The organism is Variovorax sp. GW822-FHT04A09, from assembly GCF_058801005.1.
This window is the reverse complement of sequence record NZ_JBXAMV010000001.1, coordinates 1,463,299-1,688,513: the sequence shown is the minus strand read 5'-3', so window position 1 is coordinate 1,688,513 and position 225,215 is coordinate 1,463,299. Positions and strand designations below refer to the sequence as shown.

Here is a 225,215-nt window from a genome sequence, read left to right as displayed (position 1 = left end):
TGTCGGCGCCAAATTCCTTGGCGTAGCCCACGTAGGCCGGCTTCAGGGCTTCGCGGAAGGCCGCGCCGTCGACGGTGCGCGTGACCTTCATGCCGTCTTTCTCAAGCTGGGCGATGCCGTTGTTCTCGTCGTCGTTGACCTTCTTGCGCTGTGCGATCGAGGCCTTCTTCGCCGCTTCGGTGAACACCTTCTTGTCGGCGTCCGAGAGCTTGTTCCACACCTTGGGCGACAGCAGCAGCAGCGCCGGCGAGTAGACGTGGCCCGTGAGCGACAGGTGCTTTTGCACCTGCGAGAACTTCGAGGACAGGATCACGGGAATCGGGTTTTCCTGGCCGTCGACCGTGCCTTGCTGCAGCGCGCCGAACAGTTCCGGGAAGGCCATCGGCGTGGGCAGGATGCCGAAGGTGCGGTAGCCGTCCATGTGCACCTTGTTTTCCATGGTGCGCATCTTCAGGCCGGCCGCGTCGGTGGGCTTGACGATGTCGCGCTTGCTGTTCGTCATGTGGCGAAAGCCGTTTTCCGTCCAGGCCAGCGCGATGATGCCCTTGCTCGGGAACTTGGTCAGGATGTCCTGGCCGATGGGGCCGTCCATGACCTTGCGGGCATGGTCGTAGTCGCGGAACAGGAAGGGGATGTCGACGATCTTGACCTCGGGCACGAAGTTGCCCACGGGGCCGGTCGAGGTGTTCAGCAGGTCTTGCGTGCCGAGCTGGATCGCTTCGATCTGCTCGCGCTCGCCGCCCAGCGCCGAGTTGGCGAAGTGCTGGCACTTGAAGCGGTTCTGGGTGTTCTTCTCGACCTCTTCGCAGAACACGGTGGAGCCCACGCCGTAATGCGATTCCTTGGACGTCGCATAGCCGATCTTGAGAACGGTGGGTTGCTGCGCGAAGGCGGCGGTGCCCAGGGCGAGCGAAAGGCAGGCGGCGGCGATGTGGCCGAATTTCATGGTGTCTCCGGGGAGTTGGGGGTCGAAAGCGCGTCAGGCGCAGGTCAGGAAATGACTATGCACCAATAACCAGTTTGACCGCGTCGGGACTTTCACGGACGTAGGCGCGGATCACCGCGTCGAAGCTCTCGTCGGCCGTGAGCCCGAGGGCCCGCGCGCGCGGCGTGTCGAAGCGCCCGGGCCAGGTTTTCACGATGCGGCGGATGGCGGCGTCGGGTGTGCGGTCGAGCAGGTCGGTGGCGGCGCGGCCGGCCACGCGTTCGAGCGCGGCGGCCATTTCGCCCACGGTGGTGGCCAGCGAGGGCAGGTTGAGCGCGGTGCGCGGGCCCCAGTCGGCGTCGCTGGCTTCGGCGGCGCGCACGATGCCTTCGATGGTCCGGGCCGGCGAGGCGATGGCCACGGGCGTCTCGTCGGGCACCGGGCAGGCTGCGCGCAGGCCGGCGAGCGGCTCGCGGATCATGCCGCTGAAGAAGCCCGAGGCCGCGCCGTTGGGCAGGCCGGGGCGCACGCTCACCGTCATGAGGCGCACGCTGCGCCCCTGCACGAAGCCCTTGCGCGTGTAGTCGGCCACCAGCTGCTCGCCGATGAATTTCTGGATGCCGTAGCTGGTCTGCGGCGTGGGCAGCGTGTGGTCGTCGATGAGCGCGGGCAACGGCTGTTCGGGCGAATCGCCGAACACGGCGAGCGAGCTGGAGAACACCAGCACCGGGCGCGTGCCGAGCGCGCGCAGCTTCTCGAGCAGGCCGTGCGTGGCGGCGAAGTTGCTGCGCATGCCCAGGTCGAAGTCGGCCTCGCATTCGCCGCTGACGGCGGCCGCCAGGTGGAACACCGCGTCGGCCTCGCGCCAGAAGGTGGCGCCGTCGTCGGCCAGCTGGGCGTTGAGGTCGCCGGTGGCGGCCGCGATGCGCGGGTTGGCCGCGAGGTCGGGCGGCGGCGGGGCGCGGTCGACCAGCGTGATGCGTGCGATGTCGCGGGCGGGCGCGCCGGCGAGCGAGAGCTGGCCCAGGGCCAGGAGGGTGCGCGCCAGGCGCGCGCCGAGAAAGCCGGCGCCGCCGGTGATGACGATGTGCATGGGGTCCTGTCTCCTTGTGTCCTTGTGTCGCGAGGATAGCGTCGGTGGTATCGCACAATTTGCGCATGCCCATGCTGCCTCCCGATCTCCTCGCCACCCTGCGTTTGCCTGTGCTGCAGGACGCCGACCTCGACACCCAGGCTTCCTTCTTCAAGCGGCCGGAGGTCCGTGGGCTCTACTTCGAGGTGGTGGAGGGCTCGGCGAAGGACGAGGTGCTGCGGGCCGCCGTCGCGCAGATCGGCGACCTGCATCCGCACCGGGCCGCGTTGCTGGCGGTGTTCGGCGGCGCGCTGGTCGAGAACGGTGCCGATCCGCAGCTCATGTTCGACGCCGTGCGGCAGCTGGCGGGGCGCCTGCTGGCGTCGCTGGCGCCTTACTGCGCGGCGCAGCCGTACGAACCCGATGAGGACGACGAAGAACCGCAGGACGAGGCAGAACTCGCCGCCTGGCAGGCCGCCGAAGCGGCGCTCGCGGCACTGTCGCCGCAGGCGCGTTTCGAGGTCGATGCGCTGCAGCGCGCGGTCGACCTGCTGGTGCTGCCGCTCATGACCATGGTGGTGCGCGATGTGCGCAACCACCAGTCGCTGGTGGCGGACGCAGGCCTGCTCGCGCACGTCGAGGCGATGTACGCCAACGACTCGCTGCCCTTCGAGGCTTTGCACTTCCTGCGCGCCGCGGCCCAGCTGTCGTACGAGGACGAGCTGGTGGTCCTGCTGCCGGCGTCGCGCGCGGGCATGGTCGTTCGCGCACAGGGCATCAACAACAACTTCCACGCCTTCTCGCTGCTGCAGGACCTGATGGAAACGCGCGCCCAGACGCTGGGCATCCGGCAGCCGCCGCGCACGCGTCGCGACGCGGACAGCGATGCCGCCGCCTTCCTCTGGCTGCAGGCGACGGCCTTCGCCCAGGGCGAGCTGGTGGACCGCATGGCGTGGTCCTGGGGCGAAGGCACGCTGCGCGAGAACGCGCGCCGGCAGGGGCGGCTGGTGCTCGTCGCGCTGGAGACGGACGACAAGCCCGCGCGCGGCTGGACCGGGTTCACCCACGTGCTGCACGCCGAGCAGAACCCGCAGGTGTCGCTGGTGCACTTCCTCACGCCCGACGAGGTCGCCGCGTACCTCGCCTGAAGCGCCATGAAAAAAGCCCTCCGAAGAGGGCTTTCTGATGTGTCTTGAGGGGCGCCTTACATGCCCACGTAGTTCGGACCGCCGCCGCCTTCGGGCGTGACCCAGACGATGTTCTGCGTCGGGTCCTTGATGTCGCAGGTCTTGCAGTGCACGCAGTTCTGCGCGTTGATCTGCAGGCGCTCCTTGCCGGCGCTGGCTTCGTCGGGCACGAACTCGTACACGCCGGCCGGGCAGTAGCGGCTTTCGGGGCCGGCGAACTTGGCGAGGTTGACGTTGACCGGCACCGACGCATCCTTCAGCGTCAGGTGGGCGGGTTGCTGCTCTTCATGGTTCGTGTTGCTGATGAACACGCTGGAGAGGCGGTCGAAGGTGAGCTTGCCGTCCGGCTTCGGATAGACGATGGGCTTGCACTCGGCGGCCGGCTTCAGGTACTGGTGGTCGGGCTTGTTGCGGCGCAGGGTCCATGGGATGTGGCCCTTGAGCAGCCACTGCTCGACGCCGTTCATGACCGTCGCGATGCCCAGGCCCTTCTTGAACCAGGCCTTGAAGTTGCGCGCCTTGTTCAGCTCGGTGTAGAGCCAGCTCTTCTCGAACGCGGCCGGGTAGGCCGTGAGCTCGTCGTGCTGGCGGCCGGCCATGACGGCGTCGAAGGCGGCTTCGGCGCACAGCATGCCGGTCTTGATGGCGGCGTGGCTGCCCTTGATGCGGCTCACGTTCAGGTAGCCGGCCTCGCAGCCGACCAGCGCGCCGCCCGGGAACACCGTCTTGGGCAGCGACATCAGGCCGCCGGCCGTGATGGCGCGCGCGCCGTAGCCGATGCGCTTGGCGGGCTTGATGCCCTTGGCTTCGTCGCCCTCGAGGTACCAGCGGATGTTGGGGTGCAGCTTCCAGCGCTGCATTTCCTCGAACGGGCTCAGGTACGGGTTGCTGTAGTCCAGGCCCGTGATGAAGCCCATCGTGACCTTGTTGTCCTCCATGTGATAGAGGAACGCGCCGCCGTAGGTGTTGTTGTCCATCGGCCAGCCGGCCGTGTGCAGCACGAAGCCGGGCTGGTGGCGCTTGGGATCGATTTCCCAGACTTCCTTGACGCCCAGGCCGTAGGTCTGCGGGTCGCGGCCTTCGTCGAGCTTGAATTTGGCGATGAGCTGGCGGCCCAGGTGGCCGCGCGCGCCTTCGGCGAACACCGTGTACTTGCCCAGCAGCTCCATGCCGAGCTGGAAGTTCTCGGTGGGCTCGCCGTCCTTGCCGACGCCCATGTTGCCGGTGGCGACGCCGCGCACCGAGCCGTTCTCGTTGTAGAGCACTTCGGCGGCCGGGAAGCCGGGGAAGATTTCCACGCCCAGGTTCTCGGCCTGCTGCGCCAGCCATTTGGTGAAGGCACCCAGGCTGATGATGTAGTTGCCGTGGTTCTGGAAGCAGGCCGGCAGGAAGGCGTTGGGCGTGCGCAGGCCCGACTTTTCGCTCAGGAACACCATGGCGTCGTCGGTCACGGGCTGGTTCAGCGGGGCGCCGAGTTCCTCCCAGTCGGGCAGCAATTCGTTGAGCGCGCGCGGGTCCATGATGGCGCCCGACAGGATGTGCGCGCCGGGCTCGGAACCCTTCTCGAGCACCACGACGGAGATTTCCTTCTCCTGCTGGGCGGCGAGCTGCTTGAGGCGGATCGCGGTCGAGAGGCCGGCGGGGCCGCCGCCGACCACGACCACGTCGTATTCCATGGCTTCGCGAGGGCCGAACTGGGCGAGGATTTCGTCGTGCGTCATGTGGGTTGGGTCGATAATGATTTTTAGAGGCGCGGGGGCGTCCCGGTTCGCCGGGCATTTTATGCGGCGTCCGGCGGTGGCCTTGTCGCCCGCAGGCGAGGCGCCTTGCGTCACCTGCGCGACTCCACAGGATTCAGCTCATGGCTTACAGCATCGATCTCTCCGGCCGCGTGGCTTTCGTCACCGGCGCCTCCAGCGGACTGGGCGCCCAGTTCGCGAAAACACTGGCCCGTGCCGGCGCCGCCGTGGTGCTGGCCAGCCGCCGCGTCGAGAAGCTCAAGGAGCTGCGCGCGCGCATCGAAGGCGAGGGCCACGACGCCCACGTGGTTGAGCTCGACGTGACCGACATCGGCAGCATCAAGGCCGCCGTGGCGCGCGCCGAGACCGGGGTGGGGCCCATCGACATCCTGGTCAACAACTCGGGCGTGAGCGCCACGCAGCGCCTGCAGGACGTCACGCCCGAGGACTACGACTATATCTTCGACACCAACGTGAAGGGCTCCTTCTTCGTCGCGCAGGAGGTCGGCAAGCGCATGCTGGCGCGCGCCCAGGGCAAGGCGCCGGGCACCTACATCGGCGGACGCATCATCAACATCGCGTCGTCAGCGGCGCTGAAGGTCATGCCGCAGATCGGCACCTACTGCATGAGCAAGGCCACCGTGGTGCAGATGACCAAGGCCATGGCGCTCGAATGGGGCCGCTTCGGCATCAACGTGAACGCGCTGTGCCCGGGCTACATCACGACCGAGCTCAACGAAGAACACTGGAGCACCGAAGGCGGCGCCAAGCTGGTCAGCATGCTGCCGCGCAAGCGCGTGGGCAAGCCCGAAGACCTCGACGGCCTGATCGTGCTGCTGGCCAGCGGCGAGAGCCATTTCGTGAACGGCGCGGTCATCGCGGCCGACGACGGGTTCGCCCTCTGAGTCCGCGGGCCTGGATCGGCATTGCCGCCGGCCTGGGCGCAGGCGCGCTCTGGGGCCTGGTGTTCGTGGCGCCGCGCATGGTCGGCCACTTCGGCATGGTCGACATCACGGCGGCGCGCTTCGCGGTGTTCGGCGCGGTGTCGGCGCTGGCGGTGTTCGCACGGCCCGCGGCCGTGCGCTGGCCCACGGGCCGGCAGGCGCTGGCGGCGCTCGGCCTCAGCGTGCTGGGCTTCAGCGGCTACTACCTGCTGCTGGCCTTCGGCATCGCGGCGGCGGGCACCGAGGTGCCCAGCCTCATCATCGGCACCATTCCCGTCTGGATGATGCTGCTGGGCCGGCCCGCGGGCCTGCACATGCGGGCCTTGCTGCCCGGCCTGCTGCTCACGGGCGCGGGCATCGCACTGATGATCTGGGGCGCGTGGTCGGCGCAGCACGGCGCGGGCGGTGGTGGCGGCGGCGCGCGCTTCGGCTGGGGCATTGCGCTGGCGCTGTGCTCGATGGTGAGCTGGACGGTCTACGGCCTGCTCAACGCCGCCTGGCTGCAACGGCACCGCGAGGTGCATGCGGCCGACTGGGCCAACTGGCTGGGCATCGCCACCGGCCTCGGGGCCTTGCTGCTGTGGGCGGTGGCGGGCAGCGATGTCGCCACGCTGCAGTCGCAGCCCGACGGCATGCTGTTCATCTGGATCGCGCTGGCGAGCGGTTTCGGCTCGTCGTGGCTCGCGACCATTCTCTGGAACGTCGCGAGCCAGCGCCTCTCGGCCAGCCTGTGCGGCCAGCTCATCGTGAGCGAGACGCTGTTCGCCTTGCTCTATTCCTTCCTCTGGGACGGCCGCTGGCCGCAGGCCACCGAATGGGTGGCGGCGGCGCTGTTCGTCCTGGGCATCCTCGCATCCATCAAGGCCCACCGATGAGAATCGAAATCCCCGAAAAGAAGAAGCTCGTGTACGAGATGTCGATCCCCATCCGCTGGGGCGACATGGACGCCATGGGCCACCTGAACAACGGCACCTACTTCCGCTACCTCGAGACGGCGCGCATCGACTGGATCCGCTCGCTCGGCGTGGAGCCCACGCCGGGCGGCGAGGGCATGGTGATCGTCAACGCCTTCTGCAACTTCTACCGGCAGATCGAGTACCCGGGCAACGTGCGGATCAAGATGTACGTGAGCGACCCGGGGCGCACCACCTTCGAGAGCTGGGCCACGATGGTCCGCGAAGACGCACCCGACGTGCTCTGCGCGGCCGGCGGCGCCACCACCATCTGGGTCGATTTTCCGAAGCAGAAGGCGCTGGCGCTGCCCGACTGGCTGCGCGAGATCGTCAGCGACTGAGGACGCGCTGACGCGTCTGCGAAAAAAAGCTCAGGCCGGCCGCAGCACGATGCGCGCCTCGAAGCCGCGTGCCATGCCGGGCGGTGGCGAGGCCAGTTCCAGCGTCGCGTTGTGCTTCTCGACGATGGTGCCCACGATCGACATGCCCAGGCCGTAGCCGGCGCGGTCCGAGCCGTGGCGCACATGGCGCTGGTGCAGCGACTGCAGCTGTTCGGGGCTGACACCCGGGCCGGCATCGCGCACCACCAGCACGCAGGGTGCCGCCACTTCGATCGTCACGCGGCCGTCGCCGCTGTAGCGCAGGGCGTTCTCCACGAGGTTGCGCAACGCGATCGCCAGCGCGTCGACGTCGCCGAAGGCCACCGGTGCGGCGCTGTCGGGCACCTTGAGCTTCAGACGTTCGTTGATCTGCGGGTCTTGCCAGAACTCCTGCGCCACCGTGCCCGCCAGCTGCACCAGATCGACCCGCGCCCGCGCGAGCGAGGCGCCCGATTCGGCGCGCGACAGCTGCAGCAGCTTTTCAGCACGGTGGCTCAGCATCTGCAGCGCCTGCAGCGCGCCTTCGACGTCGGTGCGCTTCAGGTCGTGGTCGAGCGCGGTCTGCAACCGCAGGCGCGCGGCGGCCAGGGGCGTGCGCAGTTCGTGCGCGGCATTGGCGGCCAGCGCGCGCTCCACATCGAGCGACTGCGACAGCCGCTGCAGCAGCCGGTTGACATGGTCGCCCACCGCGCGCAGCTCCTGCGGCAGGCCGGGCAGGGTGATCGGACGCAGGTCCGCGCCGTTGCGCTTCTCGATCTCGGCGGCCAGCTGCTGCAGCACGCGCAGCTCGGTGCGCGCCACGCGGCGCAGCACCAGCGCCAGCAGCGGCAGCACCGCGCCGAGCGGGATGATGAGGCCGAACAGCGTGCGGTTCAGCGCGCGGCGGCGCTCGTCGAGCGGGTCGGCCACCTGGAAGTACAGGCCCAGCGTGGGGTGGCGCACGGTGTAGATGCGCCAGGTCTGGTTGTTGGCGAAGCCGGCGGCCAGCGGCACGTCGAAGGCGTCGTCGGGGGCTTCGGCCGAGCGCAGCAGCACGTGCTCGTGTACGTCGACCACCTGGTACATCACGGCGTCTTCGGAGAAAAGCTGCTTGGGTGCGATCAGCGGCGTGTCCTGCTTGCCGCTTTCATGGCGCAGGCGCAGCTTCTCGAGCTCCTGCACCGCCATGTCGAACATGCGGTGCGACACCTCCACCAGCTCGTTGTCGAAGTTGTGGTTGATCTCGCGGTCCACGTACCAGACCACGGCGAGCACGCACAGCAGCCACACGCCGCCGACCCACAGGATCAGCGTGCGCGTGAGGCGTCCGGCCAGCGAATCGCGGCGGTCGCGCAGCAGGGCGCTGGTCATTCCTCGTCGTCCGCCGAGAACGACAGCCGGTAGCCCAGGCCGCGCAGCGTCTGGATGTGGCTGCGCCCGAGCTTGCGCCGCAGCCGGCTGATGAACACCTCGAGCGTGTTGCTGTCGGCCTCGTCGCCGAAGCCGTAGAGCGCGTCGGCCAGGTTGTCGCGCGTGTGGATGCGCTCGGGCCGCGTGGCCATCACGCGCAGCAGGGCCCATTCCTTCTGCGTGAGCACGACGGGCACGCCGTCCTTGCGCACGCGGTCGTGGGCCAGGTCGATCTCCAGCGTGCCCAGCTGCAGCACCGGCGAGGTGTTGGCGCTGCGCCGGCGCTCCACGGCGCGCAGCCGCGCCAGCAGCTCGGCCGGGTCGTAGGGCTTGATGAGGTAGTCGTCGGCGCCGGCGTCGAGGCCGCGGATGCGGTCGGTGACCTGGTCGCGCGCCGTGAGCACGATGACGATGGGCGGCTCGCGCAGCGCACGCACCTGCGGCAGTAGAGAAAGGCCGTCGCCGTCGCCCAGGTGCAGGTCGAGCAGCACCGCCGCGTACTGCACCGAGAGCAGGGCGCCGCGCGCCTCGGCCAGGCTGGGGGCCACGTCGACGACGAACGCCTTGGCGACGAGGTAGCTGCAGACCGCGTCTGCCAACGAACTGTCATCTTCGACCAGCAAGATTCGCACGCGGTGGCCCTTACAAAAACTCGAAGTCTAGCGCCGCCCCTCTGGCGATCGCGTCAGGAATCGTTCAGGTCGCTTCAGACTGGGTTCATCCCGCGTGCGTAGGCTCGCGCCAGTCTGTTCCGAGGCCTGTTTTTCTTCATGACCCGTCGTACCCCGCATCTCCGTCTCGGAGCCCTGACCTTGCTTGCCCTGGCCCTGCTGATGATCTGGGACGCCCTTGGCGGCGACCTGCCGCTGGCTCGCCTGGCCGGCACGCCGATGGGCTTTCCCTGGCGCGAGAACCCCTTTCTGGTCCACGTGATGCACGAGGGCGCGAGAAACCTCAGCTGGCTGCTGGTGTTCGGCCTGTTCGCCGCCATCCGCTGGCCCGTGGGCGTGCTGCGGCGCCTGGGCACGGGCGCCCGCGTGCAGCTGGCGCTGACGGTGCTGGCTTCGGTGCTGGCCGTGAGCCTGATCAAGCATGCGAGCGACACCAGCTGCCCCTGGGACCTGAAGGAGTTCGGCGGCGTGGCGCGCTATGTGTCGCACTGGGCCTGGGGCCGGGACGACGGCGGGCCGGGCGGCTGCTTTCCGGCCGGCCATGCCTCGGCCGCCTTCGCCTACCTTGGCGGGTATTTCGTGCTGCGGCATGTGGCACCGCGCGGGGCCGTCGTTTGGCTGTGCGTGGCGCTGGTCGCCGGGCTCGTGCTGGGCGTGGCGCAGCAGATGCGCGGCGCGCACTACATGAGCCACACGCTGTGGACCGCCTGGGTCTGCTGGACGGTCGGCTTCCTCATCGAACTGGTGGCGACGCGCCGCCGCACGTCCCCTCCCATCGAGCGCACCGCGCCCCTGCATGCAAGCCCTTGATTTCGCCCTGTTCAGCTGGCTCAACGCCTCGGCCTCCGCGCCGGCGTGGAGCCTGCGCTTCGCGATGTTCGCGTCCGACGTGCTGCCGACCCTGCTGGCGCTGTCCATCGCGGCCGCCGCGGCCTTCGATCGCCGCTGGCGCCACGCCTTCTTCACCGCGCTGGTCAGCGTGCTCGTCGTGTGGCTGGTGGTGAACGTGTTCCGCTCGGTGCTGCCGTTCCCGCGGCCCGCGTTCTACGGCCTGGGCATCCAGTGGGTGCCGCAGGGCGCGCGGCCGGGCTTCCCCAGCCTGCATGCGGCCGGCACCTTTGCCGCCGCCTTCTCGCTGTGGTGCCTGCCGTGGCGCACGCCCATGCGGCTGGCGCTGGTGGCGGCGGTGGTGGTGGCCTGGAGCCGGCTGTACCTGGGCCTGCATTTTCCGACCGACGTGACGGCCGCCGCGATCCTGGCGGCGCTGGTCTCGATCGTGGTGGAGCGCGGCATCAGCCGCCCCGCCGGCCGCGCGGTGTCGCGCAGCCCGCGCCTGCGTCTGCTGCGTCGCGCGCGCATCGGCCGAGCCTGAATGCGCTCTGAATGAACTGTTCAGGCTCTCTTCAGGCACGCTGCCTACATTGGCGGCATGTCTGTTTCGCGTCTCGACTCCGCGCTGCTGGCGCGTGCTCCCAGCCGATCTGAATCCCGCCCCGCGCCGCTGTCGGATGCGGGCGCCGCCGGTACTTTCTGGCAACGCATCGACCGCTGGATCTCGCAGCCCCGCTCGACGCGGCAGGTGATCCTCTGGCTCAGCCTGTACCTCGGCCTCACCGCCAACTGGCCGCTGCTGAACGACCTGGCCCGCCTGGGCGGCGCGCCCAGCACCTACATGCCGACCATCGCCGCGCTGGGGATGCTCACCTTCTGCGGCACCGTCGCGATGCTGTCGCTCACGGCCTGGTCGCGCTGGATGAAGCCGTTGTGGCTGCTCGTGGTCGTGATCGCCGCGGTGGCGCAGCACTACATGCTCCAGTACCGCGTGGTGATGGACCCGAGCATGATCGCGAACGCGTTCCAGACCGACCCCAACGAAGCGCGCGACCTGCTGAGCGGGCGCATGGCCTTCAACGTGCTCGTGGTCGTGCTGCCCGCGGCCTGGGCGATCTGGCGCGTGCGCATCGTGCCGATGGGGCTGCTGTCGCACGTCTGGCGCAACGCGCTGCTGCTGGTGCTGGCCGCCGTCGTGGCGGTGGTCACGGCCGTGGCCATGAACCGGCAGCTCGCGCCGCTGATGCGCAACAACGTGCACCTGCGCTACATGATGAACCCGATCGCCAGCCTGTACTCGGCCGGCGCCGTGGTGCTCAAGCCGATGTTCAAGCGCAGCAGCAAGCTGATCCCGATCACCGCAGGCACGGCGCTGGGCGCGAGCTACGCAGCGCAGAAGCGCCCGCCGCTGTTCGTGGTGGTGGTGGGCGAGACCGCGCGGTCCGATCACTTCGGCCTGAACGGCTACGCCCGCGACACCACGCCCGAGCTGGCGAAGCGCAACGTGCTGAGCTACCGCGAGGTGCGCTCGTGCGGCACCAACACACTGGCCTCGGTGCCCTGCATGTTCTCGCCCCTGGGCAAGAGCGGCTACGAGTCGCGCAAGGACGAGTACGAGAACCTCATGGACGTGCTGCAGGCCTCGGGCCTGGCCGTGTTCTGGCTCGACAACCAGGCCGGCTGCAAGGGCGTGTGCGCGCGCATCCCGAACGCCTCTGCCTTCGACGGGCTCGACGCGGCCACCAAGAAGGCCCTGTGCGACGGCGAGGAGTGCCTCGACAACGTGATGCTCAAGGGGCTGGACGAACGCATCGCCGCGCTGCCCGCCGAGCGCCGCGCCAAGGGCGTCGTGCTCGTGATGCACCAGATGGGCAGCCACGGCCCGGCCTACTACAAGCGTTCGGCGCCCGAGCTGAAGCGCTTCACGCCCGAGTGCAAGACCAACGCGCTGGCCGAGTGCGCGCATGCCGAGCTGATGAACGTCTACGACAACTCGATCGCGCAGACCGACCATTTCCTCGGCCAGACCATCGACTGGCTCCAGACCCAATCGAAGCAGTACGACACGGCGCTGCTGTACATGAGCGACCACGGCGAGTCGCTGGGCGAGTACGGCCTGTTCCTGCACGGCGTGCCCTACAGCTTCGCGCCCGATGCGCAAAAGCACGTGCCCATGGTCACGTGGTTCGGCGACGGCATGAGCGAGCGCCGCAAGCTCTCGCGCTCGTGCATGGAGGCGGGCCTGGATGCGCCGCTCACGCACGACAACCTCTATCACACGGTGCTGGGCCTCATGGACGTGACCACGCCCACCTACAAGCCCGCGCTCGATGCGCTGGCCTCGTGCCGCGGCAAGGCCTGAGCGCGCTCGCAGCTTCGGCTTCTTACTTCTTTTCGCGCGGCAGCCGGCCCATCAGGAAGAACTCCGGGTTCGGCTGCATGCCGCTGAAGCTGGCCAGGCGGTTGCTCAGGCCGAAGAAGGCGGTGATGGCCGCGATGTCCCAGATGTCCTCGTCGTCGAAGCCGTGCGCGTGCAGCGGCCCGAAGTCGCGGTCGTCGATCTCGTGCGAGCGTTCGCAGACCTTCATCGCAAAGTCGAGCATCGCGCGCTGGCGCTGCGTGATGTCGGCCTTGCGGTAGTTCACCGCCACCTGATCGGCCACCAGCGGTTTCTTCTCGTAGATGCGCAGCAACGCGCCGTGCGCCACCACGCAGTACAGGCATTGGTTCACCGCGCTGGTGGCGGTGACGATCATCTCGCGGTCGCCCTTGGTGAGCGAGCCTTCTTCCTTGAGCATCAGCGCGTCGTGGTACGCGAAGAAGGCCCGCCACTCGGCGGGGCGGTGCGCAAGGCCGAGGAACACGTTGGGCACGAAGCCGGCCTTTTCCTGCACGGCAAGGATCGCGGTGCGGATGTCGTCGGGCAGGTCTTTCAGTTCGGCGAGGGGGTAGCGAGGGGCGTTCATCTGCTTGTCTCCTGGGGATCGGTCCCGGGATCATAGGCAACGGCGTCCGGGCTTGCAGCCAGCACCGCCAGGTCGCTCTCGTCCTTGAGCCCCACCCCGCTCAACCCCCGGCGCAGCGACTCGCGCACCAGCCACGCAAGCTTGAAGGCGGCCTGCGCGTACGACAGCCCCTCGGGTCGCACGTTCGAGATGCAGTTGCGTTCGGCGTCGTGCCGGCCACGGCGCGGCGAATGGGTCAGGTAGATGCCGAGGCTGTCGGGCGAACTCAGGCCCGGGCGTTCGCCGATCAGCATGACCGACAGCGCCGCGCCGACCGCTTCGCCCAGTTCATCGGCCAGCGCCACGCGTGCCTGGGTGGCGATGAAGACGGGCGACAGGCGCGTGCCGGGCGGCAGCTGCGGGCGCAGCGCCGCGAGCAGCGGCACGGCGTGGCGGGCGACGGCGAGCGAGGAGAGGCCGTCACCGATCACGAAGCAGACGTCGCAGCCGCCCGCAGGTCGGCCGTCGCGCAGGCGCGCGGCGTCTTCGGCATCGAGCTGGCGGCCCAGGTCGGGGCGGCGCAGGTAGGTGGTGCGGTCGGGCGCGCGGCTGCGCACGCGATTCACGTCCCACTGGTCCGCGCGCAGTGCGGCATCGAGCGCGTCGACATCCAGTGCCGCATGGATCGCGTCGCGCGCCATCGCGTGGGCCCAGCCGAAGCGCAGCGTCTCGTCGGTGGGCATGCCGGCACCGGCGCGGCCCAGCGCGAGCCGCGCGGGCGTGGCGGCGCGCCATTGCGCCCAGGGGTTGGGGGTGACCGGCGAATCGCTCATGGCGCCAGCGCGGACAGTCCGCCCATGTCGCTCAACAGCCGGTTGGCCGTGGGCGGTGCGAGCCGCCCGGCGGTGTCGGTGATCTGCATGCGCTGCAGCCAGGCCTCGAACTCGGGCGCGCGCTTCAGGCCCAGCGTTTCGCGCAGGAAGAGGGCGTCGTGGAACGAGGTGCTCTGGTAGTTGAGCATCACGTCGTCCGCGCCCGGGATGCCCATGATGAAGTTGATGCCCGCCGTGCCCAGCAGCACGAGCAGCGTGTCCATGTCGTCCTGGTCGGCTTCGGCGTGGTTGGTGTAGCAGATGTCGCAGCCGATCGGCAGGCCCATCAGCTTGCCGCTGAAGTGGTCTTCGAGCCCGGCGCGGATGATCTGCTTGCCGTCGTACAGGTACTCGGGGCCGATGAAGCCGACCACGGTGTTGATGAGCAGCGGCTGGTAGCGCCGTGCGAGTGCATAGGCGCGCACCTCGCAGGTCTGCTGGTCGACGCCGAAATGGGCGTTGGCCGAGAGCGCGCTGCCCTGGCCGGTCTCGAAGTACATGAGGTTGTTGCCGACGGTGCCGCGCGAAAGCGACTGCGCCGCGGCATGGGCCTCGTCGAGCAAAGCGGGCGTCACGCCGAACGAGAGGTTCGCTTTCTCGGTGCCCGCGATCGACTGGAACACGAGGTCCACCGGCGCGCCGGCCTCGGCGAGCTTCAGCGTGTTGGTCACGTGCGTGAGCACGCAGCTTTGCGTGGGGATCTCGAAACGCTGGATCACCTCGTCGAGCATGTGCAGCAGGCGCCCGAGCACCGGCAGGCTGTCGGACACGGGGTTGATGCCGATCACCGCGTCGCCCGCGCCGTAGAGCAGGCCGTCGAGCGTGGAGGCGGCCACGCCGCGCAGGTCGTCGGTGGGGTGGTTGGGTTGCAGGCGAACGGCCAGGTGGCCGGGCAGGCCGATGGTGTCGCGAAAGCGCGTGACCACGTGGCACTTCTTCGCGACCGCGACCAGGTCCTGGTTGCGCATGAGCTTGGACACGGCCGCCACCATCTCGGGCGTGAGGCCTGGTGCGAGCGCGGCGAGTGCCTCTGTGGTGGCTTGCTCCGACAGCAGCCAGTTGCGGAAGTCGCCGACCGTGAGATGCGCGACCGGCGCGAAGGCCTGCGCATCGTGCGTGTCGATGATGAGCCGCGTGATGTTGTCCTGCTCGTAGGGAATCAGCGCCTCGGTGAGGAACTGCTTCAGCGGCGTGTCGGCCAGCACGTGGCGTGCGGCCATGCGCTGCTGCGCGGTCGCCGCGCCGAGGCCGGCGAGGTAGTCGCCCGAGCGCGCGGGGCTGGCGCAGGCGAGCACCTGTCGCAGATCGTCGAAGGCGAAGCCCTGGCCGGCAATGGTGGTGCGGTAGCGCATCTTTGTTTGTCAGGGCGTGGAAGACAACATCGCGTCCGGCGCGGCGGCGTCGCGCTGCGCCGAGGTGAGCAGGAAGTAGCCGTACGCGGCCGCCATCAGCACGAGGAACAGCACCGTGAGCATCGGGTTGAACCAGACCATCGCGCCCAGGCACACCAGGCCGAGCCCGAGCGCGACGGCCGGGAACACGGGGTAGAAGGGCGCGCGGTAGGTGCGCAGCAGGTCGGGCTCGGTGCGCCGCAGCTTGAACAGCGCGGCCATCGAGATCAGGTACATCACGATCGCACCGAGCACGGCCATGGTGACGATGTTGGCCGTGAGCGTCTGGCCGCCGAACTGCATCCATTCGTCGCTGAAGATGGCGGCGATGCCGACCACGCCGCCGGCCAGCAGCGCGCGGTGCGGCGTGTCGAAGCGCGGGCTCAGGCCGGCGAAGTAGGCGGGCAGGTAGCCGGCGCGCGCGAGCGCGAAGATCTGGCGCGAGTAGCCCATGAGGATGCCGTGGAACGAGGCGACCAGGCCGAACAGGCCGATCCACACCAGCATGTGCAGCCAGCCGCTGTTGGCGCCCACCACCGCTTTCATGGCCTGCGGCAGCGGGTCGTTGATGTTCGCGAGCTGGCGCCAGTCGCCCACGCCGCCCGCGAAGATCATCACGCCGAAGGCCAGCAGCACCAGCGTGACGATGCCGGTGGTGTAGGCCAGCGGAATCGTGCGGTGCGGATCGCGCGCCTCTTCGGCCGCCATGGCTGCGCCCTCGATGGCCAGGAAGAACCAGATCGCGAACGGGATCGACGCGAAGATGCCCGACACCGCCGCGCCGTTCAGCACGTTGCCGCCGGCCCATCCGTGGGCCACGAAGTTCGCCATCGACCAGCCCGGCGCGACCACGCCCATGAACACCAGCAGCTCGAAGATCGCGAGCACCGTGACGAACAACTCGAACGCCGCCGCGATGCCGATGCCGATCCAGTTCAGCCCGATGAAGACCACGTAGGCCCCGACCGCGAACCACTTCGGATTGATGCCAGGGAACTGCACGTTGAGGTAGGCGCCGATGGCCAGCGCGATGGCTGGCGGCGCGAAGACGAATTCGATCAGCGTCGCAAAACCCGCCACGAAACCGCCGCGCGGCCCGAAGGCGCGCCGCGCATAGGCGAAGGGGCCGCCCGCGTGCGGGATGGCGGTCGAGAGCTCGGTGAAACTGAAGATGAAGGTCGTGTACATCGTCGCCACCAGCACCGTGGCGACCAGGAAGCCGAGCGTGCCGGCCGTGTTCCAGCCGTAGCTCCAACCAAAGTACTCACCCGAGATGACGAGGCCGACCGCGATGCCCCACAACTGGACGGGACCGAGGACTTTCTTGAGATGACCGGTGCCGGCGACGGGGGCCGGCGGAGCGTCGTTGGAGCGCATGGGGGCTTCCTCTCTGGGCGGATGGTGACAGTGCACCCCTCCCAAAGCAAGGGCCGTTCCATCGGATACATCGGCGTACAGGGAGCTTCACGGGGGCTGTCCATAATCGGCAGCTTTTCAACCACCGAGGTGTTTCGTGAAGTCATTTTTCTGTGCCGCGCTCGTGTCCGTCCTTGCCATTCCCGCCGCCTTTGCGCAGTCCGCGGCGGTCACCACGCCCAGCGGCCTGATCTACCAGTCGCTCAAGGAAGGCACCGGCGCATCGCCCGCCGCCACCGACGTGGTCAAGGTCCACTACCGCGGCACCTTCCCCGACAGCGGCAAGGAGTTCGACAGCTCGTACAAGCGCGGCGAACCCACCGAGTTCCCGCTCAACGGCGTGATCCCGTGCTGGACCGAAGGCGTGCAGAAGATGAAGCCGGGCGGCAAGGCCAAGCTGACCTGCCCGGCGTCGATTGCTTATGGTGCGCGCGGTGCGGGCAACGGTTTGATTCCGCCGAATGCGACGCTGAATTTCGAAGTCGAGCTGGTGTCGGTCACAAAGCGATAACGGCCGAGGCCGGTCAGGACCGGCCTGGGCAATGAGCGGTGCGTGCAGTCCGTCACGCTGCTCGCTTCGCAATAGTTGCCCGATTCTTTCCTCCCGTTTTTGCGCGCATGGGCCTCCCACAATCCGCGGCCTGACTCCTGATCCACAGGAGCGGCTTCAGGGAGGAACACATGTCCGCATTCCGTGCTGCGCCAACGCGCACGCTCGACGTCAACAGCACCGCCATTCCGGTGTTTCTGGGGCGTCCGGCGCTCGAGCCGGTTCGTTTGTATGGGCGCGAAGCCGTCAACAGTCTGTTCGAGTACGAGCTGCTGCTCAAGACGTCCGACGCTCTCAACCTTGGCGCGAGCGAGGCGACGGATCTCGGCCGCGATGCGCAGGGAGTTGTCCAACATGGCTAAGCAGGAAAAGAAAAAGCCAGGATCGGTGGCTGGAACCATCCTGTGGGTGGTTCTTGCGCTCCTCGTCGTGCTTTGCGGGCTCTATTGGGCGTTCGTGTGTTTCGTCATGTGCGGTCGGATAGGTTGAGGGCACCATGAGCGCCAAACAAATCATCGAGGACCACGACAAGTGGCGAAAAGGCGCAGGCGGTGCGCCAGCGGGTCTGTCTGGCCAGAGCGACGGCAATGCCTACGCTGGCTTGGACCTGAACTTGATCACCTTCTCGTCCAGCGCCTTCAGTGGCAGCAGCTTCACATCGATCACTTTTCAAGATGCCGTCTGGACCGCATGCCAGTTCAGCGGTTGCTCCTTCAGCCAATGCGACATGCAGCGCATCGCGATCAACGGATGCACCTTTGTGGACTGCACTTTCAGTGCATCGCAGCTCAAGGCCAGCACGCTCAGTGATTGCGCCTTCACTCGATGCAACTGGACCGAACTGAACTTCGATGCGAGCCATTGGTCGGGTCTGAAGTTGCTTGAGTGCAGAGGCACGCAAGTGAGTGCGACCAACCTGCAGGGCGAGCAGGTCGACTTCACAGGAAGTCAGTTCGAAGACATGCAACTGACCAACGCACGAATCAACTGAGGCCGCAAGATGCAGCCGTTCCCACTCACCCCGGCTGATACTGATACAGCCAGGTCTCCGTCAACGTCTGATCCCCGTTCTTCAGATACAGCCGCATGTCGACCGGCTCCGTGCCCTCGGGCGTGAAGTCGAACTGTGCGCGCCAGTGGCCAGGCACGCCGTTAGGCACGGCTTCGGCGAATACGTAGGAGAACTTGCCGCGCGGCGCGGTGAGCACCAGTTCGGGCTTGACGCCGAAGGGCACCGTGGTGAGTGGCTGCCCGATGAACTCCACCATGAACTTGCGCACGCCCTGCGGCCGTGGCTGGCCGGGCTGGCCGCCGCGGCCGATGCGGGTGGCGACGCAGCGTGCGAGCGGTGACGGAAAAGGTTCCTGGTCCGTCCAGTGCAGCCGGTATTGCAGGCTGTAGCTCGCACCCGCTTTTGCATCGGCCTTGGGCACCCAGAAGGCGACGGTGTTGTCGTGGATCTCGTCGTCGGTCGGGATCTCGATGAGCTGCACCGAGCCTTCGCCCCAGTCGCCCAGCGGTTCGATCCACAGGCTCGGGCGCTTTTCGTAGTTGACGCCGTCCTGGTAGTGGTCGAAGTTGCGGTCGCGCTGCAGCAGGCCGAAGCCGCGCGGCCGGGTGTCGGCGAAAGCGGAGGCGCGGGTCTGCGTGGGGTTGTTGAGCGGTCGCCAGATGCGCTCGCCCGCGCCGTTCCAGATCGCGAGGCCGTCGGAGTCGTGCACCTCGGGGCGCCAGTCGATGGCGGTGGGCTTGATGGTCTCCGAGTACCAGTACATCGATGTGAGCGGCACCAGGCCCAGGCGCGACACGTCGCGGCGCAGGAACACGCGCGCGTCGATGTCCATGATCACGGCCTTGCCGCGCTGCATGACGAACTTGAACACGCCGGTGACGCTCGGCCCCTCGAGCAGCGCGTAGACGGTCATCGAGGTGGTGTTGCCCGCGGCGGGCGTCTCGAAATAGAAGCGCGTGAAGTTCGGGAACTCCTCGGGCTTGTCGGGCACCGCGACGTCGAGCGCGATGCCGCGCGCCGACAGGCCGTATTGGTAGAGCTCGCCGATGGCGCGGAAGTACGAGGCGCCGAGAAAGGCGACCCAGTCGTTCTTCTGCCAGTCGAGCTTGCTTTGATCGCCCAAGCGGCTTTCCTGCAGGCGGAAGCCTGCGAACCCGGCGCCTTCGGGCAGCGCGCGTGCGGGGCTGTCGGGGGGCATCGAGAAGTACGTCGGGCTGTAGAGCACCTCGCGCGCAAAGCTGTCGCCGCCGGCGGTCTCCAGCACGTGCATGCGCACCGGTGTCTGGAAGAAGCGGCCGAGGTGAAAGAACGTGACGGGAAACGCGCCGGGTCCGTCGCGGAAGAGGGCGTTGGCAGGGTCGAAGCGGATCTTGCCGTGCGCGTCGTAGTCGATGCGCTCCAGCACCTGCGGCGCCAGCGGCGCGGCGGCGGTGTAGGGGCGGGCTGCGAGGCGCTTGGCCTGCGCGACGAGCGCATCGAAGGAGAAGGGCGCCGGCTGGCTCAGTTGCAGGCCGTTGGCGGCCAGCGCCTCTTCGGGCAGTCCCAGGGCGGCGAGTGCGGCGGCGGCACTGCCGGCGGCGAGGAAGGATCGGCGATCAAGCATGGGTTCTTGAGGGGCGGCGAAAGCCTTTGGAGGAGAAGGGAAAAGAGAAGCGTCGGGGAGACGGGGAAAAACAACGCCAAGCATGCCCCGGACCACAGGGTACGGCGCGTCAGCCATTCCGCGCAAACGGGGCCGGACAAGGCCCCGCGCTGTCTTGCGGCAGCGGGTGCCGATCGGGCCCTTTCCGGTGCGTCGCCGGGTATTCTCGCGCCATCGAAAGTGCCAGGAGACAAAGGACATGTACACGGAACAAGGCGGCGAAGGCCCGGACCTGCTGGTGCTGCTGCACGGCATGGGCGCGACAGGCGCGGTGTGGTCGCCGCTGTGCGCGCAGGCGGATGCGCGATGGCGCGGCCGTTGGCTTGCGCTCGACCTGCCCGGGCACGGCGCATCGGACCGGCAGGCCTCCTACGCCATCGGCCAGCACGCCGCCGCCGTGGCGCGTGCGGTGCTGCCGCATCTGCAGCCCGAAGGCCGGCTCGTGGTGCTCGGCCATTCGCTGGGCGGCGTGATCGGCCTGGCTCTCGCGACGGGATGGTTCGGTGTCGTGCCGCACGCGGTGTTCGCGGCGGGCATCAAGGTCGCATGGAGCGATGAAGAGGTCCGCCGCATGGAGATGCTGGCGACGCAGCCCGCCAAGCGTTTCGCGACGGAAGAAGAGGCGTGGGACCGCTACCTGAAGGTCTCCGGCCTGGCCGCGATCGCCGACGCGGCGGCGCCTGTCGTGGCGCGCGGCGTGACGCAAGAGGACGAGGGTTGGCGCCTCGCGACGGACCCGCGCGCCAATGCCGTGGGCAAGCCGCCGCTGTCCGAACTGGTCGGCTTGGCGCGCTGCCCCGTCCACCTCGGCCAGGGGCGCCACGACGCACTGGTGACGATGGAACAGACCCGCTCCCTCGACCCCGACGCTCGCGACCTCGGCCCGCATGGCCACAACGTGATGGTCGAGGCGCCCGGCGCGGTGTGGGACTGGATGGCTTCGCTCAGCTGAGCCGGTCGTCGGCGCGGTGGATCGGCACCGTCACCCGCACCTCGGCCGCGCGTGCCCGCAGCTGGCCGCAGCCGCCGTCGACGTCCTGGCCGGCCGAGTAGCGCAGCTTCGTGAGGATGCCGCGTTCGTGCAGCGCGCGGGCCATCTGCTCGCAGCGCTCGCGCGACGGGCGGCCGAAGTCCACGCCCTCCACCGTGTTGAACGGGATCATGTTCAGCACGCCGTACTTGCCCGACAGCAGCCGCACGATGCCTTCGACTTCCTCGGGGCCGTCGTTCACGCCTTCGAGCAGCGTCCACTGGTACTGGATCGGGTAGCCGGTGGCGCGGGCGTAGTGCTCGCCTGCATCGATGAGGGCTTCGGGTGTCAGGTTCGGCGCGCGCGGCAGGAGCTTCTTGCGCAGCTCGGCATTGGTCGTGTGCAGCGAGAGCGCCAGCGCGGGCCGCACGCGCGCCTGCAGCAGCCGCTCGAACACGCGCGGGTCGCCCACGGTGGAGAACACCAGGTTCTTGTGGCCGATGTTGCCCACGGTGCCGAGCAGCTCGATGGCCTCGATCACGTTGTCCAGGTTGTGCGCCGGTTCGCCCATGCCCATGAACACCACCTTGCGCACCGGCCGGCGCAGGCGCGCGAGCGCGACCTGCGCAATGATCTCGGCGCTTTCGACCTGGCGCAGCAAGCCGTCGCGCCCCGTCATGCAGAACTGGCACCCGACGGCGCAGCCGACCTGCGACGAGACGCACAGGCCATCGCGCGGCAGCAGCACGCTTTCCACCGTCTGGCCGTCGGCCAGCGCAACGAGCAGCCGCTCGGAGCCGTCCGCGCCGGGATGAACCGCGTGGATGCGCGCCAGGCCCGCAAGTTCGGCCTCGATGGCCGGCAGGGCTTCCATCAGCGACGACGGGAAGAAGGTGGCCGGCAGGCGCCTGCCGCTGTTGCGCGGCAGCGCATGCGACCACAGCCGCAGGATGCGCTGCTCGTGGCTGGGACCGGCCCCGGCCTCGCGGAGTCGTCGTTTCAGTTCGTGGATTCGCATGCGCGGCGTGGGGCAAAGGGGCTCTGGTCTCGGGAGCGCCGATTGTGCACGGCAGGCGTGCGAAGGCGCAGCGCGCCGGAAGCGGTGCGCTGCGCCTTCGTGTGCGCGAATTGGAACAAAGGGGAGGGCCGTTGCCGGCCTCTCCCGCCTTCGGTCAGCCCAGCAGGCCGTGCAGGATGTTCGTCACAGGCGCCAGCGCAGAGCCCGTGCCGCTGTGGTCGAGCAGGCTGGTGATCGGGGCCACGACCTCGCAGACCAGCGGCGTGACCGCGTGCTCGACGGTGTTCACCACTTCCGCGACCACTGGGGCGACCGCCGAGCTGGCGCCGGCCAGGATGTCGGCTGCGGGCACCGCGGCGCCGGATGCGGCTTGCGTGGCCTCGGCCACGACCGGTGCCACGGCATCGCTTGCATGGCAGAGCACCGACGACACCGGCTCCAGGATGTCCGCGACGGGGCTCTTGCCTCCGAGCAAGCCGCCGAGCAGGCTGCCCACGAGGCCGTCTTCGCCGACGATGCCGCCGAGCAAGCCGCCTTCGCCGCCACCGAGGGCGCCGCCCAGCAGGCCGTCGTCACCCAGCACGCCACCGAGCAGACCGCCGTCGCCGCCGAGGACGCCGCCCAGGAGACCGTCGTCACCCAGCACGCCGCCGAGCAAGCCGCCGTCACCGCCGAGGACGCCGCCCAGCAAGCCGTCATCACCCAGCACGCCGCCGAGCAGACCACCGTCGCCGCCGAGAACGCCACCCAGGAGGCCGTCGTCACCGAGCACGCCGCCGAGCAAACCGCCGTCCCCGCCAAGGACGCCGCCCAGCAGGCCGTCGTCACCCAGCACGCCGCCAAGCAGACCACCGTCGCCGCCGAGGACGCCGCCCAGGAGACCATCGTCACCCAGTACGCCGCCGAGCAAGCCGCCGTCACCGCCGAGGACGCCGCCCAGCAGGCCGTCGTCACCGAGCACGCCGCCGAGCAGACCGCCGTCACCGCCGAGGACGCCACCCAGCAAGCCGTCATCACCCAGCACGCCGCCAAGCAATCCGCCGTCGCCGCCGCTGAGCAGGCTGCCCAGCAGGCCTTCGTCACCCAGCAAGCCGCCGAGCAGGCCTCCCTCACCACCGAGGACGCCACCCAGCAGACCGTCGTCGCCGAGCACGCCGCCGAGCAGGCCACCGTCGCCACCGAGGACGCCGCCCAGAAGGCCGTCGTCGCCGAGCAAGCCACCCAGCAAGCCGCCGTCACCGCCGAGCAGCCCGCCCAACAAACCATCGTCACCCAGCACACCGCCGAGCAAGCCGCCGCCGTCGCCGCCAAGGACGCCATTCAACAGGCCGCCGACCGGGCCTTCGGCACCGAGGATGCCGTCGTCGCCCAGCACACCGCCCAGCAGGCCGTCGTCACCGAGGACGCCACCCAGGAGCCCGTCATCGCCCACCAGGCCGCCGAGCAAGCCGTCTTCGCCGCCGAGCAGGCCGGCCAGCGGGGTCGCGTTCAGCAGGGAGCCGACCGCGCCATCGGGGCCGAGCAGGCTGTCCACGAGCCCGTCGCCACCGAGCAGTCCGCCGGTGAGGCCTTCGCTGCCGAGCAGGCCGGACAGGGCGCCGTCGCCGCCGAGCACGCCGCCCAGGATGCCTTCGTCACCGAGGAGGCCGCTGACCAGGCCGTCGTCGCCCAGCACGCCGCCAAGCAGGCCGCCCTCGCCACCGAGGAGGCCACCCAGCAGGCCGTCGTCACCCAGCACGCCCCCGAGCAAGCCACCTTCGCCACCGAGGACGCCGCCCAGCAATCCGTCGTCGCCGAGCACACCGCCGAGCAGACCGCCATCGCCACCGAGCAAGCCGCCCAACAGGCCGTCACCCAGCACACCGCCAAGCAAGCCACCTTCGCCACCGAGAACACCGCCCAGCAATCCGTCGTCGCCGAGCACACCGCCGAGCAGACCGCCATCGCCACCGAGCAAGCCGCCCAGCAGGCCATCGTCACCCAGCACACCGCCCAGCAAGCCGCCATCGCCGCCGAGCACGCCGCCCAGCAAACCGCCATCGCCCAGCACGCCGCCGAGCAGCCCGTCATCGCCCAGCAACTGCCCGATCAATCCGTCTTCGCCGAGCACGCTGCCCAGCAGGCTGCCGTCACCCAGCAGCCCCTCGAGCACCTGGCCGACGACACCGTCGGTGCCGAGCAGGTCGTCCACGAGGCCGTCCAGGCCCAGCGGGGTGGTGATGCCGCCGAGCAGGCCTTCGCTGCCCAGCACGTTCTCCAGCGCATTGCCCAGCGCATCGGTCAGGTAGTCGACCTGGCCGATCAGCGAGCCGACGAGGGCGTCGGTCAGGCCTTCGCCGAGCAGGCCGTCGACCACGGGGGTCAGCACGCCGCCCACGTGAACGGCAATGTTTTCGACCGCGTTGTCCACCGGTTCGAACTCGTTGGGATCGTTGGGCTTGAACTCCTCGCCGGTGACCGGCGAGAGCAGGTCGTCGACGAGGTCGGTGAGGCCGTCGGCCACGGGCATCAGCGAGGCCAGCGTGCCCGACGAGCCGGAGGCGCTGCGCACGTTGGTCGCACCGCCGCCCAGGCCGAGCGCGTTGTCGAGGGCGCCCAGCAGGTGCCCGGCGAGGCCGTCGCCCGGATCGAGCAGGTGGTCTGCGTCGGCATCGGCATCCGCGTCCGAATCGGCGTCTGCATCAGCGTCGGCGTCTGCATCCGAATCCGCGTCGGCGTCCGAATCGGCATCGGCATCGGCATCGGCGTCTGCATCCGAGTCGGCGTCGGCGTCTGCATCGGCATCCGAATCGGCATCCGCGTCGCTGTCGCCGATGCCCGAGACGAACAGCGGGAACCCGCCGCCGTCGCCGCCGCCACCGCCGCTCAGCGCGGCGCCCAGGCCGATGGCGCCCAGTGCGCCGAGTGCGAATTCACCCAGGCCGATGCCGCTGCCGGCTGCGGTCTTCTTGCTCACGGCGAGTGCCGCGGCTTCCGCGTCGCTGTCGGGCGAGGTGACATCGAGGTTGCCCGCGGCCACGTCGACGTTCACCTGCTCCAGGCCACTGGACAGCTTGGTCGAGGTGATGGTGGCGTCGGTGCCGCCTGCGAACACACCGGCCAGCGGCGCCTTGTTGGTGGCCGAGCCGGGGAAGAGCACGTTGGCCTGCCCACCGTCGGGCACGATCACGCGGTCGCCGGCGATGAGGGTCTGGTTGCCGTCCACCGGCATGCGAAATCCGTCGCGCATGACGACCGTGCCGGGCGTGGCGTTGGACAGGGTGCCCAGGCTGGTCGGCCCGGCGGGCGCGGCCATGGGAGTGCTCGACCCGACAGGGCCCAGGGGGGTGACGCTGGCCTGTGCAAGCACCACGGGGGCGCCGCTTTCGGCGGCGGCGGGGATCGAAGCGATCGGCGATACGGTGGTGGTCATGCGGCCTCCTCGTCAAATAAATGACTACAGAGGGCAACATGCGTGCCGCCTTCGACTTCAGCCCTCAGCGACGGGCCGGAAACGCCGTATCTCGTTGATTCGAAACGATTTTTGTGCGAATGGCCCTGTCAGGCCAATGGTGCAAAACGGGCAGCTGTCGCCACTCGTTACGTAACACGGCGCACGCTTTGGCCGGAACGCCGGGCGCGTTCAGCGCGGTTCAGCCGCGCAGCCGGACCTGCAGGCTCTTCAGGTTGGCCAGCCACGCAAGGTAGTCCTCGTCGTCCTCGCCCAGCTCGGCCCAGGTGTCGTGCCCGTCCGCATCGGGGTCGTCGAGGATGGCCTGCAGCGCGTCGGCGGCGGCATGGCGCAGGTCGGTGGGCGGCGCGGCCTTGCCGGCGCACCAGTCGACGGCATCCGGGTGCACGTCGGCGCTGCCGTGTCCGGCGAGCAGTGCCAGCACTTCGGCCGCGGCGACGGTGCCTTCGGTCGAACCTGAATCCAGCGTCTCGCGGATGAAGGCGAGCGCGTCATCGGCTTCCTGCAATTCAGCCAGCCAATCGAGTGCCTCGTCGTTGCCGAAGCCTGCTGTCGACCATGTACCCATTCGTTTGACTCCCGTGTGTGGCGTGTCGCGGTGCGGCCACGGTTTGAAGATGCGGTGATGCTAGCGGCGCGAATCTCGTGATCGCGCGGCCTCGCAGAATTCGTCAGAATGCCAGGCGACGCTTCCCAGTAGCATGGCCGCGCTCCTGACATGGGGGCGCGTGATCATCCAGTCCGTGAGCCGCCGGGGAACGCTTCCCTTGGGCCGGCGTTGCGGCGGTGTCCTTCCAGGACACGCCGCGGTCACGGCCGATCTGCCGTGCATGGCCCACGGAAGCAGATGCCGGGCCGCTTACCCATTCACAACCACGGTTTCAGGGAGAGATTCAGCATGTCATTCGTTTTTTCGTCGTTCACCGATCACCTGGGCGCGCTGCCGCCCGAACACGCGCGCCACGGCGATGCCTTGCGCGCACGCGTGCAGCAACAGGTGCAGGCACCGTTGCATGCCGACCTGTCGGCCTTTGCCTTCCTGCCCGACCAGGCAGACCACCCCGACCACGAAGATGCGCCGCAGGTGTTCGCGCAGGCGGTCGAGCAGATGTACCTGCCCAAGCCGTGGCTGGGCGACGAGATTCCGCTCTTCTTCCTCGGCTACCACGCGATGAACCGGCTCAGTGGCAAGCGCACCTCGCAAGGGCTGCTGCTGACCGACCAGGCCGTGTACGTGCAGGACGACTTCACCGTGCTGTCGGCCGCACCGCCACCGGCGCAGGGCCATGCCTTGCCGGCGCGCGCGGACGATGCACCTTCGTTCGTCTCGACGCTGCTCGCGCGCTTCAAGGCGTGGAAAGACTGGTCCGGCGTGGCCGACGCGCCCGAGCCGGTGCTGCTCAAACGCTGCGGCGAACTGCTGGCGCCGACGGTCGCGGCGGTGGTCGCGTACCACGCGGAAAACGGCAGCCAGCGACAGGCGCAGCAACGCGTCTGGAGGCTGGCCGAGCTGGTGGCCGACCACGGCGCAGTCGACACCTTGCTCGACCCCGCCAACCCGAAGCTGGCCAAGAAGCTGGGCAAGGTGACGGACAAGTTCCAGATTCCCGCGGGCGAGACGCTGCAGTTCGCGCTGGCCGACTTTCCGCTCTTCGGCGGCCCCTACGGCGTGGCGCTCACCACGCAGGCGCTGTACGGCAAGGACCTGATGGAGTCGCCGCTGCGCATCGCGCTGGAGCGTGTGGAGGCGCGCGCGCTGCAGATCGGAGAGAAGGGCGACCAGCTGCTGACGGGCTCGACCCCGCCGATGGCGCTGCCCGCGCACATGAAGGAATCGCTGCGCGCACCCTTCCTGGCGTTTCTGCAGCAGGAGGTTGTGCGCCTGCAATCGAAGGCCTGATCCGCCCGCGCGCCATTCAACAAGATTCGGAGGAGTTTTCATGGGGTTCAAGGACACGCTCGCGCACGCGATGCTCGACAACGACAAGCTCAAGTTCGACGCCGCCGCGCCCGCGCTTTCCGCGCAGGAGCAATGGCTGGTCACGCTGAGCACGCCGCTGTCGGCCTTCAACGGCGATTGCGTGAACGCGGTGCTCACCGGCAAGGACAACGACACCCTGCGCGAAGGCATCGCGCAGGTGTGGAACGTGAGCGACCGCGCGAGCTTCGAGCAGACCGCGCGCTGGCTGACCGAGGACGGGCAGCGCGCGAAGTACCTGCCGGCCTGGAAGGCCATCGGCGCGATCGATGCGGCGGTGCAGTCCACGCCCGGCGTGCTGCGCCTGGTCATGGACGCGTGGTTTCCCGCGTTCTTCCAGATCAAGGCGCGCGAGCACCTGGACATGCGGGCGCTGTCCGCGCAGACCGGGCACTCGAGCGCCGAGCTGAGCCAGCTGATGACGGGCAGCCAGAGCTGGGTCCAGGCCCTGCGCAAGCACTTCGGCGTGGCGCCGGATCAGCTGACGAGCCTGGTGGCCTGGGACGCGGTGCGCCTGGCCAACCTGTCGCGCTGGGCCGTGCAGCTGGGCTTCATCGAACGCGCGGAGTTCGCGGACTTTGCGGGCGGCCTGGCATCGCAGGTGCGCGCGGCCTATGCCAACTGGTCGCAGGTGAGCGCCGCGTACATCGCGGCGGGCCTGATCTGGCAGTACTCCGACGCGCGCGAAGAGCACCTGCTGCGCACCAACCGCCTGCTGCTGAGCGACACGCGCAGCCCGTGGCGCAGCGTGCCTTTCGCCTGAAGAGGTTCTAGTCCTTCGCCCTCAGCGCGTACACCGCATAGATCGGCACGCCGAGAAAGAACAGCACCATCGGCGCGAACAGCGTGTAGGGCCAGCCGATGCCTTCCATCACGCGGTAGGTGCCGTCCAGGTGCAGGCGCGGATGGGGCTGCGTGAGGTCTTCGTACCGGCGCAGGCCCCACTGGAACTCCGCGCCGGTCGCGCGCACCGAAGGATGCTGGCGCGCGCGGCCCACGGCCAGCCAGCACATCGCATCGAAGGCCAGCACCGAGCCCGCAGGCGCGCGTTCGCCGAAGGTGGTGAACACGGCATTCACCTGCTCGGGCGTGAGGTACATCAGCACGCCTTCGGTGAACAGGAAGACCGGCTGCGCCTGGCGCTTGCGCGGCAGGCCGAGCTGCTCCCACCAGCCGGGCGCCGTAAGGTCGAGTTCGCGCAGGTCGTGGCGCGGATGCGTTTCGGGCAGCAGCTCGCGGCGCAGGGCCAGCACCTCGGGCAGGTCGGCGTCGGTCATGCGCGACTTGCCGTCGTCCAGCCATTGGAAGTAGTGGCTCAGGCCGCAGCCCAGGTTCACGACGCGCGCGCCCGGGTGCAGCTTGAGGAAGTCCTGCGCCAGGCTGCGAAAGCGCCGCGTGCGCGCGAGGATGCCGTAGATGGTCGTGCGGTCGTCGGGCAGGGCGTGGTCGTCGTCGCGGATCTGCTCGAGGATGCCGGCGGCGTAGGCGTCGCGCACGGCCATCTGCGGAAACAGCGCATCGCCCGAAGCCCGCGCGGCCAGCGGAATCCGCAAGGTGGACGGCACGGCCGAGAGCTTGCGCGCGGATTTGCCGGTGGTCATGAATGCGGGGGCAGGGCCATGCGCAAAGTCTGGCCGCTCCCGCGCGTGCGGGCAAGTCAGTCTTTGGTGTTGCCCGCGGGCGGGCGCTGGCGCGCGAGGTGGCGGTACACGGTGCTGCGGTGAACGCCGAGCCGGCGGGCCGCGCGCGCCACGTCGTGGTCGCAGGCGCGCAGGGCTTCGTCGATGGCGTGGCGCGTGATGGTCTGCAGGGGCGCGTTGGGTTGCGACAGGGTGGCTTCGCTGACGTCGGCAACGGGGGCGGCGTCGTGCAGGTGCGCGGGCAGCGCATCGGCCGTCACCGCATCGCCCGGGTCGGCCAGCGCCACGAGGGCGCGCAGCACGCTGCGCAGCTCGCGCACGTTGCCGGGCCAGCGGTAGGCGGCCAGCCGTTCGAGCGCGTCGTTCTCCAGGCACAGGTGCTTGGCGGCGCCGCCCGATTCGAGGAACAGCCGCGCGATCAGCGCGCGCCGGTCGGCGCGCTCGTGCAGCGCGGGCAGGGCGACGGTGAAACCGGCCACGCGGTACATCAGGTCGGCGCGAAAGCGCCCCGCCTCGACCAGCGCGGGCAGGCCGGCGTGCGTGGCGCACACCAGGTCGAAATCGACCGCCACGCCCTGGCCGCCGCCCAGCGGCGTGACCACGCGGCCTTCGAGCACGCGCAGCAGGCGCGTCTGCAGCGCGAGCGGGATCTCGGCGATCTCGTCCAGAAAGAGCACGCCGCCGTGCGCCTCGCGGATGCGCCCCGGCATGCCCTTGCGCCGCGCGCCGGTGAAGGCGCCTTCTTCGTAGCCGAACAGTTCGGCCTCGATCAGCGTCTCGGGCAGCGAGGCGCAATCGACTGCCACGAACGGGCCTGCGCTGCGGCGGCTGGCGGCGTGCAGGCGGCGCGAGAACACCTCCTTGCCGCTGCCGGTCTCGCCGTTCACCAGCACCGGCACGCCTTCGTTGAGCACGCGCACGGCGCGCGCCAGCAATGGGCGCACCACGTCGTCGTTGTCGACGGGCGCGGCGTTCGCGGCCATCACCTGCCGCGCGCCGGTGCGGCCCGCGCCGCTGTTCGCCGTGCCCGTGCGCTCCATGACCGTCGCGATCTGCCGTCCGCCCGGCAGCGTGAGCAGGCTGCGCCGGTGCTCCATGCGCGGCCACTGCGCGCCCAGGAATTCTTCGGCGTCGAGGTCGAGCAGGCCCTCCCATGAGCGGCCGAACAGGTCGAGCGCCACGCGGTTGGCCGCGACGATGCGCCCGTTCTCGATCACCATCAGCCCTTCGCGCGCGGTGCCGATCAGCGCGGGCCGCGCGTGGAAGCGCAGCACGTGGCCCGAGGCCTCGGCCAGCAGCATGCGGTGCTCCACTTGTTGTGCCGCCATGCGCACCAGGCCCAGGGCGTGGTGGTTCACGCGCGCGGTTTCGCCCGAGATGTCGAGCGCGCCGGCCAGCTCGCCGCGCCCGCTGAAGATGGGCGCCGCCGCACAGCCCAGCCGGCCGTTCTGCGCCAGGTAGTGCTCGCCGCCCAGCACCATCAGTGCCTCGCGCTCGGCGAGCGCGGTGCCGATGGCGTTGGTGCCACGGTGGCTCTCCGACCATTCCACGCCAGGCTGCAGCGCCACGCGCTGGGCCTTGGGCAGGAAGTCGGGGCTGCCGATCTCCTCGAGGATCAGGCCGCTGGCGTCCGACAGCGCGACGATGCAGCCGTTGCCCACCGCGTGCTCGGCGAGCCCGTCGAGCTCGGGCTGCGCGCAGCTGAGCAGGCGCATCGCCTGCTCGCGCCGCTCGTTGAGCAGCGAAGGCGCCATGGGCGTCGGGTCGATGCAGTGCGGGTCGACCGGCCGGCTGCGCTGCCACGAGCGCGAGATGTGCGGCGCGATCCACGGGGCTGGGTCGCGGCCCTGCGCGAAGAACAGCTCACGCGCCTGCGCGACGCTGACCGATGGCGCGGAAGCTTCACTCGTCATGCGTGACTCCGTGGACGGGGATTGCCGGCGATTCGCCTTGTGCGACATCGTAGTCGCCGCCGTCGCGCCCATCTGTCGCAGATTGCGAATGGAAACCCTCTGCGCGGGCCGCGCCCCTGTGGCGCGGGGCTTGGGGATTGTCCCGATCCGCGCGGGTATGCCGCTTGCGGTGCCTGTGCGGGCCGCCGCATGTCGTGGCGCCCGTTCACACCTTACCCAACGGAGACAACCCATGGACATGCTCGAACCGGGCAAATTCGGTACCGCGGTGCCTTTCAAGGCGCGCTACGGCAACTACATCGGCGGCGAATGGGTCGCGCCGGTGGAGAACCAGTATTTCGGCAACATCACGCCCGTCACCGGCAAGGTCTTCTGCGAAGTGCCGCGCTCCAGCGCCGCCGACATCGAGCGCGCGCTCGACGCCGCCCACAAGGCCAAGGGCGCCTGGGGCCGCACCTCGACCACCGAGCGCGCCAACATCCTGAACCGCATCGCCGACCGCATGCAGGAAAACCTGGCCATGCTGGCCGCCGCCGAGACCTGGGACAACGGCAAGCCGATCCGCGAGACCATGGCCGCCGACCTGCCGCTGGCCATCGACCACTTCCGCTACTTTGCCTCGTGCGTGCGCTCGCAGGAGGGCGGCATCAGCGAGATCGACCACGAGACCTTCGCGTACCACTTTCACGAGCCCATCGGCGTGGTCGGCCAGATCATTCCGTGGAACTTCCCGATCCTCATGGCCGTGTGGAAGCTCGCGCCCGCGCTGGCGGCCGGCAACTGCGTGGTGCTCAAGCCCGCCGAGCAGACGCCGGTGTCGATCCTGGTACTGCTGGAGGTCATCGGCGACCTGCTGCCGCCGGGCGTGCTGAACGTGGTCAACGGCTTCGGCGTGGAGGCGGGCAAGCCGCTGGCGTCGAGCAACCGCATCGGCAAGATCGCCTTCACCGGCGAGACCACCACGGGCCGGCTGATCTCGCAGTACGCGAGCCAGAACCTCATTCCGGTCACGCTGGAGCTGGGCGGCAAGTCGCCCAACATCTTCTTTGCCGACGTGATGGAGCGCGACGACGCCTTTTTCGACAAGGCGCTCGAAGGCTTCACGATGTTCGCGCTGAACCAGGGTGAGGTCTGCACCTGCCCGAGCCGCGCGCTGATCCAGGAATCGATCTACGACCGCTTCATGGAGCGCGCACTGAAGCGCGTGGCCGCGATCAAGCAGGGCAGCCCGCTCGACGCGGCCACCATGATCGGCGCGCAGGCCTCGAGCGAGCAGCTCGAAAAGATCCTGTCGTACCTGGACATCGGGCGGCAGGAGGGCGCGCAGGTGCTGATCGGCGGCGAACGCCAGCAACTCGAAGGCGACCTGGCCGATGGCTACTACGTGAAGCCGACCGTTTTCCGCGGCCACAACAAGATGCGCATCTTCCAGGAAGAGATCTTCGGGCCCGTGGTGTCGGTCACCACCTTCAAGGACGAGGAAGAAGCGCTGGCGATTGCCAACGACACGCTCTACGGCCTGGGCGCCGGCGTGTGGAGCCGCGACATGAACCGTGCCTTCCGCATGGGCCGCGGCATCCAGGCCGGCCGCGTGTGGACCAACTGCTACCACCAGTACCCGGCGCACGCGGCCTTCGGTGGCTACAAGCAGTCGGGCATCGGGCGCGAGAACCACAAGATGATGCTCGACCACTACCAGCAGACCAAGAACCTGCTCGTGAGCTACAGCGAGAACAAGCTGGGCTTCTTCTGATGACCGGCGAGGTCCTGCGCGTCACCGCGACCGACGCGGCGCTCGCGCTCATCGACGACCTCGCCGCACGGCACGGCCCGCTGATGTTCCATCAGTCGGGCGGCTGCTGCGACGGCAGCGCGCCCATGTGCTACGCGCAGGGCGAGTTCATCGTGGGCGACTACGACCGGCTGCTGGGCCGCATCGGCGGCATGCCGTTCTACATCAGCGGGCCGCAGTTCGAGTACTGGCAGCACACGCAGCTGATCATCGACGTGGTGCCGGGGCGCGGCGGGATGTTCTCGCTGGAAGGGCCGCTGGGCGTGCGCTTCCTGACGCGCTCGCGGCTGTTCACGGAGGCGGAGTGGGCGGTGCTCGAGGCCGAGGGGGCGGAGTAGGGCCCGGGCCGGTCGTCAGTTCGACGAAGCGAGCAGCTGCCGCACCAGCAGCTGCGTAGCCGGCGTCAGCGCCGCGCCCGTCTTCGTCGCCATCAGCAGGCGCCGCGTGGCCCACGCGTCCTTCAGGTGCACCACCTTCAGGTCGAGCGCGGCCACCTGCGCCTTGCAGGCGGCCAGCGGCACCACGCCGATGCCGAGGTTGGCCGCGATCATGTGGCACATCGCATCGAAGCTGCGCACCTGCACGCGCAGCCGCATCGGAATGCCGGCCTGTTCAGCGGCGCGCGAAGTCAGCTCGAGCAGCGAACTGCTGCGGTTCAACCCCACGAATTCGTGCGCCAGGCAGGTCTTGAAATCGACCTGCTTTGCGCGCAGTCGGGCTAGCGGATGTGGCTTGGCACACAGCACCACGAGCTCGTCGGTCTGGAAGGGCGCGACGTCGAGGCCGTAGGCGGGCGTGTTCTCGGCGAACACGCCCACGTCGGCGAGGCCATCGACCAGCGCGCGCACGATGTCGCCGCTCAGCTGTTCCTCGACCTCGACGCGAATATCGGGATGCTGTCCGAGGAAGGCCGCCAGCGTGGTCGGCAGGAACTCCGTCAGCGCCGACATATTGGCCCACAGCCGTACGTGGCCGCGCACGCCGCTGGCGTAGTCGCCCAGCTCGTTGCTGAACTGCTCGAAGCCCTGGAAGAGGCGCATCGCATGCTGCATCGCCACATGCCCGGCGGGCGTGAGCGCGATGCCCTGGGCGCTGCGTTCGAGCAGCTTGGAGCCGGTGGCGGCTTCGAACTCGGACAGGCGCCGACTCGCCGCCGAGAGCGCGAGGTGACACGCTTCCGCGCCCTTGGTGATGCTGCCCGACTGCGCCACGGCGCAGAACAGGCGCAGCGTCACGAAATCGACACGCGCGGGGTTGATGGTGCTGGCCATCGGCGGATTCTAGAGAGCGCGCCAGTGCCGAAAGTCATGCGCACGGGTTAAAAGAATTTTTGACATGTTATGTCGCTGCACCTATAGTGAATCCATCGAAGCATCGCGCGCTTCCCACGGTAGACAACCCAAAGGAGAGGTATGCAATCACTGCTGGATCAACTCGAAGGCCTCGATGTGCTGGCCGGTGCTGCGATGGGCGGGCTGTCTGTTCAGCTGCAGCCGATTCCGGGCAGCACGCCCGTGGTCCAGGTGAGCATCGAAGGGCGCGATGAGCTGCCGATCTTCGTCACGAGTTCCGACATGCAGATCATCTGCATCTGCTACCTCTGGACCGAGGAAGAAGTGAAACCCGCGCGGCGCACCGAGCTGCTCGAATCGCTGCTCGACCTCAATCCCTCGGTCCCGCTGTCGTCCTTCGGGCGCGTGGGCGGGCGCTACGTGCTCACGGGGGCGCTGGGGCGCAACGCGAGCGTGGAAGACATCGCACGCGAAGTGGCCGTGCTCAGCGACAACGCGCTCGATGCGCTCGACGCCTTGTCCGAATTCCTGAATTAAGCGGAGATCATCATGACAGTCATCAAGAAGCTGGTCACCTTGCTGCGCGGCAGCGCCCGCGAAATCGGCGAGAGCGTGATCGACAGCAACGCCACGCGCATCTACGAGCAGGAAATCATCGACGCCAAGCACAGCATCGAAAAGGCCAAGGGCGACCTCACGGGCGTGATGGCCAAGGAGATGCAGTCGGCCCGCGAGATCGAACGCCTGAAGGGCGAGGTCGCGCGCTACGAAGGCCTGGCGCTCGAAGCCCTCAACAAGACCCAGGAAGGCTTGGCGCTCGACGTGGCCGCCAAGGTCGGCACGCTCGAGCAGGAGCTCGAGGAGCAGGCCAAGGCCCACGCCTCGTATGCGCTGCAGGTGTCGCGGCTCAAGGACCTGATCAAGTCGGCCGAGGCGCGCATCCGCGAGCACGAGCGCGAGATCGGCATCGCCAAGACCACCGAGAGCGTCTACCGCGCCACGCAGTCGATCTCCGAGAACATCGGCAGCGGCGGCTCGCGCCTGGCCAGCGCGCGCGAGTCGCTGGAACGCATCCGCTCGCGCCACGAGGATCTGTCTGATCGCATGGCGGCAGGCCAGCAGCTCGAAGACGAGCTCGGCCACAGCGCGCTCGAGAAGAAGCTGGCCGCGGCAGGCATCGGCAACGACGTCGACCGCACCGGCAAGGTGATGGAGCGCATCCGCGCCCGGCAGGCCAAGCCGTCCGAACCGCCCAAGCCGTCCGAACCGGCGTCGGAGTGACGATGGTGCGGGTCAAGCCGGTACGCTGGCAGGGCTCGGACGAGGCGATCCGCGCGGTCCAGGTGGCCTTCGACGTGGAAGAAGCCGTGCTCGAGGCCGTGCGCACCGCGGCGTTCGAGCAGCATGTGTCCACGCCCGACCAGATCCGGCAGGTGCTGGGGCTGGCGACCACCTCGAAGCCGAAGCGGCCGCGTCTCACGGTGTCGTTGAACACGGCCGACTACGAATTTCTGGCGGCGCGGTATGGTCTGTCACCTGACGACCGCCTGGCCATCAAGGAGAGGGCCACGCGCGAACTGATTGCCTTTGCAGGCAAGGCGAACAAGAAGAACACCGGCACGAAGAAGCCGGGCGGCAGGTAAGAAGAAAAGAGAACAACAACCAACCCGCACGCGGGAGGATCAATGGGCGATTTCATGGGAGCGGTGACGGGGTACCCCACCGCGATCTACACGGTGCTGCTCGGCGTCGTGGTGATCTATTGGGTGCTCGCGGTGGTCGGCATGGTCGACTTCGAGAGCAGCGGGATCGACGTCGACCTGCAGACGCATGCCGACGGCGACACCAGCGACATGGGCCAGATCGCGAGCTACGTGGTCGCCTTCGGCCTGAACGGCGTGCCGTTCTCGGTGGCCGTGAGCCTGCTGGTGCTCGTGGCCTGGACGCTCTCGTGCCTGGGCGGCGAGTGGCTGCTGCCGCTGGTGCCGACGATGGTGCTCAAGCTGGTGGCCGGCACGGTGCTGCTGGTGGCCAGTGCAGCCCTTGCCATCCCGGTGACGGCGGTGGCCATCCGCCCGCTCAAGGGCCTCTTCGTGAGCCACACGGCCGTGAGCAACGCGGCGCTGGTGGGCCAGGTCTGCCGCGTCGTCACCGGCGTGGTGAACGAGAAGGACGGCCGCGCCGAAGTGGCGCGCCGCGGCGCCAGCCTCAACATCCGCGTCTGGGCGCCCACGCCCAACGCCCTCAAGCGCGGCTCGCACGCGCTCATCCTCGAATACGACGAGGTGGCCGCGCGCTACCTCATCGCGGCGCACGAAGACATCGTCTGAGAAGGCGTGAACGAACCCGCCATGTCCGTTCATCGGCCACGCCGGATTCACTCACACCTTCTGCCCGCGCGCATCCCTCACCCAAGTTCGTTCGCTCGCTCTTAAAGCATCTGGAGAAAAAATGGAGCCCATCATCTTCGCCGTGGTCATACTGGCCGTCGTCATCCTCGGCCTGTTCGCGATGTTCGCCAAGTTCTATCGCAAGATCGAACAGGGCCACGCCCTCATCGTGAACACGCTGCGCGCCGAGCCCGAGGTGACCTTCACCGGCCGCATGGTCTACCCGATCATCCACAAGGCCGAGCTGATGGACATCTCGGTCAAGACCATCGAGATCGACCGCTCGGGCAACGAAGGCCTCATCTGCCGCGACAACATCCGCGCGGACATCAAGGTGAAGTTCTTCGTGCGCGTCAACAAGACCGCCGACGACGTTCTGAAGGTGGCGCAGGGTATCGGCTGTGCGCGGGCATCGAACCACGAGACGCTCGAAGAGCTGTTCTCCGCCAAGTTCTCCGAAGCGCTCAAGACCGTGGGCAAGTCGATGGACTTCGTCGACCTGTACCAGGCGCGCGACGGCTTCCGCGACGAGATCATCAGCCAGATCGGCAACGACCTGTCGGGCTACGTGCTTGAAGACGCCGCCATCGACTACCTCGAGCAGACCCCGCTGTCGGAGCTGGACGCCAACAACATCCTCGATGCGCAGGGCATCAAGAAGATCACCGAGCTGACGGCGGTCGAGCACGTGCGCACCAACGAGCTGCGCCGCAACGAGGAAATGCAGATCAAGAAGAAGAACGTCGAAACGCAAGAAGCACTGCTCGAACTCGAACGCCAGCAGGCCGACGCCACCGCGCGCCAGCAGCGCGAAATTGCCAGCGTGCGCGCCCGCGAAGAAGCCGAGACCTCCAAGATCCAGTCCGAAGAGCGCACCAAGTCCGAAACCGCGCGCCTCATGGCCGAGCAGTCGGTCTCGGTGCAGCAGGAGAACGTGCAGCGCGAGAAGGAAGTGGCCGAGAACAACCGCAAGCGCGCGGTGGCCATCGAGGAAGAAAAGGTCACGCGTGCCCGCGACCTCGAGATCGTCGATCGTGAGAAGGAAGTGACCCTGCAGCGCATCGAGAAGGACAAGGCCGTCGAAGTGCAGAAGAAGGCCATTGCCGACGTGATCCGCGAGCGCATCGTGGTCGAGCGCACCGTGGCCGAACAGGAAGAAGCCATCAAGGAACTGCGCGTGGTCGCCGAGGCTGAGCGCACCAAGAAGTCGGTCGTGATCATGGCCGAGGGCCAGGCCGAAGAGAAGATGGTGCTCGACGTGAAGGCCGCCGAAACGCAAGAGAAGCGCGCCCGCCACAAGGCCGCCGAAGAACTCACGCTGGCCGACGCCAAGCTCAAGGTGGCCGAACGCGACGCCGAATCGAAGAAGCGCGAAGCCGAAGGCGTGGAAGCCATTTCCGCCGCACCGGGCCTGGCCGCCGCCAAGGTCGAAATCGCCACGGCCCAGGCCAAGCTCGCAAGCTTCGAAGCCGAGGCGTCGGGCAAGGAAAAGCTGGGCCTGGCCGACGTGCATGTGCGCCAGGCCGATGCCGATGCGATCCTCAAGGCCGGCCAGGCCGATGCGCAGGTCATCGAAGCCCGTTCGCAGGCCGAAGCGGCCGGCATGCGTGCCAAGTTCGAGGCCGAGGCGTCGGGCAAGGAAAAGCTGGGCCTCGCCGAAGTCAACGTGCGCACGGCCGACGCCGAGGCCACGCTCAAGTCGGGCCAGGCCGATGCACAGGTCATCGAAGCGCGCTTCAACGCCGAGGCGAAGGGCCTGCACGAGAAGTTCGAGGCCATGAAGTCCATGAGCCCCGAAACCCGCGACCACGAAGAGTTCCGCATGCGCCTGGAAAAGTCGCACATCGAAACCATGAAGGGCATCGACGCGCAGACGTCCATCGCCAAGGAACAGGCCGACGTGCTGGGCACCGCGCTCGCCAACGCCAAGATCGACATCGTGGGCGGCTCGGGCGACTACTTCGACAGCTTCGTGCGCTCGCTCTCCGTGGGCAAGGGCATCGACGGCGTCATTTCCAAGAGCCAGGCGGTGCAGGTCGCCTTCAAGGAACAGCTCTCGGGCGAGCGCGACGTGGTGAAGGACCTGCGCGACATCGTCGGCGCGCTGGGCAACTCGTCGGGCGAAATCCAGAATCTCAGCGTCGCATCGCTGATGAGCAAGATCGCCAACGACGGCACCGAAAGCCAGAAGTCGGCGCTGCAGAACCTGATCTCCTCCTTCCGCAACTGAGCCGGGGGCGCGCGATGAACCCGAACCTGAAGTGCAGTTGCGCCACCCATGCCGCGATGCAGCCCGTCGCGCTCGCCGAAGCCTTGCTCGGCGTGCAGTGCGGCGACTGCCACGGCATGGTGATGGACATGGACGACTGGCGCAGCTGGAAGGCTGCCGACCCGAAACGCGTGCCGCACGAGGTCGACGATGAGGTGATCGAGGTGTTCGACGTCGCCGCCGTGCGCCACTGCCCCGAGTGCGAGCGCCTGATGCAGCGCCTGCGCGTGAGCGCCGGGCCTGACTTCCGCATCGACCGCTGCGTGGCCTGCCAGAACCTCTGGTTCGACCAGGGCGAATGGCGCGCCCTCGTGAGCCGCGGCCTGGCCGGCCGGCTCGACGAGCTGCTGTCCGACGGCTGGCAGCGCCGGCTGCAGACCGAGGAGGTGCGCGAGGCGCGCCTGGCCGCACTGCGCCGCCGCTACGGCGACGACTGCATCGACGAGCTGGACCGCATCCGCGCCTGGCTCGACACCCAGCCTCACCGCGACGAATTGCTCGCACTGCTGCGCGCGGACTGACCGCGCCGATCCATGCAACCCACCGACGACACCGCAGCGCCGCCCGGCGCCCAGGCCCCTATCGACCCCACCGAAGCGCTGGTCTCCGGCAGCGGCAGCTACGACCTGCTGAAGAAGCGGCTCGAAACCCAGGGCGAGGGCCTGCTCAAGAAGACGCAGGCGCTCAACGAGCAGCGGCTGGCCGAGTTCGGCCGCTCCGACCAGGCACTGATCCTGCGCACCCGCGCGCGCACCGAGAACAACGCCGTGGCGCGCGACATCGTGCGCATCGGCGACCTGCTGCTGTTCGGCTACAACGTCTTCATCGGCCTGCGCAAGGAAACGGCCGTGGGCGACGTGTTCGGCCTGTACAGGCTCGCATCGCCGGGCGAAGCCGCCACCGAGAACGACGAGCTGCAGCCCGTGCCGCTGGCCGGCACCTTCCTGGAAGACGCGCGCTTCGCCTCCGACTTCCGCGAGCTCTACGCCTACTACAAGCAGGCCACGCTGCTGCAGCTGCGCGTGACGCAGGACAAGCTGCTCGCCTCGTTCCAGATCGGCCAGCAGCTGCACGACGTGCGTGTGTTCCGCTGGGCCATCGAGCGCAACGGCAACATCAATTACATCGACAACCGCGGCGAGCGCGACATCGCCTTGCCCGCGAGCCACGATTTCGAGTGGACCGTGGCCACGCGCGAAGACCACGTGGGCGGCAAGCATCCGCACGTGAACGTGCTCGACACGGTGTTCGTCGAGACGCTGGGCGGCGACCTCACGGTCAAGATCGAGAACAACACCGAGACCGGGCTGGGCATCTACAGCGAGCCGGTGGAGGACAGGAGCCAGTCGCTGACCGACGCCGAGATCGCCTGGGCCAAGCTGGGCATGCTGATCCTGCTGCGCGTGAAGCCCTACCGCGAGCAGGTCACGCGCTACCTGGTGTTCAACATCCGCACACAGCAGGTCGAGCGCATCGACGCCATCGGCGGCTCCTGCGTGCAGCTGCCCGAAGACCACGGCATCATCTTTCCGGGCGGCTACTACCTGCAGTCGGGCGAATACAAGCGCTTCGACCTGCCGGCCGAGGTGGTGGAAAACCTGCGCTTCAAGCGCATGCTGCGCTCGCCCAACGGCGAGGATGTGGCCTATGTGTTCTACGACCCGAAGCCCGGGCGCTATGCGCTGTTCAACTACAACCTGATCGACAAGAAGCTTGCCACGCCGATCATCGCCAACGGCTACGCGCGCTTTGCCGACGGCCGCATGCTGGTGTTCAACGGCGACGACGTCGAGCCCACGCGCGTGCACCCGATGCAGCTGTGGCAGACGCCGTTTGCCAGCGAAGAGCACGTGAGCGCGCAGCCGCCCGCCACCGGCTTCTTCGGCAAGATCGGCAACGCCGAGCTGGTGCGCGGCGTGAGCGACCTCATGGGCATCGCCCGCGCGGTGCGTGAGCAGGCGCCCACGCGCGCCGCCTACGAAGACCTGATCCGCCAGTGCACCCGCGTGAGCGACGCCTACTTCTGGCTCGACGCGCCCGAGGCCACCGGCCTCATGGGCGAGCTGCGCAGCATCGCCGAGGTGGCGCGCAGCACGCTGGCCGAGTTCGAAAAAGTCGACACCATCCGCCGCGAAACCGCGCGCGCGCTGGCCCGCGCGGAAGACGAGCAGCACGCGCTGCTGGTCGACATTGCCAGCACCCTCTGGCGCGCACCCGACGATTTCGTGAAGGCACTGGGCCGGCTGCGCGAGCGGCGCGGCGCGCTGCAGATGCTCAAGGAGCTGCGCTACGCCGACCTGCCGCGCATCGCCGCGATGGACGCCGCGCTCGAGGTCGAGCAGCAACGCATCGGCGAACGCGCCATGCAGTTCCTGGCGGCCGACACGGCCTTCCACGGCCAGCGCCAGGCGCTGGACAAGCTCGCGCTCGAACTGCCGAACCTGGCCACCTCGCCCGCGCTCGGGCAGATGCTGGCCACGCTCGACGAGCAGGCGGCCGGCCTCGACCTGCTGACCGAACAGCTGGGCAGCCTGCCGGGCGGCGACGCGGTCATTCGCACGTCGATCCTGGACCGCATCTCGCTGATCTACGCCGACATCAACCGCATGCGCGCCGATGCACGCGCGCGGCGCAAGTCGCTCGGAGCCACCGAGGCGCGTGCCGAATTCGGCGCGCAGTTCAAGCTCTTCAGCCAGGCGGTCGAGAACGCGCTGGAGTTCGCCGACACGCCCGAGAAGTGCGACGACGCGCTCACGCGCCTGCTGGCCCAGCTGGAAGAGATCGAAGGCCGCTTCGCCGAGCAGGAAGACTTCCTGGCCGACATCGCCGAGAAGCGCGAGACCGTGTACGAGGCGCTGTCCGCGCGCCGCCAGAGCCTGGTCGACGCGCGCCAGCGCCGCGCGCAGGGCGTGGTCGACGCGGCAGGGCGCATCCTCGACGGCATTCCGCGCCGCATCGCGCAGTTCGGCGACCTGACGCAGGTGCACAGCTACTTCGCGGCCGACCCGATGATCGGCAAGCTGCACACGCTGATCGCCGACCTGCGCACGCTGGGCGCCGCGGTGCCGGCCGATGAACTCGACACGCGCCTGAAGACCGCGCGCGACCAGGCGCTGCGTTCCATCCGCGACAAGCGCGAGCTGGTGAGCGAGGGCGGCGACACGCTGCGCCTGGGCCGCCACGCCTTCACCGTGCACCGCCAGCCGGTCGACCTGACGCTGGTGGCCCGCGACGAGGGCATGGCCTATCAGGTGACGGGCACCGACTACCAGAGCCCGGTCGATGAACCCCGGCTGCTGCCGCTGCAGCGCTACTGGGACCAGTCGCTGGTGTCCGAGACGCCCGAGCTGTCGCGCGCCGAATACCTCGCTGGCCGCCTGCTGGAGGCGCTGCTCGACGGCAAGGCCGAGCGCACCTGGGCCGAGGTGCTCACGCTGCTGGCCGAAGACCCGTTGCATCCGCAACTGCTCGACATGGTTCGCCGCTTTGCCGCTGCGCGGTATCAAGAGGGCTACCAGAAGGGTATCCACGACGACGACGCGATGCGCCTGCTGGGCGCGCTCGTCGGCATGCAGGACCAGGCGGGCCTGCTCGCCTGGGGCCCGACCGAACGCGCGCTGGCCTTGCTCTACTGGCAGCACGGTCACCTGATCGCGCACCGCGAATCGATGCTGCGCCGCGCGCGTGCCGCGATGCAGATGCTGGCGCTGTTCGGCCGGCGCGATGCGCTGGAGCAGCTCGAAGCCGACCTCGCGCGCGCACTGAATCACTTCGCTCGCGACGTGGTGCCCGACCTGCTGCCTGTGGCCGACACCGCAAACGAGGAAACACGCGACGCGCACGACGGCCGCGTGAACACCCTGTGCGACCAGGCCGCCGCGTACCTCGTGCGCGAACTCGCCGGCCCGCATGGCGGCGAGACCTGGGCCGTCTCGGGCGCGGGCGAGGACCTCGCAGCGGCCTTGCTGCGCGAGCTGGAGCGCGGCGGCCGGCGCGATGCGTGGCAGCACGACCTCGATGCCGCACCGCCCGCCGAGCGCTGGCGCCTGGCGCGCGACTGGGTGCGCGCCTACGCGACGCATCAGGCGCCGCAATCGGTCGACTGGACCGACGACGCGGCCAGCGTGCTGGCCATGCCGTTGCAGCGCACCCGCGTCAACGCGGCGCTCGACCGCACCGTCGAGGGCCTGCGCGGGGAGCATCTGCGCGTCGCCGAAGGGCGCCTGACGCTGAACCTCAACGACTTCTGGCGCCGCTTCCTGTTCCACACGATGCACGCGGTGCCGGGCTACGAGGCGCTGCACAGCCTGCGCCACGAGCTGCTCGAACGCGAGAAGGCGCGGCTCAAGCTGAGCCAGTTCCAGGCCAAGCCGCTGTCGACCTTCGTGCGCAACCAGCTGATCGACGAGCTGTACCTGCCCCTCATCGGCGACAACCTGGCCAAGCAGATCGGCTCGGCGGGCGAGGGCAGCCGCACCGACCGCATGGGCCTGCTGCTGCTGATCTCGCCGCCCGGCTACGGCAAGACCACGCTCATGGAGTACGTGGCCGACCGACTCGGCCTGATCTTCGTGCGCATCAACTGCCCGGCGCTGGGCCATGGCGTCACGGCCATCGACCCGGCCAACGCGCCCAACAGCGCGGCGCGGCAGGAGCTGGAAAAGCTCAACCTGGGCCTGGCCATGGGCAGCAACGTGATGCTGTACCTGGACGACATCCAGCACACCAGCCCCGAGTTTTTGCAGAAGTTCATCGCGCTGGCCGACGGCACGCGCCGCATCGAGGGCGTGTGGAACGGCGAGCCGCGCAGCTACGACATGCGCGGCAAACGCTTCGCGATCGTGATGGCGGGCAACCCCTACACCGAGTCGGGCGACGTGTTCAAGATCCCGGACATGCTGGCCAACCGCGCCGACATCTACAACCTGGGCGACGTGCTCTCGGGTCGCGAGGCGGCGTTCGCGCTCTCGTACATCGAGAACAGCCTGACCTCCAACCCCACGCTGATGCCGCTGGCCTCGCGCGACCCGAAGGACGTGCAGCTGCTGGTGAAGATGGCGCAGGGCCACGACGTGCCGAGCAGCGCGCTGTCGCACGCCTACAGCTCGGTGGAGCTGGAAGAGATCAAGGCGCTGCTGCAGCGCCTGTTCCGCGCGCGAGACCTGCTGCTGAAGGTCAACCTCGCGTACATCGAGTCGGCCGCGCAGCAGGAGACCTACCGTGTCGCGCCGCCGTTCAAGCTGCAGGGCAGCTACCGCAACATGACCAAGCTCGCGGGCAAGATCACGCCGCTGATGCGCGACGAGGAGCTCGATGCGCTGCTGCGCGACCACTATCGCGGCGAAGCACAGACGCTGACCACCGGCGCGGAGGAAAACCTGTTGCGCCTGGCCCAGCTGCTCGGCAGCCCGACGCCGGAGGAGAGCGCCCGCTGGACCGCCATCTGCGACGAGTTCGTGCGCCAGCGCAAGCTCGGCGGCGCCGACGTGGACGGCAGCCAGCGCATCGCGAGCAGCATGCTCGACGTGGCGCGCGCGGTCGATGCGCTCAAGCCCGAGCCCAAGCCGCCCGCCGAGGGACCGAACGAGAGCCAGCGCCTGGCCGACGCCATGCTGCAGATCGCCGTGACCTACCGCGAGCTGATCCTGCCGCTGGTGACCGCCACCGAGCGCCGGCTCGAGCTCGACCGCTCGATCAAGCAGGACATGGAGCGCCTCGCCGCCGAGGTGCAGGCCACGCGGGCCGCGCCCAAGCGCGTGCCACCGCCCAAAGCCGACAAGGAATAGCGATGTCCGCATTGCCCGAACTGCTGGCCCAGCTCGACGCGACGATGGCCGACGCGCGCCTGAGCGACGACGAGCGCCGCGTGCTGGTCCACACCCTGCGCGAGGCCTCGCCGCCCGAAGACGGCCTGCGCCAGCTGCGCAACCGCGCCTTCGACCTCGTGCGCTCGCGCACCGCCGACCCCGAGCAGCTGTCGCTGCTCAAGTGGCTCGAAGGCGTGGTGCGCGCGATCGACACCGGCCGTTCGCCCGACAGCGTCACGGTGCGCTCGCAGGCCTACTTCAGCCCCGGCACGGCCTGCCTGCAGGCGATCAACCAGCAGCTGCGAACGGCGAAGCACGCGGTCGACCTGTGCGTGTTCACGCTGTCGGACGACCGCATCACCGCCGAGGTGCTGGCGGCGCACCGGCGCGGCGTGACGGTGCGTTGCATCACCGACAACGACAAGGAGTTCGACCGCGGCAGCGACGTCGGCCAGCTGCGCGCGGCGGGCATTCCGGTGGCGGTGGACCGCACCGACGCCCACATGCACCACAAGTTCGCGATCTTCGACGGCGCGCGGCTGCTCAACGGCAGCTACAACTGGACCCGCAGCGCCTGCGAGTACAACGAGGAGAACCTGGTGCTGAGCAACGACCCGCCGCTGGTGCGCCGCTTCGCGGACGAATTCGACACCTTGTGGAAAGAACTGCAGGCCCCCTGATGCCAAGACGAATCGACTACGACTGGGAACTGCCCGCCGCCATGCAGCAGCGGCTGGGCGGCAGCACCTACGGCGCGCAGCGCATCATCCACGAGCAGGAGCATCTGATGGTGATCCTGCACGAGCCGCCCTCGGGCACCGGCGCCGAGCGCAAGCCCATCGTGTTCCTGCGCAAGCCCGACGGCGCGTGGCTGCACAAGGGCAACAACCCCGGCGAGCGCGCGCTCGCCAAGCTGCTCGAAAGCTACCGCGCGGCATTCAGCACCTTCGAGATCCGCCACCAGGCCGCCGAGACCTCGGAAGACCTGTTCCAGATCCTCGGCCCGCTGATCCCGCTCACCCGCGCCGCGCGGAACATGCAGGACACGCTGCAGGCCGCGCGCGATGCGGTGAAGGGCGACCTGATGCTCATCGACCAGCGCGACCTCGCGGTGGAAATCGCTCGCGGCTTCGAGCTGCTGCTGGCCGACACGCGCATGTCGCTCGACTACCGGCTCGCACGCGCCGCCGAGGCGCAGGCGCACTCGGCCCTCGAGATGAGCCGTGCGCAGCACAAGCTCAACACCATCGCCGCGCTGACCTTTCCGCTCATGGCCATCGGCGCAGCCTTCGGCATGAACCTGCACAGCGGTGTGGAGAACCTGCCTTCGTGGGTGTACTGGCTCATCTTCGCGGCCGGCATCTGCCTGGGCGTGATGTTGCGCGGCTGGGTCAAGACGCCGGCCGAGCCACCGGTGGTTGCCAAGCCTGCGTCCACGCTGAAGAAGAAGTAGGGCGCACCGCAAGGGTCTTCGCGTTTCGCGAAGGCCTGCTGCCATCCGAGCAATTCCGTTCATCGCCATCTGTTCCTAGAGTCGGGGCAACCCACCTGGAGACAGAGAAAAGATGAACGCACTCGAAGGCCTGAAGGTGCTGGAGCTCGGCCAGCTCATCGCTGGGCCGTTCGCCGGCAAGACGCTCGCCGAGTTCGGCGCCGACGTGATCAAGGTCGAGCCCGCCGGCGTCGGCGATCCGCTGCGCAAGTGGCGGCTGCTGCGCGATGGCACCTCGGTGTGGTGGGAGGTGCAGTCGCGCAACAAGCGCTCGGTGTGCCTCGATCTGCGCAGCGCCGAAGGGCAGGAGGCCGTGCGCGCGCTGGCGCTCGAGGCCGACGTGCTGATCGAGAACTTCAAGCCCGGCACGCTCGAAGGCTGGGGCCTGGGCTGGGAGCAGCTGCATGCGCTGAACCCGCGGCTCATCATGCTGCGTATCTCGGGCTACGGGCAGACCGGCCCCTACCGCGACAAGCCGGGCTTCGGCGTGCTCGGCGAATCGATGGGCGGGCTGCGCTACCTCAGCGGCGAGCCCGGCCGGGTGCCGGTGCGCGTGGGTGTCTCGCTGGGCGACACGCTGGCCGCGCTGCATGGCGTGATCGGCGTGCTCACCGCGCTGCACCACCGCACGGCCCACGGCGGCGAGGGCCAGTTCATCGACGTGGCGCTGTACGAGTCGGTCTTCAACGTGATGGAAAGCCTGCTGCCCGAGTACGACGCCTTCGGTGCCGTGCGGGAGCGGGCCGGCAGCGCCTTGCCGGGCATCGCGCCGACCAACGCCTACCGCTGCAGCGACGGCCACTACGTGCTGGTGGCGGGCAACGGCGACAGCATCTTCCGCCGGCTGATGCGCGCCATCGACCGCGCGGACCTGGAGAACGACCCCGGCCTCGTGCACAACGACGGCCGCGTGGTGCGCGTGGAAGAGATCGATGCCGCCATCGAAGCCTGGACCCTGCAGCGCAGCCGCGACGAGGTGCTGGCGCTGCTCGACGCGGCGGGCGTGCCTGTGGGGCGCATCTACACGGTGGCCGACATCGCGACCGATCCGCAGTACCTGGCGCGCGAGATGATCGTGCAAGCGCGCGGCTCGGACGGCGCGCTGCTCAAGGTGCCGGGCGTGGTGCCCAAGCTCAGCGCCACGCCAGGGCGTATCGCGCATGCGGCGCCGCGCCTGGGCGAACACACGGCGGACCTGCAGGGCGCGGGCTGGCCGGTGCGTGGCGTGGAAAGCGAGGCCGTATGAAAACCGGCAACGGCACGCGGCTGTTCATCAACGAGGTCGCCACGCGCGACGGCTTCCAGATGGAAAGCCGCTTCATTCCCACGGACGACAAGGTCGCGCTGATCGACCGGCTGAGTTCGCTCGGCTACGCCAAGATCGAGGTGACCTCGTTCACTTCGGCTCAGGCGATTCCCGCGCTGCGCGACGGCGAAGAGGTGATGCAGCGCATCGCGCGCCGGCCTAGCGTGGTCTACACCGCGCTGGTGCCGAACGTGCGCGGGGCGGAGCGCGCGCTGGAAAGCCGCATCGACGAGTTCAACATCGTCATGTCGGTCAGCGAGACGCACAACCTCAGCAACCTGAGGATGACGCGCGAGCAGTCGTTCGCGCAACTGGCGGAGGTGATCGCGCTGGCCAAGCAGGCGAGGGTGCCGGTGAACGTGTCGCTCTCGTGCGTGTTCGGCTGTCCGATGGAAGGCGAGGTGCCGCTGGCAACGGTGCTCGGCTGGGCCGACCGCTTCGCGGCGCTGGGCGTGCAGGGCCTCACGCTGTGCGACACCACCGGCATGGCCTATCCCACGCAGGTGCAAACCGTGTGCGAGGCCGTGCGTGCGCGGCACCCGGCATTGGGATGGACGGCGCACTTCCACAACACGCGCGGCATGGGCCTGGCGAACACCATCGCCGCGGTCGAGGCGGGCATCCGCCGGCTCGACATGTCGCTCGGCGGCATCGGCGGGTGTCCTTATGCGCCGGGCGCGACCGGCAATGTCGCGACCGAGGACGTGGTCCACATGCTGCAGTGCATGGGCTACGACACCGGCATGGACCTTGAGGGCCTGATCGGCGTTGCGGCTGAGCTCGAATCGCTCGTGCAGCACGAACTGTCGAGTCAGGTTTCGCGCGCCGGCCACCGGCTGGCGCGTCATGCGCCGCCGGCCGATTTCAACGCCATCGTCGAGCGCGCAAAGGCGCGCGCCATCAAGAAGGAGAACGCATGATCGACCACCTGGATCACCTGGTGCTCACGACCGCCAACGAAGAAGCCTGCGTGCGCTTCTACGTCGAGGTGCTGGGCATGACGCTGGAAACCTTCGGCGCCGGCCGCAAGGCCTTCCGCTTCGGCCACCAGAAGATCAACCTGCACGTGAAGGGCCACGAGTTCGAGCCGAAGGCCGAGCTGCCCACGCCCGGTTCGCTCGACCTGTGCTTCATCGCCAGCGTGCCGCTCGAAGAGGTCGTTGCGCGGTTGCAGGCGCAGGGCGTGCCGATCCTCGAAGGGCCCGTGATGCGCACGGGCGCCACGTCGCGCATCCGCTCGGTCTACGTGCGCGACCCCGACCTGAATCTCATCGAGATTTCGGAGCTGGCGCACTAAGAAGGTGTGAACGAATCCGTCATGCCCGCTCATCCCACCCAGGAGCGCCCGCCCGGCGTTGCAAATGCTCGCCATAGCCCGAGCTATGGCTGCGCTTTGCGCCTTGGTCGGGCGCCCCTGGGCGGGCTGCTCGGGCACGCCGAATTCATTCACACCTTCTGACGCGCAGCCTGAAGACATCCACAAAAAACCACCGGAGACAAACCCATGAAACCCGCTCACCGCCTGCTCGCGGTCGGCCTCGCGCTGGCCGCTGCCGCCTCGCAAGCCGACACCTGGCCTTCCAAACCCCTGACCTTCGTGGTGCCCACGGCGCCCGCGGGTTCCACCGACATCATGGCGCGGCTGGTCGCCGACCCGCTGCAGCGCGCGCTGGGCCAGCCGGTCGTGGTCGACAACAAGCCGGGCGCCAGCGGCAACATCGGCACCGAGTTCGTGGCCCGCGCCGCGCCCGACGGCTACACGCTGCTGCTGCAGTACTCGGGCTACCACGTCGGCAACCCGTCGCTGTACCCGAGCCTGCGCTGGAGCCCGACCAAGGACTTCGTGCCGGTGGCGATGGTGATGCGCGCGCCGCACGTGGTCGCGGTGAGCGGCAAGCTGCCGGTGACCTCGATGAAGGAGCTCATCGAGTACGGCAGGAAGAAGGAGGGCGGCCTGTTCTACGCCTCGTCGGGCAACGGCTCGATCCAGCACATCGCCGGTGAACTGCTGTCGCGCCAGAGCAAGCAGCCGGCCACGCACGTGCCCTACAAGGGCTCGGGGCCGGCCATCAACGACCTGGTGGCGGGCAATGTCGACATCTTCATCACCACGCCGCCCTCGGTCATCGGCCACTTCGCGGGCGGGCGCATCAAGCCGCTGGCGTACACGGGCAGCAAGCGGCATGCGTCGATGCCGAACGTGCCGACCTCGGCCGAGGCCGGGTTGCCGGGCTACGAGGTCGAGTCGTGGTTCGCGGTGTTCGCCCCGGCGAAGACGCCGCCCGAAGTGGTGAACAAGCTCAGCGCCGAGATCAAGAAGATCGTCGAGAGCGAGGCCTTCCGCAAGAAGGTGGACGAGCAGGGCGCCTTCGCGACCTACATGGACCCGGCCACGCTGGGCCGGTTCGTCGACCAGGAACTCGCGGCCTGGTCGAAGGTGATCAAGGGCGCCGACATCAAGCCGGAGTGAACGCCCCCGGCCAGGTTCAGGGCTTGACGCCCAGCACCGACAGGATCACCGCCGCGAGGCCGAGCGCCACGGGCACCTGGTGCCCGGCCAGCGCGCGGGCCTGGGCCACGGACAGCCTGGTTTGCTGAAGGAGGTTCTTTTCCGAATGAAGGGGTGTGGACATGGTGTCTGCTCCTGTGTGGGGCGAACGGTGTGTTCGCGTGGGTTCCACGATAGGCCTCTCGACCGGCGATGGCGCATGGGTTTTGTCGACACGGCGTTTCCGTTTTCGCAACGATCCGGGGGTTCTGGCAGGGAACTTCTGCTCAGAACTCAGAATGGAGTCATGCAACGGAAAGAACGAAACACGCACATGAAGGGCTTGACGATGCGCAGGGCCACCCCGGCGGATGCCGTGCCCTGGCCGCTCCTGTTCGACGCGGACGGCCCGCGCCCCGAGATCGAAAAGTACCTGCTGCGCGGCGAGCAATGGCTGGCCGAACAGGCCGGCGAGGTCGTCGGCCAGATGGTGCTCATGGCCACGCGCGTCGACACCTGGGAGATCATGAACATCGCCGTGGCCGACGCCCACAAGGGCCAGGGCATCGGCACCGCGATGCTGAAGAAGGCGAAAGCGCTTACCAGGCAGCGCGGCGCGCACCGGCTCGAAGTCGGCACGGGCAACAGCAGCCTGCGCGAGCTGGCCTTCTACCAGCGCTTCGGCTTTCGCATTGTCGGGGTCGACGTCGACTACTTCGTGCGCCGCTGGGGCAGGGCGACGAAGCAGAACGGCATTCCGCTGCGCGACCTGGTCCGCATGGAGATGGTGCTCTAGCGCGCCCCGCACCCCGACCGCACTCAGTGTGCGCAGGACACTGGGTGCTTCCCGCAGCGAAATCAAGGAGGAGGGCGAAGCCCGGGGGACATTCGCGGAGGGAAGTACCCGGTGGCCTGTGCACGCGCCCTGAAAAGAATCACCCCGCGATCAACTTCTGCACCAGCTCCGCAGTCGTCGCCGCCGCGTACTTGCGCATCAACCGCGCCCGATGCAATTCAACGGTGCGATGGCTGATGCCCAGCGCCTTCCCGATCTCCTTCGACGTCAGCCCGCGCATCACCTGCGCCGCCACCTCCCGCTCGCGCGGCGTGAGTTCGGCCTTCACCGCGCGGCGCGAGCCCAGGTCCTCGAAGGTCCAGATGCCGGCCTCGTGCGGCGCCGCGCGGTTCATCGCGTGGCCGGTGACGTGGCACCAGAAAGTCTCTCCGGCCAGCGCGCCGTGCAGCCCGCCCAGGCGCTTCATCATGCGGTTGTCGGCGTAGTGGCCGCTGGCGTTCAGAAAGGGTTCCATGCGCTTGCCGATGCGCTCGAACTCGGCCACGCTGGGGTACAGGATGCTGAACGAATGCCCGACCAATGCAGAGGGCTCAGCGCCGAAAATTTCGCACACGCGCTGGTTGCAGGCGACGATGGTGCGGTTGCTCGAGACCACCATGCCGACGGGTGCATGTTCAAAAGCCAGCCGGTAATCGATCTCGGGCATCGGGTGTCACCATTACGAAATACTACGTATACGAGTAGGTAGTATCGTTGAAGCCTTTCCCACCCACTCTCCACCACCCATCAAGGAGCCCGAGTGAACAAGATTTATCCCTCCGCAGACGCGGCACTCAAGGGGGTCGTGGCCGACGGGCAGACGCTCGCGGTCGGCGGCTTCGGCCTGTGCGGCATTCCCGAAGCGCTGATCGACGCGCTGAAGGATTCCGGCGTGCAGAACCTCACCGTCATCTCGAACAACGCGGGCGTCGACGGCTTCGGCCTCGGCAAGCTGCTCGAGACGCGCCAGATCAAGAAGATGATCGCGTCGTACGTGGGCGAGAACAAGGAGTTCGAGCGCCAGTACCTGGCCGGTGAACTGGCCCTCGAATTCACGCCGCAAGGCACGCTGGCCGAGAAGCTGCGCGCCGGCGGCGCGGGCATTCCGGCCTTCTTCACGAAGACCGGCGTGGGCACGCAAGTGGCCGAAGGCAAGGAGCTGCGCGAGTTCGGCGGCGAGACCTACGTCATGGAGCACTCGCTGGTGCCCGACGTGGCGCTGGTCAAGGCCGACGTGGCCGACAAGGCCGGCAATCTGCGCTTTCGCCTCACGGCGCGCAACTTCAACCCCGCCGCCGCCATGGCCGGCAAGGTCTGCATCGTCGAGGTCGAGAAGATCGTCGAAGTGGGCGAGCTGGCCCCCGACGACATCCACCTGCCGGGCATCTACGTGCACCGCCTGGTGCTCAACGCCACGCCCGAAAAACGCATCGAGAAGCGCACCGTGAGCGCCTCGGTCGATGCCGCCGCCGCCAAGGTCGAGGCCCAGACCGCCATCGCCCAGGCCGCCGCCGCCGGCAGCGAATCGGCCGTGAAGGCCGTCAACAAGAAAGAAGGAGCCTGAGATGCCCTGGACCCAAGACCAGATGGCGGCCCGCGCCGCCCAAGAACTCGAAGACGGCTTCTACGTCAACCTCGGCATCGGCATTCCGACCCTGGTGGCCAACCACACCGGCACCAAGGAAGTCTGGCTGCAAAGCGAAAACGGCATGCTCGGCATCGGCCCATTCCCGACCGAAGACAACGTCGACGCCGACCTCATCAATGCCGGCAAGCAGACCGTCACCACGCTGCCCGGCTCGGCCATCTTCGGCAGCCATGACAGCTTCGCGATGATCCGCGGCGGCAAGATCAACCTGTCGATCCTCGGTGCGATGCAGGTCAGCGCCAAGGGCGACCTCGCCAACTGGATGATCCCCGGCAAGATGGTCAAGGGCATGGGCGGCGCCATGGACCTCGTGGCTGGCGTGAAGCGCGTGATCGTGCTGATGGAACACGTGGCCAAGAAGACGGACGGCACCGAAGACCTGAAGATCCTCGAGCAGTGCTCGCTGCCGCTGACCGGCGTGGGCGTGGTCGACCGCATCATCACCGACCTGGCCGTGATGGACGTCGTGCCCGAAGGCCTCAAGGTGATCGAGCTGGCGCCGGGCGTGAGCTTCGACGCGCTGCAGGCCAAGACCGGTGCGAAGCTGATCCAGTAAGCCATCCGCACAAGGTCGCGAACGCAACGACAGCAACAAGGGCAGGGCCGCGCAAGCGGACCCTGCCTTTTTCATTTCTTTTTTTCTTCCCTGAAGGGGCGACGCATGGCAACGAGTGAAGAAGTCCTGGCCGGTCTCTGGCAACTGGCGGGGTTGCCCGCCGAGGCGCTGGCTTTCGCGCGGCTCACGGGCACCGACCCGGTGCTGCCGTCGTCCTTCGCGGTCGGCCTCGCGGCGCAGGCCAGCATCGCGGCCGCCGCGCTCGCGGCCTGCGAGCTGGGACACCGGCGCGGCGTGGCGCGGCAAGAGGTCGCGGTCGACACGCTGCATGCCGCGCTCGACTGCACGGGCTGGTTCAGCCTCGACGGCCGCGTGCCCGATCTGTGGGACACCTTCTCGGGCGTGTACCGCTGCGCCGACGGCTGGGTGCGCATCCACGCCAACTTCAAGCACCACCGCGAAGGCGCGCTGCGCCTCATGAAGCTCGACCCAGCCAACGCCACGCGCGCCGACGCCGAGGCCGCGATGGCCGGTTGGCGCGCGATCGATTTCGAATCGGCTGCCGCCGCGCAGGGCCTGGTGGCGACCGCGCTGCGCCGCTTCGACGAATGGGATGCCTCGCCGCACGGGCAGGCGGTGGCGGCGCAACCGCTCTTCACCATCGAGCGCATCGGCGATGCACCGCCACGCACGCTGCCGCCCTTGCGCGACGACCAGCGCCCGCTCGAAGGCCTGCGGGTGCTCGACCTCACACGGATCCTCGCGGGACCGGTCGGCGGCCGGGCGCTGGCGGCCTATGGTGCCGACGTGATGCTGGTCAATTCACCGAATCTGCCGAACATCGAATCCATCGCCGACACCAGCCGCGGCAAGCTCTCGACGCACGTGGACCTGTGCACGGATGAAGGTCGCGCCGTGCTGCACGGCCTCGTCGCCGATGCGCATGTCTTCGTGCAGGGCTACCGCCCCGGCGGCATCGCGGCGCTGGGCTTCGGCCCCGAGGCGCTGGCGCGCGAGCGGCCGGGCATCGTCTGCGTGTCGCTCACGGCCTACGGCACGCAGGGGCCGTGGGCCGATCGGCGCGGCTTCGATTCGCTGGTGCAGACCGCCATGGGCTTCAACCATGCCGAGGGTGAGGCCGCGGGCGACGGCAAGCCGCGCCCGATGCCGATGCAGATCCTCGACGAAGCCAGCGGCTACCTGATCGCCCTGGGCGCCGCCGCGGCACTGTGGCGTCAGCAGCAGGAGGGCGGCAGCTGGCATGTACAGGTGTCGTTGGCGCAGACGGGGCAGTGGCTGCGCGGGCTGGGGCGTGTGGACGGCGGGCTGTCGATCGCGCGGGCTGATGTCGCGCCGTACGTCGAGACCTCCGCCTCGGGCTTCGGCGAACTGGCGGCGGTGCGCCACAGCGCGCAGCTGTCGCGCACGCCGGCCGCCTGGCCACGGCCGTCGATGCCGCCGGGCAGCCATCCGCCGGTGTGGCCGGCCGCTGCCGGGGGATGAGAAACTGGGCGCATGGCTTACCTAGACATCGACAACCTCCAGAGCATTTTTCTTGACGACGAGGCGCTGCGCGCACGGCATCTGCAGCGCCAGCCTTGCGGGGCCCTGAACATCACGAGCGGCCGCATCGTGGCCTGCGACCCGCTGGTGCAACCCGAGCGCGAGCCTTTCGTTCGCAACGTGAGCGGGCGCGGCGCATTCCCCGTCGAGGTGCTGCAAGGCGGAGGCCGCCATGCGCTGGCCGTGCTGTGGCTGCGTGAGCGAGGCAGCCTGCAGGCGAACGATCTGCGCTGGGAGGCCGCGCTGCTCGAAGGGCAATCGCAGGACGAACTCGGCAGCGACGAGTTCTATGGCTACCCGGTCGATGCCGGCGTCGGCTGCTTCATGGACGTCGACGGCGCCAAGGCCATGGCGGAGCGCGAGGCGCGCGAGTCCGCCACCAACCCCGAGTACGTGAGCTACTACGACGACGTGCTCGGCGCCGACCTCGCTTCGGCCGACATCGCCGATCACTACCCGCTGGGCGCGGGCAGCGCGAACAACGTGCTGATCTTCAGCGCCGGCTGGGGCGACGGCAGCTACCCGAGCTTCTGGGCGCTCGACGCCGCGGGCGAGCCCGTGGCGCTGGTGACCGACTTCATGGTCATGCAGGGCGGCGACGCGCGCGACGAGGACGACAAGCGCAGCGACGCCTACCTGGCCAGCCTCTCGCCCGAGAAACTGGCGGCGCTCGAGGCGCTGGGCGCGGCGGCGGTCCAGGGCGATGCAACGGCGATCCAGCCCCTGCTCGCCAGCGGGCTCGCGCAGCCCAACGAGATCGTCCCTTCGCTCGGCGAGACCGCGATCATGAGCGCCATCCGCATGAACCAGCTGGACGCGCTGCGCGTGCTGCTGGCGGCGCTGCCAGGCCAACTGCCGATGCCGCCGCAGTTCTATCGCATGGACGAGGAGGAGAGTTACCTCGACTACGCGCGCCGGCTCAAGAAGCCGCGGGTGGACGGCCTGATCGAGCTGCTCGAAAAGGCGGCGGCGCCGGCGCCGGCGGCCAAGCCTGGGTTCCTGAAGCGCCTGTTTTCCTGAGCGCGCGAGCCGGTCACCCGGCGTTCGCCGCGCTGTCAGGCAACAGCACCTGCTGTTGGGCCGTGGCCGTCGCGCGCAGAAATTCCCACACCGTCTGCATGCGCGCCAGGTGCTTCGTTTCCGCCGGCATCGACATCCAGAAGGTCCGCGTGAAGTTCGCCGCGTCCGGCAGCACCGGCTTGAGCGCGCGGTCGTCCTGCGCGATGAACGCCGGCAGCACCGCAATCCCCGCACCCGCCGCCACCGCCCGGTGCTGCGCCAGCACGCTGGTGCTGCGCAGCGCAAAGCTGTCGGGGCGGTGCAGCTCGTCCAGGTACTGCAGCTCCTTGCTGAACAGCAGGTCGTCCACGTAGCTGATGAAGGTGTGGCCGCGCAGGTCTTCGCGCGTCTTGATGGGCTTGTGCGCGGCCAGGTACTGCTTCGATGCGTACAGGCGCAGCGTGTAGTCGGTGAGCTTGGTGACCACCACCGGCCCGCGCGCCGGCCGCTCGAGCGAGATCACGATGTCGGCCTCGCGCCGCGACAGGTGCACCAGCCGCGGCATCGCGAGCAGGTCGATCGTGAGCTTCGGGTGCTGCACCGCGAACAGCGCCAGCTGCGGCGCGAGCACCACGGTGCCGAAGCCCTCGGTGGCGCCGATGCGCACCAGCCCCGACAAGCCTTCCTGCGACGCCGGCGCGGTGCTCTCCACGGCCTGGAAGGCGCTCTCCATCGCCTCGACCTGCGGCTGCAGCCGGCGACCCGCCTCGGTGAGCCGGTGGCCGCCGGCCTCGCGCGAAAAGAGGGGTGCGCCCACCTCCTTTTCGAGTGCCTGGATGCGCCGTGCGACGGTGGTGTGGTCGACCTCCAGCCGGCGCGCCGCGCTCATCAGCGTGCCCGAGCGGGCGAGTTCGAGAAAGTAGCGCAGGTTGTCCCAGTCCATGTGCGTGCGGCCTCGTGCGGGGTGGCGTGCGGTGCTTTGCATTTTTGCAAAGCGATGACGCATATTTGTCTATTGTCATGGCAAATCTGCAAAGCTAGGATGCAGGCTGCACCGGTTCGAACCGGTCCCGTATTCACAGGAGACAAACCCCCATGGACGCCACCACCACCCCCTCGACGCAGGTCGCCACCGTCAAGCTGCTCATCGGCGGCAAGTTCGTCGAATCGAAGACCACCGAATGGCGCGACGTCGTCAACCCGGCCACGCAGCAGGTGCTGGCCCGCGTGCCCTTCGCCACCCAGGCCGAACTCGACGCCGCCGTGGCCTCCGCCAAGGAAGCCTTCAAGACCTGGCGCAAGACGCCCCTGGGCGCGCGTGCCCGCATCTTCCTGAAGCTGCAGCAGCTCATCCGCGAAAACATGGGCGAACTCGCCGCGATCCTCACGGCCGAACAGGGCAAGACGCTGCCGGACGCCGAAGGCGACGTGTTCCGCGGCCTCGAAGTGGTCGAGCACGCCTCGAACATCGGCAACCTGCAGCTCGGCGAGCTGGCCAACAACGTGGCCAATGGCGTCGACACCTACACGCTGCTGCAGCCGCTGGGCGTGTGCGCCGGCATCACGCCGTTCAACTTCCCCGCCATGATCCCGCTGTGGATGTTCCCGATGGCCATCGTCACCGGCAACACTTTCGTGCTCAAGCCCTCCGAGCAAGACCCGATGGTCACGATGCGCCTGTGCGAACTGGCGCTCGAAGCCGGCGTGCCGCCCGGCGTGCTGAACGTGGTGCACGGTGGCGAAGCCGTCGTCAACGGCATCTGCGACCACAAGGACATCAAGGCGATCAGCTTCGTCGGTTCGACCAAGGTCGGCACGCACGTCTACAACCGCGCCACGCTGGCCGGCAAGCGCGCGCAATGCATGATGGGCGCGAAGAACCACGCCATCGTGATGCCTGACGCGAACAAGGAGCAGACGCTCAACGCACTGGCCGGCGCGAGCTTCGGTGCAGCCGGTCAGCGCTGCATGGCCGTGTCGGTCGCGGTGCTGGTGGGTGAGGCGCGCAACTGGGTGCCCGAGCTCATCGAGAAGGCCAAGACGCTGAAGATCGGCGCGGGCACTGAAAAGGGCGTGGACGTGGGCCCGCTGGTCTCGTGCGCAGCGTACGACCGCGTGAACAGCCTCATCGAACGCGGCGAAGCCGACGGCGCCAAACTGGTGCTCGACGGCCGCAAGCCGACGGTGCCCGGCTACGAGAAGGGCAACTTCGTCGGCCCGACGATCTTCACCGGCGTGAAGCCCGGCATGACGATCTACGAACAGGAAGTGTTCGGCCCCGTGCTGTGCATCGCCGACGCCGAGACCATCGACGAAGCCATCGACCTGATCAACAGCAACCCGAACGGCAACGGCACGGCGATCTTCACGCAGTCGGGCGCCGCGGCGCGCCGCTTCCAGGAAGACATCGACGTGGGCCAGGTCGGCATCAACGTGCCGATCCCGGTGCCGGTCCCGATGTTCTCGTTCACCGGTTCGCGCGCTTCCAAGCTCGGCGACCTGGGCCCGTACGGCAAGCAGGTCATCATGTTCTACACGCAGACCAAGACCGTGACGGCACGCTGGTTCGACGACAGCACCGTGAGCCAGGGCGTCAACACCACCATCAGCCTCAAGTGAGGCAGGGGCTTCGCGTTGCAGCCTGGGCCGCCGCGGCGGCGCTTGCCCTGCTGGCCGGCGGGGCGCAGGCGGCCGGCTCCGACGAGCCGGTCGACTGCAACCCCAACGGCAACCAGCAGCAGATGAACGACTGCGCGCTGCGCGATTTCCGCGCGGCCGACGCCGAGCTCAACATCCGCTACGGCGAGGTGATGAAGACGCTCTCGCCGCAGATGCGCGTCGCGCTGCGCACCGAGCAGCGGACCTGGCTCAAGGGCCGCGACCCCGGGTGCAAGCGGGCCGCGAAGGCGAACGAAGGCGGCTCGATCTGGCCGCTGGTGTTCAACGCGTGCCTGGAAAAATCGACCCGCAAACGCACCGCCGAACTGGACCTCTGGAAGGGTCGTCAACCATGAATTTCGAACTGTCCGAAGAACAGAACGCCTTTGCACAGACCGCGCGGGATTTCGCGCAGGCCGAGTTCGCACCGCACGCCGCGCAGTGGGACGCCGAGGCGGTCTTTCCGCGCGAGGCCATCGCCAAGGCCGGCGAGCTGGGCTTTTGCGGCCTGTACGCGCCCGAGCGCATCGGCGGCCTGGGCCTGCCGCGGCTCGACTCGGCGCTGGTGTTCGAGGAAATGGCCGCGGTCGACCCGTCGACCACCGCCTTCATCACGATCCACAACATGGCGACGTGGATGCTCGGCACCTGGGCCACCGACGCGGTGGCGCAGCAGTGGGGCGAAGACCTCACGAGCGGGCGCAAGCTGGCGTCGTACTGCCTGACCGAACCGGGCGCGGGCTCCGACGCGGGGTCGCTCAAGACGCGCGCCGAACTGCAGGGCGCCGAGTACGTCATCAACGGCGGCAAGGCCTTCATCTCCGGCGCCGGCTCGACCGACGTGCTGGTGCTCATGGCCCGCACGGGCGGCGCGGGCGCCAGCGGCATCTCGGCCTTCGCGGTGCCGGCCGACGCGCCCGGCGTGAGCTACGGCAAGAAGGAACACAAGATGGGCTGGAACAGCCAGCCCACGCGCACCATCAACTTCGACAACGTGCGCGTGCCCGCGCAGAACCTGCTGGGCAAGGAGGGCGAGGGCTTTCGCATCGCCATGAAGGGCCTGGACGGCGGGCGCATCAACATCGCGACCTGCTCGGTGGGCGCGGCGCAGGGCGCGCTCGACGCGGCGCGCCGCTACCTGCATGAGCGCCAGCAGTTCGGCAAGCCGATCGCGAGCTTCCAGGCGCTGCAGTTCAAGCTGGCCGACATGGCGACCGAGCTGGTCGCCGCGCGGCAGATGGTGCGGCTGGCCGCCAGCAAGCTCGACGCGGGCCATGCGGACGCGAGCACCTATTGCGCGATGGCCAAGCGCTTCGCGACCGATGCGGGCTTCAACGTCTGCAACGACGCGCTGCAGCTGCACGGCGGCTACGGCTACCTGAGCGAGTTCCCGCTCGAGCGCCTGGTGCGCGACACGCGCGTGCACCAGATCCTCGAAGGCACCAACGAAATCATGCGCGTCATCGTTGCGCGAAAATTGCTGGAAGGCGACAGCGACATCCGCTGACCCCGCCGCACCCAGGACCTGAAAACAATGACCGAAAACGTAGTTCTCTTCAACGAAATCAAGACCGCCGGCGGCCAGCGTTTTGCCGTGGCCACGCTCAACGCGCCGGCTTCGCTCAACGCGCTGTCCGTGGACATGGTGCGCCTGCTCACGCCCAAGCTGCGCGAATGGGCCGCCGACGCCGGCATCGTCGGCGTGCTGCTCGACGCAGCGGGCGAGAAGGCCTTCTGCGCCGGTGGCGACCTGCGCCAGCTGTACCAGACGCTGCTCGACTGCGGCCCCGCGCGCAACACCTACGCCGAAGACTTCTTTCGCGAGGAGTACGAGCTCGACCACCTGATCCACACCTTCCCCAAGCCCTTCCTGTGCTGGGGCCACGGCATCGTGATGGGCGGCGGCGTGGGCCTGCTGGCGGGCGCCTCGCACCGCGTGATGACGCTGCAAAGCCGCATCGCCATGCCCGAGATCAACATCGGCCTGTACCCCGACGTGGGCGGCAGCTGGTTCCTGCGCCGCACGCCGGGCCGCACGGGCCTGTTCCTGGCGCTCACGGCCGCCAACATCAACGCGCACGACACCATCTTCTGCGGCCTGGCCGACGTGCTGGTGCCGCAGGAGCGCAAGGGCGACGTGCTCGCGGCCATCGCGTCCACGCAGTGGGCCGGCGGTGACGCCAAGGCCGACCGCGCCACGCTGTCGCGCATCCTGGCCCGGGCGGGCGAAGGCGCCGAAATGCCCGCCTCGAAGGTGCGCGAGCACTACGACACCATCAATGCGCTGATGGCCGGCGACGACCTGCTCGACATCGCCAAGCGCCTGCGCGACGTGCAAAGCGACGACGCCTGGCTGCAGACTGCTTCGAAGACTTTCACCAAGGGCGCGCCGAGCTCCATCGCGCTGAGCTTCGAGCTCTGGCAGCGCGTGCCGCGCATGTCGCTGGCCGAGGTGTTCCGCCTCGAATACTGGGCATCGCTGGGCTTCTGCGCGAACAAGGATTTCGCCGAAGGCATCCGCGCCGTGTTGGTCGACAAGGACCGCAACCCGCGCTGGAACCCCGCCACGCTCGAAGAGATCACGCCGGCCTTCGTCGAAGACCACCTGCGTCCGCGCGGCGAGATGCCGGCGGAACTGGCCTCGCTGACCTGATTGGCCCCATTCCCTGCACAGAACAACGGAGACAAGACACATGAAGATCGCATTCATCGGCCTGGGCAACATGGGCGGCCCGATGGCCCTGAACCTGCACAAGGCAGGCCACACGCTCAGCGCCTTCGACCTCTCGGCCGAAGCCTGCAAGAAGTTCGCCGCCGAAGGCCTGCCGATCGCCAAGTCGGCGGCCGAGACCGTGGCCGGCGCCGAGGTGGTGATCAGCATGCTGCCCGCCAGCGCGCACGTCGAGGGCCTGTTCCTCGGCGGCGCCGGCAAGCCCGGCCTGCTCGACAGCATCCAGGCCGGCACGCTCGTGATCGACAGCAGCACCATCGCCGCCGCCACCTCGCGCAAGGTGGCCGAGGCCGCCGCCGCCAAGGGGGTCGCGATGATCGATGCGCCCGTGTCGGGCGGCACCGGCGGCGCCATTGCCGGCACGCTGACCTTCATGGTCGGCGGCGACACCAAAGACCTGGAGCGCGCGCGCCCGGTGCTCGAGAAGATGGGCGCCAACATCTTCCACGCCGGCGCGGCCGGTGCGGGCCAGACCGCCAAGATCTGCAACAACATGCTGCTCGGCATTCTGATGATCGGCACCTCGGAAGCGCTCGCGCTGGGCGTGGCCAACGGGCTCGACCCGAAGGTGCTGTCCGAGATCATGCGCCGCAGTTCGGGTGGCAACTGGGCGCTCGAGAAGTACAACCCCGTGCCCGGCGTGATGGAAGCCGCACCTGCCTCGAAGAACTACGCCGGCGGCTTCGGCACCGACCTGATGCTCAAGGACCTGGGCCTGGCGCAGGAAAACGCCACCGCCGTGCGCGCGGCCACGCCGCTGGGCGGCCTGGCGCGCAGCCTGTACGCGGCGCACAGCCTTGCGGGCCACGGCGCGCTCGATTTCTCGAGCGTGCTGAAGCTGGTTCAGAAAGCCGGTTGAACGGCGCGCCGGCCGCGCCGCGCCATCGCGAGCAGCAGGCCGGCCGCCACGAGGTTGGCGCCGATGGCCACGAGGATCGGCAGCAGGTAGCTGCGCGTGAGGTCGAAGGCGAAGCCCGCGGCGCTCGGCCCGATGAGCGTGCCGATGGCCACGCTGGTGTACAGGATGCCAATGACCGCGCCGATGTGGCGCCCGCCGAACCAGTCCATCACCAGCGCGGGCAGCAGCGCCACGAAGCCGCCGTAGAACACGCCGTAGGCGAAGGCGAACAGGGCCAGCCCCCAGAACCCGCCCGACACGGCCCACACCACCAGCGACAGCGCCATGCCCGCCGACATCAGCGGCAGCGCATGGTCCCGGCCCATGCGGTCGGCCAGCCCGCCCAGGAAGAAGCGGCCCGCCGTGCTGCCCACGCCGATCGCGCCGAGCAGCAGCACCGCCGACGACGCGGCCACGCCGTGGTCGAGCGCGTAGGGCACCAGGTGCACGAAGGGCACGAACAAACCGAACGAGCTGATGAGGCAGGCCGCGTACAGCCCCGCGAAACGGCCGGAGCCCACGGCCTCGCGCACCGAGGCGCCGGGCGGCAGCGCGGTGGAAGCCTGCGCCTGCGGTGGATCGCCATCAGGCCCGAGGCCGCGTGCGCGCGGGTCGTTCTCCACCAGCAGCGCCATGCCCACGCCCACCACGGCCGCGAGCACGCCGAGCGCCAGGTAGGCATCGCGCCAGCCCAGCGTGTCGATGAACCACGAGGCCAGCGGCGGCATGGCCAGCGTGCCCACGCCGATGCCGCTCACGGCGAGCCCGGAGGCGAAGCCGCGCTGGCGCACGAACCAGCGCTGCACCGCGCCCAGCACCGGAACGTATGAGGCGCCCACGCCGAGGCCGACACCGAGCCCGTAGGCCCAGAAGATCTGCGTCAGGCTGCGCGCCTGCCCCGCGAGCACCAGCCCGAGGCCGACCAGCACCATGCCCGCGACCGCGAGTCGCCGCGCGCCCCAACGGTCGGCGAGCGGGCCACTGAACACGCCGAGGCCGAAGTAGAGAAAGCCCGCGAGCGAGAACACCAGCGACACCTCGCCGCGCGAGGCGCCGAAGTCGCGCTGCAGCGCATCGAGGAAGGCGCTGAAGGTGTAGGCGCAGCCGAAGCCCACGAACATCACGGCGAAGGCGCCGGCGACCACGAGCCAGCCGTGGAAGAAGCGGTGGCGTGGCGCGGCGGGGGAGTCGGGCGTGTTCGGCGATGTCATGGGGCGGTCCGTGGTGGTGGTCGATCTTCAGGCCGTGCACCACCATGCACTGGCCGGATTCGGACGTGATCCTCCCGCCATCGGACTCGCAGGGCTCACAGCAATTCGATCCCCGGCAGGCTCTTGAAGCAGCTCTCGCGCGTGACGCGCACGAAGTCGTCGAGCCAGGGCCGCGCCGACGTGGCCTGCGTGCAGGCCATGTACAGCCGCCCCGTCAGGCCCCGGGCGCCCACGCGGCGCGCCGTGACGTAGCCGCGGTCGAGGTAATTCTGCACCGCCCACAGCGGCAGCGTGGCCACGCCGCGCCCGCTGGCCACCAGCTGCAGCATCGCCACCGTGAGCTCGGTGGTGCGCCGGTGCGCGGGCTCGACGCCGGCGGGTGCCAGCACCTGGCGCACGATGTCGAGCATCTCGTCGGGCACGGGGTAGGTGATGAGCGTCTGGTCGGCGAAGTGCCGGGCCGTGAGGTGCGGCTTGGCCGTCAGCGCATGGTCGTTGGCCAGCAGCGCCACGATCTCGAAGCGGAACAGCGCGTGGTAGTCGACCGTTTCATCGGGGTCTTCCTCGGAGACGATCGCCACCTCGGCGCGGTTCTGCATCACGAGCGCGATCGGGTCGGGGTGAAAGCCCGAGACGATGTCCAGCTCGATCTCGGGCCAGCGCTGGCGAAAGGCGTCCATGGCGGGCATCAGCCAGTCGAAGCAGGTGTGGCACTCGACCACGATGCGCAGCTGCCCGCTGCGCCCCAACGCCAGCCGCGCCACGTCGCGCTCGGCTTCTTCGACGAGCGGCAGCGCGGTGTCGGCCAGCTGCAGCAGCCGCAGCCCCGTGGTGCTGAACTGCGGCGGCACCGACTTGCGCTCGAACAGCTGCGCGCCGTAGCGCTCTTCGAGCAGCTTGATCTGGTGCGACAGCGCCGACTGCGTGAGGTTGAGCAGCTGCGCCGCGCGCACCAGGCTGCCGGTGTCGCGCAACGCGGCCAGCGTGCGCAGGTGGCGGATCTCGAGGATGGACTGCATCATGAAAATTATTCAAGCGAACGGGCAAAAGGTTTCGTTTGAATCATATGCGCCAAACGCCGACGATCACCGGTTTCCAAGATCAGCGACCGGATTACCTGCAATGACCACCCGTACCCACATCCTCGGCTTTCCGCGCATGGGCGCCCACCGGGAACTCAAGTTCGCCCTCGAGAAGCACTGGCGCGGCGAAACCGGCCACGCCGCGCTCGAAGCCGTCGGCGAGGCGCTGCGCGCGCGCCACTGGCAGGCGCAGCGCGACGCGGGGCTCGACTTCGTGACCGTGGGCGACTTCGCCTTCTACGACCACGTGGCCAACCACATTCAGCTGCTGGGCTGCGAGCCGGCGCGCTTCGGCTTCAGCGGCGACGAGCCCGAGCTGTCGCGCTACTTCAAGATGGCACGCGGCGTGGAAGACGAGGCGGGCCATGTGCACGACGACAGCTGCACCCACGGCGCCGAAGGCACCTTCGCGCTCGAGATGACCAAGTGGTTCGACACCAACTACCACTACCTCGTGCCCGAGTTCGATGCGGCCACGCAGTTCAGGCTCGCGTCCACGCGCCTGTTCGACGAGGTCGCGCAGGCGCAGCAGGCCGGTCACGCGGTCAAGGCCGTGCTGCTGGGGCCGCTGAGCTTCCTGTACCTGGGCAAGGAAAAGGCAGCCGGCTTCGACCGCTTCTCGCTGCTCGAATCGCTGCTGCCCGTGTACGAGCAGGTGCTCGGCCGGCTCAAGCAGCAAGGCGTGGAGTGGGTGCAGATCGACGAGCCGATCCTGGGCCTCGACCTGCCCGAGGCCTGGCGCAATGCCTTCGAACGCGTGTACTGGCAGATCGCGCGCAATGCGCCGAAGCTGCTGCTGGCGAGCTACTTCTCGCCGCTGTCCGAGAACCTGCGCCTGGCCTGCCAGCTGCCCGTGGCCGGCCTGCACGTCGATGCCGTGCGCGCGCCGCAGGAGCTGACCGGCGTGGCCGACTGGCTGCCGGCGCACAAGGTGCTGTCGGTCGGCGTGGTCGACGGCCGCAACATCTGGCGTACCGACGTCGACGTGGCGCTGGGCAAGCTCAGGCCCGTGGCCGAGAAGCACCAGGGCGAGCTGTGGATCGCGCCGTCGTGCTCGCTGCTGCACGTGCCGTTCAGCCTCGCGGCCGAGACGAAGCTCGACACCGAACTGAAATCGTGGCTCGCCTTCGCCATCGAGAAACTCGACGAGTTGCGCGTGCTGCGCGCCGCCGTCGAAGGCCACGAAGCCTCGGTGGCCGCCGAACTCACGGCCGCCCGTGCCGCCGTGGCCGCGCGCCGCGCCAGCCCGCGCGTGCACCGCGCCGACGTGGCGTTGCGCCTGGCGCGCAGCGTGGCCGGCGACGACCGCCGCGTGTCCGCTTTCCCGCAGCGCCAGCAGCTGCAGCGCACGCGCTTCGCATTGCCCGCGCTGCCGACCACCACCATCGGCTCGTTCCCGCAGACGGCCGAAATCCGCGCGGCCCGCGCCGCCTTCAAGCGCGGCGAGCTCGATGCCCCCGGCTACCGCGAGAAGATGCGCGCCGAAATCGCGCTCGCCGTGCGCAAGCAGGAAGAACTCGGCATCGACGTGCTCGTGCATGGCGAGGCCGAACGCAACGACATGGTCGAGTACTTCGGCGAGCAGCTCGACGGCTTCGCCTTCACGGCCAACGGCTGGGTGCAGTCGTACGGCTCGCGCTGCGTGAAGCCGCCGGTGATCTTCGGCGACGTGGCACGCCCGGCGCCGATGACGGTCGAATGGACCGCCTATGCGCAGAGCCTCACCAAGTTGCCGATGAAGGGCATGCTGACCGGCCCCGTGACCATTCTGCAGTGGTCCTTCGTGCGCGACGACCAGCCGCGCGCCACCACCTGCGAGCAGATCGCCTGGGCGATCCGCGACGAGGTGAACGACCTCGAGGGCGCGGGCATCGGCATCATCCAGATCGACGAGCCCGCCATCCGCGAAGGCCTGCCATTGCGCCGCGCGGGCTGGCCGGCGTACCTGAAGGCGGCCACGCGCGCCTTCCGCATCAGCGCCTCGGGCGTGCGCGACCAGACGCAGATCCACACCCACATGTGCTATTCGGAGTTCAACGACATCCTGCCGGAGATCGCCGCGATGGACGCCGACGTGATCACCATCGAGACCAGCCGCTCGGACATGGAGCTGCTGCGCGGCTTCGGCGGCGAGGGTGGTTTCCGCTACCCGAACGAGATCGGCCCTGGCGTGTACGACATCCACTCGCCGCGCGTGCCCTCGGTCGACGAGATCGTGCGCCTCATGCGCAAGGCCGCGCAGGTGGTGCCGGGCGAGAACCTCTGGATCAACCCCGACTGCGGCCTCAAGACCCGCGGCTGGCCCGAGACCGAGGCGGCGCTGTCGAACATGGTGGCGGCCGCGAAGCTGCTGCGCGGGGAGCTGGCGCAGGCCTGATGAAGGGCGCGGGATCGCGGCGTGCCAATAATGCGGGATGTCCTTGCTGTCCCGCCTGTCGTCGCCCCGTTGCCTCTTGTTGCTGTCGTTGCTCCTCGCCCCCTTGACGGGGTGGACGCAGGACCGCGCGCAGGCCCTGCTCCAGTTCGAGGGCGTGCAGGCGCGCTACCAGAACGCCTACGGCCCCGGTGCCGTGTCGCGCGGCGCGCGCGAGCTGCTGGAGCCGCCCGACCTGGCCATGGCCGACAAGGCTTTGCAGTCGCTCGACGTGGCGGCCGGTCGCGCCTTCGACGTGAACGCCTCGGTGGCCGCGATCCGGCAGGACGTGGCGGCGGCCGGGCAGGGCGCCGCCGCGCCGGCGCCCCAGGTGCTGGAGGCCGTGGCACGCCTGGCGAAGCTGCGCGCCGACTACGCCGCGATGGACGAGCCCGCCAAGGTGACCTTCTTCCATCAACAGCACGCGCGGCCGGCCGACCCGGCGCGCGTCGAACTGCTGGCGCGCATGACGGTGGCCGAGGCGCGCGAGATCGATTTCTCGAGCCAGCTGCTCATGAGTGCGGTGGTCAAGCAGCTGGCGCGCGGGAATGTCGGGCAGTTCAGTTCGCTGCCCGACCGCACGCTCGACACCGCGCTCGATTCGCTCTGGTCGCGCGGCGTGACGTCGCCGCGCCCGCGCAACCTGATGACCGTGGCGCGCGAGTTCGAAAAGCTGGTCACGCAGGCGCTGCTGCTGGCGCTGCCCGACGCCGACGTGGCCGCCTTGCTCGCCTGGCGCAACGAACCGCAGGCCGCCGCGGAGCGCGAGGCGCTGCTGGGCAGCTACCGCGCCGAGGTCAAGGGCAGTGGCGCGGTCGCGATCCGCACGCTGGTGCGCAGCTGGGGGCGGCCCTGAGACTTGACGACAGAGCGCCAAAGTTTGCAAACTCGGGGGCGTTTGTACGAAAAAGTTTCACGCGAACCCCGCATGTCGGAAAGTTCCCCGTGATTGTTTCAATTCCGTGAACACTGCGATTCAGATTAACTGGGGTTTACCCTAGGAATTTGGCGCACACTTCAGGGCATCCAAAGCCCGATCAAGAAGGAATTGAAATGAAGACCTCGAACATCCTCGCCGCCGCCGCTCTCTCCCTGCTCGCCGCCGCTGGCGCCGCCCACGCTGAGACCTACGAAGGCGTTCACGCCGTGACCTCCGGCTACAGCCGTGCCGACGTGGCACCGCAAGCCGTGGCCGCTGCCCGTGCCGGCAACGAATACAGCGACGCCGTGTCGGCCAGCGTGGCCCCCGTGCTGGCCTCGTCGGTGGACCGCGCCTCGGTCCGCGCCGAAGCTGTGGCAGCCGCCCACGCTCCCGGCCAGAACCTGCGCCGCGAATCCTTCGCCGGCAGCGTGATCCCCTCGCAGGCACGCAGCTTCACGCGCCAGGCTGGCCTGTGATCGATGGCGGCGCGAGCCGCCTCGGTTAGCAAGACCACCACCCGAAAGAACCGGACCGTGCAATAGCACCGTCCGGTTTTTTCATGTCTGTGCGGTGCTCAGGCGCGCCGATGGCTGCGGTGGCAATGGCAGTCGGGCGCGTGGTCGTCGACGATGCCTGTGGCCTGCATCCAGGCATAGACGATCACCGGCCCGACGAACTTGAAGCCGCGCTGCTTCAGCGCCTTCGACATCGTTTCGGACAGCGGCGTCTGCGTGGGCACCGTGCCCGTGGTGTTGACGACCGGCTGGCCGCCCGCCAGGCCCCAGACGAAATCAGAGAAGTCTTCGCCCGCCGCCTGCATCGCGAGGTAGGCCTTGGCATTGCCGATGGTGGCCTCGATCTTGGCGCGCGAGCGCACGATGCCCGCGTCCTGCATGAGGCGCTCGACGTCGGCCGGCGTGAAGCGCGCCACCGTCTCGGGCACGAAACCCTCGAAGGCCGCGCGGAAGGCGTCGCGCTTGCGCAGGATGGTGAGCCACGACAGGCCGGCCTGGAAGCCGTCGAGCATCAGCTTTTCCCACAGCGCGCGGCTGTCGTGTTCGGGCACGCCCCATTCGGCGTCGTGGTAGCTGGCCAGCAGCGGATCGGTGCGGGCCCAGGCGCATCGCTGGGGCGAAGATTGGCTGTCGTCGTGAGGCATGGCTCGGCTATCGTCGGGGAATGTTTTCGGAATGAGGGGGTGACCCTGATGCAGCAGTCTCGTTTTTCATTGTCGGCGCTTTCGCTGGCCCTCGCGGCGCTCGCCGTCGCAGTCCCGGCCGGTGCCGAGACCCTCAAGAAGCCCGCGCTCGACCAGCTCGCCGCCGCCTGGAAGGGCGGCCGCACGGCGCACGATTTCAAGGCCTTCCTGGCGCAGGCCGCGCAGGCCCAGCCCGTGCTGCAGCCCAGCGTGGCGGCCTACACCGGCGGCAAGGCGCTGGCGGGCGACGACCTCGTCAACATCGCGCGCCTGCTCGGCCTGTACAACCGGCTGCAGAACCAGCAGGCCGTGATCGCCAGCATCGGCACCATGGTGGCCTTGCCCACGGTGCGCAACGTGCAGGTGCCGCCGCACGAGAGCCCGCCGATGGTCGCGTTCGGCCAGCTGGTCGAGAAGATGGCGAAAGATTTCGGGCTGGGCTACCGCAACGTCGACGGCCGCATCTTCGAAGTGAGCCTGAAGGGCCGCGGCAGCGAGGAGTTCGGCATCCTCACGCACGCCGACGTGGTGCCGGCCGTGCTCTCCGAATGGGTGCTCGACGACGGCACGCGCCTGGACCCCTTCGCGATGACGCGCGTGGGCGACTTCCTCTACGGGCGCGGCACCATCGACGACAAGGGCTCCATCGCCGCCGTGCTCTACGCCATGAAGGCGGTGAAGGACAGCGGCCTGCCGGTGGAGCGCGGCGTGCGCCTGATGATCGAGACCACCGAGGAAACCGGCGGCGACGCGATGCAGTACTACCGCGACAAGACGCCGCTGCCGGCCTACAACATCGTGCTCGACAGCAAGTACCCCGCGGTCGTGGCCGAGAAGGGCTCGGGCGCGCTCAAGGTGTTCTTCCCCGCGGAAGCGGCCGACCCCGCCGCGACCGCCATCACCGCGATGAGCGGCGCCGCCTCGGCCAACGCCATTCCGCAGACCGCGACCGCCACGCTCAAGGGCGGCGACCTTGCGGCCGTGGCCGCGAAGCTCGAGGCCGCCAAGGCCGCCTTCGTGCGCAAGTACGAAAGCCAGGGCGGCAAGTTCGCGATCGACATCGCGCGCGGCGCCGAGGCCGTCGAGCTGAAGGTCACGGGCACCTCGGCCCACGGCTCGCGGCCCGAAGAGGGCGTGAACCCCGTGCCGCGCCTGGCGCTGTTCCTGAAGGAGTCCGGCGTGCCGCTGGCGGCCAACCCCTACCTGCGCGCCGTGCAGTACATCGATGCGCTCTACGGCACCGGCTACCTCGGCGAGAAGATGGGGCTGGGCTACCAAGACGACTTCATGGGCCCGCTCACGATGTCGCCCACGCTGGTGCGCATGGGCGCCGACGGCCGCCTCGAGGTGACGGCCAACGTGCGCATGCCGCGCGGCCGCACGCCCGACGAGCTGAAGGCGCAGGTCGCGGCCAAGGTCAACGGCTGGGCCACGGCCAGCCAGGTGAAGCTCGAGCTGGCCTACGACCAGGGCAACTGGATGGCGCGCGACCCGAAGGGCGCGTGGCTCTCGACCCTGCTCAACATCTTCGGCGACACCACCGGCCTCGAAGCCAAGCCCGTGCCCACCGCCGGCAGCACCACGGCCAAGCTGATGCCCAACGCCATCAACTTCGGCCCCGCGATGCCCGGCAAGAAGTACACGGCGCACAACGCCAAGGAGTACAAGGAAGTGCCCGACCTCGACGCCGACATGCAGATGTTCACCGAGATGCTGGTGCGCATCGGCAACCTGCAGCAGATGCAGTAGCGGCCGGCGGGCGTGGGGCACCGAGTTCGCCGCGGCCTGCGCCATGCATGGGCCGGACGGCTAGGCTGAAAATTGCTCCTACGCAAGCAGACCATCGAATGAAACGCAGCGAGTGCAAAAAAAACGGGAGGTAGGAATGGGAGGAGTCTGGGGACTATTGGGGCCTGAGCAGCTTCCGATTTCTCGTCGCACCCGAAGCCTGGGGCTCGCTGCGACCATTCGACGGTTCAATGAACTTGCCGTTCCCGGCATGGGCGGTGTCTGGTACGGCAAGCGCTTCTTGCTCGCGACCCTGGGCATCGTGGTGGCGGAACGCGTGCGGCAACGCGGGGGCAAGGTGCAGAACATCGAGGTCGCCAATGCCGTCGAGGCGTTGGCGTGCTGCCTAGCTTTCAAGGGCCAGGGGTGGCAGTCCGATGCCCGGCTGCGAGGCCGCACCAAGCTGCAGGGGCAGACCACCGATCTCTCTTTCAAGAAAGTCGGGCGGCGTGGCTTCTACGTGAGCCAGCCCATGCGCATGGCGGCGGTGCGGGCATTGCCCGCGCTGGGATTCGCCGAGAACGGCACGACACGGTTCAACGCCTTTCGCGCTTCGGAGGAAGGAGAGGCGTTCGTCGAAGATGCGTGCCGGCCTTACTCGCCTTACAACCGGTCCGTTGTCGATCATCTCGTGAAGTGGGTGCGTGGAGAGGAAAACCGCACCGATACGGCCTCTTTGAGCGAGGCGTTGTCGCCCTTGCTGGCGTTGTCGGGCTCCGCCTGCACGCAGATCCGGGCACGGCTCGAACTGGGTGGAAAGAACGAGGAGCTCGACAGTCGCCTGCGCCGGCGCAGCGCATTGAACTGGGTCGCCAGCCTCAACGCCGACCCGGCGACGGATTGGCGCAGGCCGGCTGAGATTTCGGACGACAGGCATTGGCACGACCTGCGGGCAGGCGCCGCGTTCTTTGCCGTTCGGGATGCCGCCATCTCGACGCTCAATGCCGTGGAGGGGGCCATGGGCGCCGAAGGACGGCCGATCTCCGTCGACGACGCGGCGCGACGCACGGAGCATTCCATCGATGCGCTGCGGCGGGCAACGGACCGGTTCCTCGAGCTCGGGCATCGAGACGCGGAAGCCCTCGACTTCTCTCGTTTGTGCGCGGCCGACAGTCCGGCGCAGGTTCTCCGGGGCCTGGTTGAACGCGACGGCAGGGTACTTCGCCTGGCCGGCAGCGAGATCCAGGCGGCAGGCGCGGCATTTCGCGGAACGACCGTCGAAGAGTCCTCGCAGGCGGACGAAGACGACGATGGCCCGACGGGCGACGTGCGCGTTCCCACCGGCATCTCTTACCGCGTGCGCAACCTGTACCTGCTGAACCTCGACATGCAAGGTCGTCTCGGCGAGTGGCTTCAAAGGAACCGATCGGAGGCGGCACATGAGCAGTGATCGGGGCCGCTTGAGCCTTCCTTCGCTGGCTCGGCATTTCGATGCGCCCGAAGGCTACGTCGGCCACTTTGGCTGGATCTGCGGGTATTCGGCCGACGCCCCGTTCCTGAACGACGCAGCCGAACGGTTCACGACGCTCTCCAAGGACCAGCGCGCCAGCCAGGGGCATATCGCGCTGGCGCTGATCGTCGACCCCGGCAATACGCCGATCACCTTCATCGACGCGCCAGGCATCGCTCATCTGGCGATCCTGGAGGCGCGGAACAAGCCCTTTCGGCTGCTGCATGCCAAGGTCGCGCTGCTGGGCTATCGTCACCTGGAGCAGCGTGATCGCTGGCGTCTGCGACTGGTCGTCGCGACGGGAAATTGGACACGCCAGACCCTCGAGGAAAGCCTCGATCTGGCGTGGCGCGTCGAGGTCGACAGCGATGCGTTGGCGGGTCCCACGGCCGACGATCGTCGGGCGTGCGCGGACATCGCTGCCGGCCAAGGGCTGCTGGATGCAATCCGGGCGTGGTTCGACACCCGGCTGCTCGATGCATCGCCATCGGGTTCCGCGCATGTGCAACTGCTCGATGCCTGGATGGCGCAGTGCGCGACGGCGGCTGCCGGCGAACCGAGGTTCTTCGACAACAGGCGTGCCTCCTTGTTGAGCCAACTGCCGACCAAGGTGAGGGCCGAAAGCGAATTCGGCGCCCGGAACTATCTGGCGATGGGCTCCGGCTTCTACGAATCGGGGACGCGCCCATCGGAAGCGCCTTCGGTGCCCATCGCGGCGATCCGTGCACTGAAGGAGGCCTCGCTGCTTACCCGGACGGCGGAGGTGGATCTCTTCGTCAATCGGCTGGCGTGCCAGGCGGTGGCGTCCTCGGTACAGGCCCTGAACAACCAAGGCGTGAACGTGAGGCCGGCCGTGGCACCGGAGCCGCTGTTCGGCGACAACAGCGGGCGTACGCTGCACGCCAAGTTCCTGTTCAGTGCGAAGTACGCTAGCAACGCGCCCCGATGCAATGGCGCCTGGATCTACCTGGGCTCGGGCAATCTCACGGGGCCCGGGTTCGCGAACGCGATGAACCCTTCATCGGGAAATCTCGAGGCCGGCGTCGTCTTCGCGCCTGGTCCTCTGTATTGGAAAGCGGACCGGGGCATCGAAGCCCATCAGGTCGTCGGCAATCTGCTGCCGATCCAATGGACCGAGACCTTCGATGGCTCCACGGTCCTGTCTGCCGGCGATCCCTTCGAACGACCCGAGACCTTGCATACGGCGCCGCCGGTGGCCTGGCTCGCGTGGTGCGAGACGGGCAATGGCGGATCTCTTTCGCTGCCCACCGAAGTGCTGGACCACGCACTGGCCTTCCAGGTGCTGACACCCGAAGGCATCCCAAGCGTCGTGAGCGGGGACGCCATTTCGTGGATGGGGCGCCGCCCTCGGGTCGTGCGTTGCCGGTGGAATGCCGATGGCACGCAGAAAGAGGCGGACATCCCCGTGATCGACGAGTTCGGACGTATCGCGGCGGCCAAGCTGGCGCCTCTGGGGATCGATGAGGGCTGGTGGCAATTGGAGGACTTTCCGGTGGTACCGAGCGAGGAGGCCTCCAGTGATGACCCCGATTCGCGGGACGACCACCCGGCCGAGCCGGGCGGGGAAAGCGGCCGCACGTTGGTGTCGAGCTACTCGATCCGCCAGATGATGGAGCTGATCGAGAACATCGCCGAAAAACAGACGGCCATCGACAGGCGCGATTGGGAGCCGTGGTGCCGACGGCTCGAACAGACGCTGATTCGCATGAAGGACAGCGGACCGGTGGCCTACTTCCAGATGCAGCAGGCGCCGAGATTGAATCCCTTGAGTCCTCTGAGGGTCGCTCCCTTTCGCCCGGCTTTTGCCGAAACCGCCGACACGCCTGAAGGGCGGCTCTACGAGGAGGTGCTCAAGCGTATCGAGGCCAGCTGGGGCGTCGAAGACATGGAACTCATGGGAGCGCTGCAATGAACCGTTCGTTTGCAGGCTGGCAGGCAGTCGGGCGCAACCTGCAGGAGATCGCCGGCGGCCACGCCATCGAACTCAACGCGGGGCAGCGCGACAGCCTCGTTGCAATCGCCGAACGCCTGCCCGGCAACGGTGTGCTCATCGCGGACGAGGTCGGACTGGGCAAGACGCGCATCGCCGCGGCCGTCGCGCGTGGCGTGATCGACGCCGGAGGACGCGTCGCAATCATCGTTCCGCCGGTGCTGGGCTACCAGTGGCGCGAGGAACTGCAGCGCAAGGCGCACATCGAGAACACGCCCCTGATCATTCGAAGCCTGGACGCGTACCTGGATGCATGGAAGCAAGGGGCCGGCGCAGAGGAACCCTGGGGAGATCACCCGGCGTTGCTGATCTCGCATGCCTTTTGCAACTGGTCGATCAAGAGTAATACCAAGACCAACTGGAAGTGGGCACTGCTGCCGGCCACGCTGGCCCTGGCCCGCGCGCGCAGCGCGGGAAGCGGCCGCCTTCCGCGTGGCTACTGGGCCGGCGGGAAGATGGACGACGACCGCATCGCCGCCGCGGCGCAGTGGATTTTTCGGAATGCGGACGAGGCCTTGCTGGATGCATTGGCCTCCAGCCCCGAGTTGAACCGCTGGGGCAGCGAGTCGCCGTTGTTCGACCCCGGCAACTACCTCAAGCGCACGGTATTCAGGAGCGCGCTCGAACAGGTGGTGGGCCTCGGGCTCGGGCGCTTCGATCTCGTGATCGTCGACGAGGCGCACAAGAGCCGGGGCGAGGAAAGCAATCTCAACCGCTTGCTGGACTTCGTCGTGCAGCCCGCCGCCGACGCGCGGCGGCTTGCCATGACGGCAACGCCGATCGAACTGGACGCGCAGCAATGGACCTCCACGCTCCAGCGCCTGGGCACGGATCTGCCCGATGCCCCGCGGGTGATCGGAGCCTATGCGGCCGCGGTCAAGCAGGTGCGCGCCAGCCCCACCGATCCGGAAACGCGTGCTGCCTTCGGCAAGGCGGCCCAGAGCTTCAAGAACACCTTCGGTGCGGTCCTGGTGCGTCGAGACAAGCGAGACGACCCCTGGGTCAGGCGCTTCGCCGAGCTGTCGGGCGAGAGCCATCATGCCTACAGGCGCGAGCGAGCCATCGCGATCGACGCGGCAAGCCTGCCGCCGGCGTGGCGGCAGGCGGTCTGTGCCGCCGAAGCCCTGTCGTTCGCGACGCGGGGCAGCGACGACGCGGTCGCCAAGCGCTTGCGACTGACGCTGGGCAATGGACATGGAATCGCCGCACTGATCGATCAACTGCTGCAGGATGCCGAGGAAGACAAGGCCCAGGCCGAGGCGGATGGTGCCGGCTCGGTCGAAACCGCGGATCCCGTGATTGCAGCACCCAGGAACAAACGGGAGCAGCGTGCCGACTGGTGGAAGCAAAGGATGGCCGAGGCGTTCCGGGAGGGGGCGACGCCGTCGAGCGATGCGGCCCTCTACGAGCATCCGGCCATCGCGGCGGCCATCGAGGCGATCGAAGCCACCTGCGGACCTGCTGTCAACGAGAAGGTGCTGGTCTTCGGTCGATTCACGCGGCCGATGCGTTCGCTGGTCCGGCTGCTCAATGCCCGCGCGTTGCTGCGCAGCCTCGACAGCGGCGTGCTCTGGCCGCAGGAGAAGCTGGCCGATACCGAGCGGGCCGCGGTGCTCGCTGCGCTGCGCCAATCGGGTCGGCGCGATTCGCTGGATGACATCGACAGTCGACTGAAAACCCAATACGCGGCGCTGGAGCAGCAGCGGGAAAAATTCAGGACCCATCTGGTGGCGTCGATCGCGCAGGGGTTCGGATCGATGGAGGTCGGACATCGGATCCGGTCGATCTACGAGGCATTTGCAGAACGCGTGGAACACGAGGCCGGACGCGAGACCCCCCTTCATGCGGGTGTGCTGGCGCTGGTGGCGCGCGCGATCCAGGACCTCATGGGGCACGGCGATGCCGCCGTGGATGCGGGGCGTATCGCGGCAGCCTTCGTCGAGCTGGTCGACGCTGCCAGCGACCAGGAAGACCGCTCCGATGCGGAAGGCCAGGGCGGGCAGGCGCAGGCAGTGCAACGATGGGAAGCGCTCGAAGAGCGGCTGAGAGGCGAGTTCAATTTGGCGGAGGGTGCTTTCGCACGCCTGATGCACGGAGACACCCGACCCCATACGCGCCGGATGCTCCAGCTCGCATTCAATCGCGAGCACAGCCACCCGAAGGTGCTCGTGGTCCAGTCGGTCGTGGGTCGCGAGGGGCTGAACCTTCACACCGCGTGCCGGACGGTCGTCCTGCTTCATCCGGAATGGAATCCAGGTGTCGTGGAGCAACAGATCGGCCGCGTGGACCGCATCGGGAGCCTATGGCAGTCGAAGTTCCAGGCATGGGAAAAGGCCGGCCCCGATCTGGCCGGCGACGGACCGCCTCGCATCGAGATCCGGCCCGTGGTTTTCAAGGGAAGCTACGACGAGGAGAACTGGCGGGTATTGCGCGAGCGTTGGGAGGAGCTGAGGGCACAGCTTCACGGCGTCGTGGTCAACGAGCACGCGAGCGACGAACTCATGCGACAGCTGGCGCGAGAGATCAATGCCTTGGCGCCGGATTTCTCCCCTGCGCCGGTCCAGGCCGCTCGTTGATCGAGGCGACCGAGTCGCCCTGCCACCGCACGGCGAAGCCCCGATCCTCGACCCGCCGTCGAGGATCGGGCAGGCCGCCAGATGGTCGTCCAGACCCAGGTCCGCGAGCCACTCAAGCACGCGCTTTGTCGCCTGCAGTTCCTGGATGCGCGAGTTGAGCGCTTCGCTGCGGCTCAGTGTGAGCTGCGTGACCTCGGCGCACGCGCGTTCTTCGTCGCGCGATAGCGCCACCAGCCGCTGCGAGACGTTGGCGCGCGAGCGCGACCTCAAGGTCGAACAACGGATCGGTGTCGGGGTAGAAGGACGATGAAAGGGGGCGAGGGCCCATGCGGCCTCCTGTGAAAGAGGCCCGAAGTCTTCGGTCTCGCACGGTGCCAAGATCAAGCCGCAGCGCGGCTTTCCCTTGCGGCGCGTGGGCCTATCGCACGCCGTGCGCCTGCAGCACCGCCTTCAGCCGCCGCACCTCGTGCTGCAGGTCGAGGATCAGGGCGGCGGCGTCCAGGTTCACGCCGAAGTCGCGTTCGAGCCGGCGCGCTTCAAGCGCGTGCTGCAGGTCGGTGCTGGAGAACTCCCAGCGCTCGGGCGGTGCGTCGGTCGTGGTGACCTGCACGATGCCCACCTCGACCAGTTGCACGATCCAGGCGGTGTCGGCGCCGCAGGCGTGCGCCAGTTCGTTCGCGGCCAGCGGGTGCGAGACGCCGATGGCCGTGGTGGTGGTCACGGAAGAAAAGTTCGCCATGCTCAGACTCCCAGGTGCTGGCGGGGGTTGAACGAGGAGGTCGCCTGAGCGAGTTGCGCGTAGGCGTTGCGCGCGGCCTCGCTGTCGGCGGGCGGCAGCGCGATCTCGAGCAGCAGGTACAAGTCGCCGGGCGTCTTGCCCGCGAAGCCGCGGCCCTTGAGCCGCAGCTTCATGCCGCCGCGTGCGTTGGGCGGCACGGTGACCTCGACCACGCCGCCGGTGGGCGTGGGCACCTGCACTTGCGCACCCAGCGCGGCTTCGGCGGGGGTGACGGGCAGCGTCATGTACAGGTCGCGCTCTTCCACGCGGTACAGCTTGTGCGGCGCGATGCGCACCTCGAGGTACAGGTCGCCGGCCGGCTCGCCGCCGTGGCCGGGCATGCCCTGGCCCGCGAGGCGGATGAACTGGCCGGGGTGCACGCCGGGCGGGATCTTCACGGCGAGCGTGCGGTTCTCCCACTGCGGACGGCCCTGCGCGTCGAGTGTCTGGGCGCGCAGCGTGAGCTCGCGCTCGGCGCCGTTCAGCGCGTCTTCGAGCGTGATCTCGATGGCCGCGTGGTGGTCTTCGCCGCGCGCGCGGTAGTTCTGGCGCGTGGCGCCGCGCCGCTCGGCGTCGCCGAACATCGAGGAGAAGAACTCGCTGAAGTCGGCGTGGTCGGCCGGGCCCTGGCGCGGGCCGCGGTGAAACTCGTAGCCGGTGTCCCAGCCGGGCGGCGGCTCGAAGCTGCCGTCGGGCCGGCCGCCGCGTGCGACACGGTCGGCCAGCGCGTCGTAGGCGGCGCGCTTGTCCTTGTCGCCGAGCACGTCCTTGGCCTCGTTGATGTCGCGCATGCGCTGCTCGGCGTCGGGCTCCTTGCTGACGTCGGGGTGGTACTTGCGGGCGAGCTTGCGGTAGGCCTTGCGCACCTCGTCGTCGGACGCGGTGCGTTCGACGCCCAGTGCGCTGTAGTAGTCCTTGAATTCCATGGTGGGTGGTGATTCCTTTCAGGACGGCGTACAGATCAACCGGGAGCCAGGTCAGGCCAGGGCTGCTCCGCCGTCGGCGTGCCGCTGTTGCAGCGGCGTCACGGCCCATGTGGGGCCGGCACGTGTGAAGCGCAAGGGTTGCGCGTTGCCGAAGATGCTCGCATCGACCGCCACGCCCAGCAGCGCGGCCAGCGCGTAGAGCGTGCCGCCGTGCGCCACCACCAGCACCGGCGCGGGCTGCGCGGCGAGCGCGGCAGCCAGCGCCTGGCGCTTGCGGTCGACGAACTGCGCCAGCGTCTCGCCGCCCTCGGGCTCGCAGGCCCAGTCGATGTTGGCGGACGAGGTGCCGATGAGTGCGCCGAAGTTGCGCTCGCGCAGGTTCTCGTGCGCGCTGGGCACGAGGCCCAGGGCGCGCGCCACGGTGTGGGCGGTGTCGAAGGCGCGGCGCGCGTCGCTGCACACGATGGCGCCGATCGGCTCGCTGGCCAGCAGCTCGGCCGCTTGTACCGCCTGCTGCTCGCCGAGCGCGCTCAGGGGCTCGTCGGGCGCCTGGAAGACGCGCAGCGCATTGCGCCCGGTCTGGCCGTGGCGCAGGAAGTAGAAGTGATCGCAGGCCGGGGCGAGCGGCTGCTCGGCGGCCAGGCGGTTCAGCAGGTCGATGCCCGTAGCGGCGTGGGCGGGAAAAGGAGCAGTGGTCGAGGACATGGTTCAGTACCCCAGCTGCAGCGGCTTGCCTTCGCGCTGCGCCTGCACGTCGGCCGGGTGGAAGGGCAGCGGATGCCACTGCTTGGCCGCGAACAGCGGCAATTGGTCATAAGCGCGCGGCGAGGCCGGGTCGCTGCTCTGGCCGTAGGTGAGCAGGCCTTGCGCCACGGGGCCGCGCGCGTCGAAGGTCACGACCTGCATGTAGCTGCTGCCGTAGTTGATGGCGTAGCCCTTCGGGTCGATCAGCGGCTGGCCCTGCGATTCGAGCTTGTTGAGCACGCCTTCGAACTCGTCGCCGCCGGGCAGCGCGATCTTCTGGCCGCGCACGGTGCGCGACTGCGGCACGCCCAGCGCCACGTCGGGCGCGAAGCCGGCGGTGCGCACGGTGCCAACCGCGTCGCCCAGCGCCTTGAACACCGCCTCGCGCGTGGCGGGCGTGGCCATGTCCAGGCCGGTGGGCGTGGTCACGGGCTGCGCCGGGTCGAAGGGCACGCGCCAGACCTTCGGCAGGTCCTTGGTCTTGCGCCAGAACTCGCGGAACAGCGCCGCGCCCTTCGACTCGGCGTTGCTGGTTCGGTCCCAGGCGGAGAGCACGCGGCAGCCCAGGGCCTGGTCGGCGCTCAGCGCGGCGCCGGTGGCGGTGCACGCGGCCTTCAGGTCGTCCATCACCAGCATGCCGGCGAGGTTCCTGTCGCGGAAGATCACGCTGCGCAGCTCGGCCGCGCCCATGCGGTTGCCCGGCAGGCCGTCGGTGCCGGCCAGTCGGCCTTCGATTTCCATGATGCCGCTGCGCGTGCGCAGCCGCTGCGGCACGCCGACGGGGCCGACCAGTGGCGACACGCCGGCCATCGGCGGCACGCGCGGGTTGCTGAGCCAGAAGCTGTCGTTGCTGTTCTGCACCCAGTCGGGCGTGACGACGACGGGCATGCGGGCCGGCGCGATGATGCCGGGCGCGGCGGCGCTGCTATCGCGGTGCCAGGCGCAGGCGCTGCGCGAGCCGTCGAGCACGGGCAGGCCGGCCGCGTTGAGCAGCGCGGCGGCGGCCGGCGAGGGCGCGCAGGTCTTGAGCATTTCGGCCGACACGTCGGGCACCACCGACAGGTCGGCGTACATCGCGTTGCCCTCGCGGTCGGCCGCCAGGGTGTTGATCCACGGGATGCCCTGGTTGCCCATGGCGGCGCGCAGCTCGGCGACGTTGCGGGCCCGGCCCATCTTCATCCAGCTCTCGGCCGAGCGCACGTTGAGCGTGTTGGCGTCGCGGATCGCATAGGCCTTCTGGGCCGTCCAGCCCAGGCCGGCGCGCGGCAGCGAGACCACGGGGCCCCAGTCGGTGGCATAGAAGGTGTGCTGCACGGGCGCGCCGCCCGCCGTGGCGGCGGCCGGCAGTGCGACGGTGCGCGCGACCATCTTCTTCGGCTGGCCGTCGACCCAGTACACGGTCGGGTCGTTGGGGTCGAGCTTGAGTTCGTACAGCGTGAAGCGCTTGCCGGTCGACACGGTGTGGGTCCAGGCCACGTCCTTGTTGAAGCCGATCGACACCACCGGGCTCAGGCCGCCGGTGGCGCCCATCACGTCGAGCCGGCCGGGAATGGTCAGGTGCATCTGCCAGAAGCGGTTGGTGCCGTTCCAGGGGAAGTGCGGGTTGCCCAGCAGCAGACCCTTGCCGTCGGGCGTGGCGTTGCGCCCGAAGGCCCAGCCGTTGGAGCCCAGCTCGCCGCCTTCGGGGTTGGCGTTGAAGCTGTGGCGGCCAATCTCGGCCACCGCCTGCTCGAGCGCGACCGGCGCCGCGCCGGTCTTGACGCCCGGGGCCGGCGGCACGGCGGCCAGCACCGCGCCGGCCAGTGCGCCCAGGCCGCCCTGGATCATCGATTGCTCGGTGGCGCGCGCCAGGTCGGCGGCCGTCATCGGGCGCACCCAGGGCTTGCCGCGGCAGGCCTCGGGCAGGCCATTGGGGCCCGCATCCTGCAGGTAGCGGTTGTAGCCCGCCACGTAGCCGCGCAGCGCGGCCTTCACCTCGTCGTTGGTGGTGGCTGCCGCGCGGGCCAGCGCCGCGTCGTCCATGTGGTAGCGCACGAACAGGTCGATCTGGGCGTTGGGCATGCGGCCCAGACCGAAGTCGCCGGTGTTCTGCGCCCCGAGGAACTGCGCGCGGTCGCCGCGCAGCGTCAGCAGGTGCTCGGCGGTCTGGCAGACGTTGTCCTGCGCGTGCGCGTAGGCGGTGCCGTAGGCCAGGCCTTCGTAGTCGGGCGCCGTGATGTGCGCGATGCCGAAGGTGGTGCGCTCGATGCTCACGCTGCGGCTGCCGGGCGGCGGTGTGCTGGCGCAGGCGCCGAGCAGGGCGACCAGGCCCAGGGAGAGGGCCGTCAACGAGAACCGGGAGCGCGAGGTGTTCGAAGTCATGGGGCGGGCGTGATGGAAAAAGGGTCGAAAAAGAGGGACCGATTAGAGGATGAACCTCCGCCGCGCACTGTCGCCAGCGCGGCACGCCTTGCCACTTACCTCAGCCGAACTTCATGCCCTTGGGCCGTGCTTGCAGCCGATGGATGTACGCGTCGAGCTTCGGGCGGTTGGTGCGCCCGCCGAAGGCGCGGTGCCAGATGAGCATCGAGCCGATCATCACGTCGGCGGCCGTGAACTGGGCGCCGAACAGGTAGGGACCGTCGCCGAGTTCGCGTTCGACGGCGTCCTTGGCCTGCTCGAAATCGGTCCAGCCGCGCGCGCTGTTGTTGCTCTTGATCTTCAGCAGGCTGTCGCCCATCGAGGGTTCGAGCTGCGCGGTCGAATAGACCATGAGCGACAGGTAGCGCCCGCGCTCGGGCGTGCCCACGGCCGGCGCCAGGCGCTTGCCGGGGTACTTCTCGGCGATGTACATGCAGATGGCCGCGTTCTCGAAGATGCGGGTGCGGCCGTCGACCAGCGCGGGCAGCTTGCCGGCCGGGTTGATCTTCAGGAACTCGGGGCGCTTGTGGGCGCCCTCCCGGATGAGGGTGGGCACGATCTCGTAGTCGACCTCGGCCTCGTCGAGCATCCACTTGGCGACCTGCGCACGGCTGCGCGGGTCGAAATACAGCTTCATTGTCATGCGGGGTCTCCTTGGTGAGCGGGGCAGAGGTGCGGTCAGAACTTGGGAATGCGCAGGGTCTTGCTGATCATCAGCGTGCCCGAGAGCGCGAACAGCAGCACCAGCGGGTGCAGCTGCCAGGGGCCGAGCGTCCAGGCGCCGCCCCACACGTTGGCGCCGAGGGCGCCCTTCGAGGCCGCGTAGGCCAGCACGCCCACCAGCACCACGCTGGTCGGGATCGGCGTGCCTTCGAAGTACTTCACCTTGTCGGCACCGGCCGAGAGGGCCTCGGCCGTCACGTTGTAGCGCGCGAGCCGGCTCACGCCGCAGCCGACGAAATAGATCAGCACCGCGCAGTCCCAGCCGCCGTCCAGGCCGGCGGCGAAGCCGAGCGCGGCGGGCAGCACGCCGAAGGAGATCACGTCGGCCAGCGAGTCGAGTTCGCGTCCGAGCGCCGACTGGGTCTGGCGCCAGCGCGCGATGCGGCCGTCGAGCACGTCGAAGATGAAGGCGGCCGGGGCGAGCGCCGCGGCCCAGTAGAAGTGGGCGAGCGACTGGCTGCGCATGAAGGCCATCGCGAAGAACACCGCCCCGACGCCGCAGGCCGCGTTGCCGAGCGTGAACACATCGGCCAGGTGAAAGCCGCGGATCATCGAGAAGTGCTTGCGGGCCGGCGGGGGCGAAGGCGTGGTCATGAGGCGGGGAAAGCTGCGAAAGGAACCGCACCTTAACCCAAGCGCGACCCGCTTTTTGTAGTCGCGCGCCGACGCCCCGTCGGCGCGCTCAGGCGGCGGGCTGCGCCTTGGCCTCGACGATCCGCGCGAAGCGCCCGAGCAGACCCGCCGCCGCGTCGGTGGGGCGCACGCCTTCGCGCAGCGCCACGGCGTCGAGCCCGTCCGCGGCGAGGTCGCGGGCCAGCAGCTCGATGTAGCCGCCCATGGTCCGGGCGTCGAACTCGGGATGGAACTGCAGGCCCCAGGCCTGCGCGCCCACGCGGAAGGCGTGCACGGGTTCGTGCGCGCTGTGGGCCAGCTTCACCGCGCCCTCGGGCAGGCGCAGCGCGCTCTGCCAGTGGATCGCCTGCGCCGGGAACTGCGCGGGCAGGTCGCCCAGCAGCGCGTCGCCGGCGGCGGCCGCGTCGAGCGTGACAGTGACCGTGCCGACCTCCGGCCCTTGCGGGTGGTGGCCGGCCTCGCCGCCGAGCGCGTGCGCCAGCAGCTGGTGGCCGTAGCAGATGCCGAGCACGGGCGTGTCGCGCGCGACCAGCTCGGCGAGCCAGGCGGCGGTGGTTTCGCTCCAGGGTTCGCGGTGCGACACCATCGCGTGCGAGCCGGTGACGACCACGCCCGCGACCTGGCCGGGCGCGGGCAGCGTGTCGCCGCGACGCGGGTCGACCACCACGAGGGGCAGGGTCTGCGTGCCGAGGCCGTCGGCGATCCAGTGCTCGAAGTCGCCGCGGCCTTCGCGCAGCGCGTCATGGGTGTCACCGACCTTGACGATGACCAGGGGATACGGGGGCGTGCTGTGCATGGCGTCGATCATGCCGCAGCCGCCGCGGGCCGGTCAGCGCCGGGACGATTCCCGACGGTGCAGCAGGTCCATGAAGGCACGGCCCACGGGCGAGGGCGAGCGCCCCGCGCGCGTGACCAGCCCGATGGGCCGCGACATCAGCGGGCGCTGCAGCGGCACGGTGGCCAGCTCGTCGTTCTGCGACAGCTGCAGCGCGAGCCGGGGCAGGGCGGTGAGCCCCAGCCCGGCCGCCACCAGCGCGCCCGCCACGGCCACGCTCGGGTATTCGAGCGCGGGCTGCACCTGCAGGCCGCGCTGCAAAAAGGCGGCGTCGGTGATCGGCCGGATGCTGCTCTGGAAGCTGCTCGCAATGAAGGGCCGCGTCGCGAACACCGACCACGACACCGAGGCGCGCGCGGCCAGCGGGTCGTCGCGCCGGCACAGCAGCACGAAGGGGTCGTCGCGCAGGTGGCGGTACAGCAGGGGCTCGTGCGTGCCGGGGCGCACGCTGAGGCCGAAGTCGGCGCGGCCTTCGTCCACCGCGGCGCGCACCGCCTCGGCCGGCCCTTCGATCAGCGAGAACTGCACCTGCGGATGCTGCTGGCGGAACTCGGCAATGGCACCGGGCAGCAGCGCCACGCCGGTGGAGGGCAGCGCCGCGATGGTGAGATGGCCGCTGCGGCCTTCGAGGAACTGCGACAGCTCGCTGAACGAGCTGTTGAAGTTCTCCAGGATGCGCAGCGCGATCGGCAGCAGCTCGCGCCCCGCCGGCGTGAGCTCGACGTGCCGCGTGTCGCGGTCGAACAGGCGCGCGCCCACCAGGTCTTCGACGATGCGCACCGTGCGGCTCAGCGCCGGCTGCGACACGTGCAGGGCCTGCGCGGCGGCGCGGAAGTTGGTGGTCTTCGCGACTTCGACGAAGGCCTCGAGCTGCTGCAGCGTGATGTCGACTCGCACGGATGCGGCTCCCTCGGGGTGGCGGTGGATTGATCCATCCAAGTTATCACAGATATAGGAATATTGTTCTTCACAGATCAATGCGCGGCGCCGAGACTGGCGCATTCGATACACGGAGACAAGGGGCCCCCGCGCCCCCGTGACATGGACACCAAAATTCTGGAAGGCATCCGGGTGCTCGAGCTCGGGCAGGTGCTGGCGGGGCCCTTCGCGGGCGCGATCCTGGCGGACCTCGGCGCCGACGTCGTGAAGCTCGAGCGCGTCGAGGGCGGCGACGACGCGCGCCACATGGGCCCGGCGTTCCGCCACGGCGACGCGCTCAACTTCCACGTCTTCAACCGCGGCAAGCGCTCGGTCGCCATCGACCTGAAGAGCGAAGAGGGCATGGCCGCCTTCGAGACCCTCGCGGCCGGCGCGGACATCCTCATCCACAACCTGCGCCCGGGCGTCACGCAGTCGATGGGCATCGACGGCCCCTCGCTGTGCGCGCGCCATCCGCGGCTCATCTACTGCGAGATCTCGGCCTTCGGCCACACCGGTCCGCTGCGCATGCAGCCGGGCTACGAGCCGCTGATCCAGGCCTTCAGCGGGCTGTCGAGCATCAACGGCGGGCCCGACGATCCGCCCATGCGCACCGGCGCCTCGGTCTGCGACCAGGGCACCGGCATGTGGGCCGTGATCGGCGCGCTGGCGCTGCTGCAGCGGCGCCACCTCACGGGGCGGGGCGGCGTGGTCAGCACCTCGCTGCTGGAGACCGCGCTGGTCTGGACCGGCCAGAAGGCCGACGCCTACGTCAACGAAGGCCGGCTGCCCGAGCGCCACCGCTCGGGCCATCCGGGTTTCGTGCCCTACGAATCTTTCGATACCGCCGATGCGCCGCTCCTGATCTGCTGCGGCAACGACCGGCTCTTCGCCAAGTTCGCGCACGAACTCGGGCGCGACGACTGGACCACCGACGCGCGCTTTGCCGGCAACCGCCAGCGGCTGCAGCACAAGGCGGCGCTGTTCGACGAGATCGGCCCGCTGCTGCGCGCGCGCACCCGCGCCGACTGGATGGCGCGCTTCACCGCCGCCGGCGTGCCCTGCGCGCCGGTGCACACCGTGCCCGAAGCCGTCGCGCATCCGCAGGTCGAGGCGCTGGGCATGCTGCAAGCGGTGCCGGGCGAGGACTTCCGCCTCACGGCGCTGCCGATGTCCATCGACGGCGTGCGGCCCGCGCACCGCGCGGTCGCGCCCCGGCTGGGCGAGCACAACGCGGCGCTCGGCGCGCCGCCAGTGCCGCCGCGCGACGGCGCCTGAGCGGCCGCACCTTTTTTCCTGTTTCAAGAACTACATCCCACCGGAGACATCACCCATGCGCACTTCCATCTTCCGCCTCGGCGCAGTCCTGGCCTTCGCGGTCGCGGCGGCGGCACCTGCCCACGCGCAGGACTACCCCGCCAAGCCCCTCACCGTCGTCGTGCCCTTCGCGGCCGGCAGCGGCACCGACCAGCAGGCGCGCAGCTTCGCGCAGGCCCTGACCGTCGAATACAAGGTGCCGGTGATCGTGGAGAACCGCGCGGGCGCCAGCGGCTTCCTGGCTGCGCAGTACGTCGCCAAGGCCGCGCCCGACGGCTACACGTTGCTGATGACCACCAACACCACGCACGCCGCCAACGAGCACCTGTACAAGAAGCTGCCCTACGACCCGGTGAAGGACTTCACCCCCGTCGCGCTGCTGTCCAAGGGCCACATGCTGCTGCTGGTGGGGGCCGATTCGCCGATCAAGTCGGTGGCCGACCTCGTGGCGGCGGCGAAGAAGTCGCCGGGCAAGCTCAACTTCGGCAGCGGCAGCTCGTCCAGCCGCGTGGCGAGCGAGCTGCTCAAGCAGATGGCGGGCATCGACATGGTGAACGTGCCCTACAAGAGCAACCCGATGGCCATCACCGACCTGCTGGGCGGGCAGGTCGACTTCATGTTCGCCGACGCGCCCACCGCGCTGCCGCACGTCAAGAGCGGCAAGCTGCGCGCGCTGGCCGTGAGCGGCGACAAGCGTCTGGCCGCCGTGCCCGCGCTGCCGACCGTGGCCGAGGCGGGCGTGAAGGGCTACGACATGTCGTACTGGACGGCGGTCTACCTGCCGCCGGGCGCGCCCGCGGCCGTCACGCGCAAGCTCAACGAGATGCTGGTGAAGGTGTCGGCCTCGCCGGCCATCGTCGCCTACCAGGCCATCTCCAGCGGCGAGGCCGCCACCGGCACGCCCGAGGCGCTCGCGAAGTTCCAGGCCGCCGAGTCGCAGAAGTGGGGCCGCGTGATCCGCGCTGCCGGCATCGAGCCCGAATGAGCCGCGCGATGAATACGTCGGACACGCAGAAGAAGGCTGTGCGCATCGGCGGCGCCTCGGGCTTCTGGGGCGACAGCAGCACGGGCGCGCCGCAGCTCGTGACGCACGGCGGCATCGATTACCTGGTGTTCGACTACCTCGCCGAACTCACGATGTCGCTGCTGGCCGGCGCGAAGCTGAAGAACCCCGACGCCGGCTACGCCACCGACTTCGTCACCACCGCCATGGCCGCCGTGCTGCCCGACGTGATGCGCCAGGGCATCCGCGTGATCGCCAACGCCGGCGGTGTGAACCCGCGCGCCTGCGCCGCCGCGCTCACGCAACTGGCGGCCGGCATGGGGCTCGCGCCGCGCATCGCCGTGGTCACCGGCGACGACGCGCTGCCGCACGCCGAGGCGCTGCGCGCGCAGGGCATCGGCCACATGGGCACGGGCGCGCCGCTGCCCGAGCGCCTCGTGAGCGCCAACGCCTACCTGGGCGCCGTGCCGATCGCGCGGGCGCTCGATGCCGGCGCGCAGATCGTCATCACGGGCCGCTGCGTCGACAGCGCCGTCACGCTCGGCGCGCTGATGCACGAATTCGGCTGGGCCGACGACGACTGGGACCGCCTCGCGGGCGGCAGCCTGGCCGGCCACATCATCGAATGCGGCGCGCAGGCCACCGGCGGCCTGCACACCGACTGGGAGCAGGTGCCCGACTGGGCCCACATCGGCTACCCGGTGGTCGAATGCGCGGCCGACGGCAGCTTCGTCGTCGGCAAGCCGCCCGGCACCGGCGGGCTGGTGAGCCGCGCCACCGTGGGCGAGCAGCTGCTGTACGAGATCGGCGACCCCGCGGCCTACCTGCTGCCCGACGTGACCTGCGACTTTCGCACCGTGCAGATCGAGGCCGTGGGCGCGGACCGGGTGCGCGTCTCGGACGCGAAAGGACGTGCGCCCTCGGGTCGCTACAAGGTCACGGCCACCTACGCTGCGGGCTACCGCTGCAACGCCGAGCTGCTGATCGTCGGCTTCGACGCCGCCGCCAAGGCGCGGCGCAGCGGCGAAGCCATGCTGCGCCGCACGCGCGACCTGTTCGCGCAGCGCGGCTGGGCCGACTTCTCGGCCACCCACATCGACGTGCTGGGCGCCGAGCAGTGCTACGGCCCGCACGCCACCGCCCAGCCGCCGCGCCAGGCGGTGCTGCGCGTGGCCGTCACGCACGCGGACAAGGCGCCGCTCGAACTCTTCGCGCGCGAGATCTCGGCGGCCGGCACCTCGTGGGCGCCCGGCACCACCGGCCTGGGCGGCGGGCGGCCGTCGGTGGCGCTGTCGATCCGGCAGTTTCCGCTGCTCGTGGACAAGGCGCTGTTCACGCCCGTGGTCGAGATGGCGGGCGAGTCGTGGCCCGTGGCCGTGAGGGCGCAGGCGGCGCAGGTCGCCATGGCCGATGAGGTGGCACCGCAGGCGGACGCCACCGACCCGGACACGGACGACGAATGGCTCGAGGTGCCGCTGATCCGCCTGGCCTATGGCCGCAGCGGCGACAAGGGCGACGTCTCGAACATCGGCATCCTCGCGCGCGAGCCGCGCTACCTGCCCGTGCTGCGCGAGCAGCTCACCGCGCAGGCCGTGCGCGCCTACATGGCGCACCTGGTCGAAGGCGAGGTGACGCGCTACGAGCTGCCCGGCATCGGCGCCTTCAACTTCGTCTGCGAAGCGGCGCTGGGCGGCGGCGGCATGGCCTCGCTGCGCACCGACCCGCTGGGCAAGAGCATGGCGCAGATCCTGTTGTCGATGCCGGTGCGCATCGCGGCCCGCCGGCTGCGCGCGGCCTGAGCCGACGCGCCGCCGGGCCCGCGTTTTCAGCGCGGGCCCACGCCATCGCGCACCGCTTTCGGATTCGTCCGATGGCCTGCCTCGGCGCTTTTTCCTAGAGTGCTTCGTTCCCTGAGCGCTGGCCGTTTTCCGGCCGGCCCGCTCTTCCCTCTTTTCGCCAGATGGCTGCCTTTTTTTCTCGAAGGCGCTCGAAGCACGCCATGTCCTTGTCCAGATTCCTTTCCTTCCATCCCCGCCTGCGCGCGGGCCGCTGGGTGCTTGCCGCCTCCACGCTGGTCGCGGGCTGTGGCCCCGTCGCGGTCACGTCGTACGTGCCGCTGCCGCCGATGCCGCCGCCCTCCGAACCGATGAACATGGCCGTGCCTGTCGCGCTGTCGGCCACGAGCTCGCGCAAGGGGGCCGTGTACCGGCCCGCGCCCGCGGTGGTGCCCGAGCTGGCGCAGGTCGTGTTCTTCCGCCGCGCCACGGCCACGCCCAGCACGGGCGCGGCGCATGTGTATGTCGACGGCGAGTTCCACGCCGCGTTGATGCCCAACGGCTTCACGCGCCTGTGCGTGGCGCCGGGCGCGCACTCGCTGGAGGCCTACATCGACGACGCGCCGCTGTACGCGGGCAAGTCGCAACCGAAGACGCAGGCCGTGCTCGAAGGCGGGCAGACGGTGTTCGTGGCCGTGTCGGAAATGGGCGAGGGCGCGCCGGTGCCCCACGGCAGGGTCGCGGCCGAGCGCCTGCTCAAGGGCGCGCGCGAGCAGCGGCAGGTGATCAGCCGCGCGGTCCGCGTGCAGCCCTGCCGCGAGCCGTCGCAGCCCGCCCGCCGGGCCTGACGCGGCCCGACGGCCTTCAGCGGATGTGCGTCGCGTAGGCCGCCTCGGCGGCCTCCAGCTGGGTCCAGAAGCCTTGCGGCGCGCGCCCGTGCAGCACCTCGTCGAGCACGCCCAGGTGCGCGTGCCAGCCGCTGGCCACGCTCAGCGTTTCCTTGCGGTCGGGCAGGCGGCGGTGCGTGAGCACCAGGTGCGTGGTTTGCGCACCCTGCGGCGACAGTTCGAAGCTGACCTCGGACGCGTCCTCGCGCTCGCTGCCCCAGCTGATGACCAGCAGCGTCGGCGGCTCGATGCGCAGCACGCGCGAGTGCTGCACATGGGTCTCGCGGTAGGCCGCGAAGCGCTCGGGCGCCACCTCGCCCGACAGCTCGGTGTGCTGGAAGCGCAGCTCGAACACCGCGCCCGGCGCCTGCGCCATGGTGCCGCCGGCCAGCCAGCTGCGGCGCTTCTCGGGGTCGACGAGGTAGGTCCACACGCGGTCGATGGGGCCGGGCAGGGTGCGCTCGATGCGCAGGGTGCCGGGCTCGGTCTGCGTGCCCAGGCTGTGCTTCAGGGTCGTGGTCATGGGTCGGTGCTCCTTGGGTAGGTGAAGAGAGAGAAGGCGTTCACACGCGGCTGTCGCCGGCATCGCGCCGCAGCGCATCCGCCAGCGCGTCCAGGCGGTGGTTCCAGAAGACTTCGTACGCGCGCAGCCACGCATCGGCCGTGGCGAGCGCCGCCGGCTCCAGCCGGCACACGTGCGCGCGGCCCTGCACGGTGCGCGACACCAGCCCCGCGCGCTCCAGCGTCTTGACGTGCTTGGAGGCGCCCGCGAAGGACATGCGAAACGGCGCACCCAGCTCGCCCACGCTGCATTCGCCCTGCGCGAGCAGCTGCAGCATGGTGCGCCGCGTGCTGTCGGCCAGGGCGTGGAACACGGCGTCGAGCCGTTCGTCTTCGATTTCAAGTTCAACCATGAAGTTGAATATAGATCGGTCCCTAATAAAATTCAACCAGAAGGTTGAATGATGAAATGGCGTTACACCTGATACACCCGGGACGCCGTGCGCGACCCGGGCGCTGGAAGCGCGGCGGCGGCGCTCCTACGATGCCTTTCATTCCATCCACTCGCGAAAAGAAAGACGCACGCACATGAACCCTCTGATCCAGCGCCGCACCCTGTTGCTCGCCGCCGCCGTGACCCCGCTCGCCGGCGCCTGCAGCGCATGGCCGAAGAAGGACGCGCAGTCGGACGCCGAAACGCAGCTCGCCGAACTCGAGCGCGCCTGCGGCGGGCGCCTGGGCGTGTCGGGCTTTCACACCGGCAGCGGCGCACGCCTGCAGCACCGTGCGCACGAGCGCTTTCCGCTGTGCAGCACCTTCAAGCTGGTGCTCGCCGCGGCGGTGCTCGAACGCAGCGCGACCGACGCCAGCCTGCTCGGGCGCCGCATCAGTGTCGGCAAGGGCGACCTGGTGTCCCACTCGCCGGTCGCCGAGAAGCACCTCGCCACCGGCATGACCGTGAACGAGATGTGCGCCGCCACCATGCAGTACAGCGACAACGCCGCCGCCAACCTGCTGCTGAAGGTGCTGGGCGGTCCGTCCGCCGTCACGGCCTTTGCGCGGCGCATCGGCGACACCACCTTCCGCCTCGACCGCACCGAGCCCGAGCTGAACACCGCCATTCCCGGCGATCCGCGCGACACGACCACGCCCGCGGCAATGTCCGACACCGTGCAGCGGTTGGCGCTGGGCGACGCGCTCGGCGCGCCGCAGCGCGAGCAGATGCGCGAATGGCTGCTCGGCAACACCACCAGCACCGAGCGTTTCCTGGCCGGCGTGCCCAAAGGCTGGCGTGTGGGCGACAAGACAGGCGCGGGTTCGTACGGCTCCACCAACGACGTCGGCGTGCTGTGGCCGCCGTCGGGCGCGCCGCTGGTGTTGTCGGTCTACCTGACCTTCCCCGACAAGGACGCGAAGGGCCGCAACGACGTGGTTGCCTCGGCCACGCGCATCGCCGTCAAGGCCCTCGCAGGCTGAGTCAGCGACGGGGCCACAATGGGCGCCCCATCTTTCCCCGTCGCTCCATGGACCTGAGGTCTCTTCGCTATTTCATCGCGGTGCTCGAAGCCGGCAGCCTGTCGCGCGCGGCGGCGTCGCTGTACGTGGCGCAGCCCGCGCTGACCGCGCAGATCAAGAAGCTCGAGGCCGAGCTCGGCACGCAGCTGTTCGACCGCTCGCACGTCGGCGTCACGCCCACGGCCGCCGGGCTGCAGCTGTACCAGGACGCGCGGCGCCTGCTGTCGGATGCCGCGGCCATGCGCGAGCGGCTGCAGCGCGCGCCCGACGGGCCCGAGGGCTCGGTCACGGTGGCGGTGCCGTTCCTGCTGGCCTCGCTGCTGCTCGGGCCCGTGCTGGCGCGGCTGAAGCAGTCGCACCCGCGCATCCGCGTGTTCGTGATCGACGACCTGAGCCTGATGGTGCGCAAGGCGATGGTCGATCGCCGCGCCGACATCGGCCTGCTGGTCGACACCCCGAGCGTCGAGGGGCTGGACGTGCGCCCCTTCGTGCGCGAAGGCATGTTCCTCTGCGGCTTCGATGCGAAGGGCGAGGTGGCGGCACTGCTCGGAAAAAGTGCGAAGGGTGGGCGCGCGAAGAAGGGCGCACCGGTGCGCCCCACGGTGCCTTTCGCACGCGCCGCGAGCCTGCCGCTGGTGCTGCAGTCGCGCCGCTTCAGCATCCGCCAGCGTGTCGAGGCGGCCGCCGAGGCCGTGGGCGTGGAACTCAACGTGGTGCACGAGCACGACTCGGCGCGCGTGCTGCGCTCGCTCTACCTGGCGGGCGCGGGCTTCACGGTCACGCCCGCCTGCGCGCTCGCGGACGGGCCGGGCGATCAGCCGAACTGGTTGATCGCACGCATCGTCGAGCCCGAGCTGGCGCGCACCTACCACCTGGCCACGCCGGCCGGCAAGGTGCCCGACGCGGCCACGCAGGTCGTGAGACAGGCGCTGGCCGACGAGGCGCGCTCGATGATCGCCTCGGGCCGCTGGGACGCGCAGTTCCTGGGCGACGACAAGGCGTAGCCATCGCGCACGGCGGTGCCGTGCGCCGGGGCCATCATCTTTTGTGATGGCCGCGCATCAGCAATCGGTATTTGTTGTGCGGCGGCGTTGTTTGCGAAAGTTCTCCCCACGGTGCACAGGCACCGGCCTCAAGGAGACAACTTGCCCTCACTTTCGCCCGAGGTCGCCAACGTCGGCGAACTCGCATCCCGCGCCGCCCGCCTGCATGCCCGGCAGATCGCCGTGACCAGCCCGCAGCGCGCCTGCACCTACGAACAGCTCGACCGGCGCGCCAACCGCCTGGCCAATGCCCTGCGTGGGCTCGGCCTGCAGCGCGGCGACCGCGTGGGCGTGTACCTGCCCAACTGCGTCGAGATCGTCGAGCTGGAGCTGGCCTGCTACAAGGCCGCGCTGGTGAAGGCGCCGATGAACGCGCGGCTCGCGCCGGTCGAGGTGGCCGAGGTCATCGAGAACAGCGACGCCGCGTTGATCGTCACCACCGCCGCACGCGCCGAGACCTTCCTGCCGCTCCTGAAAGGCGCGGCCCCGAAGCTGCTGCTGCTCGACGCGGCCGAAGGCACGCCCGCTTCCTACGAAGGCCAGCTGGCGCGTGCGAGCGACGCCTTCACTTGCGAGCGCGTGCGCGCCGACGAGCTGGCCGTGCTGCACTACACCTCGGGCTCCAGCGGCGTGCTCAAGGCCGCGATGCAGACCTTCGGCAACCGGCTGGCCCAGTTGCGCAAGTTCCTCTCGCGCAGCGAAGGCCTGCGCCCCGGCGACCTGCTGGGGCTGGTGGGGCCGATCACGCACGCCTCGGGCATGCAGATCGTGCCGGCGCTGTGCAGCGGCGCGACCATCCGCCTGTTCACCGGCTTCGAGCCCGCGCGCTTCCTGGACGACATCAAGAAGGAGCGCGTGACCCACACCTTCATGGTGCCCACCATGATCAACATGCTGCTGGCCGAGCTGCAGGGCCGCTACCGGCCGCTGCCCGACCTGCAGCGCCTGGGCTACGGCGCCGCGCCGATGGCGCCCGCGCGGATCATGCAGGCGATGGACGTGTTCGGCCCGGTGCTGTCGCAGGGCTACGGCGCGGGCGAGACCACCTCGGGCGTGTGCGGCCTCTCGGTGGAAGACCACCTGTTCGCGCGCGCCGCCATGCCCGAGCGGCTGGCCTCGTGCGGCCGGCCGTTCCTCGAATCGCTGGTGGAGATCGTCGATGACGAAGGCCACCCCGTCGCGCCCGGCGAGGTAGGCGAGATCGTGGTGAGCGGCGAGGACATCTTCGCCGGCTACTGGCGCGCGCCCGAGCTCACGGCCGAGGTGCTGAAAGATGGCCGCTACCACACGGGCGACCTCGCGCGCGCCGACGACGAGGGCTACATCTACATCGTCGATCGCAAGAAGGACATGGTCATCAGCGGCGGCTTCAACGTGTACCCCTCGGAGGTCGAGGCCGTGCTGTACCAGCACGCGGCGGTGGCCGAGGCCTGCGTGTTCAGCGTGCCCGACGACAAGTGGGGCGAGGCGGTGGCCGCGCACATCGTGCTGAAGCCGGGCGCCTCGCCCGACACGGCCGGACTCGACGACTTCTGCGCCGCGCGACTCGCGGGCTTCAAGCGGCCGCGCCGCATCGAGTTCGTCGAGTCGCTGCTGAAGAACGCCAACGGCAAGGTCGCGCGCAAGGCGATCCAGACGCCGTACTGGGCCGGCCACGCGCGGCGCGTCAATTGAACAAGAGCGAAGAGAACGACATGGACACCACGCTGACCCCTTCCGCCGCACCCACCGAGGCTTCGGCCATCCGCGCGCCGCTGTTCGACGGCCCCTTCGAGGGCTCGCCGCGCGCGGCCGAGTTGATCGCCCGCATCGGCGATTTCCTGAACGGCGAACTGGCCGACCTGGTGCGCGAGAAGGGCATCGACCACGAGCACGGCCCCGACAGGGAGACGCTGCGCCACGTCTGGCGCCGCTCGCACGCGATGGGCTTCTACGGCATGACGCTGCCGCCGGCGATGGGTGGCCTGGGCCTGTCGCTGCTCGACCATGTGCTGGTGAAGGAATCGATCTACGCCAGCGGCTCGCCGCTCGCGCCGCATGTGTTCGGCGAACTCAGCGGGCCGCCGCGCGTCGGCGCACTGGCCAAGTTCGCGACACCGGAGCAGATGGCGAAGTTCATCCGTCCGGTGGCGCAAGCAGAGAAGGCGATCTGCTTCGCGCTCACCGAGGCCGAGGCCGGCTCCGATGCCGGCGCGGTGCAGACGCAGGCGCGGCGCGAGGGCGACGTGTATGTGCTGAACGGGCGCAAGCGCTTCATCTCGGGGTCGCCTTTTGCCGATCTTGCGGTGCTCATGGCGTCCACCTCGGACGATCCGGCGCGCCGCGAGGTGACGGCGTTCTTTGTCGACCTGACGCAACCGGGCGTCCAGGTGCAGGCGGGCTACAAGACCATGGCGGGCCAGTCGACCACGGGCGACATCGTGCTCACCGATTGCCGCGTGCCGGCCGCGAACCTCATCGGCGAGCCCGGCAAGGGGCTGGCGCTGGCGCTGGGGCGCATCACGGTCAACCGGCTGCTGCACTGCCCGGGCATGGTGGGGCTGGCGACCGTGGCGCTGAAGGACGCGCGCGACTACGCGCGCACGCGCCGCCAGTTCGGCCGCGCCATCGCGCAGTTCCAGGCGATCCAGCATTCGCTGGCCGACATGGCGACGCAGCTGTGCGCGGCGCGCGCGCTGATGCTGTCGACCGCGCGGCAGATCGACGCCGGCGGCGACCCGCGCGCCGAGGCCTCGATGGCCAAGCTGTTCTGCTCGGAGGCCGCGTTCCGCGTGGCCGACGCGGCGGTGCAGATCCACGGCGGCGAAGGCATCGTGCAGGGGCGGCGCGTGGAGTTCCTGTTCCGCATGCTGCGCATGTACCGCGTGCTCACGGGCACGAGCGAGATCCAGAAGAACATCATCGCGCGAGAGCTGATCGGCGATGCGGCCTGAGGCCGAACCAGACAATCAGGAGACAAGACAAGCCATGACTCTCATCAATGCCAATCGCCGCGCGCTGTGCGGTGCGATCGCGGCCTCGGCGCTGCTGCCGGCCATCGGTCGCGCGGCCGGAGCGACTGCTGCTGCCTGGCGGCCGACCCGCCCGGTCAAGTGGGTCGTGCCGTACCTGGCCGGCACCGGCCCGGACAACGGCGCGCGCATCCTCGCGGAAGCGCTCGGGCCCTTGCTGGGGCAGCCGGTCGTCATCGAGAACCGGGGCGGCGCGGCCGGCAACATCGGCGCGCGCCAGGTCGCGCGCGCCGCGCCCGACGGCTACACCTGGATCTACTCGAGCGCGCCCATGGCCGCCAACATGCGCATGCAGCAGAACCCGGGCTACGACGCGCTCAAGGACTTCCGCCACATCATGCGGCTGACCACCTCCGACGTGCTGCTGGTGGTGAACGCGGGCTCGGGCATCCAGACCCTGCAGGAACTCGTGGCGCGTGCGCGCGCCAACCCCGGCAAGCTCGACTACGCCTCGGGCGGCGTCGGCACACCCTCGCACCTGGGCGTGGAGCTGTTCCTGCAGGCGGCGGGCGTGCAGGCCACGCACGTGCCGTACAAGGGCGCCTCGGAAATCGTCAACGCGGTGCTGGGCAACCAGGTGAACTTCGGCATGCCGATCTTCTCGGTGGCGCTGCCGCATGTGCAGGGCGGCAAGCTGCGCGCGCTCGGCGTGGCCGGCGCCAAGCGCAACGCGGCCTTGCCGCAGGTGCCAACGCTGGCCGAGCTGGGGCTGCGCGGCGTCGAGCTCACGTCGTGGGGCGGTGTCTCGGTGCCGGCGGGCACGCCCGACGCGATCGCTGCGCGCCTCTACGAGGTGTTCGGCCAGGCGCTGAAGCAGCCGTCGGTGATCGCCGCGCTGACGGAGCTGGGCAGCGAGGTGAGCCCGTCGACGACCGAAGCCTATGTGCAGGGCTTCGCGAGCGAGATGGAACTGACCGAGCGGATGATGAAGACGGCGAAGCTGCAGCCGCTGTAAGAAGCAGGCTTCAGAGCACGAACCAGCCCACGGCCACGTAGTGGCTCGTGGTGCCGGCCAGCACGAACAGGTGCCAGGCGCCGTGCGCGTGGCGCAGCCCCCGCCGGTTGCGATAGAACACCGTGCCCACCGTGTAGAGCACCCCGCCCGCGACCAGCCAGGCCAGGCCCGTGGCGTGCAGCTTGGCCGCCAGCGGCGCGGCGGCCAGCACGCCGAGCCAGCCCATGCCGATGTACAGCGGCAGCGAGGGCTTCTTCGCCGCGTCGGCCGCAGCCGGTTTCAGCTCGCGCCAGATGCCGAAGCACGCCGCGCTCCAGATCGCCGCGAGCAGCAGCCAACCCCAGAGGCCTTGCAGCGTGACGAGCGCGAAGGGCGTGTAGGTGCCCGCGATGAGCAGGAAGATCGCGCAGTGGTCGGCGCGCTCCCACAGGCGCTTGCTCCGGCCGCGCGTGCTGTGAAAGAGCGTGGAGGCCGCGTACAGCGCCACCGCCGAGAGCGAGAACACCAGCCCGCCCGCGATGCGCGCCGGGTCGCCCGTGGGCAGCGTCTTGGCAAGCAGCAGCGCGGCGGCCGGCAGCGCGAGCAGCAGGCCGAACAGGTGGCTGTAGCCGTTGAGTCGTTCGCCGGGGTACATGAGGTGCTGAGGTGCGGTGGGGAAGTGGGCGCGTCGGGCGCACGCGGATGCTAGGGAAGGGCCATGACTGCCCCGTGACCGGGCAAACCCTGTCTGGATTCCGGTTGCAAATGTTTACATTCAGCGGCCGGGATGCGTTCCCGACACCCGCCGCGTGCTTTGGCGCACCCGCGCCGGCGGGCCTTCTCACCGTGAGGGACTGCCGATGAAAAAAAGTTTGATGTCGTGGCGCCGGGCTGCTGTCCTGTGCGTCGCCATGGGGAGTGCCGCTGTCGCTTGTGCGCAAGTGCAGCAGTTCAAGTGGGGCCACATCTACGAGCCCGCGAGCATCTTTCACCAGCAGGCCGAACTGGCGGCGCGCAAGATCGCCGAGCAGTCCGAGGGCAAGATCAAGATCGAGGTGGTGCCCGCCTCGAAGCTGGGGCAGGAGCGCGACTACGCGCTGATGCTCGCCAACGACGCCATGCAGATCGCCTACGTCGGGCAGGCCACGCTGGCCGAGGGCTACCCGCCGCTGGGCCTGGGCAGCTACCCCTTCGCCTTCAAGGACCTGGACCACGTGCGCAAGTACCTCGCGAGCCCGCTGCTCGCGGACCTCATGAAGGGCTACAACGAACGCAGCGGCAACCGCATGGTCGCGTCGGTCTACTACGGCGCGCGGCAGGTGACCTCGGGCAAGCCGCTGCAACGCCCCGAGGACTTCCGAGACCTGCGCCTGTACGTGCCCGACGCCGCGGCCTACCAGCTCTTCGCCACCGCGCTCGACGCCAAGCCCGTGTCGCTGCCGTTCAACAGCCTGTACGGCGCGCTCAAGAAGAACGAGGTCGAGGCGCAGGAGCATCCGCTGGGCACGGTGCGCGCCAAGCAGCTGTACGAGGTGCAGAAGTACGTGCAGCTCACGGGCCACATCTACGACACGCTGGGCATCGTCATCGGCAAGGCCGCCTGGGCCCGGCTCACGCCACCGCAGCAGGCGATGGTGGAGAAGACGCTGGCCGACACGGCCAAGTGGACCAACGTCGGCGTGATCGCCAGCGAGCTCGAAGACGAGCAGTTCCTGCGCGGCAAGGGCATGACGGTGCAGCCGGTCAACCGCCTGCCGCTGCTGGAGCGCGTGACGAAGCGCTCGACGCCCGAGCAGATGGGCGCGCGGCCGGGCGACTTCGCCAAGCTGCAGGCGCTCGCAGGGGCTGCCAACTAGCCTGCGCGCTGCCGGTAGCCACGCGGCGTGCTGCCGGTCCACGTGCGAAAGGCGCGGTGGAAGGCCGGCGTGTTGTCGAAGCCGACCGAGGCGGCGATGCGGTCGATGGGCTCGCGCGTCTTCACGAGGCGCTGGATCGCGAGGTCGCGCCGCACCTCTTCCTTCAGTGCGCGAAAGCTCGTGCCCTCGGCCGCGAGCTGGCGCGACAGCGCGCGCTCCGACATGTGCACCGCGCGCGCCGCCGCGCCCAGCGTGGCGTCCGAGGCGAGGTGCGCGGCGACGAACTCGCGCACCGTGGCGCTGGTGGTGTCGTGGTCGAAGGTGACGAAGATCCAGTCGTCGGGCGCGCGGCGCACGAAGTCGAGCAGCTCGGCGCGCGTGCGCTGGAAGGTCTGGCGCAGCACGGGTTCGGCAAAGCGCACCGAAGACGTGTCCTGCTCGAACTGCAGCGGGCCCGGGAACAGGTTGGCGTACTCGTCGAAGCGCGCCGGGCGCGGGAACGCAAAGCCGACGCCCAGCACCGGCAGCTGCCGCCCCATGAGCCACGAGGCCACGCCGTGGATCAGCTTGACCATCAGCGCATGGCCGAAGGGCGTGGTGGGCCGCGCGGCGGCTTCCGGGTGCGGCGCGATGGCGATCGTGGCCACGCCGTGGGCGCGCGTCATGCGCAGGCGGTGGTCGTCCAGCAGCAGGTTCCAGAAGCGCGTGAAGCGGTACATGGCGACCATCAGCGAGGGCGCGTCGAGCAGGCTGAGCCCGAGGTACTTGAGCGCGCCCGCGCGGATCGGGCGCGACCACAGGCCCAGCATCTCGTCGCCCATGAAGAGCGACACGCACTCGTACATGCGAACGAACTGCTCGCGCGTGACGCGCGCGCCGTCCTGGCGCAGCAACTGCGGCGAGAGGCCGGCCTGCGCGGCCAGCAGGTCGATGTCGCGCGGGCTCAACTGGCGGCGCGCGCCGCTCAGCAGGTGCTGCAGGAAGCTGACGGCGACGGTGGCGCGCTCTGGCGGCATGACGGGTTCAAAAGACGGTTGGCGGAATCTGCAAATGAATGGGCGCAATCTGCAAGCAATGGCGCGGCGCCCAGGGCTATCGTAGCCCTGAAGCGCCCCATTTCGGTGGCGGAACCCGCAACAACCCAAGGAGCCCTGCCGTGATCGAACGGAACGTCACCCTGCACATGGACGAAGAGGTCGCCGTCGTGACCCTGAATCGTCCCGCCAAGCGCAACGCCATCGACGAGGCCACGCTGGCCGCGCTGGACGCCGTGTTCAGTGCGCTGCCGCGCGAGGCCAAGGCCGTGGTGCTGACCGGCGCGGGGCCGCATTTCTGTGCCGGGCTCGACCTCAAGGAACACCACGACAAGGAACGCACGGCGGTCGACTTCATGCGCGTGTGCCAGCGCTGGCACAGCACCTTCGACAAGATCCAGTACGGCGGCATCCCGGTGGTCGCGGCGCTGCACGGCGCGGTGGTCGGCGGCGGGCTCGAACTCGCGGCGGCCACGCATGTGCGCGTGGCCGACCCGTCGACCTACTTCGCGCTGCCCGAGGGGCAGAAGGGCATCTTCACCGGCGGCGGCGCGACGGTGCGCGTGGCACGCATCATCACGCCGGGCCGCATGGTCGAGATGATGCTTACCGGCCGCGTGCTCGACGCCCGCGCCGGCAAGACGCTGGGCCTGGCGCACGAGATCGCCGCACCCGGCGAGAGCCTGCGCGCCGCGATGGTGCTGGCCAAGCGCGTGGCGAAGAACGCGGCGCTGTCGAACTACGCGATGGTCACGTCGATCAGCCGCATCGCCGACATGTCGGCCACCGACGGCATGTTCGCCGAGTCGCTGATGGCGGCGGTGGTGCAGACCGGCGGGGAAGTGCAGACGCGGCTGGGGGCGTTCGTCGACAAGTCGCTCGCCAAGGTCACGCCCGAGCAAGTGGCGGGTTGAGGCCCGGCGTCAGGCGTCGAAGGCTCGTCGCAACTCGAGCGACAGCGTGCCGGCCAGCGCCTCGCGCTGCGGCGCGGGGCGCCAGAAGCTGCGCGTGAGGGCGCCGGTCGATTCCCACTCGGGATGGCTGCGCGCGGGCTGCACGGCACGCACGGCACCGGCGGCTGCACGCATCAGCGTGTCGTCCTCGTCCGCCGACGGGGCCTCGGCCCGGATGCGCTCGACGGCCGCATGGCCGCGCCGTTCCAGCGCCTGCGCCAGCTGCAGCTGCCACGCCGCGAGCGTGAACAGCACGCTGTCTTCCACCGTGAGTTCGTGCATGTCGCGCAGCTTGTTGGCCAGCTTGCGCCCGAGCGGCCCCCAGCCCTGCGACACCGCGCCGCCGATGGCGCCGCCCAGCGCCGCGCCCGCGCCCAGCGACAGCCCGGCCACCGCGAGGTCGGCGACCACGCCCACGGCGGCGCCGATGACCGCGCCCTTGCCCAGGCGCAGGCCCGCGTCCTTCATCGCCTCGGGGTTGAAGAAGTCGAGCGTCCAGCGGCCTTCGATGATCGGCAGCGGCGCTTCGTCGGCGTCGCCCTGGCGAAAGCCGTAGAGCGCGAGCAGGTCGTCGGTGCAGCGCTGGGCCTTGTCGAACACGTCCTTCTGCACGCCGGCGACCAGTGCCTGGCGGCGCGTGGCGTCGGCGAACTCGGCGGCCGGCACGGTGCGGCGGATGGCCGCGGCATCGACCAGCAGGTCCGCGATGCGCGTGCAGGCCGACTGGCGGCGCGCGTCGGCCTCGGCGTCGAGCGCGTCGACCACGCCGCGCAGCGCGTCGCGGCGGTCGCGCAGCAGGGTGGCCAGGTCGTTGTAGAGGTCGTGCTCGGCGCCCACGAACGGCGCCGCCGCATCGAAGCGCACCTGCACGTGCAGGCCGTAGGCCGAGAGCAGTTCTTTCCAGGCCGGCTCGCGGCTGGCGGCGTCGCGCACGAAGTTGAGCACCGGCAGCACCGGACGCGCGCAGGAGTTCAAGAGCTCGATCTCGTCGCGGAACTTGGGCAGCACCGGCTCGCGCACGTCGATCACGAGAAAGGCGGCGTCGATGTCGAGCATCGCGCGCAGCACCTTGGCCTCCTGCTCGAACACCCCGTGCGCCTCGGGGCCCTGCAAGAAGCGGCGGATGCGCTCGGGCGGCGTGGCCTGCTGGGCGGCGTCGAGGCCGGCCAGGTGCTCGCGCAGCGCGACCGCATCTTCGAGGCCCGGCGTGTCGAGGAAGCGCACGGCCGGCTGGCCGTTCACCTCGAGATCGACCGACTCGACATGGCGCGTGGTGCCGGGGCGCTGCGACACCTCGCCGAAGTTCACGCGCCGCGTGAGCGTGCGCAGCAGCGAGGTCTTGCCCGCGTTGGTGTGGCCGACGACGGCAATGCGGATCGGGATCGGGGAGGTCATGCGGTGGCGGTGCCTTCCGTGAAGACGGCATCGAGCCGGTCGCTCGCGACCACGTGGGCGAGCCCTGCGTCGCCCAGCCAGTCGCGCCAGCGCTGCGTGGCGGCGGCGTTGGGCGCGTCGGCCAGCCAGAGGCGGCATTCGCCGCAATGCGTCAGCACCTCGCGCAGGAAGCGCTCGGAGCCGCGGTCGGGGCTCGAGGCCGCGTGGCAAACGAGCAGCACGGTGCGCGGGTGGAGTTGCGCGAGCTGGTCGAGCAGTGCGCGGCGCGCCGGGGCGCTGCCGTCGATGCGGACCGCCGATGCCGGCAAGCCGGCGGGCGGCCAGGGCAGGTCGGGCGGCAGTTCGAAGCCGACGACGAACAGGCCATCGTGCTGCTCGGAAGCCGGTAGGCCCGTCGGCGCGGCGGGGTGTGCGCGGCCCGGGTCGGCATCGACGATGGCGGGCGGCGCCAGCGCGGCGAAGCGGGCCAGCAGCTTGCGGTAGTAGGGCGCCTGCCAGTCGGGCTGCAGCGCGGGGCGGCGCTGGCGGCAGACGGCGGCGCTCAGCAGCACGAGCACCAGGCGCGGCAGCAGGCCGTACACCGCGATGCAGCCGGTGAGCCACAGCGCCCAGGTGCGCTGGGCCGCAGCGACGGGGGTGGCCGATTGCACGGTGGCCGCATCGGGCACGGGAAAGCCGAACTGCGCCGGCAGCCAGCCCAGCGCCTGCACCACGCGCACAAAGAAGGCCGGCTCGAGGATGGTGGTTTCCCAGCTCAGCGTGTAGCTGCGAAAGGCGAGGGCGAACAGCATCGCGGCCAGCACCACGGCGAACGACAGCGCCCAGATGCCGTGGCTCACGAGACCGAAGGCCCAGGGCAGCAGGCGCGCACGCGTCAAGAGCCCCGTGGCCGCGCGCACCAGCTGCGGCGCCTGGCCGCGCTGGCCGCCCGCCACGCGCGCCGTGAGCGACAGCCACAGCCAGCCCAGCGAGGCCGTGCCGAAGGTGCCCGACGGCAGCCACAGGCCGGCCAGCCACAAGAGCAGCGTGAGCGCATGCAGGCCCAGCAAGCTGACGAGCGCGACGATCACGTTGATGTGGCGGTCGCTGCCGCCAACCACCTGGCCCGCCAGGCCCAGGCCCGCGATCACGACCAGCGCCACCAGCGCCAGCAGCACCCACGGCGCCCATTGCCGGCCGCGCGCGAGTTCGGCCTGCAGGCCCATGCGCTCGCCGAGCTGGCGGGCGCGTTCAACGATGCGGGTGGGGCCGTCGGCTGCGCGCGAGGCTGCGGTGCGAAGGGCCGACGCGTCGTCGAGCGGGCCGTTCTGTTCGGTCCATCGGACCGCCTCGGTGATCACCGCATCCGGAAAAGCAGGTGCGCGCAGCGCGGTGGTGGTGATCAACAGGGTCCCTTCTTCTTCGCCAATGACGCCCCGGCGCAGCAAAGCGGCGGCGGGGCGCGCAAATTATGCCCGGCGCATGCAGAAGGCCTGCCCAAGAGAAACGGGGCCGCGAACGGCCCCGTGGCGCTGCGCTTGCGGATTCAGCGCAGGCCGAAGAACGACAGCACGGCGACGACGACCACGACCAGGCCGACGATGTAGATGATGGAATTCACGCGAAGGCTCCTTGTGGTTGGCGATGACCCAGCATCGGGCGCCCGCCGTCGCGCGGGTGTCGGCGGGGGGCGGTGCGTGCTGTAGGACTCGCGAAGCGCGGATGCGACGACAAATGCCCGGCGCGGGCGTCCGCATTCGAGCCAGGCCCGCTGTGTGACCATTGTTTGCAATGAGCGGCGGGCATCCACGCAAGACTCTGCCCCTTCCAGAAAAGGCCAGGTCATGCGGCTCACCGAGCAATCCCCGTTCACAGGTTCCCACCCCGCGCACCCCGGCGCCCGCGCGCCCCGCGGGCCCGATGCACCCGCCGCGCCGCGCGTCAACGCGCAGCTGCTGCCCACGCTGTTCGACCGCCTGCGCGACGAGGCACCCGGCCGCAGCGCCGAGCTGCCGTCCGAGTACACGGCCACGCCGGCCCGGATGCGCGAGATCATCCAGCGCGACCTGGCCCTGCTGTTCAACACCACCAACGCCGAAGACCTGATCGACCGCACGCGCCATGCCGACGCGGCGTCTTCCACCGTCAACTACGGCGTGCCGCCGCTGGCCGGCAGCTACCTGTCGGAGCGCAAGTGGGCGGACATCGAACGCATCATCCGCCGCGCCATCCGCGACTACGAGCCGCGCCTCATTCCCGACAGCGTGCAGGTGGTGCCGCTCATGAAGGAGGACGGCGCGGCCGAGGCCTACAACGTGCTGCTGTTCGAGATCCGCGCGCTCATCCACCTGAAGCCGTACCCGCTGGCCTTCACGGTGCAAAGCGCGGTCGACCTCGAGACCAACCGCATGCGCATCGTCGGCGCGGCGGACTGAAGCCTGTCTGTCTTTCATTTCTCCTTTACTTCAACCACGCCAGGGAAGGCTTACCGTCATGGACCCGCAACTCCTCGAGTACTACAACCGGGAACTCGTCTACATGCGCGAGGCGGCGAGCGAGTTCGCCGCTTCGCACCCCAAGATCGCGCGCCGCCTGGGCATGCACGGCATCGAGGTGGCCGACCCGTACGTGGAGCGGCTCATCGAGTCGTTCAGCTTCATGTCGGCGCGCATGCAGATCAAGCTCGACGCCGAATTTCCGCGCTTCACGCAGCGCCTGCTCGAGGTGCTGTACCCCAACTACCTGAGCCCCACGCCGTCGATGGCCGTGGCGCAGCTGCATCCCAGCGTGAAGGAGGGCGACTTCACGCGCGGCTTCGTGGTGCCGCGCGGCACGGCCTTTCATGCGCGCGTGCCCGCGGGCGAGCAGACGCCGTGCGAGTTCCGCTCCAGCCAGGACGTGACGCTGTGGCCCTTCGAGATCGCCGAGGCGCGGCTCACCGGCGCACCGCCCGACATCCCGGCGCTGGAGCGCTACGTGCCGCCGCACGTGCAGGTGACGGGCGCGCTGCGCCTGCGGCTGCGCATCGTGGGCGAGATGGGCTTCTCGGCACTGTCGGGGCTCGACCGGCTGCCCATCTACCTGCGCGGCAACGAGCAGGTGGCGTCGCACCTGTTCGAGCTGCTGCACACCTCGGCGGTCGCCACCTTCGTCGGCGAGCCCGGCCAGCTGATGGACCGGCCGCACGTCGTGACCGAAGGCGCGCTGGTGCACGAAGGGCTGGGGCCGGACGAAGGCCTGCTGCCGCTGGCGTGGAACACCTTCCACGGCCACAACCTGCTGCACGAGTACTTCGCGCGCCCCGAGCGCTTCTACTTCTTCACGCTCACGCAGCTCGCGCCGGGGCTGGCGCGCATTCCCGGCAAGGAGGTCGAGATCGTCGTGCTGCTGAGCAAGCCGCCCGGCGCGCTGGGGGCGCTGGTCGATGCGGCGCAGTTCGCGCTGTTCAGCACGCCGGTGGTCAACCTGTTCGAGCGGCGCACCGACCGCATCGAACTCGACAGCGCGCAGACCGAGTTCCACCTCGTGCCCGACCGCTCGCGGCCGATGGACTTCGAGGTGTATTCGGTGCAGCGCATCGCCGGCCAGCAGGCGCGCACCACGGCCGAGATCGACTTCCGCCCGCTCTACCAGACGCTCAACGAAGACGAGGGCAACCACGGCCGCTACTTCTCGGTGCGGCGCGAGCCGCGGCTGGTGTCCGAAACGGCGCGCAAGTACGGCACGCGCACGCCGTACATCGGCACCGAGGTGTTCCTGTCGCTGGTCGACCAGCAGGAGGCGCCGTACCCCGAGAGCCTGCGCTACCTGTCGGTGAAGGCGATGCTCACCAACCGCGACCTGCCGTGCCTGGTGCCACGCAACGGGCAGGCCGACCTTGCGGTGGCCGATTCGATCCCGGTCTCGGCCGTGGGCCTCATCCGTGCACCGAGCACGCCGAAGTCGCCGTTCGCGCAGCGTGAGATCGCGTGGCGGCTGATTCGGCAGCTGGGCTTCAACCACCTGCCGCTGGCCGACATGCCGCACCGCGAAGGCGCGCAGGCGCTGCGCGACATGCTGCGGCTGTTCGTCACCGCCGACAACGACGTGCTGCGCCGGCAGATCGACTGCCTCGTCGGCTCGCGCATCGAGCCCGTGACGCGGCGCCTGCCGGGCGCGGGGCCACTGATCTACGGGCGCGGCGTGCAATGCACGCTGAGCGTCGACGAAGAAGGCTTCTCGGGCACGAGCCCGTACCTGCTGGGGCTGGTGCTGGAGCACTACCTCGCGCGCCACGTGAGCATCAACGTGTTCACGCAGACCACGCTCGAATCGATGCAGCGCGGCACCGTCGCGAAATGGCCCGTGCGCATGGGCGGGCGAGGCGCGGTCTAGTTTCTTTTGGGCGGGAGCGCCTGCTCCAGCAGCCACAGCATGGCCGCCCGCACCTTGGCGGCATCGGCGCCGGCATCGATCTCCAGCGCCGCGCGGTCGAAGGCGGCCGACAGCAGGCGGGCGAGGGCGTCGAGCGACACCTCGCCGCGGCCCATGCCGGCGCGCGCCAGCCCCTGGCGCAGCGAGTTCGCCGAGGTGGCGTCGTCCATCGACATCATTTCCGCCAGGCCCAGCACGGCGGGCCCGTCGATCAGCAGCAGCCGGGTGCGCCCCGGCACCGTCATCGCCTTCAGGTAGGCCTCGCTGCCCACGAGCAGGGCGTCGCGCGGGCCGAGTTCGTCGGGCGTGGCGGCATCGATGTCGGCCGCGACCGCCTGCGCCTCCAGCAGCAACACCTGGCGGAACAGGTCGCGCTTGTCGTTGAAGTGGTGGTACAGCGCGCCGCGCGTGATGCCGGCGGTCATGGCGATCTCAGGCGTGGAGGTGTCGCCGTAGCCCTTGCTGACGAAGAGCGTGCGGGCCGCCTCGGTCAGCGCGAGGCGGGTGGTTTCGGTGCGTTCGCGGTTGGTGCGTGCCGGGGTTTTGGCCATGACCCTAATTTACATGCAGTCTGTTTGTGGATTAATATTTAACTTACATGCAGTTTGTACGTTTTATCCACGAAGGAGCCATCCCATGAAAGTGACGAGCTATTACCCGGTGATCATGACGAGCGACGTGGCCGGCACCGCGGCCTTCTACCAGGCGCATTTCGGGTTTGCGTCGCTGTTCACGACCGACTGGTACGTGCACCTGCAGCTGGCGGACGATGCCTCGGTGAACCTTGCCGTGCTCGACGGCAGCCACACGACCATTCCCGCCGAAGCGCGCGGGCAGGTGGCGGGCGGGTTGCTGCTGAACTTCGAGGTGGAAGACCCCGACGCGGTGCACGAGCGCCTGAAGGCGGCCGGCCTGCCGATCCTGTTGTCGCTGCGCGACGAGGCTTTCGGCCAGCGCCACTTCATCACGCGCGACCCGAACGGCGTGCTGATCGACATCATCAAGCCGATCCCGCCGTCGGGTGAGTTCGTGCAGCAATACGAAGCCGGCGCGCTGCCGACCTGACGCCCGTTCAGGCGCGCAGGGCTTCGTCTTCTTCCAGTCCGTCGCCCAGGAAGCCGCCGCTCTGGTGCGCCCACAGCCGCGCATACAGGCCGCCCTGGGCCATCAGCGTGCGGTGGTCGCCTTCCTCGACCACGCGGCCTTCGTCGAGCACGATGAGCCGGTCCATCGCGGCGATGGTCGACAGCCGGTGCGCAATGGCGATCACGGTCTTGCCTTCCATCAGCGTGTACAGGCTCTGCTGGATCGCGGCTTCGACCTCGGAGTCGAGCGCGCTCGTGGCTTCGTCGAGCAGCAGGATCGGCGCGTCCTTCAGCATCACGCGCGCGATGGCCACGCGCTGGCGCTGGCCGCCCGAGAGCTTCACGCCGCGCTCGCCCACATGCGCCTCGTAGCCGCGCCGTCCGCCCGCGTCGCCCAGCGTCTGGATGAAGTCGTGCGCCTCGGCACGCTTCGCAGCCGCTTCGATCTGCGCCAGCGTGGCGTCGGGCCGGCCGTAGGCGATGTTGTCGGCCACCGAGCGGTGCATGAGCGAGGTGTCCTGCGTGACCATGCCGATGTGCATGCGCAGTGAATCCTGCGTGACCTTCGAGATGTCCTGTCCGTCGATGAGGATGCGGCCGCTTTCCAGGTCATGGAAGCGCAGCAGCAGGTTCACCAGCGTCGACTTGCCGGCGCCCGAACGGCCAACCAGGCCGATCTTCTCGCCGGGCTTGACCACGAGGTTCAGGTCGTCGATCACGCGGCGGCCCGCATCGCCGTAGCGGAAGCTCGCCTGCTCGAAGCGCACCTCGCCGCGCGGCACGTCGAGCACCGTGGCATGGGGCGCGTCGAGCACCGTGCGCGGGCGCGACAGCGTCTTCATGCCGTCCTGCACCGTGCCGATGTTCTCGAACAGGCTGGTCATCTCCCACATGATCCAGTGCGACATGCCCTGCAGCCGCAGCGCCATCGCCGTGGCGGCGGCCACCGCGCCCACGCCCACCGTGCCGTGCGACCACAGCCACAGCGCCATGCCCGCCATGCCGGCGGTGAGGCCCATGCTCAGCGTGTGGTTGACGATCTCGAAGGCGCTCACCAGCCGCATCTGGCCGTAGCCCGTCTTCATGAACTCGCGCATCGCGTCGCGCGCAAAGCCGGCTTCGCGCTGCGTGTGCGAGAACAGCTTGACGGTCGCGATGTTGGTGTAGGCGTCGGTCACGCGCCCGGTCATGAGCGCGCGCGCATCGGCCTGTGCCTTGCCGACCTTGCCCAGGCGCGGCACGAAGTACACCAGCGAGGCGATGTACAGCGCCAGCCAGATGACGAAGGGCCACACCAGCTGCGCGTCGAGCACGCCCACCAGGATGATCATGGTGGCCACGTACACGCCCATGGCCACCAGCACGTCGGCCAGCACGAACACGGTCTCGCGCACGGCCAGCGCGGTCTGCATCACCTTGGCCGTGATGCGGCCCGCGAACTCGTCCTGGTAGAAGGCCATGCTCTGGCCCAGCATCAGGCGGTGGAAGTTCCAGCGCAGGCGCATCGGCAGGTTCACCGCCAGCGTCTGGTGCTTCACGATGGTCTGCAGTGCCACCACGCCGATGCTGATCACCAGGAACGCAGCCAGCCACAGCAGCGTGTCGCCGCGCTCGGCCCACAGCTTGGACGGCACCTGGCCGCCGAGCCAGTCGACGATGCGCCCGAGGATCGCGAACAGCGCGGCCTCGAAGGTCGACATCACCGCCGTGAGCACCGCCATCGCGGCGATCTTGCCGCGCACGCCGTGCGTGCAGGCCCACAGGAAGGCAAAGAAGCCCTGGGGCGGCAGCGTCGGTTCGGCGGCGGGGTACGGGGGAAGGAGTTTTTCGAAAAAGCGGAACAAGGAATCGGTCTCCAGCAGAGCCTTCGAATGTAGCCCTGCATGCATGACCTTGCCCCGAAAAGGTGCGTTCGTGGCCGGTGCCTTCAGCAACCCTTCAGCTGCGTCGTGTCTTGGTGTCGTCGGCGCGTGCTGCCTTTGTTTCCATGCCTCCCAGCCGCTCGCTCAGGAAGTCGATGAAAGTTCGCAGCTTGGGCGACATGTACTGCCGGCTCGTGTACACGGCGAACAGCGTGACCGGCGTGGCCTCGAACGCGGGCAGCAGCCGCACCAGCCGTCCCTGCGCCAGGTCGTCGTCGATCAGCCACACGGGCAGGTACGCGATGCCCATGTCGGCGCGCACCGCGTGCAGCGTGAGCGTGGTGTCGTCCGAGCGCATTGCGGGCGTGAGCCGCAGCGGGAACATGCGCCCGCCCGGCCCCTTGAGCGCGAGGTTGTCCAGGTTCACGTAGCTGGGCACGATCGCGCCCAGCTTCGCGAGGTCGGCCGGCACCGCGGGCAGGGCGCCGTGGCGCTTCAGGTAGGCCGGCGTGCCCGCAAGATGAAAGGGCACGCGGCACAGCGGCCGCGCGATGAGCGCGGGCGAGGGCTCCTGCGTGGCGCGCAAGGCCAGGTCGTAGCCGTCGGCCGCAAGATCGACCTTGCGGTTCTCCAGGTGCATGTCGACCAGCACTTCCGGGTACGCCGCGCGGTAGTCGGCCAGCACGCGCGCAAAGCGCGGCGTGGCGCACCACACGGGCGCGCTCACCTTGAGCTGGCCGCGCGGCGCGTCGCTGGTCTGGCCGATGGCGGCCTCGGCCGCGTCGAGCAGGTCGAGTGCGCGGCGGCTCTGTTCGTACCAGGCGGTGCCGGCCTCGGTCAGGCTCAGGTGGCGGCTCGAGCGGTGCAGCAGCCGCGCGCCCAGCGATTTCTCGAGCTGTGCCACGTGCTTGCTGGCCATTGGCGCCGACAGGCCCAGGCGCTCGGCCGCCGCCACGAAACTGCCGGCCTCGACGACCTCGCGGAACACGCGCAGGCTGGTCATGCGGTCCATCGATGATTTCCTGTGAAGAAAGGATTCGATGCATCGTAGCCTGTCGATTTCCTGAAAGGAAATGTCTACAGTCGATCCAACGCCTTCAAGGAGCATCGACTTGACCCACGACACCACGCTTTCCCGCCTGCCCACGTACTTCATCTCGCACGGCGGCGGCCCCTGGCCCTGGATGAAGAAAGAGATGGGCGCCACCTACGACCAACTCGCTGCCTCGCTGGCCGACATGCCGCGCCAGATCGGCCGCACGCCGGCCGCCATCCTCATGGTCTCGGCGCACTGGGAGTCGCCCGTGTTCACGGTGCAGGGCAACCCGCGCCCGCCCATGATCTACGACTACGGCGGCTTTCCGGCCCACACCTACGAGGTGCGCTACGCCTCGCCCGGTTCGCCCGAGCTCGCGCAGCGCGTGCAATCGCTGATCGCCGCCGCCGGCCTGCCGGCGCAGATCGACCCCGAGCGCGGCTACGACCACGGCATGTTCTCGCCCATGGCCGCGATGTACCCGAACGCCGACGTGCCGGTGGTGCAGCTGTCGCTGCGGCGCGGGCTCGACCCGGCCGAGCACCTGGCGCTGGGCCGCGCCATCGCGCCGCTGCGCGACGAGAACGTGCTCATCGTCGGCAGCGGCCTGAGCTATCACAACCTGCGCAACTTCGGCCCGCAGGCGCATGGCGTGTCCAAGGCCTTCGGCGACTGGCTCGACGAGACGGCTGTGCAGGCCACGCCGCAAGTGCGCGTGCAGCGTCTGCAGGACTGGGCCTCGGCCCCGTCGGCGCGCATGGCGCACCCGCGCGAGGAGCACCTGATTCCGCTGATGGTCGCGGTGGGCGCGGCCGAGGGTGACGTCGGCGAGCGCGTCTACCACGAGGACGCCTTCATGGGCGGGCTCGTGGTGTCGAGCTACCGCTTCGGCGCGGCCTGAAGGCACGCGGGCTGCGCGGCAGAATGAAGCCATGCCCACGCCCGCTCTGCCCACCCCCGACGAATCCGCCGAAGCCCGGCGCCTGATCGCCCGCATCGAAGCCCTGTCCACCTCGCACGACCCGGTGCACGACGGCATTCGCGTGCGCTGGCGCCGCTTCGGCACCGACACGACGAAGCCGCCCATCGTGCTGCTGCACGGCGGCCACGGCAGCTGGATGCACTGGCTGCGCAATGCCGAGGCGCTGTCGGCGCAGCGCACGCTGCTCCTGCCCGACATGCCGGGCTTTCACGATTCCGACGCGCTGCCCCGCGTGGCGCCCGGCGAGGACGCGCTGGTGCCGCTCCTGGCCGCGCTCGGCGGCACGCTCGACGCGCTCATCGGCGCCGGCACGCCCATCGACCTGGGCGGCTTCTCGTTCGGCGGGCTCACCGCCGCGCGCTTCGCGGTGCGGCGCGGCGCGATCCGCCGGCTGGCGCTGATGGGCAGCGGCGGCCACGGCACCTTGCGTCGCATGACGGTCGAGATGATCAACTGGCGCGCCGCCCCCGACCGCGAGACCGAGCGCGCCGCGCTCATGCACAACCTGGGCGCGCTGATGCTGCACGCGCCGGCCGCCATCGACCCGCTGGCCTTCGAGATCCACGACCTCTCGTGCCACGGCACGCGCTTTCGCAGCAAGGAGGTGTCGCTCTCGGGCGGCCTGCAGGCCGCGATCGACACGCTGGGCGTGCCGACGCTGCTGCTGTGGGGCGAGTTCGACGTCACCGCCGATTCGCGCCCGCTGGTGGCGCAACTGGCCAGCGAAGGTCCTGGCCGCGAAGGCGTGGTGATCGACGGCGCGGGGCACTGGGTGCAGTACGAACGCGCCGACGAGACCAATGCGCGGCTGCTGAAGTTCTTCGGCTGAACTTCGCCGCCGCGACCCGTTACTGCTTCGTGAGGCCGAGCTTGCGGATCGTCTCGGCCCACTGGTCGTAGGTCGTGCGCGTCAGGTCGGCCAGCTGCTGCGGGGTCGACGATTCGGCCTCGTACGCACCCTGGCGGAAGAAGTCGCGCGTGGCCGGCATCGCCAGCACCTGCGCCAGTGCGGCGTTGAGCTTGGCGACCACCGGCGCCGGCATGCGCGCCGGGCCGTAGAAGCCGAGCCAGCTCGCCATGTCGACGCCGCTCACGCCTTGCTCGCTCATCGTGGGCACGTCGGGCAGCATCGCGCTGCGTTTGGGGGCCGCCACCGCGAGCATGCGCACCTTGCCGGTGGCCGTGTTCTGGATGGCGTTGGGCGCCGCGTCGAAGTAGTACTGCACGCGGCCCGCGAGGAAGTCCTTCGCCGCATCGGCGCCGCCCTTGTAGGGCACGTGCACCACGTCGAGCCCGGCCTGCCGCGCGAAGGCCTCGCCGTAGATGTGCGACGAGGTGCCGGTGCCGAACGAGGCGTAGCTCATCTTCCCCGGGTTGGCCTTGATGTACGCCACCAGCTCCTGCACATTGCGCGCCGGCACGCTCGCGTGCACCGTCAGCACCAGCGGGCCGCGCGCGCCGAGCGAGATCGGCGTGAGGTCCTTGAACGGGTCGTAGCGCACCTGTGCCAGCGTCTGCGGGTTCTGCGCGACCACGGAAGAGGGCGCGTACATGAAGGTGTAGCCGTCGGGCGCCGCGCGGATCACTTCCTCGGTCGCGAGGATGAAGCTCGCGCCCGGCCGGTTCTCCACGATGACCGGCGTCTGCAACACCTCGCCGAGCTTGTTGGCGACGAAGCGCGCCTGCGCGTCGGAGGCGCCGCCGGCCGCCAGGCCGAGCACGATGCGGATGCTGCGGCCCTTGACCGGAAAGTCCGCGGGCGAGGCGGCGAATGAAGACAGCGGCAGGGCGATCGCGCCCAGCGCAAGCCAGGCGGCCGCGCTGCGTCGGGTGATGAAAGAAGAAGGGCTCATTGCTTGGCCAAGCCTACCTGCTGCACCATCGCGCCCCAGCGCTCGTAGGTCGTGCGCGTGATGCCGGCAAATTCTTCCGGCGTCGTCGCACCGGCTTCGTAGCCGCCTGTGCGATAGAACTCGCGCACCTGCGGCATCGCCAGCACCTGCGTGAGCGCCGCGTTGAGCCTGGCCACCACCGGCGCCGGCATGCGCGCCGGCCCGTAGAAACCGAGCCAGCTCGGCAGGTCCAGCCCCGCGTAGCCTTGTTCGGCGAAGGTGGGCACGTCGGGCAGCGCCGGGATGCGCGCATTCGCCGCGATGGCCAGCACCTTCACCTTGCCCGTGGCCGAGGTGATGATGGCCGACGAAGCCGAGTCGAACATGTACTGCACGCGCCCGCCGATCAGGTCCTTGGCCGCGTCCGAGCCGCCCTTGTAGGGGATGTGCACCGCATCGACGCCGGTCTTCTTCACGAAGGCCTCGCCGTAGATGTGCGACGAGGTGCCCGCGCCGAACGAGGCGTAGCTCACCTTGCCGGGGTTCGCCTTCACGTAGGCCACGAGTTCCTTCACGTTGTGGGCCGGCACCGAGGTGCTGACCGACAGCACCAGCGGCCCGCGCCCGCCCATCGAGATGGCGGTGAAGTCCTTGAACGGGTCGTAGGGCACTTGCGCGAAGGTGTGCGGGTTCTGCGCCATCGTGGACGAGGGCGCGTACAGCAGCGTGTAGCCGTCGGGCAGTGCGCGCGACACCTCGTTGGCCGCGAGCATGGTGCTGGCGCCGGGCTTGTTGTCGACGATCACGCTGGTGCCCAGCACCTCGCCGAGCTTCTGCGCCACGATGCGCGCCTGCGCGTCGGTGCCGCCGCCGGCGGTGAAGCCCACGACGATGCGGATCGGTTTGTTGCGCGCCGGAAAGTCCTGCGCGAACGCGTGCGGCGCCAGGCCCAGCAAGGCCGCGGCGCCGAGCGCCGTGCCGAATGCACGGCGGGTGCCGTTGAGTTTCTTCATCGATGTCTCCGTTGGAATGTTCTCCTGATATTGATTTAGAAAATCATAAAAATCCATATTGACTAGGGAATACCCCGAACAAACGCCATTTTATGGCTTTTGCGTTTGACAAAATGAACATTGAAATCAAAATACGACGAAACAGCCCATCCAAGACACCCATCTCATGAAAACTGTCGTCCGCACCGACGAGCGCATCCTGTCCTCCGACATCTTCGACCGCGACAGCCGCGTCAAGCGGCCTGACCACGGCAGCTGGGCCGAGCCCGGCAAGAACATCCCGGTCTATCACCGCTGCGGCGTGCTGGTGGTCGGCGGCGGCCCGTCGGGCACCGCCGCAGCCGCTGCCGCCGCCCGCGCAGGCGCCGACGTGGCACTGCTCGAGCGCTACAACCACCTGGGTGGTTTGTCGACCGGTGGCCTCGTGATCTGGATCGATCGCATGACCGACTGGGAAGGCAAGCTGGTGATCCGCGGCTTTGCCGAAGAACTGTTCGACCGCCTGCCCGCCGACGCCATCGCCGGCCCGCAACGCGCGGACTGGGGCTCGCAAGACGTGGCCAAGGCCGCGCACTGGTCGCAGCGCACGGCCGCGTACCACGGCATCGTCACCTGGTCGCCCACCATCGACCCCGAGCGCCTGAAGCTGCTCTCGCAGGAGATCGTGCTGGAGCGCAAGGTCAAGCTCATCTACCACTCGTGGGCCGCCATTCCGATCGTGCAGGACGGCGCCGTCAAGGGCGTGGTCTTCGAGAGCAAGGAAGGCCGCATGGCCATCATGGCCGACGTGGTGGTGGACGCCACCGGCGACGGCGACCTGTTCGCCCGCGCCGGCGCCGCCTTCGTGAACGACATCGAAGAGGCCGACGTGCACCACTGCATGAACACCTCGTGGCTCTTCGGCGGCGTGGACATGAACCGCTGGATCGACTTCAAGGCCGGCCAGCCCGAGGCCTTCGCCGGCTTCATGGCGCGCGGACGCGAGCAGCTCGGCCTCTTCGAGCGGCCCTTCGTCTCGTGGCGCAACGATGTGGCGCTCTTCATGGGGCCGCGCCAATCGGGCTACTCGGCGCTCGACGTGGACGACCTCACGGCCGTGGAAGTGCGCTCGCACCGCGCCATGGCCGCGCACCTCGACTACTTCAAGGCGCACGCGCCCGGCTTCGAGGACGCCTACCTGATGCTGAGCGCGCCGCAGATCGGCGTGCGCCATGCGCGGCGCCTCACCGGCGTGGGCGCGGTGCTGCGCAGCCAGTGGCCCGACGGCGTGGCGCTGGCGGACGAGGTCGGCGTGACGCCCGCGGTGTCGCCGAAATTCCCGAACATCTCCATTCCCTATGGCGCGCTGGTGCCGCAGCAGCTCGATGGCCTCGTGGCGTGCGGGCGCCACATCTCGTGCGACCGCAACTCGCACGGCTTCATGCGCGAGATTCCGCAGTGCTGGATCACGGGCCAGGCCGCGGGCGTGGCGGCGGCGCTGGCGTCGCAGGGCGGCATCGCGCCGCGCTTCGTCGACACCGGCGCGCTGCAGTCCGCGCTGCTGGCGCAGGGCGTGTACCTGCGCACCGGGGGCGAAGCCGGGCAGGGCGCGGCCTCCGTCGCGGCCGAAGCCAGCGCCTGACCCGGCCTCTTTTTTGCCATGAACCCGGACGACCTCCTTTCGCGAGCCTCTACATTGCAGAGTCTTGCAAAGCGTTCAAAGGGTCCCTTCATGTCCACCGATAAAAACGACAGCTCTCTTTCCGCGGCCGATGCGTCCGAGTCGCGCGGCGAACGTTCCGACACCGTGAGCGCGCTGGAGCGCGGCATCTCGGTGCTGCGCTGCTTCAGCGAAGACCGCCCGGTGCTCGGCCACGCCGACGTCGCGCGCATCACCGGCATTCCGCGCCCCACGGTCAACCGGCTGGTCGCGACGCTGCTCTCGCTGGGCATGCTCAAGCCCGCGCAGGCGCCCGACCGCTTCATGCTCGGGCCGGGCGTGGTGTCGCTCTCGCGCGTGTTCCTCGGCAGCCTCGATGTGCGCGCCGCCGCGCGGCCCAGCATGCAGGCGATGGCGGAAGAGGTGGGCGCATCCGTCTACCTCGCGGTGCGCGACGGCATGGAGATGGTGCTGATCGAGGCCTGCCGCCCGCGCTCGTCGATGCTCTCGGCGCGGCTCGACGTGGGCTCGCGCGCGCCGCTGCCGAACTCGGCGCTCGGCCGCGCGTACCTCTCGGCGCTGCCCGATGCGCAGCGCAACCAACTGGTCGATTCGATGCGCCTCCTGCGCGGCCCCGAGTGGGACGGCATCGCCGCGCCCATGACGCGCGCCATCGGCGAAGCCAAGCGGCTGGGCTACTGCCTCTCGCTCGGCGAATTCCACCGCGAGATCAACTCGGTGTCGGTGCCGCTCATCGGCCCCGACGGCGAGGTGATGGCGCTCAACGGCGGCGGCGCCGCCTTCGTGTTCACCGAAGACAGATTGCGCAACGAACTCGCACCGCGCCTGCACGACATCGCGCTCACCATTGCGCGCGACATCGGCGGGCATGTGCCCACGCCCTTGCCGGGTTAGCAGCCCGGCCGGGGTTCGATCCCCCACGACATAGAAGAACGGAGACACAGGTCATGCACCTGAGCGATGAAGAAAAAGCCATGTACGACGGCCGCGACGGACCGGCCGTTCAGAAGGCGATGGACCTGCTGATGCGCTATGGCGAAGCCCTCGGCGCCGAGCGACTGGTCGAGACGCGCAACGTCTGCGCCACCATCACCTCGACCACGCCCTTCCAGCGCGACTTCGCGCTTGCCAAGGGCGGCGGCATGGACGCGGTGTTCTCCGAATTCAGCCTCGACAGCCAGGAGACGGTCGAGATCCCGAAGTTCAAGGTCTTCACAAGCCACCTGCAGCTGGGCTTCGATCCCGGCCAGCCCGAGCGCATGGGCGTGAGCGAGGAGATCGTCCAGTTCTACAACAAGAGCGAGCGCCATGCGGCCGGCCTCGGCGCGCAGATCATGAACACCTGCACGCCCTACCAGGTGGGCAACATCCCGACGCGCGGCGAGCACTGCGCGTGGATGGAGTCGTCGGCGGTGGTGTATTGCAACTCGGTGCTCGGCGCGCGCACCAACACCGAGGGCCGCGAGAGCACGGGCGCGGCGATGCTCACCGGGCGCATTCCGTACTGGGGCTACCACCTCGAGGAGAACCGCCGCGCGACGCATGTGATCGAGCTCGACATCGAGGTCGAGTCGGTGCAGGACTGGGGCCTGCTCGGCTACTACATCGGCGAGCACGTGCAGGAGCGCGTGCCGGTGGTGCACAGCCGGCGCGGCATCGGCCGCGTGCCGAATTTGCCGCGGCTCAAGCACTTCGGCGCGGCCGCCTCGTCCTCGGGCGGCGTGGAGATGTACCACATCGCCGGCGTCACGCCCGAGGCGCTGACGCTGGAACAGGCGCTCGGCGGCAAGGCGCCCATCGAGGTGCTGCGCTACGGCGAGGCCGAGCGCCGTGCGACCTACGAGAAGATCAACGTGACGGGCAAGGACAGCGAGGTCCAGTACGTGATGCTCGGCTGCCCGCACTACACCATCGAGCAGATCTGGGAGGCCGCGCAGCTCATCGAAGGGCGCAAGGTGCACCCCGACTGCGAGCTGTGGATCTTCACGCCGCGCGCCATCAAGTCCCTGGCCGACCGCAACGGCTACACCAAGATCATCGAAGACGCGGGCGGCATCCTCATGACCGACAGCTGCTCGGCCATGAGCCGCGCCGTGCCCAAGGGCACGAAGACCGTGGCACTCGATTCGGCCAAGCAGGCCCACTACCTGCCCGCCATCCTCGGCGTGCAGGCGTGGTTCGGCAGCACGGCCGAATGCGTCGATGCGGCCTGCACCGGTCGGTGGAACGGAGGCTACGCATGAGCGCCGCAGTCATGACCGAAGAAAAGACCCTCGTGATCCGCGGACGCAAGGTGGTCGGCGGCGTTGCGGAAGGCGAGGCGCTGGTCACGCGCTACCGCATCTCGGGCTGGGGCGGCATCGACCCGCGCACCGGCACCGTCATCGAGACGCGGCACGAACTGCGCGGCCAGAGCTTCGCGGGCAAGGTGCTGGTGTTCCCGGGCGCCAAGGGCTCGTCGGGCTGGTCCGCGATGTTCCACATGACGCGGCTCATGAACTCCGCGCCCGCGGCGTTCCTGTTCAACGAGATGACGACCAAGATGGCGCTCGGCGCCGTGGTGACGCACTCGCCCTCGATGACGGACTTCGAGCGCGACCCGCTCGCATGCATCGAGACCGGCGACTGGGTGCGCGTGGACGCCGACCGCGGCGTGATCGAGATCACCAAGAAGAACAACGACAAAACCGGAGACCGTTCATGACCCGCCCCCTGCGCAGCAACTTCCCGCGCGGCTCCTACCTCTGGTCGGTGCGCAATGCGCACTGGCGCGCGCTCGGCATCCCCGAAGAGGATTGCGAGAAGCCCAAGATCGCCATCGTCAACAGCTCCTCGGAGCTGGCCGCGTGCTTCAGCCACCTCGACAAGGTGGCGGCGGAGATCAAGGCAGCGATCCGCGCGGCGGGCGGCGTGCCGTTCGAAATCCGCACCGCGGCGCCCAGCGACTTCATCACCGGCGCGGGCGCACGCGGCGCCTACATGCTCGGCGCGCGCGACCTCGTGACCAACGACATCGAAGTCGCGGTCGAAGGCGCGCAGCTCGACGGCATGGTCTGCCTCACCTCGTGCGACAAGACGGTGCCGGGGCAGCTCATGGCGGCCGCGCGGCTCAACATTCCGACATTGCTCGTGCCGTGCGGCTACCAGCCGAGCGGCGAGTACCGCGGCAAGCACATGGACATCGAGGAGGTGTTCATCGGCGCGATGCACGCGGTCACCGGCCACCTGCCCGTGGAAGAACTCGTGGGCATGAGCCGCGAGGCGATCCGCGGGCCGGGCGTGTGCTCGGGCCTGGGCACGGCGAACTCGATGCACATCGTGTGCGAGGCGCTCGGCATGGCCTTGCCCGGCAGCGCGCCCGTCGCCGCGCTGAGCCCGAAGATGATGGACGACGTGCGCGCGGCCGGCACGCGCATCGTGCAGATGGTGCTGGACGACCTGAAGCCGCGCGACATCCTCTCGGCCGGCGCCTTCGCCAACGCGGTGCGCGCGGTGCTCTCCGTCGGCGGCTCGCTCAACACGGCCAAGCACCTGCAGGCGATATCGACCGAAGGCGAGTGCGGCGTCGACGTGTACGGCCTCTTCGAAAACCTCGGCCCCACGACGCCGGTGCTGGCCGGCGTGCGGCCCATCGGCGAGCATTCGATCGAGGCCTTCGAGGCGGCGGGCGGTTGCCGTGCGCTGATGAAGCAGCTCGCGCCCTTGCTCGACACGGGTGCGCTCACGGTGACCGGTGGCACCGTCGCAGACAACCTGCGCCACGCCGAAGTGAGGGACGCCGAGGTGATCCGCCCCATCGACCGCCCGGTCGCGCCGCTGCCGGCCATCGTGCTGTTGCGCGGCAACCTCGCGCCCGAGTCGGGCCTCATCAAGACCGGCATCGCCGAGCGCAAGGTGCGGCGCTTCACCGGGCCGGCCGTGTGCTTCTGGACTTCGGACGCCGCCATCGCCGCGATCAAGAACCACGAGATCGTGCCCGGCCAGGTGGTCGTGATGCGCGGTGCCGGCGCGTGCGGCGGACCGGCCATGGGAGGTGGCGCATCGCGCGTGGTCTTCGCGGTCGATGGCGCGGGGCTCGGCGACCAGGTCGCGCTGCTGACCGACGGGCATCTCTCGGGCCTGGTCTGCAAGGGGCTCGTGGTGGCCGAGGTGTCGCCGGAGGCGGCACTGGGCGGGCCGCTCGGGCTGGTGCGCGATGGCGACGTGATCACCATCGACCTGGACGCGCGCCGCCTCGACATCGCATTGACCGACGCCGAACTCGCCGCGCGCCGCGCCGACTGGCAGGCGCCGCCGCCGGCCTTCGACACCGGCTGGCTGCAGCAGTACCGGCGCAACGTGAGTCCGCTGTCCAAGGGCGCCGTGCTCGTGCGCACGGAGCGGCCGCAACCCGCCAGCTAGACCTTTTTTCCCGGCCTTCGCCAACCGGTCGCACCCCCGTGCGCACCCGGTGGCGCAGCCCTGCGCGCCATTCCCGAGTGATTCCAGAGTTTTCAACCCAAAAAAGAGCAGGAGACAAGAAACCATGAAGAGACTTTTGATGTGGTCGGCCATTGGCCTGGCCAGCAGCGGCGCGGCGCACGCGCAATCCAGCGTCACCGTGTTCGGCGTGATGGACCTCGGCGTCCAGTACACGAAAGGCGAGGGCGGCGGCTCGATCAAGGCGCTGTCGAACGGCGGCCTGTCGACCAGCCGCATCGGCTTTCGCGGCACCGAAGACCTGGGCGGAGGCCTGCGCGCGGGCTTCTGGCTCGAAGGCAGCCTGAACCCCGACCTGGGCACCGGCCGGCCGAGCAACACCAACAACCAGACGAGCGGGGCGGGCCCGGCGGGACCGATCACCTTCGACCGCATGTCCTTCGTGAGCCTGTCGCACGATTCGCTGGGCGAGGTGCGGCTGGGCCACGACTTCATTCCCACGCACTACAACAGCATCTACTTCGACCCCTTCAACGCCAACGGCGTGGCGCGCGCGGGCAACCTCACCTTCGCGGGCGCGGGCACCGGGCCGCTGCCCACGGCCATCACCGGCAGCAACACGGTGAGCTACTGGCTGCCGGCCAAGCTGGGCGGCTTCTACGGCATGGCGATGATCGGCACCGGCGAGAACAACTCGACCGCGCCGAACCGCGACGACGGCAACTTCGGCGGCGCGCGCTTCGGTTTCGCCTCGGGCGCGTTCGACATCGCGGCGGCGGTGACGCGCTCGCACTTCAACGCCACCTCCACCATCGGCAACTACACGCACGCCAACATCGGCGGCTCGTGGGACGCGGGCTTCGCGAAGTTCTTCGCGCTCTACAACAAGGTGACGGTGAAGCTCGCGGCCGGCACGGTGCGCAAGAACACCGTCGAGATCGGCGCGCACATCCCGGCCTTCGAGGTCGGGCGCATCCGCGTGAGCTACGCCTACCTGGACGACCGCAGCGACGAGAGCCTGCGCAACGCCAACGGCATGCCGCGCAACCGCGACGATGCGCGCCAGTTCGGCATCGGCTACGTGCACAACCTCTCCCGGCGCACCGCGCTCTACGGCACCTACGCACGGCTGATGAACAGCGGGCAGGCGCGCTATGTGGTGAGCGGCGGTGTGGCGCCGGCGGGCGGAATGCGCTCGTCGGGCTGGGAGTTCGGCGTGCGGCACCTCTTCTGAACAAGGAGGCTTTCATGCGACGCAGAACCTTGACTCTCGCGGCCCTCGCCTCCACGGCACTGTCCGGCGCGGCGGCCTGGAGCGCCGACGCGTACCCGAACAAGCCGCTGAAGCTGATCGTCGGCTTCGCCGCGGGCGGCGGCGCCGACTCGCTCACGCGGATCATTGCGGAGGGGCTGTCGAAGCAGCTCGGCCAGCAGGTGATCGTGGAGAACCGACCCGGCGCCGACGGCGTGCTCGCGGCCCAGGCCACCTCGTCGGCCAAGCCCGACGGCTACACGCTGCTGATGGGCACCAACACCGCGATGGTCGCCGCGCCCACGCTGCGGCCGACCTCGCCCTACGACCCGTTCAAGGCCTTCACGCCGATCAGCTCGGCGGGGCAGTTCTCGATGTTCCTCGTGGTGCCATCGAGCCTGCCGGTGAAAAGCGTGAACGAGCTGCTGGCGCTCGTGGCGTCGAAGCCCGGCGCGCTCAATTCGGCTTCGAGCAACAGCGCCTCGGAACTCGCGATGCTGCAGTTGCTGGGCGAGCGCAAGGTGGTCAACGCACGCTACAAGGGCGACATGCAGGCCATGACCGACCTGCTGGGCGGGCAGATCCAGATGATGTTCACCACCGGCACGCTGGCGCCGGGCTTCGTGAAGGAGGGGCGCATCCGCGCGCTGGTCACGCTGCTGCCGCAGCGCAGCGGCTTGCTGCCCGATGTGCCGACGGGCGGCGAGCTGGGGCTGGGCAAGCTCACGATCACGCCCTGGGCCGGCTTCTTCGGGCCGCCGGGGCTGCCGAAGGAGATCACCGACAGGCTCTCGCTGGAGTTGCAGAACACCCTCAAGCGGCCCGACGTGCATGCGCAACTGGTGCAGCAGGGCTTCGAGGGCTACGGCATGAGCCCCGCGAAGTTCGCCGAGTTCTTCCGCACGCAGTACGACGCCTTCGGCGCGACGGTGCGGGAGCACAACGTCAAGTTCGAATAGAAGAGGCCTCGCGGCGCCAGAAGGCGGCATCGGGGAAGGTGCCGGCGCCGGCCGCGGCGTTGTCCGTCATGTGCTCCGCGCGGCTTGTGCCCGGGATCGTGCAGGTCACGGCCGGATGGCTCAGCACGAACTTCAGCAGCACCTGCGCCCAACTCGTGCAGCCGATCTCGCCGGCCCAGGCGGGCAGCGGCTTGTCGCGCAGGCGCCGCAGCAGGCCACCGCCGCCGAAGGGCATGTTGACGATCACCGCCACGCCGCGCTCGGCCGCGAGCGGCAGCAGGCGCTGTTCGGCATCGCGCGCATCGAGCGAGTAGTTGATCTGCAGGAAGTCGAGCGTCTCGGCGCGCAACACCGCTTCGACCTCGTCGTAGGCCGAGGCGGTGTAGTGCGTGATGCCGATGTAGCGCACGCGGCCCTTGTCCTTCCAGCCGCGCAGCGTGGCGAGGTGGGTGCGCCAGTCGACGAGGTTGTGCACCTGCATCAGGTCGATCTCTTTCGTGCGCAGCCGCGCGAACGACTGCTCCATCTGCGCGATGCCGGCTTCGCGGCCCGAGGTCCAGACCTTGGTGGCGAGGAAGGGTTTGGCGCCCGGCTTCGCGGCGGCCAGCAGTTCGCCGGTGGTTTCCTCGGAGCGGCCGTACATCGGCGAACTGTCGATCACCGTGCCGCCGGCCGCGAAGAGCGCGTCGAGCACACCGGGCAGGCGCTGGTACTCGTCGCTGCCGGGGCGCTGGTCGAAGCCGATCCAGGTGCCGCAGCCGACGACCGGCAGGGCTTCCTTCGTGGAGGGAATGGGGCGGGTGGTCATCTGCATCGCGGGCCTGCGGGGTGGCTGCTGGGCGAAGGAGGGGAGCGCGGCACCTGCGCACAGGGCTGCGCCGAGGCGGAGCAACCGGGCGCGCGTGAGGGCGTAAGGGTGTGCGTTCGTGAGGGGCGTCGTCACGAACGAAATTCTGCGCCCGCCATGCCGGCGGGCGGAAGGGCTCAGCGCAGGTAGCGCCCGTCGGCCTTGAGCATCGACAGCTCCGAGAAGGTCAGCCCGCGGTGCTCGCCGGGCCGGTACGACACGGCGATGCCGCCGAGGTCCAGCGTCTTGAACGACTCCAGGCCCTTCTGCAGCGACTCGGGCGTGGGGTTGGCGCCCGCGCGCTTCAGGCCTTCGACCATGACCTTGGCCGTGACGTAGCCCTCCAGGCTCGCGTAGCTGAACTCGGTCATGCCGATCTTCTTCATCGCCGCCTGGTACTCGGCAATCACCGGCATCGCGCTGTTCCACGGGTAGGGCACGACCTGCGAGATGACCACGCCGGCCGCGTCCTTCTTGATGTCCTGGAACAGCTTCTGTCCGTTCAGGAACGAGAACGAATAGAACGCCGTCTCGCCGCCGGTCGCGCGGTAGGCCGCGATGAACTTCGCCGCCACGTCGTTGGTGGCCGACAGCACCACGGCCTTGGGCTTGAGCTTGGCCAGCTCGGCGGCGCGCTCGGCCGCGTCGGAGCCGTCGTTCTTGATGGCGACGCTGCCGACCATCTTGTCGCCGCGTTCGGCAATGAACTTCTGCGTGCTCTCCATCGCCGAGCGCGCGCCGGGGTTGTCGTTGTGCGCGAAGGCGATGCGCGACAGGCCGATGGTGAACAGGTGGTTCACGATGCGGCTGTACTCCTCGTCGAAGCTGATGCGCACCGGAAAGCCGAACTCGCTGAACTTCACCACCGGGCCCGCGCCCGTGTACGGGCCGACGACGGGAATCTTCAGCTCGTTGGCCGCCTTCAGCGCGCCGACCGCCGACGAGGTGCCGATGGGCATCAGCACGCCCACGGCGCCGTCGCGCGCGAAGGTCTTGACGTTCTCGGCGCCCTTGGCGGGGTCGTAGGCGTCGTCGAGCTGGCGCAGCTCGACCGGCCGGCCGTTGACGCCGCCGCTCGCGTTCAGCGCGGTGAACATGGCACGGATGCCCACCAGCGGCTCGGTCGACAGCGACGCGAGCGGGCCGGTCTGCACGTAGGTCTGGCCGATCAGGAGCGGCTTGGCGGGCTGGGCCGAGGCGGGCGCCACCGCACAGACGAGGGTGGCGAGCGCGGCGAGGGCCAGAAGCCGCAGGTGAATCTTTTTGTGTCTCATGGTCACTAATTGTTAATAAACCGATCTTAAGGCGCGGGCCTTCGCAGGTAAATCGATCGCTGGTTGCGACCCGGGAAATACTGTATAAAAATACAGTTAACAACTGCAATCATGGGCCTTCCTTTCCTCGACTCCTTTTCCACCGCCGCGGGCCGCGGCGTCTGGCACGCCGACGAACTAGGCCTGGCCGACGCGCAGGTCGTGGCCACCGGGCATGCCGCGCTCGACGCCGAGCTGCCCGGCGGCGGCTGGCCCGTGGGCGCGATGACGGAGCTGCTGCAGGCCACGCCCGAGGCCCATGTCTGGCGCCTGCTGCTGCCCGCGCTGGCGCAGGCCGTGGAGGCGCGCGGCGGGCCGGTGGTGCTGGTCGGCGCGCCCTACGAGCCCTGCGGCACCGCGCTGGCGGCGCAGGGGCTGCCGGTGGAGGCGCTGATGTGCGTGCGCAGCGACGCTCCGGCCGCGCGGCTGTGGGCCTGCGAGCAGGCGCTGCGCTGCGCCGAGATCGCTGCCGTCGTCGCCTGGCTGCCGCAGGCCCGCGTGGGCGAGTTGCGGCGGCTGCAGCTGGCCGCCGCGCAGCACGAGGTGCTGCTGTTCGTGTGCCGGCCCGAGTCGGTGGCGCTGTCGGCTTCGCCCGCGCGCCTGCGCCTGCGTGCCGAGCGCTGCCAGGACGACCCGGCGCAGATCGCGTTGCACCTGCTCAAGCGCCGGGGGCCGCCGCTGGCCGCGCCGGTGCGGGTGCCGGCGCGCAACGCCCGCATGAGCGCGCTGCTGGCCGCCGCCCGCGTGCGACGCCAGCTGCGCCTGCAGCCGCCCGTGGCGCCGGCCGCCGCCGCGCCGTCGGCCACGGTGGTGCGCATCGACGCGTGGAAAGGAGGCCCGGATGCACTGGATCGCCTTGCAGTGGTCGTCTGAAACCGAGGAAGCCGACGCCCCCGACATGCCTCCGCCCGAGGCCCTGGGCTGGTGGGCGCTGCAGTTCACGCCGCACGTCGCCTGGCAGGACGAGGCGCTGATGCTCGAGGTCTCGGCCTGCGAGCGCCTGTGGGGCGGTCGCGCGCCGCTGATGCGCCAGCTGCTGGCCCTCAACCCCGCATCCGACGCGCGCATGCGCGGCGCGCAGGGCGCCACCAGCCTGATCGCGCTGGCGCGGCTGCGCCTGTTCGCGCGCAACGAGCACCGGCCCGCCGAGGTGCCGGCCGGCCTGCCGCTGGACACGCTGACGGCCGCGCAGGGTCACCTCGACCTGCTCGCGCGCCTGGGCTGCCGCACCTGGGGCGATGTGGCCGCCTTGCCGCGTGGCGGCCTCACGCGGCGCTTCGGCACCGGGCTGCGCGAGGCGCTCGACATTGCCTGGGGCCTGCGCCCCGAAAGCCACGCCTGGCTCACGCTGCCCGACGTGTTCGAGCAGAAGCTCGAACTGCCCGCGCTGGCCGAGACCGGGCCCGAACTCATGTGGTCGGCCAACCGCCTGCTGTCGGCGCTACAGATCTGGCTGCGCGCCCGCCAGCGCGGTGCGCGTGCGCTCGAGCTGCAATGGACGCTCGACCTGCGGCGCCTCAACGGCGTGACCCTGCCGCCGCACCAGCAGCTCACCGTGCGCACGGCAGAGCCCACGCAGGACATGGCGCACCTGCGCCGCCTGCTGTCCGAAAAACTCGCGCTCACCACGCTGGCCGCGCCCGCGAGCTGGCTGAAGCTGCGCACGCTCGAAACCGATCCGCTGGCCGGCGCCAGCACCAGCTTCCTGCCGGAAGACAACCGCAAGGGCGACAAGCTGCACGAGATGGTCGAACGGCTCAGCGTGCGGCTCGGTGCCGACCAGGTGGTGGTACCGCTCGCGCAGGCCGACCACCGGCCCGAGCGCCAGCAGCGGTGGCGGCCCGCGCTGCAAAAAGAGAAAACGCCTGCACCCGACAAGGCCCGCAAGGACGCCGCCTCGCAGCCCGATGCGATCTACCCGCCCTGGCTGCTGCCCGAGCCCTTGCGGCTCGAGATGGACGGCGAGCGCCCGTGCTACTGCGGGCCGCTGCGCAAGCTGGTCGGGCCGCAGCGCGTGGAGGCCGGCTGGTGGGGCGGTGAAGAAGACGGCGGCCAGCCCGCGATGCGCGACTACTACGTGGCCGAAAGCCCCGAGGCCGGCCTGGTGTGGATCTTTCGCGAGCGGCCCGCCACGCGCTTTTCGTCGGGCGAGGTGCGCTGGTACCTGCAAGGCTTCTATGCCTGACTTGAGCGGTAAAGAAGAGCGCAAGCGCCAGCCCGCCAAGGTGCATGTGCTGCCGCAGCGGCTGCGCCCGGCGCCGGGCCTGCCCGGCTATGCCGAGCTGCACTGCCTCACGAACTTCAGCTTCCAGCGCGGCGCCTCGACGCCCGAAGAGGTGGTCGAGCGCGCCTACCACCTCGACTATGCGGCGCTGGCCATCACCGACGAATGCTCGGTGGCCGGCATCGTGCGCGCGCATGTCGCGTTGCGCGATCTGCCCGTCAAGCTGGACACCTACGAGCGCGAGCACCCGGACGAACCGCCGATCCCGCGCCACCCCGAATTCCGCCTGCTGTTCGGCAGCGAGTTCCGCTTCGAGCGCTTCAAGCTCGTGGTGATCGCGAACGACACCGAGGGCTGGGGCAACCTCTGCGAGTTCATCACCGCCGCGCGCAACACCGAGCTGCCCAAGGGCGAGTACCGCGTCGATTGGGACACGAGCGACGTCGCCTCGCTGCAGCGCTGCCAGATTCTTTTCGTGCCGCACCGGCCGCCGGGCGGCATGCCGGATGCGGCCACCGTGCAGGACGACCTGGCCGCCGCCAGGGCGCTGTACGGCGACAACCTCTGGCTGGCCGTGGAACTGTTCAACGAACTCGACGACGACCTCTGGCTCGTCACGCTGATGCAGGCGGGCGAGCAGGCCGGCGTGCCGCTGGTCGCGGCCGGCGACGTGCACATGCACGCGCGCGGGCGCAAGCCGCTGCACGACGTGCTCACAGCGGTGCGCGAAGGCCGCACGGTGGCCGAGTGCGGCTTCGCGCTGCAGTCGAACGCCGAGCGGCACCTGCGCCAGCGGGTGCGACTGGCCGAGCTGTACCTGCCCGCGATGCTGGCGAACACGCTGGCGGTGGCGCAGCGGTGCCGCTTCGATCCCGAGGTGATCCGCGAGACCTACAAGTACCCGCTGGAAACGCTGGGCAGCAACGAGACGGCGACGCAGACGCTGGCGCGCAAGACGTGGGAAGGGGCGCAAAGGCGCTACCCGAACGGGATTCCTGATGGCGTGCGGGTCCAGGTGCAGAAAGAGCTGGACCTGATCAGGGAGCTTGAATACGAGATGTTCTTCCTCACCGTAGAGAACATCGTCCGCTTTGCGCGCTCACAGAAAATTCTTTGCCAGGGTCGCGGGTCATCGGCCAATTCCGCTGTCTGCTATTGCCTCGAAATCACCGCAATCGACCCCGAAAAAGGCCACCTGCTGTTCGAGCGCTTCCTGAGCCGCCATCGCAAGGAACCGCCCGACATCGACGTCGACTTCGAGCACCAGCGGCGCGAAGAAGTCATCCAGTACATCTACGAAAAGTACGGCCGCGAGCGCGCCGCCATCGCTGCCGTCGTCATCTGCTACCGCTCGCGCAGCGCCTTGCGCGACGTCGGCAAGGCCATCGGCATCGACGAGCGGCTGGTCGACGAGTTCGCCAAGGACCACTACTGGTTCGACGACACCGTGCTCGGCGAACAGCTCGACAAGGCCGCCGAGCGCGTCGGCGTGAAGGAAGACCGGCTCAAGCTGATGCAGTGGATCGAGCACACGCAAAAGCTCAAGGGCTTTCCACGTCACCTGAGCCAGCACGTCGGCGGCTTCGTGCTCACGCACACCAGGCTCACGCGGCTGGTGCCGGTCGAGAAGGCGTCGATGAAAGACCGCTCCGTCATCCAGTGGGAAAAAGACGACCTCGAAGCCATGGGCATGCTGAAGGTCGACGTGCTCGCGCTGGGCATGCTCAGCGCCATCCGCCGCGGGCTCGACCACATGAACCGCTGGCGGGGCTCGATGGTGCAGATGCACCACATCCCCAACGACGACCAGAACGTGTTCGACATGATCTGCGACGCCGACACCATCGGCGTGTTCCAGATCGAGAGCCGGGCGCAGATGTCGATGCTGCCGCGCCTGAAGCCGCGCACCTATGAAGACCTGGTGATCGAGGTGGCGATCGTGCGGCCCGGGCCCATTCAGGGTGGCATGGTGCATCCGTACCTCAAGCAGCGCGAGCGGGTGCGCAAGGGCTTGCCGATCCTCTACGAAAAAGAGGAACTGAAGCCGGCGCTGGAACGCACGCTGGGCATTCCGATCTTCCAGGAGCAGGTGATGCAGATCGCCATGATCGCGGCGAAGTTCAGCGCAGACGAAGCCGATCAGTTGCGTCGTGCCATGGCCGCGTGGAAGCGCAAGGGCGGTCTCGACAAGTTTCACGCGAAGCTCGTGGATGGGATGGTGGAAAACAAGTACCCGAAGGAGTTCGCCGAAGCCATCTTCAAGCAGATCCTCGGCTTCGGCGACTACGGCTTCCCCGAAAGCCACGCCGCGAGCTTTGCGCTGCTGGTCACCATCAGCAGCTGGCTCAAGAACTACGAACCCGCCTGCTTCCTCGCCGCCTTGCTCGACTCGCAGCCGATGGGCTTCTACAACCCCTCGCAGCTGGTGCAGGACGCGCGCCGCCATGGGGTCGAGGTGCGGCCGGTCGACGTCACATGCAGCGAGATCGACACCACGCTCGAGGCCCGCGCACCCGATGCGCCGCGCATGCCGCCAGGCACCGACACGCGCTACGCCGAGCGCCTGGGCAACGAGAACCAGCCGGCGGTGCGGCTGGGCCTGAACCGGGTCCTGAGCCTCAGCGACGCCGGCGCCAGACGTTTGCTCGCAGCGCGCGCGCAAGCGCCTTTCACCAGCACCGAAGACCTGGCCCTGCGCGCCGAACTCGAAGGCAAGGACATGGCCGCGCTCGCCGCGGCCGATGCGCTGATGTCGCTCTCGGGCCATCGCCGCCAGCAGGTGTGGGACGCCACGGCGCAGCATCGCTCGTCGGCCCTGCTCAAGGGCGTGCCGATCCACGAACAGGCGCTGCTGCTGCCCGCCGCGCCCGAGGGCGAAGAGATCGTCGGCGACTACGCGGCGCTGGGCCTCACGCTGCGCCGCCATCCGCTCGCGCTGCTGCGCCCGCGCCTGGCGCGCATGCGGCTCCTGAGCGCGGTGGAGCTGCGCACCGCACGCAGCGGCCAGACCGTGCGCGCCTGCGGCATCGTCAAGGGTCGGCAGCGGCCCGGCACCGCCAACGGCACCATCTTCGTCACGCTGGAGGACGAGACCGGCAACGTCAACGTGATCGTGTGGAGCCACGTCATCGAGGCCTGGCGCGAGCCGCTGCTCAAGTCGCACCTGCTCGCGGTGCAGGGCACCTGGCAGCGCGACGATGACAGCGGCGGCAAGGTGCAGCACCTGATCGCCACCGGCTTCAAGGACCTCACGCCGCTGCTGGGCCGGCTGGCGCAGAGCAACACCAGCCGCGACTTCCACTGAGGCATTGCGAATGCAACCGATCGTTCCATGCCTCGCGCCGCCCCTCACTTTTCGCTAACCTGTTCCTCCCATGTCCGCACTCGCCGCAACCGCCGGATTTGCCCTTGCCGATGAGGTCGTCGCCACGCCGATCGGCCCGCCGCCGCCCGCGCCCGATGTGCCCATGCCGCCACCGCCGCCGCCCGTGCTGCCGCCCGAAGGCGATCCGCCGCCGGTCGTGCCCCCGGTGACGGACCCCGATTTTCCGCCGCCGGTGACCGACCCGCCGCCCCTGCAGACGGCCGTGCCCTTCGGCAAGCCGCACGCACGGCGCCTGCGCGAGATCTACCGTTCGGCCGGCTGGCCCTGCTGCGACACCATCGAGGTCGAACTGCTCGCGGGCGGTTTTCTCGAACGCGTGCGCAGCGCGCTGGGGCACGAGACGCTGCGCGTGACCGACGCGGGCATTGCGCGCATCGCCACCACGCTCACGGTCAACCGCGCGGCGCTGTCGCCGCACGAGGCGCTGGTGGAGCGCGTGGCGCGCGAGATGACGCGCGGCGGCCGCATCGCCTGGCGCGGCCTGGGCCTGCGCGCCCGGCTGCCGCCGCTGGAAGAGGGCGGCAAGCCGCGCTGGTGCATGGCGCGGCCCGATGTCTTTTCGATTCGCAACACCAGCGTCGAGGCCTACGCGCATCCCATCGTGCACGAGGTGAAGGTCAGCCGCGCCGACCTGCTGGGCGACCTGCGCAAGCCCGACAAGCGTGCGGCCTACCTCGACCTGGGCGGCGAGTGCTGGTACGTGCTGGGCAACGACGCCAAGGGCCGCAGCATCGCGTCGCCCGACGAGATTCCGGCCGAATGCGGCGTGATGGTGCTCGAGGGCGAGCGCCTCGTGGTGGCGCGCGCCGCGGTGCACCGCGCCTTCGAGCGCATTCCTTTTTCGGTGTGGCTGGCGCTGGCCAAGGCACAGCCCGTGGCGGGCTTCGAGGACGACGCGCAGGACCTGCTGATCTGAGCGGCGCCCTTCAGGTGTTTCAGGTGATGGCGTCGTAGTCGCGGTGCGCGACGGCGACCACGTTGCCCGGCTCGAACTGGCTCGCCATCTGACGCAGGCCTTCCTCGCGGTCTTCGCGGCTGGCCTGCGGGTCGAACATCTGGTCGCAGAACTCGAGCAGGTCGCGCACGATGCGTTCGTGGCGGTAGTAGGCGAGGGCGAGCGTGTCGACCGCCTCCTTCGTGCCGTAGCCCTGGAAGAACAGCGCTTCTTCGCGCGGCTGGTTCCACACGCCGCCGACCCCGCCGCCGATGAACATCAGGTCGCGCTCCTTGGGCGCGAGGATGAGCGTGTCCCAGTCGACGATGCACAGGCGGTCGTCGTCGCCCAGCAGCACGTTGCCCGCGTGCAGGTCGGCATGGCACAGCACCTGCGGCAGCGACTTCTCGAGCAGGATCGAGGCAAGCTGTTCGCTGCGGTAGACGATCGAATCGATCTCTTCGTCGTGCGCGTCCCAGAAGGCCAGAAAGCGCTTCACCAGATCGTCGCCCGCCACGCCGTTGATGAAGCGGCGCTGGTAGCCACGCACGCCTTCACGCCAGTGGTGCGAATAGCTTTCGCGCGGCAGGCCCGCGCGCAGAGATTCGGGCAGCTCGGTGCGGTGGATGGCGTTCAGCGCGGTGCCGAGCGCGGTCCATTGCCGGTCGGTCGGTGCGCGCGTGAAGCCGTCGACGCCATCGAAGAAGGGGTAGAGCGCCCAGTCGAAGCCCTGGTCCTGCACGCTGAGCCGCCGCGTGCGCGTGAGCAGCGGGGCCATCACGGCGTCGATGCCATAGGTGTGATGCAGCACGGCCGGCACGTCGACGACGGCGGGCGTGAAGCCGCCTCGGCGCAGCTTGAGGAAGTACGCGCGGCCGTCCGATGCCTCGATGCGGAACGCGGCCGAATCGACGTCGGCGCCCAGCGGCAGGAACTCGGCGCGTGTCGCCTGCAGGCCGTAGGTTTCGGCGAGACGCGCTTGAACGGCGTCGGGGGCGATATCGGGTGGTGTCAGCATGCGGCGGGCGTGGCGTGGGTTCGATGGGCGCCGAAAATTGTCTCACCCGATCAGGCCACGAAAGCCGGCCGGCCGTTGTCAGACGGCGTCTTCTTTGTCTTCTTCGTCGGCCTCGTAGGTGGCCAGCACCTTGTGCTCGACGGGATGCGACGTGAACGAGCGCACGAGCAGGAATTTCCTCACGCGCCACGGGATCGGCGGCAGGCGCATCGGGTAGGCCGCGCCCTCGGTGCGGCGGGCGATGGTGATGTGCGGTGTGAACGTCGGCGTTTCCGTGACGATGCCCGCCTTCTGGACCGCACGGCCGATGTCCGCATGCAGGGTGCGCAAGGCGCTGTGCTCGGCCGGCTGCAACACCGCGATGTCGTTGCGCCATGTGCGCGAGCTGTCCAGCACGAGGCTCATGGGCCGCACCCGAACCTGGGCGAGTGCTTCACACAGGCGTTTCTCGACCTCCTTGGGCTGGTCGCCGAAGCAGTGGAGCGTCAGGTGCAGTCGCGGGCTGCGAGGAAAGTAGTGGCCCTTGGGCCAGATCCATTCCTTGCGGTGCGCTTCGATGGCTGCTTGCACGTCGGGCTCTGGAAACAGCGCGATGAGAAGGTGGCGTTGCCTCTCGAAAGCGGGGGAGTCCCAGTCGGGTTCGGGCTCGTTCGCAAACGCATCGCCACGGTTGAAGTCGTCCATTGCAGTTCTCCGGGGGAAGAAGGATGAAAAGGCGGTTCAGGGCTCCGGCGGCCACCAATGCGTGGCCGTCGTCCGGATGACGCGCGCCGCCTGAACGCGGATGTCATCCTGTTCGTTGCTGTCGTCGTGGCCGTGCTCCCGCGTCACGCGGAAGGGCCAGTTTGAAATCCGGCCTGTCTTGCCGGTGGTGCGCGAACGCGACTGCAACGGATGCTGTCGCGAGGAGAAAAAAAGCACCTGCGCCGAGGGCGCAGGCGGGTTGGCGGTGGTCATGGCGTCGCCTCGAATGTTGTTCTTGGAGACGAGCCATTCTAGAGAAAAGACTGTATTTATGTACAGTATATTTGCAGTCTATCGAAGATCGTTGCCCAGCAAGGCGTCGAGGTCGATGGCCGCCGCCATCGCCCGGTAGCCGGCGTCGCCGGGATGCAGGTGGTCGCCCGAATCCATGGCGGCTTTCAGTCGGGTCGGCCGGGCCGGGTCGCGCAGCAGGGCGTCGACATCGACCACCGCATCGAAGGCACCGCTTTCGCGGATCCAGCGGTTGATGGTCTGGCGCACGGTGTCTTTCTCGGGCGAGTGGTGGCCGGCCAGCGGCGTGCCTTCGAGCGCGCGCTCGTTCGGCGGAATGGTGGCGCCCACGATGCGCACGTTGTGGGCGTGGGCCATCTCGATCAGCTGGCGAAAGCCCTGGATCACGGCCTCGGCGCGCACCGCGGGCTCCTGCGGTGCGAAGGGGCCGCCGGGCCAGCCGATGTCGTTGGTGCCCAGCAGCACGACCATCGCGCGCACGCCGGGCTGCGCGAACACGTCGCGGCCCGCGCGTTCGAGCGCCGCGCGGCCCATGCCGTCCTTCAGCAGCCGGCCGCCCGAGATGCCGGCGTTGAGCACGCCCACGCCGCGCGGCGCGAGCCGTTCGGCCAGCGCGTCGGGCCAGCGCGTGTGGGCGCCGGGTGTCGAGCCGTTGCCGTCCGTGATCGAGTCGCCCAGCGTGACGACGGTGACGGGCGCTTGCGGCGTCTCGACGATCAGGCCGCTCACGTAGACGCGTGTGCTCCACGAGGTGGCGGCGGCCGGCAGTCTCGCCGCGGCACTCAGGTCGCCGTCGGCGATGTACAGCGTCTGCCGCGCATCGAAGTGAAAGCCCGCGGGCTGGCTGGGTTCCGGCAGGTAGAGCGACACGGCCACTTCGCTCAGCGCGGGCAGCGGCAGGTCGACCGGGTCGCTCACGAGGCGCGCGCCGGGCGGCAGCGTCACGTCGCTGCGGCCGCCGAAGCGCAGCACCCGGTCGGTGCCCTCGACGATCGCCGAGCCGCTCGCATGGCGGGCCACGCGCGCCGCGCCGATGTGCAGCGGCGTGGTGCCGCCTTCGTTGCTGATCACCACGCGCAGCCGCGTGCCGCCGATGCTCAGGCGCGCCACCTGGCGCAGCGTCTGCCGCTCGAAGCGGGCGGGAATGCCCAGGGGCAGCACGAAGCTCTCGTCCCACAGCGGCTGGGTGGCGGCCATCCAGCTGGGGCTCCAGTGCGTGGGCGCGGCCGTGGAGGCTCCGGCGGCAGCCGCGAGGGAAAGGGCGAGCGCGCCCTGGCGCAGGAGGGAGGTGAGTCGCGAAGCGGTCATGTGAATGTCCTCAGGTGAAAGAAGTGTCGATGGACGAACTTTCTTCCATTCGAATCGCGAGGGATAGAAGGCAGAATGGCATGCATCGCATTCCCGATTCGAATGAACCCATGGACACCCTTCGCGCACTCTCCGCCTTCGTGCACAGCGTCGAACTCGGCAGCCTCTCGGGCGCGGCCCGCGCGCTCGACACCACGCAGCCCACCGTGAGCAAGCTGGTCGCGGGGCTGGAGCGATCGCTGGGCGTGCGGCTGCTGCGGCGCGCGGCCACGGGCCTGAGCCTCACGGAGGAGGGCCAGCGCTTTCACGAACGCGCGCGCCGCATGCTCGAGGACTACGGCGACGCCGTGGCCGATGCGCGCGCCCAGGTGCAGCAGCCGCGCGGCCTGTTGCGCCTGAGCGCGCCGGTCACGCTGGGGCAGCGGCACCTCAACGCGATGGCGGTCGAGTTCCTGCGGCTGTACCCCGACATCGAACTGGAGCTGGTGCTCGACGACCGCTTCGTCGACCCGCGCGAGGAGCGCATCGACGTCTCGCTGCGCGTCGGCGGCGCGTTGCCGCCCGACCTCGTCGCGCGCCACCTTGGCAGCTGGCCGCGCGTGCTCGTCGCCTCGCCGGACTACGTGGCCGCACGCGGCAAGCCGCGCACGCCGCACGATCTGCTGGCGCACGACTACCTGCGCTACGCGGCGGGCGACGACGGCGTGCTGCTCACGGGCCCCGAGGGCGCGGTGGCCGTGCCGGTGCGCAGCCGCTACCGCGTCAACAACGCCGTGGCGTTGCTCGACAGCGTGCTGGCGGGTGCGGGCGTGTCGCTGCAGCCCACGTGGATGGTCGCGGACCTGCTGGCTCAGGGGCGGCTGGTGCGCGTGCTCGCGCGGCACACGGGGCCGGCGCAGGAGCTGCACCTGCTGTACGCGCCGCGTCGGCAGTTGCCGCTGCGCGTGCAGGTGCTGGTCGACTTCCTGGCGCAGCGCGTGGCGGCGCTGCCGGGGGCTGCGAAAGCGCCGCGGCGTTAGTCAGGCCGCCTTGCGGGCCACGCTCTTCGCGCGTTTGGCGGCCGCAGGTTTGTGCGCGGTCTTGCGTGCAGAAGCCGTCGACTTCGCCGCACGCTTCTTCGCCGCAGGCGGCGTGCGCTTGCCGCTGCGCAGGCTGCGCGCGAGCAGCTCGGTCAGGTCGATCACCTCGGCGCCGCCCTCAGGTGCTTCTTCTTCCGGCTGCACCACCGTCTCCGTGTCGCCCGCCTTGACCTTCTTCTCGACGATCTTCATCACGGCGTGCTTGAACTCGTCCTTGAATTCGTCGGGGTTCCACGGGCCCGACATGTCGCCGACCAGCTGCTCGGCCATCTTCATCTCGGCGGCCGACAGCTTCGCGCCCTTGATGCCGGCGGCCGGCAGGTCGAGCCCGTCGGCGTCCTTGATCTCGTCACCCCAACGCAGCAGGTTGAGCACCAGCACCTTGCCAAAGGGAATCAGCAGCGCCAGGTGCTGCTTGGTGGCGATCACCACCTTGGCCAGCCCGACCTTGCCTGTCTTCACCAGCACCTCGCGCAGCAGCGCGTAGACCTTCTGGCCCTTGTTGATCGGTGCGAGGTAGTAGGGGCGCTCCAGGTACACAAACGGAATCTCGCCCACGTCGAGAAAGCGCTGGATCTCGATGGTCTGCGTGGTGCGCGGGTAGACGGCCTCGATCTCCTTGGGCGAGATCACGACGTACTTGCCGTCTTCGTACTCGAAGCCCTTCACGATCTGCTCGCGCGCGATCTCCTTGCCCGTGCGCTTGTTGATGCGCTTGTAGCCCACCGGGTCCATGCTGCGCTTGTCGAGCCAGTCGAAATCGATGCCCTGTTCGGTGCTGGCGGTGTGCAGGCCCACGGGGATGTGGACCAGCCCGAAGGTGATGGCGCCTTTCCAGAGGGTTCTCGTGGCCATGGTGTGTCTCCTTGGTTATTTCTTGAAGCCGAGCCGCTTCATCGCCTCGCCCAGCGGCTGGCGAGTGGTCCAGTAATCGGCCCACGGGTCTTCGGACTGGAACGACAGGTGCTCGCGCGCGGTGGCGATGGTCCAGTGCGCGCCGCTCTTGAGGCTGGCGAGATCGTCCCAGCGCACCGGCATCGACACGCCCATGCCGGGCCGCGCCCGCGCCGAGTAGGCCGCCACCGTGGTCGCGCCCACGCCGTTGCGCAGGTAGTCGGCAAAGAGCTTGCCGACGCGGTTCGACGGCCCGCTCTTGGCCACGAACTTCGAGGGGATCACGTGGGCCATGTGCTGCACGATGGCGCGCGAGAAGGCCTTCACCGTGTCGTTGTCGTAGTGCATGCGCAGCGGCACGACCACGTGCAGGCCCTTGCCGCCGCTGGTCTTGAGCCATGACACCAGGCCCAGCTCGGTGAGCAGCGTGCGCATCAGCAGCGCGCCTTCCTGCACATGCGCCCACGGCGTGCCTTCGCCTGGGTCGAGGTCGAAGATCATGCGGTTGGGCCTGTCGAAGTGCGTCGAGGTCGCGTTCGAGGTGTGGAACTCGATCACGTTGAACTGCGCCGCGTTCAGCAAGGCTTCGCGCGTGCCGACCTCGAGCATCGACGGATGACCGGGCCACAGGGCCGGGTCGAGTTGCTTCACGCCGGCGATGCGGACCTTCTCGGCATGCTTCTGGAAGAAGATCTCGCCGCCCACGCCCTGCGGCCCGCGCACCAGCGCGCAGGGGCGGCCCTTCAGGTGCGGCAGCATGTCGTCGGCCACCGATTCGTAGTAGCGCACGAGGTCGAGCTTGGTGCGGCCCGAGGCGGTATCGATCACGCGCTCGCCGTGGCTCACGGCGACGCCGCCGACGGTGGAGGCGGTTTTTTTCGATGAGGTCTTCATGGCCTTCGTGCCCTTTGCACGTGAAGCATGGGCGATATCGCGGGGTTCTTCATGCACGATCTCCGACGCCGGCTTGTCGTTGCGCATTGCCACGAAGGACGCATGGCGGATCTGCCCGTCCGGCGTCCATGCGGCGAAGCGCACCTCGGCCACGAGCTTGGGCTTCACCCAGTGCCGCGTGCCGCCCGGCCGGCGCCGGCCGGGCTTGGCCTCGCCGCCGGTGAACGGCGCGTGGTCGGTGTCCAGCGCGGCAAGCTGGCGGCGGATGTCGCGCGCTTCGCGGTCGTTCCAGCCGGTGCCGACGCCGCCGACCGACACCAGTTCGCCGTTCTTCGCGTGCACGCCCAGCATCAGGCTGCCGATGCGCGTCGGGCTGTCGGTGCGCAGCGTGTAGCCGCACACCACGAACTCCTGGCGCCGGATGCACTTGAGCTTGAGCCAGGTGTCGCTGCGGCGCGAGACATACGGCGCGTCGGCGCGCTTGGCGATCACGCCCTCGAGGTTCATGCGGCAGGCCGATTGCAGGATCGAATCGACATCGGCCTCGAAGTCGCTGCTGAAGCGCAGGCGGCGCGTGGCGCGCGCGTCCATCAACTGCTTGAGCAGGCGGCGGCGCTCGGCGAGCGGCGTGTGGCGCAGGTCGAAGCCCTCGAAGAAGGGCACGTCGAACAGGAACATCACGATGGGATCGGCGTGTTCGCGGTCGAGCGCGTTCTGCAGCGCGTTGAAGTCGGGCGTGCCGTCTTTGTCGGGCACGACGATCTCGCCGTCGAGCCAGGCGTTGCCGATGCCCAGGCGCTCCAGCTCGGCCACCAGCTTCGGCAGCTTCGCGCTCCAGTCGTGGCCGCCGCGCGTGAGCAGGCGTGCCTTGCCGTTGCCGATGCGCGCCATGAGGCGGTAGCCGTCGAACTTGATCTCGAAGATCCAGTCGCCGGGTGCGCCTTCGGGCACGCCGGTGGCGAGTGTCGCGAGCTGCGGCGAAAGTTTGGCGGGCAGGCGTGCCTTCACCGCGCCCGTTGCGGGCAAGGCGGGCAAGGCAGGCGCGGCCTTGGCCTTGGCGGTCTTGCGCGCTCCGGCCACGCTGTCGGGCAGCGCGGACACCACGTCGTACTCGGCATGCGAGCGCGCGAAGGCATCGCGCTTCTTGAACAGCAGCCAGGGCTCCTGCCGCTCGCCGCCCTTGGCGATCCTGACGAGTTCCCACAGCCCTTCGAGCTTCTGGCCATGCAGCCGGAACGCGAGCTTGCCCGCGGCCAGGCCCTTGCGCGGATCGCCCACGGGCTCCCAGCTGCCGTGGTCCCACACGATGACGTCGCCCGCGCCGTAGTGGCCTTCGGGAATCGTGCCCTCGAAGCCGGCGTACGACAGCGGGTGGTCTTCCGCATGCACGGCCATGCGCTTGTGCGCGGGGTCGAGGCTCGGCCCCTTGGGCACGGCCCACGACACCAGCACGCCGTCGAGTTCGAGCCGGAAGTCGTAGTGCAACCGCCGCGCCGCGTGCTTCTGGATCACGAACGCGGGCGCGTGCGGCCGGGCCCTGCCGCCTTCGGCGGGTTCGTCGGTGACGGCGAAGTCGCGCTTCGCCTGGTAGGTTGCTAGGGGCGTGTCGGAACGGGCCATGGCCTCTGGTGTGCCCGCATTCGGGCCGCGCCGCATCGGCCAGGTGTCCGGTCTTCGTGTGGGCCAAGGCCGCACGCGCGCGAGGGGTGGACGAAGGCCACGTGTGCGAACCGCAGCTGTAGGCCGCTTCCTTCTTCAACATGCGTGCAAATCCATCACCACGTTTCGCGGCGCGCGCGCCGAATCCTTGCGCTGCGATGAAGGAGACAAGGCGATGGACTTCGAAGGCATCTACTGCTTCGATACGGCCACGGTGCGTTTCGCCGTGTACCCCGACGGTCCCGACGGCGCGCGCGTGCTGGCGCAGATTTCGCAAGACGTGCTGCACGATGCGCTCGGCGCGCAGGAAATCGGCGAGCACACGCTGCATGCCTGCAAACGGCATTTCGACGTGATCTCGGCGGCGGCGGTGGCGCGCTTTCGAGCCGATCCGCGCGGGCCCATCGTGCTGGCCTGCGGCGATTTCGGACGGATGAACGCGCGGCGATGAGGTGCGGCGGCGACGCCCATGTGCGCAGGGTCATGGTGCGCTGTCGGGAGAAAGTTCTCGTGCGGCGCGCGCAGGGCGCGACCTGTCGAATTAGTTACAAAAGCAACCCATCCGGGCTGCATTTTCGGGGGCGCAACGACCTAGACTGCGCCTCGTTTCCTCAGGAGCCTTCCCATGCCCATGGACTTTCTGGAGCGCATCGAAGACGCGTCGTTCCCGATGGCGGTCCGCGACGAAGCCGACATCCACTGCGCGACGATGCTGGTCGCCGCGCATCTCATCGAAGCCGTCCTGCCACCGGCCGCCAGCGGCACGGGCCCGCGCGTCGCCGTCGTCCTGCTCATCACGCCACAAGGGCGTGCGGCGCTGCGGCTGCGAAGGGATGCGCTGCAGACCTGAGTGGGGCAGACGTAGCCGCTGCCGAGCGGAGCATCTCTTTTCTTCAGCTGGGGAGCTGAAGTTGCAACTCCTTAAGAAGCTCCTAGAGGGCAGCTGGTAGTCCCAGCTGAACCTTCGCTTCGGTCGAATTGAACGCGCTGCGCGTATACGGCCACGGTTTATTTCCATCACGAACCCTGGGGCGCTTGGATTCCGGGGTAGGTGTCAGGCTCGCGACGGCCCATTGGATGAGCGCATCGTCGGAGGAGAGGTTATCGAACAGCGCATACTTGTTCGCGTATGTTGCCAGTCGCTCACCGTCGACGATCAACCCGTTGTAATAGAGGAAAACCAGTTCGACTCCCGATAACTGGGATCTGATCAAGGCGCAGTAGTGCCATTTTTTGGCCGCCGTTAAATCGCTTTCATCAACCCATCGGATCAAGCGGTAGAGCGTGCGAAACGGAGCATCGAAATCTGATCGACGCTCGTGGTACAGGCGTTGGTACTGGATGCTTGCGTGGAACTGGCGCTCCCCCATCTGTGTCATCCCGATCTCCCCCTGATCGATCCGATAGTAGACCTGATTGGCATCGTAGTATTCCGAGACATCTATTGACTCATCGCCCAGCTGAACGATCTCGCTACCAAAACCCACAGTTTTTCTAGGAGACAGCGTGAGGTCATACAGGCGTTGCAGAGCTCGTCGTCCGGAATTGCTTTCATAACTGATCGATTTGATCTGCGAGTGATAGTTCTCCAGCCAAGCAAACAACGATTGCTCCAAGCTCATTGATCTTGCAGCTTCGTTGGCATGCCTCATTTCAGTAAGTGAGGCTCGAAGTTCCCGTCGCTGGATTGCGATGGAAATGACCACAAGGAAAACTGTCACCAATCCCACCGCCGGATTGACGACCCCGCCGAGATAGTCACCGAACTGTCCCCACTTTTCTGGATCGCTACTCAACGAACCACCTCTAAACTTCCACATGTAGAGGCCCGCCACGAAAATCGCGAAGAAAACTACCGCGCCAAAGGCGTATGTCAACCCCTTGCCAAACTCCTCGTCGGACATCTTAGGTTGCTCATGTTCCTGATCCATCCTCGCTCCTCTAGTTAAAAAAGGCCAGTGTGCCAGTGGCGAGCAGCTTTTATGGAGATTGCGAGGATGGCTGCGATGAAAGGTCGATCGGTATCGCCTGGCAACCGGTTGAAGATCCAAGCTCCTTTCACGACTGAGGTTGCTGCAAACTTATCAATGAGCGCGATACTTTGCAGATGAGAAAAATCGAGCCCTTTGGAGGATTCATTCCCGACCCACCAGGGGAGGACGACGATCGATTTGCACGAGCCTTCAAGAATTGGCGTGAATGGAATGTCGCGGTCGAATTCCTAGCCAATCTCCATTTCGGCGCTGACGAATCGGAAGTGTTCGCTCTTGAAAGCGATCCTCCCGATGTGGTCTTTCGCGATGCCCGCTTCGAAGTGAAGGAAATCCTGGATTCAGGACGACGTCGACATGACGAGGTCAAAGCCGCCCGGCTCCGTGCAACAGCCAAAGAGGGGCGGGCCCCCGCAGAGATGTACACGGCAGAGGATCTCACGCCCACGGATGCGGGGGTTCTCGTGCTTGAAGAACTCAATCGACTTGATCAGAAACGCTATCTGTTTGGGCAGCGTGCAACTATCGATTTGCTCTTCTACATCAATAAGCTGAAGCACTGGTTTGAGGACGGTCCAATGCCTAGCCCGCAGTTGTTTGAGGGCCATGGATGGCGGTCCGTATCTGCGGTTGTCGACACGCAGCAGAGTTTGGTTTTCCACTCTCGATTCGATGCGCCTGCGTTCCTGATCGAGAACATGGGTGTTGTCCGCAAACGCTGGGAATCGCTGTGAAGGCGCCTGAGTTCAGGCGTCTTCTGGACTGACGTTAGAATCCGCGCCTGCCGCGGGTGTAGCTCAATGGTAGAGCTGTTGCTTCCCAAGCAACTGACGAGGGTTCGATTCCCTTCACCCGCTCCAGCCCCCATTCCTCGGCGCCCGGCAGCCTCTCAACCGATGCCGTGCTGCCGCAGCACCTCGGCCTCATCGCCGGTGATCCAGCCGAACACCTTCGCGGTGCCGCCCTCGAGCCGCACCAGATAAACATTGGTGAAGTCGATCACCTTCTGCGCGCCCTCGACCTTGTAGATCGCTCTCCACGCCACGCGGGCGAGCCCGTGCATGTCGTCGATGGCCGAGATGTCCAGGTTGCGCACGGTCATCCGTTGCACGCCGGTGTCGCGGTAATGCTTGAACCCCTTCGCGGAAACGCGCCTGAGTTCTTCATCGTTCTTGCCCGTGAAGACGCCTGCGGGCGAAGCGGCAATGAAGCACGCGGCGTACAGCGCCGACACGGCCTCGAGGTCGGCTTCGCCGGTCAGTCCCGCATTGAACTCCCGCTCATAGCGGTCGAACAACGCGCGCGTCGCAGATTGGATCGGGTGGGCTTCGGCTCCGTTGAGCATGATGGCGGGCACTCCTTGTCGATGGCGTTTCCGACCGGATGCCCGTCATGTCATGCCCGTATCAAGGTCGAATTTCGGTGACCTTCGCCCCCTGCACCGACGCACCCGCCTCCAGGCCCACATTGGTCATCACGAAAGCGACCACGGGCTGCCGGAAGGTGCTGCTGTCGACGACGCCGTTGGCACCGTAGCGTGCCAGCGCCACCGTCGCGTCGACGCCCACTGTCCAGCCCCGGCTCTGGCGGAACTTGTCCAGCGCCTCCCTGGAGGTGAACACGTAGAACACGGCCTTCGACTGCGCTCCGGCCTGGAAGCCGATGGAGCCGGCGGTCGTGCTGTAGTAGCTCTGCGTGCGGCCGCCGCTGCGCAGGGCACCGCGACCATAGTCGGCGCCGATGCCGAAGCTTCCGCCCACCACGGACGGGAACACCAGCACGCCCTGCGCGCCAGCGACGAGCGCGCGCGAACCGGCGACGGTGTCATAGAGCCGGGCCAGCGATGCGTCGACCTGGGCGTCGATGGCCGATGCCGACGAGGCCGGGATGTCGTTCGCCGCGCCGGAGGGGCGGGTGACCGTGCAGCCGGTCACGGCGAGGCTCGCCGCGATGGCGGCGGCTGCGAGCAGGTGGAAAGGTGCGACGTGCATGGCAAGTCCTCCAGGAAGAAAGGGAAGGGACAGTGAATCGGGGTGAAGGACCTCGCCTGGTCAGACCTTCTCAGGCCTCGACGGGTTGCGAGATGCCGCACAGCGCCTCGGCGGCCGGCTTGACCTTGGGCTCCTTCACCGCGACATCGGCCAGCGCCAGGATGCCCACCAGCCGCTTGTCGCGGTTGACGATGGGCAGGCGCCGGATCTGGTGCTCGGCCATGAGCTGCGCCGCATGATCGACGGCGTCGTCCTCGTAGGCCCAGCGGATGCCGTCCGACATGACGTCGCGCACCTTGGCGTTGCCGTCGTGCCCTTCGGCGATGCCGCGCACGGCAATGTCGCGGTCCGAGATCGCGCCGATCATGCGGTCGTTCTCGCCCACCGGCATCATCCCGAAGTCGCCGTCGCGCATGCGCCTGGCGGCCTCCGCGAGGGTGGCGTCGGGACTGATGACCTCGACATCGCGGGTCATCACAGCGTTGACTTTTCGCATCTGGAATCCTTTGAAGAAGAAAAAGCAGGGTGGGCTACAGGTCTAGTCTTCTGCGCGGCCCAAGGTGTAGGACAACCGCCGAAAAGCCGGTGGTGCAAAGGAAGAACGCGCGCATGCCGCAGCCTGGGCGGGCCCTGATGTCGCGCAGGGCATAGAGCTCGCCGGGGTTGATGACCGTCGCTGATGCGTGCCCGCCACAGCGCCCCCGCGGCGGCTGTGACCAATCGCGGCAATATCGTTACGGCCTGTTGAACCCGACGCCGAAGCCGCGTTGTCGACGCCGCGCGCGCAGGGGGCCGTTTCATCGGACCTCGCCCTGCGCCATGCCCGCGGGCCTTCGAGACAAACGCGATCGCGCGCTGTTCCGTGCGTGCCGACACGCCCAGCCCGTGTCAACCCCCACCGCCGCAACACCTATGTAGGACTTCGCCCGGTCCGCGGCCGAAAAGTAGATGTGAAGTTCGCACATCTTGTTTCGCCCGGAAGCAGGGTCGGCCGCGCTTTGGGCGTACCTTTATTGCACCGCAGCACGACAAATCGAGGCGCGGACCGAGGGGTCGGGAGGTTGATTCGAGTCTCTTTCTTCACCAGACGGCATGCCGTTCGCCGGCATGCCGTCGATGTTTCCAAGAGGTGGTTATGCGAGTGTCCAGACCCATTCCTTTTCCGTCGGAACCGGGCCGACCGCGCGCCCCGGGTGCCGGACGTGCCCGGCGCCAGCGGGGCGCCTTCGTTCCGAAGCTGGCGGCCTATGCGCTGCTGGCCTTCGTGCTGTGGCTGATGGTCGCCACGCTGGTCGAGCCGCTGCTGTCCTCGCAGGCCACGCGGGCCGTGCTGCAGGCGCCGGTCGGCATCGTCACCTCGCCGATCAACGGCGTGGTGACGCAGATGGCGGTGCGCACGCGCGATGCGGTGGCGCCCGGCACAGTGGTGGCCACGGTGCGCAACCCGACCGTCAGCCAGGAGATCCTCACCACGCTGACCACGCAGCGCCTGGCCCTGCAGAGCCAGCTGTCGCAGCTGGGCAACCAGTACAAGTCCGACAGCCAGGAGATGCGCTCCATCGGCCAGCAGGCGCAGGTGACCCGCCAGGCCTCGCTGGCGCAGACCTGGGACGCCTGGGAGATCGCGCAGCGCCAGCGCGACGTGGCGCACAGCGTGGTGGCCGAGCAGGAGAACAAGGTGCGCACCAACGAAGCGCTGCTGAAAGAAGGCGCCATCAGCGAACAGGTGATGAACGCGTCCGAGGCCCAATTGAGCACCGCGCGTGCCAATGCGGCGGTGGCCGAGCAGGCCTTCGCGGGACAGGCGCAGACGGTGGCGAGCGCGGGGCAGGGCGCCTTCGTGGGCACCAGCGGCAACAGCCTGTTCCAGACGCTCGCGAGCCGGCGTGAAGCGCTGCGCAACAGCAGCGACCGCGCGCGCCAGGACGGCACCGCGATCGTCAAGCAGCTCGCGCAGATCACGCAGCTCGAGGACGAAGAGCGCCGCCGCGTCGACAAGCTCGCCGCCTACGAGGTCAAGGCGAGCCAGCCCGGCATGGTGCACACGGTGCTCGCACCCCAGGGCGCGTATGTCACGGCGGGCTCCTCGCTGGTGCGCGTGACCGACTGCAGTCGGATCGGCGTCGTCGCCGTGTTTCCCGCGCGGCTGGCCAAGCGGCTGAGCGTCGGCTCCAAGCTCGACGTGAAGGTGGCGCAGAACGTCGACGTGCAGGCGCGCGTCGAGCAGCTGCTGCCCGTGGCCTCGGATGCACTGCAGAGCACGTACAGCGTGCCCTTCCCCTTTGCCGAGCAGGGCTCGATCTATGCGGTGGCGCGCATCGAGGCGCCCGAACCGCCGCCCTCGGAAGACGGCAGCCGCCAGACCCTGTGCGTGCCGGGCAAGGTGGTCTCGGCCAGCCTCGCCAAGGCGTGAGAAAGCATGTCGCGCAGCCCACCGAGAACGCCATGTCGATCCCTTTCTCTTTCCGTGCCGTGGCACGGTGCGCCGCCGCATCGATGGCGCTTGCCGGCGTCGCTGCTGTTGCCGCGCCTTCGCCTTCACCCGGCGCCACGCAGAAGGCCCTTGCGCGCGAGAGCTGCGACGGCCTGCGCCGCGCCGTCGCGCACGACCAGGGCGGCGCGACGTCGGGGCCGTTGTTCCTGACCAGCTACCGCCCGGCGAACGCACAGGGCGAGCCGCCGTTCGAGCCCGCGCTGGCGGGCGCTGGCTTCACCTACGACAACGCGCTGGCCGGCATCGCGCTGCTGGCGTGCGGCGAGCGCGCCGCCGCCCGGCGCATCGGCGACGCCGTGGTGCGCGCGGTGGCGCACGACCAGACCATGCCCGACGGGCGCGTGCGCAATGCCTACCGCGCCGGGCCGGTCACCGAGGAAAAGCCCGCGCTGCCCGGCCGCTGGGACGCCGGGCGCAAGCAGTGGATCGCCGATGCCTACCAGGTCAGCACCGCCACCGGCAATGTGGCCTGGGCCGCGCTGCTGCTGCTGAACCTGCACCAGGCCGAACCCACGCCCGCCTACCTGGCGACCGCGCGCCGGCTGCTGGCCTGGACCGAACAGAACACGCGCGCCCGGAACGGCCCCGACGGCTACAACGGCGGGCGCCACGGCTGGGACAACGCCCAACGCGCGCAGACCTGGAAGTCGACCGAGCACAACCTGGACATCGCCATGGCGGCGGCGTGGACCGCACGGGCCGTGCGCGCCGACGGCCAGCCGGACGGTCCCGAACCACGCCAGGCGCGCACCGCGCTCGACTTCGTGGGCCGCATGTGGAACCCGTCGGAGCAGCGCTTTCACATCGGCACCAAGGAGGATGGCGCCACGATCTCCACCGAAGGCTCCGGCCTCGATGCGCAGCTGTGGCCTTTGCTCGCGGCGCCCGAAGGCTCCTGCGCCTGGGTGCGCAGCCTCGACTGGGTCGAGAAGCACCACCGCGTCGGCGCGGGCTACGGCTTCTCGCGCGAGCCCGACGGCATCTGGACCGAAGGCAGCGCGCAGGCGGCCGCCACGCTGGTGGCCCGCAAGGGCGCGGCGCCCGAGGCGCTGTGGCAGCTGCTGGCCTCGCAGCGCGCCGGCAACGGCTTGTACTACGCCACGCCGAGCGCGCGCATTGCCACCGGCCTGGCCATCGGCCCCGATTCGACCGGTGCCGATTTCTTCTACTACCGCTGGCCGCACCTGGGCGCGACCGCCTGGATCGCCCTGGCCGCCACGGGTTTCAACCCCTTCACCGGCAAGACCGCCGCATCGGAAGTCCCCTCATGTCCAGCCTGATCGCCACACCGGAATTCCAGTTCAACGCCCTGGTCGGGGGGCTCGCCTTGCTCCTCATGACCTGGGCCAGGGTCGAGCGCGTCACCCACCGCGTGCTGTTCGGCGCGCTCACCGCGTTGCTGCTGCTGCGCTATGCCGTCTGGCGCATCGTGGCCACCATGCCGCCCTCGGACCTGGGCTTCGAAACCCTGTTCGCCTGGGTGTTCCTGGGCTTCGAGCTCACGGCCATCGTCTACACGCTGATGTCGATCCACATGCTCATGCGGCGCCGCGACAACCGCGCGCAGGCCGACCGGGGCGAGGCCGCGTTGCGCGAACGCCATGCGCGTGGCGAGGAGGTGCCGGCCGTCGATGTCTTCATCTGCACCTACAACGAAGAGCTGGCCGTGCTCGAGAAAACCATCATCGCCGCGCAGGCCATCGACTACCCGCGGCTGAACGTCTGGGTGCTCGACGACACGCGGCGCGACTGGCTGCGCGAGTACTGCGAGCGCCGCGGCGTGCACTACGCGCGGCGGCCCGACAACCGCCACGCCAAGGCCGGCAACCTCAACAACGGCCTGCGCCTGTCCGCGGGCGTGACTGACGCGCCGTTCATCCTCGTGCTCGACGCCGACTTCGCGCCGCAGCGCCAGATCGTCTACCGCATGCTGGGCCTGTTCGAGGACCGCCGCGTGGGGCTGGTGCAGACGCCGCAGTTCTATTACAACGCCGACCCCATCCAGCACAACCTGCGCGCCACCGACAGCTGGGTCGACGAGCAGCGCGTGTTCTTCGACGTGCTGCAGCCCGCCAAGGACGCGGTCGATTCGGCCTTCTGCGTGGGCACCTCGTTCATCGTGCGGCGCGACGCGATCACCGAGGCCGGCGGGTTCCCGGTGGGCAGCGTGTGCGAAGACATCCACACCACCTACCTGCTGCTGCGCCACGGCCGCATCACGCGCTGGCTGGGCGAGCGGCTGTCCAACGGGCTGTCGGCCGAGAGCATCATCGACTACATCAACCAGCGCAGCCGCTGGTGCCTGGGCACGGTGCAGCTCGCGCTGCTGCCCGACGGCCCCCTGCGCGGCCCGGGCTACAGCCTGTCGGCGCGGCTGCACTTCCTGCACGGGCTGCTGCACTGGCTGGGCAAGCCCTTCATGGTGCTGGTGCTGCTGGCGCCGGCGCTGTACTGGTATGCCGGCGTCTCGGCCTTCCATGCCACGCCGCAGGCCTTTGCGGCCTACGGCCTGCCGTCGCTCGTGATGTTCTGGGCCTACAGCTACTGGGTCAGCCAGCGGCGCTGCCTACCCGTGTTCAGCGAGGTGAGCCAGCTGGTGGCGGCGATGGCCGTGAGCGGCACGCTGGCGCGCGCGATGCTGAAGCCCTTCGGCCATCCGTTCAAGGTGACGGCCAAGGGGCTGGACCGCTCGCGCACGGTGGTGCACTGGAAGCTGGTGGCCGTCTTCGGCGGCCTGCTGGTGGCGCTGCAGGGCGCGGCCGCGATGGCTGCCCTGGGCGGCGAGGCGCTCACGCCGGGCGACCAGCTCAACCTCGTGTGGACCGGCATCGCGCTGGTGCTGTGCCTGAGCGCGCTCATGGCCTGCGTCGACCTGCCGCGCCCACAGCAGGAAGAGCGCTTTCCCTGGCGTGCGCGGGCACGGGTGCGCACGGCGGCGGGCGAGGGCGAGTCGCGCTTCGTCAACATCGCGGCCGACGGCGCGCTGCTCGAAGGCCGGGGGCCGCTCAAGCGCCTGCGCGTCGGGCAGCCGCTGGAGGTGCATGTCGGGCCGGTCGGCTGGCTGCCGGCCCACCTCGCCGCGCGCGGCAGGGCGGGCGCCGAGCTGAAGTTCGCCGCCACCGAGGCGCAGCGTGAAGACCTCGTGCGCCATGTCTTCAACGTGCCGCCGAGCCACGTGGCCGTGCAGGTGCGGCCCTGGCAGGCGGCGTCGGCGCTGTTCGCGAGTGCGGGCATGCGCGCGCCGGGCGCGGGCTTTGCGCGGCTGTCGCTGCGCCTGCTCTTCGCGGTGCTGGCCGTGTGCATCGTGCTGGTGACGACCGGGTGCAACCTCACGCCGCCGCTCAAGCAGCCCGACCTGCCGGTGCCCTCGCAATGGCCCGCTGGCACGACGGCGCCGGGCGCGCAGCCCGTGGACTGGCGCAGCTTCGTGCAGGACGAGGAACTGCGGGGCCTGATCGCCACCGCGCTCGAGCAGAACCGCGACCTGCGCGCCTATGCCGCGAAGGCCCGCGAGGCGCGCGCGAACTACGCGGGCAACCGCGCTTCGCTGTTCCCGGCGCTGGGCCTGTCGGCGCATGCCCAGCGCGCGCAGACCACGCCGCAGGGTTCGCTCAGCCCGGTCGGCAACCTGCCGTCGGACGGGCGCGTGTCCAACAGCTTCGACGTGCAGGCGGGCGTGATGTCGTACGAGCTGGATTTCTTCGGCCGGCAGCAGAGCACTGCGCAACAAAGCGGCGCGCTTGCCGAGGCCGGCGACAAGGACCACGCGGCCGCGCGCATGAACCTCGTGGGCGAGGTGTCGAACGCCTACCTCACGCTGCGCGCCGACCGCGCCTTGCTCGCGCTGGCCGAGTCCAACGAGGCCGCGCTGAACGCCAATGCCGACACGATCGGTCGCGCCCGCGCCGTGGGTGGCGCCGCGCAGCTCGACGTGTACCGCGTGCAGTCGCTGCTGCAGACCGCGCGCGTGCGGCAGGAGGAATACCGCATGCGTGTCGCACAGGACCTGCAGTGGCTCAACGTGCTGGTGGGGCGCCCCGTGCCGCCCGAGACGGGCAGCGCGCGGCCCTGGCCCGAGCGCTCCACCGCGCAGGTCGCGGCCGGGTTGCCGTCCAGCCTGCTGCAGCGCCGGCCCGACCTGCTCGCGGCCTACGCGCGCGTCGAGGCCGCCAACGCCGGCGTGGGCGCGGCCAAGGCCGCGATGCTGCCGACCATTTCGCTCACGGCGCTGGCCGGCGGTGTGAGCAAGGAGCTGTCGACCTTGCTCAACAGCGGCAACAGCAGCTGGGCCGGCGTGCTGGGCGTGTCGCTGCCGATCTTCGACTGGGGCCGCCGGTCGGCCAACGTGAGCGCCAGCGAAGAGCGGCTGGCCGCCGCGATGGCCGGCTACGAATCGGCGGCGCAGGTCGCCTTTCGCGAGGTGGCCCACGCGCTGATCGCCAGCGACCACCTGCAGCCGCAGCTGGAGGCGCAACAGGCGCGCGTGCAGGTGCTCGAGAAAGTGGCCGGCATTTCGCGCACGCGCTTTCGCAGCGGCATGGAAGACTACTTCTCGAGCCAGGATGCGCAGCGCGAGCTGTATACCGGGCAGCAGCAGCTGATCGAACTGCAGCTCAAGGCGGCGGTGAACACCGTGAACCTGTACAAGGCCCTGGGCGGGGGCTGGGGCAGCGCGTAGCGCGGGGCGTTGGCGGAGGGCCGACCCGGCCGCGTGCGTGCGACCGGCGATTCAGTTCACTGCACCTCGTCGCACCACACCCTGAACCCATCCAGTTCGTTGGGCCCGAAGGTGTTGGACAGTGCGACGTCGCTGGCGTCGCGCCCTTGCGCGATCAGCACGCGGCCGATGCGGGGCACGTTGTTGCGCGCGTCGAAGGTGTACCAGCGGTCGCCCAGGAAGGCCTCGAACCAGCCCGCGAAGTCCATCGTGCCGTGCGGCGGCGGGGTGCCGACATCGCCGAGGTAGCCGCTGCAATAGCGGGCCGGAATGTTCAGGCAGCGGCACAGCGTGATGGCCAGGTGCGCGTAGTCGCGGCACACGCCTTGCCCTTCCTTGAAGGCTTCGAACGCCGAGCGGGTGCGCCGCGCATGCGGGTAGCCGAACTCGATGTGCTGGTGCACGAAGTCGCACACGGCCTGCACGCGGCCCCAGCCGGTCGGGCCGTTGCCGAAGCGCTGCCAGGCGAAGTCGGACAGCAGGTCGGTTTCGCAGTACCGGCTGCCCAGCAGGTAGAGCAGGGTGGACTCGGGCAGGAACTCCACCGGCACCTGTGGCGCCGAGGGCACGACGATGTCGGGTGCGCCGCTGTCGTGGATCACGGTGTCGGTGCTCAGCACGAAGCGGCCCGCGGGGGCGACCAGGCGTGTGCACCAGTTCCCGAACAGGTCACGGTACGCGGTGGTGGGAACGGACGGTTTCGTGAGCAGGTGGTCCGGGCGCAGCAGGTCCGAGGCGCGCGAGTAGTGAATGCTGAGGGCCAGGATCATCGGCGTCGGCCGGGGAAACTGGTAGGCGATCTCGAAACCGAGCTGGATGTTCATCGGCCCATGATGCGCCTTCATTCGCCAGCGCGCGGGAATTCGCGGTGCGATGCCAGCGCGCGGCGGCTTTCAGGGGGCGTCGCCGGACCTGGACGTGGCGTGGCGCTGCTCGGCATAGGCCTTCAGCGACCGCATGGTCCGGGGCAGTCCGTGTCGAACCTGCTTGGCGACGCCCGGCCCGAACAGGAAGGCCAGGGCGCCGGTGAACCACACGCGGTGCACCACGTCCGAGCCGCTGTCCGTTGCAGACACCGTGTGCTTGAAGTGCATGCGGAACAGGGGGATGTAGCCCTGCGCGGTGAACGACCGGCCCTCGGAGCGCTCCGTGACCACCATCGGGACGCCCATGCCTTTTTGCGGAACGATCCGGCCCTTGGTGCCCACGGCGAAGGGGCCGTCGAGCCGGGCCTGCTTGGTGTCCGGGTCCCACAGGTGCCATCGGTCGACCTCGCTCCAGATGCGGTCGATGACCCGGGGCGGGACGGCGATGTGGATGCGTTCTTCGATGTGCATGGGAGGAGGGGTTGAAGGGATCGTGGAGCCTAACGCACGCGGCGCACCATGCCTTGCGGCTCCAGTCGTCAGCGCTCCTTGCGCAGGATGGCTTCCAGCGCCTCCATGGCTTGCGACGCCGAGGGACTGAGGTAGCCGCCAGCGCGCCGCACGATGCCCACGCGGCGGGTCGATCGCCATCCGCCGACGGGGCTGACGGGCACGAACTGCGCCGCGACCGGCGGCTCTTTCAGCACCGAACGCGGCACGGGCATCAAGGCGCCCAGCGAGCGCACCAACGCCAGCTCGCGCTGGGATGAACGCGAGGTGCCCACCGGCTCGGGCGGGTCGAGCCGGTGCGCGCGGAAGTTCGCTTCGAACTCGGTGTGCGTCGACGTGCCGGGCGCCATGACGATCCACCGCGCCTGCGCGAGCTGGTCCCAGCCCACCTCGCGTCGGGTGCGTGCCAGCGGATGGCCGATCGGCGCCATGGGCAGCAGCGGGTCGTCCCGCAGGCCTTCCCATGCCAGCGCGGCCGCCGGTTTCTTGTGCAGGCCGGTCAGGGCGAACTCCAGCTCGCCCATGGCGACGGCCCGCGTGAGCGAGTCGGAGTTGCCACCCGACAGGTCCACGCGGATCCCGCGCTCGATGAGCGCGGCCACCACCGGCAGCACCCAGCGGTCGGGAATGCCGTCGCCGACACCGCAGCGCAGCACGCCGGCGCGCGCCTGCCGCAGGTCGCGCAGTTCCGCATGCAGGTCGGTGGCGTCCAGGTCGATGCGCTGCGCCCGCTTCAGGAAGGCCTGGCCCAGCTCGGTGGGGCGCATGCCCCGGGCCAGCCGTTCGAACAGCTTGACCTTGGTGGCGCGCTCGAGCCGCGTCACGGCCTTGCTCAGGGTGCCCGGTGAAATGCCGAGGCAGGCCGAGGCATGGCTCAGCCCGCCTTCGCGCGCGATCACCACGGCCAGATGGAGGTCGTTCAAGTTCATGGTTTTCCAAAGTGGAAAAGGTCGCCACGGAATGTAGGTTGCTGCGCGCCGGGCGGCAACCTATCGTTCAGCCCGGACACCACCAGGAGACACACCCATCATGCTTCGCAGTTCATTCTTCCTGGGCGCCCTGTGGGCCCTGGGGACTGCCTCGGCCTGCGCACAAGCGGCCTATCCTTCGCGCCCCATCACGCTGGTGGTTCCGTTCGCCGCGGGCAGCGGCACCGACATCGGCGCGCGCGTGCTGGCCAAGGACCTGACGGACATCCTGAAGACGCCCGTCATCGTCGACAACAAGCAGGGCGCCAACGGCGCGCTGGGAACGGCGGCCGCAGCGCGCGCGAAGCCCGACGGGTACACGCTGCTGATCGGCTCGGCCACGACCAACGCTGTCAATTTCTCGTTCTTCCCGGCCAGGCTCGGCTATGAACCCGGGTCGTTCGAGATGGTGGCGGGCCTGGGCACCAGCCCGATCTCGCTGTACCTCGCGGCCAACGCCAAGTGGCGCAACCTGGCCGACCTGATGGCCTACGGCAAGGCCCATCCGAACGCGCTCAGGTGCGGCAGCGGCAACGCCGTGACGCAGGTGGCCTGCGAGATCTTTCGCAAGTCGGCGGGCATCGACGCCGTCACGGTTCCCTACAAGTCGAACCCGCAATCGCTGGCGGACCTGGCTGGCGGGCACATCGACTTCGCGTTTTCCGACGCGTCGGTGGCCAAGGTCTTCATCGACGGGAACAAGCTGAAGCCGCTGGCCGTGGCGGCCGCGTGGCGCTATCCGGCCACGCCGGACGTCGGCACGTTCCGCGAACAAGGCATTGCCGATTTCGAGATCACCGGATGGACTGCCGTGTTCGTGCCCGCGGGCACCCCCGCGCCCATCGTCGAGACGCTGCATGCGGCCATCCGCAAATCGTCGGCATCGCCCGAGTCGGTGCAACTGCGCGCCAGCAGCGGAACGCAGCCGCTGGCGTTCAATCTCGAAGAGGGCCGCCGCTTCGCCCGGGAAGAGATCGCCCGCTGGGCGCGTTATGTGAAGAACAGTGGCGTCAAGCCGGAGTGACGCGATGACATCGACCTCCACACCCCTGGCCGGCTTGCGCGTCATCGACTGGACCCATGTGCTGGCCGGCCCCTTCGCCGGCTACCAGCTCGGCCTGCTCGGCGCCGAGGTGATCCGCATCGAGCGCGCCGACGGCGACGACATGATTCGCGCCAAGGGCCTGGACGCCGAACTGACCGCCCTCGGACTGGGCGAGACCTTCGTGACGCAGGGCGCGGGCAAGCGCTCGCTGGCCATCGATGCGCGCGACCCGCGGGCCAAAGAGGCGCTGAGCGAACTGATCGGCAGCGCGGATGTGCTGCTGGAAAATTTCCGGCCCGGCAAGCTGGCGGCGCTCGGCTTCGATCCGCAGCAACTGATCGCGCGCCATCCGCAGCTGGTCGTCTGCTCGATCACCGGCTTCGGCCCCGCATCGGACCGGCGCGCCTACGACCACGTGATCCAGGCCGCGAGCGGGCTCATGGCGGCCAACGCCGACCGCGACGGCAAGCCGCAGCGGGTGGGTTTCCCGCTCGTCGACTACGCCGTGGGCCAGCAGGCGGCGCTGGCGGTGATGAGCGCGCTCTACCGGCGCGACCGACCGAACGGCGAGGCACGCACGCGCGGCGAATGGCTCCAAGTGTCGATGATGGGCGCGGCGCTCACGCTGATGGCGCCCACCTACGCCGGGCCGCTGGTCAGTGGCATGGAGATGCCACGCAGCGCATCGACCGCGTTTTCAGGCAGCCCGCTGTCGGGCACTTTCGAGGTGGCCGACGGCCAGCTGGCCATCGTCTGCAATGCGGCCGACCAGGCGAAGGGGCTGCTGAACGCGCTGCGCGAAACCGGCACGGACGCCTCGCTGCTGTCGTCACTGCACGAGGCCGCCGAGCAGCGCGACGTGCCGCGCGCGCAGGCGCTGCTGGGCCAGGCGCTGGGTGGAAGGACCACGGCCGAATGGGATGCGCTGCTGACCCGCCACGGCGTGCCCGCCACGCCGGTGATGCGCCCCGCACAGGCGGCGGCTCAGATGGCGCGCGACTGGCCGCACGTGGAACTGCCCTTGCCGAACGGCGCGCGGCGGGTGCCGGTGCCGGGCATCGGCTTCACGTCCAGCAAGCCGCTGACGCCTTCGCTGCGCGCGCCCGTGCGTCGCGGCGCGGACACCCGCCGCCTCCTGGCCGAAGCCGGGCTGGAGGCGCCGACCATCGCGGCCATGCTCGCCGACGGTGCGGCGAGCGAGCCCTCGGACTGAGCGCCGCGGTGGTCCCACCGGTGCTGCGGCGCGCCCCGATTCGGCGCCGAAAGTGTGGCGAAAACGCCGAGAAAAATATTTCTCCAGGTTTTTCAGCGTCGCTGCCTGTTTCGCAGGCACCGTGTTGCAGGCCCCGCCAGGCAAGGGTTTCGCGCGCTGCGCACACGGTTTTCCACAACATTGTCCCCATCGGGATTGGAAAACCCGTCACTTCGATGTGCTAGGGCGCGAACCGGGCAGGGGCAGCCGCAGCCAGACGGTGGTGCCGGCACCGGGCGTGCTGTCCGCGCCCAGGGTGCCGTTGTGTTTCTGGACCACCGCGCGCACGACGGAAAAGCCCAGGCCCATGCGCCGTGTGCCCGTGCCCTTGGTCTCGCCGGGGGCGGCTTCCGGCGCGGTGGGCGCGCGCCGTCCGCGCGGTGCGTGGAGCAGGGCGTCGAGCTGTCCGGGCGTCATGCCCGAGCCCTGGTCGCTGACGGAGATCCGCACGCTGGTCGCGGGTTCGATGGCCATGCCCAATTCCACGCGGCGGCCGGACGGGCTGTGGCGGATGGCGTTGTTCAGCAGGTTGACGATGGCGCGGGTCAGCAAGGCCCCGTCGGCGCGCAGGATCGTGTCGCCGGCGGCGTCGTCGATGCGGGCTTCGACGCGCACGCCATGGGACTGCGCGTAGTGCCACACCTGGTCTCTGGCATCGAGCAGCACGGCGCCGACGTGCGTGTCCGCAAACCGGTAGTCGTCCGATTCGGCGAGCGCGAAATCCATGAAGCCCTCGGCCATCGCCAGGGTGCGCTCGGCTTCGCGGCCGATGGCCGAACGCATGTCGGCATCGGCAGTGGGATGCATCGACAGGATGCTGAGGATGGTGACCTGCGGGCTGCGCAGGTCGTGCGACAGGAACTGGCGCCACTCGTCGCGCTGGCGCTGCGCTTCGCGCTCGGCCGTGAGCTCGGGCAGCATCACGACCCAGCCCCGGTCTTCGGGCGCGTCGCCGCTGAAGGCCGCGGCCTCCAGGCGGAACACGCGCGCGTCGGGGGTCGCGTACTCGCCGTGCAGCCGGTCGGTCCAGTGGGCGGCGTCCGTGCGGGCCGGCGTGCCGCTGGCGGGCGGCACGGCCAGCGGCGCGATCAGCTCGGGCAGGCGCACGCCGCGCAGCGCGGGCGGTGCCATGCCATCGTCCTCGTGCGATGGCATGGCACCGGCGCCCAGGAGCCGGAAGGCTGCGGCGTTGCCCGACCCGATGCGCCCCTCTTCGTCGCAGATCAGCATGGCCACGGGCATCGCCTGCATGGCCTTGTCCATGAGCTGCTGCATGCGCCGCAGGCGTGCAATGGCGCGGTCGAGCGCCTGCTTGGGATGCTCCGCCGGATCGGCGGGCGCCGGCGAGCGGGCCGGCATGACTTCGAAGGTGCCGCCGGGCAGGGCGTCGAGCACCTGCGCGCGCTTGCGCAGGTAGACGAACTGCGATTCGAGACGGCGCCAGCTCCACAGCAGGTAGAGGATGGCCAGGCCGAGCATCGGCGCCACAGGCGGCAGCCAGTGGTGCCACACCAGCATGGCGATGCCGCTGATCAGCAGGCACGCGCTCGCGAGGCCGGCGGCGATCGGCAGCGCGTGCCGGCCCCGCCGGACCAGCAGCCACAGCGCGAGCCACAGCGGCACCACGGTCCAGGCGGCGTGCCACAGCGGCGGCGACACGCTCACGTTGCGCCCGTGCATCAGGTTGTCGATGGCATTGGCATGCACCTCCACGCCGGGCAGCACGCCGCGGATGCCGGCGTTGGGCGTGAGCGTCTGGTCGCCGAGGCCGGGCGCGGTGGCGCCCACGAGCAGCAGCTTGTCGCGCAGCAGCTCGGCGGGCACTTCGCCCCGCAGCACGCTCACGTAGGGCACGGTGCGGTAGCTGCCGCGCGGGCCGGCGAACAGCAGGCGCAACGGGCTCTGGCGCAGCCAGTCGACCGGCGTCGCCTCGGGGTCGACCACGGCCGGCGGGACGCGCTGTGCCATCAGCGCGCCCACGTAGGGCTGCAGCTGGTTCGGATAGCCCTCGAGCAGGTACAGCGTGCGCGCCACGCCGTCGGTGTCGGGCGCGAGGCCGGCATGCCCCACGCCGCGGGCTTGGGCGGCAAAGTCCGGCAGCGGTGGCAGGAAGCCCGGCCATTCGTGGCTCGTGAAAGCCAGGGGGCTCGCATGCAGCAGCGGCAGGTACACGGGCAGCAGGCCCATGGCCCGCGCCAGGTGCGCGTCTTCGCGCGGGTCGGCGCTCGGCTCGGTCAGGAAAAGATCGAGCAGCACCGCGCGCGGCGCCGCGGGCGCGAGCCGTTCGAGCAGGCGCGCGTGGGTCGCGCGGCTCCAGGGCCAGCGACCGAGCTCGCGCAGGCTGTGCTCGTCGATGGCGATGATCAGGATGTCGGCCGACGCCCGGTGCGAGGCCAGGATCAGCAGGCGGTCGTGGATGTACGCATCCATCTGCAGCAGGCCCGGGCGGTGCGCCAGGCCGAGCATGGCCAGCGGCAGCAGCAGCGCCATCAGCAGGCGTTCGACGACGAGGCGCATGCGCGTGGCCCCGCTTCAGCGCGCCGGAATGTCGAAGCTTCCGCCGAAACCGGTCGCTGCGGACGCAGCACCGTCGGGGGTGGCCTGGCGCGCGCGCCAGTGGTAGCGCCCGCCGAGCGCGAAGGGGCCGAGCGTCATGCCGGTGGCATAGACCGCGGGCTCGTTCACCAGCAACACGGCGAAGTCGGGGCTGCGCGAGAGTTCGAAGGTGTAGCGCTGGCCCGCGATGCCCGGCCAGCGGACCTCCACGCGCCCGTCGGGCAGTGCGGTCGACGTGCTCTGGCCGCCCGCGCCGCCTTCGACCGTGGGCAGGTAGACCGTGCCGTCGCCCGGCAGCCCTTCGAGCCGGGCGGCATCGAAGGCCGTGAGGCGCAGCTGGTACAGGCCCGATGGCAGTTCCGCCGGCACCGTGAAAGAAGGTCCCGGGCCGCGTTGTTCGTACACCGGCAGCAGGAAGCGCTCGTCGCGCGCCAATTGCAGGCGGTAGGTTTGCGCGCCCGCAACGGGCGTGAAGCGGAACGTGCGGTCGTTGCGCGCCGCCGTTTCGGGCACCAGCTGGGGCGCCGGCAGCAGGCCCTGCGCTTGCGACGGGCCGCTCTCCAGCAGCACCGCGCCGCGGCCTTCGCGCAGCACGAGCGGCGGTTCGGCCTGCACGGGGCCTTGCACGACCACCTCGCCCGAGATCACCTCGCCCGTCAGCACGCCGTCTTCGTCGCGCACGCGAAAGTGGGTGCCGCGCACGCCCAGCCCCATCGACCGCGCGCGGATCTCGAACTGCTGGTTCGGCTGCTGCTTGTGCACCTGCGATTCGACGCGACCTTCGATGAGCCGCAGCCGCACGGTATTGGCATCGATGGCCAGCACCTCCAGCGCGCTGCGCGAGGGCAGCACGACGCGGCTGCCGCCCGCCACGCCCAGGGTCACGAAGGCATCGGTGCCGGTGATGAGCGTGTCGCCGGCCTGGATCGGCAGGCCGGGCGTGAGGACCTGTTCAGGCACACCCGCGCGCTTGCGCGAGGCCCGGCCTTCGACCGCGGTGACCACCGCCGCGCCCTCGGGCACGAGCCGGCCGTCGGCAAAGTACAGCACCGTGCCCGGTTGCAACAGGCGGGGCTCGCCCACCTGGTTGCGCTGCTGCACTTCGGGCCAGCGCAGCGGCGTGTCCAGCTGCTGGCCCGAGATGCCCCACAGGGTTTCGCCCGGCTTCACCACGTGCGGCGACTGCGCGCTCGCCGCCGTGGCGACGAGCAGCGCGGCGCAGGACAGCAGGCGGTGCAGGCGGAACGGGCGGAACGGGGTTGGGTGCGTCGTCGCCATCAGGAATCCGCCTGCGGTGCGTGTTGCGTGGCCTCGAGCCGGTAGCCGCGGCCGTACACCGTGCGCAGGCTCAGTCCGCTTTCGGCTTCGAGGCCGAGCTTGCTGCGCAGCCGGTAGATGTGGCTGTCCAGCGTGCGCGAAGGCAGTTCTTCGTTGCTGTAGCCGGCGCTTTCGAGCAGATGCGCGCGCGACACCGTGTCGCCCATGTGCTGGAACAGCGTCAGCGCGAGCTTGAATTCGCGGTCGGTGAGGGCATGCCGCTGCGGCGCGGCGTCGTCGCCCGGGGCCGGGTGGATCAGCACGCTTTGCGACACCCGTTCGAACTCCCAGCGGCCGAAGCGCTCGCCGTCGGACGGCGCGAGCGGCACGCGCCGGGCCATCAGGCGCTGCACGCGGGCGCGCAGTTCGAGCGGTCGGAAGGGTTTGACGATGTAGTCGTCGGCGCCGAGGTTCAGCGCCTGCACCACGTCGTGCTCGGAAGCGCGTGAACTCAGCATGAGCACCGGCACCTTGTCGGTCTGCCACTTGCGCAGCCACTGCAGCAATTCGACGCCGGCCAGGCCGGGCACGTTCCAGTCGAGCACCAGCAGATCGAAGCTTTCGCGCCGCAGTGCCTGTTGCAAGGTCGACCCGTTCGAAAACGTGATGCAGGTCACATTCGTCTCGCCAATTGTTAACAGCTGCTCGAGTGTCCGCACGAGATGCGAGAGCTGGTTCGGGTCGTCTTCAAGGATGGCGATGCGCATGGACTCCAGGGGTGGCGGCGGCAATTTTGACAGTGAATCCACACCCGAAATCTGACGAATTCCGTAGCGTGGACGTTATCAACATTGTTGGCGATGGTTATGAAGTAGTAAAGAAATTCACAAATGCAGCCTAAAGCTGGCTGCAAATCTGACCAAACCTCACGCCGGCCCTTCTACCCTCGAAGGCCCTCGACATCATCCGCCCCCTGTAGCGCCACCCGGCGCTCCGATCACTCCACATCTCCGGTCATCTCCGCTCGCCATGTCGCGATCCTGCGGAGTAAGGCTGGCTTGCATCCGAGGAACAGGGGAAATGAACAAGTCTTATCGATCCATCTGGAATGAAGCGCTGGGCGCTTGGGTTGCCGCGTCGGAAACGACCCGAGCGCGGGGCAAGCGCGGCAGCGTGGTGCGTGCGGCCGTCACGGCCGGGGTGATGGGAGCGGCGCTGTTGGGCGGTGGCCAGGGCTGGTCGCAGACGATGATCAACGAAGCCGTCCCCACGGGGCACCCGGGTCCTGACGCGGTGCCGGGAGCCATCCTCGACATCAACTCGTACACCCGCGGCGTGATGATGCCGCGCGTGGCGCTCACCGATGCCACCACCTGGGGCCTGCCCGGCGGCGTGCCGGCCGACGGCATGATGCTCTTCAACACCACACAGGGAACCACCACCAACGGCCTCACCCAAGGCCTGGTGACCTGGAAGGGCGGGCGCTGGGTGAGCGTCGACGAGACGCCGTACCTGCATGTGAATTCGACCGCGGTCGGCAATTCGACCCAGGCCAATTCGGGCGCCATTGGGGTGAACAGCACGGCCATCGGCCCTGATGCCAAGGCGATCGGGAACGATGCGGTGGCGATGGGTAGCGGCGCCAACGCGGTCCGATTGGCTGATGTTGCCATTGGCCGGAACGCGGTGGCCGATGGTCTCGATCGCCCGTTTGGCATCTCTGGCAACTCGGCCGTCGCCATCGGCGACGGGGCCTCGGCCAAGAGTTCAGGCAGCGTCTCCGTCGGCGGCGATGCACAGGCACAGGGGTTCGGGACCATCGCGATCGGTTCCAGATCGCGCGCCATTGGCGAAGGCATGGTGTCGGTGGGCGAGAGCGCAGGCGCCTCGCACACAGGCGCAGACGCGCGCAGTGTCTATATCGGCATGTACACAGGCTTCGAAGGGGCCGGCGAGGCGATCACGGCCGTGGGCACCGGTGCCGCGCGCGGTGCCACCGGGAACTTGAATGTGAGCCTGGGCGCGGATGCCGGCAGCAGCGCGAACGGCGACAGAAACACCGCACTGGGCGTTGGGGCGGGGCAGTCGGTACAAGGCAACTACAACAGCACGCTGGGCTCCAATGCCGGCAACGGAATTCAGGGAAGCCACAACATCGCGCAGGGTACGGCTGCGGCCCAAGCCCTGGTCGGCAGTAACAACGTGGTGCTTGGCGTGGGCGCGGGGGCTTCTGCCGGCGATGCCGCTGCCCAAACCGCACTTTCGGCTGCCGACAGCAAGGCCATCCAGGCGAACAGGGTCGCGCTCGAAATCGAAGTTGCCGACAGGTTCCTCGCCGCATCCGGCTTGAGCGTGACCTATCAAGGCCTCATCGATGGCCTGGGCAATGGCCAATACACCATGGATGCCAGCGGGAACGTCGTGAACGCGGCGTCCGGCGCTACCGTGCTTTCGGCGGCCGACGTGGCCGGGCTGAACACAACCACGGGCAATGCCGCGCCAAGGCTGGATGAGCAGGGCGGCCAGACGTCGGTGTCCGCCAGCAACACCGTGATGCTCGGCAAGTTCGCCCGCGCAACACGCGATGGCGCCGTCGCGATCGGCGCCATGTCGTCCGCCAACGGCGATTCGAGTACGGCGGTCGGTGACGGCGCCAGAGCGTATGGAGACCAATCCGTGGCGATGGGCGTCCAGGCCCGGGCAGACGAAGCCGGCGACATTGCCGTCGGCCACGGGGCTCGCGCAGACGGTGCGCCGCCCCCCGGGCCCGGGACCAACTTTTCTGCCGGTGGTTCCCTTGCCATGGGACGCGACGCGCTCGCCAAGGGGCCGCGCAGCATTGCGATCGGCGACAGCGCGCAGGCCATGGGAGGCACCGCGACCGTGATCGGCTTTGAGGCGGGCAAGGGATCGGCAGCGACCAACCGCTACAACACCGCCGTCGGTTCCGGTTCAGGACAGGACGTGGACGGCGTGAGCAACAGTGCCGTGGGCGCGAGTGCCGGTGCGGATGTCAAAGGCAAGTTCAACGCAACACTGGGCACCGAAGCGGGGCAGCATGTGGCGGGCGACGGCAACGCCGCAGTCGGTGAGCGCGCAGGCGTGCAGGTGACGGGCAACTACAACAGTGCCATGGGCCGGGCTGCTGGTGCCATCGTGACAGGCAACTCCAACAGCGCCATGGGACAAGGCGCCGGCAACACCGTGACGGGCGACAGGAACATCGCCAGCGGTGAGAGCGCCGGCGCCCAACTGGAAGGCAATCGCAACACGGCGAGCGGCACCTTGGCAGGCAGCATGCTCAAGGGTGACGACAACGTGGCGTTCGGGACAGGCGCGGGCAGCGGCGTCCAGCTCGACGCCAGTGGCAACCCCGTCAGCCTGGCTCAGTTGAGCGTGAGCAACACGATCGCGATGGGCACGGGCGCAAAGGTCGGCAAGGACAAGGCCATCGCCATCGGCACGGGCGCGCAGGCCAACGGTGCGCAATCGATCAGCATCGGCACCGGCAACGTCGTCAACGGCAACAACAGCGGCGCCATCGGTGACCCGAGCGTCATCGACGGTGCCAACAGCTACAGCGTGGGCAACAACAACACGCTGGGCGCAGCGGCGAGCAACACCTTCGTGCTGGGCAACAACGTCAACGTGAACGTGGCCAACGCGACGGCGCTGGGTGATTCGACCAGCGTGACCGTGGCCGACGGCGTGGCATTGGGCAGCAAGTCGGTGGCGAGCACGGACAAGGGTGTGGCAGGCTTCGACCCGGCGACGGGCAAGGCCTCGACGGACACCTCGGCCACATGGAAGAGCACGGTGGGCGCGGTGAGCGTGGGCGGCAACGGCCAGACGCGGCAGATCACGAACGTGGCGGCGGGTGCGGTCGATACCGACGCGGTGAACGTCTCGCAGCTCAAGGCCGCCCAGGAAGAAGCCACGACGCATTACTACAGCGTCAAGTCGACTGCCACCGGCGCCGGCAGCAACCACGACAACGACGGCGCCCAAGGCACCAACTCGCTGGCGGCCGGCGTCAACGCCGCCACGACGGCCGCCGCCACGCAGGCGACCGCCTTGGGCTACGGCAGCCTGGCCAGCGGCACCGACAGCATCGCCGTCGGCGACAGCACCGCCAGTGCGGCCGAGGCCGTGGCGATGGGGCGCAACGCGGCAGCCACTGCGGCCAATGCCACCGCCATCGGCGGCGCGGCCACCACCGGCAATGCCGCGCAGGCGCAGGGCCTGCGCTCCACGGCGCTCGGCTGGGGCGCGACGGCCGCAGGCACCGACAGTGTCTCGATCGGCGACAGCACCGCCGCTGCGAACGCCATTGCCGTCGGCCGCTATGCGAGCGCCAATACCTTCGGCGTGGCCGTGGGCCACAGCGCCGACGCCAACCAGGACGGCGCCATCGCGATCGGCCGCAGCGCCTATGCGGGCGTCGATGCGATCCAGATTGGCACGTCCACCGTCACCGGCAACCGCAGCAACCACACGGGCGCGTTCCGCCGCGGTAGCACGCTGATCGGCGACAGCGCCAACTCGCAGGGCCTGTTCTCCACGGTGGTGGGCAACAGCAACAACCTGCTGGTCAACCAGAACATCACGGCGAGCGGCCTGTTCGGCACCTCGTTCGTGGCGCAAGGCGCGTTCTCGAACCTGTACGGTGCCTACAACACGGTCGGCACGCGCGGCACCTCGACCACCGACGTCACGACGAACAGCCGCACCTTCAGCGGCGTCGCGGTCACGGTGGCGGGCTCGGCCAACAACGTGCAGGACAGCAACGGCGTGCTGGTGGCGGGCTACGGCAACACCATCACCGATTCGTACAACGACAAGATCGATGTCAGTGGCATTGCCGAAGCCTTCAACCCCGGCGGCATTGCCGCACTCATCCGCGACAAGAACACCCAGCTCGGCCAGGTGGGCGTGATCGGCGCGGGCAACACGCTGGACAAGGGCAGCAACGTGCTGGTCACGGGCATGCACAACACGGTGACGAGTGCCGTGAAGGCGTCGGTGCAGGGCTTCGAAGTGAAAGCCGACGGCATCGACAACGCATTCATCGTCGGCGCCGACAGCGAAGTCAACAAGTCGTCGGGCGTTTTCGTCGCGGGCGCGGACAACCGCGTGAACAACGCCACCAGCGTGCTCGCGCTGGGCAACCACCAGACGCTGGGCAGCGCCACTACCACGGTGGCCAACACCGTCGCACTGGGCGACAACATCTCGTTCGCCACAGCGGCGGACGGCAAGGACGCCGTGGCGATCGGCAACGACACGCGTGTCGCCAGCGGCGCGGTGGCGGTCGGCGTGAAGGCGCAGGCGCTGGGCGAGAAGAGCATCGCGGTCGGCTACGACGCCATCGCGACCGGCTCCGTGGCCATGGGCGCTTCGGCGCGCGCCGGCAACGGCGGCGCGGCCTTCGGCGACGGCGCGACCGCCACCTACCTCGGCGGCGCGACCGTTGCGGGCACGGTGGCCGGTGCGGCCCTCGGCCAGAACGCGAAGGCCGATGTGTCGGGCGCTGTTGCGCTGGGCACGGACGCGCAGGCGACGGCGGCCGACGGCGTGGCGCTGGGCAGCCAGTCGGTGGCCAGCACGGCCAAGGGCGAGGCGGGCTTCGATCCGGTCACGGGTGCGGCGTCGGCAGACACCTCGGCCACGTGGAAGAGCACGCTGGGCGCGGTGAGCGTGGGCGGCAACGGCCAGACGCGGCAGATCACGAACGTGGCGGCGGGCACGCAAGCCACCGACGCGGTAAATGTGGCCCAACTGCGGGCCGCGCAGGCCGCGGCGACCACGCACTACTACAGCGTCAACGACCCGAGCCCTGTTCCGCAGGGCAACTACAACAACGACGGCGCGAAGGGCGCGAACAGCCTGGCTGCGGGCGTCAATGCGCGCACGACTGCGAACGCCGACTCCTCCGTCGCCGTCGGTGACGGCGCTGCCGCCGAAGACGCCGGCGCCGTCGCGATCGGGCTCGGTGCGCAAGCTGCTGCGGCCAACGCCGTCGCGGTGGGGGCTCAGGCCAAGATCACGCAGGCCGCTAGCGGCGTCGACGTGAACGGCTTCCCGTCCGCCACGAACGCGGACGACACCTCCGTGTTCGGACCCGGCGCCACCATTTCCGCCACCGCGGCTGCCGCGGGGCCGACCAACGGGCAGGCCGACGTGCGGCGCAGCAGCGCGATCGGCGCCGGGGCACGGATCGCCGTCACGGGTTCCGGTAACCAGGCGACGGCTTCCGATGCGCTGGCCATCGGTTCGGGTGCCGCCATCCAGGTCGACGCGTTCGACAGCCGTGCATCGGCCAACGACTCGATCGCCATGGGACGTGGCGCCACCATCACCGCGCGCGCCGACGGCGCCACGGCACCGAACACGGTGGCCACCGCGGACAGCGCCATCGTCATCGGCCACGGCGCGGAGCTGAATGCCTCCAACGCTGGCGAGGATTACAGCGCGAACGGCAACGGTGCGATCGTGATCGGCAATCGCGCCAAGGCCGTCACCAACCCCAACATCAGCGTCGAGAACTCGATCACCATGGGCACCGATGCGGCAGCCAATGGCGAGGGCGGCGTCGCCATCGGTTGGGGCGCAGGCGTGGGCTGGACCAGCGACGCAACGAACAGCAACGCCTCCAACGTGGCCATCGGCCGCGCGGCCGGCGGATACGGCAAAGGCAGCGGCAACGTCGCCCTGGGCCTCGGCGCCGCCAACGGGGTGACCGGCGACAACAACATCGGCATCGGCGGGTCCGCCGGCGGCGGCACCGTGGGCGACCGCAACATCGCGCTGGGCGAGGGCGCGGGCACCTCCGTCTTCGGCGAGCTCGATGCGAACGGCAACCCGACCAGCGTTCACGACAACATCGCCATCGGCAGCAAGGCCGGCAGCAACGTCACGGGCGACTACAACGTCGGACAGGGGTACAGCGCCGGCGCGGACGTCAAGGGCACCGGCAACTACGCCGGCGGCGCCTATGCCGGCAACCAGGTCACGGGTTCGCTCAACACCGCGGTCGGTGGCAATGCGGGCAGCGGCCTGACCGGCGAGGGCAACGCAGGCCTGGGATACGGCGCGGGCGCCTCCAGCAGCGGCAACTACAACCTGGCGGCGGGCTGGGTGGCCGGCCAGGCAGTCCAGGGCAGCGGCAATGTGAGCCTGGGCGTGGGCGCGGGTGCGGAGGTGAGCGGCAACAACAACGTCTCCATCGGCACCGGCACGGCGCAAGGTTCCGGCGAGGATATCGTTCGCATCGGCACAGGCGCCGGTGCAACGCGTCTCGCCGCTTTCGCAGGCATGGCGCAAGTCAATCCGTCGGTGGACACGGCAGCGCTGGCAGACAAGGAAACCAGCCGCGTGCTGGCGCCCTATGGCGTCACCTTCTCCCAGATCGCAGCCGGGTCCGTGGATGGTACGTACAGCCTGAACGGCAATGGCGACCTCGTGGACGTCAACGGCGCCGTCGTGGTGCCGTCCGATGCCATGGCTTCGCTCGAGAGAGCGTTGGGCACCGCGGCCGGATCGCGCTCCATCAACATGGGCCGCCTGTCCCTGGCCTCGGCGGAAGACGCGATTGCCATAGGAACCAACGCGCTGGCAAGCGGCAAGGGGTCCGTTGCCATGGGCCAGGACAGCGTCGCCGCCAAGGACGGCGCCGTGGCCATCGGCCAGGGTGCGCAGGCACTGGGCGAGAAGAGCATCGCGATCGGCTACGACGCCATGGCAACGGGCTCCGTGGCCATGGGTGCTTCGGCGCGCGCCGGCAATGGCGGCGCGGCCTTCGGTGACGGCGCGATCGCGACCTACCTCGGCGGCACGACCGTCGCGGGTACGGTGGCGGGTGCGGCCCTGGGCCAGAACGCGAAGGCCGATGTCTCCGCAGGGGTTGCCGTGGGCACCGACGCTGAAGTGACGGCGGCCAACGGCGTGGCGCTGGGCGCGGGCTCGAAGTCGACGCAGGATGCCGCGGCACTGGCACTCAAGGAGGCCTACAAGCCATCCGGCGTCGCGTCGGTGGCTGGTGCTACGCCGGTGGGCGAGGTGTCGGTGGGCGGCGTGGGCAAGGATCGACGCGTCACCAACCTGGCCGCAGGTTCGGACGACACCGATGCGGTGAATGTGAGCCAGCTCAAGGCGGTCGATGCGACCGCCAACGCGGGCTGGTACGTGGCCGCCAACGGCGAAGCCACCGGTGGCAACGTCGCGCCGGGCGCGAAGGTCGACTTCAGCAATTCGGACGGCAACATCAAGATCACTCGCACGGGCACGGACCTGGACTTCAAGCTGGCCGACGACGTCAAGGTCAACAACAGCGTGACGGTCGGGCAGAGCGTGCTCAACACCACGGGCCTCACGGTGAACAACGGCACCACGACCACCGCGGTGGTCGCCGGTGGCGTGACCAGCGGCACGGTAAATCTCAGCGGTGTCTCCAATGAGATCACAGGCCTGAGCAACAAGACGCTGGACGTCGCGGGCTTTGCCACGCTGGGCCGCGCAGCGACCGAAGAGCAGCTCAAGCTGGTCGACACCACGGCCAACAAGGGCTGGAACGTGGCGGCCAACAGCGAGGCCACGGGAGCCAAGGTGGCCCCTGGCGCGAAGGTCGACTTCAGCAACTCGGACAGCAACATCAAGATCACGCGCACGGGCACGGATCTCGACGTCAAGCTCGCCGACGACGTCAAGGTCAACAACAGCGTGACTGTAGGCCAGAGTGTGTTGAACACCACGGGCCTGACCGTGAACGACGGCGCAGGCAATGTCACGAAGACGTCGGCGACGGGCTCCACCGTGACCAACGGCACGAGCACGACGGCGATGGCCTCCGGCGGTGTGACCAGCGGCACAGTGAACCTCAGCGGTGTCAGCAACGACATCCAGGGCCTGAGCAACAAGACGTTGGACGTCGCGGGCTTTGCCACGGTGGGCCGGGCCGCCACCGAAGAGCAGCTCAAGATTGTCAACGACACGGCCAACACCGGTTGGAACGTGGCCGCCAATGGCGAAGCCACGGGCGCTAAGGTGGCGCCGGGCGCGAAGGTCGACTTCAGCAACTCGGACAGCAACATCAAGATCACGCGCACGGGCACGGACCTGGACTTCAAGCTCGCTGACGACGTGAAGGTCAACAACAGCGTGACCGTGGGGCAGAGCGTGCTCAACACCACGGGCCTGACCGTCAACAACGGCACCACGACGACAGCGATTGCAGCCGGTGGCCTGACCAGCGGCACTGTGAATCTCAGCGGTGTCTCCAATGAGATCACAGGCCTGAGCAACAAGACGCTGACCGTTCCGGGCTTTGCCACCGTGGGCCGTGGCGCGACAGAAGAACAGCTCAAGATCGTCAACGACACGGCCAACACCGGCTGGAACGTGGCTGCCAACGGCGAAGCCATCGGTGGCAATGTGGCCCCAGGCGGCAAGGTCGACTTCAGCAATTCGGACAGCAACATCAAGATCACGCGCACGGGCACGAATCTCGACGTCAAACTGGCCGACGACGTGACGGTCAACAACAGCGTGACGGTGGGCCAGAGCGTGCTCAACACCACGGGTCTGACTGTGAACGACGGCGCAGGCAATGTCACGACGACGTCGGCGACGGGCTCCACCGTGACCAACGGCACGAGCACGACGGCGATGGCCGCCGGTGGCGTGACCAGTGGCACGGTGAATCTCAGTGGCGTCAGCAACGACATCCGCGGCCTGAGCAACAAGACATTGACTGTTCCGGGCTTTGCCACGGTCGGTCGTGCAGCGACTGAAGAGCAGCTAAAGATCGTGAACGCCACGGCCAGCGCGGGCTGGAACGTGGCGGCCAACGGCGAAGCCACGGGCGGAAACGTCGCGCCGGGCGGCAAGGTCGATTTCAGCAATTCGGACAGCAACATCGCGATCACGCGTACGGGCACGAATCTCGACGTCAAACTGGCCGACGACGTCAAGGTCAACAACAGCGTGACGGTGGGGCAGAGCGTGCTCAACACCACGGGCCTCACAGTCAACAACGGCACGACGACCACTGCCGTCTCTGCCGGTGGGGTCGCCAGCGGCACAGTGAGCCTCAGCGGTGTCACCAATGACATCAAGGGGCTGAGCAACAAAACGCTGACCGACCCCAGCTTCGCGACCGTGGGCCGTGGCGCCACCGAAGAGCAGCTCAAGCTGGTCAATGACACGGCCAGCGCAGGCTGGAATGTTGCGGCCAACGGAGAGGCAACCGGCGGCAATGTCGCATCCGGCGGCAAGGTCGACTTCAGCAACTCCGACAGCAACATCGCGATCACGCGAAGCGGTACGAACCTGGACTTCAAGCTGGCTGACGACGTGAAGGTCAACAGCAGCGTGACGGTGGGCCAGAGCGTGCTCAACACCACGGGCCTGACGGTCAACAACGGCACGACGACCACAGCCGTCGCAGCTGGCGGCGTGACCAGCGGCACCGTGAATCTCAGCGGTGTCACCAACGACGTCAAGGGTCTGAGCAACAAGACATTGACCGATCCGAGCTTTGCAACGGTCGGCCGCGCAGCCAGCGAAGAACAGCTCAAGCTGGTCAACGACACGGCCAGCGCAGGCTGGAACGTGGCGGCCAACGGCGAAGCCACGGGCGGCAATGTCGCGCCGGGCGGCAAGGTCGACTTCAGCAACTCGGACAGCAACATCGCGATCACGCGCAGCGGTACGAACCTCGACTTCAAGCTGGCCGACGACGTCAAGGTCAACAACAGCGTGACGGTGGGCCAGAGCGTGCTCAACACCACAGGCCTGACGGTGAACGACGGCGCAGGCAACGTCACGAAGACGTCGGCAGCGGGCACCACGGTGACCAACGGCACGACGACCACGGTCGTCGCCGCCGGCGGCGTGACCAGTGGCAGCGTGAACCTCAGCGGTGTCACCAATGACATCCAGGGCCTGAGCAATAAGACGCTGACTGACCCGAGCTTTGCCACCGTGGGCCGCGGGGCGACCGAAGAACAGCTGAAGATCGTCAACGACACGGCCAGCGCAGGCTGGAACGTGGCCGCGAACGGCGAAGCCACCGGCGGCAACGTCGCCCCAGGCGGCAAGGTCGACTTCAGCAACTCGGACAGCAACATCGCGATCACGCGCACAGGCACGAACCTCGACTTCAAACTGGCCGACGACGTCAAGGTCAACAACAGCGTGACGGTGGGCCAGAGCGTGCTCAACACCACGGGCCTGACAGTGAACGACGGCGCGGGCAATGTCACGAAGACGACGGCGGCGGGCACCACGGTGACCAATGGCACGACGACCACAGCTGTCGCAGCCGGTGGCGTGACCAGCGGCCGCGTGAACCTCAGCGGTGTCACCAACGACATCAAGGGCCTGAGCAACAAGACGCTGACCGATCCGAGCTTCGCCACCGTGGGCCGTGGGGCGACCGAAGAACAGTTGAAGATCGTCAATGACACGGCCAGCGCAGGCTGGAACGTGGCGGCCAACGGTGAAGCCACCGGCGGCAACGTCGCGCCGGGTGCCAAGGTCGACTTCAGCAACTCGGACAGCAACATCGCCATCACGCGCACCGGCACGAACCTCGACTTCAAGCTGGCCGACGACGTGAAGGTCAACAACAGCGTGACCGTGGGACAGAGCGTGCTGAACACCACGGGCCTGACGGTCAACAACGGCACGACCACCACGGCCGTCGCGGCCGGCGGCGTCACCAGCGGCACCATCAAGCTCAGCGGCGTCAGCAACGACATCCAGGGCCTGAGCAACAAGACGCTGACCGACCCGAGCTTTGCGACCGTGGGCCGCGCGGCCACCGAAGAGCAGCTCAAGCTGGTCGACGCCACGGCCAGCAAGGGCTGGAACCTGAGCGCGAACGGCGAGGCGACGCCGCAGAACATCGCGCCCGGCGGCACGGCCAATTTCGCCAATGGCGACAACATGGTCGTCACCCGCAACGGCAACACGCTGACCGTGGCCACGGCCAAGGACGTGAAGTTCGACAGCGTGACCACCGGCGACACGGTGATGAACAACGCCGGCGTGACCGTCGGCCCGAACGTCACCCTCGGCGCCACCGGCCTGACCATCGTCGGCGGTCCGAGCGTGACCACGGCGGGCGTCGACGCGGGTGGCAAGGTGATCACGAATGTCGCGCCTGGCGTGGCCAACACCGACGCGGTGAACGTCAGCCAGCTCAAGGACACGGTCGCCGAGAGCAAGACCAAGTACTACAGCGTGAACTCGACCGGCGGCGGCAACGAGAACAACGACGGTGCCACGGGTGCCGACGCGATCGCTGCGGGCAAGGACGCGCAGGCGACGGCCGTCAACGCGGTGGCGATGGGCACGGCGGCGCAGGCCGCGGGCGTCAGCGCCACGTCGATCGGCAATGCCGCCTGGGCGATGGGCGACCGCAGCACGGCGGTGGGTTACTTCTCGACCGCGGACGGCATCGACAGCGCGGCCTTCGGCGCCTGGGCGCGGGCTGCAGGCAACGGCAGCGTGGCCGCGGGCGCGGCCTCGAACGCCTCGGGCGTGGCAAGCGTCGCGATGGGCGCGGCGAGCGCCGCTGTCGGCGATGTGAGCGTGGCAGTGGGTGCAGGCAGCACGGCCACCGCGACCGGTGGTGCGGCATTGGGCGCAGGCTCGGCGGCAGACCGTGCAGCGGGCGCGAAGGGCTATGTGCCGCCGGAGGCGACCGCGGCACAAGCGGACGCCATCGCGGCCACCACCAGCACGACGGGTGCGGTGGGCGTGGGCGACGCCGCCCACGGCGTGTTCCGCCAGATCACCGGCGTGGCCGCCGGCTCCGCACCGAGCGACGCCGTGAACGTGGCGCAGCTGCAGGCGGTGGCCAGCCAGGCTGCGGCGGCGGGCAGCAAGTGGATCACCGGGTCGCCGACGACCTACGTGGCGCCCACGTCCACGGGCACCGACAGCACGGCGGTGGGCTCGGGCGCGGCCGTCAAGGCCGACCAGGGCGTGGCCATCGGCACCGGCGCCGTGGTCACCACGAAGAACAGCGTCGCGCTGGGCAACGACGCGACCACGGCGGAGGCCAAGCCCACCGAAGAGGTCACGCTCCAGGGCACGACCTACCAGTTCGCCGGCACCAAGCCGGTGGGCGTGGTCAGCGTCGGTTCGAAGGACGCCGAGCGCCAGATCACCAACGTCGCGGCCGGCGAGATCAGCGCCACCAGCACCGACGCGGTGAACGGCAGCCAGCTCAACGCGACCAATCAGGCGATCAACAACATGACCACGGGTGGTGGCGGTATCAAGTACTTCCACGCGAACTCGAAGGCGGCCGACTCGGACGCCAAGGGCGCGGAGAGTGTGGCGATCGGACCGAAGGCCGTTGCGACCGGCAACAACTCCATCGCCACCGGCAACAACGCGCAGGCCAAGGCGGCCGGCAGCATCGCGCTGGGTGCCAACAGCACGGCCAGCACGGCCAACAGCGTGGCGCTGGGCGACGGCGCGGTGGCCAATCGCGCGGGCATGAACGGGCAGCGCGAGATGTTCTCGAACACCGTGGTGCAGTCGGCGCAGGGCGCGGTGTCGGTCGGTTCGGCCGGCAACGAACGCCAGATCACCAACGTGGCCGGTGGCACGCAGGCCACCGACGCGGTGAACGTGCGCCAGCTGCAGGCCGTGCAGCAAAGCGCGGTGCGCTACGACACGAACGTGGACGGCAGCGTCAACTACAACAGCGTGACCATGGGCAACGGCGCCTCCACCGGCCCGGTCACGGTGCAGAACGTGGCGCCGGGCGTGGCGCCCACCGACGCGGTCAACGTGCAGCAGCTGAACCAGGCCGGCGCCGCCGGCATGGCCTACACCGACGCGCGCACCAACGCGCTGGGCAACGAACTGCGCAACACCGCCAAGAACGCGTATGCCGGCGTGGCCGCCGCCATGGCCGTGCAGATGCCGGGCACCTCGGTGCCGGGCAAGACGGTGATGCGCGTGGGCTACGGCACGTTCAAGGGCGAGAGCGCGGTGGGCATTAGCTTCCGTCGCACGGCCGAGAACAACGGCTGGAGCGTGACCGGCGGCGTGGGCATGAGCCGCGCCGGCGCCGCGGCCACGGTCGGTGCCGAGTGGGTCTTCAATTGAAGCGGGAGAGAAAAAGAATGAAGCAGATGAACCGAACCCTGTCCGCCGTCGCACTGGCGGCCTTGCTCGCGGCCCTGCAGGGCTGCGCCTCGCCCGGCGCCGCCATCGACAAGGACGCGCAGGCGCGCGCCGCGGCCGAGAAGCCCGCGGCGCCCAGGCCCGAGGAGTTTCCGGCGCTGGACAGCGCCAAGTGGAAGCAGGGCGCCTTCCCGGGCACCGAGAAGTTCCAGCGCGTGCGCCCCGGCATGGGCAAGGACCAGCTGCGCGAGCTGCTGGGCTGGCCGCACTTCAGCGAAGGGCTGTGGGGCGTGCGCGAGTGGAACTACATCTTCCACTTCTACACGGGCAAGGGCAGCGAGCACGTCACCTGCCAGTACATGGTGCGTTTCAACGGCAGCGAGCTGATGACCGGCGGCTGGTGGAAGAACCCCGACTGCGCCTTGCTCGCACAGCCGCCGGCGGCCACGCCGATACCGGCCAGCACCAAGCTGGCGCCGCCGCAGAAGGTCACGCTCAATGCAGACGGCTTGTTCCGCTTCGACGGCGCCTCGCTCACCGACCTGCAGCCCGCGGGCCGCACGCGGCTGGAGCACCTGGCCGTCGAGCTGCGCAACAACTTCCGCTCGCTGCACTACATCGTGGTGACGGGCCACACCGACCGGCTGGGCGGTGACGCCTACAACGAGGCGCTGTCGCTGGAGCGCGCCAACACCGTGCGCGACCTGCTGGTGCAGCAGGGCCTGGACCGCAAGCTGATCCGCACCGCGGGCATGGGCAAGCGCCAGCCGGTGGTGTCCGACTGCGAAGGCAGCCGCAGCACGCCGGCGCTGCTGCAGTGCCTGCAGCCCAACCGGCGCGTTGAGCTCGACATCGCAGGGGAGCAGTGACGATGAACGCGCCTGCTCCCTCGGGCTACCGGATCGCGCTGGTCGATTCCGACGCCTTGCAGCGCGCCTGTACCGGCAACTCGCTGACGGCGCTGGGGGCCGACTTCATCCCGTTCGTGCGCATCGCCGACCTGATCCAGGCGCTGGAGGTGGGCCAGCGCTTCGACGGGGTGATCGTGGGGCTGCACGCCGATGCGCAGAAGACGGTCGCGCGCGTGCCCGCGATGCACCAGGCGGCCGACTGGATGCTGCCGCTGCTGTACCTCACGCACCGCTCGGAGCTGGAGAGCGTGGAGTCGGTGCCCGTCGCGGTGCGCGCGCAGCGTTCCTTCGAGCTGCTGCTGACGCCCGTGTCGAACGAGGACCTGGGCGCCTGGCTGGCGTCGCTGGATGGCCGGCTGAAGCCGGCGCGTCTGATTCGCGTGGGGGCGGACGCCTGACGCGCGCCCGGGGCCCGGCCCGCTGCGGGGCCGGGCCTGTCAGCAATTCACGGCAAGGGCGGCATGGCGTGGCCGGCCTCTTCGCGTGAACTCCCTCTCCTTGACGGGTTCGCGCCCGGGCAACACTGACACCAGCCGGTAGCCCTGCTTGTAGACCGCGCGCAGCTCGTAGCCGTTCGCGGCGCACAGGTCCAGGCGCTTGCGGATGTTGGCCGCGCACACGTCGAGCACGCGCGTGCCTTCATACGGCGTGGTCTTGTCCCAGATCGACTGCCACAGCCACTCGCGCGTGATCACCTGCCCGGCGTTGCGGAACAGCGTGACGGCAAAGGCGTACTGGCGCGGCTGCAGGCGGATGCGCCGCTCGTGCAGCAGCACCGTGTGGGCCATGTCGAGAAAGCGGTAGGGGCCCCAGCTCGCCGCGCCGAGGCTGGCGGTCTGCGCGGCCTGCCGGGCGCGCAGCAGCAGGGTGCGCATGCGCCAGGCCAGCTCGTTGATGGCGTCGTCGATGCCGGCGCCGTGCAGCTCGATGAAGTCGTCCCAGCCCGGCGCGTCGCGCCAGGGCATGAGCTGCTCCCAGCGCCTGTCGCGCACGATGAGCAGCGTCGGAATGTTCAGCGCCCGGCAGGCGGCGAAGAGGCTGCGCGAAGCCAGCTCGTTCTCGACCACCAGCAGCAGCAGGTCGATCGGCTGGCCGCTGTCCAGCAACGCAAAGAAGTCGCCCGCACTCGAGAACCGCAGGGTGTCGTAGCCCAGGCGGGGCAGGCTGTGCAGCAGCTGGGGTCCGGTGGTGCCTTGCGGGTCGAGCAGGGCCACGCGCGTGGTCACCGGCATGGCTCAGGACGCCTTCTTGCCGTCCCGGACCGCCAGCACCACGATGCCCACGGCGCACGCCGCGAACAGCACGCCCGTCGGCACGGCGCCCAGGGTGCCCATCAGCCAGCCGTACAGGTCGGTCAGCATGGCGATGAGCCGGTTGCCGCGGGTCTGGCGGCTCAGGTCGTTGGCGATGAATGCGTTGAACGACAGCACTGAGAAAACCAGCGCCACAAAGCCAGCCACGATCCACTTCACGATGTTTTGCTCCCTTGGTCCCCGGCGCGGCGCAGGCTGGCCGCCCGGGTCGTTCGATGCTAGCGGGGGCTGCGGGATGGGAGTCTGATGAATTCTTTCAGCGCCGTTCGGGGCGTCGGCGGGCGGGTCTCGGCGGGGAAAACGGGCGGGAAAAATATTTTTCCGGGTTTTTTACCTTCGCTGCCTCTTTCGCAGGCACCGCGTTGCAGGCCCCGCCAGGCAAGGGTTTCGCGCGCTGCACACACGGTTTTCCACAACATTGTCCCCATCGGATTGGGAAAACCCGTCATGGCGATGTGGTAGGGCGACGGGCGGCCCGGTGGCGGGCAAAAAAATACCCGCCGGAGCGGGTATCTCGAGGGGCCCCCGAAGGGGCGCGCTCTAAGGCAAACAGAGAGCTCTTCTTTTGCGGCCCTGTTGCGTGACAGCAAGTGCATCCTCGGCGAGGACGCGCGCCCAGCATGTCAGCTGAAAAATGTCGTAACCGTAGGACAAGTTAAAAAGTGTGAAGAATTTGGCACTTTTCGAGCTTCCGGGGATACCCGCGGTTCGCACGATCGTGCAGAACTGTCGGTGTTGTCCGACAAGCCGGGGGCGGCCCGGGCCCTAAATTTTGCGGACTCGCTTCAAGTGCGGGTTCTCTGTGCGTGACAGCAATCCAGAGATTCAGCCCAGCATCGTGCTGGGTTTTTTTTGCGCGTTTTCCGGCGTTTTCTGGGGTTTTAGGTCCGTCAGCGCAGGAAGACATGCTCCATGAACTGCCGGATCGGGTACTGGATCACCGTCTGCACCCGGGCCGGCAGCTCCAGCGGGCGCATCAACATCTTCAACGTGGCGGCGGGGCTCAGGTGGGTGCGAATGGTGCGGTTCATGTGCGCGCTCAGCTGCTGCACGTAGGCCGCGTCGCCGGCGCGGTGCGGGGCGCGGGCCTGCAGCACGTGGCGGACGGCGCAGTCGGCGTCCTCGCTTTTCAGCTCCAGCGTGCGCCGGCCGATGGTGCCCATCACGCGGAAACGGTTCAGCCGCTCCTGCGCGCGGTAGCGGCGAAAGAACCGGTAGAAGTGCTTGTAGTGGTTGACCTCGTCGGTCGCGATGCGGGTGGCCAGGTCGCGCAACACCGGCTCGGTGGTGCTTCGGGCCATGGCGCGGTAGTAGGTGGCGGTGCCGGTCTCGACCACGCAGCGGGCGGTCATTTCCAGGGCGCGGGTCGGGGCCAGCAGCTCGACCTTGCAGTAGGTGGCGTACTCGTCGAGGAAGCCGCGGTAGGCGCTTTCCCAGGGAAACTCGGGCCAGACGTGGTCCACGTAGGCGCGCAGGGCCCGGCCGTGCTGCAGCTCTTCCTGCTCCCAGTGGTTCGACAGCCACTCGGTGACCTCGTCGTCGCCCCGGAAGAAATCGACCAGGTTCTGCGTGTACAGGTCGGAGCCGCTCTCGATGAAGGAGGCCGACGCCACCAGGTAGAAGAGGTTCTCGTCCGTGCGCACCTGCTCGCGTGCGATGCGGGAGAAATCGAGGTCTTCGATCTTCCAGTGTTCCGACGCCTGACCCGCCATGCGTGCTCCTTGATTCATGTTGCCGATGAAAACAGGGAAGAAACAGGCTGCAGCCGGGGAGGGCGCGCACCGCTTCAGCCGTCCATATTAGCCCCGGCTCCCGGATCGCGCGTGCGCAAGGCCCGCGGCGGGCCCGGGCACCATGCGCAAACCTATAATCGATTGTTCAAGCAAATCAAGCAGTTAGGCCGGTTCAACGCAGTGGTTTCGACGCAGGGTCGCCATCGCCAGGCCGCCCCGACCGCAGACGAAATCCAAAGATGAGCCAGCCCACATTCACGGTCGCGGACATCCGCAAGACCTTTCTCGATTTCTTCGCCTCCAAGGGCCACACGGTGGTGCCTTCGAGCTCGCTGGTGCCGGGCAACGACCCGACGCTCATGTTCACGAACTCGGGCATGGTCCAGTTCAAGGACGTGTTCCTCGGCGAAGACAAGCGCCCCTACGTGCGCGCCGCCTCGGTGCAGGCCTGCCTGCGTGCCGGCGGCAAGCACAACGACCTCGAGAACGTAGGCTACACCGCGCGCCACCACACCTTCTTCGAGATGCTGGGCAACTGGAGCTTCGGCGACTACTTCAAGCGCGACTCGCTGAAGTGGGCCTTCGAGCTGCTGACCCAGGTCTACAAGCTGCCGGCCGAAAAGCTCTGGGCCACCGTCTACATCGAGGACGACGAGGCCTACGACATCTGGACCAAGGAAATCGGCCTGCCGCCCGAGCGCGTCGTGCGCATCGGCGACAACAAGGGCGGACGCTACATGTCCGACAACTTCTGGATGATGGCCGACACGGGCCCGTGCGGCCCGTGCTCCGAAATCTTCTACGACCACGGCCCCGAGATCCCCGGCGGCCCGCCCGGCTCGCCCGATGAAGACGGCGACCGCTACATCGAGATCTGGAACAACGTGTTCATGCAGTTCGACATGCAGCCCGACGGCTCGGTCAAGAAGCTGCCCGCGCCCTGCGTCGACACCGGCATGGGCCTGGAGCGCCTGGCGGCGATCCTGCAGCACGTGCACAGCAACTACGAAATCGACATCTTCGACGCGCTCATCAAGGCCGCCGGCCGCGAGACCGGCACGCAGGACCTGTCGAACAACTCGCTGCGCGTGATCGCCGACCACATCCGCGCCACCTCCTTCCTGGTGGCCGACGGCGTCATTCCGTCGAACGAAGGCCGCGGCTACGTGCAGCGGCGCATCGTGCGCCGCGCCATCCGCCACGGCTACAAGCTGGGCCAGAAGAAGCCCTTCTTCCACAAGCTGGTGCCCGACCTCGTGAAGCTCATGGGCGACGCCTACCCCAAGCTGGTGGCCGACGAGAAACGCATCATCGACACGCTGAAGGCCGAAGAAGAACGTTTCTTCGAAACGCTGGCCAACGGCATGGAAATCCTCGACGCGGCGCTGGCCGGCGACGCCAAGGTGCTGCCGGGCGACGTCGCCTTCAAGCTGCACGACACCTACGGCTTCCCGCTCGACCTGTCGGCCGACGTGTGCCGCGAACGCGGCCTGAGCGTCGACGAAGCCGGCTTTCATGCCGCCATGGAAAAGCAGAAGGCCGCGGGCCGTGCCGCCGGCAAGTTCAAGATGGACCGCAACGTCGAGTACGCCGGCGCGGGCAACACCTTCACCGGCTACGACCACCTCGAAGAAAACGCCAAGGTCGTCGCGCTGTACCTCGACGGCGTGGCCGTCGACGCGCTGAAGGAAGGCCAGAGCGGCATCGTGGTGCTCGACACCACGCCGTTCTATTCGGAAAGCGGCGGCCAGGTCGGCGACCAGGGCGTGCTCGTGGCCGAAGGCGTGCAGTTCGGCGTCGACGACACGCAGAAGATCAAGGCTGACGTGTTCGGCCACCACGGCACGCAGACGCAAGGCACGCTGAAGGTCGGCGACACGGTCAAGGCCGCGGTCGACACCGCGCGCCGCGCCGCCACCATGCGCAACCACTCGGTCACCCACCTGATGCACAAGGCCCTGCGCGAAGTGCTGGGCGACCACGTGCAGCAGAAGGGCTCGCTGGTCGACGCCGACAAGACGCGTTTCGACTTCGCGCACAACGCCCCCGTTACGCGCGAGCAGATTCTTGAGATCGAGAAGCGCGTCAACGCCGAGATCCTGGACAACGCGCCCACGCAGGCCCGCGTGATGGACCTCGAGTCGGCCCAGAAGACCGGCGCCATGATGTTGTTCGGCGAGAAGTACGGCGAGACCGTGCGCGTGCTCGACATCGGCACCAGCCGCGAACTGTGCGGCGGCACCCACGTGGGCCGCACGGGCGACATCGGCCTGTTCAAGATCGTCAGCGAAGGCGGCGTGGCCGCCGGCGTGCGCCGCATCGAAGCCGTTACCGGCGCCAACGCGCTGTCGTACCTGCAGGACCTCGAGTCGACCGTGCACAGCGTGGCCGCCACGCTCAAGTCGCCGGCCGCCGAGCTGCAGGGCCGCCTCTCGCAGGTGCTCGAGCAGGTCAAGACGCTCGAACGCGAAGTGGGCGCGCTCAAGGGCAAGCTCGCATCGTCCAAGGGCGACGAGCTCATCGCGCAGGCGGTGGACGTCAACGGCATCAAGGTGCTCGCGGCCAAGCTCGATGGCGCCGACGCCAAGACGCTGCGCGACACCATGGACAAGCTCAAGGACAAGCTGAAGACCGCCGCCATCGTGCTGGCCGCCGTGGACGGCGACAAGGTGCAGATCGCGGCCGGTGTCACGGCCGACAGCATCGGCAAGGTCAAGGCCGGCGAGCTGGTCAACTTCGTGGCCCAGCAGGTCGGTGGCAAGGGCGGCGGCAAGCCCGACATGGCCATGGCCGGCGGCACCGACGCCGCGGGCCTGCCGGCCGCGCTGCAATCGGTGCAGGCCTGGGTCGCCCAACGGACCTGAGGTCCTTTCCGCTCACTACCCACACAGCACTTCATGTCCGACGCGATCCCCGGTGAAGTGCTCGTGATGGGGGCGGGCACCATCGGCTGTTTCATCGGCGGCAGCCTGGCGGCGGCGGGCGTGCCCGTCACCTTCGTCGGCCGCCCGCGCGTGCTCGACAAGCTCGCGCGCCACGGCCTCACGCTCACCGACCTCGACGGCGCCCGGCACAAGCTGGCGGCGCCCACGCTGCGCCTGTGCGAGCAGGTGCCGGTGGGTGCACGGCCCGCGCTGGTGTTGCTGTGCGTGAAGAGCGGCGCCACCGCCGAGGCGGCGCGTGAGCTGGCCTTTGCCTTGCCGGCCGGTACCACGGTGGTGTCGCTGCAGAACGGCATCTCGAACTGCGCCGCCGCGGGGCAGGCCGGCCCGTCGCTCAACATCCGCGCCGGCATGGTGCCGTACAACGTGGCCGAGATCGGCGACGGCGCCTTCCACCGCGGCACGCCCGGCCGGCTGGCCGCGGAAGACGACCCCACGCTGCGCGACTGGCTGCCCGTGTTCGAGCGCGCCGGCGTGCCGCTTGACCTGCATGCCGACCTGCTGCCGGTGCAGTGGGGCAAGCTGCTGCTGAACCTCAACAACCCGGTCAATGCGCTGTCGGGCCTGCCGCTGCGCGACGAGCTCATGCAGCGCGGCTACCGCCGCTGCTTCGCGGCGCTGATCGACGAAACGCTGGGCGTGCTGCGCACCGGCGGCATCGTGCCCGCGCAGGTGGCGGCCGTGCCGGCGCGGCGCTTGCCGGGCCTGCTGCGACTGCCCGACTGGCTGTTTCGCATCGTCGCGGCGCGCATGCTGCGCATCGATGCCAAGGCGCGCTCGAGCATGGCCGACGACCTCGCATTGGGCCGTCGCACCGAGATCGACGCACTGAGCGGCGAGGTGGTGCGGCTCGCGCAGGAGCACGGCCTGAGCGCACCGCGCAACGCGCGCATGGTCGCGCTGCTCGAGGCCTGGCCGCAACAGCCGAAGCGCTGGACGGCGCGCGAACTGCAGGACTCGCTGGGTCTCTGAGCGCCAAGCCTGTACCCTCAGGCCATGGCGGCTTTCAAGAGGGAGGGGTTGTCATGCAGGTCCTGATTCTCGGCAGCGGTGTCATCGGCACCTCGGTGGCGTACTACCTGGCGCGCGCCGGGCACACGGTGACGGTGCTGGAGCGCCAGCCGGCGCCCGCGCTCGAAACCAGCTTCGGCAATGCGGGCGAGGTCTCGCCCGGTTACTCGGCGCCCTGGGCCGGGCCCGGCGTGCCGGTCAAGGCGATCAAGTGGATGCTCATGCAGCACAGCCCGCTGGTCATCAAGCCGATGCTCGATCCGGCCATGTGGCGCTGGGGCCTGTCGATGCTGCGCAACTGCACGCAGGCGCGCTACGAACTCAACAAGGGCCGCATGGTGCGGCTGGCCGAATACAGCCGCGACTGCCTGAAGGCGCTGCGCGCGGACACCGGCATCCGCTACGACGAGCGCATGCAGGGCACGTTGCAGCTCTTTCGCACGCAGGCGCAGCTCGACAGCACCGCGAAAGACGTCGAGGTGCTGAAGGCGTCGGGCGTGCCCTACCAGGTGCTCGACCGCGACGGCTGCGTGTTGCATGAGCCCGCGCTCGGCGCCGTGAAGAACAAGTTCGTCGGCGGCCTGCGCCTGCCGGGCGACGAGACCGGCGATTGCTTCAAGTTCACGCAGGCGCTGGCCAAGCTGGCCGAAGCCGAGGGCGTGCAATTCCGCTTCGGCGTGAACATCCAGGCCCTCGAACACGAAGCGGGGAAGGGCGTGACCGGGGTGCGCACCGACCAGGGCAATTTCACCGCCGACCGCTACGTGGTCGCGCTCGGCAGCTACTCGCCCGCGCTGGTGCGGCCCTTGGGCATCGACCTGCCGGTGTACCCGGTCAAGGGCTTCTCGATCACGGTGCCCATCACCGACGCGAGCGGCGCGCCCGAATCCACCGTGATGGACGAGACCTTCAAGGTCGCCGTCACGCGCCTGGGCGATCGCATTCGCGTGGGCGGCACGGCGCAGCTTTCGGGCTTCGACCTGGCGCTCGATGCGCGGCGGCGCGACACGCTCGAGCACGTCGTGACCGACCTGTTCCCGCGCGGCGGCCCCGTGCGCGATGCCTCCTTCTGGACCGGCCTGCGCCCCATGACGCCCGACGGCACGCCGGTGATCGGCGCCACCCGCGTGCCCAACCTGCTGCTGAGCACCGGCCACGGCACGCTCGGCTGGACCATGGCGGCCGGCACCGGCCGCGTGATGGCCGACCTGGTCGCGGGCAGGGCGCCCGAAATCGACATGGAAGGCCTGACCGTGGCGCGCTACGGCGGGTAGCCGTTCCACGCTTTCCTCCCTCGAAGGGCGGCCCGAAACGGCCGCCCTTTTTCGTGGGCCGCGCAGCCTGGCTTCGCCTCAACTAGGGTTTTTACCTAGTCATGAAGTTGTCTTCGTCGGTATTCTCGCGGTGTTCCATTAATAAATCGTTGTTTCTTTAGCGAAACAAACCGCCGATTCCACGGACCCCCGATGACACACACTCGCCGCCTCGCCATCGCCGCTGCCGTCTCCCTGGCCGCCGCTTGCGCTTCCGGACTCGCCTGGGCAGACACCTACCCCAGCAAGCCGATCACGCTGGTCGTTGCCTATCCGGCGGGTGGCGACACCGACGCCCTGGCGCGCCTGTACGCCGAGAAGCTCTCGGCCCGCGTCGGCCAGCCCGTGGTGGTCGACAACCGCCCCGGCGCCAGCGGCATCATCGGCAGCGCTTTCGTGTCGAAGGCCGCGCCCGACGGCTACACGCTGCTGCTCGCGCCCAGCACCTTCTCGATCGCGCAGCTGGTGCTCAAGACCGGCAGCGCCTCTGGCTACGACGTGCTCAACGGCTTCACGCCGATCGTGCAGACCGGCAGCCTGCCGCTCTTCCTCGTGGCCAGCGGCGCCAAGGGCTACACCGGCCTGAAGGACGCGGTGGCCGCGGCCAAGGGCGGCAAGTCGCTGAGCTACGCCAGCCCGGGCAGCGGTTCGCCGATGCACATCCTGGGCGAGATGTTCGCCCGCGCCTCGGGCACCAGCCTGGCGCACGTGCCGTACAAGGGCGTGGCGCCCGCCGTCAACGACGTGCTCGGCGGCCATGTGCCGGTGACCTTCATCACGCTGGGCCCGGTGGCGCCCTACATGCCCAACGGCAAGATGGTCCCGCTGGCCGTGGCCTCGCGCGAGCGCTCGCCGCTCGCGCCCAAGGTGCCGACCTTCGCCGAGCTGGGCTACAAGGACGTCGAGCTCACCGCCTGGAACGGCCTGTGGGGCCCGCGCAACCTGCCGCCCGAAATCGTGAAGACGCTCAACGGCCACTTCAACGAGATCCTGAAGATGCCCGACATCGTCGCGCGCATGGCCGTGCTGGGCACCACGCCCGTGGGCGGCGACGCCGACGTGCTGGCCAAGACCAACGCCGCCGACTTCGCGCGCTTCGGCAAGGTCATCAAGGAACTCGGCATCCAGGCCGACTGAACTTCACGGAGACGCCCGTCATGACCGACCTCAAAGCCATCGTCGATCCCTCCAGCCTGCAGGCCCTGCTGGCCGAGATGCCCGCCAACCTGCTGGCCGGCCGCCGCGTGCTCGTGACCGGCGGTGCGCGTGGCCTGGGCCTGGCGTTCGCGCAGTGCGTGGCCGCGGCGGGTGCGAGCGTGGTGCTGGCCGACATCCTCGGCGAGCTGGCCGAGACCGAGGCGAAGGCGCTGCGCGATGCCGGTCGCACGGCGCATGCGCTGGCGATCGACCTGTCGGACCCGGCCTCCATCGAGGCGGGCGCCGCCGAGGCGGTGCGCCTGCTGGGCGGCCTCGATGGCCTCGTCAACAACGCCGCCATCACCAACTCGGGCGGTCGCGATGCGCACCAGCTCGAGATCGACATGTGGGACCGCGTGATGAACGTCAACGTGCGCGGCAGCTGGCTCATGGGCCGCGCCTGCCGCCCCGCGCTGGCGGCTAGCGGCCGTGGCGCCATCGTCAACCTGGCGTCGGACACGGCGCTGTGGGGCGCACCCAACCTGCTGGCCTATGCCTCGAGCAAGGGCGCCGTCATTTCCATGACGCGCTCGCTGGCGCGCGAATGGGGCGGCGACAACATCACGGTGAACGCCGTGGCGCCCGGCCTCACGCTGGTCGAGGCCACCGAGTACGTGCCGATGGCGCGCCACCAGAAGTACCTCGAAGGCCGCGCCATCCCGCGCGAGCAGCAGGCGGCCGACGTCTGCGGCGCGACCGTGTTCCTGCTGTCCGGCCTGGCGCGCTTCGTCACCGGCCAGCTGCTCGCCGTCAACGGCGGCTTCGCGATGCACTGAACCCGTCACCACCGACCGAATTTCCCGACCAAGGAGTACACCCATGAGCGATTTGTCCGAACAGCAGAAGATCAACAACACCCTGGCGCAGCCCGAAGGCAGCAGCCTGGCCGAGTGGATGAACACCCGCATCGCCCGCTACGAAACCCGCAAGTACGACTGGGATGCGCTGAAGTTCCAGGCCGACTTCGACCCCAAGTTCCGCCGCGCGCAGATGCGCTACGTGGGCACCGGCGGCACCGGTGTCGCGGCCGACACCAACACCGTGCCCTCGGAGCACTTCACCTTCTCGACCATGGTGATCCCGGCCGGCCACGAAGGCCCGCCGCACATCCACACCGACGTGGAAGAGGTGTTCTTCCTCATCCGCGGCAAGCTCAAGGTCGTGATCGAGAAGGACGGCGAGCGCTTCGAAACCATCATGACCGACCGCGACCTGATCTCGGTGCCGCCCGGCGTGTACCGCGAAGAGATCAACATCGGCGACGAAGACGCGCTGATGTGCGTGATGCTCGGCGCCAAGAAGCCCGTCACGCCGACGTACCCCGCCGACCACCCGCTGGCCAAGATCAAGCGCTGAGCGAGCGAGCAAGCGAGCGAACAGGCCATGAGCACCATCGACATCTCCGCGCAGACCCTGCCGGCTTCCGAGCTGGCGCGGCTCGACGCGCGCTTTCCGGCCCGCGACGTCGCGGTGGGCGGCGGCGCGGTGGTGTCGGTGCGCGAATGCGGGCAGGGCCCGGTCATCGTGTGCCTGCACGGCATCGGCTCGGGCGCGGCCTCGTGGCTCGACACCGCGGCGCTGCTGGCACCGCAGGCCTGCCTCATCGCGTGGGACGCACCGGGCTACGGCCGCTCGACGCCGCTGGCCTCGGCCGCGCCGACCGCCGCCGACTACGCCGCACGCCTTGAAGAAATGCTCGATGCGCTGTCGATCCGCTCCTGCGTGCTCGTCGGCCATTCGCTGGGCGCCATCGTGGCCGCGTCGGCCGCCCGCAGCGAGTCGAGCGCCAGTGAGCGCATCCGCCGCCTCGTGCTCGTGAGCCCCGCCATCGGCTACGGGGCCGCCGGGCGCATCGACGCCCGCGCCAAGGTGCGCGCCGAACGCCTGGCCACGCTCGACGACCTTGGCATTGCCGGCATGGCCGCCAAGCGTGCAGGCCGGCTCGTGTCCGACGGTGCCAGCGAGCACGCCCGCCAGTGGGTGCGCTGGAACATGGCGCGCCTGAACGACCACGGCTATCGCCAGGCCGTCGAGCTGCTGTGCAACGCCGACCTGCTGGCCGACCTGCCGCCGCCGATGCCCGTGCGCGTGGCCTGCGGTGCGCTCGACGTCGTCACGTCGCCCGCTGCCTGCGAAGAAGTCGCGCGCCGCTGCGGCGTGCCCCTCGAATTGGTGGACGATGCGGGTCACGCCGGCTATGTGGAACAACCGCAGGCCGTCGCCGCCTTGCTGCGCGAATCGCTCGCCGGCTGACCCGACACGAACAAGACAACCGAGAGGAATTCCAAGATGGCCACCGACAACGAAGTGATGGAAGAGGGCGCGGACCGCTACAACGTGCCCGCGCTGGAGCGCGGCCTGCGCGTGCTGTGCGAGTTCAGCCGCGAGAGCCGCACGCTGTCCGCGCCCGAGCTGGCGCGCCGCTTCGACCTGCCGCGCTCGACCGTCTTCCGCCTGCTCACCACGCTGGAGAACATGGGCTTCCTCGAGCGCGCCGAGGGCGGGCGCGACTACCGCCTGGGCTTGGCGGTGCTGCGCCTGGGCTTCGAATACCTGGCCTCGCTGGAGCTCACGCAGCTGGGCACGCCGCTGCTCAACCGCCTGTGCGACGAGCTGCGCACGCCCTGCAACCTGGTGGTGCGCGATGGCCGTTCGATCGTCTACGTCGCCAAGGTGGCGCCGGCCACGCCGTTTGCCAGCTCGGTCACGGTGGGCACGCGCCTGCCGGCCCACGCCACGGTGCTGGGCCGCATCCTGCTGGAAGACCTCACGCTGCCGCAGCTGCGCGCGCTGTACCCCGAAGACAAGCTCGAGACCTTCTCGCCGAGCACGCCCAAGACCGTGAACGAGCTGTTCGACATGGTGCAGGCCGACCGCCAGCGCGGCTATGTGCTGGGCGAGGGCTTCTTCGAATCGAACATCTCGACCATCGCCGCGCCGGTGCGTGACCACAGCGGCCACATCGTGGCGGCGCTGGGCGCCACCATCACCTCGGGCCACATCGACGAGAACCGCATGGACGAGATGGTGCAGCGCGTGCGCGGCACCGCCGACGAGATCTCGGGCCTGCTCAATTACTCGCCCGCGCGCACCAGCAAGGTGGTGCCGCTGCGCAGCGCCTGACGACTGACTTGCGATCGACCATGACGACCTTCGCCCCTTCCTCCTCCTTCTTCGCCGCCGACGCACTGGCCGGCCGCGTGGCCGTGGTCACGGGCGGGTCGTCGGGCATCGGCCTGGCCACCGTCGAGCTGCTGCTCGGTTGCGGCGCCGCCGTGGCGCTGTGCGGGCGCAACGCCGAACGGCTCGATGCCGCCGTGGCCGGCCTGCGTGCCACGTACCCGGACGCCAAGCTGTTCGCGCAGACCTGCGACGTGCTGGACGCCGCCTCGGTGCGCGCCTTCGCCGCCGCCAGCGAGGCCGCGCTCGGCCCGGCCTCGATGTTGGTCAACAACGCAGGGCAGGGGCGTGTCTCCACCTTCGCCGACACCGACGACGCGGCCTGGATGCAAGAGCTGCACCTGAAGTTCTTCTCGGTCATCCACCCCACGCGCGCCTTCCTGCCGCAGCTCACGGCGCAGCGCGCCGTGCTGGGCGATGCCGCCATCGTCTGCGCCAACTCGCTGCTGGCACGCCAGCCCGAGCCGCACATGGTCGCCACCTCGGCCGCGCGCGCGGGCCTGTTGAACCTCGTGCGCTCCATGGCCACCGAGTTCGCGCCGCAGGGCGTGCGCGTCAACGGCATCCTGATCGGCCTGGTCGAGTCGGGCCAGTGGCGCCGCCGCTTCGAGGCGCGCGAAGACAAGTCGCAGGACTGGGCCGCCTGGAGCCGCCAGCTCGCCACCACCAAACACATCCCGCTGGGTCGCCTGGGGCTTCCGACCGAAGCCGCGCGCGCGATCCTTTTCCTTGCTTCACCGCTCGCGTCGTACACGACCGGCAGCCACATCGACATCTCCGGAGGCCATTCCCGCCATGCATAACCCCAACAACACCGTCACGGTCGGCGCCGTCGTCGCCGCGTTCCTCGAGCAGTGCGGCGTCAAGGCAGCCTTCGGCGTGATCTCGATCCACAACATGCCGATCCTCGATGCCTTCGCGCAGCGCGGCACGGTGCGCTTCATCTCGGCACGCGGCGAAGCCGGCGCGGGCAACATGGCCGACGCCTATGCGCGCTCCACCGCCAGCCTGGGTGTGTGCATCACCAGCACCGGCCCGGCCGCGGGCAACATCGCGGGCAGCATGGTCGAGGCGCTGACCGCCGGCGCGCCGCTCTTGCACATCACCGGCCAGATCGAGACGCCGTACCTGGACAAGGGCATGTCGTACATCCACGAAGCGCCCGACCAGCTCACCATGCTAAAGGCGGTGTCGAAGGCCGCGCTGCGCGTGCGCAGCGTCGAGACGGTGCTGGGCACGCTCAAGCGCGCGGTGCAGCTCGCGATGACGGCGCCGACCGGCCCGGTGAGCGTGGAGATTCCGATTGACATCCAGTCGGCGCTCACGACCATGCCGGCCGACCTGTCGCCGCTGCCCATCGAGCGTCCCGTGCCTTCGGCCGCCGGCCTCGATGCACTGGCCGCGCGCCTGGCCACCGCCAAGCGCCCGCTGCTGTGGGTCGGTGGCGGTGCCCGCCATGCGCGCAGTGCGATCCAGCGCCTGCAGAAGCTGGGCTTCGGCGTGGTCACGACCACGCAGGGCCGCGGCACGGTGCCTGAGGACGATGCCGGCTCGCTCGGCGCCTACAACATCCAGAAGCCCGTCGAGGCCTTCTATCAAACCTGCGACGCGATGCTCGTGGTCGGTTCGCGCCTGCGCGGCAACGAGACGCTCAAGTACGAACTGAAGCTGCCGCGCCCGCTGTACCGCATCGACGCCGATGCCGCCGCCGAAGGCCGCTGCTATGCGTCCGAAGCCTTTGTCTGCGGCGATTCCGCGCTGGCCCTCGACGGCCTGGCCGACCGCCTCGAAGCCGCGAAGTACCAGGCCGACCCGCAGCTGCTGGTCGACCTGCGCGCCGCGCACGACCAGGCCGTGGCCACGCTGCGCGACGGCCTCGGCCCGTACGCCGAGCTCGTGCGCCAGCTGCAGTCGGTGGCCGGCCGCAAGTTCAACTGGGTGCGCGACGTCACGGTGTCCAACAGCACCTGGGGCAACCGCGAGCTGCGCGTGTTCGAACCCAGCGCCGGCGTGCACGCCACGGGCGGCGGCATCGGCCAGGGCATGCCCATGGCCATCGGCGCGGCCATCGGCGCGGCGGTGACGGGTTCGGGCCGCAAGACCTTCTGCCTGGCCGGCGACGGGGGCTTCATCCTGAACCTGGGCGAGCTGGCCTGCATGGTGCAGGAGAAGGCGCCCATGGTCATCGTGCTCATGAACGACAAGAGCTACGGCGTGATCAAGAACATCCAGGACGCGCAGTACGGCGGCCGCCAGTGCTACGCCGAGCTGCACACGCCCGACTACGACCTGCTGTGCAAGTCGATCGCGCTGCCGCACGCCCGCGTGAAAGACCTGGCCGACCTGCCGGCGCAGCTCGACCAGGCGCTGGCCGCCGACGGCCCGTTCCTGCTGGAGATCGACATGCTGTCGATCGGCGGTTTCAAGACCAGCTTCGCGGGCCCGCCGACCAACACGGTCACGCAGATTCCCGCGCTCGGCGCGGCCAAGTGAGCGAACGCGGAGCCCCACGCATGACCACTGCCATCACGCGCATCGCCCTCGTCGGCTGCGGAGCCATCGGCACCTCGGTGCTCGAACTGCTGCGCGGCGATCCCGCCCTGAAGGTGGTGGCCATCGTCGTGCCGGCCGAAGGCATTGCCGCCGCACAGAAGGTCGCGCCCGACGCGCAGGTGGGCAGCGCCGTGCCCGCCGACGGCATCGACCTCGTGGTCGAGACCGCCGGCCATGCCGCCATCGAGGAGCACGTGCTGCCCGCGCTGGCACGCGGCACGCCTTGCGTGGTGGCGTCGGTGGGCGCGCTGTCGGCCACGGGCTTCGCCGAGAAGCTCGAAGCCGCCGCCGTTGCCGGCCGCACGCAGGTGCAGCTGATTCCCGGCGCCATCGGCGGCATCGACGCGCTGGCCGCGGCCCGCATCGGCGGCCTGGACAGCGTGCGCTACACGGGCCGCAAGCCGCCGCAGGCCTGGAAGGGCACACCGGCCGAGCAGGGCCGCAACCTGGACACGCTGGCCCACGAAACCGTGATCTTCGAAGGCAGCGCGCGCGAAGCGGCCTTGCTCTATCCGAAGAACGCCAACGTGGCGGCCACCGTGTCGCTCGCGGGCCTGGGCCTGGACCAGACGCTGGTGCGCCTCATTGCCGACCCGGCCACCACCGAGAACGTGCACACCGTCGAAGCCGAAGGCGCCTTCGGCAGCTTCGCGCTGACCATGCGCAACAAGCCGCTCGCGGCCAACCCCAAGACCTCGGCCCTGACCGTGTACAGCGCCGTGCGCGCGCTGCGCAACCGCGTCGCGCCCCTGGCCATCTGACCTTCCGAGTCACCCCATGATCTCCACCGAACTCCTTCCGATCTGCATCGCCGGCGAATGGCGCCTGGGCGGCGGCGACGTCTATGAAAGCCTGTACCCGGCCACCGGCGAGCCCATCGCGCGCCTGAAGGCTGCGAGCCTGGCCGACGTCGAAGAAGCCATCACGCGCGCCGACCACGCCTTTCGCACCAGTGGCTGGGCCCAGCGCCTGCCGCACGAGCGCGCCGCCGTGCTGCACCGCGTGGCGCAGCTGATCCGCGAAGAGGGCGAGTCGCTGGCGCAGAAGCAGCGCCTGGACAACGGCAAGCCGATCAGCGAAACGCGCAACCTCGTGGCCAGCGCCGCGGGCACTTTCCAGTTCTTCGCCGCCGCATTGGAGACGCTGGAAGAAACCATCACCCCCTCGCGCGGCGCCTTCGTCACGATGAGCGTGCACGAGCCCATGGGCGTGGTCGCGGCCATCACGCCGTGGAACTCGCCCATCGCCAGCGAAGCGCAAAAGCTGGCGCCCGCGCTGGCCGCCGGCAACGCGGTGGTCGTGAAGCCCGCCGAAGTCACGCCGCTCATGGCGCTGGAACTGGCCCGCATCTGCGAGCTGGCCGGCGTGCCCAAGGGCATCGTGAGCGTGCTGCCGGGCAAGGGCTCGGTGATCGGCGACGCCATCACCAAGCATCCGCTGGTCAAGCGCGTGTCGTTCACCGGCGGCACCACCACCGGCAAACACATCGCCCACATCGCGGCCGACAAGATGATGCCGGTGTCGCTCGAACTCGGTGGCAAGTCGCCCACCATGGTGCTCGACGACGCCGACCTCGACCACGCGGTGAATGGCGTGCTGTACGGCATCTTCAGTTCGTCGGGCGAGTCGTGCATCGCGGGCTCGCGCCTGTTCGTGGCGCGCGGCATCTACGACGAGTTCCTGACGCGGCTGGCCGAAGGCGCCAATGCGCTGCGCGTGGGCGACCCGGCCTCGGAGCGCACGCAGATGGGGCCGCTCATCACGGCCAAGCACCGCGAGGGCATCGAGCGCTACGTGGACCTGGGCGTGTCCGAGGGCGGGCGCATCCGCACGGGCGGCGTGCGCCCGCACGGCGCCGACTACGACAAGGGCTACTTCTACCAGCCGACGATCCTCGAAGGCCTGACCAACAACGCCCGCATCAGCCAGGAAGAAATCTTCGGCCCGGTGCTGGTCGCGATGCCTTTCGACAACGAGGAAGAGCTGATCGCGCAGGCCAACGACAGCGTCTACGCGCTGGCCGCGGGCGTGTGGAGCCGCGACTTCAAGCGCGCCTGGAAGCTGGGCCGCGCGGTGCAGGCCGGCACGGTCTGGGTCAACACCTACAAGCAGTTCTCGGTCTCGACGCCGTTCGGCGGCTGGCGCGACAGCGGCCTGGGCCGCGAGAAGGGCCGCGAAGGCATCTTCCAGTACATGGAACAGAAGAGCATGTACTGGGGCACCAACGACCAACCGCTCCCGTGGGCGAACTGAACAGGAGCACACGATGAGCGTACTTGGCATCGACCAGATCACCTACGGCGCGGACGACCTGCCCGCCTGCCGCCAGTTCTTCCAGGACTGGGGCCTTTCACTCACATCTGAAGCCGCCGACGAACTCGTCTTCGAGTGCCTCAACGGCTGCAAGGTGGTCGTTGCGGCGTGGGACAAGCCCGGCCTGCCGCCCGCGATGGAAGAGGGCCCGACGCTGCGCGAAGTGGTGTGGGGCGTGGAAAGCGACGCCGACCTGGACCGCTACGCCGCCGCCATCGCGCAAGACCCGCACTTCACAGACACCACGGTCGACGTCGCGCGCCGCATCGGCTGCACCGACCCCAACGGCCTGGCCGTGCGCCTGCAGGTCAGCCGCAAGCGCGCGGTCGAGGTCGACTGCGGCGCCATGAACACCTGGAACGCCAAGCCGCGCGTGAACCAGCCCGCACCGATCTATGAACGCGCCACGCCGATCGAGGTCGGCCACGTCGTGTTCTTCGTGAGCGACGTGAAGGGCACGAGCGCGTTCTATGCGCAGCGCTTCGGCTTCGTGTCGTCCGACGGCTACCCGAACCGCGGTGCGTTCATGCGTTGCGCGCCCGAGGGCGGCCACCACGACCTGTTCCTGCTGCAGATTCCTTCGGGCAAGCGCGGGCTCAACCACGTGGCCTTCACCGTGCGCGACATCCACGAGGTGTTCGGCGGCGGCCTGCATTTTTCACGCTGCGGCTGGGACACCCAGCTGGGCCCGGGGCGCCACCCGGTGTCGTCGGCGTACTTCTGGTACTTCAAGAACCCGGCCGGCGGCCTCATCGAGTACTACGCCGACGAAGACCAGCTCACCGCCGACTGGCAGCCGCGCGAGTTCGAACCCGGCCCGACCGTGTTCGCCGAATGGGCGGTCGATGGTGGCCTCGATGGCCACACCCGTCGCCAGAAGAACGCGGAAGGCCCGAAAGGTGCTTTCCTGACGGAAAAGAAGTGAACCCGGTGACCCTCATGCAACGACGTTTTTCTTTCTCCCTGCTGGCCGCCGCGGCGTTGGCCATCGCCTTGCCCGCGCATGCACAGAGCGACGCGCACAAGCAGCTGTCGAGCGACCGCTTCACCATCGTCTCGCCGTTCCCGCCCGGCGGCCCGGTCGACACGCTGGCCCGCATCCTGTCGGACGGCCTGGCCAAGCGCTACGGCCAGGCGGCGGTGGTCGAGAACATGGTGGGCGCGGCGGGCAACATCGGCATCGACAAGGTCAAGCGTGCCAAGGGCGACGGCCACACGCTGCTCGTGGTGCCGGCCGGCAACCTCACGATCAACCCGACGCTGATGCCGAACTTCCCGTTCAACATCGAGAAGGACTTCGTGCCCGTCACCATGCTCGCCAAGGCGCCCAACGTGCTGGTGGCGTCGCCGGCCTCGGGCATCAAGAGCGCGAAGGAACTCGTGGCGATGGCCAAGGCCAAGCCCAACACGCTGTCGTACGCCTCGCCCGGCGTGGGCAGCGGCCTGCACCTGGCGGGCGAGCTGTTCAAGCAGCAGGCCGGCATCGACCTGCTGCACGTGCCCTACAAGGGCACGGCGCCCGCGCTCAACGACGTGCTCGGCGGCTCGGTGCCGCTGATGTTCAGCAACCTGCCCGCGACCATGCCCTTCATCAAGAACGGCAAGCTCGTCGCGCTGGGCGTGACCGAAGCCAAGCGCAGCGCCGCCGCGCCCGACATCCCCACGCTGGCGGAGCAGGGCATCCAGGGCGTCGCCGTGACCTCGTGGTATGGCCTCTTGGCCCCCAAGGGCACGCCGCCCGCGGTGGTCGAGCAGCTCGCCAAGGATGCGGCCGAGATGCTGGCCCAGCCCGACGTGCGCGAACGCCTGAAGGCGCAGGGCATGACCGACGCGGCCATGAAGCCCGCCGAGTTTGCTGCCCACATCCGCGATGAGACGGCCGTCTGGGCCCGGATCATCAAGGCCCGCAACATCGTGGCCGAGTGAGCCACCCCCCAAGAACAAAGAGAGACAGAGACCATGCAGACAAGCGAATCCACCATCGGCATCGTCGGTGCCGGCATCGGCGGCCTGGTCGCCGCCATCGCACTGCGCCGCGCGGGGCACGACGTGGTCGTGTTCGAACAGGCCAAGCAGTTCGCCCGCGTCGGCGCCGACATCAACCTCACGCCGAACGCCGTGCGCGCCCTCGACGGCCTGGGCGTGGGCGACGCCGCCCGCGTGACGGCGGCCCGCCCGTCGCACCGCATCAGCCGCACCTACGACAGCGGCGAAGAAACCTCGCGCCTCGAAATGGCCGACTCGGCCGAACAGCGCTACGGCGCGCCGCAGCTCACCATCCACCGCGCCGACCTGCTGGCCGCACTGGCCGACATGTTCCCCGCCGAGCGCGTGGCACTCGGCAAGCGTGCCGAGACCATCGCCGCCGACGACAACGGCGTGACCTTGTCGTTCAGCGACGGCACCAGCGCCCGCGTGGGTGCGCTCATCGGTGCCGACGGCATCCACTCGGGCGTGCGCACCGCGATGTTCGGCGCCGAGAGCCCGCGCTTCACGGGCATCGTCGCCTACCGCGCCGTGGTGCCCGCCGAGCGCGTGGCCGGCGTGCCCAACCTGGGCGCCTTCACCAAGTGGTGGGGCCCGAACCCGCAGAGCCAGATCGTCACCTTCCCGCTGAACCGCGGCAAGGACATCTTCATCTTCGCCACCACGCCGCAGGACACCTGGCACCTCGAGTCGTGGACCGCGCCGGGCAGCGTCGACGAGCTGCGCGAGCAGTACGTGGCCTACCACCCCGAGGCGCGCGCGCTGCTCGACGCCTGCGACACGGTGCTGAAGACCGCGTTGTACGAGCGCGACCCGATGCCCGCCTGGGCGCAGGGCCGCATGGCGCTGCTGGGCGATGCCGCGCACCCGATGCTGCCCTTCATGGCGCAAGGCGCCGGCATGGCGATCGAAGACGCCGTGGTGCTGTCGCGCCACCTCGACGGCGTCGCCATGGCCGGCATTCCCGCCGCGCTGCAGGCCTACCAGACGGCGCGCATCGAGCGCGCCAGCCAGGTGCAGCTCGGCTCGCGCGGCAACAACTGGCTGCGCGAAGGCGGCAACGCTGACTGGGTGTACGCCTACGACGCCTGGGCCGTGCCGCTGGGCGTGCCGGCGCAGGGCGCTGTCGCCGCTGCCACCGCCTGAAATTTTTCCCCTCGCTTACGGAGGCTCACGATGCAACAAGACCGCTTTCTCCAACCGCACCAGGCGCGCCAGCGCCCCGCGACCACCTACGAAGACCTGCTGGGCGACGTGATCGAACGCGCCTATGCCGACGGCATCCACGACCTGCCGGGCCTGGTGCAACGCCTGAACGACAGCGGCCTGGCCACGCCGGGCGGCCTCGCATGGACCGAGGCGCTGTACCGCAAGGAAATGGCCACGCTGGCCGCCTGAGGAGAACCACCATGACCATCGCCATCCATCCCGTTCCCGCCGATCCGGTCGACCACCTGCTCGAGATCGGCCTGAAGGACCTCTGGTACCCGATCTGCCCCTCGCACTTCATCAAGGAGAACCCCATCTCCCTGCGCCGCCTCGGCCGCAAGATTGCGCTGTGGCGCGACGGCGAAGGTGTGCTGCATGCGCTGGAAGACCGCTGCCCGCACCGCGGCGCGCCGCTGTCGCAGGGCGTGGTGCTGGGCGACCGGCTCTCGTGCCCGTACCACGGCGTCGAAGTGCGCCATGACGGCGTGGTCACGCGCGTGCCCGGCAGTCCGGGCTGCAAGCTCGAAGGCTCGCGCGCCACGCGCCACTTCCACGTGCAGGAGCGCGCGGGCGCCGTGTTCCTCTACAACTCGAAGGAACCGGTCGACGTGCCGCCGCCGCTGGTGCTGCCCGAGCAGCTGACCGACGAGGCCGAGTACTCCAACTTCCTGTGCTACACGGAGTGGAAGGGTGACTACCGCTACGTGCTGGACAACGTGATGGACCCGATGCACGGCACGTACCTGCACAAGCAGTCGCACTCGATGGCCGAGGGCGATTCGAGCGCCAAGTTCGGCGTGCGCCCGACCGACATCGGTTTCGTGTTCGAGAAGGAAGGCCAGCGGAACGTCAACTTCGACTGGACCGAGTGGGCCGACACCGGCATCCATTGGATGCGCCTGGAAATTCCGTACCCGAAGACCGGCGGCCCCGGCGGCAACTTCATCATCATCGGTGCCTTCTCGCCGATGGCCAACGGCATGACCGCCACCTTCTTCTGGCGCGCACGCAAGCTGGCGCCGGGCTGGGAGCGCGACACCTGGCGCTTCCTCTACAAGAACCGCCTCGAGGCGCGTCACTGGCACGTGCTGGAACAGGACCGCGTGATGCTCGAAGAGATGGAAGCCGACGCCAACCAGCACGAGAACCTGTACCAGCACGACCTGGGCATCGTCCGCCTGCGTCGCCACATGCGCAACCTCGCGCAGGCGCAGCTGGCGCAAGCCGAGGCCACCACGGCCTGAACTGCAAGCAAGCGAGCACTGCCATGTCTTCTCCCACGCTGAACGCCCTCGTGCACACCATGCGCTACGAGGCCGACGGCATCGTCAGCGTCGAGTTCCGGCCGGCCACGCCGGCGGTGGACTTTCCCGCCTTCGAGGCCGGCTCCCACATCGACCTGCACCTGCCCAACGGGCTGGTGCGCAGCTACTCGCTGTGCAACCCCTCGAGCGACCGCCAGCGCTACGTGGTGGGCGTGCTCAACGACCGCAAGAGCCGCGGCGGCTCGCGCTACGTGCACCAGCAACTGCGCGTGGGCATGACGCTGCCCATCTCGGCACCGCGCAACAACTTCAAGCTGGAAGAGGGCGCCGAACGCTCGGTGCTCGTGGCCGGCGGCATCGGCGTGACGCCCATCTGGTGCATGCTGCAGCGGCTCATCGCCATCGGCAAGCCGGTGGAGTTCGTGTACTGCGCGCGCACCCGCAAGGAAGCCGCCTTCTGCGACGCCATCGAAGCGCTGGCCACCGAGAAGTCGGTGCAGCTCACCTGGCACTTCGACGACGAGAAGGGCGCACCGCCCGACCTCGCATCGATGCTGGCCGGCAAGGGCGCCACCAGCCACTACTACTGCTGCGGCCCCACGCCGATGCTCGACGCCTTCGAAAAGAGCTGCGAGCAACTGGGCTACGCCAACGCCCACATCGAACGCTTCGCCGCCGTGCATGTGGAGGCGCACTGCACCACGCAGACCTGCGTGGTGCAGTGCGCCAAGAGCGGCAAGAGCGTCGAGGTGCCTCCGGGCAAATCGATTCTCGACAGCCTGATCGACGCTGGCCTCAACCCCGACCACAGCTGCAAGGAAGGCGTCTGCGGCGCCTGCGAAACGGCGGTGCTCGAGGGCGAAGTCGATCACCACGACGGCATCCTCACCAAGATCGAACGTGCGTCCAACAAGACCATGATGATCTGCGTCTCTCGCTGCAAGGGCGAGCGGCTGGTGCTGGATATCTGAGCAACAAGGCCACAACCTAAAAGACGGCCGAGAGAAGAAAACCAACCGAGACATTCAATGAAAAAGTACTTGATCGCGATGGCTGCGGCCACCGCGGCTGGCGGAGCGCTGGCCCAATCTTCCGTGACGCTGTTCGGCGTCGTCGACGCCTCCGTGGTCTATACGCGTGGCAGCGGCAACGGATCGGCCCACAAGACGCAGCTGGGCAACAGCGGCAACATGTTCAGCCGCCTCGGTTTCCGCGGCACCGAAGACCTCGGCGGCGGCTACTCGGCCAACTTCTGGCTTGAGATGGGCCTGCAGAACGACAGCGGCACGGGCTTTCCGTCGAACTCGAACAACCAGGCCAGCGGCAACGGCACGCCCGGCGTGCTGAGCTTCAACCGCCGCTCGACCGTGAGCCTGGCCGGCCCCTTCGGTGAAGTGCGCCTGGGCCGCGATTACGTGCCGGCCTTCTGGAACACCGCGATCTTCGACCCCTTCGGCACCGGCGGCGGCATCGGCGCCAACCAGATCTACTTCTCGGGCCTGGGCGGCCTGGTGGCGCCCACCGGCACGCGCGCCTCGAACAGCGTCGGCTACTTCCTGCCGGCCAACCTGGGCGGCTTCTACGGCCAGGTGATGTACGCGATGGGCGAGAACGATTCAAACTCGGTGCTGCCCGGCACCCAGGTGTCGAACAAGCGCGACGGCCAGCACACCGGCGCGCGCTTCGGCTACCAGAGCGGCGGCCTCAACGTGGCCATTGCCACCGGCCGCACGCGCTACGCCGCCGGCGACCTGCGCGTGACCAACCTGGGCGCGTCCTACACCTTCGATGCGGCGCTCATGAACCTCAAGCTCACGAGCGAGCTGTACAAGGAATCGAAGGGCAGCACCGACGCCAAGGGCGTGCTGGTCGGCTTCCAGCTGCCCATCGGGCCGGGCGAGATCAAGGCCTCGTACGCGCGCTACAAGCTGGAGCCGCTCAATGCGGTGCTCGAGCCCACGACGTCGAAGCTGGCCCTGGGCTACGTGCACAACCTGTCCAAGCGCACGGCGGTGTACGGAACCATTGCCCGCATCAGCAACAAGAACGGCGCAACGCAGGCTTTGGCCGGCGCCATCACCATGCCCAACCGCGCCTCCAGCGGCGTCGAGTTCGGCATGCGGCACATGTTCTGACGGGAAGGGGCCGGCATGCGCGCAACCCCCGTCTGGCCGCAGGTGCGGCGCCTCGCGGCGCTGGCCCTCGGATCGCTGCTCGTGACCGGCTGCGCCGGCATGTCGCCGACCGCGCAGCTCGCGCCCGGCCAGCTGCTGCTGGCCAGCGCCGACAAGCTGCACGGCCTGCCCGACGCAGGGCGCAACTGGGTCATGTCGTACGCGTCCACCACCTTCGACGGCGCCAACGCGGTGGTCGTCGGCCAGGTGGCGCTGCCGCGCACGCCCGCGCCCACCGGCGGCTATCCCGTGATCGCCTGGGCCAACGGCTCGACCGGGCTCGCGCCCCAGTGCGCGCCCTCGCTGGTCGTGAACCGCGAGCGCGATGCGTACCTCAACGCCTGGGTGCAGCAGGGCTATGCCGTGGTGCGCACCGACTACGCGGGGTGGGGCGCCTTCGGGCCCGTGCCCGACCTGCACAGCCGCAGCAACGCCGAGAACCTGGCCGATGCCGTGGCGGCCGCGCATGCGCTCGACGGCGTGAAGCTGCGCCCCGACTGGATCGCCGTGGGCCACAGCAAGGGCGGCGGCGCCGTGCTGTGGGCCGCCGGCCTGCCGGACCGCAGCGCCGGCCGCTACCCGCTGCGGGCGGCCATCGCCATCGCGCCCACGGGGCCCGGCGTGCTTCGTTTCATGGACAGCGTGATGCGCGGCGAAGCGGTGGCCGTCCCGGCGCTGCCCTTCGTGTCGCTGACCGTGATGAGCGCCAAGGCGATGAACCCGGCCATCGATGTGCAGGCCCTGGCCTCGCCCGCGCTGCGCCCGCACCTCGACGCGATGGGCTCCGCCTGCCTCTCGGGGCTGTTCGCGATGCCGCCGCTGCCGCCGGGCCCGTACCTGAAGCCCGGCGCGGCGTACGACGCGATGGCCCGGCTGCTGGCCGCGCAGGATGCCTCGTCGCTCACGATGCGGGTGCCCGTGTCGGTCATCCAGGGCGAGAAGGACGAGACGACGGTCACGCCCGACACCACGGCGGCGATGGTGCGCAGCTTGTGTGCGCGCGGCGCGACCGTGCAACTGAAGCAGTACGCCGGACAGACCCACCGGTCGGTCATCGGCGCCTCGCAATCCGACGCGTTCGGATTCGCCCGAACGGTTCTCGACGCAGGCAGGCCGGCGAACGACTGCCCCTGACGCCGCGCCGGCCCCCGTGCAACCCACCTGAGAAGAATCCCATGTCATCCAAGGCCATGCGCTGGTACGGGGTCGTCACCCTGTTCGTGATCGTCGCGATCTCCTACGTCGACCGCATCAACATCGCGGTGCTGATCACCGATGCGGCCTTCCTGAAGCACGTGGGCCTCGACGCCTCCGACCGCGTGAGCCAGGGCCTCCTGGCCACGGCCTTCATGCTGGGCTACGGCATCTCGGCTTTCGTTCTCACGCCGTTCTGCTCGGCGCTGTTCGGCGTGCGGCGCAGCCTGATCTACGGCCTCGTGCTGTGGGGCGTGGTGACCTGGGCTTCGCCGATGTTCAACAGCTACGGCCTGCTGCTGGCCTCGCGCGTGCTGCTGGGCGTGTCGGAAGGGCCGCTGTTCTCGCTGGCCTCGTCGTACATCAAGGCGCATTTCCAGAGCCACGAGAACGGCAAGCCCAACGCGCTGGTGAACATGGGCACGGGCCTGGGCCTGGCGGTGGGCTATCCGCTGGTGGGTTATCTGCTCACGCAGTTCGAATGGGACAGCTCGTTCCACGTGCTCGGTGTGCTCAATATCGTGCTGGGCATTCCGCTGGTGCTGGCCTTCGTGCGCATGCCCGCGGGGCACGGCGACGGCATCAAGCCCTCGTCGCTGGGCGATGCGATGTCGCGCGTGGCGGGCATCGTGAAAGGCGCGCTGCATACGCGGCACCTGTTCCTCATCACGCTGCTGACCTCGGCGGCGCTGGCCTATCTCTGGGGCAGCAGCAACTGGCTGCCGACCTACCTGCGCGAGGCGCGCGGCTTCTCGCTTCGCGAGATGGGCTGGATCGCCTCGCTGCCGCAGTACGCCACCGTGCTCGCGGTGTTCACGGGCGGCGTGCTCATCGACAAGCTGGGGCGCGACCGCGTGCCCTTCATCTTCATGGGCGCGAGCGCGGGCGTGGCACTGTCGGTGCTGCTGGCCATCAATGCGCGCGACCCGTACATGGCCGCGACCTGCCTCGTGGCGGCCAACTTCTTCTGGGGCCTGCAGAGCCCCGCCATTCCGAGCACCGTGCAGCACTGCTCGCGGCCCGAGCACACGGCCAGCGCCTTCGGCGTGACCAACGGCGTGGGCAGCCTCGTGGCGGGCTTCATGCCGGCGCTGATGGGCGGCGTGATCAGCGCGGTGTCGCATGGCTCGGGCACAGCGAACACGGCGGTGACCGCGGCCTCGTCGGCGGCGGGTTTCTTCGCGGGCTTTGCACTGCTCATCGGCACGCAGGTCGTCGTGTTCGCATGCGGCTTTCTGCTGTGGTGGCGCGAGCGCGCGCAACGCACTGCTGCAGTCTCTGGTTCACAGCTTTCGTAGCCTTGGTCGCGGCTTGAACCTTCGTACTGTGGCCGCTTCGTCACAGTGAAGGTCCCGTGTTTTTGTCATCTGCGTGAGCAGGTGTTTCGGCCGCAGAACCATCTTCGTATCGCATGGCACGCGTCGCGTGCCATGACGCCATTCGGCCTATCGCGCGCGAACAATTGGAGAGAGAAAAGTTCCGCGGATCGTTGAGCTCATTGCATCGATCAGCTACAACTGCGTGCACTTCAACGGACGAGGGAATGCGCGTGAAATCAACCACAAGAGCCGCAGCCAGTCTTGCCGTCGCCATCGCTTTCGCCATGGCCCCGGCCGTTCACCTGACGGGTGAACGCATCGCGTCGATGCACGGGCACTGAGCCCGGCCCGCGACACCCCACCGCGTTCACACGCTCCCCCCACACCCCGCGTCTTGACGGGAATGGCGCCGCTCGCCCCGCGCATCCTGGGACCACCGCAGCACATGCGGTGCGGTCCGGCCTGAGCCTGCGTTCCTGACGAACGGTTTGTTCGCCGGGAGGGCGTTGTGCTGCCCGCATTTCCTGTTGATCTGTCGTTCCACTCATTCCGCGCGCGTCACGTGCATCACCGGCTATCCGCCGGTGCCTGCGGTGCGGCGCATGTTCCTTACCAAGAGTACCCAGAGGCGATCATGAAATCACTGAATACACCTGTCGTTCATTGCCTGGCCCTTACGGCCGTGACCCTCGCCGCGCTGACGGCCTGCGGCGGCGGCGGAGACAGCGGCGGTGGCGCATCCTTCGGCGGCTCCGGCCTGAACGCGCCGTCGCTGGCCAACGCGCCCGCGGCCGACAGCGGCGACACCACCAAGAAGACCCCCGACGACGGCGTGCCCGCCGCAGCCGACTCGGCGGTGGCCGCGGTCGATCGTTCGGCCCGGCCGATGGAACTGCCCGACACGGTCTGGCCCGTCAACTACAAGCTGTGGTTCCGCCCCGATGCGGCGCTCAAGACTTTCGTGGGCCGCGCCGACGTGGAGATCGACGTGCTCAAGCCGGTCGACGCCATCGTCGTCGCCGCGCACGACCTCAACTTCGCGCGCGGGCGCACCACGCTGCGCAAGGTGTCCAAGCCGGGCGAGGTGATCCCGCTGATTCCCACGCCGCAGACGCGCGGCGACTTCGTGCAGCTGCGCCTGAACGACGGCCAGATCGCCAAGGGCAAGTACCTGCTGCACATGGAGTGGGACGGCAAGATCCAGTTCTCCGATGCCGAGTACTGCACGCCGGAAGTGATGGCGAAGAACCCGCTGTGCTCGGCCGCGTCGGGCATCTTCAAGGTGGGCCTTTCCACGCCCGAGGGCGTGAGCAGCGATGCCATCGTGACGCAGGGCGAAACCAACTTCGCGCGCCAGTGGTTCCCGGGCTGGGACGAGCCGGCCTTCCGCCACACCTTCGAGATCTCGGCCGAGGTGCCGGGCGACTGGAAGACCGTGTCCAACGGCGCGCAGACCGAGGCCGTGAAACTGCCCGACGGCTACCAGCGCGTGGCCTTCGAGAAGACGCCTTCGATGCCGATGTACCTGGCCTTCTTCGGCGGCGGCAAGTTCGACATCCTGGCCGACACCTTCAAGAACCCGCTGGACGGCAGCGACATGGCGCTGCGCTGGTTCACGCCGCCGGGCCGCTCCGACTGGGCCAAGTTCGCGATGGAGTGGACCAAGGTGTCGATGGACTACTACTACAAGTACACCGGCATCTCGCTGCCCTTCAAGAAGTTCGACACCGTGGCCGCCAACGACAGCTACGACAACAAGCCCAACACCGGCTTTGGCGGCATGGAGAACTGGGGCGCGATCTTCGAGTTTGCCGATGCGGTGCTCACCAAGCCCGGCGACAAGCCCACGCTGTACTCGGTGACCGTGGTCACGCACGAGGTGGCGCACCAGTGGTTTGGCGACCTGGTCACGCTCGACTGGTGGGACAACGTGTGGCTCAACGAGTCGTTCGCGCGCTGGTTCGAACGGCGCACCACGATCAAGTTCCACCCCGAGTACTACAGCTTCTCAGACTACGTGCTGGACAAGCACAACGTGATCGTGGCCGACCTGAAGCCCTCCGCCGTGCCGGTGCAGCGCAACCTGAACGACGCAGGCTCCTTCGGCTTCATCAGCCCGGCGATCTTTGTCTACAACAAGGGCAGCCACGTGCTGGAGATGGTGCAGAACTACATCGGCGAAGAGGCGATGCAGAAGGGCCTGCAGATCTACCTGAAGGACTACGCGTTCGGCAACGTCACGCCCACGCGGTTGTGGACCTCGCTGGAGAAGGCCGCCGGCGGCAAGAAGGTGAGCGAGATCGGCGACAGCTTCATCCGCCAGACCGGCATTCCGCTGCTCACGGTCGATGCGCAGTGCGCCGGCGACCGCACCTACGTGAACATCACGCAGGAGTCGTTCCCCAACCAGAACCAGTTCCCGGCCTCGACGTGGACCATTCCCGTCACGCTGGCGTACGGCGACGCGATGGAAAAGCGCGAGACCTTCGTGATGTCGAACAACGCCACGCAGGTCGAGCTGCCGGGTTGCACCGCGGTGCTGGCCGGGCCGACGGGGCAGGACTACTACGTGAGCAACTACAGCGCGCCGTCGTGGAGCAACCTGCTGGCCAAGGTGCAGAACTTCGCGGGCAACAAGCCGCTGCTGCTGAACATCGAGCGCGATGCCTTCCGCCTGCTGGGCGTGGGGCGCATCACGCAGGCGCAGTACGACCAGATCAAGGGCGTGCTCAACCTGCCGGCGCCGCTGCTCGCCAAGACGCAGCTGAGCCAGCAGAAGATGGCGGCGGTGGACGCGGGCGGTAAGGAAGAGTACCCGCACGCGCTGCGCTTCCAGGGCAAGCTGCCGCTGCGCGAGAACCAGAAGCGTTGAGTCGGGCTGAGTTGACTCTTCTTTCGTGAACCCCGCATGTGCCGTCGGACGGCGCATGCGTCACTTCATTCGAATCCCATGAAAACTCTTCTGAATTCTTTGCTGGCAGTGGCCTGCGTGTCACTGCTCTCGGCCTGCGGCGCGCGCGGCGGGCCCGAGACCGAACTGGTCGGCGTCTACGCCGTCGAACGCAACGGCGTGCTCAAGGAGGTCGTCAAGATCGAGCGCGACGGCGACCGCTACATCATGCGCGACAAGGTGCGCACACCCGAGTGGAGCGAACCGAAGATGCAGTTGCAGCCGGTGACGCGCGAGCGCTGGAGCCGCATCACCACCGACACGGAGAACACGTCCTTCGTCGGCATCTCGAGCGACCAGCTCGGCATCTTCAAGGTGCCGCCCGGGTGGCAGAAAAACGGCTTCAAGACCCAGACGGGCTACTTCCTGTTCTATTCGCAGGGACCGGTGGAAGCGCACAAGCTCTGATCGGCCACCAGCCCACGACAGCGCCCAGCGTGCGCAGGACACTGGGTGCTTCCCGCAGCGAAATCAAGGAGGAGGCCGCAGGCCGGGGGACATTCGCGGAGGGAAGTACCCGGTGGCCTGTGCACGCGCCCTGAAAAAGAGCGCCTAGTTACGGCGCAACGATCGCGCCTTCGATGCGATGGCGTTTCAACGCATCGGCCACAAAGCCCGAAGCCTTCATCTCTTCGACAAAGGAAGAGAGCAGCGCCTGCGCCTCGGCCCCCCGGCTGGCCGGCGTCCCCATCGCCTGCTGGATCACCATGAAGTGCCCCGGCAGCACACGCACCCCCGGTGCGCGGGCCGCTTCGCCTTCGAGCAGTTGGCGAATGCCCGCCGCCACCTCGACCTGGCCCGCGCGCAATGCAGCGAGCGCAGGCCCCGCGCCCTGAAGGCGCACGATCTCGGCCGCCTTGATCTCGCGCGTGAGGAACAGGTCGTAGGCGCTCCCGGAGCCGACCGAGATGCGGTGGCCTGCAGCATCGACCTGCGCGTTGTCGGTCAGCGCAGAGGATTCGGGCACGAGGTAGCTGCCCTCGATCAGCACATAAGGCGCCGTGAAGCGCAGCCCTTCGCTGCGCGCCGGATCGACTGCGAAGAAACCGATGTCGGCCTTCTCGTTCTTCACCGCGTCCACCGAGGCCGCGGCCTTCTCGAACACCACCAGTTCGATGCCCACGCCAAGGCGCCGCGCGAACTCGCGGGCCAGGTCGATCGACACGCCGACCGGCTCGCCCGTGGTGGCGTCCTTGTTGGCCAGGATCGGGTTGCCGAGGTTGATCGAGGCGCGCAGCGTGCCGCTGGGCGCAAAGGCGGTCACGAGGGCGGAAGAGGGCGATGTGGTCATGGCGTCCGTTCGTCGGAAAGAGGAAGGAGGAGATGAAGGCCGCCAGTTTACGGGCCGTGAAGCCGCAGTTCAGCGCGCGGACATGGGCTCCAGCCCCGTCTTCGCGATCGTCGGCGCCGCGGCCGGCGCGTTGAGGTAGCGGATCAGCTGGCGCGCCGCCTCGGGCTGCTTCGAGGCCGTGGCCACGCCGGCCGAGAACACCGTCACGCGCTGCACTTCGGCGGGCAGCGGGCCGATGTAGTCGATGCCCTCGATGGGCAGCAGCTCGCTCACCTGCTGCAGGCCGAGGGCCGCGTCGCCGCGCGCCACCACCGTGCCCACGCGCTCGCTCAGGATGCGCTTGCTCTTGGGCTTGACCTGGTCCTCGATGCCCAGCGTCTTGAGCAGCTCGGTCTCGTAGTAGGTGCCGCTCGCGCTCGCCGAATAGGCGATCGACGGCGCCGCGAGCAGCGTGCGCTTGAGCGCGTCGACCGTGCCGATGTCCGGCTTGGGCGCGCCCTTGCGCACCGCGAAACCGATCGACGAACGCACCAGGTCGACCTGGCTGCCCGCCACCACCTTGCCCTGCGCCACCAGCGCATCGAGCGCGGGGCGCGCCAGGATCACCACGTCGGCGGGCTCGTTGCGCCCCAGGCGGCTGGGAATCGAATCGCTGGCGTTGCCCATCGACGCGCCGTAGGCCGTCTTCACGCTGCGCCCGGTGCTGCGCTCGAAGCCGGGGCGCAGCTCGTTGTAGGCGGCGGTGAAGCCGCCGGAGGTCATGACGTGGATGTCGCCCGTGGCGGCGGGTGGGGTGCTGACGCAACCAGCGAGCGCGAAGGAGGCGGCCAGCGCCAGGGCGGCGCGGCGGGTCAGGGCGGAACGGGGGAAGGCGAAGGCTGTCACGGCGTGTGTCTCCTGAAGATCGTGCCGTGCCATCGTAGGGGCCGAGGCTGTCAATCGGCCTTCAGGAAATTCGGGGTTACTACTAGCGCGAGGGCTTGGGCGGGTCCGCGTCCTTGGCGGGCGCAGCCGCCGCCGGCAGCCGCCCCCGCTTCGCCAGCCCTTCGCGCAGCAGGAACTCGACCTGCGCGTTCGCGCTGCGCAGCTCCTGGGCCGCCAGCCGCTCGATCTCGGCCCACAGGGCCGGATCGATGCGCAGCGGATAGGACTTCTTACCGGGACTGGCCATCAGGGAACAACGAGGTGGCGGCGGTGAGCGGGGGCCGTGGATGCATCAGGTGTAGAGCGTGCCCGTGTTGACCACGGGCTGGGTTTCGCGGTCCGAGCACAGTACCACCAGCAGGTTCGACACCATCGAGGCCTTGCGCTCGTCGTCGAGCACGACGAGGTTGCGCTCCGACAGCCCCTTGAGGGCGGCCTCGACCATGCCCACCGCGCCCGCCACGATCTGGTGCCGCGCGCTCACGATGGCCACCGCCTGCTGGCGCCGCAGCATCACCTGGGCGATCTCGGGCGCATAGGCCAGGTGGGTGAGCTTGGCATCGAGCACCTCGACGCCGGCGCTGGCAAAGCGCTGGTTCAGCTCGGCCTTGAGGGCGTCGGCCACCACGTCCAGGCCGGCGCGCAGCGTGACCTCGTCGCTTTGCAGGTCGTCGCCGCTGTCGTAGGCGTAGAGCGTGGCCAGGTGGCGGATGGCGGCTTCGGACTGGATGGCGACGAACTTGTTGTAGTCGTCGATCTCGAACACGGCCTGCGCCGTGTCGTGCACGCGCCAGACCACGGCCGCGCCGATCTCCACCGGGTTGCCGCGCTTGTCGTTCACCTTCAGCGGCGGCGTGTTCAGGTTGCGCGCGCGCAGTGAGATCTTCTGGCCGGCCTGGAACGGGTTGGTCCAGCGCAGGCCCTCGGTGCGGTCGGTGCCCTGGTACTCGCCGAACAGCGTGAGGATGATGCCCTCGTTCGGCTGCAGCATGTACAGCCCCGGCAGCAGCGCCACGCCCGCGACGATCAGCAAGACGTTCATGGGCAGCGGCATCATCCGCTGCACGAGGGCCCAGGCGCCGAGCCCGATCAGCACCAGCGACACGGCCACGAGGCCGTAGCCGTTGACGGACCGGTAGGGGCGCTCCTTGCGGACCTTGCGCGGTGGGGTGGGGGTCGTGTCTTGCATGGGGCCTCCGTTAAAAGTGATATCACTTTAATATCTTTTCGGAGGCCGTCAAGCGGTTTTCGAGCCCGGGCAGGGCCGGGCCGATGCACCCGCGGGCGATCAGGCAATCAGGCGATGAGGTCGAAGCAGCAGCCCGCGTAGTAAGGCTTGTCGCCGCCATCGACGAAGGGCACCTCGATCGGCTTGCCCTCGTTGCGCCACACGTCGCGCTTGCGGTAGCCGGCGCGTGCCAGGTCGGCCAGCAGCTCGTCGTGGTGCTGGATGCGGTAGGCGCACACGGCCACGCCGATGCTGTTGAGCGTGTAGATCGTGCGCTCGGGGTGCACGGCCGTGGTGTTCATGACGATGCGCCGGGGCTTCACGGCGAGCGCGGAAAGAATCGCGTCCATGCGCACCGGCAGGTACTGCAGGCTGCCCGACACGTACAGCACGTCGCAGCCGCTCGCGTCGCGGTAGTCGGTGGTGAAGCCGAGCTGCGCGGTCGCCTCGCGCTTGACGGCCATCGCGCGGCCGCTCTCGACCACGCCGGGCACGTCGCACACCGTCCAGCTCAGGGTGTCGGGGTAGCTCAGCACGCGCCGGAAGGCGTAGTACTTGATGCCGACGTGCCCGCCCAGGTCGAACACGCGCGTCAGGCCCGCGTCGATGGAGCGGCCGAGCCAGAAGAGGCCAGGGTAGTCGTAGAAATAGATCTGCGGGCTGTAGAGCTCGCCCGCGTCGGCATTGGCGTAGCCGACGGCCTTGGAGGGCGGCGCGCCGGCCTCGGCCGCCTCGAAGCTCTCGAACGACCCCATGAAGAGGTTCTCGTCCGTGTTGTTCAGGAACTTGCGCCGGTAGGCGCTTTCGCGGGGCGGGAAGGTCAGCAGGCTTGAAAGCATCTCTCTCTCCTGTGGCTTTCGCATTCTGAGCGCAACCGGCGCCTTTGGGGGGCGATAGCCCAGTGCCGCGGGGGCGGTTACCCCGTGGGGCTTTACATGCCGCTCGCCAGTGCCGCAGCCGCCGCGCGGGTCTCCACGCCCAGCTTCTCGAAGATGTGCTCCAGGTGCTTGTTCACCGTGCGCGGGCTGGTGCCCAGGATCTCGCCGATGTCACGGTTGGTCTTGCCCTTGGCGAGCCAGGACAGCACCTCGGTCTCGCGCGGCGTGAGGGCCGCGTCGGCCAGGCGCGCGGCCGGGCCTTCGCGCTGGATGGCGAACAGCAGCATGGTCTCGCCCAGCGCCGCCGCGCCCAGGTTGCGCACCGACAGGCGCATGCCCGTGGCGGTGCCGATGGCGATCGACGCGCCCGGCGCCAGCGCAGGCTCCACCGACGCGGGCAGGCGCCCCGGCGCCACCGGGTCTTCGAGCGCATGCAGCCACAGCGCAGCCTGCGGCGAGCGCCAGGCGATGCGCCCGCGCGTGTCGACGAACACCACGCCCATGCCCGCCACGTCGACCGCGTCGCGCGCCATGCGCGTGATGCGGGCGTTGCGCGTGTGGGTGTGCAGCCGCGCCAGCACCTCCTGCGCGCGGATCGGCTTCACCACGTAGTCGACGCCGCCGCACTCGAAGCCCTCGACCACGTGCGCGGTTTCCGACAGGCCGGTCATGAACAGCACCGGAATGTGCGCCAGCGCCGCGTTGGCCTTGATGCGCCGGCAGGTCTCGAAGCCCGAGAGGCCGGGCATCAGGCCGTCGAGCAATATCGCGTCGGGCACCACCAGCTCGAGCCGCTGCAGCGCGGCCTCGCCGTCGGCCGCCACCAGCACGGTGTAGCCGCTGGCCTCGAGCGTGTCGCACAGCATGCCCAGGCTGCTGGGGGCGTCGTCCACCACCAGCACGACGGGGCGTTCGGATTCATGACCGGGCGAGGGGAGTGTCTGCATCTTCTGCCAGTGCGTTGCGGAGGTTGTCGAGTTCGAAGCGCGCGACCATGCCGCGCAGCCAGGTACAGGTGGCCGCCGCGGCGGGCGAGGCCGCGGCCAGCCGGTCGAGCGCGGTGTGCAGGCCGCGCACATGGCCCATCTGCACCAGGCGCATGAGGTCGGCACGGTCGTCTTCGCTGAGCGCGAGCAGGGGCGGGCGCGCCGGCGTGGTGTCGGGGTCGGCGGACGGCGGCAGGGCGTCGCCGATGGCCAGCCATTCGAGGCCCAGGTGCCGCTCCAGCGTGGCGATGAGTTCCGACTCGATCACCGGCTTGCCCACGAAGGCCTGGCAGCCCGCGGCGCGCAACCGGTCGGCCTGGTTCTCGAACATGTTGGCCGAGACGATGATGATCGGCAGCTCGGCAAAGCCCGAGGCCCGCACCGAGCGCGCGGTCTGCCAGCCGTCCATGTCGTCCATCGTCAGGTCCAGCAGGATGGCCGAGGGCAGCTCTTCGCGCAGGCTGTCGAGGCACTCGGTGCCGCTGGCCGCCTCGCGCACCGTGAAGCCCAGCGGCGCGAGCATGCCGGCGAGCATCTGGCGCTGCACCGGCTGGTCGTCCACCACCAGCAGCGTTCGGCGCTCGCCCAGGTAGCCCGACACCGGCTCGCGTGAGCCCGCCTGCGGGCCGGGGTCGGAGACCTCGCGCAGGTACACGCGCACGCTGAAGGTGCTGCCAGCCGACGAGGTCGACGCCAGCTTGAGCTCGCCGCCCATGAGCGAGGTGAGCAGCCCGGTGATCGTCAAACCCAGCCCCGTGCCCGGCTCGCCGCGCCGGCGGCCCGCGGCGCCGCGTTCGAAGGGCAAGAAGATGCGCTGGCGGTCCTGCGGCGCCACGCCGATGCCGGTGTCGACCACGTCGAAGCGCAGCACCTCGCGCCGCGCGTCCACATGCAGCGTGACGGTGCCGCTGTCGGTGAAGCGCACGGCGTTGGTCAGCAGGTTGATGAGAATCTGGCGCAGCCACTTCACGTCGGCATGCACCCACGGTGGCAGCCGGCCCGCATGCGTGTAGACGAACGCCAGGCCCTTGGCCTCGGCCTGCGGCCGCACCATCTGCACCACCTGGTCGAGAAAGGCCGGCAGCGCCAGCGGCGAGGGCTCCAGCTGCAGCCGCCCGGCCTCGATGCGCGCCAGGTCGAGCAGCCCGTCGATGAGGCCCAGCATGTGCTCGCCGCTGCGGTGGATGGTCTGCACCGCCTCGCGCGGCGGCAGGGCCGCGTCGCCGCCCTTGAGCAGGATCTGCGAGTAGCCCAGGATGCTGTTGAGCGGCGTGCGCAGCTCGTGCGTCATGCCGGCCACGTAGCGGGTCTTGGCCTGGTTGGCGGCCTCGGCGGCTTCCTTGGCGGTCTGCAGCGCGGCGTCGGTGCGGCGGTGCGCTTCGATCTCCAGGGCCAGCAGGTTGTTGTGGCGGTTCGACTCTTCCTGCGCCATCTGCCGGCTCTCGCTGCCCAGCACCACCCACCACGCGGCCACGGCGGCCACCACCGAGAGCAGCGCGAACACTTTCAAAAAGGCCGTCGCCATCGCCGAATCGATGGTGCCCGCGATGGCCTCCTGCGCGTAGACCACGCCGACCACCGTGGCGAGCAGCGCGATGAGCGAGGTGGCGACCAGCAGGTAATGCGCCACACGAAAGTTGAGCCGCGCCGACAGCGCGGGCGGCAGCAGCGCCTGCAGCCAGCCGCTCATCTGCTCGGCGGCGCGCGAATCGGTCTTGCAGCGGTCGTGGCAGCGCGATTCGAGCGTGCAGCACAGCGAGCAGATCGGCGCGCTGTAGGCCGGGCAGTGCGCCATGTCTTCCGATTCGAAGCTGTTGTCGCACACCGAGCATTTCACGCTCTGGCCCGGCGTCCAGCGGTCGATGTCGGTGCGCGCCAGGTAGTAGCGCCCGCGCGTCCGCCACGCCAGCAGCGGTGACACGGCCATGGCCGTGGCCAGCGCGATGAAGGGCGAGAAGGCCCGCGCCCACTGGCCGAGCGCGCCCGAATAGGCCAGCATCGCCAGCGCCGCCGCCACCAGCATCGCGACCAGGCCCACGGGGTTGATGTCGTACAGGTGCGCGCGCTTGAACTCGATGGTCTTCGGGCTCCAGCCCAGCGGCTTGTTGATGACCAGGTCGGCCACCAGCGCGCCGACCCAGGCAATGGCGATGTTGCTGTAGAAGCCCAGCACGTGTTCCAGCGCGGCGAACACGCCCAGCGCCATCAGCAGGATGGCGATGGCCACGTTGAACACCAGCCACACCACGCGCCCCGGGTGGCTGTGCGTGAGCCGCGCGAAGAAGTTCGACCACGCGAGCGAGCCCGCATAGGCGTTGGTCAGGTTGATCTTCATCTGCGACACGACCACGAACAGCACCGTGATGCCCAGCACCCACGCCGGGTCGCGCAGCACGTACGAAAAGCCCGTGAGGTACATCTGCGTGGGCTCGATCGCGTGGTTGGCCGGTATCTCGTGCTGCAGCGCCAGGAAGGCCAGGAACGCGCCGCCCATCATCTTCAGCATGCCCGGCACGATCCAGCCCGGCCCGGCGACCAGCACCGCGGTCCACCAGCGCCCGCGGTTGGCGGCGGTCTTCTCGGGCAGGAAGCGCAGGTAGTCGACCTGCTCGCCGATCTGCACCACGAGCGAGAAAGCCACGGTGGCGGCAGCGCCGAACATCAGCGGATCGAAGCCGCTGCTGTCCGAAGTGCGGCCCACGAGGCCGGTGAAGTCGGCGTACAGCTCGGGCTTCTTCACCATCACCGCGATGAAGGGGCAGACGAACAGCACGATCCAGATCGGCTGCGTCCACAGCTGCAGCCCCGAGATGAGCGTGATGCCGCGCGCCACCAGCGGAATGATCACGATCGACGACACCAGGTACAGCAGCCACAGCGGCCAATCGAGGTACATCTGCAGCGCCAGCGCGAGGATGGCCGCCTCGAGCGCGAAGAAGATGAAGGTGAAGCTCGCGTAGATCAGCGAGGTGAGTGTGGAGCCCAGGTAGCCGAAGCCCGCGCCGCGCGTGAGCAGGTCCATGTCCACGCCGTGGCGGGCGGCGTAGTACGAGATGGGCAAGCCAGTGAGAAAGGTGATGAGCCCTACCACCAGGATCGCCCACAGCGCGTTCGAGAAACCGTAGCTCAGCGCGATGGCGCCGCCGATGGCCTCCAGCGCCAGGAACGAGGTGGCGCCGAAGGCCGCGTTGGCCACGCGGAACTCCGACCACTTGCGAAAGCTGCGCGGCGTGTAGCGCAGCGCGTAGTCCTCCAGCGTTTCGTTCGCGACCCAGGCGTTGTAGTCGCGGCGGATGCGAAAGATCTTCTGTCCGGAGACGGATGTCATGGCGGGTTCTCGCGGCGGCGGCAACGGTGGCATGCGGCAGGTACAGCAAGAAGCGCTCCCTGCTGTCCCGTGCCTTGTCTGCTCGCGAGTCTGCGGCCCGGGCAGGGGCGCATCGCTACGTTGAATGACGTATTCGCGCAGAGGCAAGTGATTTCTAAAGTACCAGCCATGGTGCTCGCAGCACCGTCCGATGCACTGCGATGGTGCGCGGCTCACTCTTCTTTCAACCTGCCTGGAGTTCCTGATGTCGCGTGATTCCGATCCTTCTTCCCTCGATGCCATGGCACTGCGCCGCCGCCGCCTGCTGCAGGGCGCCGCCGCGCTGCCCGTGATGGGCCTGAGCGGCCTGAGCTTCGGCCAGGGGCAGTTCCCCACGGCCAAGGTCAACACCACCAAGCTCGCGGTGACCGACACCGAAGTCACGGTGGGCCAGTTGCATTCGTCGACCGGCACCATGGCCATCTCGGAGACCGGCTCCATCCAGGCCGAGCAGCTCGCCATCGACCAGATCAACGCGATGGGCGGCATCCTGGGTCGCAAGATCAAGGTCATCAAGGAAGACGGCGCCTCCGACTGGCCGACCTTTGCCGAGAAGTCGAAGAAGCTGCTGGTCAACGACAAGGTCGCGGCCGTGTTCGGCTGCTGGACCAGCGCCTCGCGCAAGGCCGTGCTGCCGGTGTTCGAGAAAGAGAACGGCCTCTTGTACTACCCGACCTTCTACGAAGGCCTGGAGCAGAGCAAGAACGTGATCTACACGGGCCAGGAAGCGACGCAGCAGATCATCTGGGGCCTGGACTGGGGCGCGAAGGAGAAGAAGGCCAAGACCTTCTTCCTGGTGGGCTCCGACTACATCTGGCCGCGCACCTCGATGAAGATCGCGCGCAAGCACATCGAGAACTTCCAGAAGGGCTCGGTCAAGGGCGAGGAGTACTACCCGCTGGGCCACACCAACTTCAACTCGCTGATCAACAAGATCAAGGTCGCCAAGCCCGACTGCATCTTCGCGGCCGTGGTGGGCGGCTCGAACGTGGCCTTCTACAAGCAGCTCAAGGCCGCGGGCATCACGGGCGACAAGCAGTTCCTGCTGACGCTGGCCGTGACCGAAGACGAGATGACCGGCGTGGGCGGCGAGAACTTCGCGGGCTTCTACTCGTCGATGAAGTACTTCCAGACGCTGGACAACGAGAACAACAAGAAGTTCGTGGCCGCCTTCAAGGCCAAGTACGGCAAGGACGCGGTGATCGGCGACGTGACGCAGGCCGGCTACCTCGGCCCGTGGCTGTGGAAGGCCGCGGTGGAGAAGGCGGGCAGCTTCGACATCGACAAGGTGGTGGCGGCGTCTCCGGGCATCGAGCTGAAGACGGCGCCGGAGGGCTACGTGAAGCTCGACGCCAATCACCACCTGTGGAGCAAGGCGCGCATCGGGCAGGGGCAGCTCGACGGCAGCTTCAAGGTTGTTGCGGAGTCGGGCGAGTTGATCAAGCCCGATCCGTTCCCCAAGGGGTATCAGTAACTCCCCCGAAGCGGCTCACTTCGTGTAGCCGCCTCCCCCTCAAGGGGGCGACACCTGCGGCCCGGCAAAGCCGGTTCCGCGGTGTCTCACGACTTGTTCCCTGACCCTTACCGGATATTGCGCAATGAGCCTCTCGGACATGATGAACATCGGCCTGATGCAGGGCTTCGCGGGGCTGAGCCTCTTCGCGGTGCTGCTGCTCATGGGCCTCGGGCTCGCGATCATCTTCGGGCAGATGGGCGTGATCAACATGGCGCATGGCGAGTTCATGACCATCGGCGCCTACTCGATCTTCCTGGCCGCGCAGGTGACCGAGCGCATGGCGCCCTCGCTCATGCCGTACTACTTTCCGATCGCGATCGGGCTGGCCTTCGTGTTCGCCTTCATCGCGGGCTGGCTCGTGGAGTGGGCGCTGATCCGCCACCTGTACAAGCGGCCGCTCGACACGCTGCTTGCGACCTGGGGCGTGAGCCTGGGCCTGCAGCAGATCTTCCGCACCTTCATCGGCCCGAAGGAAGTGAGCCCCACGCTGCCCGAGTGGCTCATGGGTTCGTGGACGCCGCACGAAGGCCTGGACATTCCGATCAACGGCCTGTTCGTGCTGGCGCTCACCGCGCTGGTCACGGGCGGCGTGCTCATCGCCTTGCACAAGAGCCGCTGGGGCCTGCGGGTGCGCGCCACCGTGGCCAACCGCACCATGGCCAACGCCACCGGCATCGACACGAAGAAGACCGACCGCCTCACCTTCGCCATCGGCTGCGGCATTGCCGGCGTGGCGGGCGCGGCCTTCACCACCATCGGCTCGACCGGGCCGACCTCGGGCTCGCTGTACATCGTCGACGCCTTCCTGGTCGTCACCTTCGGCGGCGCGGCCAGCCTGCTGGGCACCGTGGTCTCGGCCTTCGGCATTGCGCAGACCCAGTCGATCTCGGAGTTCTTCATGACCGGCTCGATGGCCAAGGTGCTGACGCTGTCGTTGATCGTGCTGATTCTCATGATGCGACCGCAGGGACTTTTCGCAGTCAAGGTCCGCCGCTGAACCCGATTCCTGTTTTGGAGAACGTTCCGATGAATTTCATCAAGGCCTCGATCCTGCGCTACCAGCTCGGCAGCCTGCTGCTCCTGGTGCTGCTGCTGGCGGTCGTGCTGCCGCTCTCGCTCGACATCTTTCGCCTGAACCTCGTGGGCAAGTACCTCAGCTACGCCTTCGTGGCCGTGGGGCTCGTCATGGTGTGGGGCTACGGCGGCGTGCTGAGCCTGGGGCAGGGCGTGTTCTTCGGCATCGGCGGCTATGCGATGGCGATGTTCCTCAAGCTCGAAGCCTCCGACCCCGTCACCACCAAGATCCAGTCGACGCCCGGCATTCCGGACTTCATGGACTGGAACCAGATCACCGAGCTGCCCGCGCTGTGGCTGCCGTTCAAGAGCCTGCCGCTGAGCCTGGCGCTGGTGGTGCTGGCGCCGATGGCACTGGCCTGGCTCGTGAGCTTCGCAATGTTCAAGCGCCGCGTGGGCGGCGTGTACTTCGCGATCATCACGCAGGCGGTGGCGCTGATCTGCACCGTGCTCATCATCGGCCAGCAGGGCTACACGGGCGGCGTGAACGGCATGACCGACCTGAAGACGCTGCTGGGCTGGGACACGCGCACCGACAGCGCCAAGTACATCCTCTACTACGTCTGCGTGGGCCTGCTCGTGGCCAGCATCGTGCTGTGCCGCTGGGTGCAGACCAGCAAGCTGGGCACGCTGCTGCTGGCGATGCGCGACAAGGAAGATCGCGTGCGCTTCTCGGGCTACGACGTGTCGAACTTCAAGGTCTTCACCTTCTGCCTGGCGGCCGGGCTCTCGGGCATCGGCGGCGCGATGTTCGCGCTGCAGGTGGGCTTCATGTCGCCGAGCTTCGTGGGCATCGTGCCCTCGATCGAGATGGTGATCTTCTGCGCCGTCGGCGGCCGCATGAGCCTGGTGGGCGCGGTGTACGGCGCGCTGCTGGTGAACGCGGGCAAGACGCTGTTCTCCGAGAGCTTTCCCGACCTGTGGTTGTTCCTGATGGCCGCGCTCTTCATCGGCGTGACCATGGCCTTCCCGATGGGCCTGGCGGGCCTGTGGGAAGACACGATCAAGCCGTGGTGGGCCTCGCGCCGCCAGGCCCTGCGCGACGCCGCGACGAAGCCGCCGCCCGCCGCCGTGTCGGCCCCTTCACCCGTCGCCGCGCCGCAGGCCGAGCCCGTGCTGCCCGAAGGCATCGGCCGCCAGCGCGCCTGACCGACACCGGAGCCCACCTCATGAGCAACACCGACTTCGCACTCGCCGTGGAAGACCTCAGCGTCTCCTTCGACGGTTTCAAGGCCATCGACGACCTGACGCTGTACATCGACAAGAACGAGCTGCGCGTGATCATCGGCCCCAACGGCGCCGGCAAGACCACGCTGCTCGATCTGATCTGCGGCAAGACGCGCGCCAGCGCCGGCAGCATCAAGTTCAAGAACACCGAACTCACGAAGATGGCAGAGCACAAGCGCGTGCGGCTGGGCATCGGCCGCAAGTTCCAGACGCCGTCGATCTACGAGAACCTCAGCGTGTTCCAGAACCTGGAGGTGTCGTTTCCCAAAGGGCGCTCGGTGTTCGGTGCTCTGGCTTTCAAGTGCGACGACGAGGTCAAGTCGAAAGTGCAGGCCGTGGCCGAAGACATCGGCCTGGCCGACAAGCTGCGCACCGAAGCGGGCCTCTTGAGCCACGGCCAGAAGCAGTGGCTCGAAATCGGCATGCTGCTGATGCAGGAGACCGAGCTGCTGATGCTCGACGAGCCCATCGCCGGCATGAGCGCGCGCGAACGCGAACTCACGGCCGACCTGCTCCAGCGCATCTGCCGCAACCGCGCCGTGATCGTCATCGAGCACGACATGGCTTTCGTCAAGCAGATCGCGCACAAGGTCACCGTGATGCACCAGGGAAAGATCCTCGCCGAAGGGCCGATGGAGAAGGTGCAGGCCGACCCGAAGGTCATCGACGTTTATCTGGGCCACTGAACCATGAGCACCATCATGCTGAAGGTCGACGACCTGCACACAGCCTATGGCCAGAGCGAGGCGCTGCACGGCATCTCGTTCGTGGGCCATGCCAACGAAACCATCGCCATCATGGGCCGCAACGGCATGGGCAAGACCACGCTGTTCAAGAGCTTGATGGGCGTGCTGCCGATCAAGAGCGGGCGCATCGAGGTGGCGGGGCAGGACGTGTCGCGCGACGAGAGCTTTCGCCGCGTGGCCAAGGGCATCGCCTACGTGCCGCAGGGCCGGATGATCTTCCCGACGCTGACCGTGGAAGAGAACATCCAGACCGGTCTGGAGAACTCGAAGACCCGGCGCATCCCCGAGGAGATCTACGCGCTCTTCCCCGTGCTGTGGGACATGAAAAGCCGCAAGGGCGGCAACCTCTCCGGCGGCCAGCAGCAGCAGCTCGCCATTGCACGCGCGCTCGTCACCGACCCCAAGGTGCTGCTGCTGGACGAGCCCACCGAAGGCATCCAGCCTTCGATCATCAAGGACATCGCCAAGGCGCTCAACGAGATCCGCAAGCTGCGCGGCATCACCATCGTCGTGTCCGAGCAGGTGCTGAGCTTCGCGATGGACGTGGCCGACCGGCTGTTCGTCATCGAAGGCGGCCGGCTCGTGCACGAGACCGCGCGCGACAAGACCGATGTGGAACACATCAAAGCCTATCTCTCTGTCTAACCACAACCCCAGGAGCCACTGCACATGACGGACACGCTGATCAAGGTCGACCTGACCAAGCCGCCTACGGAGAACGAGAACATCCACAACCGCTGGCACCCGGACATTCCGATGGCCTGCTGGGTCAACCCGGGCGACGACTTCATCCTGGAGACCTTCGACTGGACCGGCGGCTTCATCAAGAACAACGACAGCGCCGACGACGTGCGCGACATCGACCTGAGCACGGTGCACTACCTCTCGGGCCCGGTGGGCGTGAAGGGCGCGGAGCCCGGCGACCTGCTGGTGGTCGACCTGCTCGACATCGGCGCCAAGCAGGACAGCCTGTGGGGCTTCAACGGCTTCTTCTCGAAGAAGAACGGCGGCGGCTTCCTGACTGATCACTTTCCTGAAGCGCAGAAATCGATCTGGGACTTCAAGGGCATGTTCACGAGCTCGCGCCACATTCCGGGCGTGAACTTCGCGGGCCTGATCCACCCCGGCCTCATCGGCTGCCTGCCCGACAAGCCCATGCTCGACATGTGGAACGAGCGCGAAGGCAAGCTCATCGCCACCGACCCGGATCGCGTGCCCGGCCTGGCCAACCCGCCGTTCGCCGGCACCGCCCACATGGGCAAGATGACGGGCGAGGCGAGGGCGAAGGCCGCCGCCGAGGGCGCGCGCACCGTGCCGCCGCGCGAGCACGGCGGCAACTGCGACATCAAGGACCTGTCGCGCGGCTCGAAGGTGTTCTTCCCCGTGTACGTCGACGGCGCGGGCCTGAGCGTGGGCGACCTGCACTTCAGCCAGGGCGACGGCGAGATCACCTTCTGCGGCGCCATCGAGATGGCCGGCTGGGTGCACATGAAGGTCACGCTCATCAAGGGCGGCATGGCGAAGTACGGCATCAAGAACCCGATCTTCAAGCCCAGCCCGATCACGCCGCAGTACAACGACTACCTGATCTTCGAAGGCATCTCGGTCGACGAGAGCGGCAAGCAGCACTACCTCGACGTGAACGTGGCCTACCGCCAGGCCTGCCTGAATGCCATCGAGTACCTGAAGAAGTTCGGCTACTCGGGCGCGCAGGCCTATTCGATTTTGGGCACCGCGCCCGTGCAGGGCCACATCAGCGGCGTGGTCGACGTGCCCAACTCGTGCGCCACGCTGTGGCTGCCCACGGGCATCTTCGACTTCGACATCAACCCGAACGCCTCGGGGCCGGTGAAGTTCATCGACGGCAGCATCGACATGCCGCTGTCGCACGACCTGCGCTGACGTCATGCCGACCTACGACTACGCCTGCGGGCAGTGCGGCGGCTTCGAATCGCTGCGGCCTTCGGGCCAACGCGACGAGCCCGCAGCCTGCCCCGATTGCGGCAGCGCCTCGCCGCGCGTGTTCACGGCCGCGCCGCGCCTGGCACTGATGGCTGCCGACACGCGCCACGCGATGGCCACCAACGAACGCGCGCGGCATGAGCCTTCGAGCTCACGCGACTATGCGCGGCTGCGGCATCCCTCGGGCTGCGGTTGCTGCTCGGGATCGCCGCGGCGCAGTGCCACGCAGACCGCGCCGAACGGTGCGAAATCGGCCCCGTCGCGGCGGCCCTGGATGATCTCGCACTGAGGGGCCGGCGTGCATTCCTTGCATGCGCCAAGCGCATGCAAGGAATGCCGGCAGCGAGAACTTTCTCGTGCGTTCCCTCTAGAGGAGAGGGCTCCGACCGCCGCATCGCATGCGCGGGCGGCGCGCGATTGTTTCAATCCCGTGAACGCCGCGATTCCTTTTGCTGCCGTTTTTTGGGGCGCTTCAGGTTCAAACTTCATCCCATCGACACACCACCTGAAGGAGATTGAAATGAATGCCTCGAAGACCCTCGCCGCCGTTGCGCTCTCGCTCCTGGCTGTTGCCGGTGCCCACGCCGAAACCTATGACGGCGTGCACACCGTGAACTCGACCCTCTCGCGTTCGGAAGTCGCGTCGCAAGCCGTGGCCGCCGCCCGTGCCGGCAACGAGTACAGCGACGGCGCCACCGCCGGCGCACAGACCTTCACCTCGACCGCCGACCGCTCGACGATCCGCGCTGAAGCCGTCGCCAAGGCCCACGACCCGCTCGCCAGCCTCGACCGCCGCGCGTTCTACCGCGACGAAGTGCCGGCTGCGTACAAGAAGCCCAGCGTGTCGTTCACGCGCCAGGCTGGCCTGTAAGCCAAGCCACTGTGGCAAGCCGATGCCTGCATCGGCTGCCTGAAGAACGAACGGGCCCTTGGGGCCCGTTTTTTTGTTGGGACGTCGCGCGTCAGGTTGCGTGCGCAAGGACGTTGACGAGCTTCCCGAACGGATCGCGGACATAGAAACGGCGTACACCCCAGGGTTCGTCGACCGGGCCGTATTCGATGGCAAAGCCGGCAGCCCGCATGCGCGCAAGCGCCGTGTCGACATCGTCGACTTCGATGGAAAGGTCGGGCACCGGCGTGCCCGAACCGCCTTCAGACGCAAAGCTGACCTGCACGCTCATCTCGGCCTGCGAACCGTAGGTGCGTATCCAGCCGTGGTCCATCAGCAGATCGAGGCCGAGCACGTCGGCGTAGAAGACCTGTGCGCGCGCCACATCCTGAGTCGCGAAGTTGGCGACCAGTCGTTTGACTTTCATTGTTTGGAACTCTCTTCGGCGATTTCGGGTGCGATGCGGAAAGCCTTGGGCTTGCCGCCGGATTCGGCATGGAGCAGGTCACCCTCGATGCGGATGCGGGTCCACGTGTCGATGATGCCGTCGGCGCCGATCAGCTCGATGCTGTCGCCAGAAAGCACCCGGTAGCGAAACGACGGCGCGCACTGCGGGCCATTGTGCGTGCCCAGCACCGCGCGAAGGAATCCGTTCGATGCGAACCAGTAGATCTCGACCCGGGTGTCGGAGATGAGTTGCAGCCGGCGGTCGATGGGGAGGGCGGTGGTCATGAGAGATGAGGGGGCGGGGGGTCACCACAAGGCAGCCAATTCCGAATGAGGAGCGGCCGAATATAGAAGACCCCGCATGAGCCTGGTCAGCCGCGTGCGTGAAACCGCCATGGTTGCCGGGTAAGCTCGCGGCCCATGAAGCGCAACAGCACTCCCCGCACGTCCAAGTCCACCGGCGGCAAGGCTGCCGCGGCGCCCGCCGCCGAGGCATCCGACGTTCCGGTGTCCGCCGTGCTGGCGCGCATCGAAACCCTGTGGTCCTCGCTGGGCCCCGTGGGCCAGCGCATCGCCGACTTCATCGTGAAGAACCCGCGCGAGGTGGTCCACATGTCGGTGAGCGAGGTGGCGGAGCGCACCGGTTCCAGCGAAGGCAGCATCGTCGGCCTGTGCAAGAACCTCGGTGCCACGGGCTTCCAGCAGATCAAGATCGCGCTGGCGCAGGAGATCGTGCGGCCGGTGCAGTTCATCCACGAAGACCTCGATCCGCAGGACAAGGCCGACGCGGTGATCCGCAAGATCTTCCAGAGCAACGTGCAGACGCTGCACGACACGCAGTCGATGCTCGACGCGAAGGCGATGGAGCGCGCGGTGCAGCTGTTTCGCAAGGCCGAGCGCATCGAGATCTACGGCATCGGCAGCTCGGCCACCATCGCCGAGGACGCGCACTACCGCATGCTGCGCATCGGCCTCAATGCCAAGGTGGTGGTCGATTCGCACGTGCAGGCCATCAGCGCCTCGCTCACGAATGCGAAGACGGCGGTGCTGACGATTTCGCATTCGGGCAGCACGCACGAGACGGTGACGGCCACGCGGCTTGCGAAAGAGGCGGGCGCGGCCACGGTGTGCATCACCAACTTCGGCAAGTCGCCGATCCAGGCCTTTGCCGACGTGCTGCTGTTCACCATGGCGCGCGAGACCAACTTCCGCACCGAGGCGATGACGAGCCGGCTCGCGCAGCTGGCGATCATCGACGTGCTGATCGCCTGCCTGGCGCTGTCGGATTACGACACCTCGGTGCGCACGCTGCGCCAGACTTTCGACGTGCTTTCGCTCAAGCGGTACTGAAGCGCGGGTTCCACTGCTTCTGAGACGGGCGGCACGAGCAGTCCGGCGACCGTGGGCGCCACCGCCCCCGGCGATTCACCCACCAGCACGCAGGCCAGGCCGAGCCGCGCGGCGCCTTCGCCGTCGGTCAGCGGGTTGTCGCCGACCACCACCGTGCGCTCGGCATTCGCGCCGAGGCGGCGCAGGCCTTCCTCGAACAGCAGCGGCGCAGGCTTGCCGACCACGCACCACGGCTGCACGCCGCTGGCCGCGACCACGGCCGCGAGCAGCGCGCCGGTCTCGGGCACCACGCGGCCGTGCGGGCCCGGGTGCGTGGCGTCGGCATTGGTCACCATCAGCTTCGCGCCGCGCCGCAATGCGTTCGCGATGACCGACAGGCGCGCGTGGCTGAAGTGCATGTCGAGCGCCAGCAGCACGACGTCGGCCTCGGCCTCCGCGGACACCAGCCTGCAGCCCTGCGCGCGCGCGTAGCGCTGCAGGGCAGGGCTGGCGGCCAGCAGCACGCGCGCCTGCGGATGCTGCTGCACCAGCTGGCGCACCGCGAGTTCGCCGGCCAGCACGATGCGCTCGGGCGGCACGCGCAGGCCCAGCTTGCGCAGCCGCACCGACAGGCCCTGCGCCGTGTGCGTGGAGTTGTTGGACACGATGGCGTAGCGGTCGTGGAAGTGCGCCAGCAGGCGGGCCGCGCCGTCGATGGCTTCCTGCTGGCGCACCAGCGTGCCGTCGAGGTCGACCAGCAGGTGGCGGGCCTGCGCCAGCGCCTGGATGCCGCTGCCGTTCGTGGTCCCTGTTGTCGTGTGATGCGTGCTCATGGATCTCCGGGAGTGGGGCCGTCGTGGGGGCTCGGCCGTGGCGGCGGATTCTATTGAATATTTCTCAGTGATATTTGAATTTTGAAATGAGCTTATTTCATTTTCCTGTCATCTGCGGCTCCTAAAGTTCTCTTCATCGGGGCGTTGCAACCGCACGCCCACCGCTTTCCAAACGAAGGAACCGACCATGAAAAAGCTCCTGGCCCTTGCGGCCGCCGCCCTCTCGCTGACTGCCGCGCTGCCGCTGGCCGCGCAAGCCCAATCAGTGGCCGACGGCTCGCGTGAGCGGCCGCTGCGCGTGCTGCTGATCCCGGCCGACGGCGGCACCGAGTCGGGCACCAAGGCCGACTACGCACCGGTGTTCAACGCCATCACGCGCAGCACCGGCCTGAACTTCGACCTCAAGGTCGGCCAGTCGTACGGCGCGGTGGTCGAGGGCATGTGCAACCAGCTCGCCGACATCGCCTTCTTCGGCCCGGTGTCGTACGTGCAGGCGCACAAGCGCGGCTGCGCGCAGCTGCTGGCCGTGGGCGTGGAGAAGGGCGCCTCGGTCTACTACGCGGGCATGTTCGCCAAGGCCAATGCGCCCATCGCCTCGGTCAAGGACCTCAAGGGCAAGCGCGTGGCCTTCGGCGACGTCAACTCGGCCTCGAGCTTCACCTTCCAGGTCGCGATGCTGCTCGATGCCGGCATGGACCCGGCCAAGGACCTCGGCGCCATCCGCATGACCGGCAGCCACGCCAGCAGCCTGGCCGCGCTGGTGCAGGACCAGGTCGACGTGGCCTCGCTCTCGTTCGACTCCTACGAGAAGGCGGTGAAGCAGGGTGTGGTCGACCCGAAGACGGTGAAGGTGGTGGCGCGCAGCATGGCCATTCCGTACCCGCCGCTGGCGCTCAACTCGAAGCTGCCCGAGCCGCTGAAGGCAAAGCTCAAGGACGCCTTCCAGACCGTGAACAAGGCCCCCGGCGTCACGCCCGACATGATCCGCGGCTACGGCGGCGGCAAGATCGACGGCTACGACACCAAGTTCTCCGAAGCCGAGTTCAACGTCGCCGCCGAGAAGCTCGGCCTGCTGACCGACGAGCTCAAGGGCCGCATCCTCGCCAAGTCCGCCGAGCGTTGAGCGTCGCCATGCTGAATTTCGAATCGGTCGCCATGCACTATGCCGACGGCACGCGCGCGCTCGACGGCGTGTCGCTGCAGGTGCCGGCGGGGCAGTTCTGCGTGGTGCTGGGCGCCTCGGGCGCGGGCAAGTCGACGCTGCTGCGCATGGCCAACGGGCTGGTCAAGCCCACGCAGGGCGCGGTGCAGGTCGAGGGCGTGCAGATCGCTGCCCACTCGCTGGCCCGCATCCGCCCGCGCATCGGCATGATCCACCAGCAGTTCAACCTGGTGCTGCGTTCCACCGTGGCCGACAACGTGCTGGCCGGCGCGCTGCCCACGGTGCCGACATGGCGCGCGCTGCTCGGCCTGTTCACCGACGCGCAGCGTGCCAAGGCCTGTGCGCTGATCGAATCGGTCGGCCTGCAGGAGCAGCACCTGCTGCGCCGCGTGAGCGAGCTCTCGGGCGGGCAGCAGCAGCGCGTGGGCATTGCGCGCGCCTTCATGCTCGAGCCGCCGCTGGTGCTGGCCGACGAGCCCGTGGCCAGCCTCGACCCGCAGACCAGCCACGACGTGCTGTCGCTGCTGCGCACGCAGGCCCGCGAGCGCGGCACCACGGTGCTGTGCAGCCTGCACCAGATCGAGCTGGCCTGCGAGTTCGCCGACCGCATCGTGGCGCTGCGCCACGGCGCGGTGGTGTTCGACGGCGCGCCCGCGGCCTTCGACCCGAAGGTGTTCGACGCGGTCTACGGCCGCACGCCGGCGCCCGCACGGCCCGCGCCCGAAGCGCCGCTGCCGCTGCATGCCGGCGCGCTGGAGCTGGTGCCATGAGCCGCCCCGCATCCGCCTGGGCGCTGCCGCGCCCCTTCGGCGCCCGCAGCCTCGCCGTGCTGTTGCTCGTGGTGGTGGTCGGCTTCTTTGCCGGCCAGCGCGTGGAGATGGGCCGCATGCTGTCGCTCACGGGCGAGGGCCTGCTCGCGGCCGTCGGCCTGCGCGAGCAGTCGCAGGTGCTGTCGGGCCTGGGCACCATCGCCAAGTCGCTCTTTCCGCCGCAGGTGTCGGAGCGCACCGAGGTGTCGCGCATCGAGGGCTTCGACCGCGAGCGGCTGCCGTGGTTCTCGCATGTCGAGATGGAGGAATCGCGCCAGCCCAAGCTCAACCCGCAGACGCTGCAGATGGAAGAGGTGGTCGACCGGCGCGAGGTGCTGGTCGAGCCCTTCGGCTACCTCTGGCACGTGGCGGTGAAGATGCTGGAGACCTTCGAGATCGCCATTTGGGCGACGTTGCTGGCCATCGTGCTGAGCGCGCCGCTGGCCTGGTGCAGCGCGAAGAACTACACGCCGAACCGCGCCGTCTATACGCTGGCGCGCGGCGTGGTCGGCATGTTCCGCGCGGTGCCCGAGCTGGTGAGTGCGCTGTTCCTGGTGCTGGCCTATGGCTTCGGTCCCATTGCCGGCGTGCTCGCATTGGCGCTGCATTCGGCGGGCTTCCTCGGCAAGTTCTACGCGGAAGACATCGAGACGGCCGACGACAAGCCGCAGGAGGCATTGCGCGCCATCGGCGCCAGCAAGCTGAAGGTGATGCGCTTCGCGGTGCTGCCGCAGGTGATGCCGCAGTTCATCGCCTACACGCTGTACATCCTCGACCGCAATGTGCGCATGGCCACCGTGGTCGGGCTGGTGGGCGCGGGCGGCATCGGCCAGGAGCTGAAGGGCCGCTACGACATGTACAACTACGCGCACGTCGGAACGATCCTGATCGCGATCTTTCTCACGGTGCTCGTGCTCGACAGGGTCGCAGCCCGGCTGCGCAGCCGCTATGCCTGAGCGCTGACACCCACCCCTGCGCCCACTTCGGGCACCCGAGTTCTCCCCGTTTCTTCCCGTTCCGGTGCAAGCCCTTCGAGGCCTGCACGGCCCGGCTTCGCCCTGCTTTTCTTCCCACGCCCCTTCGATCCAGAAAAGGACACCTTCATGACCTCACGTTCTTCCCGGTATGGCCTCGCTGCGGTGGGCTTTCTCCTGTGCCTGAGCCTTGCCGCGTGCGGCGGCGGAGGGGGCGGTGGCGGCGGCCTGCCGGTGCTGCCGCCCACCGGCCCCACGCCCCCGACCACCACGCCGGAGCCACCCGGCCCGACGCCGGCGCTGAAGTGCGCGCCCTGAGCCGCGCGCCGCCTTCATCCACACGCCTTCCATTTCTTCTGTTTTTGTCCTCGCGTTGAAAGACTCCCCATGAACCCCTCCAACCGTCGCGATTTCTTCCGCAAGTCGGCCGGCGCCGTCGGCGCGGCCTCGGCCCTGACCCTGCTGCCGCCCACGATCCGCAAGGCGCTCGCCGTCGAGGCCGCGGTCGACACCGGCACCATCAAGGACATCAAGCACGTCGTGATCCTGATGCAGGAGAACCGCAGCTTCGACCACTACTTCGGCACGCTGCGCGGCGTGCGCGGTTTCGGCGACCGCTTTCCGATTCCGCTGGCCAACGGCAAGTCGGTGTACTTCCAGTCGAACCCCGCCGGTGGCGCGGAGATTCCGCCGTTCCGCCGCGACTCGACGATCGCCAATGCGCTGATCG

General features: G+C 68.9%; 195 protein-coding genes and 1 tRNA gene (2 of these 196 only partly in view). 123 read left to right on the top strand and 73 right to left on the bottom strand.

Translation table 11 applies throughout. The features are described 5' to 3' along the window. Both AC1RLW_RS07590 and denD read right to left on the bottom strand, forming a co-directional pair. Positions 1–946, bottom strand: partial view of a TRAP transporter substrate-binding protein gene (locus AC1RLW_RS07590; protein WP_062474422.1) — the 5' portion only. The gene continues 29 nt to the left of window position 1, outside the view; the window shows 946 of its 975 coding nt (coding positions 1–946); its start codon is at positions 944–946; its stop codon lies beyond the left edge, outside the window. 55 nt (positions 947–1,001) lie between these two features. Next, positions 1,002–2,018 carry a D-erythronate dehydrogenase gene (gene denD, locus AC1RLW_RS07585; protein WP_070059377.1) on the bottom strand — a complete coding sequence of 339 codons (1,017 nt, stop codon included), beginning with the start codon at positions 2,016–2,018 and terminating at the stop codon, positions 1,002–1,004. Positions 2,019–2,083: 65 nt separating this feature from the next. Here denD and AC1RLW_RS07580 point away from each other — a divergent pair, with 65 nt between their 5' ends. Next, a complete protein-coding gene (locus AC1RLW_RS07580) occupies positions 2,084–3,145 on the top strand; it encodes a hypothetical protein (RefSeq protein ID WP_493192647.1) in 1,062 nt (353 codons plus the stop codon). Between the two features lie 56 nt (positions 3,146–3,201). On the opposite strand, the gene AC1RLW_RS07575 is transcribed toward AC1RLW_RS07580, so the two are convergent. Beyond that, positions 3,202–4,905 carry an electron transfer flavoprotein-ubiquinone oxidoreductase gene (locus tag AC1RLW_RS07575; RefSeq protein ID WP_062474428.1) on the bottom strand — a complete coding sequence of 568 codons (1,704 nt, stop codon included), beginning with the start codon at positions 4,903–4,905 and terminating at the stop codon, positions 3,202–3,204. A gap of 140 nt (positions 4,906–5,045) precedes the next feature. Here AC1RLW_RS07575 and AC1RLW_RS07570 point away from each other — a divergent pair, with 140 nt between their 5' ends. From AC1RLW_RS07570 to AC1RLW_RS07560, 3 genes are all read left to right on the top strand, one after another. Further along, positions 5,046–5,828 carry an SDR family oxidoreductase gene (locus AC1RLW_RS07570; protein ID WP_493192646.1) on the top strand — a complete coding sequence of 261 codons (783 nt, stop codon included), beginning with the start codon at positions 5,046–5,048 and terminating at the stop codon, positions 5,826–5,828. A gap of 77 nt (positions 5,829–5,905) precedes the next feature. Beyond that, the gene (locus AC1RLW_RS07565; RefSeq protein ID WP_492678263.1) at positions 5,906–6,742 is read left to right on the top strand and encodes a DMT family transporter; all 837 of its coding nucleotides are present in this window, start codon (positions 5,906–5,908) and stop codon (positions 6,740–6,742) included. Next, positions 6,739–7,161 (top strand): acyl-CoA thioesterase, encoded by a 423-nt coding sequence (locus AC1RLW_RS07560; RefSeq protein WP_070059373.1) that lies wholly within the window; start codon positions 6,739–6,741, stop codon positions 7,159–7,161. The genes AC1RLW_RS07565 and AC1RLW_RS07560 overlap by 4 nt, the downstream gene beginning before the upstream one ends. 30 nt (positions 7,162–7,191) lie before the next feature. On the opposite strand, the gene AC1RLW_RS07555 is transcribed toward AC1RLW_RS07560, so the two are convergent. Both AC1RLW_RS07555 and AC1RLW_RS07550 read right to left on the bottom strand, forming a co-directional pair. Next, positions 7,192–8,550: a sensor histidine kinase gene (locus AC1RLW_RS07555; protein ID WP_139705210.1), complete on the bottom strand. Its 1,359-nt coding sequence runs from the start codon at positions 8,548–8,550 to the stop codon at positions 7,192–7,194. Continuing rightward, positions 8,547–9,221 (bottom strand): response regulator, encoded by a 675-nt coding sequence (locus AC1RLW_RS07550; protein WP_062474437.1) that lies wholly within the window; start codon positions 9,219–9,221, stop codon positions 8,547–8,549. Before AC1RLW_RS07550 ends, AC1RLW_RS07555 begins: the two co-directional genes overlap by 4 nt. A gap of 138 nt (positions 9,222–9,359) precedes the next feature. Between AC1RLW_RS07550 and AC1RLW_RS07545 the strand changes: the two genes are divergently transcribed. From AC1RLW_RS07545 to AC1RLW_RS07535, 3 genes are read left to right on the top strand one after another with little or no spacing between them, the layout of a single operon-like run. Further along, on the top strand, positions 9,360–10,070 hold the full coding sequence (locus AC1RLW_RS07545) for a phosphatase PAP2 family protein (protein WP_493192645.1): 711 nt from the start codon (positions 9,360–9,362) through the stop codon (positions 10,068–10,070). Beyond that, complete coding sequence (locus AC1RLW_RS07540) at positions 10,057–10,632, top strand: phosphatase PAP2 family protein (protein WP_095744881.1); 576 nt, start codon at positions 10,057–10,059, stop codon at positions 10,630–10,632. The genes AC1RLW_RS07545 and AC1RLW_RS07540 overlap by 14 nt, the downstream gene beginning before the upstream one ends. Before the next feature lie 57 nt (positions 10,633–10,689). Continuing rightward, a complete protein-coding gene (locus tag AC1RLW_RS07535; protein ID WP_493192644.1) occupies positions 10,690–12,453 on the top strand; it encodes a phosphoethanolamine transferase in 1,764 nt (587 codons plus the stop codon). Between the two features lie 22 nt (positions 12,454–12,475). Here the strand turns inward: AC1RLW_RS07535 and AC1RLW_RS07530 are convergent, their stop codons facing one another. From AC1RLW_RS07530 to eat, 4 genes are read right to left on the bottom strand one after another with little or no spacing between them, the layout of a single operon-like run. Then, a complete protein-coding gene (locus tag AC1RLW_RS07530) occupies positions 12,476–13,057 on the bottom strand; it encodes a peroxidase-related enzyme (RefSeq protein ID WP_493192643.1) in 582 nt (193 codons plus the stop codon). Further along, positions 13,054–13,869, bottom strand: coding sequence for an ethanolamine ammonia-lyase subunit EutC (eutC, locus tag AC1RLW_RS07525; RefSeq protein WP_493192642.1), 816 nt, complete (start codon positions 13,867–13,869; stop codon positions 13,054–13,056). The genes AC1RLW_RS07530 and eutC overlap by 4 nt, the downstream gene beginning before the upstream one ends. After that, positions 13,866–15,260: an ethanolamine ammonia-lyase subunit EutB gene (locus AC1RLW_RS07520; RefSeq protein WP_493192641.1), complete on the bottom strand. Its 1,395-nt coding sequence runs from the start codon at positions 15,258–15,260 to the stop codon at positions 13,866–13,868. The genes eutC and AC1RLW_RS07520 overlap by 4 nt, the downstream gene beginning before the upstream one ends. Positions 15,261–15,269: 9 nt before the next feature. Beyond that, entirely contained in the window at positions 15,270–16,676 is a 1,407-nt protein-coding gene (gene eat, locus AC1RLW_RS07515) for an ethanolamine permease (RefSeq protein ID WP_493192640.1), read from the bottom strand. A 136-nt stretch (positions 16,677–16,812) separates the two neighbouring features. Between eat and AC1RLW_RS07510 the strand changes: the two genes are divergently transcribed. The 3 genes from AC1RLW_RS07510 to AC1RLW_RS07500 all read left to right on the top strand — a co-directional run bounded on the left by AC1RLW_RS07510 (position 16,813) and on the right by AC1RLW_RS07500 (position 18,256). Further along, positions 16,813–17,226, top strand: a complete 414-nt coding sequence (locus tag AC1RLW_RS07510; RefSeq protein ID WP_062474455.1) for an FKBP-type peptidyl-prolyl cis-trans isomerase — start codon at positions 16,813–16,815, stop codon at positions 17,224–17,226. Positions 17,227–17,396: 170 nt separating this feature from the next. Beyond that, positions 17,397–17,627 (top strand): hypothetical protein, encoded by a 231-nt coding sequence (locus AC1RLW_RS07505; RefSeq protein WP_493192639.1) that lies wholly within the window; start codon positions 17,397–17,399, stop codon positions 17,625–17,627. Positions 17,628–17,761: 134 nt separating this feature from the next. Next, positions 17,762–18,256 carry a pentapeptide repeat-containing protein gene (locus tag AC1RLW_RS07500; protein ID WP_493192638.1) on the top strand — a complete coding sequence of 165 codons (495 nt, stop codon included), beginning with the start codon at positions 17,762–17,764 and terminating at the stop codon, positions 18,254–18,256. 25 nt (positions 18,257–18,281) lie between these two features. On the opposite strand, the gene AC1RLW_RS07495 is transcribed toward AC1RLW_RS07500, so the two are convergent. Beyond that, entirely contained in the window at positions 18,282–19,880 is a 1,599-nt protein-coding gene (locus AC1RLW_RS07495; RefSeq protein WP_493192637.1) for an OpgD/OpgG family glucan biosynthesis protein, read from the bottom strand. Between the two features lie 238 nt (positions 19,881–20,118). Here AC1RLW_RS07495 and AC1RLW_RS07490 point away from each other — a divergent pair, with 238 nt between their 5' ends. Continuing rightward, complete coding sequence (locus AC1RLW_RS07490) at positions 20,119–20,871, top strand: alpha/beta fold hydrolase (protein ID WP_493192636.1); 753 nt, start codon at positions 20,119–20,121, stop codon at positions 20,869–20,871. Here the strand turns inward: AC1RLW_RS07490 and AC1RLW_RS07485 are convergent. The 3 genes from AC1RLW_RS07485 to AC1RLW_RS07475 form a co-directional block, all read right to left on the bottom strand. Next, positions 20,864–21,907, bottom strand: coding sequence for an RNA methyltransferase (locus AC1RLW_RS07485; protein ID WP_493192635.1), 1,044 nt, complete (start codon positions 21,905–21,907; stop codon positions 20,864–20,866). The genes AC1RLW_RS07490 and AC1RLW_RS07485 overlap by 8 nt on opposite strands. A 154-nt stretch (positions 21,908–22,061) precedes the next feature. Next, entirely contained in the window at positions 22,062–25,319 is a 3,258-nt protein-coding gene (locus AC1RLW_RS07480; protein WP_493192634.1) for a hypothetical protein, read from the bottom strand. A gap of 220 nt (positions 25,320–25,539) precedes the next feature. Further along, positions 25,540–25,926 carry a DUF4259 domain-containing protein gene (locus AC1RLW_RS07475; RefSeq protein ID WP_082818166.1) on the bottom strand — a complete coding sequence of 129 codons (387 nt, stop codon included), beginning with the start codon at positions 25,924–25,926 and terminating at the stop codon, positions 25,540–25,542. Between the two features lie 330 nt (positions 25,927–26,256). On the opposite strand from AC1RLW_RS07475, the gene AC1RLW_RS07470 reads away from it, so the two are divergent. Beyond that, positions 26,257–27,258, top strand: a complete 1,002-nt coding sequence (locus tag AC1RLW_RS07470; protein ID WP_493192633.1) for a hypothetical protein — start codon at positions 26,257–26,259, stop codon at positions 27,256–27,258. Positions 27,259–27,298: 40 nt separating this feature from the next. Continuing rightward, complete coding sequence (locus AC1RLW_RS07465) at positions 27,299–28,099, top strand: DUF1266 domain-containing protein (RefSeq protein ID WP_493192632.1); 801 nt, start codon at positions 27,299–27,301, stop codon at positions 28,097–28,099. A 7-nt stretch (positions 28,100–28,106) separates the two neighbouring features. On the opposite strand, the gene AC1RLW_RS07460 is transcribed toward AC1RLW_RS07465, so the two are convergent. Both AC1RLW_RS07460 and AC1RLW_RS07455 read right to left on the bottom strand, forming a co-directional pair. Continuing rightward, positions 28,107–28,937, bottom strand: coding sequence for a class I SAM-dependent methyltransferase (locus AC1RLW_RS07460; protein ID WP_493192631.1), 831 nt, complete (start codon positions 28,935–28,937; stop codon positions 28,107–28,109). Between the two features lie 56 nt (positions 28,938–28,993). Beyond that, positions 28,994–30,889, bottom strand: a complete 1,896-nt coding sequence (locus AC1RLW_RS07455) for a sigma-54-dependent Fis family transcriptional regulator (protein WP_493192630.1) — start codon at positions 30,887–30,889, stop codon at positions 28,994–28,996. A gap of 232 nt (positions 30,890–31,121) precedes the next feature. Between AC1RLW_RS07455 and adh the strand changes: the two genes are divergently transcribed. Continuing rightward, on the top strand, positions 31,122–32,642 hold the full coding sequence (adh, locus tag AC1RLW_RS07450) for an aldehyde dehydrogenase (protein ID WP_493192629.1): 1,521 nt from the start codon (positions 31,122–31,124) through the stop codon (positions 32,640–32,642). Further along, the gene (locus AC1RLW_RS07445) at positions 32,642–33,019 is read left to right on the top strand and encodes a DUF779 domain-containing protein (RefSeq protein ID WP_095947459.1); all 378 of its coding nucleotides are present in this window, start codon (positions 32,642–32,644) and stop codon (positions 33,017–33,019) included. Before adh ends, AC1RLW_RS07445 begins: the two co-directional genes overlap by 1 nt. A gap of 15 nt (positions 33,020–33,034) precedes the next feature. Here AC1RLW_RS07445 and AC1RLW_RS07440 read toward each other — a convergent pair whose 3' ends face one another. Further along, positions 33,035–33,952: a LysR family transcriptional regulator gene (locus AC1RLW_RS07440; protein WP_492735896.1), complete on the bottom strand. Its 918-nt coding sequence runs from the start codon at positions 33,950–33,952 to the stop codon at positions 33,035–33,037. 141 nt (positions 33,953–34,093) lie between these two features. On the opposite strand from AC1RLW_RS07440, the gene AC1RLW_RS07435 reads away from it, so the two are divergent. The 13 genes from AC1RLW_RS07435 to AC1RLW_RS07375 all read left to right on the top strand — a co-directional run bounded on the left by AC1RLW_RS07435 (position 34,094) and on the right by AC1RLW_RS07375 (position 49,707). After that, positions 34,094–34,510, top strand: a complete 417-nt coding sequence (locus AC1RLW_RS07435; protein WP_307694001.1) for a YjfI family protein — start codon at positions 34,094–34,096, stop codon at positions 34,508–34,510. Positions 34,511–34,522: 12 nt separating this feature from the next. Continuing rightward, the gene (locus AC1RLW_RS07430) at positions 34,523–35,254 is read left to right on the top strand and encodes a PspA/IM30 family protein (RefSeq protein WP_492735894.1); all 732 of its coding nucleotides are present in this window, start codon (positions 34,523–34,525) and stop codon (positions 35,252–35,254) included. A 2-nt stretch (positions 35,255–35,256) separates the two neighbouring features. Beyond that, positions 35,257–35,616 carry a hypothetical protein gene (locus AC1RLW_RS07425; protein ID WP_062476395.1) on the top strand — a complete coding sequence of 120 codons (360 nt, stop codon included), beginning with the start codon at positions 35,257–35,259 and terminating at the stop codon, positions 35,614–35,616. A gap of 42 nt (positions 35,617–35,658) precedes the next feature. Continuing rightward, positions 35,659–36,303, top strand: a complete 645-nt coding sequence (locus AC1RLW_RS07420) for an OB-fold-containig protein (RefSeq protein WP_095744901.1) — start codon at positions 35,659–35,661, stop codon at positions 36,301–36,303. A 121-nt stretch (positions 36,304–36,424) separates the two neighbouring features. Beyond that, positions 36,425–38,593, top strand: coding sequence for a flotillin family protein (locus AC1RLW_RS07415; RefSeq protein WP_062476401.1), 2,169 nt, complete (start codon positions 36,425–36,427; stop codon positions 38,591–38,593). Between the two features lie 14 nt (positions 38,594–38,607). Then, on the top strand, positions 38,608–39,153 hold the full coding sequence (locus tag AC1RLW_RS07410; RefSeq protein WP_070059348.1) for a TFIIB-type zinc ribbon-containing protein: 546 nt from the start codon (positions 38,608–38,610) through the stop codon (positions 39,151–39,153). 12 nt (positions 39,154–39,165) lie between these two features. Next, on the top strand, positions 39,166–44,418 hold the full coding sequence (locus AC1RLW_RS07405) for a DNA repair ATPase (protein ID WP_493192628.1): 5,253 nt from the start codon (positions 39,166–39,168) through the stop codon (positions 44,416–44,418). Positions 44,419–44,420: 2 nt separating this feature from the next. After that, on the top strand, positions 44,421–45,119 hold the full coding sequence (locus tag AC1RLW_RS07400; RefSeq protein ID WP_493192627.1) for a phospholipase D-like domain-containing protein: 699 nt from the start codon (positions 44,421–44,423) through the stop codon (positions 45,117–45,119). Next, entirely contained in the window at positions 45,119–45,892 is a 774-nt protein-coding gene (locus AC1RLW_RS07395; RefSeq protein WP_493192626.1) for a hypothetical protein, read from the top strand. The genes AC1RLW_RS07400 and AC1RLW_RS07395 overlap by 1 nt, the downstream gene beginning before the upstream one ends. Positions 45,893–46,004: 112 nt before the next feature. Continuing rightward, a complete protein-coding gene (locus tag AC1RLW_RS07390) occupies positions 46,005–47,177 on the top strand; it encodes a CaiB/BaiF CoA transferase family protein (protein ID WP_493192625.1) in 1,173 nt (390 codons plus the stop codon). After that, a complete protein-coding gene (locus AC1RLW_RS07385; protein ID WP_493192624.1) occupies positions 47,174–48,157 on the top strand; it encodes a hydroxymethylglutaryl-CoA lyase in 984 nt (327 codons plus the stop codon). Before AC1RLW_RS07390 ends, AC1RLW_RS07385 begins: the two co-directional genes overlap by 4 nt. Next, complete coding sequence (locus AC1RLW_RS07380; RefSeq protein WP_493192623.1) at positions 48,154–48,534, top strand: VOC family protein; 381 nt, start codon at positions 48,154–48,156, stop codon at positions 48,532–48,534. Before AC1RLW_RS07385 ends, AC1RLW_RS07380 begins: the two co-directional genes overlap by 4 nt. Before the next feature lie 207 nt (positions 48,535–48,741). After that, positions 48,742–49,707 (top strand): Bug family tripartite tricarboxylate transporter substrate binding protein, encoded by a 966-nt coding sequence (locus AC1RLW_RS07375; RefSeq protein WP_493192622.1) that lies wholly within the window; start codon positions 48,742–48,744, stop codon positions 49,705–49,707. Positions 49,708–49,723: 16 nt separating this feature from the next. On the opposite strand, the gene AC1RLW_RS07370 is transcribed toward AC1RLW_RS07375, so the two are convergent. Further along, positions 49,724–49,870, bottom strand: coding sequence for a hypothetical protein (locus AC1RLW_RS07370; protein WP_167395007.1), 147 nt, complete (start codon positions 49,868–49,870; stop codon positions 49,724–49,726). Between the two features lie 204 nt (positions 49,871–50,074). Here AC1RLW_RS07370 and AC1RLW_RS07365 point away from each other — a divergent pair, with 204 nt between their 5' ends. After that, on the top strand, positions 50,075–50,521 hold the full coding sequence (locus AC1RLW_RS07365) for a GNAT family N-acetyltransferase (protein ID WP_493192621.1): 447 nt from the start codon (positions 50,075–50,077) through the stop codon (positions 50,519–50,521). A 139-nt stretch (positions 50,522–50,660) separates the two neighbouring features. Here AC1RLW_RS07365 and AC1RLW_RS07360 read toward each other — a convergent pair whose 3' ends face one another. Beyond that, positions 50,661–51,227 carry a LuxR C-terminal-related transcriptional regulator gene (locus AC1RLW_RS07360; RefSeq protein ID WP_062476432.1) on the bottom strand — a complete coding sequence of 189 codons (567 nt, stop codon included), beginning with the start codon at positions 51,225–51,227 and terminating at the stop codon, positions 50,661–50,663. A 93-nt stretch (positions 51,228–51,320) separates the two neighbouring features. On the opposite strand from AC1RLW_RS07360, the gene AC1RLW_RS07355 reads away from it, so the two are divergent. From AC1RLW_RS07355 to AC1RLW_RS07340, 4 genes are all read left to right on the top strand, one after another. After that, positions 51,321–52,124 carry a CoA transferase subunit A gene (locus AC1RLW_RS07355; protein ID WP_062476435.1) on the top strand — a complete coding sequence of 268 codons (804 nt, stop codon included), beginning with the start codon at positions 51,321–51,323 and terminating at the stop codon, positions 52,122–52,124. Position 52,125: 1 nt separating this feature from the next. Next, complete coding sequence (locus tag AC1RLW_RS07350) at positions 52,126–52,764, top strand: 3-oxoacid CoA-transferase subunit B (protein WP_493192620.1); 639 nt, start codon at positions 52,126–52,128, stop codon at positions 52,762–52,764. A 105-nt stretch (positions 52,765–52,869) separates the two neighbouring features. Continuing rightward, positions 52,870–54,267, top strand: a complete 1,398-nt coding sequence (locus AC1RLW_RS07345) for a CoA transferase (protein WP_493192619.1) — start codon at positions 52,870–52,872, stop codon at positions 54,265–54,267. Between the two features lie 12 nt (positions 54,268–54,279). Next, positions 54,280–55,347 carry a DUF4241 domain-containing protein gene (locus tag AC1RLW_RS07340; protein ID WP_493192618.1) on the top strand — a complete coding sequence of 356 codons (1,068 nt, stop codon included), beginning with the start codon at positions 54,280–54,282 and terminating at the stop codon, positions 55,345–55,347. A 13-nt stretch (positions 55,348–55,360) separates the two neighbouring features. On the opposite strand, the gene AC1RLW_RS07335 is transcribed toward AC1RLW_RS07340, so the two are convergent. Next, on the bottom strand, positions 55,361–56,269 hold the full coding sequence (locus AC1RLW_RS07335; RefSeq protein ID WP_487847237.1) for a LysR family transcriptional regulator: 909 nt from the start codon (positions 56,267–56,269) through the stop codon (positions 55,361–55,363). A 152-nt stretch (positions 56,270–56,421) separates the two neighbouring features. On the opposite strand from AC1RLW_RS07335, the gene AC1RLW_RS07330 reads away from it, so the two are divergent. Genes AC1RLW_RS07330 through mmsB form a run of 5 tightly spaced genes read left to right on the top strand, consistent with a single transcriptional unit; the run spans position 56,422 to position 61,574 of the window. Next, on the top strand, positions 56,422–57,945 hold the full coding sequence (locus AC1RLW_RS07330; RefSeq protein ID WP_070059334.1) for a CoA-acylating methylmalonate-semialdehyde dehydrogenase: 1,524 nt from the start codon (positions 56,422–56,424) through the stop codon (positions 57,943–57,945). Beyond that, positions 57,942–58,340 carry a lysozyme inhibitor LprI family protein gene (locus AC1RLW_RS07325; RefSeq protein ID WP_070059333.1) on the top strand — a complete coding sequence of 133 codons (399 nt, stop codon included), beginning with the start codon at positions 57,942–57,944 and terminating at the stop codon, positions 58,338–58,340. The genes AC1RLW_RS07330 and AC1RLW_RS07325 overlap by 4 nt, the downstream gene beginning before the upstream one ends. Further along, complete coding sequence (locus AC1RLW_RS07320; RefSeq protein WP_062476448.1) at positions 58,337–59,491, top strand: acyl-CoA dehydrogenase family protein; 1,155 nt, start codon at positions 58,337–58,339, stop codon at positions 59,489–59,491. The genes AC1RLW_RS07325 and AC1RLW_RS07320 overlap by 4 nt, the downstream gene beginning before the upstream one ends. A gap of 27 nt (positions 59,492–59,518) precedes the next feature. Further along, positions 59,519–60,637: an enoyl-CoA hydratase/isomerase family protein gene (locus AC1RLW_RS07315; RefSeq protein WP_493192617.1), complete on the top strand. Its 1,119-nt coding sequence runs from the start codon at positions 59,519–59,521 to the stop codon at positions 60,635–60,637. Between the two features lie 40 nt (positions 60,638–60,677). Next, positions 60,678–61,574, top strand: coding sequence for a 3-hydroxyisobutyrate dehydrogenase (gene mmsB, locus AC1RLW_RS07310; RefSeq protein ID WP_070059330.1), 897 nt, complete (start codon positions 60,678–60,680; stop codon positions 61,572–61,574). Here mmsB and AC1RLW_RS07305 read toward each other — a convergent pair. Together AC1RLW_RS07305 and AC1RLW_RS07300 are read right to left on the bottom strand one after the other, a co-directional pair. Further along, positions 61,559–62,824: an MFS transporter gene (locus AC1RLW_RS07305; RefSeq protein WP_493192616.1), complete on the bottom strand. Its 1,266-nt coding sequence runs from the start codon at positions 62,822–62,824 to the stop codon at positions 61,559–61,561. The genes mmsB and AC1RLW_RS07305 overlap by 16 nt on opposite strands. A 95-nt stretch (positions 62,825–62,919) precedes the next feature. Beyond that, the gene (locus AC1RLW_RS07300; protein WP_062476461.1) at positions 62,920–63,846 is read right to left on the bottom strand and encodes a LysR family transcriptional regulator; all 927 of its coding nucleotides are present in this window, start codon (positions 63,844–63,846) and stop codon (positions 62,920–62,922) included. A 100-nt stretch (positions 63,847–63,946) separates the two neighbouring features. Between AC1RLW_RS07300 and metE the strand changes: the two genes are divergently transcribed. From metE to AC1RLW_RS07285, 3 genes are all read left to right on the top strand, one after another. Beyond that, positions 63,947–66,283 (top strand): 5-methyltetrahydropteroyltriglutamate--homocysteine S-methyltransferase, encoded by a 2,337-nt coding sequence (gene metE, locus AC1RLW_RS07295; protein ID WP_493192615.1) that lies wholly within the window; start codon positions 63,947–63,949, stop codon positions 66,281–66,283. 37 nt (positions 66,284–66,320) lie between these two features. Continuing rightward, positions 66,321–67,175: a hypothetical protein gene (locus AC1RLW_RS07290; RefSeq protein ID WP_493192614.1), complete on the top strand. Its 855-nt coding sequence runs from the start codon at positions 66,321–66,323 to the stop codon at positions 67,173–67,175. 197 nt (positions 67,176–67,372) lie between these two features. Next, positions 67,373–67,717 (top strand): hypothetical protein, encoded by a 345-nt coding sequence (locus AC1RLW_RS07285; RefSeq protein ID WP_062481853.1) that lies wholly within the window; start codon positions 67,373–67,375, stop codon positions 67,715–67,717. A 98-nt stretch (positions 67,718–67,815) separates the two neighbouring features. On the opposite strand, the gene AC1RLW_RS07280 is transcribed toward AC1RLW_RS07285, so the two are convergent. After that, a complete protein-coding gene (locus tag AC1RLW_RS07280) occupies positions 67,816–68,400 on the bottom strand; it encodes a DNA-3-methyladenine glycosylase I (RefSeq protein ID WP_493192613.1) in 585 nt (194 codons plus the stop codon). A 48-nt stretch (positions 68,401–68,448) separates the two neighbouring features. On the opposite strand from AC1RLW_RS07280, the gene AC1RLW_RS07275 reads away from it, so the two are divergent. From AC1RLW_RS07275 to AC1RLW_RS07255, 5 genes are all read left to right on the top strand, one after another. Continuing rightward, positions 68,449–70,188 (top strand): dipeptidase, encoded by a 1,740-nt coding sequence (locus AC1RLW_RS07275; protein ID WP_493192612.1) that lies wholly within the window; start codon positions 68,449–68,451, stop codon positions 70,186–70,188. 280 nt (positions 70,189–70,468) lie between these two features. Beyond that, on the top strand, positions 70,469–71,617 hold the full coding sequence (locus AC1RLW_RS07270) for a hypothetical protein (RefSeq protein ID WP_493192611.1): 1,149 nt from the start codon (positions 70,469–70,471) through the stop codon (positions 71,615–71,617). Next, on the top strand, positions 71,607–73,610 hold the full coding sequence (locus AC1RLW_RS07265) for a hypothetical protein (protein WP_493192610.1): 2,004 nt from the start codon (positions 71,607–71,609) through the stop codon (positions 73,608–73,610). Before AC1RLW_RS07270 ends, AC1RLW_RS07265 begins: the two co-directional genes overlap by 11 nt. Continuing rightward, positions 73,607–76,264 (top strand): helicase-related protein, encoded by a 2,658-nt coding sequence (locus AC1RLW_RS07260; RefSeq protein ID WP_493192609.1) that lies wholly within the window; start codon positions 73,607–73,609, stop codon positions 76,262–76,264. Before AC1RLW_RS07265 ends, AC1RLW_RS07260 begins: the two co-directional genes overlap by 4 nt. Before the next feature lie 154 nt (positions 76,265–76,418). Continuing rightward, complete coding sequence (locus AC1RLW_RS07255) at positions 76,419–76,574, top strand: hypothetical protein (RefSeq protein WP_493192608.1); 156 nt, start codon at positions 76,419–76,421, stop codon at positions 76,572–76,574. Between the two features lie 108 nt (positions 76,575–76,682). Here AC1RLW_RS07255 and AC1RLW_RS07250 read toward each other — a convergent pair whose 3' ends face one another. From AC1RLW_RS07250 to AC1RLW_RS07215, 8 genes are all read right to left on the bottom strand, one after another. After that, complete coding sequence (locus tag AC1RLW_RS07250; protein WP_493192607.1) at positions 76,683–77,003, bottom strand: chaperone modulator CbpM; 321 nt, start codon at positions 77,001–77,003, stop codon at positions 76,683–76,685. A 2-nt stretch (positions 77,004–77,005) separates the two neighbouring features. Then, positions 77,006–77,968 carry a DnaJ C-terminal domain-containing protein gene (locus tag AC1RLW_RS07245; protein WP_493192606.1) on the bottom strand — a complete coding sequence of 321 codons (963 nt, stop codon included), beginning with the start codon at positions 77,966–77,968 and terminating at the stop codon, positions 77,006–77,008. A gap of 51 nt (positions 77,969–78,019) precedes the next feature. Then, positions 78,020–78,673 (bottom strand): histidine phosphatase family protein, encoded by a 654-nt coding sequence (locus tag AC1RLW_RS07240; protein WP_493192605.1) that lies wholly within the window; start codon positions 78,671–78,673, stop codon positions 78,020–78,022. Between the two features lie 3 nt (positions 78,674–78,676). Next, complete coding sequence (locus AC1RLW_RS07235; protein WP_493192604.1) at positions 78,677–81,073, bottom strand: penicillin acylase family protein; 2,397 nt, start codon at positions 81,071–81,073, stop codon at positions 78,677–78,679. A gap of 100 nt (positions 81,074–81,173) precedes the next feature. Beyond that, complete coding sequence (locus tag AC1RLW_RS07230) at positions 81,174–81,755, bottom strand: glutathione S-transferase family protein (protein WP_369632401.1); 582 nt, start codon at positions 81,753–81,755, stop codon at positions 81,174–81,176. A 35-nt stretch (positions 81,756–81,790) separates the two neighbouring features. After that, a complete protein-coding gene (locus tag AC1RLW_RS07225; protein ID WP_307584024.1) occupies positions 81,791–82,429 on the bottom strand; it encodes a CDP-alcohol phosphatidyltransferase family protein in 639 nt (212 codons plus the stop codon). An 88-nt stretch (positions 82,430–82,517) separates the two neighbouring features. Beyond that, positions 82,518–83,264 (bottom strand): glutamine amidotransferase, encoded by a 747-nt coding sequence (locus tag AC1RLW_RS07220; RefSeq protein ID WP_493192603.1) that lies wholly within the window; start codon positions 83,262–83,264, stop codon positions 82,518–82,520. A gap of 33 nt (positions 83,265–83,297) precedes the next feature. After that, a complete protein-coding gene (locus tag AC1RLW_RS07215) occupies positions 83,298–84,200 on the bottom strand; it encodes a LysR family transcriptional regulator (RefSeq protein WP_070059317.1) in 903 nt (300 codons plus the stop codon). A gap of 144 nt (positions 84,201–84,344) precedes the next feature. Here AC1RLW_RS07215 and AC1RLW_RS07210 point away from each other — a divergent pair, with 144 nt between their 5' ends. The 4 genes from AC1RLW_RS07210 to AC1RLW_RS07195 all read left to right on the top strand — a co-directional run bounded on the left by AC1RLW_RS07210 (position 84,345) and on the right by AC1RLW_RS07195 (position 89,164). Beyond that, positions 84,345–85,499, top strand: coding sequence for a CaiB/BaiF CoA transferase family protein (locus AC1RLW_RS07210; protein ID WP_493192602.1), 1,155 nt, complete (start codon positions 84,345–84,347; stop codon positions 85,497–85,499). Between the two features lie 55 nt (positions 85,500–85,554). Continuing rightward, positions 85,555–86,523, top strand: a complete 969-nt coding sequence (locus AC1RLW_RS07205) for a Bug family tripartite tricarboxylate transporter substrate binding protein (RefSeq protein ID WP_492685375.1) — start codon at positions 85,555–85,557, stop codon at positions 86,521–86,523. Positions 86,524–86,531: 8 nt separating this feature from the next. After that, positions 86,532–88,340: an acyclic terpene utilization AtuA family protein gene (locus AC1RLW_RS07200; protein WP_493192601.1), complete on the top strand. Its 1,809-nt coding sequence runs from the start codon at positions 86,532–86,534 to the stop codon at positions 88,338–88,340. A 200-nt stretch (positions 88,341–88,540) separates the two neighbouring features. Then, positions 88,541–89,164, top strand: coding sequence for a hypothetical protein (locus tag AC1RLW_RS07195; protein WP_493192600.1), 624 nt, complete (start codon positions 88,541–88,543; stop codon positions 89,162–89,164). Positions 89,165–89,180: 16 nt separating this feature from the next. On the opposite strand, the gene AC1RLW_RS07190 is transcribed toward AC1RLW_RS07195, so the two are convergent. Further along, positions 89,181–89,726 (bottom strand): SRPBCC family protein, encoded by a 546-nt coding sequence (locus AC1RLW_RS07190; RefSeq protein WP_390344688.1) that lies wholly within the window; start codon positions 89,724–89,726, stop codon positions 89,181–89,183. A 40-nt stretch (positions 89,727–89,766) separates the two neighbouring features. Then, positions 89,767–90,117, bottom strand: coding sequence for an ArsR/SmtB family transcription factor (locus tag AC1RLW_RS07185; protein WP_139706362.1), 351 nt, complete (start codon positions 90,115–90,117; stop codon positions 89,767–89,769). A 175-nt stretch (positions 90,118–90,292) separates the two neighbouring features. Between AC1RLW_RS07185 and bla the strand changes: the two genes are divergently transcribed. The 5 genes from bla to AC1RLW_RS07160 all read left to right on the top strand — a co-directional run bounded on the left by bla (position 90,293) and on the right by AC1RLW_RS07160 (position 96,228). After that, positions 90,293–91,180, top strand: a complete 888-nt coding sequence (gene bla / locus AC1RLW_RS07180) for a class A beta-lactamase (protein ID WP_493192599.1) — start codon at positions 90,293–90,295, stop codon at positions 91,178–91,180. Positions 91,181–91,227: 47 nt separating this feature from the next. Then, positions 91,228–92,223: a LysR family transcriptional regulator gene (locus AC1RLW_RS07175; RefSeq protein ID WP_493192598.1), complete on the top strand. Its 996-nt coding sequence runs from the start codon at positions 91,228–91,230 to the stop codon at positions 92,221–92,223. 141 nt (positions 92,224–92,364) lie between these two features. After that, positions 92,365–93,936, top strand: coding sequence for an AMP-binding protein (locus AC1RLW_RS07170; protein ID WP_493192597.1), 1,572 nt, complete (start codon positions 92,365–92,367; stop codon positions 93,934–93,936). 20 nt (positions 93,937–93,956) lie between these two features. Further along, positions 93,957–95,195 carry an acyl-CoA dehydrogenase family protein gene (locus AC1RLW_RS07165; protein ID WP_369632412.1) on the top strand — a complete coding sequence of 413 codons (1,239 nt, stop codon included), beginning with the start codon at positions 93,957–93,959 and terminating at the stop codon, positions 95,193–95,195. A gap of 34 nt (positions 95,196–95,229) precedes the next feature. Then, positions 95,230–96,228, top strand: coding sequence for a tripartite tricarboxylate transporter substrate binding protein (locus AC1RLW_RS07160; protein ID WP_493192596.1), 999 nt, complete (start codon positions 95,230–95,232; stop codon positions 96,226–96,228). A gap of 10 nt (positions 96,229–96,238) precedes the next feature. Here the strand turns inward: AC1RLW_RS07160 and trhA are convergent, their stop codons facing one another. Next, positions 96,239–96,862, bottom strand: coding sequence for a PAQR family membrane homeostasis protein TrhA (trhA, locus tag AC1RLW_RS07155; RefSeq protein WP_493192595.1), 624 nt, complete (start codon positions 96,860–96,862; stop codon positions 96,239–96,241). A 205-nt stretch (positions 96,863–97,067) separates the two neighbouring features. On the opposite strand from trhA, the gene AC1RLW_RS07150 reads away from it, so the two are divergent. Next, positions 97,068–98,063, top strand: a complete 996-nt coding sequence (locus AC1RLW_RS07150) for a sialic acid TRAP transporter substrate-binding protein SiaP (RefSeq protein ID WP_493192594.1) — start codon at positions 97,068–97,070, stop codon at positions 98,061–98,063. Here the strand turns inward: AC1RLW_RS07150 and AC1RLW_RS07145 are convergent. Further along, the gene (locus AC1RLW_RS07145) at positions 98,060–99,079 is read right to left on the bottom strand and encodes an AraC family transcriptional regulator (protein WP_062475623.1); all 1,020 of its coding nucleotides are present in this window, start codon (positions 99,077–99,079) and stop codon (positions 98,060–98,062) included. The two genes, AC1RLW_RS07150 and AC1RLW_RS07145, sit on opposite strands and share 4 nt — an antisense overlap. A 140-nt stretch (positions 99,080–99,219) precedes the next feature. Between AC1RLW_RS07145 and AC1RLW_RS07140 the strand changes: the two genes are divergently transcribed. Beyond that, positions 99,220–100,011, top strand: coding sequence for a crotonase/enoyl-CoA hydratase family protein (locus AC1RLW_RS07140; RefSeq protein ID WP_255221122.1), 792 nt, complete (start codon positions 99,220–99,222; stop codon positions 100,009–100,011). 9 nt (positions 100,012–100,020) lie between these two features. On the opposite strand, the gene AC1RLW_RS07135 is transcribed toward AC1RLW_RS07140, so the two are convergent. The 3 genes from AC1RLW_RS07135 to AC1RLW_RS07125 form a co-directional block, all read right to left on the bottom strand. Next, the gene (locus tag AC1RLW_RS07135; protein ID WP_493192593.1) at positions 100,021–101,445 is read right to left on the bottom strand and encodes a GTPase/DUF3482 domain-containing protein; all 1,425 of its coding nucleotides are present in this window, start codon (positions 101,443–101,445) and stop codon (positions 100,021–100,023) included. Next, positions 101,442–102,830: a DUF2868 domain-containing protein gene (locus AC1RLW_RS07130; protein WP_493192592.1), complete on the bottom strand. Its 1,389-nt coding sequence runs from the start codon at positions 102,828–102,830 to the stop codon at positions 101,442–101,444. Before AC1RLW_RS07130 ends, AC1RLW_RS07135 begins: the two co-directional genes overlap by 4 nt. Before the next feature lie 140 nt (positions 102,831–102,970). Next, positions 102,971–103,270: a hypothetical protein gene (locus AC1RLW_RS07125; RefSeq protein ID WP_493192591.1), complete on the bottom strand. Its 300-nt coding sequence runs from the start codon at positions 103,268–103,270 to the stop codon at positions 102,971–102,973. Here AC1RLW_RS07125 and tssE point away from each other — a divergent pair. Both tssE and tssF read left to right on the top strand, forming a co-directional pair. Next, the gene (tssE, locus tag AC1RLW_RS07120; RefSeq protein ID WP_083258999.1) at positions 103,269–103,859 is read left to right on the top strand and encodes a type VI secretion system baseplate subunit TssE; all 591 of its coding nucleotides are present in this window, start codon (positions 103,269–103,271) and stop codon (positions 103,857–103,859) included. The two genes, AC1RLW_RS07125 and tssE, sit on opposite strands and share 2 nt — an antisense overlap. Positions 103,860–103,917: 58 nt before the next feature. Then, on the top strand, positions 103,918–105,798 hold the full coding sequence (tssF, locus tag AC1RLW_RS07115) for a type VI secretion system baseplate subunit TssF (protein WP_493192590.1): 1,881 nt from the start codon (positions 103,918–103,920) through the stop codon (positions 105,796–105,798). Here tssF and AC1RLW_RS07110 read toward each other — a convergent pair. Continuing rightward, positions 105,795–106,388: a TetR/AcrR family transcriptional regulator gene (locus tag AC1RLW_RS07110; RefSeq protein ID WP_493192589.1), complete on the bottom strand. Its 594-nt coding sequence runs from the start codon at positions 106,386–106,388 to the stop codon at positions 105,795–105,797. The two genes, tssF and AC1RLW_RS07110, sit on opposite strands and share 4 nt — an antisense overlap. A gap of 85 nt (positions 106,389–106,473) precedes the next feature. On the opposite strand from AC1RLW_RS07110, the gene AC1RLW_RS07105 reads away from it, so the two are divergent. Beyond that, positions 106,474–106,902 (top strand): VOC family protein, encoded by a 429-nt coding sequence (locus AC1RLW_RS07105; RefSeq protein WP_493192588.1) that lies wholly within the window; start codon positions 106,474–106,476, stop codon positions 106,900–106,902. Between the two features lie 7 nt (positions 106,903–106,909). Here the strand turns inward: AC1RLW_RS07105 and AC1RLW_RS07100 are convergent, their stop codons facing one another. After that, complete coding sequence (locus tag AC1RLW_RS07100; RefSeq protein WP_493192587.1) at positions 106,910–108,766, bottom strand: ABC transporter ATP-binding protein; 1,857 nt, start codon at positions 108,764–108,766, stop codon at positions 106,910–106,912. 94 nt (positions 108,767–108,860) lie between these two features. Beyond that, the gene (locus AC1RLW_RS07095) at positions 108,861–109,796 is read right to left on the bottom strand and encodes a LysR family transcriptional regulator (RefSeq protein WP_489057131.1); all 936 of its coding nucleotides are present in this window, start codon (positions 109,794–109,796) and stop codon (positions 108,861–108,863) included. A 100-nt stretch (positions 109,797–109,896) separates the two neighbouring features. Between AC1RLW_RS07095 and AC1RLW_RS07090 the strand changes: the two genes are divergently transcribed. Together AC1RLW_RS07090 and AC1RLW_RS07085 are read left to right on the top strand one after the other, a co-directional pair. After that, on the top strand, positions 109,897–110,721 hold the full coding sequence (locus AC1RLW_RS07090; protein ID WP_493192586.1) for a DODA-type extradiol aromatic ring-opening family dioxygenase: 825 nt from the start codon (positions 109,897–109,899) through the stop codon (positions 110,719–110,721). 31 nt (positions 110,722–110,752) lie between these two features. After that, positions 110,753–111,631, top strand: coding sequence for an alpha/beta fold hydrolase (locus AC1RLW_RS07085; protein WP_493192585.1), 879 nt, complete (start codon positions 110,753–110,755; stop codon positions 111,629–111,631). A 19-nt stretch (positions 111,632–111,650) separates the two neighbouring features. On the opposite strand, the gene AC1RLW_RS07080 is transcribed toward AC1RLW_RS07085, so the two are convergent. Together AC1RLW_RS07080 and AC1RLW_RS07075 are read right to left on the bottom strand one after the other, a co-directional pair. Next, positions 111,651–112,655, bottom strand: a complete 1,005-nt coding sequence (locus AC1RLW_RS07080) for a Bug family tripartite tricarboxylate transporter substrate binding protein (RefSeq protein ID WP_354347678.1) — start codon at positions 112,653–112,655, stop codon at positions 111,651–111,653. After that, entirely contained in the window at positions 112,652–113,647 is a 996-nt protein-coding gene (locus tag AC1RLW_RS07075) for a Bug family tripartite tricarboxylate transporter substrate binding protein (RefSeq protein WP_493192584.1), read from the bottom strand. Before AC1RLW_RS07075 ends, AC1RLW_RS07080 begins: the two co-directional genes overlap by 4 nt. 166 nt (positions 113,648–113,813) lie before the next feature. Here AC1RLW_RS07075 and AC1RLW_RS07070 point away from each other — a divergent pair, with 166 nt between their 5' ends. The 7 genes from AC1RLW_RS07070 (at position 113,814) to AC1RLW_RS07040 (ending at position 121,937) form a co-directional block, all read left to right on the top strand. Next, positions 113,814–115,268, top strand: a complete 1,455-nt coding sequence (locus AC1RLW_RS07070; protein ID WP_493192583.1) for an FAD-dependent oxidoreductase — start codon at positions 113,814–113,816, stop codon at positions 115,266–115,268. A gap of 90 nt (positions 115,269–115,358) precedes the next feature. After that, entirely contained in the window at positions 115,359–116,201 is an 843-nt protein-coding gene (locus AC1RLW_RS07065; RefSeq protein WP_492735819.1) for an IclR family transcriptional regulator, read from the top strand. A 53-nt stretch (positions 116,202–116,254) separates the two neighbouring features. Then, complete coding sequence (locus tag AC1RLW_RS07060) at positions 116,255–117,550, top strand: aconitase X (RefSeq protein ID WP_493192582.1); 1,296 nt, start codon at positions 116,255–116,257, stop codon at positions 117,548–117,550. Continuing rightward, positions 117,547–118,011: an aconitase X swivel domain-containing protein gene (locus AC1RLW_RS07055; RefSeq protein ID WP_493192581.1), complete on the top strand. Its 465-nt coding sequence runs from the start codon at positions 117,547–117,549 to the stop codon at positions 118,009–118,011. Before AC1RLW_RS07060 ends, AC1RLW_RS07055 begins: the two co-directional genes overlap by 4 nt. Continuing rightward, positions 118,008–119,708, top strand: coding sequence for a dihydroxy-acid dehydratase (gene ilvD, locus AC1RLW_RS07050; RefSeq protein ID WP_493192580.1), 1,701 nt, complete (start codon positions 118,008–118,010; stop codon positions 119,706–119,708). The genes AC1RLW_RS07055 and ilvD overlap by 4 nt, the downstream gene beginning before the upstream one ends. Before the next feature lie 124 nt (positions 119,709–119,832). Then, a complete protein-coding gene (locus tag AC1RLW_RS07045) occupies positions 119,833–120,960 on the top strand; it encodes a porin (RefSeq protein ID WP_493192579.1) in 1,128 nt (375 codons plus the stop codon). Between the two features lie 14 nt (positions 120,961–120,974). Continuing rightward, complete coding sequence (locus tag AC1RLW_RS07040) at positions 120,975–121,937, top strand: Bug family tripartite tricarboxylate transporter substrate binding protein (protein WP_493192578.1); 963 nt, start codon at positions 120,975–120,977, stop codon at positions 121,935–121,937. Here AC1RLW_RS07040 and AC1RLW_RS07035 read toward each other — a convergent pair. Together AC1RLW_RS07035 and AC1RLW_RS07030 are read right to left on the bottom strand one after the other, a co-directional pair. Continuing rightward, positions 121,924–122,751, bottom strand: a complete 828-nt coding sequence (locus AC1RLW_RS07035; RefSeq protein WP_493192577.1) for an aldo/keto reductase — start codon at positions 122,749–122,751, stop codon at positions 121,924–121,926. The genes AC1RLW_RS07040 and AC1RLW_RS07035 overlap by 14 nt on opposite strands. A gap of 170 nt (positions 122,752–122,921) precedes the next feature. Further along, a complete protein-coding gene (locus AC1RLW_RS07030) occupies positions 122,922–124,058 on the bottom strand; it encodes an ABC transporter substrate-binding protein (RefSeq protein WP_493192576.1) in 1,137 nt (378 codons plus the stop codon). A gap of 111 nt (positions 124,059–124,169) precedes the next feature. Here AC1RLW_RS07030 and imuA point away from each other — a divergent pair, with 111 nt between their 5' ends. The 4 genes from imuA to AC1RLW_RS07010 all read left to right on the top strand — a co-directional run bounded on the left by imuA (position 124,170) and on the right by AC1RLW_RS07010 (position 130,622). Next, positions 124,170–124,970, top strand: a complete 801-nt coding sequence (imuA, locus tag AC1RLW_RS07025) for a translesion DNA synthesis-associated protein ImuA (protein WP_493192575.1) — start codon at positions 124,170–124,172, stop codon at positions 124,968–124,970. Then, positions 124,939–126,282 carry a Y-family DNA polymerase gene (locus AC1RLW_RS07020; protein WP_493192574.1) on the top strand — a complete coding sequence of 448 codons (1,344 nt, stop codon included), beginning with the start codon at positions 124,939–124,941 and terminating at the stop codon, positions 126,280–126,282. Before imuA ends, AC1RLW_RS07020 begins: the two co-directional genes overlap by 32 nt. After that, positions 126,275–129,625: an error-prone DNA polymerase gene (locus AC1RLW_RS07015; RefSeq protein WP_493192573.1), complete on the top strand. Its 3,351-nt coding sequence runs from the start codon at positions 126,275–126,277 to the stop codon at positions 129,623–129,625. Before AC1RLW_RS07020 ends, AC1RLW_RS07015 begins: the two co-directional genes overlap by 8 nt. A 70-nt stretch (positions 129,626–129,695) precedes the next feature. Then, positions 129,696–130,622, top strand: a complete 927-nt coding sequence (locus AC1RLW_RS07010; protein WP_493192572.1) for a hypothetical protein — start codon at positions 129,696–129,698, stop codon at positions 130,620–130,622. A 19-nt stretch (positions 130,623–130,641) separates the two neighbouring features. Here AC1RLW_RS07010 and AC1RLW_RS07005 read toward each other — a convergent pair whose 3' ends face one another. From AC1RLW_RS07005 to AC1RLW_RS06990, 4 genes are all read right to left on the bottom strand, one after another. Next, complete coding sequence (locus AC1RLW_RS07005; protein ID WP_493192571.1) at positions 130,642–131,658, bottom strand: phosphotransferase enzyme family protein; 1,017 nt, start codon at positions 131,656–131,658, stop codon at positions 130,642–130,644. Positions 131,659–131,736: 78 nt separating this feature from the next. Next, positions 131,737–132,342: an RNA 2',3'-cyclic phosphodiesterase gene (thpR, locus tag AC1RLW_RS07000; RefSeq protein ID WP_493192570.1), complete on the bottom strand. Its 606-nt coding sequence runs from the start codon at positions 132,340–132,342 to the stop codon at positions 131,737–131,739. A gap of 36 nt (positions 132,343–132,378) precedes the next feature. Continuing rightward, positions 132,379–132,615, bottom strand: coding sequence for a hypothetical protein (locus AC1RLW_RS06995; RefSeq protein WP_493192569.1), 237 nt, complete (start codon positions 132,613–132,615; stop codon positions 132,379–132,381). A gap of 78 nt (positions 132,616–132,693) precedes the next feature. After that, the gene (locus AC1RLW_RS06990) at positions 132,694–133,962 is read right to left on the bottom strand and encodes an SGNH/GDSL hydrolase family protein (RefSeq protein WP_493192568.1); all 1,269 of its coding nucleotides are present in this window, start codon (positions 133,960–133,962) and stop codon (positions 132,694–132,696) included. 110 nt (positions 133,963–134,072) lie between these two features. On the opposite strand from AC1RLW_RS06990, the gene AC1RLW_RS06985 reads away from it, so the two are divergent. Continuing rightward, on the top strand, positions 134,073–134,981 hold the full coding sequence (locus AC1RLW_RS06985; protein ID WP_493192567.1) for a LysR family transcriptional regulator: 909 nt from the start codon (positions 134,073–134,075) through the stop codon (positions 134,979–134,981). On the opposite strand, the gene ku is transcribed toward AC1RLW_RS06985, so the two are convergent. Both ku and ligD read right to left on the bottom strand, forming a co-directional pair. Beyond that, positions 134,982–135,896, bottom strand: a complete 915-nt coding sequence (ku, locus tag AC1RLW_RS06980; RefSeq protein WP_095947520.1) for a non-homologous end joining protein Ku — start codon at positions 135,894–135,896, stop codon at positions 134,982–134,984. Positions 135,897–135,911: 15 nt separating this feature from the next. Then, positions 135,912–138,449, bottom strand: a complete 2,538-nt coding sequence (ligD, locus tag AC1RLW_RS06975) for a DNA ligase D (protein ID WP_493192566.1) — start codon at positions 138,447–138,449, stop codon at positions 135,912–135,914. A gap of 214 nt (positions 138,450–138,663) precedes the next feature. Here ligD and AC1RLW_RS06970 point away from each other — a divergent pair, with 214 nt between their 5' ends. Next, positions 138,664–138,939, top strand: coding sequence for a hypothetical protein (locus tag AC1RLW_RS06970; RefSeq protein ID WP_493192565.1), 276 nt, complete (start codon positions 138,664–138,666; stop codon positions 138,937–138,939). 174 nt (positions 138,940–139,113) lie between these two features. Continuing rightward, the gene (locus AC1RLW_RS06965) at positions 139,114–139,338 is read left to right on the top strand and encodes a hypothetical protein (protein ID WP_062472399.1); all 225 of its coding nucleotides are present in this window, start codon (positions 139,114–139,116) and stop codon (positions 139,336–139,338) included. Between the two features lie 82 nt (positions 139,339–139,420). On the opposite strand, the gene AC1RLW_RS06960 is transcribed toward AC1RLW_RS06965, so the two are convergent. Then, positions 139,421–140,419 (bottom strand): putative phage abortive infection protein, encoded by a 999-nt coding sequence (locus AC1RLW_RS06960; protein ID WP_493192564.1) that lies wholly within the window; start codon positions 140,417–140,419, stop codon positions 139,421–139,423. Positions 140,420–140,595: 176 nt separating this feature from the next. Here AC1RLW_RS06960 and AC1RLW_RS06955 point away from each other — a divergent pair, with 176 nt between their 5' ends. Next, entirely contained in the window at positions 140,596–141,213 is a 618-nt protein-coding gene (locus AC1RLW_RS06955; protein ID WP_493192563.1) for a DUF1780 domain-containing protein, read from the top strand. 52 nt (positions 141,214–141,265) lie between these two features. Then, positions 141,266–141,339 (top strand) — tRNA-Gly (locus AC1RLW_RS06950). Positions 141,340–141,368: 29 nt separating this feature from the next. On the opposite strand, the gene AC1RLW_RS06945 is transcribed toward AC1RLW_RS06950, so the two are convergent. The 3 genes from AC1RLW_RS06945 to AC1RLW_RS06935 all read right to left on the bottom strand — a co-directional run bounded on the left by AC1RLW_RS06945 (position 141,369) and on the right by AC1RLW_RS06935 (position 142,966). Continuing rightward, positions 141,369–141,824: a nuclear transport factor 2 family protein gene (locus tag AC1RLW_RS06945; RefSeq protein WP_493192562.1), complete on the bottom strand. Its 456-nt coding sequence runs from the start codon at positions 141,822–141,824 to the stop codon at positions 141,369–141,371. A 61-nt stretch (positions 141,825–141,885) separates the two neighbouring features. Further along, positions 141,886–142,470: a BPSL1445 family SYLF domain-containing lipoprotein gene (locus tag AC1RLW_RS06940; RefSeq protein WP_095744962.1), complete on the bottom strand. Its 585-nt coding sequence runs from the start codon at positions 142,468–142,470 to the stop codon at positions 141,886–141,888. A 70-nt stretch (positions 142,471–142,540) separates the two neighbouring features. Further along, the gene (locus AC1RLW_RS06935; RefSeq protein ID WP_062480639.1) at positions 142,541–142,966 is read right to left on the bottom strand and encodes a CBS domain-containing protein; all 426 of its coding nucleotides are present in this window, start codon (positions 142,964–142,966) and stop codon (positions 142,541–142,543) included. A gap of 639 nt (positions 142,967–143,605) precedes the next feature. On the opposite strand from AC1RLW_RS06935, the gene AC1RLW_RS06930 reads away from it, so the two are divergent. From AC1RLW_RS06930 to AC1RLW_RS06920, 3 genes are read left to right on the top strand one after another with little or no spacing between them, the layout of a single operon-like run. Further along, on the top strand, positions 143,606–144,883 hold the full coding sequence (locus tag AC1RLW_RS06930; protein WP_493192561.1) for an HlyD family secretion protein: 1,278 nt from the start codon (positions 143,606–143,608) through the stop codon (positions 144,881–144,883). Between the two features lie 32 nt (positions 144,884–144,915). Next, a complete protein-coding gene (locus AC1RLW_RS06925) occupies positions 144,916–146,244 on the top strand; it encodes a hypothetical protein (RefSeq protein WP_493192560.1) in 1,329 nt (442 codons plus the stop codon). Then, entirely contained in the window at positions 146,232–149,642 is a 3,411-nt protein-coding gene (locus AC1RLW_RS06920; RefSeq protein ID WP_493192559.1) for an efflux transporter outer membrane subunit, read from the top strand. Before AC1RLW_RS06925 ends, AC1RLW_RS06920 begins: the two co-directional genes overlap by 13 nt. A 56-nt stretch (positions 149,643–149,698) precedes the next feature. On the opposite strand, the gene AC1RLW_RS06915 is transcribed toward AC1RLW_RS06920, so the two are convergent. From AC1RLW_RS06915 to AC1RLW_RS06905, 3 genes are all read right to left on the bottom strand, one after another. Then, on the bottom strand, positions 149,699–150,505 hold the full coding sequence (locus AC1RLW_RS06915) for a transglutaminase-like domain-containing protein (protein ID WP_493192558.1): 807 nt from the start codon (positions 150,503–150,505) through the stop codon (positions 149,699–149,701). Positions 150,506–150,574: 69 nt separating this feature from the next. Next, a complete protein-coding gene (locus AC1RLW_RS06910; protein WP_493192557.1) occupies positions 150,575–151,018 on the bottom strand; it encodes an SRPBCC family protein in 444 nt (147 codons plus the stop codon). Between the two features lie 68 nt (positions 151,019–151,086). Further along, the gene (locus AC1RLW_RS06905; protein ID WP_095947530.1) at positions 151,087–151,986 is read right to left on the bottom strand and encodes a LysR family transcriptional regulator; all 900 of its coding nucleotides are present in this window, start codon (positions 151,984–151,986) and stop codon (positions 151,087–151,089) included. A 100-nt stretch (positions 151,987–152,086) separates the two neighbouring features. On the opposite strand from AC1RLW_RS06905, the gene AC1RLW_RS06900 reads away from it, so the two are divergent. Both AC1RLW_RS06900 and AC1RLW_RS06895 read left to right on the top strand, forming a co-directional pair. After that, a complete protein-coding gene (locus AC1RLW_RS06900) occupies positions 152,087–153,049 on the top strand; it encodes a Bug family tripartite tricarboxylate transporter substrate binding protein (RefSeq protein ID WP_493192556.1) in 963 nt (320 codons plus the stop codon). A 4-nt stretch (positions 153,050–153,053) separates the two neighbouring features. After that, positions 153,054–154,283 carry a CaiB/BaiF CoA transferase family protein gene (locus AC1RLW_RS06895; protein WP_493192555.1) on the top strand — a complete coding sequence of 410 codons (1,230 nt, stop codon included), beginning with the start codon at positions 153,054–153,056 and terminating at the stop codon, positions 154,281–154,283. Positions 154,284–154,490: 207 nt separating this feature from the next. On the opposite strand, the gene AC1RLW_RS06890 is transcribed toward AC1RLW_RS06895, so the two are convergent. From AC1RLW_RS06890 to AC1RLW_RS06880, 3 genes are read right to left on the bottom strand one after another with little or no spacing between them, the layout of a single operon-like run. Further along, complete coding sequence (locus AC1RLW_RS06890; RefSeq protein WP_493192554.1) at positions 154,491–156,839, bottom strand: CHASE2 domain-containing protein; 2,349 nt, start codon at positions 156,837–156,839, stop codon at positions 154,491–154,493. 15 nt (positions 156,840–156,854) lie between these two features. After that, complete coding sequence (locus AC1RLW_RS06885) at positions 156,855–158,156, bottom strand: FecR family protein (RefSeq protein ID WP_493192553.1); 1,302 nt, start codon at positions 158,154–158,156, stop codon at positions 156,855–156,857. Continuing rightward, positions 158,156–158,902 (bottom strand): response regulator transcription factor, encoded by a 747-nt coding sequence (locus AC1RLW_RS06880; protein ID WP_062474555.1) that lies wholly within the window; start codon positions 158,900–158,902, stop codon positions 158,156–158,158. The genes AC1RLW_RS06885 and AC1RLW_RS06880 overlap by 1 nt, the downstream gene beginning before the upstream one ends. 313 nt (positions 158,903–159,215) lie before the next feature. On the opposite strand from AC1RLW_RS06880, the gene AC1RLW_RS06875 reads away from it, so the two are divergent. Genes AC1RLW_RS06875 through AC1RLW_RS06865 form a run of 3 tightly spaced genes read left to right on the top strand, consistent with a single transcriptional unit; the run spans position 159,216 to position 173,589 of the window. Further along, positions 159,216–172,262 carry an ESPR-type extended signal peptide-containing protein gene (locus AC1RLW_RS06875; protein ID WP_493192552.1) on the top strand — a complete coding sequence of 4,349 codons (13,047 nt, stop codon included), beginning with the start codon at positions 159,216–159,218 and terminating at the stop codon, positions 172,260–172,262. Between the two features lie 26 nt (positions 172,263–172,288). Then, entirely contained in the window at positions 172,289–173,149 is an 861-nt protein-coding gene (locus tag AC1RLW_RS06870) for an OmpA family protein (RefSeq protein WP_095747570.1), read from the top strand. 2 nt (positions 173,150–173,151) lie between these two features. Then, positions 173,152–173,589 carry a hypothetical protein gene (locus tag AC1RLW_RS06865; protein WP_095744971.1) on the top strand — a complete coding sequence of 146 codons (438 nt, stop codon included), beginning with the start codon at positions 173,152–173,154 and terminating at the stop codon, positions 173,587–173,589. Positions 173,590–173,628: 39 nt separating this feature from the next. On the opposite strand, the gene AC1RLW_RS06860 is transcribed toward AC1RLW_RS06865, so the two are convergent. The 3 genes from AC1RLW_RS06860 to AC1RLW_RS06850 form a co-directional block, all read right to left on the bottom strand. Next, entirely contained in the window at positions 173,629–174,423 is a 795-nt protein-coding gene (locus tag AC1RLW_RS06860; RefSeq protein ID WP_235944108.1) for a winged helix-turn-helix domain-containing protein, read from the bottom strand. Positions 174,424–174,426: 3 nt separating this feature from the next. Then, complete coding sequence (locus tag AC1RLW_RS06855; protein ID WP_095744972.1) at positions 174,427–174,663, bottom strand: hypothetical protein; 237 nt, start codon at positions 174,661–174,663, stop codon at positions 174,427–174,429. A gap of 731 nt (positions 174,664–175,394) precedes the next feature. Further along, positions 175,395–176,216: a ferritin-like domain-containing protein gene (locus AC1RLW_RS06850; protein ID WP_095947537.1), complete on the bottom strand. Its 822-nt coding sequence runs from the start codon at positions 176,214–176,216 to the stop codon at positions 175,395–175,397. A gap of 260 nt (positions 176,217–176,476) precedes the next feature. On the opposite strand from AC1RLW_RS06850, the gene alaS reads away from it, so the two are divergent. From alaS to AC1RLW_RS06735, 23 genes are all read left to right on the top strand, one after another. After that, entirely contained in the window at positions 176,477–179,101 is a 2,625-nt protein-coding gene (gene alaS / locus AC1RLW_RS06845) for an alanine--tRNA ligase (protein WP_493192551.1), read from the top strand. A 33-nt stretch (positions 179,102–179,134) separates the two neighbouring features. Next, positions 179,135–180,151 carry a 2-dehydropantoate 2-reductase gene (locus AC1RLW_RS06840; protein WP_493192550.1) on the top strand — a complete coding sequence of 339 codons (1,017 nt, stop codon included), beginning with the start codon at positions 179,135–179,137 and terminating at the stop codon, positions 180,149–180,151. 53 nt (positions 180,152–180,204) lie between these two features. Continuing rightward, the gene (locus AC1RLW_RS06835) at positions 180,205–181,464 is read left to right on the top strand and encodes a D-amino acid dehydrogenase (RefSeq protein ID WP_493192549.1); all 1,260 of its coding nucleotides are present in this window, start codon (positions 180,205–180,207) and stop codon (positions 181,462–181,464) included. A 192-nt stretch (positions 181,465–181,656) separates the two neighbouring features. Beyond that, positions 181,657–182,640, top strand: a complete 984-nt coding sequence (locus AC1RLW_RS06830; RefSeq protein ID WP_095947541.1) for a Bug family tripartite tricarboxylate transporter substrate binding protein — start codon at positions 181,657–181,659, stop codon at positions 182,638–182,640. Between the two features lie 20 nt (positions 182,641–182,660). Then, positions 182,661–183,476, top strand: a complete 816-nt coding sequence (locus AC1RLW_RS06825) for an SDR family oxidoreductase (RefSeq protein ID WP_492735744.1) — start codon at positions 182,661–182,663, stop codon at positions 183,474–183,476. Positions 183,477–183,519: 43 nt separating this feature from the next. Then, positions 183,520–184,056, top strand: a complete 537-nt coding sequence (locus tag AC1RLW_RS06820; RefSeq protein ID WP_062474577.1) for a cupin domain-containing protein — start codon at positions 183,520–183,522, stop codon at positions 184,054–184,056. 27 nt (positions 184,057–184,083) lie between these two features. Next, the gene (locus AC1RLW_RS06815; RefSeq protein WP_493192548.1) at positions 184,084–184,953 is read left to right on the top strand and encodes an alpha/beta fold hydrolase; all 870 of its coding nucleotides are present in this window, start codon (positions 184,084–184,086) and stop codon (positions 184,951–184,953) included. Positions 184,954–184,989: 36 nt separating this feature from the next. Further along, positions 184,990–185,823 (top strand): IclR family transcriptional regulator, encoded by an 834-nt coding sequence (locus tag AC1RLW_RS06810; protein WP_070060330.1) that lies wholly within the window; start codon positions 184,990–184,992, stop codon positions 185,821–185,823. Positions 185,824–185,843: 20 nt separating this feature from the next. After that, complete coding sequence (locus AC1RLW_RS06805) at positions 185,844–186,683, top strand: SDR family oxidoreductase (RefSeq protein WP_493192547.1); 840 nt, start codon at positions 185,844–185,846, stop codon at positions 186,681–186,683. Next, positions 186,676–188,373: a thiamine pyrophosphate-binding protein gene (locus AC1RLW_RS06800; protein WP_062474586.1), complete on the top strand. Its 1,698-nt coding sequence runs from the start codon at positions 186,676–186,678 to the stop codon at positions 188,371–188,373. Before AC1RLW_RS06805 ends, AC1RLW_RS06800 begins: the two co-directional genes overlap by 8 nt. A gap of 20 nt (positions 188,374–188,393) precedes the next feature. Continuing rightward, on the top strand, positions 188,394–189,194 hold the full coding sequence (locus tag AC1RLW_RS06795) for an aspartate dehydrogenase (protein ID WP_139701716.1): 801 nt from the start codon (positions 188,394–188,396) through the stop codon (positions 189,192–189,194). A 16-nt stretch (positions 189,195–189,210) separates the two neighbouring features. Next, positions 189,211–190,686 (top strand): aldehyde dehydrogenase, encoded by a 1,476-nt coding sequence (locus AC1RLW_RS06790; RefSeq protein WP_493192546.1) that lies wholly within the window; start codon positions 189,211–189,213, stop codon positions 190,684–190,686. A gap of 13 nt (positions 190,687–190,699) precedes the next feature. Further along, a complete protein-coding gene (locus tag AC1RLW_RS06785; protein WP_493192545.1) occupies positions 190,700–191,671 on the top strand; it encodes a VOC family protein in 972 nt (323 codons plus the stop codon). 14 nt (positions 191,672–191,685) lie between these two features. Then, positions 191,686–192,672: a Bug family tripartite tricarboxylate transporter substrate binding protein gene (locus tag AC1RLW_RS06780; protein WP_307693878.1), complete on the top strand. Its 987-nt coding sequence runs from the start codon at positions 191,686–191,688 to the stop codon at positions 192,670–192,672. A gap of 33 nt (positions 192,673–192,705) precedes the next feature. Continuing rightward, complete coding sequence (locus tag AC1RLW_RS06775; RefSeq protein WP_493192544.1) at positions 192,706–193,878, top strand: FAD-dependent monooxygenase; 1,173 nt, start codon at positions 192,706–192,708, stop codon at positions 193,876–193,878. A 30-nt stretch (positions 193,879–193,908) separates the two neighbouring features. After that, a complete protein-coding gene (locus tag AC1RLW_RS06770; protein WP_062474598.1) occupies positions 193,909–194,130 on the top strand; it encodes a recombinase-like helix-turn-helix domain-containing protein in 222 nt (73 codons plus the stop codon). An 11-nt stretch (positions 194,131–194,141) separates the two neighbouring features. Then, positions 194,142–195,185 carry a Rieske 2Fe-2S domain-containing protein gene (locus AC1RLW_RS06765; RefSeq protein ID WP_493192543.1) on the top strand — a complete coding sequence of 348 codons (1,044 nt, stop codon included), beginning with the start codon at positions 194,142–194,144 and terminating at the stop codon, positions 195,183–195,185. 23 nt (positions 195,186–195,208) lie between these two features. Continuing rightward, positions 195,209–196,177, top strand: a complete 969-nt coding sequence (locus AC1RLW_RS06760) for a PDR/VanB family oxidoreductase (RefSeq protein ID WP_493192542.1) — start codon at positions 195,209–195,211, stop codon at positions 196,175–196,177. 57 nt (positions 196,178–196,234) lie between these two features. After that, positions 196,235–197,341 (top strand): porin, encoded by a 1,107-nt coding sequence (locus tag AC1RLW_RS06755; protein WP_493192541.1) that lies wholly within the window; start codon positions 196,235–196,237, stop codon positions 197,339–197,341. A gap of 15 nt (positions 197,342–197,356) precedes the next feature. Further along, complete coding sequence (locus AC1RLW_RS06750; RefSeq protein WP_493192540.1) at positions 197,357–198,514, top strand: alpha/beta hydrolase family protein; 1,158 nt, start codon at positions 197,357–197,359, stop codon at positions 198,512–198,514. A gap of 41 nt (positions 198,515–198,555) precedes the next feature. Then, positions 198,556–199,872, top strand: a complete 1,317-nt coding sequence (locus AC1RLW_RS06745; protein ID WP_493192539.1) for an MFS transporter — start codon at positions 198,556–198,558, stop codon at positions 199,870–199,872. A 655-nt stretch (positions 199,873–200,527) separates the two neighbouring features. Continuing rightward, positions 200,528–202,765 carry a M1 family metallopeptidase gene (locus tag AC1RLW_RS06740; protein ID WP_492685442.1) on the top strand — a complete coding sequence of 746 codons (2,238 nt, stop codon included), beginning with the start codon at positions 200,528–200,530 and terminating at the stop codon, positions 202,763–202,765. Positions 202,766–202,843: 78 nt separating this feature from the next. Further along, on the top strand, positions 202,844–203,251 hold the full coding sequence (locus AC1RLW_RS06735; RefSeq protein ID WP_095947556.1) for a lipoprotein: 408 nt from the start codon (positions 202,844–202,846) through the stop codon (positions 203,249–203,251). A gap of 148 nt (positions 203,252–203,399) precedes the next feature. On the opposite strand, the gene AC1RLW_RS06730 is transcribed toward AC1RLW_RS06735, so the two are convergent. The 7 genes from AC1RLW_RS06730 to AC1RLW_RS06700 all read right to left on the bottom strand — a co-directional run bounded on the left by AC1RLW_RS06730 (position 203,400) and on the right by AC1RLW_RS06700 (position 211,478). Then, complete coding sequence (locus tag AC1RLW_RS06730; protein ID WP_493192538.1) at positions 203,400–204,134, bottom strand: transporter substrate-binding domain-containing protein; 735 nt, start codon at positions 204,132–204,134, stop codon at positions 203,400–203,402. Positions 204,135–204,203: 69 nt separating this feature from the next. Next, positions 204,204–205,052 (bottom strand): substrate-binding domain-containing protein, encoded by an 849-nt coding sequence (locus AC1RLW_RS06725; protein WP_095744989.1) that lies wholly within the window; start codon positions 205,050–205,052, stop codon positions 204,204–204,206. Between the two features lie 49 nt (positions 205,053–205,101). Next, positions 205,102–205,305, bottom strand: a complete 204-nt coding sequence (locus AC1RLW_RS06720) for a type II toxin-antitoxin system antitoxin (protein ID WP_062474617.1) — start codon at positions 205,303–205,305, stop codon at positions 205,102–205,104. A gap of 45 nt (positions 205,306–205,350) precedes the next feature. Further along, entirely contained in the window at positions 205,351–206,247 is an 897-nt protein-coding gene (locus AC1RLW_RS06715) for an SPFH domain-containing protein (RefSeq protein ID WP_492685444.1), read from the bottom strand. A gap of 107 nt (positions 206,248–206,354) precedes the next feature. After that, the gene (locus tag AC1RLW_RS06710; protein ID WP_492685445.1) at positions 206,355–207,125 is read right to left on the bottom strand and encodes a TIGR04325 family methyltransferase; all 771 of its coding nucleotides are present in this window, start codon (positions 207,123–207,125) and stop codon (positions 206,355–206,357) included. A 92-nt stretch (positions 207,126–207,217) separates the two neighbouring features. Continuing rightward, positions 207,218–208,111, bottom strand: a complete 894-nt coding sequence (locus AC1RLW_RS06705) for a response regulator transcription factor (protein WP_062474629.1) — start codon at positions 208,109–208,111, stop codon at positions 207,218–207,220. Beyond that, positions 208,083–211,478 carry a hybrid sensor histidine kinase/response regulator gene (locus AC1RLW_RS06700; protein WP_493192537.1) on the bottom strand — a complete coding sequence of 1,132 codons (3,396 nt, stop codon included), beginning with the start codon at positions 211,476–211,478 and terminating at the stop codon, positions 208,083–208,085. The genes AC1RLW_RS06705 and AC1RLW_RS06700 overlap by 29 nt, the downstream gene beginning before the upstream one ends. A 244-nt stretch (positions 211,479–211,722) precedes the next feature. Between AC1RLW_RS06700 and urtA the strand changes: the two genes are divergently transcribed. The 8 genes from urtA (at position 211,723) to AC1RLW_RS06660 (ending at position 218,913) form a co-directional block, all read left to right on the top strand. Continuing rightward, on the top strand, positions 211,723–212,991 hold the full coding sequence (urtA, locus tag AC1RLW_RS06695) for an urea ABC transporter substrate-binding protein (protein WP_062478305.1): 1,269 nt from the start codon (positions 211,723–211,725) through the stop codon (positions 212,989–212,991). A gap of 124 nt (positions 212,992–213,115) precedes the next feature. After that, positions 213,116–214,030, top strand: coding sequence for an urea ABC transporter permease subunit UrtB (urtB, locus tag AC1RLW_RS06690; protein WP_139701702.1), 915 nt, complete (start codon positions 213,116–213,118; stop codon positions 214,028–214,030). A gap of 29 nt (positions 214,031–214,059) precedes the next feature. Further along, entirely contained in the window at positions 214,060–215,256 is a 1,197-nt protein-coding gene (gene urtC, locus AC1RLW_RS06685) for an urea ABC transporter permease subunit UrtC (protein ID WP_493192536.1), read from the top strand. 20 nt (positions 215,257–215,276) lie between these two features. Beyond that, positions 215,277–216,020 carry an urea ABC transporter ATP-binding protein UrtD gene (urtD, locus tag AC1RLW_RS06680; protein ID WP_493192535.1) on the top strand — a complete coding sequence of 248 codons (744 nt, stop codon included), beginning with the start codon at positions 215,277–215,279 and terminating at the stop codon, positions 216,018–216,020. A gap of 15 nt (positions 216,021–216,035) precedes the next feature. Next, positions 216,036–216,725, top strand: coding sequence for an urea ABC transporter ATP-binding subunit UrtE (gene urtE, locus AC1RLW_RS06675; RefSeq protein ID WP_062478384.1), 690 nt, complete (start codon positions 216,036–216,038; stop codon positions 216,723–216,725). Between the two features lie 24 nt (positions 216,726–216,749). Next, on the top strand, positions 216,750–217,982 hold the full coding sequence (gene fmdA, locus AC1RLW_RS06670) for a formamidase (protein ID WP_307693859.1): 1,233 nt from the start codon (positions 216,750–216,752) through the stop codon (positions 217,980–217,982). A gap of 4 nt (positions 217,983–217,986) precedes the next feature. Continuing rightward, a complete protein-coding gene (locus tag AC1RLW_RS06665; RefSeq protein WP_493192534.1) occupies positions 217,987–218,331 on the top strand; it encodes a zinc ribbon domain-containing protein in 345 nt (114 codons plus the stop codon). Positions 218,332–218,562: 231 nt separating this feature from the next. After that, positions 218,563–218,913: a hypothetical protein gene (locus AC1RLW_RS06660; RefSeq protein WP_056582144.1), complete on the top strand. Its 351-nt coding sequence runs from the start codon at positions 218,563–218,565 to the stop codon at positions 218,911–218,913. Positions 218,914–219,004: 91 nt separating this feature from the next. On the opposite strand, the gene AC1RLW_RS06655 is transcribed toward AC1RLW_RS06660, so the two are convergent. After that, a complete protein-coding gene (locus AC1RLW_RS06655) occupies positions 219,005–219,358 on the bottom strand; it encodes a VOC family protein (protein WP_493192533.1) in 354 nt (117 codons plus the stop codon). Continuing rightward, entirely contained in the window at positions 219,355–219,663 is a 309-nt protein-coding gene (locus AC1RLW_RS06650) for a hypothetical protein (RefSeq protein ID WP_493192532.1), read from the bottom strand. Before AC1RLW_RS06650 ends, AC1RLW_RS06655 begins: the two co-directional genes overlap by 4 nt. A gap of 135 nt (positions 219,664–219,798) precedes the next feature. Here AC1RLW_RS06650 and AC1RLW_RS06645 point away from each other — a divergent pair, with 135 nt between their 5' ends. Continuing rightward, entirely contained in the window at positions 219,799–220,728 is a 930-nt protein-coding gene (locus AC1RLW_RS06645; RefSeq protein ID WP_223301301.1) for a MurR/RpiR family transcriptional regulator, read from the top strand. On the opposite strand, the gene AC1RLW_RS06640 is transcribed toward AC1RLW_RS06645, so the two are convergent. After that, positions 220,665–221,540: an HAD-IIA family hydrolase gene (locus tag AC1RLW_RS06640; protein WP_493192531.1), complete on the bottom strand. Its 876-nt coding sequence runs from the start codon at positions 221,538–221,540 to the stop codon at positions 220,665–220,667. The genes AC1RLW_RS06645 and AC1RLW_RS06640 overlap by 64 nt on opposite strands. 187 nt (positions 221,541–221,727) lie before the next feature. On the opposite strand from AC1RLW_RS06640, the gene AC1RLW_RS06635 reads away from it, so the two are divergent. The 5 genes from AC1RLW_RS06635 to AC1RLW_RS06615 all read left to right on the top strand — a co-directional run. Then, complete coding sequence (locus AC1RLW_RS06635) at positions 221,728–222,663, top strand: phosphate/phosphite/phosphonate ABC transporter substrate-binding protein (protein WP_493192530.1); 936 nt, start codon at positions 221,728–221,730, stop codon at positions 222,661–222,663. 8 nt (positions 222,664–222,671) lie between these two features. Next, complete coding sequence (gene phnC / locus AC1RLW_RS06630; protein ID WP_493192529.1) at positions 222,672–223,472, top strand: phosphonate ABC transporter ATP-binding protein; 801 nt, start codon at positions 222,672–222,674, stop codon at positions 223,470–223,472. Then, a complete protein-coding gene (phnE, locus tag AC1RLW_RS06625) occupies positions 223,469–224,467 on the top strand; it encodes a phosphonate ABC transporter, permease protein PhnE (protein ID WP_493192528.1) in 999 nt (332 codons plus the stop codon). Before phnC ends, phnE begins: the two co-directional genes overlap by 4 nt. Before the next feature lie 147 nt (positions 224,468–224,614). After that, a complete protein-coding gene (locus AC1RLW_RS06620) occupies positions 224,615–224,803 on the top strand; it encodes a hypothetical protein (protein ID WP_493192527.1) in 189 nt (62 codons plus the stop codon). Between the two features lie 69 nt (positions 224,804–224,872). Then, positions 224,873–225,215: the start of a phosphocholine-specific phospholipase C gene (locus tag AC1RLW_RS06615; protein ID WP_493192526.1), read on the top strand. Its footprint extends 1,910 nt past the window's final position; the window shows 343 of its 2,253 coding nt (coding positions 1–343); its start codon is at positions 224,873–224,875; the stop codon falls past the right edge of the window.

Bases quoted from the DNA above. Each gene is read 5' to 3' on its own strand.
- denD (WP_070059377.1), bottom strand. From the start codon at position 2,018: ATGCACATCGTCATCACCGGCGGCGCCGGCTTTCTCGGCGCGCGCCTG.
- AC1RLW_RS07580 (WP_493192647.1), top strand. From the start codon at position 2,084: ATGCCCATGCTGCCTCCCGATCTCCTCGCCACCCTGCGTTTGCCTGTG.
- AC1RLW_RS07575 (WP_062474428.1), bottom strand. From the start codon at position 4,905: ATGACGCACGACGAAATCCTCGCCCAGTTCGGCCCTCGCGAAGCCATG.
- AC1RLW_RS07570 (WP_493192646.1), top strand. From the start codon at position 5,046: ATGGCTTACAGCATCGATCTCTCCGGCCGCGTGGCTTTCGTCACCGGC.
- AC1RLW_RS07565 (WP_492678263.1), top strand. From the start codon at position 5,906: ATGGTCGGCCACTTCGGCATGGTCGACATCACGGCGGCGCGCTTCGCG.
- AC1RLW_RS07560 (WP_070059373.1), top strand. From the start codon at position 6,739: ATGAGAATCGAAATCCCCGAAAAGAAGAAGCTCGTGTACGAGATGTCG.
- AC1RLW_RS07555 (WP_139705210.1), bottom strand. From the start codon at position 8,550: ATGACCAGCGCCCTGCTGCGCGACCGCCGCGATTCGCTGGCCGGACGC.
- AC1RLW_RS07545 (WP_493192645.1), top strand. From the start codon at position 9,360: ATGACCCGTCGTACCCCGCATCTCCGTCTCGGAGCCCTGACCTTGCTT.
- AC1RLW_RS07540 (WP_095744881.1), top strand. From the start codon at position 10,057: ATGCAAGCCCTTGATTTCGCCCTGTTCAGCTGGCTCAACGCCTCGGCC.
- AC1RLW_RS07535 (WP_493192644.1), top strand. From the start codon at position 10,690: ATGTCTGTTTCGCGTCTCGACTCCGCGCTGCTGGCGCGTGCTCCCAGC.
- AC1RLW_RS07530 (WP_493192643.1), bottom strand. From the start codon at position 13,057: ATGAACGCCCCTCGCTACCCCCTCGCCGAACTGAAAGACCTGCCCGAC.
- eutC (WP_493192642.1), bottom strand. From the start codon at position 13,869: ATGAGCGATTCGCCGGTCACCCCCAACCCCTGGGCGCAATGGCGCGCC.
- AC1RLW_RS07520 (WP_493192641.1), bottom strand. From the start codon at position 15,260: ATGCGCTACCGCACCACCATTGCCGGCCAGGGCTTCGCCTTCGACGAT.
- eat (WP_493192640.1), bottom strand. From the start codon at position 16,676: ATGCGCTCCAACGACGCTCCGCCGGCCCCCGTCGCCGGCACCGGTCAT.
- AC1RLW_RS07505 (WP_493192639.1), top strand. From the start codon at position 17,397: ATGTCCGCATTCCGTGCTGCGCCAACGCGCACGCTCGACGTCAACAGC.
- AC1RLW_RS07500 (WP_493192638.1), top strand. From the start codon at position 17,762: ATGAGCGCCAAACAAATCATCGAGGACCACGACAAGTGGCGAAAAGGC.
- AC1RLW_RS07495 (WP_493192637.1), bottom strand. From the start codon at position 19,880: ATGCTTGATCGCCGATCCTTCCTCGCCGCCGGCAGTGCCGCCGCCGCA.
- AC1RLW_RS07490 (WP_493192636.1), top strand. From the start codon at position 20,119: ATGTACACGGAACAAGGCGGCGAAGGCCCGGACCTGCTGGTGCTGCTG.
- AC1RLW_RS07485 (WP_493192635.1), bottom strand. From the start codon at position 21,907: ATGCGAATCCACGAACTGAAACGACGACTCCGCGAGGCCGGGGCCGGT.
- AC1RLW_RS07480 (WP_493192634.1), bottom strand. From the start codon at position 25,319: ATGACCACCACCGTATCGCCGATCGCTTCGATCCCCGCCGCCGCCGAA.
- AC1RLW_RS07475 (WP_082818166.1), bottom strand. From the start codon at position 25,926: ATGGGTACATGGTCGACAGCAGGCTTCGGCAACGACGAGGCACTCGAT.
- AC1RLW_RS07470 (WP_493192633.1), top strand. From the start codon at position 26,257: ATGTCATTCGTTTTTTCGTCGTTCACCGATCACCTGGGCGCGCTGCCG.
- AC1RLW_RS07465 (WP_493192632.1), top strand. From the start codon at position 27,299: ATGGGGTTCAAGGACACGCTCGCGCACGCGATGCTCGACAACGACAAG.
- AC1RLW_RS07460 (WP_493192631.1), bottom strand. From the start codon at position 28,937: ATGACCACCGGCAAATCCGCGCGCAAGCTCTCGGCCGTGCCGTCCACC.
- AC1RLW_RS07455 (WP_493192630.1), bottom strand. From the start codon at position 30,889: ATGACGAGTGAAGCTTCCGCGCCATCGGTCAGCGTCGCGCAGGCGCGT.
- adh (WP_493192629.1), top strand. From the start codon at position 31,122: ATGGACATGCTCGAACCGGGCAAATTCGGTACCGCGGTGCCTTTCAAG.
- AC1RLW_RS07445 (WP_095947459.1), top strand. From the start codon at position 32,642: ATGACCGGCGAGGTCCTGCGCGTCACCGCGACCGACGCGGCGCTCGCG.
- AC1RLW_RS07440 (WP_492735896.1), bottom strand. From the start codon at position 33,952: ATGGCCAGCACCATCAACCCCGCGCGTGTCGATTTCGTGACGCTGCGC.
- AC1RLW_RS07435 (WP_307694001.1), top strand. From the start codon at position 34,094: ATGCAATCACTGCTGGATCAACTCGAAGGCCTCGATGTGCTGGCCGGT.
- AC1RLW_RS07430 (WP_492735894.1), top strand. From the start codon at position 34,523: ATGACAGTCATCAAGAAGCTGGTCACCTTGCTGCGCGGCAGCGCCCGC.
- AC1RLW_RS07425 (WP_062476395.1), top strand. From the start codon at position 35,257: ATGGTGCGGGTCAAGCCGGTACGCTGGCAGGGCTCGGACGAGGCGATC.
- AC1RLW_RS07420 (WP_095744901.1), top strand. From the start codon at position 35,659: ATGGGCGATTTCATGGGAGCGGTGACGGGGTACCCCACCGCGATCTAC.
- AC1RLW_RS07415 (WP_062476401.1), top strand. From the start codon at position 36,425: ATGGAGCCCATCATCTTCGCCGTGGTCATACTGGCCGTCGTCATCCTC.
- AC1RLW_RS07410 (WP_070059348.1), top strand. From the start codon at position 38,608: ATGAACCCGAACCTGAAGTGCAGTTGCGCCACCCATGCCGCGATGCAG.
- AC1RLW_RS07405 (WP_493192628.1), top strand. From the start codon at position 39,166: ATGCAACCCACCGACGACACCGCAGCGCCGCCCGGCGCCCAGGCCCCT.
- AC1RLW_RS07400 (WP_493192627.1), top strand. From the start codon at position 44,421: ATGTCCGCATTGCCCGAACTGCTGGCCCAGCTCGACGCGACGATGGCC.
- AC1RLW_RS07395 (WP_493192626.1), top strand. From the start codon at position 45,119: ATGCCAAGACGAATCGACTACGACTGGGAACTGCCCGCCGCCATGCAG.
- AC1RLW_RS07390 (WP_493192625.1), top strand. From the start codon at position 46,005: ATGAACGCACTCGAAGGCCTGAAGGTGCTGGAGCTCGGCCAGCTCATC.
- AC1RLW_RS07385 (WP_493192624.1), top strand. From the start codon at position 47,174: ATGAAAACCGGCAACGGCACGCGGCTGTTCATCAACGAGGTCGCCACG.
- AC1RLW_RS07380 (WP_493192623.1), top strand. From the start codon at position 48,154: ATGATCGACCACCTGGATCACCTGGTGCTCACGACCGCCAACGAAGAA.
- AC1RLW_RS07375 (WP_493192622.1), top strand. From the start codon at position 48,742: ATGAAACCCGCTCACCGCCTGCTCGCGGTCGGCCTCGCGCTGGCCGCT.
- AC1RLW_RS07370 (WP_167395007.1), bottom strand. From the start codon at position 49,870: ATGTCCACACCCCTTCATTCGGAAAAGAACCTCCTTCAGCAAACCAGG.
- AC1RLW_RS07365 (WP_493192621.1), top strand. From the start codon at position 50,075: ATGCGCAGGGCCACCCCGGCGGATGCCGTGCCCTGGCCGCTCCTGTTC.
- AC1RLW_RS07360 (WP_062476432.1), bottom strand. From the start codon at position 51,227: ATGCCCGAGATCGATTACCGGCTGGCTTTTGAACATGCACCCGTCGGC.
- AC1RLW_RS07350 (WP_493192620.1), top strand. From the start codon at position 52,126: ATGCCCTGGACCCAAGACCAGATGGCGGCCCGCGCCGCCCAAGAACTC.
- AC1RLW_RS07345 (WP_493192619.1), top strand. From the start codon at position 52,870: ATGGCAACGAGTGAAGAAGTCCTGGCCGGTCTCTGGCAACTGGCGGGG.
- AC1RLW_RS07340 (WP_493192618.1), top strand. From the start codon at position 54,280: ATGGCTTACCTAGACATCGACAACCTCCAGAGCATTTTTCTTGACGAC.
- AC1RLW_RS07335 (WP_487847237.1), bottom strand. From the start codon at position 56,269: ATGGACTGGGACAACCTGCGCTACTTTCTCGAACTCGCCCGCTCGGGC.
- AC1RLW_RS07330 (WP_070059334.1), top strand. From the start codon at position 56,422: ATGGACGCCACCACCACCCCCTCGACGCAGGTCGCCACCGTCAAGCTG.
- AC1RLW_RS07320 (WP_062476448.1), top strand. From the start codon at position 58,337: ATGAATTTCGAACTGTCCGAAGAACAGAACGCCTTTGCACAGACCGCG.
- AC1RLW_RS07315 (WP_493192617.1), top strand. From the start codon at position 59,519: ATGACCGAAAACGTAGTTCTCTTCAACGAAATCAAGACCGCCGGCGGC.
- mmsB (WP_070059330.1), top strand. From the start codon at position 60,678: ATGAAGATCGCATTCATCGGCCTGGGCAACATGGGCGGCCCGATGGCC.
- AC1RLW_RS07305 (WP_493192616.1), bottom strand. From the start codon at position 62,824: ATGACATCGCCGAACACGCCCGACTCCCCCGCCGCGCCACGCCACCGC.
- AC1RLW_RS07300 (WP_062476461.1), bottom strand. From the start codon at position 63,846: ATGATGCAGTCCATCCTCGAGATCCGCCACCTGCGCACGCTGGCCGCG.
- metE (WP_493192615.1), top strand. From the start codon at position 63,947: ATGACCACCCGTACCCACATCCTCGGCTTTCCGCGCATGGGCGCCCAC.
- AC1RLW_RS07290 (WP_493192614.1), top strand. From the start codon at position 66,321: ATGTCCTTGCTGTCCCGCCTGTCGTCGCCCCGTTGCCTCTTGTTGCTG.
- AC1RLW_RS07285 (WP_062481853.1), top strand. From the start codon at position 67,373: ATGAAGACCTCGAACATCCTCGCCGCCGCCGCTCTCTCCCTGCTCGCC.
- AC1RLW_RS07280 (WP_493192613.1), bottom strand. From the start codon at position 68,400: ATGCCTCACGACGACAGCCAATCTTCGCCCCAGCGATGCGCCTGGGCC.
- AC1RLW_RS07275 (WP_493192612.1), top strand. From the start codon at position 68,449: ATGCAGCAGTCTCGTTTTTCATTGTCGGCGCTTTCGCTGGCCCTCGCG.
- AC1RLW_RS07265 (WP_493192610.1), top strand. From the start codon at position 71,607: ATGAGCAGTGATCGGGGCCGCTTGAGCCTTCCTTCGCTGGCTCGGCAT.
- AC1RLW_RS07260 (WP_493192609.1), top strand. From the start codon at position 73,607: ATGAACCGTTCGTTTGCAGGCTGGCAGGCAGTCGGGCGCAACCTGCAG.
- AC1RLW_RS07250 (WP_493192607.1), bottom strand. From the start codon at position 77,003: ATGGCGAACTTTTCTTCCGTGACCACCACCACGGCCATCGGCGTCTCG.
- AC1RLW_RS07245 (WP_493192606.1), bottom strand. From the start codon at position 77,968: ATGGAATTCAAGGACTACTACAGCGCACTGGGCGTCGAACGCACCGCG.
- AC1RLW_RS07240 (WP_493192605.1), bottom strand. From the start codon at position 78,673: ATGTCCTCGACCACTGCTCCTTTTCCCGCCCACGCCGCTACGGGCATC.
- AC1RLW_RS07235 (WP_493192604.1), bottom strand. From the start codon at position 81,073: ATGACTTCGAACACCTCGCGCTCCCGGTTCTCGTTGACGGCCCTCTCC.
- AC1RLW_RS07230 (WP_369632401.1), bottom strand. From the start codon at position 81,755: ATGACAATGAAGCTGTATTTCGACCCGCGCAGCCGTGCGCAGGTCGCC.
- AC1RLW_RS07225 (WP_307584024.1), bottom strand. From the start codon at position 82,429: ATGACCACGCCTTCGCCCCCGCCGGCCCGCAAGCACTTCTCGATGATC.
- AC1RLW_RS07220 (WP_493192603.1), bottom strand. From the start codon at position 83,264: ATGCACAGCACGCCCCCGTATCCCCTGGTCATCGTCAAGGTCGGTGAC.
- AC1RLW_RS07210 (WP_493192602.1), top strand. From the start codon at position 84,345: ATGGACACCAAAATTCTGGAAGGCATCCGGGTGCTCGAGCTCGGGCAG.
- AC1RLW_RS07205 (WP_492685375.1), top strand. From the start codon at position 85,555: ATGCGCACTTCCATCTTCCGCCTCGGCGCAGTCCTGGCCTTCGCGGTC.
- AC1RLW_RS07200 (WP_493192601.1), top strand. From the start codon at position 86,532: ATGAATACGTCGGACACGCAGAAGAAGGCTGTGCGCATCGGCGGCGCC.
- AC1RLW_RS07195 (WP_493192600.1), top strand. From the start codon at position 88,541: ATGTCCTTGTCCAGATTCCTTTCCTTCCATCCCCGCCTGCGCGCGGGC.
- AC1RLW_RS07190 (WP_390344688.1), bottom strand. From the start codon at position 89,726: ATGACCACGACCCTGAAGCACAGCCTGGGCACGCAGACCGAGCCCGGC.
- AC1RLW_RS07185 (WP_139706362.1), bottom strand. From the start codon at position 90,117: ATGGTTGAACTTGAAATCGAAGACGAACGGCTCGACGCCGTGTTCCAC.
- bla (WP_493192599.1), top strand. From the start codon at position 90,293: ATGAACCCTCTGATCCAGCGCCGCACCCTGTTGCTCGCCGCCGCCGTG.
- AC1RLW_RS07175 (WP_493192598.1), top strand. From the start codon at position 91,228: ATGGACCTGAGGTCTCTTCGCTATTTCATCGCGGTGCTCGAAGCCGGC.
- AC1RLW_RS07165 (WP_369632412.1), top strand. From the start codon at position 93,957: ATGGACACCACGCTGACCCCTTCCGCCGCACCCACCGAGGCTTCGGCC.
- AC1RLW_RS07160 (WP_493192596.1), top strand. From the start codon at position 95,230: ATGACTCTCATCAATGCCAATCGCCGCGCGCTGTGCGGTGCGATCGCG.
- trhA (WP_493192595.1), bottom strand. From the start codon at position 96,862: ATGTACCCCGGCGAACGACTCAACGGCTACAGCCACCTGTTCGGCCTG.
- AC1RLW_RS07150 (WP_493192594.1), top strand. From the start codon at position 97,068: ATGAAAAAAAGTTTGATGTCGTGGCGCCGGGCTGCTGTCCTGTGCGTC.
- AC1RLW_RS07145 (WP_062475623.1), bottom strand. From the start codon at position 99,079: ATGCCGCCAGAGCGCGCCACCGTCGCCGTCAGCTTCCTGCAGCACCTG.
- AC1RLW_RS07135 (WP_493192593.1), bottom strand. From the start codon at position 101,445: ATGACCTCCCCGATCCCGATCCGCATTGCCGTCGTCGGCCACACCAAC.
- tssE (WP_083258999.1), top strand. From the start codon at position 103,269: ATGCGGCTCACCGAGCAATCCCCGTTCACAGGTTCCCACCCCGCGCAC.
- AC1RLW_RS07125 (WP_493192591.1), bottom strand. From the start codon at position 103,270: ATGACCTGGCCTTTTCTGGAAGGGGCAGAGTCTTGCGTGGATGCCCGC.
- tssF (WP_493192590.1), top strand. From the start codon at position 103,918: ATGGACCCGCAACTCCTCGAGTACTACAACCGGGAACTCGTCTACATG.
- AC1RLW_RS07110 (WP_493192589.1), bottom strand. From the start codon at position 106,388: ATGGCCAAAACCCCGGCACGCACCAACCGCGAACGCACCGAAACCACC.
- AC1RLW_RS07105 (WP_493192588.1), top strand. From the start codon at position 106,474: ATGAAAGTGACGAGCTATTACCCGGTGATCATGACGAGCGACGTGGCC.
- AC1RLW_RS07095 (WP_489057131.1), bottom strand. From the start codon at position 109,796: ATGGACCGCATGACCAGCCTGCGCGTGTTCCGCGAGGTCGTCGAGGCC.
- AC1RLW_RS07085 (WP_493192585.1), top strand. From the start codon at position 110,753: ATGCCCACGCCCGCTCTGCCCACCCCCGACGAATCCGCCGAAGCCCGG.
- AC1RLW_RS07080 (WP_354347678.1), bottom strand. From the start codon at position 112,655: ATGAGCCCTTCTTCTTTCATCACCCGACGCAGCGCGGCCGCCTGGCTT.
- AC1RLW_RS07075 (WP_493192584.1), bottom strand. From the start codon at position 113,647: ATGAAGAAACTCAACGGCACCCGCCGTGCATTCGGCACGGCGCTCGGC.
- AC1RLW_RS07070 (WP_493192583.1), top strand. From the start codon at position 113,814: ATGAAAACTGTCGTCCGCACCGACGAGCGCATCCTGTCCTCCGACATC.
- AC1RLW_RS07065 (WP_492735819.1), top strand. From the start codon at position 115,359: ATGTCCACCGATAAAAACGACAGCTCTCTTTCCGCGGCCGATGCGTCC.
- AC1RLW_RS07060 (WP_493192582.1), top strand. From the start codon at position 116,255: ATGCACCTGAGCGATGAAGAAAAAGCCATGTACGACGGCCGCGACGGA.
- AC1RLW_RS07055 (WP_493192581.1), top strand. From the start codon at position 117,547: ATGAGCGCCGCAGTCATGACCGAAGAAAAGACCCTCGTGATCCGCGGA.
- ilvD (WP_493192580.1), top strand. From the start codon at position 118,008: ATGACCCGCCCCCTGCGCAGCAACTTCCCGCGCGGCTCCTACCTCTGG.
- AC1RLW_RS07045 (WP_493192579.1), top strand. From the start codon at position 119,833: ATGAAGAGACTTTTGATGTGGTCGGCCATTGGCCTGGCCAGCAGCGGC.
- AC1RLW_RS07040 (WP_493192578.1), top strand. From the start codon at position 120,975: ATGCGACGCAGAACCTTGACTCTCGCGGCCCTCGCCTCCACGGCACTG.
- AC1RLW_RS07035 (WP_493192577.1), bottom strand. From the start codon at position 122,751: ATGCAGATGACCACCCGCCCCATTCCCTCCACGAAGGAAGCCCTGCCG.
- AC1RLW_RS07030 (WP_493192576.1), bottom strand. From the start codon at position 124,058: ATGAGACACAAAAAGATTCACCTGCGGCTTCTGGCCCTCGCCGCGCTC.
- imuA (WP_493192575.1), top strand. From the start codon at position 124,170: ATGGGCCTTCCTTTCCTCGACTCCTTTTCCACCGCCGCGGGCCGCGGC.
- AC1RLW_RS07020 (WP_493192574.1), top strand. From the start codon at position 124,939: ATGCACTGGATCGCCTTGCAGTGGTCGTCTGAAACCGAGGAAGCCGAC.
- AC1RLW_RS07015 (WP_493192573.1), top strand. From the start codon at position 126,275: ATGCCTGACTTGAGCGGTAAAGAAGAGCGCAAGCGCCAGCCCGCCAAG.
- AC1RLW_RS07010 (WP_493192572.1), top strand. From the start codon at position 129,696: ATGTCCGCACTCGCCGCAACCGCCGGATTTGCCCTTGCCGATGAGGTC.
- AC1RLW_RS07005 (WP_493192571.1), bottom strand. From the start codon at position 131,658: ATGCTGACACCACCCGATATCGCCCCCGACGCCGTTCAAGCGCGTCTC.
- thpR (WP_493192570.1), bottom strand. From the start codon at position 132,342: ATGGACGACTTCAACCGTGGCGATGCGTTTGCGAACGAGCCCGAACCC.
- AC1RLW_RS06995 (WP_493192569.1), bottom strand. From the start codon at position 132,615: ATGACCACCGCCAACCCGCCTGCGCCCTCGGCGCAGGTGCTTTTTTTC.
- AC1RLW_RS06990 (WP_493192568.1), bottom strand. From the start codon at position 133,962: ATGACCGCTTCGCGACTCACCTCCCTCCTGCGCCAGGGCGCGCTCGCC.
- AC1RLW_RS06985 (WP_493192567.1), top strand. From the start codon at position 134,073: ATGGACACCCTTCGCGCACTCTCCGCCTTCGTGCACAGCGTCGAACTC.
- ku (WP_095947520.1), bottom strand. From the start codon at position 135,896: ATGGCCACGAGAACCCTCTGGAAAGGCGCCATCACCTTCGGGCTGGTC.
- ligD (WP_493192566.1), bottom strand. From the start codon at position 138,449: ATGGCCCGTTCCGACACGCCCCTAGCAACCTACCAGGCGAAGCGCGAC.
- AC1RLW_RS06970 (WP_493192565.1), top strand. From the start codon at position 138,664: ATGGACTTCGAAGGCATCTACTGCTTCGATACGGCCACGGTGCGTTTC.
- AC1RLW_RS06965 (WP_062472399.1), top strand. From the start codon at position 139,114: ATGCCCATGGACTTTCTGGAGCGCATCGAAGACGCGTCGTTCCCGATG.
- AC1RLW_RS06960 (WP_493192564.1), bottom strand. From the start codon at position 140,419: ATGGATCAGGAACATGAGCAACCTAAGATGTCCGACGAGGAGTTTGGC.
- AC1RLW_RS06955 (WP_493192563.1), top strand. From the start codon at position 140,596: ATGAGAAAAATCGAGCCCTTTGGAGGATTCATTCCCGACCCACCAGGG.
- AC1RLW_RS06945 (WP_493192562.1), bottom strand. From the start codon at position 141,824: ATGCTCAACGGAGCCGAAGCCCACCCGATCCAATCTGCGACGCGCGCG.
- AC1RLW_RS06940 (WP_095744962.1), bottom strand. From the start codon at position 142,470: ATGCACGTCGCACCTTTCCACCTGCTCGCAGCCGCCGCCATCGCGGCG.
- AC1RLW_RS06935 (WP_062480639.1), bottom strand. From the start codon at position 142,966: ATGCGAAAAGTCAACGCTGTGATGACCCGCGATGTCGAGGTCATCAGT.
- AC1RLW_RS06930 (WP_493192561.1), top strand. From the start codon at position 143,606: ATGCGAGTGTCCAGACCCATTCCTTTTCCGTCGGAACCGGGCCGACCG.
- AC1RLW_RS06925 (WP_493192560.1), top strand. From the start codon at position 144,916: ATGTCGATCCCTTTCTCTTTCCGTGCCGTGGCACGGTGCGCCGCCGCA.
- AC1RLW_RS06920 (WP_493192559.1), top strand. From the start codon at position 146,232: ATGTCCAGCCTGATCGCCACACCGGAATTCCAGTTCAACGCCCTGGTC.
- AC1RLW_RS06915 (WP_493192558.1), bottom strand. From the start codon at position 150,505: ATGAACATCCAGCTCGGTTTCGAGATCGCCTACCAGTTTCCCCGGCCG.
- AC1RLW_RS06910 (WP_493192557.1), bottom strand. From the start codon at position 151,018: ATGCACATCGAAGAACGCATCCACATCGCCGTCCCGCCCCGGGTCATC.
- AC1RLW_RS06905 (WP_095947530.1), bottom strand. From the start codon at position 151,986: ATGAACTTGAACGACCTCCATCTGGCCGTGGTGATCGCGCGCGAAGGC.
- AC1RLW_RS06900 (WP_493192556.1), top strand. From the start codon at position 152,087: ATGCTTCGCAGTTCATTCTTCCTGGGCGCCCTGTGGGCCCTGGGGACT.
- AC1RLW_RS06895 (WP_493192555.1), top strand. From the start codon at position 153,054: ATGACATCGACCTCCACACCCCTGGCCGGCTTGCGCGTCATCGACTGG.
- AC1RLW_RS06890 (WP_493192554.1), bottom strand. From the start codon at position 156,839: ATGCGCCTCGTCGTCGAACGCCTGCTGATGGCGCTGCTGCTGCCGCTG.
- AC1RLW_RS06885 (WP_493192553.1), bottom strand. From the start codon at position 158,156: ATGGCGACGACGCACCCAACCCCGTTCCGCCCGTTCCGCCTGCACCGC.
- AC1RLW_RS06880 (WP_062474555.1), bottom strand. From the start codon at position 158,902: ATGCGCATCGCCATCCTTGAAGACGACCCGAACCAGCTCTCGCATCTC.
- AC1RLW_RS06875 (WP_493192552.1), top strand. From the start codon at position 159,216: ATGAACAAGTCTTATCGATCCATCTGGAATGAAGCGCTGGGCGCTTGG.
- AC1RLW_RS06870 (WP_095747570.1), top strand. From the start codon at position 172,289: ATGAACCGAACCCTGTCCGCCGTCGCACTGGCGGCCTTGCTCGCGGCC.
- AC1RLW_RS06865 (WP_095744971.1), top strand. From the start codon at position 173,152: ATGAACGCGCCTGCTCCCTCGGGCTACCGGATCGCGCTGGTCGATTCC.
- AC1RLW_RS06860 (WP_235944108.1), bottom strand. From the start codon at position 174,423: ATGCCGGTGACCACGCGCGTGGCCCTGCTCGACCCGCAAGGCACCACC.
- AC1RLW_RS06850 (WP_095947537.1), bottom strand. From the start codon at position 176,216: ATGGCGGGTCAGGCGTCGGAACACTGGAAGATCGAAGACCTCGATTTC.
- alaS (WP_493192551.1), top strand. From the start codon at position 176,477: ATGAGCCAGCCCACATTCACGGTCGCGGACATCCGCAAGACCTTTCTC.
- AC1RLW_RS06840 (WP_493192550.1), top strand. From the start codon at position 179,135: ATGTCCGACGCGATCCCCGGTGAAGTGCTCGTGATGGGGGCGGGCACC.
- AC1RLW_RS06835 (WP_493192549.1), top strand. From the start codon at position 180,205: ATGCAGGTCCTGATTCTCGGCAGCGGTGTCATCGGCACCTCGGTGGCG.
- AC1RLW_RS06830 (WP_095947541.1), top strand. From the start codon at position 181,657: ATGACACACACTCGCCGCCTCGCCATCGCCGCTGCCGTCTCCCTGGCC.
- AC1RLW_RS06825 (WP_492735744.1), top strand. From the start codon at position 182,661: ATGACCGACCTCAAAGCCATCGTCGATCCCTCCAGCCTGCAGGCCCTG.
- AC1RLW_RS06820 (WP_062474577.1), top strand. From the start codon at position 183,520: ATGAGCGATTTGTCCGAACAGCAGAAGATCAACAACACCCTGGCGCAG.
- AC1RLW_RS06815 (WP_493192548.1), top strand. From the start codon at position 184,084: ATGAGCACCATCGACATCTCCGCGCAGACCCTGCCGGCTTCCGAGCTG.
- AC1RLW_RS06810 (WP_070060330.1), top strand. From the start codon at position 184,990: ATGGCCACCGACAACGAAGTGATGGAAGAGGGCGCGGACCGCTACAAC.
- AC1RLW_RS06805 (WP_493192547.1), top strand. From the start codon at position 185,844: ATGACGACCTTCGCCCCTTCCTCCTCCTTCTTCGCCGCCGACGCACTG.
- AC1RLW_RS06800 (WP_062474586.1), top strand. From the start codon at position 186,676: ATGCATAACCCCAACAACACCGTCACGGTCGGCGCCGTCGTCGCCGCG.
- AC1RLW_RS06795 (WP_139701716.1), top strand. From the start codon at position 188,394: ATGACCACTGCCATCACGCGCATCGCCCTCGTCGGCTGCGGAGCCATC.
- AC1RLW_RS06790 (WP_493192546.1), top strand. From the start codon at position 189,211: ATGATCTCCACCGAACTCCTTCCGATCTGCATCGCCGGCGAATGGCGC.
- AC1RLW_RS06785 (WP_493192545.1), top strand. From the start codon at position 190,700: ATGAGCGTACTTGGCATCGACCAGATCACCTACGGCGCGGACGACCTG.
- AC1RLW_RS06780 (WP_307693878.1), top strand. From the start codon at position 191,686: ATGCAACGACGTTTTTCTTTCTCCCTGCTGGCCGCCGCGGCGTTGGCC.
- AC1RLW_RS06775 (WP_493192544.1), top strand. From the start codon at position 192,706: ATGCAGACAAGCGAATCCACCATCGGCATCGTCGGTGCCGGCATCGGC.
- AC1RLW_RS06770 (WP_062474598.1), top strand. From the start codon at position 193,909: ATGCAACAAGACCGCTTTCTCCAACCGCACCAGGCGCGCCAGCGCCCC.
- AC1RLW_RS06765 (WP_493192543.1), top strand. From the start codon at position 194,142: ATGACCATCGCCATCCATCCCGTTCCCGCCGATCCGGTCGACCACCTG.
- AC1RLW_RS06760 (WP_493192542.1), top strand. From the start codon at position 195,209: ATGTCTTCTCCCACGCTGAACGCCCTCGTGCACACCATGCGCTACGAG.
- AC1RLW_RS06755 (WP_493192541.1), top strand. From the start codon at position 196,235: ATGAAAAAGTACTTGATCGCGATGGCTGCGGCCACCGCGGCTGGCGGA.
- AC1RLW_RS06750 (WP_493192540.1), top strand. From the start codon at position 197,357: ATGCGCGCAACCCCCGTCTGGCCGCAGGTGCGGCGCCTCGCGGCGCTG.
- AC1RLW_RS06745 (WP_493192539.1), top strand. From the start codon at position 198,556: ATGTCATCCAAGGCCATGCGCTGGTACGGGGTCGTCACCCTGTTCGTG.
- AC1RLW_RS06740 (WP_492685442.1), top strand. From the start codon at position 200,528: ATGAAATCACTGAATACACCTGTCGTTCATTGCCTGGCCCTTACGGCC.
- AC1RLW_RS06735 (WP_095947556.1), top strand. From the start codon at position 202,844: ATGAAAACTCTTCTGAATTCTTTGCTGGCAGTGGCCTGCGTGTCACTG.
- AC1RLW_RS06730 (WP_493192538.1), bottom strand. From the start codon at position 204,134: ATGACCACATCGCCCTCTTCCGCCCTCGTGACCGCCTTTGCGCCCAGC.
- AC1RLW_RS06725 (WP_095744989.1), bottom strand. From the start codon at position 205,052: ATGGCACGGCACGATCTTCAGGAGACACACGCCGTGACAGCCTTCGCC.
- AC1RLW_RS06720 (WP_062474617.1), bottom strand. From the start codon at position 205,305: ATGGCCAGTCCCGGTAAGAAGTCCTATCCGCTGCGCATCGATCCGGCC.
- AC1RLW_RS06715 (WP_492685444.1), bottom strand. From the start codon at position 206,247: ATGCAAGACACGACCCCCACCCCACCGCGCAAGGTCCGCAAGGAGCGC.
- AC1RLW_RS06710 (WP_492685445.1), bottom strand. From the start codon at position 207,125: ATGCTTTCAAGCCTGCTGACCTTCCCGCCCCGCGAAAGCGCCTACCGG.
- AC1RLW_RS06705 (WP_062474629.1), bottom strand. From the start codon at position 208,111: ATGCAGACACTCCCCTCGCCCGGTCATGAATCCGAACGCCCCGTCGTG.
- AC1RLW_RS06700 (WP_493192537.1), bottom strand. From the start codon at position 211,478: ATGACATCCGTCTCCGGACAGAAGATCTTTCGCATCCGCCGCGACTAC.
- urtA (WP_062478305.1), top strand. From the start codon at position 211,723: ATGTCGCGTGATTCCGATCCTTCTTCCCTCGATGCCATGGCACTGCGC.
- urtB (WP_139701702.1), top strand. From the start codon at position 213,116: ATGAGCCTCTCGGACATGATGAACATCGGCCTGATGCAGGGCTTCGCG.
- urtC (WP_493192536.1), top strand. From the start codon at position 214,060: ATGAATTTCATCAAGGCCTCGATCCTGCGCTACCAGCTCGGCAGCCTG.
- urtD (WP_493192535.1), top strand. From the start codon at position 215,277: ATGAGCAACACCGACTTCGCACTCGCCGTGGAAGACCTCAGCGTCTCC.
- urtE (WP_062478384.1), top strand. From the start codon at position 216,036: ATGCTGAAGGTCGACGACCTGCACACAGCCTATGGCCAGAGCGAGGCG.
- fmdA (WP_307693859.1), top strand. From the start codon at position 216,750: ATGACGGACACGCTGATCAAGGTCGACCTGACCAAGCCGCCTACGGAG.
- AC1RLW_RS06665 (WP_493192534.1), top strand. From the start codon at position 217,987: ATGCCGACCTACGACTACGCCTGCGGGCAGTGCGGCGGCTTCGAATCG.
- AC1RLW_RS06660 (WP_056582144.1), top strand. From the start codon at position 218,563: ATGAATGCCTCGAAGACCCTCGCCGCCGTTGCGCTCTCGCTCCTGGCT.
- AC1RLW_RS06655 (WP_493192533.1), bottom strand. From the start codon at position 219,358: ATGAAAGTCAAACGACTGGTCGCCAACTTCGCGACTCAGGATGTGGCG.
- AC1RLW_RS06650 (WP_493192532.1), bottom strand. From the start codon at position 219,663: ATGACCACCGCCCTCCCCATCGACCGCCGGCTGCAACTCATCTCCGAC.
- AC1RLW_RS06645 (WP_223301301.1), top strand. From the start codon at position 219,799: ATGAAGCGCAACAGCACTCCCCGCACGTCCAAGTCCACCGGCGGCAAG.
- AC1RLW_RS06640 (WP_493192531.1), bottom strand. From the start codon at position 221,540: ATGAGCACGCATCACACGACAACAGGGACCACGAACGGCAGCGGCATC.
- AC1RLW_RS06635 (WP_493192530.1), top strand. From the start codon at position 221,728: ATGAAAAAGCTCCTGGCCCTTGCGGCCGCCGCCCTCTCGCTGACTGCC.
- phnC (WP_493192529.1), top strand. From the start codon at position 222,672: ATGCTGAATTTCGAATCGGTCGCCATGCACTATGCCGACGGCACGCGC.
- phnE (WP_493192528.1), top strand. From the start codon at position 223,469: ATGAGCCGCCCCGCATCCGCCTGGGCGCTGCCGCGCCCCTTCGGCGCC.
- AC1RLW_RS06620 (WP_493192527.1), top strand. From the start codon at position 224,615: ATGACCTCACGTTCTTCCCGGTATGGCCTCGCTGCGGTGGGCTTTCTC.